This is a genomic window from Breoghania sp. L-A4 (assembly GCF_003432385.1).
GTDB lineage: Bacteria > Pseudomonadota > Alphaproteobacteria > Rhizobiales > Stappiaceae > Breoghania.
In genome coordinates this window covers 2,688,069-2,918,754 of record NZ_CP031841.1, presented here as the reverse complement: position 1 = coordinate 2,918,754, position 230,686 = coordinate 2,688,069, and the positions used below count along the sequence as shown (strand labels likewise).

Here is a 230,686-nt window from a genome sequence, read left to right as displayed (position 1 = left end):
CGCCGCACCGGCCTGCGTGCTTCCGCCGGCGCCCCGGGGACCATCCTGGAGGCCTTCAAGCCCGGCACCTCGCCTCCGGACACCTATTCGGTGATCGGCTTCGAGGACGAGATGGGCATTCCGCGCACCGTGACGCCGGAAGCCGACCGGGCGATCATGTCCGGTACGGGCGGCCTCTACTGACGCGCGGATATCCCAAGTAACCGCCGCGGGCATCATGCGCGCGGCGGTTTACAGCGGTGGCATCGGCGGTTAGGGTCGCGGCCCGTCCATGAAGGAACGCCCGGTTTGACCGGGTTTGCCCTTCGGACCCTCTTTCTCTCTCACCAACGCATGAGGCTTTTGATGCGCGCCGAAACACAGGCGATCGTCGACGAAATCAAGCAGGCGCTCGCCCTGCTGAGGAGGCATCTTTGACTGGGATCGCGCCCTTTCCCGTCTTGATGAACTGAACGCCGCCGCCGAAGACCCCGATCTGTGGAACGATTCGGCGCGCGCGCAGAAGATGATGCGCGAGCGCCAGTACCTTGAGGATGGTATCGGCAATGTGCGGCGGATCGAAACCGAACTCAGCGACAATCTCGAGCTGATTGAACTTGGCGAAATGGAGGGCGATGCGGGCGTCGTTTCCGAAGCCGAGGCCGCGCTCAAGGAACTCGTCGCGGAGGCCGCGCGCCGTCAGGTCGAGACGCTGCTGTCCGGCGAGGCCGACGGCAACGACGCCTATATAGAAATCCACGCCGGCGCCGGCGGCACCGAGAGCCAGGACTGGGCCAACATGCTCATGCGGATGTACATCCGCTGGGCGGAAAAGCAGGGCTACAAGGTCGATATCCTCGAGGTGCACGACGGCGAGGAAGCGGGCATCAAGTCCGCCACGCTGCAGGTCAAGGGGCAGAACGCCTATGGCTGGGCGAAGACGGAATCCGGCGTGCACCGCCTGGTTCGGATCTCGCCTTACGACAGTCAGGCGCGCCGCCACACCAGCTTCGCCAGCGTGTGGATCTATCCCGTCATCGATGACACGATTGACATCGACATCGCCGAAAGCGATTGCCGGATCGACACGTACCGAGCGTCGGGCGCGGGCGGCCAGCACGTCAACACGACGGATTCGGCGGTGCGTATCACGCACATTCCGACAAATATCGTCGTGCAATGCCAGAACGAGCGTTCTCAGCACAAGAACCGTGCGACGGCGTGGTCCATGCTGAAGGCGCGCCTGTACGAGCGTGAATTGCAGATCCGCGAGGACAAGGCCAATGCCGAGGCTGCCTCGAAGACCGACATCGGCTGGGGGCACCAGATCCGCTCCTACGTGCTGCAGCCCTATCAGCTGGTCAAGGATCTGCGCACGGGCGTCGAGAAGACTGCGCCGCAGGATGTGCTGGACGGTGATTTGGAAGACTTCATGGAAGCGGCTCTGGCGCAGCGCGTGCAGGGCGATCCGGACACCGAGGTCGCCGATATCGATTGATCGCGCCTGGTCGCCAGGCGCATACGGCAATGCCCGCACGGTTTCCCGTGCGGGCATTTTGTTTTTGTATTGTGGAGCGCGCCGGCGGGCCGCCGTGCGGGCCGGACTATTGCAACGCGGCGCTCAGGCGGGTGCCGACATCGAGAAACGTTGACGGATTGCGCGGCGCGCCGTGCAGGCGGGTCTCATAGTGCAGATGCGGTCCGGTGCTGCGGCCCGAGGAGCCGACACTGCCGACGATCTTGCCGGCCTGAACGGATGTGCCCTTGGCGACGCGGATGCGGCTGAGATGGGCATAACGCGTCGTCAGACCATTGCCGTGGTCGATCTCCACCATCAATCCATATCCGCCGTTGCGGCCCGCGGAGACCACCGTGCCCGCAGCGGTCGCGCGCACGGCGGAACCATATTCGGCCTTGAAGTCGATGCCCGTGTGCATGGCCGCGCGGCCGAGGAAGGGATCCATCCTCTGACCGTAGCGGCTTGTCGTCGGCGCGCGCGGCACGGGCTGTGTCAGCGGCAGCGTATCGATGGCGCGGCGCAGGGCGCCCAGCCGGTCGATCGCGCGGTCGGCGCGCTCAGCGCGCGCGTCGAAACTGTCCGGGTTGAAGGGAATGAACGGGCCGCCCGAGGCCTGTGCATCGGTGTCGGCCAGATCGATGCCGAGAGGAGCGGTGACGTCCTCGATGCGGCCGATGCGCCGTTCGGCCGAGACGGCGATCGCGTCAAGCACGGCCATCGTCTGACGGTCCATCGTGCCCAGTGTCGAGGAGACCTGGTCCATGACCGCAAGATCGGCGGCGCTGTCTCCCGTTGCCCACGACGGTTGTTCCGGCGCCGGAACGGGAGGCAGGTGGTTTGAGACGCTGCCGCGCAGGCCCAGCGGGCCGGTGCCGCGATCGTGCAGCAGCAATGTTTCGCCTCCGAGACCGTCGAGCCCGGCAACCGGCTGCGCGGGCTGGGGCGAATCAATCAAGATGGCGGTTGCCTTGGGCGTTGCGGTAAGGCTCGGTTTGGCCGACGGGAGCGGCGCTAAGGCGAGCGCCAGGCCGGACTTGGCCGCCTTGTCGATGATCGCGGTCACCCGATCCTGGCGTTCATCGAGATGTTCCTGCCGGGCGAGAAGCAGCCGGATCTTTTCCTGATAGGCCTTCTGGTCGAGGATCTGGCGGCTGGTAATGCGGTCGTTTTGCACACGCAGCTCGGCAATGCGGTCCTCGTAGGCCGTCCGCACGTCGTCGTTGACGCCGGAGGCGGTCTCTATGAGCTGGTCGCGGTAGATCAGATATCCGGTGGCGGCGAGGTAGCCTGCGGCGATCACCGTCACGACGCTCAGCGCAATTCCCATCAGCCATGGCCGGATGGTGAAACAGCGCACCTGCTCACCGCGCGTGATGAAGACGCGATGCGGCTCATTGCGTGTGCCGGACGGGGGTGCGGATGTGTTCTTGTGCATCTTACCGATGGTCAGTCTTTCGAAGGTCACGGACCCTGCGTCAGACGCAGTACCCGATGGATCGAATTAGACCTTGGTAAGGTTAACAATTTCTAAGGTCAGGGCGCGTTTTGGGCGCCGTATGGACATCTACAGGGCCTGGGCCGCCTCGAGCACGGCTTCCGCGTGTCCGGGAACCTTGACCTTGCGCCAGATCCTGGCGATTTTCCCGTCCTTGCCGATCAGGAAGGTCGAGCGGTCGACCCCCATGTACTTGCGGCCATAGAGGGATTTTTCGATCCATACCCCGTAGGCCTCTGCCGCCGCCTTCTCTTCGTCGGCGACGAGCGTCACCGTGAGGTTCTGCTTGGCCTTGAAGTTCTGGTGCTTCTTGACGCTGTCGGGCGAGATCCCGATCACGGTCACGCCGGCCTTGGCGAAGTCCTCCTTCAGGTGGCTGAAGGCAATGGCTTCCTTGGTGCAGCCGGGGGTGTTGTCCTTGGGATAGAAGAAGAGCACGGCGCCGCTGAGCTCGGAAAGGCGCAGGCTTTCACCGCTGTCGGTGGGCAGTGAAAATTCCGGCGCCATCATGCCTTCGACGAGATCCATTGCGCTGCCTTCCTTTGATCCATTTTCCCATCCATCGTACCGGCAGATGAATGTGTCGGCGCGATGGCCGGAACGTGTGTGCCGTTGCCTGTCCGGATGGTGACCCACCGGCGCGCGCGGCGCTCGGTGGTGCGCGAGAATCGCCGCACGCTCGCCAACGGGCAGGTGAGCATGTCACGCCCGGCCGGTCCGGCCAAGACGCGCCCGGAGGCGGGGCGGCCCCCGCGCGACGGGGGCTTTTTCACCAGACCTTGGTGGTCCGGACGTGGATAGCGCGCATCCGTGGCGCAGAGTGTGATTGCGGGTGCATCGCGGACGCGATCATGTCAATAGTGACGAAATGGACGCAGTGCGGTCGCGCGAACGAGTCTCTGCCCGAATGCCGGTGATTTCAATGACGCTGCGGCGCATCTCTCGCGAAGCGTGTTCCGGCGTGACCGCGGGTCGCATGCGCCGCGCATGCATGTCTGCCAGAGCTGCCTTGATACTCTTTGCCAAGGTGTGCTTTGGGCAAGAAGGAGAAGTCCGCCCGTGAAGCGGCCCAGCCTGCCTGTGAAACGGCTCAGAGTACGCCGGGTCCTCCGGTTGCCGATGTTCGGCAGACTCCGGGTTCCGTCCGTGCGGAGCCTGGTGGCGCTTGCCGTCGTTCTCTTGCTGATTCTGCTTGGCGTCCGCCTTGCCGGCGCGCCCTACGACAGTCCCTTGCTCGGCAGGCTGGCGGCGGCACGGGTCGCGGACAGGCTGGGCGGCGAGTGGGCCGTGGCCATCGATGCGGTTCGTCTCGACTTCACCCAGGGCATCATGCCGGAAATTTCGGTGCTCGACCTGCGGCTCGACGAGGCGTCGCAGGGACTGATCATTGATGTCCCTAAGATCACGGCGACGTCGGCGGCCTCGTTTCTGTACACCCTTGATCCGGATCTGGACACGGTTCTGATCGACCGTCCCTATGTTGCCGTCAGCAGCGATGGAGCGCGGCCGCCGCTTCTTTCGGGAGCGGAATTCGCGCAGCGCGCCGATGTGGGCATTTCAGCGATTGTCAAAGGGCTCAAGGAGGTGGGTGTCGAGGAAATCGTCGTGACCGGCGCGACGCTGCTGCTGAACGGCCCGCAGCCCCGGACCTTCGAGACGATTGATCTCACCGCGCTTATCGATCCCGCCACAGACAGGCTTTCGGTCAATGCGTCGGTCGCCGGGCGTGACGGCCGCTGGAGCGTCCGCTTCGCGCATGGCGAGGACGAGCCCGATGGCGGCCACTGGCTGCAGTTGTCGGCGTCGGATGTCACGGTCACTGAGTTCCTGCCCGAAGGCGCGCCGATCAAGACCGGGCGCGGTCTCGGGCTGCCGCTGTACCCACAACTGACCTTGCGGCTTGCACCCGACGGCGCGTTTGCGCGCGGGGATCTTCGCGTCGGCGTCGGCGGAGGGTACCTCAGCTTTGACGACGATGCCTCTGTTCTGCTTGACGAAGTCTTGCTGCACCTGTCCTGGAATGCGGACGCGCAACACGTGGTGCTGGAGCCATCCTATGCCGTGTTCGGCGACAGCCGCATCGCGTTGCGCGGCGAGATCACGCCGCCCCATGAGCCAGGATCGGCCGAATGGGGGTTCGCGGTGGAAGCGCCCAACGCCCGGCTGCGGCCGCGCGATGTGGAGGGCGCGCCGTTGATCCTCGATAGCGTGCTGGCGTTCGGCAGTTTCGATGCGAACAAGGCGCTGCTCAACGTGGATACGTTCAGCGTGCGCGCCGGCACCGCTTCGGTGACCGCGGCCGGCAGCATCGACCTCGCGGCGGGAGGGCCTTTGATGGCGCTCGCGGTGTCGTTTGGCGCGATGCCGGTTGCCACCCTCAAGCGGCTTTGGCCTGGTCTCGTGCTGCCGAAGTCGCGCAGCTGGCTGATCGATCATATCGATGACGGGCGGGTGACCGGCGGACGGCTGATCGTGGCGCTGGACAAGCTCGGCTTTGACGGGGACCCCGCGACGGTTGGATGGACGCCGGACGGCGTGCAGGTCGATTTCGGCTTTGAGAATGTGACCTTGAAGAACATCGGTGCCCTGCCGCCACTCCGGGATCTCGATGGCACCGGCACGGTTCGCGACGGCAAGCTTGTGGTTGAAACCGGCAGCACGCGGGGCACCGTGCCCGGCGGCGGCGTGCTTGAGGTCGGCGACAGCGTCTTCACGATTCCCGACCTGCGGGTCGAGGACAAGACCGGCCAGCTCGAGTTGACGCTGGAGGGGGCCACCAGCGATGTCGTGCGGCTGGCTGGACTGGAGCCGATCAGCATTGGCGACAAGCTGGGCGTTGCGCCCGGTGATCTGTCGGGTGACAGCGCGCTCACCGCGTCGGTCTCCTTTCCTCTGAAGAAGGAATTCGATCGCGATCTGGCGGCCTGGTCGTTCGCGGCCTCGCTGTCGGGGTTCTCCAGCAAGGTGCCGATCTCCGGCCAGATGATCACCAGGGCCAACCTCGAGGTCAACGGCAACAAGTCGATGGCGACCATCCGCGGGCGCGGGAACCTCAACGGTCTGCCGGCCGATATCGATCTCGTGCAGCCGCTTGACGGATCCAGCGTCGGCACCGGCCACGGTGTGGTCCTGGATATCGATACCAGCGAGCTCGCCCGGCGGGGCGTTGATTTCGGCGGGCTTGTGTCGGGCAAGATCCGCATGTCGGTGCGGTCGCGCGGAGATGGCCGGCGCGACATGGACGCGGATCTCAGCCAGGCGGAGCTGACAATCGCGCCGCTTGGCTGGCGCAAGGCGGTGGGTGTTCCCGCCGAGGCGCGCTTTGTTCTCTCCGAGGTCAACGGCGCCCAGAAGATTGAGGATTTCGTGCTGACCTCGGATGGCGTGCGGATCGAAGGTGACGTCCTTATCGACAAGAACGGCGATCTCTTCGAGGCTGATTTCAGCCAGTTCGCTCTGCGCGATCAGGACCAGGCCGCGCTGAACATCAAGCGCACCCGCGGCGGGGGGTACAGCATTGGCATGAACGCGAGCCGGTTCGACGGCAGGGGGCTGCTTGCGGCGCTCAAGCGCGGCGCGGCGGCTGAGGAGGTGCGCAACGACCTGCGCATCGAGGCCAGAATTGGCAGGCTGACCGGGTTCAACGGTGTCGATGTCACGAGCTTTGCGGCGGATTTGACGGCTGTCGGCGGATCGGTGACCAATGCGGTGGTCTCGGGGCTTTCCAACGGCCGGGCAAGCTTGCGCGGCGAGATCAAGCCCGAGGGCAAGAATCGGGCGTTGACCGTGCAGATGGCCGATGCGGGGGAAGTGTTCCGGTTCCTCGACCTCTACAAGCGCATGAAGGGCGGCACGGGAACGCTGGGTGCGACGATTGCCGGCAAGACGACGACGGGCCGTCTCGTTGTCAGCGATCTGTCGATTACCGAGGAATCCGGGCTCAATCAGATCATTGCGGCCAACCCCGGTCTGACCAGGCCGCGACTGGGCCGCAATTCGACCAGCCAGAGGGTCACACGTCCCGGCGGCACGTCGTTCCAGAAACTCAATGTGGAATTCACGAAGACGGGCAACCGGGTGAGGGTGAGGGAGGCGACGCTGAAGGGCGCCGCGCTCGGTGGTACCGTTGAGGGAACGGTCGATCTTCAGCCCGAACGGCTCAATCTGACCGGCACCTTCGTGCCCGCCTATGCGCTCAACAACATGCTCGGGCAGATCCCGCTGCTCGGCCAGCTGGTCGGCGGCCGCAACGGCGGCCTGCTCGGCGTGACATTCCGCGTCTCGGGCACGCTTGAGGATCCCGTGCTGTCGGTAAACCCGATGTCGGCGATCGCGCCGGGTATTTTCCGGAAGATCTTCGAGTTCCGTTGAGCCGGAAACGCTGAAAGCGCGCTACGGGTTGGCGCGCTTTCATCATTTTAAGCGGCAATTGCAGGGCCGGATTTCAAATCCCGGTTGGGAATGTGCCGGACGGTGCGGGCCGTATTTCCCGCACTGCCGGTTCAGCTTGCCCGCAGCAAAACGTGTTTCTTCTTGCCCAGCGACAGCTTGATGACACCGTCGGCGCTGAGATCGGATGCCGTCAGCACCCGCTTGTCGTCGTTCACCGGCACGTCGTTGATGCGCACCGCGCCGCCCTTGATGTTGCGGCGCACGTCGCCATTGGAGCCGCACAGGCCCGCGGTCACATAGGCGGTGAGCACGCCGAGCCCGGCGTCGAGATCCGCGCGCGGCACGTCGACGCTGGGAAGCGTCGCAGCCGTGCCGCCTTCCACAAACGTCTGCCGCGCGGTTTCCGCCGCCTGTCCGGCCGCCTCGCGGCCATGCGCCATGGTTGTGGCCTCGGTCGCCAGCACGGTCTTGGCGTCGTTCAACTCGGCGCCCTCAAGCGCTTCGAGCCGCGCGATCTCGTCGAGTGGCAATGTCGTGAACAGTTTGAGGAACTTGCCCACGTCGGCGTCCTCGGTGTTGCGCCAGTATTGCCAGTAGTCGTAGGGCGACAGTTGCTCCGCGTTGATCCACACCGCGCCGTCGGCCGTCTTGCCCATCTTGGCGCCCGAGGCGGTGGTCAGCAGCGGCGTTGTCAGCGCGTAGAGGGCCGCGTCCTCGATCTTCCGGCCCAGGTCGATGCCGGAGATGATATTGCCCCACTGGTCGGAGCCGCCCATCTGCAGCGCGCAGCCGTAGCGCCGGTTCAGTTCCACGTAATCGTAGGCCTGCAGAACCATGTAGTTGAATTCCAGGAACGAGAGGTGCTGCTCGCGCTGCAGGCGCAGCTTCACCGAATCGCGCTGGATCATCTGGTTGACCGAGATATGCCGGCCGACGTCGCGCAGGAAGTCGACGTAATGCAGGCCCAGCAGCCAATCCGCGTTGTCGGCCATGACCGCCGCATTGTCGCCGCCCTCAAACGACAGGAATTTCGTGAAGATCGTGCGGATGCCGGCCTTGTTGGCCTCGATCTGCTCCGCGCTCAGCAACTGCCGTGCGGCGTCCTTGCCCGAGGGGTCGCCGACCCGCGTGGTGCCGCCGCCCATCAGCACGATGGGGCGATGGCCGCACTGCTGCATCCAGTGCAGCATCATGATCTGCACCAGGGAGCCGACATGCAGGCTTGGCGCCGTGCAGTCGAAGCCGATATAGGCGGACACCGTCTCGGACCGAAACAGTGCGTCGAGCCCCTCGGGGTCCGAACACTGGTGGATGAATCCCCGCTCTGATAAGATTCGCAGGAAGTCCGATTTGAACGCGGTCATACGCCTACATGCCTTCTTTTTTCGCCGGAGAGTGCCGGCATCCGGTCGCGCGCTGGGGTTTTAGCCGAGCTTGAGCCTAATTTCACGGGAAAATGCGAATTCGGGAAAATCAACATGGCGATGCGCGCGCTTGGGCTGATGAGCGGTACTTCGATGGACGGGATCGATCTTGCGATGATCGAAACCGACGGCGAGCGGATCGCCGCTTTTGGCGAGACGTCCTATCGTCCCTACAGCGACGCGGAGCGTCTCGTCCTGCGCCAGGCGTTGAGCGCGGCGCGCGGTGTCACCGACCGCACGGAGCGGCCCGATGCCTTGCGTGCCGCGGAACGGGTTGTCAACGATGCGCATGCGGCCCTTGTCCTGAGCTTTCTGTCCGAGCACGGCATGAGCGCCGGTGATGTCGATGTGATCGGCTTCCACGGCCAGACAGTGTTTCACGCGCCCGAACGCGGGATGACGGTACAACTCGGCGATGGGGACCGTCTTGCCCGTGAAACCGGCATCCGCGTGGTCTATGACCTGCGCGCCAACGATGTCGCCGCCGGCGGCGAGGGGGCGCCGCTCGCGCCGGTGTTTCACAAGGCGCTGGCCGCCGGGCTCCCCGGGCCGCTGGGCATTCTCAACCTCGGCGGGGTTGCCAACATCACCTGGATCGGTGAGGGCGACGAGGATCTCATCGCCTTCGACACAGGACCCGCGAACGCGTTGATCGATGATTTCGTTCACACGCGCACCGGCGCTGCGATGGATGTTGGCGGTGCGTTGGCGCGTAGTGGCGCGGTGAACGACGCCTTGCTCGCACGCTGGCTCCAGCATCCGTATTTCGACAGGCTGGCGCCGAAATCGCTTGATCGCGATGACTTCACCGCCCCGGGGGTCGATGCGCTGTCGACCGAGGAGGGCGCGGCGACGCTGACGGCGTTCACGGCGGCAACGGTGGCGGCGGGTTTCAAGCATCTGCCGCGGCCGCCGGTGCGGCTGATCGCCGTGGGCGGCGGCGCGCACAACCCGGTGTTGCTGGAGATGATCGCCGCGCGCACCGGCGTCAGTGTAACGCCGGCGGCGGACATCGGCTGGTCGGGCGACTTTATCGAGGCGCAGGCCTTTGCCTATATGGCGGTGCGTGCGCTCGATGGGCGCCCGATCACATTTCCCGGCACCACGGGCGCGCCGTGGCCGATGAGCGGCGGGCTGATCGCCCTGCCATAGGGCATGGCCCGGCATCCGTCGTTTCGGCGCGGCCGGCGTGTGCTCCGCGAACACATCCAGCCACAGCCGGTCACACATCCGGCCAAAGACGCAAAAGCCCCGCACCATGGTTCGGTGCGGGGCTTGTTTCTCGGATCCGTGTCGCTTTCGCGGTGTCCGTGGCTTGAGTGTGTGGCCCCGCTATTTCCCCTCGGGGGTTGGTTGCGCGGGCGCCGGGATCAAGGCGCATCGGATCGGGTTTGGGATCCTGTACCGTTGTCGGGTTTCCGGTCGAGGTCGTTCCGGCAGTCGAGCCTAGGTCTGTTCGTTGCGATCTCATCGGTCCAGCGTGCCGCGCCTGGTGAAGATCACCTCGGACGGCGGATCTGAGTGCGGCGTTGTTCGCCGGACTCGCCGCGCAATCGGATCATCTCCGCAGTCGCGGGCTATCGCTGTGATTCGAGCGTAAGTATTCAGGCCTATAATCGAATGCAGTAACGCTTTCGGCCGGTGTTAAGGTTCAAATTTTCGGATATTTGTCGTTTCAGAAATAGAATGTCTATTTCAATCACGACGTACGCTGCTTCGGCGGCTTCATTTTTTTAGACCTCCAGCAGTTGATTGAGCCTGAAGTCTGCGCTTCGACTTGGCGCTTGTCAACATCGTGTGAATTGAGGAGGGTGCGGTTTGTGCGGCGGTGGATAACCAATCGTTGCGGCGCCGCGGACGCCTTCTTTTGCAAGCAAGGGCGCGCGTCAGCGGAGATCCGTGACCACGGGCCGCGCATAGAGCAGCGCCGCGGGGACGGTGGCCGCCGCCGCGCCGATCAGAACGATGGCGCCGGCGGCCACCAACTCCGGGCCCTGAAGCGATGCGTTGAGCGCGATGCCGCTGGCGTCAGTGAAGGCGCGTGACACAAGGTTTGTCAGGCCGATGCCGATCAGCAGGCCCGTCGCGGCTCCACAGGCGACGATCGCGGTCACGTAGCTCCAGATCGTGAGAAACACGAAGCTTCGTGGCGCGCCCAGCGCCCGCAGCACCGCGAACTGGGTCCGGTAGAGGCGCAGCAGCACCATGACGCCCACCAGGATCGCGGCGATCACCAGCGTCTGGGTCGCCAGCGCCATGATGTCCATGACCGCCCGCACGTCGCCCAGAAGCGCGTAGAGCTCCACCAGCACCTCCGCGGGGAAGAACGCCATGCTGGTGTCGGTGCGATAGGCGTTGCGCAGGCCGTAGGCGGCGGCGACCGACTGCGGCTTGATCACCAGCGCGGGCACGCCGGGAAGGGTCGCTGCGTCGAACGGCGGGCCGATGGGCTCCGCGTCATGATCGTCAGTGGCGCCTGCCTCGTCATCATGGTCCTTATCGAGGTGACCAGTGGGCAGGTTGTGCAACTCCCACGTCAGTTCGACGGGCACCACGATGGCGCGGTCCCACGGCGATCCCGTGGCGCTCATCCGGCCGACGACCGTCAGGCGCGCGCCGTGGTGGCGTTCGTCTTCGTGCGCACCGCCGTGAGCCTCGCCGTGTGTGGGCTGGAATGTGTCGCCGATCCGCATGGGGGAGGCGGCGCCGACGACGGCCTCCTCATGAGTCTCGAACACGCGGCCCTCTGAAAGCGTTCCGCCGCTCAGATGCAGCGCGAATGCGCCGGTGCTGCCGACGATCGGATCGCCGTTGTGGCTGTCGCCGAAGGCGATGGGAGCGACGAATTCCGCTTTCGGCTCGGCGTAGGCCCGGGCGACGACATCGGGCGACAGCAGTTCGACGCTGCCGGAATTGAGAAAGATCGTCTTCAGGAGCACGTCGGTCTGGCTGCCGGGCGCGGCAATGATCAGATCGAAGCGGTCGGCCGCGCGCGCGCTTCCCTTGCGCAGCGCGCGTTCCTGCGCGGTGATCGACACGCCCATGCCGACCGCGACCGCGATCAGCGCCATGAAGCTCAGCGTGGTGACGGGATTGCGTCTGAGTGTGGCCCAGACGAGGGCAGGGGATTCATCATTGGGCCGGCTCCGTGGCGGGCATGCCGGCAGCCTCGAGCACGGCGCCCTGTGTCAGCGCGCCGTGCTCGAGGCGATAGACCGTATCGGCGGCGGCAATGAGGATCGGGTCGTGGCTGACGGCGAGGACAAGCCGTCCGTCGCCGCGCGCCATGTCGCGCAGGGTGGTGCAGACGATGTCCGCGGCGGCCGCATCGAGGCTGGCCGTGGGCTCATCCGCCAGCAGGATGGGCGGGTCGAACAGCAGCGCGCGGGCGATCGCCGTGCGCTGGCGCTCGCCGCGCGACAGCAAGGCGCTGCTCGTGCGGTTCAGGGGAACCCCGAGCTGCTCGAGCAGGCCGCGCGCCCGCTTCCTGCCTGCGCGCCGTTCGGCGAGCGACGCGCCAAAGGCCAGTGGCAGCGTCACGTTGGCGAGCGGTGAAAGTTCCTCGATCAGATGGAAATCCTGGAACACGAAACCGATGGCTGCGCGTCGCCAGCGGTCGCGCCGGGCCTCGGCGAGCGCGTAGAGATCGCAGCCGGCGGCCGTTACCGTTCCCGTGGTCGGGGCCTGCAGGCCGCTGAGCGCGTAGAGAAGCGATGATTTTCCCGATCCCGACGGCCCGGTGATCACCACGAGCCGACCGGCCTCCAGCGTCAGGCGCGGAATATCGAGCACGGGGAAGGTCGCGCCGGCGCTGTCGCGGAACGTGAGCGTGAGCCCGGCGACATCGATCATCGTTACAGTTTCTCGAATGTCGCCGACAGCAACCGGACGCGGCTGACGAAACCCAGGTCCCTGTCCGTCCAGGTTCCGAGGTCCAGCGTTCCGGTAACCACAATCGGGATGTTGAAGGGCACGGCGTCGACAGAGTCTGCGCTATAGATCACGAGAATGTCGTCGGGCCATTCCGCCTCGCTTTCGCAGAAGGGCAGGTGGCCATCGGCATCTTGGTGAGGACGAAGAAATTGGTCTCCGCCTTCAGCGGCGGCGCCATGTAGCCTGTCACCGAGACGCGCTTGCGCTCATGGGCGCGGGCGTAGTCGGAGAAACTCAGGTCCTTGTTGTAGAGATCGCGCAGCTTCAGGGTGTCGGCGGCGCGGACCATGGGCGCGGCAAACAGGCTTGCTGAGGCGATCAGAAACAGACGGCGGTCCATGAGGGTTCCGTTGGTTATGGGCGCATCGGGAAGGGCCCGCCGTGGCGGACCCCTCGGATTGCGGGTCTTCCGGCGCCTATTCGGCGTTGATGGCGTGGTTCATCACGTGGAAGATGTAGTTCTGTTCCACGGTGCCATCGAACAGATGCGACCAGGGGCCCTTGGCGTAGACCGCGACGTCTTCGCCCGAATGGGTCTCCGACGACATCGGGATCAGCGCCTGCTGGATGTAGTCCGCGTCGACGGCCTGCTCGTTGGTGACATCGGGACGGGTGCCGGAGAAGCTCTTGTCGTCCTGCTCGGTGAGGACCGAGCCGGTGCCGTTCAGGTAGCCGATGACCGTGTAGGGCTTGCCGTCCTTGGCGAGAAGCGGGGTGTCGAGATGCTTTTCGCCCGCGTCGTCGATGTCGTAGCACAACCCGGTGATCGGCGAGCCGCGGCCGCAATAGCCGTTGAAGGCAATGGCATGCTCGTGGTCGGCGGTGACGATGATCAGCGTGTCCTCGTCGTTGGTCAGTTCGTCGGCCAGCGCGATGGCGTCGGCGAACGCCACGCCGTCGGTCAGCGTGCGGTGCGCGTTGCCGTCGTGGTTGGCGTGGTCGACGCGGCCGGCTTCGATGCTCAGGTAGAAGCCGTTCTCGTTGCCCGACAGACGCTTGATGGCGGCCGCGGTCATTTCCGCCAGCGACGGCTCGCCGGTGCGGTCGTGCTCGTACTTCATGTGCGAGGCTTCAAACAGTCCCAAAACCGGCCCGTCGCCGTCCTTGAGCGCCGCGAACGTCGCGTCGTCCCAGGCGAACTGGCCGCCCATGGCTTTGACTTCTTCCACAAGGTTGCGGCCGTCGGTGCGCTTGCCGGTCTTGCCTTCGCCGTCGGTGATCTCCTTGGGCAGGAAATGACGGCGGCCGCCGCCGAAGGCCACGTCGACCGTTCCGGCCTTCATCGCGTCGATGAGCTGGGCGGCGATGTCCTTCTGCGCGGTGCAGTCTTCCGGCAGTTTGGAATTGTCTTCCCAGTTGCGGTTGACCGTCTTGGCGTAGACGCCGGCCGGGGTCGCGTGGGTCAGCCGGGCCGTGGAGATGACGCCGACCGACTTGCCTTCACCGGAAACGATCTCGGAGAAGGTGGTCAGCTCGTGGCCGGACATGTTGGCGCAGTCATTGACGGCGACCGACGAGTCCACGTTGATCATGGTGTTCTTCGATTTCACGCCGGTGTTCATGGCGGACGCCGTGGGCGCGGAATCGGGTGTCTGGCCGTTGGTGGTGTAGGTCTTCACCAGCGCCAGGTGCGGGAAGGCTTCCTGCGGCTGCACGTATTCGGAGCCGAGCATGCCCTTCTTCTGACCCGAGAACAGGCGAATGGCGTAGTTGGTGCCAACGCCGTTGCCGTCCGCGGTGAACAGGATCACGTTCTTGGCGCGGTGGGTGTTGGGCTGCTTGGCCAGGTTCTCCGCCAGGGTCTGCTGGCCCATCTTGAACCAGTCGCTGCCGGACTGGGCGATGGTGTCCTGGGCGGTGGCGGCGCCGGCGGCGAGGGACGCGCTTGCGAGGAGGGCTGTCGCGAAGAGCTTCATGCTGTTCGTCTCCAACTGGATTGTGAACGGGGCGACGGCAGGGCGCGACGGCGCGTCTGTCCTGTCGGGACCATCGCTAGCGTGCGTCGATGACACGCCGATGACGGTAGTTTCACTTATTCAGCGCGGCGGGAGGGCCGGGGATACGCAGCACGGCGCACAAAAAAACGGGGCGCCGTGAAGCGCCCCGTCCAACGTCGAAGAAACCTTCGAAACGCAGTCGATTAGACCGAGTAGTACATGTCGAACTCGATCGGGTGCGGCGTCATTTCGTAGCGCAGCACGTCTTCCATCTTCAGCTCGAGGTAGGCGTCGATCTGATCGTCGTCCATGACGCCGCCGGTCTTGAGGAACTCGCGATCGGCGTCCAGGCTTTCCAGCGCTTCGCGCAGCGAACCGCAGACGGTCGGGATTTCCTTCAGCTCTTCCGGCGGCAGGTCGTAGAGATCCTTGTCCATGGCGTCGCCCGGATGCATCTTGTTCTTGATGCCGTCGAGGCCGGCCATCACCAGGGCCGAGAAGCACAGGTACGGGTTGGCGGAGGGATCCGGGAACCGGACTTCCACGCGCTTGCCGTTCGGCGACGGGCTGTAGGGGATGCGGCAGGAGGCGGAGCGGTTGCGGGCCGAATAGGCCAACAGCACCGGTGCCTCATAGCCCGGGACTAGACGCTTGTAGGAGTTGGTCGAGGGGTTGGTGAAGGCGTTCAGCGCCTTGGCGTGCTTGAGGATGCCGCCGATGAAGTACAGGCACTCTTCGGAGAGATCCGCGTACTGGTTGCCGGCGAAGACCGGCTTGCCGTCCTTCCAGATCGACAGGTGGCAGTGCATGCCGGTGCCGTTGTCGCCAAAGACCGGCTTGGGCATGAAGGTGGCCGTCTTGCCGTAGGCATGGGCGACCTGATGCACCGCGTACTTGTAGATCTGCATCTTGTCGGCGATGCGGGTCAGGGAGTCGAAGCGAATGCCGAGCTCGTGCTGGGCGGCGCCCACCTCGTGGTGGTGCTTCTCGACGCGCACGCCCATCTCGGTGAGAACGGTGAGCATCTCGGAGCGGTAGTCCTGGCCGGAATCGATCGGCGGGACGGGGAAGTAGCCGCCCTTGGTGCGCGGACGGTGACCCAGGTTGCCGGCTTCATATTCGGTCGGCATGTTGGTCGGCAGTTCCGAGCAATCGAGCTGGAAGCCGGTGTTGTAGGGCTCGGCCGAGAAGCGGACGTCGTCGAAGACGAAGAATTCGGCTTCCGGACCGACGTAGATCGTGTCGCCGATGCCCGAGGCGCGCACGGCAGCCTCGACCTTCTTGGCGGTCATGCGCGGATCGCGGTTGTAGGCCTCGCCGGAGGACGGCTCCAGGATGTCGCAGAAGATCGCCAGCGTCGTCTGGGCGAAGAACGGATCGATGTGCGCCGTCTCGGGATCCAGCATGAGGGTCATGTCGGATTCGTTGATGGCCTTCCAGCCGGCGATCGAGGAGCCGTCGAACATCACGCCGTCGGCGAAAACGTCCTCGTTGATTTCCAGGATGTCCATCGTCACGTGCTGCATCTTGCCGCGCGGATCGGTGAAACGAAGATCAACGAATTTAACGTCCTTTTCGCTAATCAACTTCAAGACGTCATTGGCAGTAGTCATGGGAATCTTCCTGATTTTCTACAGGTGGATCTCTTGGTTCATGCGTCATCGATCTGGGGCGGGCCACAATGGCGCCATCCCGGACGCTGGCGTTTCAGCGCGATGCCACCGCACGGCGGCCGCGCCTCGCTGAAACGGCCGAACGCGGGTTAGATCGCGTCGTTGCCGGTCTCACCGGTGCGGATGCGGATCGCTTCCTCGATGTTCGAGACGAAGATTTTGCCGTCTCCGATGCGGCCAGTCTGGGCGGAGGTGCGGATCGCCTCCAGGGCCTTGTCGACCAATTCGTCGGTCAACACAATCTCGACCTTCACCTTCGGCAGGAAGTCGACAACATATTCCGCGCCGCGGTACAGCTCGGTGTGGCCTTTCTGCCGCCCGAAGCCCTTGGCTTCGGTCACGGTGATGCCCTGCAGGCCAACTTCCTGCAGCGCTTCCTTCACTTCATCTAGCTTGAAGGGCTTGATGATCGCTTCGATCTTCTTCATCGCCTCCCTCTCTCCGGGTTTGTACGCCTTGGTGGTCCGGGCGACCAACGACGTTGATTGATGTGGGCAACAGGCGCGCACGGTGCCTTTGGTGCAACGGACGGGCTACAACAAACGGTATGCAACGGTCGTATCAGCGGGAGCATTCTTCGTGCCAATTCGCCCGGATGGCGAAAACGCCCGAAAATAGGGCAGAACACGGCTGGTCCGCAATGCGTTGTCTGCGTGAAACTCCGAATTTGTGCATAAAGAATAATCAAACTGACTAATTTGTATGCAGCCTGACGTCGGGCGGATGGTTTTGATCCTGTCGTCGGGCCCGGTTCGGGGGCTTGAGGCGTGGTTTTCGGGCAGGTGCGGCCGGTGGGCGTGTGCCGGCGCGCCCGATGCGCGGACGTTTGAAATTTGTGCAAGCCTGCCAGAAGATTGCGGCCGGCGGCCGGAGGTCGATCATGGGGAATCACGAGGAGGCGTGCGACATGCTGGAACTTCTGACGCCTTCGCAGATGGCGGAGGCGGACCGTCTTGCGGTCGCGGCCGGTGTCGGCGGAGAGGCGCTGATGGAGGCCGCGGGCACGGGTGTTGCCCGCGTGCTCGCTGAACGCTGGCCGCCGCCGGCGCGGGTGCTGGTGCTGGCGGGCCCCGGCAACAACGGCGGCGACGGATTTGTCGCCGCGCGAGTCCTGCACGCTCTCGGCTACACGGTGAGCATCGGTCTTCTGGGTGACCGTGCGCGGCTTGCGGGCGACGCGCTCGGCGCCTTTGAGGCGATGGACGCGTCTTTGCGCGAGGCGCTGTGCCCGGCCAACCCGTCCTTGCTTGCCGATTGCGATGTTGTGATCGACGCGCTGTTCGGCGCGGGGCTGGCCCGCGATCTGACCGGCCCGGTGGCAACGCTCGTCGACGCGCTGAACGCCAGCCGGCTGTCGGTCGTCGCGGTCGATCTTCCAAGCGGCGTCGACGGGGAGACCGGCGCTGTGCGCGGTGTCGCCGTTCGCGCCACCGAGACAGTGACCTTCTTTCGCCGCAAGCCGGGGCATCTGCTCTATCCCGGTCGCGGACTGTGCGGTGTCCAGCATGTGATCGACATCGGTACGCCCGCGGGCGTTCTCGAGAGCATTGATCCGCGGACCCATGCGAACGCACCCGCGCTGTGGCGGCATGCCTGGCGCGCGCCCTCGGCGGTTTCCCACAAGTATCAGCGTGGCCATGTGGTCGTCGCCAGCGGCCCGGCCCATGCGACCGGGGCTGCGCGTCTCGCCGCCACGGCCGCGTTGCGCGCCGGCGCGGGTCTGGTGACCATGGCGTCGCCGCCGGGCGCGGTTCTGGTCAACGCGTGCCATCTGACGGCGGTGATGATCCGCTCGGTGAGGGATGCGGAGCGTTTCTCCGCGATGCTGGACGATCCGCGCGTCACCTCGGTCGCGATTGGTCCGGGGTTCGGTGTTGGCGAACGGACGCGGGCGTTCGTGAACGCCGCGCTGGGCGCGCGGTTCGTCGTCCTGGACGCCGATGCGCTGACAAGCTTTTCGGATGATCCGGCCGTCCTGTTCGACGCAATCCGCGCGGCGGGGGCGCTCGAACCCAGGGCAGTGCGTGTCGTGCTGACCCCGCATGACGGTGAGTTCGCGCGGCTGTTTCCGTCGCTCGCGGCGTTGCCTTCACGGCTGGAGCGCGCACGCGCGGCGGCGAGCCACAGCGGCGCGGTGGTGATCTTGAAGGGCGCGGACACGGTGATCGCCGCCCCGGACGGACGCGCCGCCATCAACGAGAACGCGCCGCCGTGGCTTGCCAGCGCCGGCTCGGGCGACGTGCTCTGCGGGCTTGTCGCCGGGCTCGGCGCGCAGGCCATGCCGGCGTTCGAGGCGGCCTGCATGGCCGTGTGGTGCCACGGGGCGGCGGGCGCGCAGTGCGGCCCCGGATTGATCGCGGAGGATCTGCCGCCCGCCATGCCGGCGGTCCTGGCGCCGCTGTGCGCGGATGCCTCCACCAAATCCTGCGCTTGAGGGACGCCGGGGGCGTCGTGCCTTGGAATCGGCCGGTTTGCGGCGGAGGTTCGTCAGCGTGGGGAATATCGGCGGCGGTTCGAGCGGCGTCGGGATTTCGCTTTGATGCCGGTGGGGCCAGTGCTATAGAGGCCGCGCTTTGGCGTACCGTGCGGCTGTGGCGGAACTGGTAGACGCGCTTGGTTTAGGTCCAAGTGTCTTTGACGTGGGGGTTCGAGTCCCTCCAGCCGTACCAACGACATATCCCGGGCGGCTTTCGCGCCGGGTTTGCGCATCACCCGGTTCCTGCGCCGGCGCGCATGGGGTGCCGCGCGAGCCGCGCTGGACGCGTGTGGGACTTCCAAAGCCGGTAAAATTGGTGCTGTGGTCTTGACACATGCGGGTCAGGGAAGACACATGCACGGCAAGACCCATTTCACGTCATGAACGATGCGCCGCCAACGAAGTCATACGGCTTCCATCGAACGGTTGGATGACGTTCCAGATCGAGGACGAAGAACAATATCATGCAGGTGACCGAAACCCTGTCCGAAGGGCTGAAACGCGAGCTGAAGATCGTCATTCCGGCATCCGATATCGCCGGCAAAGTCGACGCTTATCTTGAGGACATGAAGTCCAAGGCTCAGATCAAGGGGTTTCGCCCCGGCAAAGTGCCGATTTCCCATCTGAAGCGGATGTACGGCCGCCAGGCGACGGCGGAGATCCTCGACAACATGCTCAACGAGAGCACCCAGAAGGCCGTCGAGGACCGCTCCGAGCGCCCGGCGCTGCAGCCGGAAATCGACTTGCCGGAAGGCGACGCGAAGAAGGTCATGGAAGAGGGCGCCGATCTGGCCTTCACGATGACCTACGAGGTTCTGCCGGAATTCGAGATCATCGATTTCAGCGACATCGAGATCGAGCGTCCGATCATCGAGATCTCCGAAGAAGGCGTGATGGAGCAGGTCGAGCAGATCGCCGCCCAGAGCCGGCCCTTCGAGGCGAAGGCGAAGACCGCCAAGGCCGAGGATGGCGATCAGGTCACGATGGATTATGTCGGCAGCATCGACGGCGTGCCGTTCGAGGGCGGCGCGGCGGAGGATGCCAAGCTCGTGCTCGGTTCCGGCCAGTTCATTCCGGGCTTCGAGGAGCAGCTCGTTGGCGTGAAGGCCGGCGACAAGACCCAGGTCAAGCTGAGCTTCCCCGAGGATTATCAGGCCGCGCATCTGGCCGGCAAGGAAGCCGTCTTCGAGGTGACCGTCAAGGAAGTGGCCGCGCCCGGCGAGTTGACCATCGACGACGCTTTCGCCGAAGGCCTGGGACTGGAGTCGCTCGACAAGCTGAAGGACGCCGTCCGCCAGCAGATCGAGAGCCAGTTCGGCGCCGCGACGCGTCAGAAGGTCAAGCGCCAGCTGCTCGACAAGCTCGACGACAAATACACCTTCGATCTGCCCGCGAAGCTGGTGGAAAGCGAATTCGAAGGCATCTGGCGCCAGGTCGAGGCCGACATGAAACAGTCGGGCAAGACCTTCGCGGATGAGGACACGGACGAGGAAAAGGCCCGCGCGGACTACCGCAAGATCGCGGAGCGGCGCGTGCGTCTCGGCCTCGTCTTGTCGGAAATCGGCGAAAAGAACAACATCCAGGTCTCGGATGACGAAGTGCAGCGCGCTCTGTACGACCAGATTCGTCAGTATCCCGGCCAGGAAAAGGAAGTCTTCGAGTTCTACCAGAAGAACCAGCAGGCTCTCGCAAGCCTGCGCGCGCCGATCTACGAGGACAAGATCGTCGACTATCTTCTGGAGCTGGCAAAGGTTACCGACAAGGTGGTGACCAAGGAAGAATTGCTCAGCGCCGATGAAGACGAAGGTTCGGACACGGCGGCCTGATCCGTCTGTTAACGATGTGCGCAGTCGGCCTTGCGGTCGGCTGCGCATGCGCGGATCCGCTCTTTAAGGACGCGCCGTTCTCGCCTATGTATTGAGTTCCCTTCGCGACTCGGCACCGTTCTCAGGTCGTCGGGTCGTTCGATATTCAGCGCATAGCGCGCCTTCAAGCCATGGATGACTTATGAAGGATCCCGTCGATTTTTATATGAGCACGCTTGTGCCGATGGTTGTCGAGCAGACCAACCGCGGCGAGCGTTCTTATGACATTTTCTCACGGCTCTTGAAGGAACGGATCATCTTCATCACGGGTCCCATCGAGGACCATGTGGCGACCTTGGTCAGTGCCCAGCTGCTGTTCCTGGAGGCTGAAAATCCCTCCAAGGAAATCGCGATCTACATCAACTCGCCGGGCGGCGTCGTCACGTCGGGTCTCGCGATCTATGATACGATGCAGTTCGTGCGGCCAGAGATCTCCACGCTGTGCATCGGCCAGGCCGCGTCGATGGGCTCGCTGCTGCTGGCCGCCGGCGCCAAGGGCTCGCGCTATGCGCTGCCGAACGCGCGCGTCATGGTGCACCAGCCGTCGGGCGGGTTCCGCGGCCAGGCGTCCGACATCCAGCTGCACGCTCAGGAAATGCTGAAGCTGAAGCGGCGGTTGAATGATATCTATGTCACGCACACCGGCCGCGAGCTGTCGGAGATCGAGGAAGCCCTCGAGCGCGACAACTTCATGACCGCTGAGCAGGCGAAGGATTTCGGAATCGTCGATAAGGTGATTGTCGACCGCTCCTCGCTGATCGGTGACGAAACGGCCTGATGCAGACCCGCCCGGAACGGCGGCCGTCCCAATTTCGACGAATTGCGCGGACTAAGTGAGTGAATCACTCTGTCGTGGCTAATTTTTCGAAGTTTTACGGACTGTCACGGGCAGGTTTAAACGAATATTGATTTTTCAGGTGAAAACATGGTTGCATTCTCGAATGGTGTTGCGGGCGTTGATCGCATCACCGGTCGGGGATGAAATGCGGATACCGGGCGATTCCGGCCGCAGTTCCATGCTTGAAAATCGGAGGAACTGTCCTCCGATCTATGCGGGGTTGATCGAATGAGCAAGACCAGCGGCAGCGACACGAAAAATACCTTGTACTGTTCTTTCTGCGGAAAGAGCCAGCATGAGGTACGCAAGCTGATCGCAGGACCGACGGTCTTTATCTGCGATGAGTGCGTTGAACTGTGCATGGACATCATCCGCGAGGAAAACAAATCCTCGCTGGTCAAGTCGCGCGATGGGATTCCCACGCCGCAGGAGATCCGCCAGGTTCTCGATGACTATGTGATCGGCCAGTTCTCCGCCAAGAAGGTTCTCTCGGTCGCGGTTCACAACCACTACAAACGGTTGAACCACGCCGCGAAGAACAACGACGTCGAGCTCGCGAAATCCAATATCCTTCTCGTCGGCCCCACGGGCTGCGGCAAGACGCTGCTCGCCCAGACGCTGGCGCGCATCCTCGATGTGCCCTTCACGATGGCTGATGCGACGACCCTGACCGAAGCCGGCTATGTCGGCGAGGACGTCGAGAACATCATCCTCAAGCTGCTGCAGTCGGCCGACTACAATGTCGAGCGCGCCCAGCGCGGCATCGTCTATATCGATGAGGTCGACAAGATCTCGCGCAAGTCGGACAATCCCTCGATCACCCGCGATGTGTCGGGGAGGGCGTCCAGCAGGCGCTTCTGAAGATCATGGAAGGCACGGTCGCCAGCGTGCCGCCGCAGGGCGGCCGCAAGCACCCGCAGCAGGAATTCCTGCAGGTGGACACGACCAACATCCTGTTCATCTGCGGCGGCGCGTTTGCGGGCCTCGACAAGATCATCTCCGATCGCGGCACCAAGACATCCATCGGCTTCAAGGCCCAGGTCAAGGCGCCGGGCGAGCAGAAGACCGGTGAGCTGTTCCAGCTGCTCGAGCCCGAGGATTTGCTGAAGTTCGGTCTGATCCCGGAATTCGTCGGCCGTCTGCCGGTGATCGCGACGCTGGAGGACCTCGATGAGGAAGCCCTGGTCGAGATCCTGACGGTGCCGAAGAACGCGCTGGTCAAGCAGTACCAGCGCCTGTTCGAGATGGAAGACGTCGAGCTGACCTTCCACGAGGACGCCATGCGCGCCATCTCCCGCAAGGCGATCGATCGCAAGACCGGCGCGCGCGGCCTGCGCTCGATCCTCGAGGCCATCCTGCTCGACACGATGTTCGAACTGCCGGGCCTGAAGGACGTCAAGGAAGTGGTGATCTCCGCCGAGGTGGTCGACGGGCAGGCCCGTCCGCTCTACATCTATGACGACCGCGCGGAGAACACGGTCTCCAGCGCCTGATCTGCGGGCGCGGGCGGGCAGTGTATCAACAGACTGCTGCCCGCCGCGCCTTGACACCTCCACGGGCGGTAGCCACCTAATACGCGAGCCGGCGACGAATGCGGCTTTGGACGCCGCCACGATGGGGTGTCCGGGGCCGGCTGTTTGCCGTGTGCGTGCCCGCACTTGCCAAAGGCGGGCTGAACGACGTCGCATGGTGTCGCCAGATGGTGTTCCCGGTCGCATTCCTCCCCGCGACGGGATCACTCATAGAGAGGACGTAGAATGAGCGAATTGGTTCCTGGTCAGGCGGATGAACTCGGCATGGCCGTTTATCCCGTACTGCCGCTTCGCGATATCGTCGTTTTTCCGCATATGATCGTGCCGCTTTTCGTCGGGCGAGAGAAGTCTATCCGCGCGCTGGAAGAAGCCATGCGCGCCGACAAGCAGATTCTGCTGGCGACCCAGAAGAACGCCGGCGACGACGATCCCGAGCCCGCGCAGATTTACGACATCGGTACGCTTGCCACCGTCTTGCAGCTTCTGAAGCTTCCCGACGGCACCGTGAAGGTGCTGGTCGAGGGCGGATCGCGCGCCGAGATCATGGCGTATACGGACCGCGCGGAGCTGTTTGAAGCCGAAGCCCGGCCGCTGGCCGAGGATGAGGGCGACAGCATCGAGGTCGAGGCGCTTGCCCGCTCGGTGATCAGCGAGTTTGAGAATTACGTCAAGCTGAACAAGAAGGTCTCCCCGGAGGTCATTGGCGCGGCGACGCAAATCGAGGAGTACGCCAAGCTGGCGGACACCATCGCGTCGCATCTGGCTGTCAAGATCCCCGAGAAGCAGGAAATCCTCGGCATCACCTCGGTGGCGGCGCGGCTCGAGCGCGTGCTCTCGCTGATGGAGAGCGAGATCTCCGTGCTGCAGGTCGAAAAGCGCATCCGCTCGCGCGTCAAGCGCCAGATGGAGAAGACCCAGCGCGAGTACTATCTGAATGAGCAGATGAAGGCCATTCAGAAGGAACTCGGCGACAGCGAGGACGGCCGCGACGAGCTCACCGAGCTCGAGGAAAAGATCGGCAAGACAAAGCTCTCCAAGGAGGCCCGCGAAAAGGCGCAGGCTGAAATGAAGAAGCTGCGCCAGATGAGCCCGATGTCGGCGGAAGCCACCGTCGTGCGCAACTATCTCGACTGGGTGCTGGGCATTCCGTGGGGCAAGAAGTCCCGCGTCAAGAACGACCTGAAGTACGCCGAGGAGCTGCTCAACGCCGAGCACTACGGGCTGGAGAAGGTCAAGGAGCGGATCGTCGAGTATCTGGCCGTGCAGCAGCGCGCCAACAAGCTCAAGGGTCCGATCCTCTGCCTCGTCGGTCCTCCGGGCGTCGGCAAGACCTCGCTTGGCAAGTCGATCGCCAAGGCGACCGGGCGCGAGTTCGCCCGCATGTCGCTGGGCGGCGTGCGCGACGAGGCCGAGATCCGCGGCCACCGGCGCACCTATATCGGCTCGATGCCCGGCAAGGTCATCCAGTCGATGCGCAAGGCCAAGAAGTCCAACCCCCTGTTCCTTCTCGACGAGATCGACAAGATGGGCCAGGACTTCCGCGGCGATCCGTCGTCGGCCCTGCTGGAGGTGCTCGATCCCGAGCAGAACTCCAGCTTCATGGACCACTATCTGGAAGTCGAATACGACCTCTCGGACGTGATGTTCGTGACCACGGCCAACACGCTGAACATCCCGCGCCGCTGATGGACCGGATGGAGATCATCCGCATCGCCGGCTACACCGAGGATGAGAAGGTGGAGATCGCGCGCCGTCATCTGTTGACCAAGGTGGAGAAGGATCACGGTCTGAAGGCCGACGAATTCTCCATCAGCGACGAGGCCCTGCGCACGGTGATCCGGCGCTACACCCGCGAAGCCGGCGTTCGTAATCTCGAACGCGAGATGGCGACGCTTGCGCGCAAGGCGGTCAAGGAGCTGATTCTGTCGGGCAACGCCTCCGTCAAGGTGACGGGCGACAATCTCGAGGATTATCTCGGCGTGCCGCGTTTCCGCTACGGTGAAGTGGAAAGCGAGGATCAGGTCGGTGTGGTCACCGGGCTTGCCTGGACTGAGGTCGGCGGAGAATTGCTGACGATCGAAGGCGTCATGATGCCCGGCAAGGGCAAGATGACGGTGACGGGCAATCTGCGTGACGTGATGAAGGAATCGATTTCCGCCGCGAACTCCTATGTGAAGTCGCGGGCCATCGATTTCGGCATCGAGCCGCCGCTCTTCGACAAGCGCGACATCCACGTGCACGTTCCGGAGGGCGCCACGCCCAAGGACGGACCGTCGGCGGGCATCGGCATGGTGACGGCGGTCGTCTCCACCATGACCGGCATTCCGGTGCGCCGGGACGTGGCGATGACGGGTGAAATCACCCTGCGCGGCCGCATCCTGCCGATCGGCGGTTTGAAGGAAAAACTGCTGGCGGCGCTGCGCGGCGGCATCAAGACCGTGCTCATCCCGGATGAGAACGCCAAGGATCTGGCGGAGATTCCGGACAACGTAAAGAGCGAGATGGAAATCATTCCGGTCTCCACCGTTGGGCAGGTGCTGGAACATGCGCTGGTGCGCATGCCAGAACCCATCGAATGGGACGCGGATGCGGCCGCCAAGGAAACGCCGGTGGTCGCCGCCGAGGATGATCCCTCGGCTCTGACCGCGCATTGATCAAGGCCCGCGGCCGGCGTGTCCGGCCGCGGTGGCTGGCTTGCGCGTTTGGCCGTCCCTGGGGCGCCATGTGACATGAAATCGCCGTGCCGGACATGAAGATGTCTCGCACGGCGTTTTTGTTTGCCGGAATGCGGACTTGTGGCCTTGCGGGCATTGGAATTGTCCGCCCAAGTGCAGCGCGTCCGGGGTGCCGGTGTCGAATTCGTACACACTATCCCCAATTGGCGGTGTGTTTTTCCAAAAAATGGCTGATTTCTGCGAATTTACCTTGCCTTCCGGTGCAAATCGCCGGACTGTCGCTTCGCGGATAGAGATGCGAATCGTTGGTAATCCGCCATTTGGATGAAAGGGACTGTTATGAATAAAAATGATCTCGTCGCCGCCGTCGCTGAAAAGAGCGGCCTCTCGAAGGCCCAGGCTGGTGAAGCCGTGGACGGTGCCTTTGAAGCGATCACCGAGACGCTGAAGGGCGGTGGTGAAGTCCGGATTATCGGCTTTGGCAATTTCACCGTTTCCGCTCGCGCTGCGACCGAGGGCCGTAACCCGCGCACCGGCGAAACGATCCAGATCCCGGCTTCCAAGACGCCGAAGTTCAAGGCCGGCAAGGGCCTGAAGGACGCCGTCAACAGCTAGTTGACGCCGTCGCCCCTGGATCGATGCGAGCCGGGCGGCGCCTCAGGGTGCCAAACATGGTCTTTCATCGGCCACAGGGCACGGGTCCAGGTCTGAGACGGAACCGATCTCGCCAGGGTGGCGCCGCGTCGACGTGAGGCCAATGCGCGGCGAAATTCGTGAGATCGACAGCGAGACTGAAAACCCCCGCGGCCCTTTTCGGGGCGCGGGGGTTTTCATGTGCCGGGTGATGAAACCGCGCACGCGCCGGGCGCGCCGGCCTTCCTCCCGATTTGCCGGGGAAAGCCGCCGCGAGGCTTGCTTTCGGGCTCTGTTACGCCTAAACGAACGGATATCTGGGCCGCAGATGCGCCATACGCGCGCGCCCGGGGCGGTTAGCTCAGTTGGTAGAGCGCCTCGTTTACACCGAGGATGTCGGGAGTTCGAGTCTCTCACCGCCCACCATTCCATCCCCTTGAAATCGTCAGACTTCACGCCGCGCATGTTCTTGCGTGCGCTGGTGTCTGGCGTCAGGGGAGGCGCGCGCCGGTGCTTTCCGCAGCATCCGTTTTGTCGTCGCCCGCCTTGGTGTCGGCAGCCGGTTCCGGGGCGAACGACAGGGCGCCGGACAGCAGGTTGTGTTCACCGCCTGCCGGGCGCTCCTCGTCGGCCACCAGGGCCGCGGTGCGCTCGAGGGCTGCCAGCAGCATCGCCTGCTCCCAGCCCGGAATGGTCGCGAAGGCATCGGTGAACCGCTCGTGCAGCGGGTCGGGCGCCGAATGCAGGGCGGCGGCGCCGTTCTCGGTGAGCGAAACCCAGTACTTGCGGCGGTCCGTCGCGCTGCGCCTGCGCCGCACGTAGCCGAACTGCGCCAGCTTCTCGATCAGCGCGGTGGCGCTCGCCGGCGCCACGCCGGCCCGCGAGGCGATGATCTTCGGCGTGATCTCGCCGGCGTCCTCGATGATGCGCAGGACCAGAAGCTGCGCCGTGGTCAGGCCGGTGGCGCGGGCGAGCGCGCGGTCGTTGCGCTCGGCGGCGCCGAGCACTCGGCGCAAGGCCAGCAGGCAGCTGAGCGCGCGATCTTCCATATCTGTCAGGCCCTTATCCATGCATCGCGGCGTCCTGTTCGTCGATTTTTCTCCATAGGTCAAGCCTGCGCAACAGGTTTTTCGGAGTCCGAACCATCTCATTCTGTGTACTGAGAGGAAACTGTTTTAAATCTAAATTATATTAACGATTGAAATTGCGCGAATTGCTGAATAATCGCAGTTAAATCAGAATGTTAGAGGATGCAGGAGTGTTATTGCGAATTAAATATAGTTTGTTATTGAAAACTATTTTCGAATCCCTATTGTTTGCACAGAAGAAAAATCAGGAGATCCCATGCGCTTGAACATCATTCGAAACGAACCCCGGAAGACCAATGCGCGCGCGCTCACGCTGCGGCCACCCGAGTCGTCCGATGGTGCGGCGGTTTGGCAACTGATCAGCGACTGCGGCCCGCTCGACGACAATTCGATGTACTGCAACCTGCTGCAGTGCGATCATTTCGCGGACACCTGCGTGGTGGCGGAGCTCGACGGCGAGATCGTCGGCTGGGTATCGGCCTATCGCCTGCCGTCCGATCCCGAGGTGCTGTTTGTCTGGCAGGTCGCCGTCTCCGAGGCGGCGCGCGGCCGCGGCGTCGCCAAGAAGATGCTGCTGGAGCTGCTGGCGCGGAAGAGCTGCGACGGCGTGAGGCGGCTGAAGACCACGATCACCCGCGACAATGCCGCAAGCTGGGCGCTGTTCAACCGCATCGCCGATATGATGGACGCGCCGCTTGATTCAGACGCGCATTTCGTCCGCGACGAGCATTTCGAAGGACGCCACGCCACCGAGTACATGGTGACGATCGGCGCGTTCGGCGACCGCAAGGTCGCTGCCGCCTGATCGGCGCCGTCGCGTCCGTTCCCGATACATCAAACCAACGAGGTTTCCATGACCACCGTTTCAACGGCCGATACGGCTGTGTTCGATCGGCGTGAGTCGGAAGCGCGCAGCTATTGCCGCAGCTTCCCCGTCGTCTTCTCCTCCGCCAGCAACGCCACGCTGCGCACCAGCGACGGCCGCGAGTATACCGACTTTCTCGCCGGCTGCTCGACGCTCAACTACGGCCACAACGATCCCGACATGAAGGCCGCGCTGATCGACTACATCAGCGCCGACGGCGTCGCGCACGGGCTCGACATGTTCACCGAGGCCAAGGCCGCCTTCATCGAGACGTTTGAGCGCCTGGTGCTCGAGCCGCGCCGCATGGATCACAAGATCATGTTCACCGGTCCCACCGGCACCAATGCGGTCGAGGCCGCCTTGAAGCTGGCGCGCAAGGTGACCGGCCGCCAGACCATCATCGCCTTTACCAACGGCTTCCACGGCATGACGCTGGGCGCGCTGAGCGCCACCGGCAACGCCGGCAAACGCGAAGGCGCCGGCGCGCCGCTCAGCGGCACCGCGCGCATGCCCTATGAGGGCGCCTTCGGCGCGGATGCGGACACGCTGGCGCAGATCGAGATGCTGCTCGACAATCCCTCCAGCGGCATCGATGCGCCCGCTGCCTTCATCGTCGAGCCGGTTCAGGGCGAGGGCGGCCTGAATGCCGCTTCGAAGACGTGGATGCAGGGCATCGCCCGGATCGCGCGTAAGCATGGCGCGCTGCTGATCGTCGATGACATCCAAGCCGGCATCGGCCGCACGGGCAGCTTCTTCAGCTTCGATGATTTCGGCATCGTTCCCGACATGATCCCGATGGCCAAGTCGCTCTCGGGCATGGGACTGCCCTTCGCGGCGCTGCTGATCCGGCCCGAGCTCGACATCTGGAAGCCGGCCGAGCACAACGGCACCTTCCGCGGCAACAACCACGCCTTCGTCACGGCGCGGGTGGCGCTTGAGAAATTCTGGTCCGACGACAGCTTCGCCAGGACGGTGCGCGAGAAGGGCGCCTTCCTCGAGAAGCGGCTCGACGCGATGCGCGCGCTGCTGCTTCCCGGCGCGACGCTGAAGGGCCGCGGCATGATGCGCGGCATCGATGTCGGCTCGGGAGAGCTGGCCAGCGATATCTGCGCGGAATGTTTCCGCAAGGGCCTGATCATCGAGACGTCGGGCGCCCATGACGAAGTCGTCAAGGTGCTGGCGCCGCTGACCATTCCGATGGACCAGTTCGCCGCTGGCCTCGATATCCTCGAAAATGCAGTCTCGGTCTGCGCCGCGCCCCTGAGCGCCGCGGCCGAGTAAGGAGACACTTCATGATCGTTCGCGATTTTCACGAGCTCAAGAATTCCGACCGCGCCGTCTCCGATGCGCGCTGGACGTCGGTGCGCATGCTGCTGGCCGATGATTCCATGGGCTTCAGCTTCCACATCACCGTCATCGAGCCCGGTTCGGAGCACACGTTCCACTACAAGAACCATTTCGAGAGCGTCTATTGCATCTCGGGCAAGGGATCGATCGAGGATCTGGCCACCGGCGAGACGCACGAGATCCGCCCCGGCGTGATGTATGCGCTCGACCAGCACGACAAGCACACCTTGCGCGTCGAGGAACAACTGGTTCTGGCGTGCTGCTTCAATCCGCCGGTCACCGGCACGGAAGTCCATCAGGCCGACGGATCCTACGCGCCCGCCACGGCAGCGTGATCCGTCCCGTCCGCGGCGCCTGGCCGCGCACACCGCAATCAAGCGCGCGCCCATGGCGCGCGCCGCAAGAAGGCACGTCATGAGTACCCATACAGTCGAAAAGATCGGCGGCACCTCCATGAGCCGCACCGACGAGCTGACGGATACGCTGTTGCTCGGAGGGCGCGAGGGCGCCGATCTGTACAACCGGATATTCGTCGTCTCCGCCTATGGCGGGATCACGGATTTGCTGCTGGAAGCCAAGAAGACCGGCACGCCCGGCGTCTATGGTCTGTTCGCGGCGTCCGACAGCAGCAACGCCTGGAGCGAGGCGCTGGACCGCACCATGCAGGCGATGGTCGAGGTGCACTCGCGGCTGCTCGAGCATCCGGCCGACCGCCGCGCGGCCGACGGTTTCATCCGCGAGCGCATCGAGGGCGCGCGCAGCTGCCTGATCGATCTGCAGCGGCTGTGCTCCTACGGTCATTTCCAGCTCGACGAGCACATGATGACCATCCGCGAGTTGCTCTCCGGGCTGGGCGAAACCCATTCCGCCTACACCACGGCGCTGCTGCTGCAGCGGAAGGGCGTCAACGCGCGCTTCGTCGACCTGACGGGCTGGCGCGACGAGCGTCAGCCGACGCTGGACGAGCGGATTGAGGAAGGGCTGCGCGATGTCGATCTGACGACGGAACTGCCCATCGTCACCGGCTACGCGCAGTGCCGCGAGGGGCTTATCCGCCTCTATGACCGCGGTTACACCGAGGTCACCTTTGCGCGGCTCGCTGCAGCGACGAAGGCGCGCGAGGCGGTGATCCACAAGGAATTCCATCTCTCCAGCGCCGACCCGAAGATCGTCGGCGCGGAGGCCGTGCGCAAGATCGGCCAGACCAATTTCGACGTCGCGGACCACCTGTCCAATCTGGGCATGGAGGCGATCCATCCGCGCGCGGCAAAGATCCTGCGCCAGTCGGACATTCCCCTGCGCGTCGCCAACGCCTTCGAGCCGGCCGATCCGGGCACGCTGATCGACGCCGATCTGGGCGGGGTTGCGCGCGTGGAGATCGTGACCGGGCTGAACGTGCTGGCGCTGGAGGTGTTCGAGCAGGACATGGTCGGGGTCAAGGGCTACGACGCCACCATCCTGAAGGCGCTGACGCGTCATGCGGTGCGCATCGTGTCCAAACACTCCAACGCCAACACCATCACCCACTATCTGGACGCCTCGCTGAAGGCGGTGCGGCGCGTCGAGCATGAAATCGCCGAGGCCTATCCTTCGGCGCGCGTGCATATCCAGAAGGTCGCGCTGGTCGCCGCCGTTGGACGCAATCTCAAGGGCATCTCGGCGGGCTATCAGGGTCTGCGGGCTCTGGACGAGGCGGACATCGTGCCGATCGCCACGCATCAGGGCGGCCGGGCCGTCGATGTGCAGTTCGTCGTCGGCGCCGACCAGATGAACAAGGCGATCCAGGCGCTGCACGCAGCCCTTGTCGAGGCCACCGACGATGCGGCGTGGGACGCCTGCGTCGTCGACGACACGGCGGTGCGCTCCGCCGCATGACGGGACGGCGTCGCACCGGACGCCTTCATACCCGTGTTGAAAGCGCCGCTGCGATGATGTCGCGCCATTGCGCGGCGATCCGGTCCCACGCGAACTCGGGCCGGCGGGCCCATGTCTCGGCCCGCCGCGCCATCTCCGCGAGATAAGCCTGATCCGAATAGCAGCGCTCAAGGGCGGCCGCCAGGTCGCGCGGATCGATGAGCCTGGCCTCCGTCGATGTGCCGGGATCTATGGTGGTCAGCGCCGGCTCCAGCCGGATCGCGGCGTTATCCCACAACTCATTGTAAGCCGTGTGGCCGGGGACGATCTGGGCTGCACCGGTCGCCGCGTGCTCGTGGCTGACCAGTCCCCAGCCTTCCGCCTCTGCCGTGTTCACGCCGACGTCGCAGGCGTTGTAGACGAGGTTGAGATGCGCCTCCGAAACACCGGGCATGTGGGCCTGCGCGGTCGACATCAGCGTGCGGTCCTCGATGCCATAACGGCGCACCAGCTCGGGAATATCCCAGCCCAGATCACGCGCGCCCATGTGCAGGAACAGCTTGACGGTTTCCGGCTTGCCGCGGGCGAACTCCGCGAACCCGAGGATCGTCAGGTCGATGCGCTTGCGCGGCTGATTGCGGTTGGCGTTGAGCACGATGAAGGCATTCTGAAACTCGGAATTGTCCGCAAAGATCCGGGCGCGGGCGGTTGCCCTGGCATCCGTTCCGAGATTGTGGAATGTATCCGCGTCCAGCCCGTGCGGAATGACGCCGACGGGTGGCGCCCGGAACCCGGGCGCTTGCTGCGTGTGCCGCCCGAGAGCATCGCGCAGCAGTCCGGCGGCGGTGTGGGTGTAGGCGATTGCGTGCGCCAGCATGTCGAAGCGGGTGACGAAGCGCGGATCGACCGGGCCTGCGTCGACGGGAAGATAGGCGATGACTGGCGGGCGGTGTTCCGCCGCCGCGAGCGCCTCCAGCCATTGCGACACCACCCAGGAGTCGTTCATCATGAAGATCAGGTCGGGCTTGATCCAGTCGGCGAGCGCGGCGATGCGATGGGCGCCCCACTGGTCGTCGCCGACCACGCCGGCGGGATAGACCGGCCAGGGCAGGGGGTGGGGGTCGCCGGAATGGCCGACGCCGAGATGATGGATGTCGAAGTCTCCGGTCAGCCGGCCGAAGATGCTCTCCAGGACGCGGGCGAAGCCGGTTGGCACTGGGCCGTCGCCGGCGATCAGGATTACCGGCCGCGCGCGCCCCGGGATGGCTGGCTGTGACGGCGCCGGGCCGGGTCTATTGAGCAAGGTCGAGCCCGATCGTGGTGATGGCGCGGTTGGTGTCGAGGCTGAATTGCGACTTGCTTATGCTCTTGATTTTGAGCGCGGCCACTTGCGCCGCCGTCAGCGGGTTTTCCAGCGCTGTCAGTCCCGTCACGTTGCTGGCGGTTCCGCCCACGGTGACGCTGAGCGGCAGCGGCGCGTTGGTCGGCTGATAGAGCCGCAGGATCAGCCCCGGCGCGCCTTGCGCCCAGGACGGTTTGGCCACCGTGAGCAGCGCGGGGGGCGCCTTGCCGCTCACGGGATCGATGGTGGCCAGCGAATAGCTGTCGGGCAGGGTTTCATCGGACAGATTGGAGACGAAGCGCCCGGTGAGCGGCGTGTGGAAGCTCAGCGCCTCCATCAGCGGCGCGCCGGTCTCCGGAGCATCCAGCCCGCTCGGCATCCGGATCGCGTAGGACTGATGATGCAACCCGCGGTCCGCCGCCTGGGCGCCCAGGTTATTCGGGCTTGTGGGGTTGTTGCGCAGCAGGTTACCGATCAGCGCGCCGTTTCCGTCCACGCCCCATGACGGCATGGTGTCCTGATAGACCGCCAGCAGCGCCGCGCCGCTCGTGTCGAGGGGGATGGCGAAATTATGCGTCGCCAGGAACTGCGGCCCGTCCCAGTACTGGACCCAGGGCGTCTGGTCCCAGTGATTGGGGGTGCCATAGGCGAAGTGATCGATGACCACGGGCAGCGGAAACCGCGTCATCACCGAGTAGCCGTGATCGTTGTATGGCGCCGCGGGATCGCTATAGGAGGGGCAGGTACCGGAAAAGCCCATGCGCAGCAGCGCCTCGTCCTCGTGCAGCGTGTATGTCCGCTTGTAGGAATAGCTCCGTCCGCCCACCTTCGCGCTCACGCGCGTGTCCAGGGTCACACGCAAGGGACCGTCCTCGACGACCATCGCGCCCGCCGCGGTGAGGCAGGCGGTCGCGTCGATGGTCATCGTCGTGCCGGCACCGGTGAACTCGTTGCCATAGCGGTAGATGCTGCCGGTGTCGGAATAGAAAATCAGATCGTTGCCCACCTTGCCCGGGTAGAGCAGGTTTTCGCCCGACGTCAGATCGATGAGCTCGGTGATGCCCCAGTTGGCCGACGCCGCGACCGTGGCCTTGACGTATTTGTTCGCCAGCACCCAGGTCTTGCCGCCGTCCTTCGTGGTGATGCTGAGGCTCGATGCCGTCGACGGCCATGTGTAGCCGCCCTCGCCGTTGAGATAGCTGGTGGCGTATCCGAAAGCCGGCGCCTTGGCCCGGAACAGCATGGAACCGTCGTGGGTGGGCTGGATCAGGCCTGTGGCTCCCAGCGCGTTGCGCACCGACAGCGCGCCGTGATCGGCGCCCATCGGCACTTCCACGAGGCCCGCGCGTTCAAAGCCGAGCTGGTTGAACACCGCCACCGGTGTTTCCGAGTTTTGCGCCACGACCTGATTGAAGACGGGCTTGATGGTTTCGCAGATACGCATCATCGCCGCTTCGCGCGCCAGCTCGCCCTTGTTCTCGGCTAGCAGCAGCCGGGTGAGCTGTTCCACGCCGTAGACATCCATGTATCCGGAATAATTCTGCGGGTCGAAGTCGGCGGCGGTGCCCACGACGTAGTCGTGATGGGTGCTGGCGACGTTGAGCCACCAGGCGTTGAACACGTCCGGCTGCCAGTCCGGCGGGGTCTTGTCGAAGAGATCGTTGATGGAGCCGAATATTTCGGCGCCCACCAGCGCGCGGGTGCTCTTGTACTGCCAGCGTTTCAATGCCGGGCGTGAGCCGTAGTTGCCCAACCAGACCGGGATGCCGGCGAAGAGACGTTTCACCAGATTGCTCGCGTGCGCCTGCACCAGCGCCACATAGTGATCGAAGGTGGCGACCGCCGCATAGACGCCGGTTGATCCATAGTTCGGTTTTGTCGTGCCGTTGTTCCAGGCGTTCACGACGCCTTGCAGCCCTTGCGTGGGCGGCGAGAAGTCGGTTCCCACGGGCACGAACACATAGGGTGTCGGAGAGGAGGGTTCGTTGAGGTCGAGATAGCTCTGAATGTCGCTTCCGGACGAAATGTCCGTGCCCTGGCCGTAGCCGCCGATGAGGTAATGGCCGAGGATTTCGGACCCGTCATTGGCCTGCCAGGTGAAATCGATGCCAGCACTTTGCAGTTGGCAGGCGGCGGACGGGTCGCCATTCGTCGGCGCCGAGCCGGTCTGCTGGTAGGGCGAACCGGGAATGCGCTCGAACGCGGCGCCCTTCAACCCCATGGCCTCCAGCGTCGCGGGCAGTTGCGCATCATGGCCGAAATCGTCGGGAATCCAGAAATTCGTCACCGTCGCGCCGGGCAGGTTCTTCTGGAACCACGACTGGGCGACAAGCGAATTGCGGATAAAACATTCGCCGTGAGACAGCAGGCTGTCGGGCGAGGTGATGCCGCCGCCGACCAGGTGAAACAGGCCGGATTTCGCGGCCGCCACCAGGGTGCTCACGTCGCCCGATGGACCCAGATTGAAGAAGCGTTCCAGGAACCCGACCTCGGCCAGCGAATAGTAGTAGGAGGGCGTGGCGCTTCCCGGTGGCGGACTCGGCGCGAGCAATTGCGCGGCCTGGCTCAGGATGTCCTGCGCAGGGGCGTTGCTGCCGTTGAAATAGGGCGCGCTGCTGTCGTCGTAGAGAACCGGAAATGTCTCCAGCCAGTCCCAGTCCATGTGGGAGGATTGGCTGAGAATGACGACGCGCTCCGCGCTCTGCGGAATGCCGAGTTCGGCTCGAATGCTGGATTCGCTTTGGGCCATGGTGACGATTTGGGCGCAGGAGCAACCGCAGAAAATGCCGGCCGCGGTGCGCCGCCTCCCGGAAAATGAAAATTGATAGCTTGAAACTTCCCTTAGGGAACATCACAATCGATCGGATTGTCGCTGTCAATTTTTTTCATTTCGGGATTGGGACTCCGATGAGCATCTTCATCGTCAACGATACGAACGCCGAGGGGGTGGGTTGGCGGCTGGACGGGCTGTCGTCGGCTGGATCCGCGACCGCGCTTGCGTCAGGATCGCTCGGATCGGACGCGCAAACCCGGACCCACGCCTATAATCCGCCGCCGTCGCCGAGCTATCCCAGTTTCCGGGTAAGCTTTTCTCCGCCCGGCGCCAGCGGTCCGACCAGCAAGACGGTGGCGGATCAGTCGACGGTGCGCATGGGCATCGGCACGCGGATCGCGGTGCAGACCCAGAACGCCTGCACCAACCAGCCGCCGGTAACGCCCTCGGGCATCAAGATTGTCAATGATATCAGCTCGATAAGCATGTATTATCGGCTTTACGGGCAAGCTCCCTCGGGCGGCGCGCGCACGCCCATCGGAAGCGGCAGCATTCCGACCAGCGGCTCCCGCAGTTTCACGCCGAGCCAGCTGTCGGGCTACAATTTCTTCGACGTCGTCTTCAGCAATCTCGGCTCCGCGTCCGGGGGCGCCGGGATGCCTCGGTGACGGTGCAGGCGAACGCGCAGATCACGCTGGCGTCCTTCGCCTCCAGCTATGCCCAGACCCCGGCCCCGATGATCGGCTCCGGCAGGGCAACTCCTCCCTGTTCTTGATTTTCGGCGCGGCCGGCGCGCCGGCAGATCGCCTCCGGCCGGTCCCAGGCGCACGGTCTGAACCGCCTTTGTCAACTGGCCGGGGGATAGGCGAGTATGGCGTGTTCGTTGGTTTATCAGTGGATTGCGCGCCTCCGCTGCTGCGTGTTTTCACGCGTCCTTGATCCGTTATTTCGCATCGCGGAATTGGTTTTTATGCGTTGAACCAATGATTTGGATGGATAAGATGCGGCAGTGAGCTGCCCCGCCGGCTCCCGGAAAGGCGGGCGCCGGGGAGAGGCGCGTGAGTGATCCTGTCACCTATGCCGCGCACGGCGACATCGCCGTGATCACCATCGACAACCCGCCCGTGAACGCCTCCAGCCAGGCGGTGCGCCAGGGGCTGGCCGAGGCGATCTCGCGCGCGGGCGAAGACGCCGCGGTCCGCGCCGTGGTCCTGTGCGGCGCGGGCCGCACCTTCATCGCCGGCGCCGACATCAAGGAATTCGGCAAGCCGCCGCTGCAGCCGGTGCTGCGCGACGTGATCGCCCGTATCGAGGCGAGCGACAAGCCCGTCATCTGCGCGATCCACGGCACGGCGCTTGGCGGCGGCTTCGAGGTGGCGCTCGGCTGCCACTACCGCGTGGCGCTCGAGGGTTCGAAAGTCGGCCTGCCGGAGGTCAATCTCGGCATCATTCCGGGCGCCGGAGGCACGCAGCGTCTGCCGCGGCTCATCGGCGCGCGCGCCGCTCTCGACATCATCACCTCCGCGCGGCATGTGCCCGCGGCGGAAGCGCTGGAACTGGGCGCAATCGACGCCATCGGCGAGGGGACCGATCCGCAATCCGCGGGTCTTGCCTACGCCCGTCGGGTCCTTGACGAGGGCGGCCCGTGCGCCGCACCAGTGAGATGACGGAGAAGCTCGCGGCCGATCGCGCCGACACCGCGCTGTTTCATGAGACGCGCAAGGCGGTCGCGGCGAAGGCGCGCGGCCAGACCTCGCCGCTGCGCGCCATCGACGCGGTAGAGCAGGGGCTCGGACTGGCCTTCGACGAGGGCATGAAGCGCGAACGCGAGATCTATCTCGAATGCCAGGCCTCGCCCCAGCGCGAGGGGCTGATCCACGCCTTCTTCGCCGAGCGCGCCGTCGCCAAGGTGCCGGGGCTCGCGGGCGCCGTGCCGCGGCCCATCGCGCGCGCCGGCGTTATCGGCGGCGGCACCATGGGGTCTGGCATCGCCATCGCGCTGATGCAGGCGGGCATCCCCGTGGTGATGGTGGAGCGTGACCGGGAAAGCATCGAGCGCGGCCGCGCCAACGTGGAACACGTGCTCGATGGCAACGTCCGGCGTGGCCGCCTGAGCGCGGAGGCCAGGGCCGCGACGATGGCCGGTCTCTATCGCGGTTCGACGGACTATTCTGACCTCGCCGATGTGGATCTGGTGATCGAGGCGGCGTTTGAGGATATGGACGTCAAGCGCGAGATCTTTCGCACGCTCGACCGCATCTGCAGGCTCGGCGCGGTGCTCGCCACCAACACCTCCTATTTGGACATCGATGCGATCGCCTTGGAAACCGCGCGTCCGTCCGATGTCATCGGGCTGCATTTCTTCTCGCCCGCCCACGTCATGAAGCTTTTGGAAATCGTCGTCGCGGCGAAGACCACGCCGGATGTGACCGCCACGGGTTTCGCGCTCGCCAGGCGGCTGAAAAAGGTCGGCGTGCGCGCCGGCGTCTGCGACGGCTTCATCGGCAACCGCATTCTCGCGAGCTATCGCAAGCAGGCGGACGCCATGATGGGCGACGGCGCATCGCCCTATCAGATCGATGCGGCGCTGCGCGGCTTCGGCTTTCCCATGGGCCCCTATCAGGTGGCGGATCTGGCGGGGCTCGACATCGGCTGGGCGACGCGCAAGCGGCTCGCCCCGCACCGCGACCCGCGCGAGCGCTACGCCGGCATCGCCGACCGGATCTGCGAACGCGGATGGTTCGGCCAGAAGACCGGGCGCGGGTTTTATCTCTATCCCGACGGCGCGCGCGTGGGGCAGCCGGACCCGGATGTGGAGGCGATCATCGACGCGGAGCGTAAGGCTGCCGGCGTCATCCCGCGTTCCTTCACCGATGACGAGATCGTCCGCCGCTATATGGCGGCGATGATCAACGAAGGCGCCAAGGTCGTCGCCGAGGGCATCGCGCTCCGGCCGCTGGATGTCGATATGGTGCTGGTGTTCGGCTACGGATTTCCGCGCTGGCGCGGCGGACCAATGAAATATGCCGACATGGTGGGGCTGGAATCCGTGCTTGCCGACATAAGGGCGTTTGCCGCCGAGGACCCGCTGTTCTGGCGGCCATCGGAACTGCTGGTGCGGCTGGCGGAGACGGGCGGGACCTTCGACAGCCTCAACAACGCGGCATGAAGGCAGTGGTACCCGGCGGGGGGCGTGACAGGATCGTGGTTTGATGTCTGGAGCGTGGAGCCGTCATGAATCCGCAGGTCGCCGAGATTGTCGCGAGAATCCGTAGCCTTGAGGACGAGCTGGAGGCGGAACTGGCGCGTCAGCGCGAGGCGCTGGCCTACCGTGTGGAAAACAAGCGCGTGATCTTCGAGGAAACGATGGCGCGCCATCACCGCGAACTGAAGATTCGCGTTCTGCGCTACCTTGCCCAGGCCCGGCCGCTGTCGGTGATCACGGCGCCGGTGATCTACTCGCTGATCGTCCCCTTCGTCCTGCTGGATCTCTTTGTAACCCTCTATCAGGCCATCTGTTTTCCGGCCTATGGCATCAGGAAGGTGCGCCGCGCGGAGTATTTCGCCTTCGACCGGGCTCACCTCGGCTATCTCAACGCCATCGAGAAGCTGAACTGCGCCTATTGCTCCTACGCCAACGGGCTGCTCGCCTATGTCAGCGAGATCGCCGCGCGCACCGAGCAGTACTGGTGTCCCATCAAGCACTCCCGGCGGGTTCTGGGCGTGCACTCGCGCTATCGCGAGTTCGTCGATTTCGGTGATGCGGATGCGTTCCGCGAAGAATCCGACGCGTTGCGCGTGCAGCTGCGCGCGGAGAACCGAAACGGGCGATGACGCCCGCACAGTGCGATCTTGTGATCGGGCAAGCACGCTCCAGGCGAAGCGATTGGGTTGACCGGAGGAAGCGTTTGCCCGCCATTTGGACGGCGTCGCGCTTCTTGCCGAATAACCCGAAAAAAGTCATATGGATCCGTATCAGACGCCCTTCGTGAAATACATCGAACGCGCAATATCGTGGACCCTGATCGTCAGCGTCCAATTGCTTTCATGGCGCATCGCAATGGCTTGCACCGCCTCATGACCGGTTGAATTGGCTCTGATTTAAACTGATGCGACGCTCTTGAACCGAAGGCGATACTGATTTGGCGCAATGCCGGTCGTTCGTTTGAACAAGCGGCGAAACGAATTGGGCTCGTCATAGCCAACGGCCGAAGCAATATCGTCAATCGCGTCGTCGGTCGTTTCAAGCATCTGCTTTGCCTCCTCGATCCGCAGCGATTGAACGTAATCAAGCGGCGCATAGCCGGTAGCGCCGGCAAACCGGCGTTTGAAGGTTCGCTCGCCAAGTCCGGATTGTTGCGCCATTCGCGCCACCGGGTTTGCGACCGCATAGTGATCGGCGATCCAGACCTGGCATTGGGCAATCACCGCATCATCATGCTGTTTGGGGCGGGCCATGGCGGCGAACGGAAGTTGTCCGTCACTTCGGTCGCCAAACAGGAATACCTTGGAAATTCGCCGCGCCTCCCCATCGCCGCAAAACCGGGCAACAAGATACAGCGCAAGCTCGTTCCAGGATGTTGACCCGCCGCTTGTAATGATGCGGTGCTCCAGTCCCGAGGGAACCAGCACCCGCTCCGGGCGCAGCAGGACCTGCGGATAACATTGCTCGAAAACGCGGCGCGCTCCCCAATGCGTTGTGGCTTCGCGATTGTCCAGCAACCCGGCTTCGGCGAGCATCATCGACCCGGTGCAAACGGAGCAGATGATCGCACCCTGTTCATACTGATCCTTGATCCATTCGACCTCTTCTCGCCATCGGCCGACGGGGCTGCCGCCCGCTTCCAGATTCAAATCACCGACAATCACCACATCCGATCGGTGCTTTTCGTCCATCGTATGATCGGCCACCAGTGTCGCGCCAAACGTCGTGGCCAACGGGGCCGTGGTTCGTCCGACAATTCTGGGTGTCATCAAGCGGGTGCTGGTTTTCTCTCCGGTCAGCGTCTCCCAGACCTTTCCCACGCAGGTGAATACCTCGTGCAGTCCATAGACGATCGCCGCGGATACCTCCGGGACGGCAATGAGACTGATGGAGACATTTCTGGTCTGGCTTGAAAGAGGCATGTGTCAAGTTTGGCATATTTGACCCGTTTTTGTCCATTTCGTGCCTAACGGCCTTGTCCTGGTTGCTGCCATTACTGCCGTCGAGCGAGGCAATGCTCCACCCATACGGGCCTGCAAGACAGGAGATCACGATGTTCAGGACAATGCGGAGCCGCCTGCAAAGCGCGTGGCGGGCCAGGACCTTCAACCGGCGCAACTTTCAAGCGCTCGATGAGCTCGATGACCGCATGCTCTCGGACATCGGTCTGTGCCGCGCCGATTTGCGGGCGTTGCAAACCCGGTTCGAAGCGCTTCCCCAGACCATGGAAACGGCGAGTGACGTCAGCTGACCAAACGCAGCGGCGAGATCCATAAAACGCGGTCAATCGGAGAGAGACATGTTTGAAACATCAAGACGAAAACTGCTGGGAGCATCGATGATCGGCGCCGGAACGGTGTTGAACGGACTGGGTGCGCGCGCCACGGCAACCGAGCTGAACAGCAAAGGAAACATCATGCTCAACAGAATTTCAGATCTGCCTCAGGGGCTCATCAAGGCTGCCGGTTTCCCGCTCGTCGAAGCCATCCACGGGCGTCGGTCACGGCGCTTCGCACGGGGCGCGGAAATTCCGGACGGCCCGCTGGCCTACAAATCCAGGCACCAGCCGGCGCCGTTGTCGGAGCTCGAACAGATGCTGCTGCTCACCACGGTCGCGGGCAATACCGGCTGGTCGAACCTGATACCCTATAACCGCAACTATCTGCCCAACATGCCCAATTATGCGGGCGCGGCCGGCGGCCGGAGTTTTCCGTCGGCAGCGGGATTTCACACCACCGAATTCTTCTTCACGGATGACAACGGGGTGTACTTCCTGCCAACCCGCGACATGGCGGCTTCCCGAGCCAGGGACAGCAGCGGCGAAACGGATCTGAAGGCCTATTTCGACGAGCACAAATCGCGCATTGTCAAACTCGCGGATGGCCGGTTGAAAACTCCGGCTCAGCCGCAGCACATGGAAATGCACAATGAATGGTGCGCCAATGTCGCCGGCAGCACGCTGATCATTCCGGTTGCCGATCTGGCGCAGCATATGGTTCTGGCCTTGTGCTATCTGGTTCAGAACGGCGCCTGCATCTATGACGATGTGAACAATCAGCCGATACCCGGTCTCGACAGGTTCAAGCACCTGGTCGATGTCGAAAACCCCTTTCCTCTGTCTTACGTTGAGCAGCTCGGCTTGACCGAGGTCACGGTCGAGATATCGACCAGCTGCTATGCCGGGATGCTGATGCTCCAGGCCATGGGGCTTGGCGGCTGGATGTATGAGGGGATCAATCCCTTCAGTATTCTGGGCGCCAGCGGCGATCCCGCTGTTCCCGGCCTCGGCTTTCGGTTTGAGATGATTGCTGATCAGCCGTTGCCGCATGTCACCGGCCTGGACGGTGTATTCGAAGGTCATTGCGCGCCGCATTTCGACACCATGCGTGCTGCGGTCGAATCCGTGGTCACACGCAAGTTCGGCTCCGGCGGTCCGTTCAACGCCGGGACGGAAGGGCCCTACAAGGAAAGCGACGCCATCCGCGGCAGTGCTGCGCCGATCGGTGATGAGTTCGTCGATTGCGTCGCGACGATGGCCCAATATATCCAGGACAAATTCGGACGCTTCCCGGCGACCGTGCCGGCGATCTTTACGCTGATGTATCTGCAGGCGCACCAGCTCGATACCGGCTTCTATGACACCCACTTTTCGTCAAATGCTTATTTGAAAACCCATTCCGAGCATGACCGGAATTGGGGTGAGGTTGGGGCAGCGGCTCCGCCAGGGCCGCTGCCCGATGCCGAACCAGGTTGAAAGGACCGGCTTATGATCCGCAATTTCCTCATGCTGGGCTACGCGGCGGGCGCGTATATCCTGTCGCTGGCAAGCCTTGTCTATCTCATTGGATTTTTTGCTGATCTCGGTGTGCCGAAAGGGATCAGCGACGGCGGGCCAACGACGCTGTTGTCCGCCGTTCTGATCGACGTCGGACTTGTCGGCCTGTTCGGGCTTCACCATTCGATCACCGCGCGCACTTCGTTCAAGCGCTGGTGGACAACAGTCATTCCCGCGCCCATCGAACGCGCGTCCTACCTTTACATGACAACAATGATGACGGCGTTGCTGGTAATCCAGTGGCGACCCATCCCGATCACGATCTGGCACGTCCAGCCGGGCTGGGCGATTGGATCGATCCACGCGATTTATCTTGCCGTCTGGACGATGATGCTCGCGGCGACTTTTCATTTCGGGCATTTCGGATTCTTTGGCCTGGCGCAGGCTTGGCAGACCTTCAGAAGGCAAACTCCCAATTCGTCCGGCATGACGGCCCGCCATCTTTACGCCCTGGTCCGTCATCCCATCAGTCTGGGCTGGATGATCACGCCCCTGATTGTGCCCCATCTGACCGTCGGGCATGTGGTGTTTGCCGCGGCAACCTTCGTCTACATCCTGCTGGCGACGCCATTCGAGGAAGCCGATCTCATCGACGCTCTTGGGACTCCGTACCGGCGCTACCGCAAACGGGTGCCCGCGTTCGTGCCGTTTCTGAAACCCGGCCGTTTTCAGTGGTCATGGCCCCGGGTCATTTCTCGCCCGGGGTGCCGTCGAACTTCTTCTCCAGACCCTTCCAGCAATCCACGTAGTCGGACTGCAGCGGCGCCTCGTGGGCGGCGAAATGCGTCAGATGCTGGGGAAAGCGCGTCTCGAACATGAAGGACATCGTGTTGGTGAGCTTCACCGGCTTCATCTCCTCGTTTGACGCCTTCTCGAAAGCCACGTCGTCGGGGCCGTGCGGCAGCATCATGTTGTGCAGGCTCATGCCGCCCGGCACGAAACCTTCTGGCTTTGCGTCATAGACGCCGTACACGTTGCCCATGAACTCCGACATGATGTTCTTGTGGTACCACGGCGGGCGGAACGTGTGCTCGGCCGTCATCCAGCGCTCGGGAAAGATCACGAAGTCGATGTTGGCGGTGCCTTCCACGCCCGAAGGGGCGGTGAGCACGGTGAAGATCGACGGATCGGGATGGTCGAACAGGATCGCGCCGACGGGGCTGAAGGTGCGCAGGTCGTATTTGCACGGTGCGTAGTTGCCGTGCCAGGCGACCACGTCGAGCGGCGAATGGCCGATGTGGGTCTCGTGGAACTGGCCGCACCACTTGACGATCACGCGGCTCGGCGTCTCGCGGTCCTCGTACCAGGCGATCGGCGTCTTGAAGTCGCGCGGATTGGCGAGGCAGTTGGCGCCGATCGGCCCGCGGCCCGGCGTGGTGAATTTGGCGCCATAATTCTCGCAGACGAAGCCGCGCGCCGTGCCGTCGAGCACGCGCACGCGAAACACCATGCCGCGCGGCACGATGGCGATTTCCAGCGGCTCCACCTGCATGCGGCCGAGCTCGGTGTCGATGCCGATGCGCCCCTCCTGCGGCACGATCAGGAGCTCGCTGTCGGCGGAATAGAAATACTCGTCCACCATGTCGGCGGTGGCGAGATAAGCGTGCACGGCCATGCCGACCTGGGTGTTCACGTCGCCGGCGGTCGTCATCGTGCGCATGCCGGTGAGAAACGTCAGCGGCTCATCCGGCACCGGAATCGGGTCCCAACGGTACTGGCCGAGACTCTGGATATGGTCGTCGATGCAGGGCGCGGATTTCCAGTGAGGGAGGTCGAGGCGCTGGAACCGGCCGACGTGTTTGACCGACGGGCGGATGCGATAGCACCAGGAGCGCTCGTTTTCCGCGGTCGGCGCGGTGAAGGGCGTGCCGGAGAGCTGCTCGGCATACAGTCCGTAATTGCACTTCTGCGGGCTGTTCTGGCCGCGCGGCAGGGCGCCGGGCAGGGCTTCCGATTCGAAATCATTGCCGAATCCGGGCATGTAACCCGGCGTCACGCCGATCTGAGCCTGCGCGGCGCCTGCTGTCGGGGTTTCGATGTTCACTGGCGCATTCCTCCATTTCTCGCGCCGCCTGATGCCTCCGGTCCCCCGTTACGTCTCGCGTGTAACGTAGATTACGTAACACGGTCATCGAAGACGGCTTTACAGGATCGGGCGCGGCGCTTATCGTGGCTGCATCATATCATTGAAGATGAAACGATATCAAGCATGACGGCGTTCGATCTGGCACATTTCCTTCCCTATCGCCTGTCGGTTCTGGCCGCCAGGGTCAGCGCCGATTTCGCGGCCGTCTACGCCAGGCGCTTCGATCTCAGCGTGCCGGAATGGCGGGTTCTGGCGCATCTCGCGCAGGGCGGCGATGTCAGCGTGCGCGAAATCCACGCCCGTGTGGACATGGACAAGTCCAAGGTGTCGCGCGCCGCACAGCGGCTGGAACTGCGCGGTCTGGTCTCCAAGGCCGCGCATCCGCGTGACAAGCGGCTGGTCTCCCTGTCCCTGACCGATGCCGGTCAGGCCCTGATGGCGGAGATCGCGCCGCTGGCGCTGGGCTTCGAGGCGGCGTTGCTGGAGAAACTGCCGCCCGCCGAGCGCGCGGCGCTCGTGCACGCCATCGATATCCTCGTCAAGCCGGCCTAGCGCCGGTACCTTGCGCGACCCGGTTTGCTCCGCGATTGCGTGAAAGCGCCGTCACGGCCATCATGGGTATGCTATTGAAAGCAAACGCGGCGAGACCGCGAGATGATTGAGGCTGGCGCAGGGATTGTTCCGCAGGCCATGACGGTGATTGTTTCCGCAAAGAGTGTTGCGCGTTTGCGCCCGGCTCCGGGCCGGCGCGCGGGTCGGCATGCCGCGCGCGGTTGGAGCGTCCGGTGAGGGCGTCCGCGCGCCGCGCCGGCCGCTCCGCGATCGCGGACGCGCTGGCGTCCTGCAGGGCGGCGTTCTGGGGCGTCGGCGCGATCAGTCTGGTGATCAACCTGCTGATGCTCACCGGACCCTTGTTCATGCTGCAGGTCTACGACCGCGTGCTGACCAGCCGCAGCGTGCCGACGCTCGTCGTCCTCGCGGCGCTCACGGGCATGTTGTTTTTGTTTTTCGGTCTTCTGGAGACGGTGCGCGGCCGCAGCCTGACGCGGATCGGCCAGACGCTCGACGTGCGGCTGTCCGGCAACAGCTATGCGGCGGGCTCGTCGCTTGCGCTGGCGCTCGGGCGCAAGGGCGAGCGGCTGGAGCCGGTGCGCGATCTGGAACTGCTGCGGCAGTTCCTCTCCAGCGCGGGCCCGCGGCGATCTTCGACATGCCGTGGATGCCGGTCTATCTGGCGATCATCTTCATCTTTCATCCGCTGCTCGGCTGGCTGGCGGTCGGCGGCAGCCTGATCATCGCGACGCTGGTCCTCCTCAACGAGCTGTCCGTGCGCGCGCCGATGGGAGAGCTGGCGCAACTCTCCGCCCGGCGAACCGACGCCGTCGCCGCCGCCAAGCGCAACGCCGAGGTCGTCTCCGCCATGGGCATGCTCAAGGCGCTCACCGGCCGCTGGGAGGCGGACAATCTTGTCTACCAGAGCGTGCAGCAGCGCGCCGCCGACCGGGCGTCGACATTCGGCACCGCCATCAAGGCGTTTCGCTTCATGCTGCAGTCCGCCGTTCTCGGTCTCGGCGCCTGGCTGGCGATCCGTCAGGAGGTCTCGCCGGGCATCATGATCGCGGCTTCCATCATCACCGCGCGGGCGCTGGCGCCGGTGGAACAGGCCGTTGCGAATTGGCGCGGCTTCGTCGGCGCGCGGCAGGCGCGCGGACGCCTGACGCGGGTTTTCGAGGCCAGTGCGGCGACCGAACCCGAGACCGTTCTGCCGCCGCCATCGCGCACGCTGGTTGTCGAAAGACTGGCGACGGCCGCGCCCGGCGAACACGCGGCGCTGGTGCAGGGCGTCACTTTCCGGCTTCAGGCGGGGGATGGCCTGGGCATCATCGGCCCGTCAGGCTCCGGCAAGACCTGTCTGCTGCGCGCGCTCGTCGGCGTCTGGCCGCCCGTGCGCGGCTCAATCCGCCTCGACGGCGCGGAATACAGCCAGTGGGAGCGCACGGCGATCGGCCGCAGCATCGGTTATCTGCCGCAGGACGTGGAACTGTTTGACGGCAGCATCGCCGACAACATCGCGCGGTTCGATCCTGACCGGTCGTCCGAGAGCGTGCTCGAGGCCGCGCGTCTCGCGGGCGTGCATGATCTTGTCAAGGCGCTGCCCGAGGGCTTCGACACGATGATCGGAGAGGGCGGCGCGCGCCTGTCCGCCGGCCAGCGTCAGCGCGTCGGGCTCGCCCGCGCGCTCTACCGCGCGCCGTTTTTGCTGGCGCTCGATGAGCCGAATTCCAATCTCGATGGCGAGGGGGAGGCGGCGCTTTCAGCCGCGGTCCAGACCATGCGCGCGAAGGGCAGCATTGTCATCGTCGTCGCGCATCGCGCCAGCGCCATCGCCGCGGTGGACAAGCTGCTCTACATCAAGGAGGGACAGCAGGTGGCGTTCGGTCCCAAGGATGCCGTCCTGGCGAAGATCAATCAGCTCGCGGGCCAGGCCGCTCCGTCCGGCCCGGGTCCGACCCGTCCCGGCGGCGGCGGCCCGTTGAAAGTGGTCAAGACCGATGGATAGAGGCCCCAGCGATCGTGTCGCCGCCTCGTTGCGGCGCAATTTGCTCGTCGGCGGCGTCCTTGTGGTGCTGTTGCTGGGCGGCGTCGGCGGCTGGGCCGCAACCGCCCGGATCGGCGGCGCGGTGATCGCCTCGGGCTCCGTGGTCGTGCAATCCAACGCCAAGCGCGTGCAGCATCAGGAAGGCGGCATTGTCGGCGAGATTCTGGTCGAGGCCGGGGATTCGGTGGAAGCGGGCGATCTTCTGGTGCGGCTTGACGATACCGTGGTGGTCGCCAATCTGGCGGTGGTCACCAAGCAGCTCGACGAATTGCGCGCCCAGGAGGCGCGGCTTGTCGCCGAGCGCGACGGGGCCGATGTCATCACCTTCTCCGACGAACTGCTGCGGCGGCGCGACGCGGAACCGCAGGTGGCCTCGGGCCTCTCGGGCCAGCGGGCGTTGTTCGCGGCGCGCCGCGCAAGCCTCGAGGGGCGCAAGTCGCAGCTGCGCGAGCAGATCTCGCAGACCGAGGAGCAGATCACCGGGCTCGAGGTGCAGCGCGACGCCAAGGCGGAAAGCATTGCGCTGATCGAGGATCAACTGGCTGATTACCGGCAGTTGTTCGAAAAGGGCTTGCTGCCGAAATCGCAGATCACGGCGCTGAAGCGCGCCCGCGCCGATCTGTCGGGCGCCCGCGGCGGTTTCATTTCGCAGATCGCCCAGGCGCGGGAGATGATCAGCGAGCGGCGCATTCAGATCATTCAGTTGGACGAGCAGTTTCGCGAGCAGGTGCTGACGGAGTTGCAGACCGTGCGCTCGAAGATCGCGCAACTGCAGGAGCAGCAGATCGCGGCCCGCGACCGGTTGCGCCGCATCGATATCCGCGCGCCGCAATCCGGCATTGTGCATCAGCTTGCCATCCACACCGTCGGCGGCGTGATCGGCGCGGGCGAGACCCTGATGTTCGTGGTGCCGGGATCGGATGTGCTGATCGCCGAAGCGCAGGTGCGGCCCATCGATGTCGATCAGGTGCACGCCGGCCAAAGCGCCATCATCCGGCTGTCGAGCTTCGATCAGCGCACGACGCCCGAGCTCAAGGCCCGCGTGATGACCCTGTCGCCCGATCTCAGCCGGGACGAGGCGACCGGCGTGAGCTATTACACCGCGCGGCTGGTCATCGAGGACGGGGAACTCGAAAAGCTCGAGGGCAAGCGGCTGGTGCCGGGAATGCCCGTGGAGATGTTCATCGAGACCGGAATGCGCTCCGTGCTGTCGTATCTCATCAAGCCCTTGAGCGACCAGATCGCCCATGTTTTCCGGGAGAGCTAGAGAACGTCGCGACGAAGCTTGTCGCAGCCGTTGGCGCCGCAACATGATGCGCCGACGTGCGGAGTCCGTCTCCCCTTGAGGGCATGCAATGGATTTGGGATCGTACCCTTTCCGGCGCGCATCGCCTTTCGGGCGTGGGTGCTCGGGACAAGCCCGAGCATGACGAAGGGTGTTGTCTTTGAATAAGAAAACCGCCTCCGTCGTCATCCTCGGCCTTGTGCCGAGGATCCATTAGGCTTGGGTGGGATGTCCCCGTCATCTGATCCATCCACTGGATATTAGCGCCTGGCGCGGCGCGCTACTCGATCATGCCAACGGTGCTGAAGTCGCAGATCTCGGCCATTTTTCCATAGGCCTCGATGAAGCCGGTGAGCGACGCGGTGTAGATGCTCTCCTGGCCGCGCATGATCTCAACCTGTCCGCCGCCGCGCATCGCCTGCAGCACGCCGAGATTTTCGGACATGGTCGAGAACCCGGCCTGTGCTTCGGCAAAGTCGTCATCGTAGACCCCGGTGACGGCTTTGGCGGTGGCGCTGTGGCCGTCGTCGAACACGAAACGGATTGTCTCGCCGTTCCGCATCCGGGTCGCTTGATGCTGCGGCGGGTACTCCTCAACGGCGACGCCTGGATAGGCTTCCGGAGGCCCTGCGTCGCCTTTCGTCAGGGTTGCGGAGAGGACCGGGTAACCGTTGCCGCCGGTGTACGCGATACACGTGACGCGGATGTCCGCGCCGGTCCCGAGTGTCTGGGCCCGGACCGTCCAGTCGTGATAGTGCCAATATTGCATGTCGGCCGATGCCGGGACGCTCAGGAGCGCCGCCGCGCCGGTCAGGGCGGCGATGATCGCGATCAGCTCAACACGCATCACTGCTCCTCGCCTATGAAAGGGGGCATTCGCAAAACCGGCGCGATGATGGCGTCACCCGCGCCTGTGGGGTGACGCGATACCATGATTGCGGGCGTGAGCGACTATTCGATCACGCCGATGGTGCTGAAGCCGCAGGCTTCGGCCATTTTTCCGTAGGCTGCGGTGAAGCCGTTGAGCGACGCGGTGTAGACGATATCCCGCCCTCGGATGACTTCAATCTGTCCGGCGCGCCTCATTCCTTGCAACATTTGGAGATTGCCGGGCATGTCGTAGAATCCGGCTTCCGCTTCGGCAAAGCCGTCTTCGTCAAATCCGGCGACGGCGCTGGTGGCGGCGCTGTCGCCGTCGTCGAACAGGAAATTGATGGTGTCGCCGTCCTGCATCAGGGTCGTGTGGTGACGTGGAGCATGTTCCTCGATGGCGACGCTCGGATAGGCGTATGGGGGACCGGCGTCGCCGTTCGACAGGGTTACGGAAACGACCGGGTCGCCGTCACCGCCCGTGTGCGCCTTGCAGGTGACGCGGATATCCTCGCCGGTGTCGACCGTCTCGGCCGTGACCGTCCAGTCGCGATAGTCCCAATATTGGGTTTCGGCCATCGCCGGCATGCACAGAAGGGCAATTGTTCCGCTCAGCGCGGCGCTCATTGCGGTTAACTCAAGACGCATTGTCATTCCTCGGATGTTTTGGAATCAGGCAGTCGCGGCCGTGGTAACGGCGCGGGGGACAGCGGGTCGGCCCGCTGGCTTCATCAGGCTCTCCGTCCGCGCGGCGCGGCCCGGGTCGTCGCCGTAGGAGATCAGGGTGGCGAGGGTGCCGCTGGGACTCGCATCGATGTAGCGGGCGTCATGGAAATCCTGGTCGACGGCTTTGAGAACCGCCGGGAAATCGATCGGATCGCGCACCAGTTGCCACAGATGTGTGGGGTCGAAGGGCGCCAGCCGGGAGCCGGTCGCGGCGCTGTAGACGGGGAGGGTCATTGGCCGCGGCGGCGGCAGCTTGCGCAGGCCCTGCGAGAATGGTTGCTGCAGGGGAAATACCGCCTGTGAATGAAACGCCCGTGGCACGGGAAGACGCGCGACCGGCACGCCGCGCTCCGACAGCCGGCCCGCGCAGCGCTCGATGGCGGTGGCGTCGCCCGCGACCGTGAAATGCCGGGCGTAGCCGGTGCCGGCCAGCGTGCAGCCCGTGAAGGCGTCGGGATGGCGAATGAGCACGCCGCGATCGGCCAGCACCGTCAGCAGGCCGCCCTCGGGCATCAGCTCGGTTGCGAGCCGCGCCTGGGTGACGACCAGTGCCAGGAGATCCTTGAAGTCGTAGACGCCGGCGGCGGCGAGCGCCGTGTATTCGCCCAGGCTGACGCCGAGCACCGCGTCCGCCACGCCGCCTTGCGCGGCGAAGCTGCGGTACAGCGCCCATTCGCAGGCGAAGATCGCCGGGTGGCTGACGGTCAGATCCTCGCACCAGGAGGCGTCGGCGCTGAACATCCGCTCAATCGGTGACGGCTCGCCCAGCCCGCGCACGATCCTGTCGGCGGCGAACATGGTTTCGCGATAGGCGGCGTCCGCTGTGAACAGCGTCTCGCCCATGCGCGGAAACTGGCAGCCCTGACCGGCGAACAACAGGACGGTCGCGGTCATCGCGAGGCGCGTCCGTCGTCCTCATAGACGGTGGGCAGGTTCGGATTGCGCGGCGACAGCCCGTAGAGCAGCAGCGCGAGGATCGGCGGGGTGATCAGCACGCCGAGGATCGCCGAGCCCGCATAGCCCAGGCGGCTGTCGCGGCCCATCCGGGCGACGAGGAGCACGAGGATGACGTAGAAGACGAAAAGCAGATAGGCGGCCATGGCATGATTCCTTCGTTTCGATCCTGCCCGAACGGCATGCGGCGGCGCAATGGCGTTTTCACGCATTCCGGCGCAAGGCTGCGTGAGCGCGAAACCGCTACGCGTCGGGTGTCTTCGCGAGCGCCTCGAGCCGGCGCAGATAGTCGTCGATCAGCGCCTCCAGCCGCGCGGCGTCCCAGCGGGCCTGCGCGTAGGACAGCCGCAGGCTCAACCGGTCGTCGCTCACAGCCAGATGCAATTCCAGTTCTGCGCTGCGGATCTGCTCCGGCGGCGCCAGCCGCTGGTTGTGGTGTTCGCGCGCGAAGCGGAAGACGCCGTGCTCATCCGGCGGCAGCACGCCCAGATAGTTGACGCGCAGCGGCGTCAGGCAATCGTCCGGGTAGGCGCTATCGCCCAGGGTTTTGCCGAACCAGTCGTAGCTCGCCCCGGCGTGCGGCACGCTGGCAAGCTGTGCGGCGACAGCACGGCACAGATCGTCGGCATCCAGATGGTCGGTTGCCAGCGGCAACGGGAAGTGCACAGCGAAGTTGCCGACGCTTTCGGTAACGTCGAGCGCTCCTAGGGTGCACCGTCCGGTCATGCGGTGGCTCAGCACCGCCTTGTTGCCGCCCGCCATTTGCGCCAGAGCCTGGTAAAGCGGCCCGCACAGAACCGGATACAGCGCGAGCCCGAGCCTGCGCCGGGTCTCTGTCCGCAGGGCCCTGGTGAGATCCGCCGGCAGGATCCGCTCGATCGTCCTCGTGTCGTCCTCGCGGTTCGCGGCATCCGGATGGTCGGGGGCGAGCGTGAATCCCGTGCTCTCGGCAACCGCCTTGCCCCAGAACGCGCGATCTGTATCCAGTCCGCCATCAGCCTCCAGTTGCGCCAGGGCGGTGGCGAAGGCCGCCGGGCCGGGCGGGGACTGGTGTCCTCGAATGGCACCATATCCGCCTCCAGGGCGTCATAGGCGGACCAGAAGTCGCGGAACAGGATATCGCCGCTGACGAAGTCCCCGCCGATGTGGTGATTGGCGAGGCAGAATTCGAAATGACCGGCTCCGTGCCGCAAGATCACCGCCGCCTCCAGCGGCAGTCTACTGATTTCGAATTTGTCGCAAATTTCTCGCAACTCTGTCGCTAAATTCGAGAAATTAGTGAGTGCTGGTAGCGTGCCCGCATCGCGGACCAAAACTTCGGGCGCACCGGCAGTCTCCAGCACGACCTGCCGGATTTCCCCAGTCTCGTCAGGACGATAGACGGTGCGCAGCGCCTCATGACGGTCGGTGAGCGTCTCGAATGCCCGGATGATCAGCGCCTCGTCGAGCACGCGGTGGACGTGGAACCGGCTGTACCCCACCACCGGTAGGGTGCCGGGAAATGCTGCACCAGCCAGCGTTGCGCGGGGGCCAGCGGGGCGGACGCGAACTCCGCGACGGGTGCGGATTCTGGCTTTTTCATTAAGGCCTTGCGGTCTAGCTTGCCGTTCGGCGTCACGGGCAATTGCGCGTGCACATGGATCTGGTTCGGGACCATGTAGACCGGCAGCTTGCCGCTGCAATGCGCCAATGCCGCCCCGGGATCCGCGCTTTCAGGCGCGATATGCGCGATCAGCAAGCTGTTGATTCCATTGCGTTGTTCCACCACGACCGCCGCCTGGCGGACGCCCGGGGTCTCGCCGAGAACGGCCTCGATTTCCCCCAGTTCGATGCGGTGGCCGCGGATTTTTACCTGGCTGTCCTTGCGGCCGAGATAGTCGAAACGGCCGTCGGCTCCGCGCCGCACCAGATCGCCCGTGCGATAGACCTTGTCGCCGACGAGCGCGGAATCCGTGAATGGAATGAAGGCCTTGTCCGTGAGGTCAGGCTGATTGAAATAGCCGTGCGCGAGCTGCACGCCGCCGATGCACAGCTCGCCAGTCTCGCCGTCGCCCAGCGGTCTGGCGTCGTCGTCGAGCACATAGAGTTGCACTCCGTCGATCGCCGCGCCGATGGATATCCTCGCCTCCGTCTCAGCCGGCATGCTTGAGATCACCGCGCAGGTGACGTCGATCGAGGCTTCGGTCGGGCCATAGAGATTGGCCAATGGCGGCGCATTCTCGCCAAGCAGCGTGAACCAGCGCCGCACCACCGGCATCGGCAGGGCTTCGCCGGAAAGCACCACCCAGCGCAGGTCGGGGAAGGCGATATCCTCGCCCGCGTCATGCTCCACTTCCAGTGCCGCGATGAACTCTTCGAACATCGAGGGCACGAAATGCATGACGGAAATGGGCCGCTCGCGGATGATCTGCGCCTGCGCCCAGGGATCGCGCACGTGGTCTGTGCCGATGGCGGTGAGAATGCCGCCCTGCATCAGCGGCCAGAAAAGCTCCCAAACGGATATGTCGAAGCACACGGAGGTCTTGTGCGCGACGCTTTCGCCTGGCTGCAGCAAAAACTGTTTCTGGTGCCAGGCCAGGCGGTTGGCGTAACCGGCGTGATCCAGCGCCACGCCCTTGGGCCGGCCGGTGGAGCCGGAGGTGTAGAGGATCACCATCAGGTCCTCGGGCGCCGGCGTGTGCGTCACAAAGTCGTCGGGCAAATCGCCCGATAGTGCCGCGTCATCGATCACCACGACGACGGTGTCCGGCGTGTTGCCGGTCAGCCCTCCGGCCCAGCTCGCCAGATCCGGCGAGGTGGCGAGCGCCGCGAGCCGCGCGTGCTCGGCGATATAGGCCATGCGGTCGGGCGGGTAGGCAGGGTCGATGGGCACGTAGGCCGCACCCGCGCGCAAGGCTCCCAGCATGGTGGCGACGAAGCCGCGGCCGCGCTCGAACAAGAGGCCCACCCGGTCGCCGGGCCGCACGCCCTTGTCGCGCAGCAATGCCGCAATCCGCGCGGAGGTCACGTCGAGTTCGCCATAGGTGAAGGTGCCATCGGGACCTGTGACGGCGGCGGCCTCGGGCCGTGTTTTCATCTGCTCGAGGATCGCGTTGATCGGCAGGGGGTGGCCACCCCATGCGTCTTCGATCCCGAGCGCCTCGGCCATGCCGGACAGGGTGGTCGCGCCGATGAGCGCGCGGCGCTTGTCCGCGTCGCGGCGGATTTCCGGCGGCAGATGGGTCAGCATGCGCACCTTGCGCAGGGAATCGATGCCGATTTCCGACAGATCGCGGGTGCCCGCGCCCTCGGGCAGCGGCTCGCCGAGCACGGCTTGCGCCGCCTGAACAAGGATCGGCGGGATGTCCTGTGCCGCCTTGCGCCGTGAGCCCCCTGGCGTTGGTGTGAGACCGGCCGCGGCCGCGCGGGCGGCGGCGAGTTCCTCCTCAAATGCGGTGCGCAGCGCGGCGATGGCGTCGGGCGGGAAACTGTTGGCGTCGAAATTCCAAGAGCCGTGCAGCCGCCCGTCGAAAATCTCGTGCAGCACGTCGATCGTGGCGGCGCCATTGACGGTGCCGGCGCGATAGGCGGCGACCGTGAGATCGCCATAGGAACCCGCGATGCCGGTGTCGCCGATGAAGGGCGCATAGAGGTTGGAGCGCAGTTTCGAGCGGAACATCGGCCGCATGCGCTCGGGCACGCGGGCGTGCTCCACCGGAACGTCGGAGAGGATCGTCGCAGCGAGGCTGGCGGTCACGCGCCAGTCTTCCTCCGCCGCCAGCAGGCCGTTGATCTGATTGGCGAATGAGGGCAGCGCCTGCGCCCAGGGCGCGTCGATGAGCTCGGAGCCCAGATCCACGGGCAGGTTCTGGGCGTAGCAGCCGATGATGCGTCCGGCATCGATGTCTGCCACCGCGCGGCCGCTGGTCGGCATCTGGATGGCGACGGCGCCGGCGGGCTCGGTGCGGGCAGCGGCGCGGCCCAGCGCCAGGATCAGCAGCGCGTTGAGCGTGCCGCCGAGGCTGAATGCCGCGCGTTCCAGCGCGGCGGTGTCGTCGCGGCTGGTTTCATGCACCGAGACCGAGAAATGCGGGCGATGGCTGCGGATTTCCGCGCCCTCGGGCATCCATCCGTAGGGCGCGCCACCGCTTGCCGGTGCGTCTTGTCGTTCTCCGTGCTCCTTGAGCCTCCGCTGGATGTCGCGGAAGGCGTCATCATTCAAAGCATCCGGCATCGCGCCCGCGCCACCGAGCGCCGCGTAGGTCCGCAGCAGCGTGGCGAGGATCAACTGGTTGCCGATGCCGTCTGAAATGAAATGCTCATTGGTGAGGAACAGCGCGTGGCGGTCGTGGCCCAGGTCAAAGAGCGCGATCTGGTGCAGCGGCCATTGGCCGAGGTCCCATTCGCGGTTGAGACCCTCCTCGAAGGCGTCGTGAAGCGCCGCGTCCTGCGCATCGAGCGTGCGGGCCGAGAGATCGGTCACGGGGATCGGCGGAACGCTGACGCCGGTGAGCAGGCGGCTTTGCGTTTCCCCGAGCCTTGCCGCGCCGGGGGGCAGCGTGGCGATGATGCGCAGGCCGGGATTGTCGTTGACCATGCGCTGCCAGGCGCGGGCGAGCCGGTCGCGGTCCAGCGGGCCTTCGAGCCGCAGCCAGCTGCACAACGAGCTTGAATCGATCAGGTGGTGGCCGAGCAGGAACAGCGCCTGGGCATCGGCGAGCGGCATCGGCGTGCCGGTTTCCTGCGGTTCTGTCGATGGGGCGGCGGGATCGTTGGATACGCTTCTTGCTGTTCCAGCAGCGCCGGCGGCCGCAAGCAGGTCGTCCAGCGTGTGCAATTGGCCGAGATCGGTGGAAATGCCGAAGCGGCTCGCCAGCCCCATCAGCTTGATGGAATCAAGCCCGAGATCGACGTCCAGCGCCGCGTCGCCGGCAATGGCCTCGGCCTCAAGGCCGCTGAGTGCGGCCAGTTCCGCGCGGATTTTCTCCGCCGCATCGGGGCCGTCACGCTAACGGTGTCGTCGCTACGGGTGACGATGGCGACCGGGCTTGCCGGTGCTTGGGGTGTCGGATCGACCCAGCAGCGCTGGCCGGTCGCGACGTGATCCTGCTGCGGGCGTGGCGCGCATTCGGGCCAGGCTTCCAGCACCACATGGGCGTTGGTGCCCGAAAAGCCGAAGGACGAGACGCCGGCACGCAGGGGAACGCCCGCGGCGCCTTTCAGGTCTGTCGCCTCCAGGGGCACGCGGAAGGCGGTGCGTTCCAGTTTCAGCAGCGGATTGATGGTCTCCAGCCCTGGCTGCGGCGGCACGAGGCCGTTTTCCAGGCAGAGAATGGCCTTGACGAGCCCCGCGATGCCGGCGGCCTGATAGGCATGGCCGATGTTGGCCTTGATCGAGCCCAGCAGTTTCGGCGTCGTCGTCTCGTCGCCATAGGCGCGGCGCAGCCCGTCGATCTCGATGGGATCGCCCAGCCGCGTGCCGGTGCCATGCGCTTCCACATAGCCGATGGTGTCTGGATCGACGCCCGCGTTCGCCAATGCCTGCGCGATGACCGCGGCCTGCGAAGGTGCGGAGGGCGCGGTGATGCCCGCCGTGCGACCGTCCTGGTTGATCGCGGTGCCCTTGATGACGGCGCGGATCGGATCGCCGTCGGCGATGGCCGTGCCAAGCGGTTTCAGCACCAGCGCCGCCACGGCCTCGCCCAGCACGATGCCGTCGCCGCGCGCGTCGAACGGGCGGCACACCTCCTCGGCGGAGAGCACGTTGGCCCCGGCGGAAAGCACCTGCGCCAGCGATGTGGTCATCAGGTAGACGCCGCCGGCAACTGCCATGGAGGCCTCGCCCTGAATCAGCGCGCGGCAGGCGTCGTGCACGGCCACCAGCGAGGCGGAACAGGCGGTGTCCACCGCCGTGGCCGGACCCTTGAGATCGAGATGATAGGCAAGCCGCGCCGGGATCAGCGAGGGGCTGTTGCCCGCCATGGCGAAGGCGTCCATGCGGCCGGAGGCTTCCAGCAGTCGGTGGTAGTCGCCGAAGGTGGCGCCGGCAAACACGCCGCAGGCACTGCCCGCGAGCACCGCCGGATCCAGGCCCGCGTCGCGCAGGGCGCGCAGGCTTTCAAGGAGAAACAGCCGCTGCTGCGGATCGGTGGATTGTGCCTCCTGCTCCGTCATGGCGAAGGCCGCCGGATCGAAGCCGGCGATGTCGTCGAGCAATGCCGCAACGCGGCTGTAGGTGCGGCCGGGCTGGTTGCGCCGCGCATCAAAGACGCTGTCGACGTCCCAGCGGTCCCGCGACACCGGCTTGAAGGACGTGCGACCCGCCATCAAATTTCGCCACAGGGCGTCCGGGTCCTGCGCGTCGGGGAAGCGGCCCGACAGTCCGATGACGGCGATGTCGGTCTCGCGCGTCTGGGTCTGGTCGCGGATCGCCGGGGCGGCCAGCCTGGGCGTCGTCGCTGGCATCCGCCCGGTCAGCTCATTGGTGAGCCCCTTGATGGTCCCGGCGTTGAAGACGTCGGTCGGCGTTACGTCGAGGCCGAGGGCCTCGCCCAGATCCTCGGCGAGGCGCACCACGCGCAGGCTGTCGAGACCGAAGAGCGTCAGCGGCAGGGTCTCGTCGAGTGTGGCCGCGGTCTGGCCGGTGATCGCGGCGATCGCCAGGCGGATGGTGGCGTCGACGGGGGGCGAGCGGCGGATCGCGTCCGTCTGGCTGATGCTGGCGGGCTGGGCCATCTGCGGTTCAAGCGGCAGGGCTGAGAGGGCCTTGCGGTCGGTCTTGTCGTTCAGGGTGCGCGGCAGGGTCTCCAGATCGACCCAGCGCGTGGGCACCATGTGATCGGGCAGCCAGCCGGCAAGCGCTGTCATGCGCTCGGGGATTGGCGGCATCGGGCTTGCGCCGGCGACACAGAAGGCCACCAGTTCATCGAGGCCGCCGTCTGAGGCGCGCACAAGCACCGCGCAATCGTGGCAGTTGAAGCCGCGCATGATCGTCGCCTCGATCTCGCCGGGTTCGATGCGGAAGCCGCGCAGCTTGGCCTGCGCGTCGATGCGGCCGAGAATCTCCAACGAGCCATCTGCCAGGAGCCGCGCCAGATCGCCCGTGCGATAGACGCGGGTTCGCGCGCCGGTCTCGTCCGCAATGTCGACGAAGCGCTCCGCCGTCAGCTCGGCCAGCCCCTGATAGCCTTCGGCCAGACCGTCGCCGCCGATGGCCAGTTCGCCCGTCGCGCCGATGGCGCGCGAATTTAGCGCCTCGTCCAGCACATGCAGGCTTGTGTTGGCGATCGGCAGGCCTGCGGTGATGCGCCTGCCGGGCTCGACGCGGCCGCAGGCGGACCAGATCGTGGTCTCGGTCGGGCCGTACATGTTCCAGACCTCGGGAACGAGGCCTGCGAGCGTCTCCGCCAGATCGGCCGGCAGCGCCTCGCCGCCTATGAGCAGGCGCTTGAGCGCGCCGCCGCCGGTCCAGCCCGCCGCCAGCACCATGCGCCAGGTGGCCGGTGTCGCCTGGGCGATCGTGATGGCGCCGCTTTCAAGGCACTCGCGCAGGGCGCGGGCGTCGCGCGCCTGGGCGGCGGATACGATCTCCACCGAGGCGCCCACCGTGAGCGGCAGCAGCAGTTCCAGCCCGGAAATGTCAAACGACACCGTGGTCAGCGCCAGCATCCGGTCGTCCGCGTCGAGGCCAGGCCGGATCGCCATGCTTGTGAGAAAATTGTCGAGTGCCGTGCGCGGGATGCGCACGCCCTTGGGCTTGCCGGTGGAGCCTGACGTGTAGAGCACATAGGCGAGCGCGCCGGCTTGTCGTGTGTCCACAGGCATTTCGGGCGAGTCCGCAATGGTCTGGGGCCGGATCACGGTCAGGCCGGGGGCGGAAAGCGGATCGTCCGTCAGATCGATCAGGAAGCGCGCGCCGGAATCCTCCAGCATGTAGGCGACGCGGGCCTGCGGAAAGGCCGGGTCCAGCGGCAGATATGCCGCGCCGGCGCGCAAGATGCCGATGAGCACCGACGGCAAGGCGATGCCGCGGTCCATCCGGATGCCGACGATATCATTGGTGGTGACACCGGCGGCATGCAGCGCATTTGCTACGCGGTCCGCGTGCCGGTCGGCTCGCACATAGTCCCAGGTGTCTGTGCCGCTGATGACCGCCGGGCGATTCGGGGTCGCGGCGGCGTGCTGGCGCAGCCGCTCGGAGACGGACATGTGCCGTATCGTGTCGCGCGTCGCGGCGTTCCAGGCGGCAATCCGTGTCTGGTCCGCGGCCTCGGCGGCATCGAGCGCGGCAAGCTCGGGATCTTCCTTGATGAGCGTTTCAAGGAGTTTCGCCGTTTTCTGCAACAGCCATTCCGCCGTCTCGGCATCGACAAAAGCCTCGTCGTGCTTGAGCAGCAGCCGCAGTCCCTCGGCGGTGTCGATGACCTCCAGCGCCAGGATGAAATCGCCCTCATGGTGCAGCGTGTCGAGCCGCGTTAGCGGGCCTTCGGAGACGCCGTGCCAGTCCTGATAGAGGAACCCCGCGTGCGCGGCCTCATGCAGCGCCGGCGGCTTTCCGTCGCGCGCCAGGAGCGCCATCACATCGGCCAGCGGCGTGCGGGCGTGTTCGATCGCGTCCTGCAGGGAACCGGCGGCATTGGCCAGCAGGTCTGAGAAGCACCCGCTTTCCGGCACGACGACATTCACCAGCACCGGGTTCATGAACAGCCCGACGGTGTCACTGAAGCGACGGTCGGGGCGGTTGGCGACGGGCGTCATCAGCCGCACTGGACCCGTTGGTGCAAAACGGCCGAGCACCGCGGCCCAGGCGGCCAGCGTCACGGCGGCCATGGTCGTGCCGCCCGAAACCCAGCGGGATTTCAAGGCCGTGGCCGTATCGGCAGTGATTGTCGCCGTGCGGTGGCTTCCCTGCGGATTGGCGCGGTCGCGTGGCGGGCGAACAAGGGTGGGCAGGTCGAGCGGCGTCAGCGGATCCTTGAGCGTCTCGCCCCACCACGCCAGCATGTTCTGGCCTTCATCGGAGCCGCGGAAGCCGGCCTGCTCTTCGACGAAGGCCGCGTAGGCGTCATCCAGCGCTGCGAGGCGTTTTCTGGCAATCAGCGCGTCGAGGTCGCGCTGCAGGATGGCGAGCGACAACCCGTCCACGGCGATGTGGTGCAGGGTCAGCAGCAGGGCGCGCGGGGCGTCGTTCAGTCCGGTGATCAGCATGGCGCGCAGGGGCGCGTCGCGGTCGAGGCGGAAGGACCGGCGCGCCAGATCGCGCAGCCAGGCGGTCTGTGCCGCATCGTCGCCGTCTGGCGCTGTGAGCTCTTCAAGGGCAAGCGTTGTATCGTCGCCCGGAACGCGCAGGAGAGTGTCGCCGTCGCGGCGGTAGGTGTCGCGCAGCAGCGGGTGGCGGCGGACGAACTGGTCCAGCGCGTCGCGTAAAGCGCCGGTTTCGAGCGCGGGATCGAGGCGGAACAGCACCGGCAGGTTGTAGGCGTAGCTGCGCGGAGTGACGAGCTGATGCAGCAGCAGGTCGCGCTGGCCGGACGACAGGGCGCACTCGGTGCGCGCGGGCGCAGGGGCGATGTGCAGGATGGGGGCCGGGGGCCGCGCGTCATCGCGCATCGAGGCGCCGTCGCGCACCTCGTCCAGCGCCACATCGAGCGCCCCGGCGAGACCCTCCACGCTGTCGTGCTCGAAGAAGCGCTTCAGCGGCCAGTCGAGGCCGCATCGGGTGCGCAGGTCGGAGGCGAGGCGCACGGCGGTGAGCGAGGTGAAGCCGATCTCGCCCAGCCGTGCATCGCCCGGCGGCGGCGCCTGCAGGCCGAGCGCCTCGGCGATCAGCTCGCGTGCCGATCCGCTGGCGGAGGACACGGGAACGGCGGCCCCGGCCGCGGTCAGAAGGGCCATGACGGGCGCATCGTCTCCCGCCGGAACGACAACGGACACCGGCCCTGTGGTGCTCGCCAGAATGTCCCAGGCCTGGCGGGTTGCGAGCGGTTCAAGACCGAGTTCGCGTTTCATCGCGAGGCGCGCCTGCGGCGTCGCCGCGTCGGCCTCGTCCCACAGCGGCCAGGCCAGGGTGCGCAGCCGCTCAGGCCCCAGCGCCGCCGCGTAGCCGTCGAGATAGCGGTTGGCAGCGGCATAGGCAGCCTGCGAGGGACTGCCCAGCCAGCCGGCGAGCGAGGAGAAGGCCACGACGGGCACGCCTTCCGCGAGCAGGGCGTCGAGGCCGCCGATCTTCGGCGCGAGCACGGCGGGCATTCTCGCCAGCCCGTCGCCCTGCATCAGCCCGTCGGACAAAACACCGGCCGCGTGAATGATCGTATCGATCCGCCCGAAGGCGTCGCGGGCAAGCCGCACTGCCGCGGCCACGTCGTCCGGCCGGGTGCAGTCGCCGGCGAAGGCCATCACGCGCGCGTCGTCGCTGGGGGCGGCTGTGCGGCTCATGGTGATGATGCCCAGTGCGCCCTGATCGAGAAGGTGGGCCACGAGCAACCGGCCGATCTGGCCGTTGCCGCCGGTGATCAGAAACACGCGTCCCTTGATGTCGAGCGCGTTTGCTGGCGGTTGCGTTTCGCGCAGGACCTGGATTTCGGCGTCTCCGCCGCGCAGCCGGATCAGACTGCCGGCGGGCAGCGTCTCAATTGCGGCGGCGAGAGATCCCATACGACCGTCATCGCCAAAGGCGGCGATGGCGCGCAATGACGGTGTTTCCCGCGCCCAGGCCTTGATGAGGCCCGCGATGGCCTCGGCCAGCGCCGCGCGGTCCGGCGCATGACCCGGGATGATGATGGCAAGCCGCAGCGGACCGGATTCAAGCGCTGCGCGCATGTTTGACGCGAGCCGGGCGATGCCGGCTTGCGGATCCGAGGTCTCGTCCAGACGGATCACCAACGGCTGGTCGTTCGGCCAGGGTCCGGTGCTATCCGCGAGTACGAAATCCACGACGCCGGGCAGGCTGGTTTTCTGCCAGCCGGGGCACAGGATCGTGAGTGGCGCGGCGCTCTCCGGCGCCGCCCCCGCGAGCCAGTGGCGCTCGCCGGCGAAGCGGTAGGCGGGAAGGGCGAGGCGTCGAGGTAAGGCGTTCTTGTCCCAAAGCACCGCCCAGGGGATCGTCGCGCCCTCGCACCACAGCGCCGCGAGGTCTTCCAGCGCGCCGTCGGCTGCGGCCTGGGCGATCAGCGCCTGTCCGGCCTCGCGCGCGAAGAGCTTTGCCGCGCCTTGCTTCTGCTTATCTGTAATCCCTTGGCAGATGTCCGAAACGTTGCCGCTGACTGTGAAGGCGTCCAGCGTCGCCCGAACCTCGTCCAGCGAGGTGGCGACGAAGGCCAGGCGATGCGCCATTGCGTCCCGGCCCGCTTGCAGTGTGTAGGCGAGATCCGCGAGCGTGGCGGCCGTGCCTGGCTCGGCCGTCTCCATGCCGGGCGCGAGGCTGCGCGCGATCTGCGCAGGTGTGGTGTCGACCGACAAGGGCGTCCGCGAGGCGGCATGGCCAAACCGATCCGATAGCGCCTGGCCCAGCGTCCGCAGAAGGGGTGCGTCGAAACCGAGTTCGGCCAGGGTTTCGTCCATGGAGACGGCATCCGGCGCAAGACCCAGACGCGCGGCGATCAGCGCGGCGAGCTCGGTACTCGTGTCATCAGTCACTTGAGCCGCCGGCAGGGCCTGTTTCGCGATCCATGCGGCGAGATCGGCCGCGCGGGCCTTGAGATCGGCGTCGGTGCGGGCGGAGAGCACGATGAGCGCCGGACGATCCCCGCCGGAATTGGTCCTCTCGCCATCCTCGTCGGCTGCGGCGATCACGACGTGGGCGTTGGTGCCGCCGAAGCCGAAGGAACTGATGCCTGCGATGCGGCGTTCCCGCTGAGGCCAGGTACTCGCTTCGCGCGGCAGGGCGAGGGCCGTGTCCTTGAGCACGATCAGTGGATTGCGTTCAAGGATCTGCGGATTGCCCGGACGGATGCCGTGCCGGACGGCAAGGAGCGCCGCGATGACGCCGGCGAGCCCGGCGGCAGCTTCCAGATGCCCCAGCCGGCTTTTCACCGTGGAGACGGCAATGGAGCCCGGTTCCGAGGCGCAGTCGGCCAGCGCCGCCGTCAGCCCGCGAATCTCGACCGGATCGCCCAGTGCGGTGCCGGTGCCATGCGCCTCGATGTAGCCGATCTCCGCCGGCGCGATGCCTGCGTCCGCCCAGGCCGCGCGCAGCACGTCCGCCTGGGCTTGCGCGTTCGGGGCCGTCAACGAGGTGCCGTGGCCGCCATGGTTGACGGCGCTGCCGAGCACCAGCCCGAGCACGGGATCGCCGTCGCGGCGGGCCTGCGACAGGGGCTTGAGATAGAGCGCCGCGACACCTTCGCCGCGCGTGTAGCCGTCGGCGGATGCATCGAACGCATGGCAGCGGCCGCTGGGGCTGAGCAACCCCGCGCGCGCGAAGGCCGTGTGCAGGTCGGGTGCCAGCATGGCGCTGGAGGCGCCGACGATGGCCGCCTCGCAGGCGCCTGCGCGCAGGGCCTTCATGGCGCGATCGAGCGCCACCAGCGAGGAGGAACACGCCGTGTCGACGCTTTCGCTGGGGCCGCGCAGATCGAGCGCATAGGACAGGCGGTTGGCCATCAGCGAGGGCGCGACGCCGGTGGCGTTCCAGCCCTGCGGCGCGGCCTGAGAGCGGTTCAGCAGCGTCATGTAGTCGTAGCCGGCGCAGCCGATGAACACGCCGGTCCGCGATCCGGCCAGCGTGCGCGGCCCGTGCCCGGCGGATTCGATCGCCCGCCAGGCGGAGTGCAGCAACAGCCGCTGCTGCGGATCCATGGCGTCGGCCTCCAGCGGCGCGATGCCGAAGAAGCCGGCGTCGAAGCGGTCGATACCCTTGATAAAGCCGCCCCAGCGCAGCGCCTGTTGCGGCCCGTCCGGCTGCGCCCGCCAGTCCCAGCGCTCGCGCGGCACCTCGCCAACCTGGGAGGCCCCATCGAGAAGCACGCGCCACAGGGTGTCCGCGTCGTCGGCGCCGGGGAAGCGCAGGTCGAGCCCGACAATGGCGATCGGGTCCGCAGTGTCGCGCGCGATCTGCGGCCGCGGCGTTTCGGTGATCAATGCGGCGGGCGGCATTTGGAGCGCTTGAGCGGGTTCCGCAGGTTTTGTGAGGGACGGAGCGGCGAGGGTCCAGTCGAGCGCCTTCGCGATCTCGCCCGGCCAGGCGTCGAGCGCATGGGTGACGATGGTGTGCAGCGAGCGGGCCTCGAAGAACAGCGTGGGATTGAGTTTCGCGCCTGTCTGGCGGTTGAGATCGTCCACAAGCGCGGTCACGGCGATGGAATCGAGCCCGTAGTCGGCGAGCGGGGTTTCCAGATCCACCGCAGCCCCATCGACTTTCAGCGATTGTCCGACGATGTCGAGCACCTTGGCCGAGAAGACTTCGCGCAAGCCGGAGAGGTCCGTGTTTCCGGAGCCTGACGAGGCTTTCGCGGCGGGGGCGGGCAGAGCGCGTCGAGCAGACGCGCGCGGTCCCCATGCGCCACGACAAGCGTCGTCTCGCCGCCGCCCAAAGCGCCCGCCAGCGCGTCGATCCCCGCCGCATCCGGCATGGGCATGAGGCCGGTGGCGCGCTCCAGCGCCTCGCGCATGCGGTCCGGGATTGCCATGCCGCCCTCGGCCCAGAGCGGCCAGGCGATCACCCGGGTCTTGCCCTCGCGGTGGTCTGCCCAGCGCTCCAGCAGGGCGTTGGCCGTCGCATAGGCCGCCTGACCGGCGTTTCCGGTGTGCGCCACCAGGCCGCCGAAGGCGACGAAGGCCTTCAGCGGATCGGCGCGCGTCAGCCGGTCGACAAGCGCGCAACCGGCGAGTTTCGGCGCCAGCACCTTGTCGAGTAGCGCCATACCGTCGGGACCGGTCAGATCGGCCAGCGGCGCGTCGCCCGCGATGCCCGCCGTGTGGATCACCAGCCGGATCGGGCCGTTCCCGCGCAGCCGGTCCAGCGCAGACGCCAGGGCCGCCTCGTTGGTGACGTCGGCCGCAAGCCGCAGAACCGTGCCGGAGCCATGCGGCGTGTGTTGCCCGTCGGGCTGCGACCGGCCGATGACGCCGACGGTCATGCCGGTTCGCTCGGCGAGATACCCAGCGAGCATGCCGCCGATCGCGCCGCCGCCGGTGATCGCGATGGCGCCGGGGACGAGTGTCCTGAAATCGAAAGGCGTTGCGGGCGCCTGTTCACGCAGAACGCGGCGGCGAGCGCCCTGCGGCGTGAGCGTTGCGACAGCGACGCCCGCATCGGGCACCAGCGCCTCCGCCTGCGCCATGTCCATCCTGTCCAACGAGACGCAGGCCACGGCCAGCGACGGATATTCCCTGGTGACCGAGCGCCAGAAGGCGGCGATCGGTGCAAGATCGTCGGGCGCGCAATGGCAGATGAGCCGCAGCGGCCTGCCCATTTTCAGCTCAGCGTCGCGGCAAAAGGCGAGCGCCGGCGCGAGCATACCTTTGGCCGCCTGCACGGGATCGCCGCCGGACGCGGGAATGGTGAGGTGCCGCGCGGCGGCGCCGGAGGAGGGCTGCAGTGGCTCCGGATCGATCCAGCGCGGCGTGAGTAGCAGCGTGACGCCCTTTGCTGCGTCCTTTGCCGAGTCCCGGGGCGGACGCAGGGTCAGGCCGCGCAGGAGGGCGGCCGGCGCACCACCTGAATCCAGAAGCGTGATGTCGACGGTCATCGGTCCGCCGTCTGGCGAGCCGCCGGTGTGGGTTAGCCGCACCTCGGCCGCGTTCTTCAGGGGCCGCAGCAGTGCGAAACCGTTCAGGCTCGCGGGCACCATCAGCGGCAGCGGGGCGTCATCGGGCAGCAGGGCTGCGACGCATTGGCAGGCGATGTCAAGCAGCTCGGCGCTGACGCCCGCGACGCCGAAGCGCTCGCGGCCCTCCGCGCATGCGATTTCCGCGCGAACGCGATCGCCCGACGCCATGATCTGCTTGATGCCGCGCAGGCGGGGTCCGTAGTCGAGGCCCGCGGCCTTGAAGCGGCCGGGCAGGGCGTCCGCCCGGTCGGACGCCGCGGCATCGAACGGCGGGAAATCCGGCTCGGGGCGATCCGGTGTGACGGCATCCGCACGGTTCGCGGTCAGCAGCGTCGTGCCGTCATCGCCGGTGAGGGTGACGGCGCCGTCCTTTGTCGTCGCTTTCAGGCGCAAGGGTCCGGGCGCGCCGCGTTCCGCCATGGCGCTGAAGCGGATGTCCGTGAGGGCGGATGCCCCACCCAGGGCGGCAAGCAGCAGCGCCGTGCCGGGCACGACGGCGCGCGGCCCCACCCGGTGCGCCTCGGGAAGCGGATCGTCGGCGGCGATCTCGAGAACGGTGGAAGCGACATTCGCCGAGGGTGTCTCCGGCGCGTCGATCCAGCAGCGCCGCAGCCGGAATTGCGTTCCGGGCAGGGCGACGCGTCGTGCCGGCCGGTCCATCAGCGTTCGCAGCCACTTGGGCGTCACCGGCGCGCCGGCCTCATAGGCCTGCGCCAGCACGTCGAGCGCCTTGCGCGTGCCTTCCCCCGCATCGGCCGCGTGCTCGGGCAACCGGCCGATGAGGGCGGGAACGATGGCGATGAGATCGGCGCGCGCGGCGCGCGGAGCCTGGCCCGCGGCGATGGTCTCGAGCGCCGCGATGAAGCCGGCAAGCGTGTCAGCCACCATGGCCTTTCGGCAGGCGGGATGCGCGCGGCCCGCGATCAGCGTCAGGGCGACGTCGGCGAGATCATGGGTCCCGCCCTTGAGCGCGGTCACAAGGCGCGCGGCATTGTCCTTCAGCTCCACCTCGTCCGCGCCCGAGAGGAGCATCAGCGTTGGGGAGGCCTGCGCGGAACGCGCCGGCGCATCGTGCGAGCGCACCACCATATGCGCGTTGGTGCCCGCGAAGCCGAAGGCGCTGACCGCGCCGCGCCGCACGTCTCCGGTCCAGTCCTCAGCGCTCTTGGGCAGGCGGAAGGGGGAAGCCTCGAGATCGAGATGCGGGTTGACGGTCTCTGTATGCAGCGTCGGCGGGATCGTTGCGCGCTCGACGCTGAGGATCAGTTTCACCAGGCCCGCAATGCCGGCCGCCAATTGGGCGTGGCCGATGTTGCTCTTGATGCTGCCAAGCGCGCAGTGGCCGGCCGGCTGGTTGCCGAAGGCCTCCGTCAGGGCTTGAAACTCGATCGGGTCGCCGAGCTTCGTGCCCGTTCCATGCGCCTCGATCAGCCCGATGGAGCGCGGATCGATGCCGGCGCGGGCATAGATGCGTTTGAGGAGTGCGGCCTGGGAGGGCGCGCTTGGGGCGGTGATGCCGTTGCTGCGGCCGTCCTGATTGAGGCCCGAGGCCTCAATGACCGCGATCACCCGGTCGCCATCGGCCAATGCCGCATCCAGCGGCTTGAGCAGCAGCGCCGCGACGGCTTCCGAGGGCACGAATCCGTCGGCCTGGGCACCGAACGCGTGGCAGCGGCCGGTGGGCGAGAGCATGGCCGCACTCGTGGCGAGCCGGTGCAGGCGCGGGGTCGACATGACATAGACGCCGCCGGCCAGCGCCATGTCGCACTCGCCCGCGCGCAGGGCCTCACACGCCAGATGCACGGAGACCAGCGAGGCGGAGCAGGCGGTGTCCACCGCCAGCGCCGGGCCGTTGAGGTTCAGATGATAGGCAATGCGCGAGGCGAGGATGGCGCAGGCGTTGCCCATGAAGGCGTAAGGGTTGATCAGCGCGCCGCGGTCGTGCAGCAGCGTGCCGTAGTCGCCCTCCGCGCAGCCCACGAAGGTGCCGATGCGCGCGCCGTCGGCGCAGGGCCCGGCGTGGCCCGCGTTCTCCAGCGCCTTCCAGGCCTCCATGAGAAACAGCCGCTGCTGCGGGTCGATGTGGTCCGCCTCGCGCTGCGACAGGCCGAAGAAATGCGGATCGAATCCTTCCGCGTTCTCGAGGAACCCACCCCAGCGGCAGGCGCCGTCCGCCGCCAGCTCCGGCGCGCTCCAGCGGCTTTCCGGGATTTCTGTGACCAGATCCCGGCCGTCGAGCAACGCCTGCCACAGGGTCTCGATGTCGTCGGCGCCGGGAAAGCGGCCGCTCATGCCGATGATGGCGACGGGTTCGGTGGGACCGCTTGCGGCATTGCGGCCGTGGGTGGCGGCGTCCGCGTCACGGAGTGTTGCCGCCGTGCGCGTGGGTTCCGGGGATGATCCGCCGGAAGGGACCTGTTTGCCGGGCTCGTATGAGCGCTCAACCATGCCGGTCCTCGCGGCTGTTCGGCGTACCCGGTTGCGGCGTGCCACCCGGACCGTCCTGGAGTGCCTTGCGGACCGTCTCGGCGTCGGATTTTCCGCTCTCCAGATCGCCGAGAAGATCAAGCAGTAAGGCGTCGTCGTCTGTGCTTGTTGCTTGCGGTTCGGCGGGCTTATCGGCTGCCGCGCCGCGCTGTGCGAGATTGCGGGCCAGCCGGGCAACCGTCGGATGATTGAAGAACTCTGTTGGCTTGATGTCGAGCGCCAGCGCGTCGGAGAGTTTTCGCGCCAGTTCGCCCGCGAGAATGGAATCCAGCCCCAGATCGATGAAGGGCGCGTCGGCGTCGATTGTCCCGGCGTCGAGCCGCAGCACCTCGGCCAGATGGCGGGCGATTTCCGTGGCCAGCGGGCCGGAGGCGGCCGCTGCGGGCTTTGCGGGTTCGCGATCCACGGGCTGGCTGTAGCGGATGTCGACGCTGCCGCTGCGCTTGCGAAGCGTGGCGCAGATCACCGACAGGCCGAAGGCGTCCTGCCAGACCGGATCGACGGCAAAGCCTGCCTCGCCGAGCGCCTTGTGCCATTCGTCGAGCGACAGCAGCGGCGCATGCGGCAGGCGGCGGCCGTCGCTGGCGTTCCACCAGCCTGGCAGCAGGCCGAAGATCACCGTGTTGACGTGTAGCACCTGAGTGAGTTCGCCGAGCAGCAGCCGGCCGCCGGGTTTCAGCAGCATCGCGATGTGTTTCAGCGTCGTGCTGATGTCGGCGGTGGCGTGCAGCACGTTCGACGCCAGCACCACGTCGTAGCCGCCCGCCTCAAACCCTTGCGCCAGCGGATCCGCCTCGATGTCCAGCGGCTCGAAGCGGGCGCGCGGATAGTTGCCGGCGAGCAGCCGCCAGCCGTGCCGGGTGAACACCGGCGAGACGTCCGTGTACCAGTATTCCGCCGGGTGGTCGGTCTGCGCCAGGGCGTTGAGAATGAAGCGGCTCGTGGCGCCCGTGCCTGCGCCGATCTCCAGCACCGCGCCCGCGTCGCCGTCATTGGCGATCCTTGAGATAATCTTGGCCATTTGCGCGTTGGCCGCATCGACCATCGGATTGCCGGTGTAGATCGGCTCCACCAGATCCAGCGTGCCGTCGGGCAGGATCACCGAGGGTCCGTCGATGCGGCCGGCCAGCAGATCAGGCAGGGCGTCGAAGACGCGCCTCAACAGCGTCACATGGGCGCCGACCACCGGATGAGCGCGCTTCAAGGCATCGAGATCGGCGGAATCGGAGGCATCCGCCTGCGTGGCGACCGACAGCAGCGCCTCCAGCAGGCGGCGGTTGGCCGGCGTCACCGAAAGCCGCGCGGCCCAGGCGTCCGTCTGATCGAAAGCGGGCGCATCGGCACCGGCGGCGGTGAGCAGCACGGCGCGGGTTTTCGCGGCCGTCGCCTGCTCCAGCAGCGGCAGGGCGTGCTGCATCGGGTCGGTGGCGGCGATCGCCGGCATGTCGTCGGTGACGACCGAGGTGCCTCCGATTCCGAGTTTGGCGAGCGCCTCCGGCGTACCCTTGGCGAGTGTCAGGGTGCCGTGCTCGCCGGACAGCAGCGCATCCAGCGCCGCCAGACCCTCGTCGAGGCGGATCGAGCCGATGCCCTGGACGGCCATGGCCTTTGCCCACGCTTCGCCCGAAACCGCGCCAATTTCCCCCCAATAGCCCCAGGAGATCAGCTTTGTGGGGATGGGAGATCCTGCGGCCCAGCAATCGAGGAAGCCGCAGCCGGCGGCGTAATTGCCCTGGCCGGGATTGCCGGCGAGGCTCTGCACCGAGGACATGTGGACGACCGTGCAGTTCAGGCCCTGCGCCGTCATTGCCTGCTCCAGCGCGCTGGCGATCTGCGCCTTGGCGTCATACGCCGACCGGAAGGCGGCGTCGCTCATCTCATTGAGCCGATGATTGTCGAGCACCATGGCCGCATTGACGATGGTGTCGATGCCGCCCCAGCGCGCGACCACCTCGGACAGCGCCTGTTCCAGAGCTTCGGCGTCCGTGGCGTCGGCGCGGACGTAGAGCGCCTCGCCGCCGGCGGCGCGGATTTCGCCCAGAAGCGTCTCGGTGTCGTTCTCCGCGGCGCAGCGGCCGATCAGCGCCAGCCGCGCCTTGCCGCGCCGGGCGAGATCCAGCGCCAGGGCGCCACCGATGCCGCCGCGGCCGCCGATGATCACATGGACCGCGCCCTTCGCGTTGAACGGCGAGGCCGCCTCTCCGGCATCAACGGGCGTTAACGAGCGCGCGAAGAAGCTGCCGTGCGCATGCGCCAGCACGTCGCCGCCGGGGGACAGCAGTGCCGGCAGCACCGTTTGCGTCACGGCCCGGACCGGTGTTTTCCGGTCGATGTCGATCGCCGAGACGCTCCAGCGCGGATATTCGTGGGCGATCGTGCGGGTCAGGGCGATCAGCGCCGCAGCCGTGGGGCTGTCCTCGCCGGTCGGTGCGGTGCCGCCGCTCGTCAGCACGCCAAGGTGCAGGCTGTCGGCCCTATGCAGCGCCCGCACGAGGCGTACCAGCGCCAGAGGTCCCTGTTCGCGGGCGGCGACCACGGCATCGGGCGCGCGTGCGGCAAACGACCGGGCGTCCGCGACGAACAGGACGAAGGCCGGCGCCTCGCCGATGAGCGCGCGGTCGGTTGCCGTACCGGTGAGATCCGACGCTGTGATGATGCGCGCGCCAAGCCTGTCGCCAAGCGCCGCCGCGCTGCGTCCGCCCGCGTCAAGGATTAGCGCCGCACCGGTTGCTGGCGCGATCTCCGGGGTCGCCGGGCGCCATGTGGTTTCAAACAGCATGCCGGTGAGATTAGCGGGTTGGCGATCCGAAGGGGTGGCGGCGGCAGGCAACGCCTGCGTCCGTAGTGCATCCGGCAGATGCGCCGCCTCCGCCCAGAAGCGCGTCCTGTTGAAGACGCTCAAGGGCCGGGCGGCGCGGACCGCCGCCTCGCGCTCCGGCGCCTCTTCAATCACCGCATGCACGTTGGCGCCGCCGAAGCCGAAGGACGACAGCCCGGCGAGCCGGCGGCCGCTCTTCGGCGCGGGCCAGTCGATGGTGTCGGTGAGAACCTCGAAGCGGTCGCCGACGCGGATCTGCCTGTTCAGGGTTGTCAGCGTCGGGTGGCCGGGCAGGCGCTTGTGGCGCAGGGCCAGCAGCAGCTTGATCAGCCCGGCGACGCCGGCCGCGGCTTCCAGGTGGCCGATGTTGGACTTCACCGAGCCGAGATAGCAGGGTGTCTCGCGCGCGCCGTCGCCGAAGGCCTGGGTGAGGCCGGCGATCTCGACCGGATCGCCCAGCGGCGTGCCGGTGCCGTGGGTCTCCACATAGGAGAGATCCGAGGCGGTGGCCCCGGCCTTGGCGAGCGTCTCCGAGATCAGAGCGGCCTGGGAATTGGGATCGGGGCGGTGAGCGAGCTGGCGCGGCCGCCGTGGCGCACGCAGACCGCGCGGATGACGCCGTGGACAGGATCGCCGTCGGCCAGCGCCTGATCCAGCCGCTTGAGCAGCACCGCGCCGACGCCTTCGCCGCGCACGTAGCCGTCGGCCCCGTCATCGAAGCTGCGGCAGGCGCCCGACGGGCTGAGCATGCCGGCGCGGCCGAAGGCCTGATACAGCGTCGGCGCCAGCAGCGCGTTGACCCCGCCGGCGATCGCCATCTTGCAGTCGCCGCGGCGGATGGCCTCGACGCCGCGCGCCAGCGCCACCAGCGACGAGGAACACGCCGTGTCGATGGCTTCCGACGGGCCGTGCAGGTCGAGAAGGTACGACACCCGATTGGGCAGCACGCAGTGGGACATGCCGGTTGCGGCATGCGCCTCGATGTCGGTGCCGTTGCGCAGCATCAGATCGAGATAGTCCGCCGTCGACACGCCGGCGAAGAGGCCGGTGTCGGAACCCGCAAGCGCCGCCGGATCCAGCCCGGCGTTCTCGATGGCGTGCCACACGGTTTCCAGAAACAGCCGCTGCTGCGGGTCCATCAGTTCCGCCTCGCGCGGCGAGATGCCGAAGAAGGCCGGGTCGAACTGGTCGATGCCGTCGATGAAGGCGCCCCAGCGCAGCCGGTTGCCGTCGAGCCCCTGTGCCTCGAGCCCGGCCGCCGCCGCGCGCCAGTCCCAGCGCTCGGCGGGGATTTCCGTGACCGCGCTGCGCCGGCCTTCCAGCATTTCCCAGAAGCCGTCGAGATCCGCGCCGCCGGGCAGGGTGCCCGCCATGCCGATGATGGCGATGGGCGCGTCCGGTTGCGTCGGTGCGTCTTGGACTGGCCTGGCTTCGATGGCGGGCGACGTGGGAGCGGCGATGGTCGCATCCGAGATCGCGGCGGCCGGAATCGATTGTCTGGCGGGCGCGGATTTCGCGAAGCGGTCTCGCGCCTCGATGCGCACGAGACGGCTGGCGAGCCGTTCGAGCGTGTCTTCCTCGAACAGCACGGCGGGCGCCAGGTCGATCTCCAGCCGGCGGCTGATGCGGTTGGCGAAGCGGGTCAGGGTGATTGATTCAAGCCCGTATTCGCCGAACCGCCGGTCGCCGCGCACGGTTTCCGGATCGAGCTTCAGCATGGTCACGAGGATCTTGCTCAGCAGCGCCTGCGCCTCGTCCAGGGCTCCGGTGGCGTCGCCTGCAGCATCGGTCTGCGCCGCTGCACGCTCGACGGGCTTGTCGAACCACGCCGTGATCCGCGCCGCATCGCCGCCGGCGACCACAAGCCGGAGCTCGGGCGCGGCCAGCGCATGCTCGAAGGCGGCAAGGCCGTCCTCAAGCATCAAGGGAGCGATGCCGCTTCTGCGGAAGGCCGCCTCGCGCTCCTCCACCGGCAACTGCATGCCGCCGTCCACCCACCACGGCCATGCGACGATCTTCAGGCGCGCGTCGCCGGCCGACAGACCATTGAGCCAGCCGTTGGCGAAGGCATAGTCGGTCTGGCCCGCCTGTCCCTGGACGGCGGCAAGCGACGAGAAACACACGACGCTTTCCAGAGGCTCGTCGCGCAGCGCGTCGAGCAGTGCTTCGAGCCCGCCGATCTTCGGCGCCAGCACGGCGGTCCAGTCCGAGCTTTTCTTGTCCGCCAGCCGCGCGTCGCGCAGCGTGCCGGCCAGATGCACGATGCCATTGATCGGTCCATGCGCACGACGAACGTCGTCGGCGAGCGCCTTGATGGCTTTTGCGTCAGTCACATCGGCGGCGCGGACGCCTTCGGATGGCGTGCGGCCGAAGCGGATCGGCGTTGCGCCGAGTGTTTCCAGACGATCCGCGATCGCCTTGCCGAGCCCGCCGCCACCACCGGAAATCAGCCATGCGCCTGAGAGCTTCGGTGTCGCATCCGCCTCCAGCGCCTCGTGGCGCTCGACGGTGCAGACGCCTGCCGGATCCAGCCGCAGCAGCGGCTCGTCGAGAACAGTGCGTCCCAGATCGAGCAAGGCCTGGGGTGGCGTTGCGTTATCGACCAGCACGGCGCGGAGGCTGATACGGGTTTGCTCCTGTGCGAAGGAGCGCGCGAAACCGGCCATCGCCTGGGCGGCCTCGGGCGCGGTCGTCGCCAGCGTGAGTCTTGCCGGTTTTCCCGTGGCGCTGAGGGCCAGCGCCAGATCGCGCAGGCTGGCGTAGAGCACCGCCGGATCGGTGCAGTCGGGCAGGGCGAGGATCGGGCGGCCTTCGTGCGCATCGACGGCGGACCAGTCGCCCGCCTCGTCCCAGGTCATGCCGCCGTCCTGGCGCAGCACCAGCGGCGCGGGGCCGGCCGGCGCGAGATCGCAGGCCCGCCAGACCGGCCGCAGCAGCAGCGTCTTCGACGTCGCCGCTTTTGCCGTCTCGTCGACCCGCCGAACGGTGAAGCCCTCGGCTTCCGCCACCACGCGGCCATTATCGTCGAGCAGCAGCGCGTCGAAGCGGCGCTCAGCGCCATCGCCGCCCAACTCCGTGAGATGCACGCGCCGGACCGTGTCCAGCGGCGCGTGCGCCGCGAAGCGGGCAAGCCGCACCGGCAGATAGAGCCCGTCGTCGGCGAGTGCGGCCACGCCATGCAGCGCGGCGTCGAGAATGAAGGGGTCCGGCGCGCCGAAGCTCGAGGTGGGGCCGGGAGCGAGTGTCACCAGCGCCTCGCGGGAGCCAAGACGGATCGAACCGATGCGGCGGAATCCGCCCCTGTGCTCGAGACCGTGCTCCGCGAAGGCCTTGTAGAAGGCGTCGACATCGAGGTCAGTCTCGCAACGCGCGGCGATGGCCTCGACATCGGCCGGAACGCGCGCGGGAGTTTTGGGCACCAGCGTGCCGGTGCAATGGGTCTCAGCAGTCTGCGCGCCACCGGAGGACACGGTGAAGGCGCCATCGGCCCCGCACGTTACGCTCAAGGGCGAAGATGTGTCGTCATAGGCGCCGGTCCAGACGACATCTCGGGCTTCGAGGGTATGGTCGCCGGCAGCCTGGAAGGCGAGCGACAGCAGCGCCGTGCCCGGCAGCACCGGCCTGCCGCGCACCAGGTGATCCGCCAGCACGGGCGCGTCCGGATCGAGCGTCACCTCATGCGGCTCCGTCACATGGGACATCGGCGCGGCAGCGGAGCGCGCATCCGGCACCCAGAAGCGGGTCCTGGCGAAGGCGTAGCCGGGCAGCGCGCAGCGGCGGGCGCCGAGGCGGTGTAGGGGCGCCGCGAGATCAAGGCGTTCAGCTTCTTCCGAGGCCCAGGCGCTGCCCCAGGCGCGCCAGGCATCCGGCGTGTCTGTCTCCCCGGCGATCAGCTTTTCGGCCAAAGCGCGGTCAGCGGCATCTGTGGGCTTCGGAGCCTGCGGGTTGCGCAAGCCCTCGATGATCACGTCACGGCTGCCGGTCACGGCCATCCGGCAGTTCATCCGGTCGCGCCCCTCAAGCAGCGTCAGCGCGATGTCGGCGAGCGGCGCGTCGTGGCGCTCCATCCAGTCGGCGAGGCGCGTGGCGTTGCGGGAGAGCGCCTCGGCTGTCTTGGCGGAGACAACCAGCGTCATAACCCCGTCGGGAGCGAAATCGCGCGGCGTCGTTTCCGCCTGCTCGAGGATCGCATGGGCGTTGGTGCCCGAAAAACCGAAGGAGCTTACGGCCGCGCGGCGGATGCCGTCATCGCCCCAGCGCTGCCGCGTGGCCGCGACCTTGAAGGGACTGTTTGCAAGATCGACGCGCGGGTTGGCTTTCTCGAAATGAACCAGCGGCGGGGCGTCGCCGGTCTCCAGCGCGCGGATCGCGGCGATTGTGCCCGCGACGCCGGCCGCCACCGTGGCATGGCCGATGGACGCCTTGGCCGAGCCAAGCAGGCAGGCGCCTTCTTTCACATCATGAAAAACGTCTCGCAAGGCCTTGAATTCAATCGGGTCTCCCAGATCGGTTCCGGTTCCGTGCGTCTCGAGGTAACCGATGGTCTCGGGATCGGTGTGGCTGTCGCGCTGGATCTTGCTGATCAGCGCCGCCTGCGACTTCGCGCTCGGCGCGGTCATGCCGTTGGTGCGCCCGTCCTGGTTGACGCCGGTGCCGCGCAGGATGGCGCGGACGGGATCGCCGTCACGGCGGGCCGTCGACAGCCGCTTGAGCACCAGCATGCCGACGCCTTCCGACAGGGCGATGCCGTCGGCAGCATCCGAGAACGGGCGGCAGCGGCCGGTGGGGCTGAGCATGCCGGCCTGCGAGGAGCGCACCGTGAGGCGCGGGGTGGTCATCAGGTTGACGCCGCCCGCGAGCGCCATGTCGCAATCCCCGTCCAGGATCGCGCGCCGCGCCATGTGCAACGCCACCAGCGAGGAAGAGCAGGCCGTCTCCAGCGCCACCGCGGGGCCCGTAAGATTGAGTAGATAGGCCAGCCGCGCGGTGAGGATCGACGGCGACAGGCCCGTGAAGGCCTCGGCCGAGCGGTCGTGGCCTGCCTGTTCCAGCAGCGCCTCGTAGTCGCCGACCGACGCGCCCATGAAGATGCCGCAGGTCTTGCCCGACATGGCCGACGGTGCGATTGCCGCATCCTCCAGCGCGTGCCAGCCGCATTCCAGCGCCAGCCGCTGCTGCGGGTCGATCTGTTCGGCCTCCATCGGCGAGATGGCGAAGAAGGCGGCGTCGAACGCCGCGACGTCGTCGATGAACCCGCCCCAGCGCGACACCGATGCGCCTTCGGCCTGCGGATCGGGATCATAGGGCACGGCCCAGCGGCCGGCCGGAATCTCGGTGACCGCGTCGACGCCGGCGAGCAGGTTCTGCCAGAAGGTCTCCGCGTCTGCAGCGGCGGGAAAGCGGCCCGCGAGCCCGATGATCGCCACCGGATCCTCAAGCGGCTCCCGTGCGGCGGGCAGGGAGGCGATGACGGGCTCGGGCACGCGCGCCGGCAGGACGGCTACAGGTGCTGAGGAACCGGCGGTCCCGTCGAGATGCCGGGCAAGTTCTGAAACGCTCGGATAATCATAAAGATCAGATGCTTCTATCTGTTTGTTAAACATCTTTGATAGCGCGCGGGCGAGTTCGATCAGACCGATGGAGTCGAGCCCCTGGTCGGCCAGCGAGCGGTGGTGATCGAGTTCTCCGGGCTGCATCTGTAGCGCGTCGGCGGCCAGCTCCGCGATGGCGGAGATCGCACTCTGCGAGACCAAGGCCACCGGTGCCGGATCGGAAGACGTCTGAGCCGCAGCAGGCTGAGGGTTCGCGGTGATGGAACCATTGCCCGCGAAACCCGCGACCAGGCGCAGCACGATCGGGCCGTCAGCGCGTGCGGGTATCCGCAGCTTGGCGACCGGGCCGCCGTTGGTCCCGACGAGCCGCGCCAGCGCCAGCGGCGTCGGATGATCGTAGAGGTCGGTGACCGCGTAGGTGGTGCCGAATTCGGCGTTGATCTGGCGGGTCAGTTCCACCGCGCCGATGGAATCCAGCCCCTGATCGGTGAGCGCCCGGTCGGGGGCCACGTCGGCACTCTCCATCATCAACAGCGTCGCGAGCATCTCACGGATTGTTGCGAGCGCGTCGTCCGTTTCGCCGGGGGCCTCCACCGGACGCAAACGGATCGGGCCGACCGCGGCGGGCGTCACCGGGCGCGTTGGTGCGGGTGGAGGGACGATACTCGGCGCGGGTGCGCCGAAGCGGCGCGCCAGTCCGTTGCGGACTTGCGGCAGCGCGAAGGTGCGCGCGTGCATGGCTTCCTCGCGCGCCACCGCCAAGGGCAGCGCCGCGAGGAGCGGCGCCGCGAAAGTCCGCTTCATCGCCATCAAGGTTTCGCGAGGCTTGGTTGCGAGTGACGCCGCCAGCCGCATCGCCGCGCGCTCGACGTCCGCCTGCGGGTGCACGGCCAGATCGACGCCGCGCGCGGCCAGCGCCGCCCCGGTCATCGGGCTGGCGGAATACATCATTTCGTGGCTCAGTGCCGGACCCAGCCGGTGCGGCAGGATCAGCGTCGCGCCCATGCCGGGCGAAAAGCCGTAGTCGGTGAAGACCGCAGCGTAAGGAGCCTCGCATCCCAGCACCGGCATGTCGGCATAGAGCCCGAGCAGCATGCCGCCGCCATGCGCGCGTCCGGCCATGGCGGAGATCACCGGCAGCGGGCAGTCGAGCAGCCCGCGATAGAACACCGGCGTGTCGGTAAAACTCTTGGTGCCGTCCGCGATGCCGAGAAGCTGCTGCGGCGTGCCGCCCAGGCTGAAGACGGAGGCCGAGGAGCGCAGCACCACGACCCGGGCGGTCTCATCCGCTGCCACCGCATCGAGCGCGCGGGTCAGGCCCAGCGCCAGCTCGTCGTCGAGCATGTTGTGGCTTTCGGGCTGGTTCAGCGTGATCACCGCGATGCCGCTGCTAACGTCAAGAAGCACGGCGTCGCCCGCATAGTCGGCCGCGCGCGACCGCCAGGTCTCGAGCAGCGCCGCCTCCTTGGCGGAGGTGTCCGCGATGGCTGGTGCGGGCTGCGCCGCGATCGCCGGCGCGGGGGTCATGGCGGTGGCGCCTTCGGGGCGCGTGTACCAATAGGCGCGGCGCTGCAGGACCGTTGGCGGCAGGTGCAGGCGCGCTCCGGAACCCAGCAGCGTGGGCCAGTCCACCGTCGCGCCCTGCGCCCAGGCGACGGCCAGAGCAGCGAGATCACGGTTCTTCAGTGCGGCTCCGGCCTCCCGCGTCGCGGCCTCGGCGTCAGTGCCTTCCGACGCGCGGTTCCTGTGTGCGCCATCTGGCAGGGATGTGCCGTCGATCATGGCCCGCAATGCGGCACGCAGCTCGGCATCAGAACGCGCGACGATCGCCAGCCGCTCGGATTGTTCCAGGCGACCCAGCGCCAGCGTGCGCGCAAGCGCCATGAGCGGGACCGCGGCGCCCGTTCCCGCGAGCGCCGCCAGATCGCCGACGGTGCGGGCCGAGGCGAGCGCCGACGGGGTGAGGGTGACGCCGGTCCCACCCGCCACGGCGCTCGCGAAACGGTCGAGCGCATGGGCGTCGACGCCGAGATCCTCCAGCGCGTCGGTCTCGCTCAGATCCCGCGCGTCGACCGCGAGCACCCGCGCCAGCAATGGCAGAATGTTCGGCGAGGCGGTTTCCCTGGCGGCGTCGAGCCAGCGCAGCAGCGCGGCGCATTGATCCTGAAGCGCTTCAGGCGTGCGCGCCGACAGCGGGATCAGGACAGGGCCACTGGCCTGCTTGTCTTGGAAGGCCGGCGCGGGCGCTTCCTCGATCACCAGATGGGCATTGCTGCCGCCCGCGCCGAAGGACGAGAGCACCGCGCGGCGCGGCCGGCCGTCGGGTGCGGCCCATGCGTCCGCCGTCCGCTGCACGGCAAAGGGCACCGACGCCCAGTCCACATTGCCGTTCAGCGTTTCGGCATGCAGCGACGGATAGAGCCTTTGGTGCTCCAGTTGCAGCACCAGCTTGGCCAGCCCGGCCATGCCGGCGGCCGCCTCCAGATGGCCGATCTGCGATTTCACCGAACCGATGGGCCAGCCGCTTTTGGGGGCCTGATCGCTCGTGAACACCCGGGCCAGCGCCGTGATTTCGATGGGATCGCCCAGGCTCGTGCCGGTGCCGTGACCCTCGATCATATCGATGTCGCGCGGGGCGAGGCCGGCGCGCTCCAGCGCCTGGGCGATCACCGCCGCCTGGGCGTCGGGATTGGGGACGGTGAAGCCGCGCGCCCGGCCGCCGTGGTTGATGGCGGTCGCGCGGATTACGGCGCGGATCGGATCGCCATCGGCCAGCGCCGCATCCAGCGGCTTCAGCACGACCACGCCGCAGCCCTCGCCGGGCACATAGCCGTCGCCGCCCTCGCCATAGCTGCGGCAGCGGCCGTCGGATGAGAGAAAGCTGCCTTCGATCAGTTGGCGGTATTTTTCCGGCCGCAGCGACAGGTTGACCCCACCGGCCAGCGCCAGGGTGCAATCGCCGCGTCTGAGCGCGTCGCAGGCCAGATGCAGCGCCGTCAGCGCCGAGGAACACATGGTGTCCACCGCCAGGCTCGGACCGGTCAGCCCGAAGGCGTGCGAGACGCGGTTGGCGATCTCGGCAAAGGACGACGACGGCACTGCGCCCTCGGTGACGCCCGCGGCAAGCATTTCGTACTGGCCCACATGGCGGCGGCGAAGACGCCCGTGGACGAGCCGCGCACCGCGCCCGAATAGCCCGCGTCGTCCAACGCGAATAGGCATTCCTCTAGGAAAATCCGCGCCTGCGGGTCCATCAGTCGCGCGTCCTTGGGCGCGATGCCGAAGATCAGCGGATCGAAGCTTGCGACATCGTCGAGGAACCCGCCAAAGCGGCCCTTGCCATCCGCCGTGCCGGATTGCGCATCCACGTCCCAGCGGCTCTTCGGGATCGGGCCGATGGCGTCATGCCCAGCTTCCAGATTGGCGGCGAAGGTTTCCAGATCGGTGGCGCCGGGAAACCGCCCCGCGAAGCCGATGATGGCGATGGGCGTGTCGCCCAGCAGCGCCTCGGCCGAGACGGAGGGTGATGGCGCACGGGCCGCGACCGCGCGGACGACCGGGGCGGCTGAGGCGGTATCTTCGCGCGCTACGCCGGAGAACAGCGCCGTGACTTCCGCAGGCTTGCTCGCCAGCAGATGATCGCGCAGGGCGTTGAGTGTCGTATGTTCGAACAACAGCACCTTTGGCAGCGGTCCGAAATCGCGTTCCAGCGCCTCCACCAGGGCGATGCCCATCACGGAATCGACTCCATAGGCGTCAAACGCCGCGTCGGCCGAGAGTCGTTCGGGAGCAATCTTGGTCTCGCTGGACAGCACAGAGCGCAGATGCGCCAGCAGGTCTTCAGAGTCGTTACCCGAGGAGGCCGCCGCGCGTGGTGCCGACGCCACGGCGGGGCTGGCTTCGGCAATCGGGATTAGTGGCAGAACCTGCCCGCCGATGCGCAGCGCCGCGTCGAAGGCTCTCAGACCCAGCGCGCGCGGCATGGCTTCTGTGCGCAGGGTCTCGCGCAGCCGCGCGGCGGTGCGCGCGTCCACCTGCATGCCGACGCCATCCCACAGTGGCCAGGCGATGGCGGTGCTGACCCCGGTGCGCTCGCCGCGCGCGCGCAAGGTCTCGCGGTGCTCGGCGAACAGATCCAGCACCCGGTTGGCATAGCCGTAGTCTGTCTGGCCCAGCGTGCCGCGGCTGCCGGTAATGGAGGAAAACAGCACGAAATGCTCAAGCGGATCGGCGGCGGTCGCCGCATCCAGGATCTCGGCGCCAAGAATCTTCGGCCGCAGCACGGCCTCGATGTCGGCGCTGGACTTCCCCGCCATCAGGCCGTCGCGGGTGACGCCCGCCGCATGCACCACGCCGGTGATCGTGCCGAAGGCCTTGCGCGCCGCATCGACGGCGGCGGTCAGACCCGCCTGGTCAGCGCAGTCGGCGGCCAGGCACAGCACGGTCGCGCCACGCTGGCGCAACGCCTCAACGGCGGCCGCTTGCGCATCGGAGGGCGTATCCGCCGTCCGTCCGATGAGCGCGAGGGATGCGACGCCTCGGGACACCAGATGATCGGCCAGCAGCAGGCCGAGTCCGCCGAGCCCGCCGGTGATCACCCAGCCGTCGGAATAGGGGGCCGTCGGCGCGGAAATGGGCGACACCGCGGTTTCCGCGCGCTGGAACCGCGTGCCGTCCCGCCAGCGGATTTCCGGATCAGCCGGTGTTTCGAGCGCGCGTTCCGCCTCCAGCGCCGCCGCGATCTCAGTCGCCTCGCCAATGACTTCGAGGCTACGCACATCGCACGGACCCAGCTCGCGCGCCCACGAGCGCAGCAGGCCCGAGAAGCCACCCGCGCGATAGCGCGCGCCGGGCGCATCTGTCGCGTGCAGGATCCAAATCGCGGGCGGTTCTGAAGCTGTGTCGTCGAGCGCGTCGCGCAGCCGTTCGACGACCGCAAGCGGCAGGGCGTCCGTGTCGGTCTCGGGCAGGACCAGCACCAGGATGCCAGTGTCCGAGAGCGCCGCATCCGGCAAGTGACTTGAGACGGCCTTGGCCAACTCGTCCGCGCCGGGAAGGGGAACGAGGCGCAAGGGCCGGGCGTTGCAGGCGACACCGGCGTTCTCGCGCAAGGCGAGCGTCGAATAGCTGAGCGTCTGCGGACGGCCGACAAGTGCGAAGACGTCCACGGCGGCGAGCCGCACGTCGCGCAGGCTCAGGACGGTCGTGCCGTCCGGCCCTGAGAGATCGATATCGGCGGTGGCGTGCTGCGCGGCTCCGGTGATGCTTGCGCTGACCGTGACCTTGGCGGGGAGAGCGCCGGTCCAGTCGATGCGGCCGATGGACATGGGCACGGCGGAGGCAACCCCGTGGCGCTGCTGCATCCAGCCGAGCGCTGCCTGCAGCGCGCCGTCGACCAGCGCCGGGGTCAGCGTTCCGTCGGTTGGCGCTTCGAGCGTCGCGGTGAAGCCGGAGTCCGTGATAGTCAGGCTGCGCAACACCCGGAAATGCGGGCCGTAGTCCATGCCCGCCGCGCGGAAGTTTTCATAAGCCGCGTCGATGTCGATGTCTGTGCCGCCCTCGACGGGCGCGAGCGCCATCGGCGTTTCGGGGCGCACGACGCGGCCGCGCACGGCGATTCCGGCGGCGTCGGACAAGGTCAGGCCGTCGCCGTCGCGTTTCAGGTGCAGCGTTGCGGGGCCGTGACCGGGCGCAGCCACGTCAGATCCGTGAACGCCTGCGCGCCGGAGAATTCGCGCAGCATCTCCAGCCCGACGGCGGCGGCCAGCAGCGGCGCGCCGCCGATGGTGTGATCGGCAAGCCGGGGCTCATCGGCGGCAATGATGATTTCACGCGAATTGGCAAGAAATTGCGACGTTGTCCGGGTCTCATCCGAGGGGCTGGCGATGGTTGGCAACCACAACGGCTCATCCTCGAACGGCGTGCCGGGCAAATCGCATGGCGGGCAGATTGGCGGCGGCGGGAGGTCTTCTCCAGCAAGCCAGGCTCGGGCGATGGCGCCCGCGTCGCCTGTTTCCTCGGGGGCTTGCAGCGCGCGGTCGGCGCGGAGCGCTTCGGCGGTCTCGCGCAGTATGCGTGCGGCACCCTCCGGCGTGTCCGCCACGATGGCCGCCCGGTCCCCGAACGAGGCCCGGCGGCGCAGGGTCGCCGCGACGTGCTCCAGAGGCCACGCTTGCCGGTCGAGCGCGTCCGCCATGGCGGCGCACAGGGTCGCCAGCGAGACCTTCGAACGGGCGGAAAGGCACAGCGCCTGCGGCGCGTCCGAGGCGGTCGTGGATTCCGGAGTTCCCGCGAATTCCGGACCCGTTATGACCACATGGGCGTTGCTGCCGCCCGCGCCGAAGGAGCTCAGCGCGGCGATGCGTGGGCGGTTTTCCGTGCGTGGCCAGGGCCTCGCGGTCTCGACCAGCTCGAAGGGCGTCTTGTCGAAAGCGATGGCCGGATTGCTCGGTGAGCCATGCAGGCTGGCCGGCAGCGTCTCGTGCCGCAGCGACAGGATCAGTTTCGCCAGCCCCGCCATGCCGGCCGCCGCTTCCAGGTGACCGACGTTGGATTTGACCGAGCCGATGGCCAGCGGCTGGGCGCGCTCGCTCAGCGCCGCGCCCAACGCCTCGATCTCGATCGGATCGCCCAGCGCCGTGCCGGTGCCGTGGCACTCGACATAATCGAGATCGTCGGCGCGAAGACCGGCGCGCGACAGCGCCTCGGTGATCAGCGCCTGCTGCGCGCGCGGGTTCGGCGCGGTGAAACCCGCCGCCGCGCCGCCGTGGTTGATCGCAGTGCCCAGCAGCACTCCATCGATCCGGTCGCCATCGGCAAGCGCGGCTTCCAGCGGCTTCAACAAGACGGCCGCGACGCCTTCGCCGGGCACATAGCCGTCGCCGCCCTCGCCGAAACTGCGGCAGCGGCCGTCCGAGGACAGGAAGCGGCCTTCGCTGAGATAGTCGTATTTCGCGGGATGCAACGACAGGTTCACGCCGCCGACCACCGCCATCTCGCAATCGCCGTCGCGCAGCCCTTGCGCGGCCAGATGCAGCGCGCTCAGCGACGAGGAGCAGGCCGTGTCCACGGCGATGCTCGGGCCGGTGAAGCCCATGGCGTAGGACACCCGGTTGGGGATCGCCCATGCGAGGCTGCCGGGACCGCCCCAGTCGCCGGCCAGATAGCCCTGTTCGGCGGCGTAGAGCGAGTATTCGCCCCACATCGAGCCCAGATAGACGCCGATAGACCTGCCGGCATGCGCTTGCCGCTGGCCGTATCCGGCGTTTTCCAGCGTTGACCAGACCACTTCGAGCGCCAGCCGTTGCTGCGGGTCCATCCGTTCCGCTTCGCGGACAGAGATGTTGAAGAACAGCGGATCGAAGTGATCGACACGGTCCAGCCAGCCGCCCCATCGGGTCTTGGCGCGCGGACCGTCCGGCCCGCGTCCGAGCGCCCGCGCCCAGCGCTCGGGATCCACCGGCGCGATGCAATCGCGGGCATTCGCCAGATTCTCCCAGAAGGCGGCGACATCGGGCGCCTTGGGGAACCGTCCGCTCAACCCGATGATGGCGATGGCGCCGGAGCGTTCGGCGGTGTTGGCAGGCTCCGATACGCGGGGGCGGCCGCGCCGGCCGCGATGGCGGCGCGGGTCTCCGGCACAGCCTCGGCGGCGGCGCGCGGGGTCAGCGTCGCCAGATGGGCGCATAGCGCGTCAACGGAAGTGTATTGAAACAGAACCGTTGGCGAGACGCCTTCAAAACGGCTTTCAAGCTCTCCGGCAAGCTCCTGCAATTGCATGGAACCCAGGCCGAGATCGAAGAAGCTGGCTGTTTCCGAGATCGCATCCGCGTCCTCGCCCAGGAATCCCGCGGCTCGGGCGCGGATCAGCGCGCGGATATCCTCCAGCGGCACGGCGTCTTGACGCTCGATGGCTGCAAGGGTGGTTTCAGTAAGCGTGATTTCTGGTGTTTGCGCCGCCGCGGCCGCCATGGGCGCCCCGAAGACGGCCCATGTGCCGCTCGTTGTCAGACTCACGGCCTGGTCCAGAACGCTGCGCGCCTGGCCGAGCGTGACCGGTGGCCAGCCGGCCTTGCGGAAAGCGCTCGCGGTGCTTGCGTCGCCCATGCCGCCGCCCTCGACGAAGGACCAGCACAGCGTGAGGCTCGCGCCTGGCGCGTTTTCGCGCCCGCGTTCCTCCATCAATGCCTGGGCCGCGGCGTTGGCCGCGGCGTAGGCGGTCTGGCCGGCATTGCCCAACAGCCCGACGATGGAGCCGTGCAGCAGGAACAGCCGCAGCGGATCGTCCCGGGTGAGATTGTCCAGCGCTTTTGTGCCCGCGAGTTTTGGCCTCAGAACGGCTGCGACCGACGCGTCGTCCTGGGTGCCCAGCAGCCGGTCGTCGAGAACGCCGGCGGCCTGGATGACCGCGCCGATGGGGCCGATTTCGGAGCGGATCGTCTCCAGCGCCGTATGCACTTCGGTTTCGGAGCCGACATCGCAGGCGAAGTAGCGGATGATTTCCGCCGACATGGCTTCGTTGGGCGGAAAGTCCGGCGTCTCGCTGCGGCCCAGCAGCGCAAACCGCCGCCATCCTGCGCCGGCCAGGGCGGCGATGCTGGCGCGCCCGAGCGCTCCCATGCCCCCGGCCACGACCGCCACCAGATCGCCGGGCGTGTCGGCGCTTGCGGCGGGCAAGGCGGTAACCGATTGCAATGCCCGCAGCCTCCGCGTGCCATCGGCGACCCGCCAATGGGCAAAGCGGCCATCGGGCGCGCTCCAGTCGCCAACGATGGCCGCCTCTCCCTCGATGACGGCGACGGTGTCCAGCGCCGTTTCCCGGGTCAGGGCGGCGGCCGCGCCGGAGACGAGTCCGGCAAGCTCGGGAGACGCGTCCGCAAGCGGAAGCAGCAGCGTCATGCGCGCGCAATCGGCTCTGCGCGCGAGAACCCGAAGGCTCTCGTGCAGCGCCGGGAAATCGCTCGCGCGCAGCGCCAGCGTCAGCGGGCCGTCGGTTGCGTCGAGCCTATCCGATAGCTTTGGGTCACCCGCTTGCACCATAAGATCGGGCGTGGCGCCGTTTGGGCAGGCGTCCGGCTCGCACCAGACCGGTGCGTAGAGGGCCGGGGGCTCTCGGGTGTATTCCTCGCTGCCGCACCCGCCCTGGGCTCCGGATGGAAATCCGCGTATGTCGCGGCAAACTCCCGGCCCTGGAACGGATAGGCGGGCAGGCCCAGACGGTTGAAGCTGCCCTTGGGATACACTTGGGTCCAGTCGACAGGCACGCCGCGCCGCCACAGATCCACGGCCAGTTCGGCGAGCTGATCCGGCCCGATCCGCGCCATGCGCACGACATCGGCCTTGGGCGTCTCGATCCGGCGCCAGGCGTCGATGCGTTCCTGGGCGATTGTCGTCTCGGGCCAGGTGTCCGCTCCGGCGAGAGTTTCCGTCGGCACGATGATGCGGCTGGCGTCGGCGCGACCCTTGAGCAGCAGGGCGACGGCATCGGCAAAGGGCAGCGCATCGGAGGCGGTCAGCGCGGAGAGAGCGGCGAGCTCCGGCGATTGCTCGACGGGGCTTGCCGGAAGGTCCCATTTCAGCGCGACACGCCGCAGCACGTCGGCGGCAATGAGCGCCGCCAGCGCGCGATAGCCCGGCAGGTCCTGAGGCGCTCCGATAAGCGCCGCGGCGCTCGGACCGTGCGCCTGCAGCGCCGCATCCCAGGACGCCGCAAGACGCTGGACGGTGGGCTGATGCGCCAGAAGATCGGTGACCGTGTCCAGCGCGGCGGATCCCGCATCGGCTGTCTTTTTCAGGGCTTCCGCCTGCGTGGTCAGCCACGGGTTGTCGGGCTTGCGTAGGGGAAACCGTTCGCCGGTTTCTGGATCGATGAGCGGCAGGTCATGCGCGCGCGCCAGCGCCAGGCCGACATCCACCCCGTCGCCCCAGCAGCAGACGGCGCTGGGCGCTGCATTCAGGACGCCAAGCGCTTGCATCAGGGCTTCGGCCGCATCGGGCCTGCGGCGCAACCAGCGGTGCTCTGGGAGCAAATGGGCAAAGCGTCCAGCGGCTTGCGGTTTGGTATCGATCCAGGAGAGCGGCGCGCCGATGCCCAGCGTCCAGCCGGAGGATTGCGCCTCCGACGGCGTATCGTCGGCCTCGAGGAACGCCCGGAGTCCTGCCTCATCGTGGATCAGGGCCGCGCGGCGGACCGCGAGCGGTGTGCGGGCCGTGGCGAGCGTGCCCGCGAGATCGTCCAGCGGATGTCCTGCGGCGCGCAGTCGCGCGGCGACCTCCCGCAGCGCCTCGGGCGAGGCGGCGGAGAGCAGTATGGGTATCGGCGCGTTGGTGGGCGCGGTCTGGCCGCGTTGGCTTGCGGCGGGCGCCTCTTGCAGGATCACATGCGCGTTGGCGCCGCCGAAACCGAAGGCGGAGACGGCAGCGCGGCGCGGATGCGCCTCGGACGACGGCCACTCGGTGGCATCGGTGACCGGGGCGACGTCGCCGCCCTCCATGCCGATCAGCGGATTGAGCGTCTCGGGTCCCGCGCCGGGTAAAAAACGCTTGCGGCTCAGCATCAGCGCGGCCTTGACGACGCCGGCAAGCCCCGCTGCGCCCTCCAGATGGCCGATGTTGGATTTCAGCGCGCCGATGGCGAGCGGCTTCGCGCGGTCCTTCGTGCGGTAGGCCTTGCGAAGCGCCGTGACCTCGATGGGATCGCCCAGCGAGGTGCCGGTGCCATGGGTCTCGATATAGCCGATACTCAGCGGATCGACGCCGGCGTCCGAAAGGGCCTGTTCAATCAGGCTTTGCTGCGCGGCGGCGGAAGGGTGGGTGATCGATGCCGTGCGGCCGCTGTGACTGCTGGCACCGCCGAGGATCAGCGCGTGCACCCGGTCCGCATCGCGCACGGCGTCCGCATTGCGCCTCAGCAGCACGGAGACGACGCCGTCACCGGGCACATAGCCGTCGGCGGCGGCGTCGAAGGTGCGCGAGCGGCCGCGCGGGCTCAGCATGCCGGCCTGAGAGAAGCTGGTCATTTTCCACGGGCTGAGCGTCAGGTTGACGCCGGCCACCAGCGCATAGTCGCAAGCGCCGCCTGTCAGTGCCTGGCGCGCCTGATCCAGCGCCACAAGCGAGGAGGCGCAGGCCGCGTCGATCGACAGGCTCGGACCCGTCAGATCCAGCGCATGCGAGATCCGGTTGGCGAGCAGGGCGGTGTAGCTGCCCAGCGCATCCGTGGCGCCTGTCGGCGCGTTTCCGCCCGCCAGAAGCTGCTGGAAGTCCGTTGTCATGAAGCCGACAAAGACACCGGTGCGGGCCTTGGCCAGGGTTGCGGCCGGAACGCCCGCGTCCTCGAGGCAATGCCAGACTTCCTCCAGCAGCAGCCGCTGCTGCGGGTCCATGCGCGCGGCGTCCTTGGCCGAAATGCCGAAGAACCGATGGTCGAACCGCCGGATCCCGTCGATCTGACCCAGTTCGCCCGCGACGGAGCGCCCGGGCTCGGCCCGATCGGCCGAGAGGTATCCCCCCATCGGCCAGCGGTCGGGCGCGATGGGGGTGATCGTACAGTCTCCGCGCTCGAGCAGGGCGAACAGCGCATCGGTGTCGGCCGCGCCGGGAAACCGCCCGGACATGCCGATGAGCGCGATCGGATCGCGCGAAACCGATGAGGAGGATCGCTCTGTCATGCGTCGATCAGACTTCCCAATGTTCCTGCACCATGCCGTCGGCGACCCTGAAAATATCGACGACCTCGATCGGCGATGTGACGCCCGGCGGCGGGTTGCCCATGAAGACGGTTCCGCGAATGACCACGATGTCGTCGATCTCCTGCACCGCCTTGGGCTCCACGCGCAGGTCGGGCGACATCGCGAGATACATCGCGAAGGTCTTCTTGAAGCCATCGCGTCCGCCGGCCACGCCCTCGGTGTTCTGGCGATAGTCCTCGGCCACCAGTTCGTCGGCGGCCGACAGATCGTGGCCGTTGAAGATCCGGTCCCAGATGGCCAGCACGGTCTCGCTCGGTGTCCTTTGGGAAGAGGATCGCTCAGCGGTCATTCGGGGCCTCCTCCAGGTCTTTCGCAGCGCTCAGGGTTTCTATGCGCGTCCTCACCGCCTCCGAGGCGCCGCGGGCCGCGATCTCCCGCAGGGCGAAGGCGCGATAGGTTTCCGGATCGCGCTCCAGGCGGCCGAACAGCGCCTTGACGGATGAAAGTGCGTCAGCGCCGGTGCGCGCGGCGCGCAAGGCCTGCCGCCGGGCAATGCCCTCCGCCGCCGCCCGGTCGGCGACCACGTGGTCCGCCAGCCCCAGGCGCAGCGCCTCCACCGCATTCACCGGCTCGGTCGTCAGGGCCAGCCGCCGTGTCGCTGCCAATCCCGCGCGGCGGGCCACCACGGGGGCGGCGAGCGCGGGCAGCAGTCCCCACAGGGCTTCAGGAAGCGCGAAGCGCGACGTCTTGGTCGCCACAACCACATCGCAGGCGCAGGCCAGTGCCAGACCACCCCCAAAGGCGTCGCCGTCAACCACGGCAATCGTCAGCGCCGGCGCGGACGCCAGCGTATCGAGTATCCGGGCGAAGCGTTCGTAAGGAGGGGTCTCGGCAGCGTCGTTGCGAAGTTCCGCCAGATCCAGACCCGTGCAGAACGCGCTGCCGGCGCCGTCGAGCACGATCGCCGGAGCGGCGTTGGCCGCCAGCGCGGTGTCAAGCGCCGCGAGCAGACCCTCGTTCAGCGCATTTCCCGCTTCGGGACGGTCAAGCGTCAGGTGAAGCGCGGGTCCGAAGGTGCCTGTGCGCAGCATGCTCAGCTCCACGCGTACTGGCGGTGGTAGGCGTCGATGCCGGTGAGCACCGCCAGGCCGCGGCCTTCGAACTGGCGCTCGTAGGCCTCTTTGAAATCCGCGCGGTCGACGGAGAAATCCTTGGTTCCCATGATCAACTGGTTGTTCTGGTCGGTGAGCCGGTCGTAGGCTGCCACGTCAAGCGCGTCACGCTCGGCGAGCTTTCCGGCGATGCCCATCTGGCCCAGGCGCGCGCGGGCGCCGTTCGGCACGACGCCGGAATAAAACTCCGCGCAGCAGCCGGAGCCATAGGAAAACAACCCGACGCGATAGGCGGCCACGTCCGCTTTCTGTTCGATCAGCCCGGCGAGCGCGATGAACACGGCGGCGGAATAGGCGTTGCCGATCTGCATGCAATAGGTGAGCGAAGGCGCGACGCGGGCGGCGAAATCGGCGTCGATCTCCGGCCCCTTCATCTTCGCGCGGCGACGCATCAGGGTCCGGTGCGCGCCCTTGACCATACCGCCAAAGGGCGTGTGGAAGGCGAGGCCGGAAAAGGTTTCGCGAATGCAGACGCCGTCGACCTTGTCCGCGTAATCGGAAAACGCCGCGTCGAGCGAATCCATGTAGCACATGAGCGAAAGGTCGGGATCGCCGGTCTCGGTGCGGTCGTCCGGGCGGCAGGTGTCCAGCGCCTCCATGGCGTGGATGCCCACAGCGCCCAGATCGATGTCCAGGATCGCCGGCTCGGGACCCACCAGAAGGGCCGCCGCCGCCATGCCCTGCGAGGGTTCGGCGTAGGAGAGCTTGACCGACGGCCAAGCCACATCCGTGGCGATGACCAGCGCCCGGCGTCCGAGGCCCGAGGCGATCTGGCCGACGGCCATCTGCAGCGCCGCGGTGCCGCCGTAGCATGCCTGCTTCAACTCGAAGACGCGGCAATTGGGCTTCAGGCCCAGCAGCTTGTGGACGTAGGTTGCGGCGCTCTTGCCGAAGTCGATGCCGGATTCGGTTGCCACGATCAGAAGATCGATGTCGCCTTTCGTGTCGTCGTCGAGCCCGTCAAGGATGGGTTTGGCCGCATTGACCGCATTGGTGACCGTGTCTTCGTAAGGATAGGCAACCGACTTGCGGTCCATCATCAGATTGTCGAAACGGGAGGCATCCAGACCGCGCGCGGCAAACAGATCGCTCACCGAGACACAGGCGCGGCCGCCGTAGACATTCAGGGCCTCTATCCCGGTCGGCTGTCGATCCATGGCGCAGGAATCCCATCTTTCGCGCACATTTCCATCGCTCGGGCCTGCTCGGGTCTGAGAGATGAGGCTTGGTTCAGTGCAGTGATGCTGAAGCTCGATGTCGCCGTCACCACGGTGAAGCCTTGACGGCAAGTGCTTCGTGAAAACCGAATAATTCGACTCGCTGTTTGACTATGCCGCGAAACACAGACAACTCCTACCCGATCTTCGGTTGGAGTTTAATGAACTTCTTTGATTTGTTGCCGATTTGCCAATGGCATACGGCGCTCGCGAATTGCATAACGATAGTCCCACCGCAGCGCGGCAATGGACAGTACGGAGTAGCGCGGACCCACAGGTTTTGACTGAATTGGCCCGCAAACAGGCGATTCCGCCGTTACCCTCCGGAAAGAACCAGCGCCGCGTTGGTGCCGCCAAAGCCGAAGCCTGTGTTGAGGACATGGCGCAGCGAAACCGGACCGGCATTTTCGTGCGGGATGGCGAGCACCGGAGCACCGAAATCGCGTGGGCGGCAAATCCACGGATTGCCGTGCACGAAGCCCTCGCGCATCTGCAGGCAGCAGGCGACGGTTTCTAAGACGCCCGCGGCAGATAATGCGTGTCCCAATAGGCCCTTGGGAGCGTTGACGCGCACGCCGGCGCCAAACACACTCTGGATCGCTCCGGCCTCGCAGGCGTCTCCGGCGGGCGTGCCGGTCGCGTGGGCACAAACGAGATCGATGTCGCGGGGTGCAAGGCCCGCGTCGGCAAGAGCGCCGCGCATGATGGCTTCTTCCGCCGCCTGGTCGGGATCGGGGCCGAGGGTGCCGTGTAGCCGAAGCCGGGCGGCGGCGAGGCGGGCGATCGCCGGAAATCCGCGCCTTTTGGCCGTATCCGATCGTTCCAGAATAAGTGCCGCCGCCGTTTCTCCCGGCACGAAGCCGTCCGCGCGGGCGTCGAAGGGCCGCGAGGCCGTGCCGAAGGCGCTGAGGCTGCGGCAGCTTTCCACCTCGACGGCGGTCAGGCGCGGCGGCACGCCGAGTACCAGCACCGCATCCGCATCGCCCGCGCGCAGCATGCGCGCCGCCTGGACGATGGCGCCATGGCCGCTGGCCTGGGCGTTGCCGACCGTGACGGCCTCGCCGCGCAGGCCGAACAGTCTGGCCGCCCAGCCGGTCACGAAACTGTCGAGCCCGGCGATCGCCAGCCACGGGTCGACGGGCGCCTCGGGTGCCCGGTCCTGGGAGCGGATGGCCCGGGCCAGCGCGCCGCCGGTGGTGTTCTGAGCGGCGGCCACCACGGCGAAGCGCCCGGCGGGATCGGTCCACGGCAGTCCGGCCTGCTGCCAGGCCTCGACGGCGGCGACCATCGCGGACGCCGCGTTGTTCGGCGCCTTGCGGCCGTCGCGGCGCGCGGACCGCGCCTGATCGATTGAAATTCCGGAAGAAATACGACCGACGAGATCGTCGAGCGCGGAGCCGTCGTAACCGGCGACCGGCCAGCGGATGCGGGTTGTCGGGTCCGTGCGTTCAAGAAACAGATCGGGCGCGGTTTGCAGCGTCTGAAAGAGGGCGTTCGAGTCGAATCCGGCCGCGCCGTGGGCGCCGATGCCGGTGATCGCGAGCGCGTCAGGCGCCATGGCTCGCGATCACCGCGAGGATGCCACCGATGTTCTCCGCTTTCGAGAATGCGGTGAGAGGAATGCGCAGCTCGAGTTCATCGAGCGTCGCCATGATGACCTCGGTGCGTTCGAGCGAATTCAGGCCGAGGTTCAGCAGGCTGTTTTCCGGCGTGATCTCGACCGGCGCTACGTCGGGCAGGATTTCAAGAACGCAAGCGGACAGCACCGGCAGGATCGCGCTCTCGGTCATGGTGGCTGCTGTCGGCATGGTCTTCTCCAGAAAATTCCATTGAGGTCAAAACGTTGAGGCGGGCCGCCAGATAGGCGGCGGCCTCATCCATCAGGGCGACCGCCATATCGGCCGCGGGGCGCTGGCGCCAGGTCTTGAATGGCGTGTCTTCTGCCCAGGCGTTGAAGGAGCCCAGCGCCGGGCCGCTGTGGATCTGATAGTCGAGCTTGCCGTCCGGATCTCCGCTGAGCGCCAACTGGCTGGAATGATGGAAATACCAGCGAAACAGCTGCGCCATGCGGGTTTTCGGGTTGCTCTCGGCTTGTGCCAGCACGTCAGGGCGGTTGGCGGCAAGATATGCGCGCACCTCCTGCCACAGCGCGTCCAGGGTGCGGCCGAAAAAGCGCTCCTCGAGCTGCCGGCGTATGGCGGGCGGGATGTCCTCGATGGCGTCGTGATTGCGATAGATGTCGTAGAGCCGGTTGGCGCGGCCGGGAAAGAACACGCCCTTGCGCACCACTTGGACGCGGGCGCCGAGCTCGAACATGTCGCCGGCCGGCGCATAGGCGAAATCGGCGACGCCGAGGCCCTCGAGAATGTCTTTCACGGCATCGCTGGTAGCGGCTTCCACGGTGCACTGGTTGATCGATCCGGTGACCACATAGTCCGCGCCGAGCAGCAGGGCGGCGGCGATCGCCTGCGGCGTGCCGATCCCGCCGGCCGCTCCCAAGCGTATATGATCAAAGCCTGTTTCGCGACAAATCCGGTCGCGCAGGGCACTCATCGCGGGCAGCAGCGTGAAGCTGGAGCCCTGATCCGTGTGGCCGCCGGAATCTGCTTCCACGGTGATGTCTTCGGCCACCGGCGCATGCGCCGCGCACCAGGCTTCTTCCTCGCTCAGATGACCATCGGCGACCAGCCAATCGATGATGTCGGGTGGCGCCGCGCGCATGAAAGGCTCGGCGACCTCGGGCCGCGACAGTTTGGCGATCACCCGGTTTTTCATCCGGGGATGCCCGTCGGCGCCGCGTCGGGCGCCGGAAAAGCGAAAGCGCACGACCGGGGGCGTGAGCCTGAGGAAGGCGGAAGCCTCTGCCAGCGTTACGTTTTCCCGCAACAGAAGATCCACGACGTCCATCTCTGCGTCCGGGTCGTCGGGGTTGGCGAGAACGTTCACGGCCCAGGGCGCGTCCGATGGCAGGGCGGTGCGGATCGTGGCGATCGCCGCTTGCAGGTCAGGCAAGGGCATGCCGCCCGCACCGAGGCATCCAAGGAAGCCGGCGCGGCCCAGGGCGATGACCAATTCGGGTGAGGCGACGCCGCGATACATGCCGCCGGCCATATAGGCATAGCGGGTGTTGTGCGCGGTGTGGAAGGCCTCCGACCCCAGGCGTTGCGCGGCTTTCGTGCCCGTAGGGACCGATGATGTCACCGGGGCCGGCGTTAGGGGTATTCCGTCGGCCTCAGGCGGTCTGACGGCGGCAATCGGGGCAGGCGGTACAGTATCGTCCCGGGCGCGTCGGGCGACCGCGTCGGGGATGGGTTGCTTGACGATCTGGGTGGTCAGGCGCGTGAGCACCGTGCCGGGGCCGACCTCGATGAGCTCCTCGACGCCGCGCGCGCGCATGTAGTGGATGCTGTCAAGCCATTGAACGGAATGGTCTATCTGGCGGGTCAGAAGATCGCGGATGGCGGAGGGATCAACGCCCGCGGGACTGGCCGTGACATTGGCGATGACCGGGATGTTCGGTGCTTGAAACGGCAAATCCGCGAGGAATCCACCAAATTCGGCGGCCGCGGAGCGCATCAGCCGCGAATGGAAGGCGGCGGAGACATTCAGCGGCACCGCCATGATCTCGCGATCCTGGAAGATGAGCGCGGCCTTGTCGATCTCCGTGCGCGGGCCGGAAAGCACCGTCTGGGCGGGCGCGTTGAGATTGGCGATGTCGATTTCGCCCAGGCCCTCGGCCCTCAGAATCCTCGTTATTTCAGCCATATCGATGCCGACGACGGCGAGCATGCCGCCCTCGCGCGCCTGGCTCATCAGCCGGCCGCGCTCGCGCACGAGACGCAGGCCCGTGGCGAAATCGAAGGCGCCGGCGGCATAAAACGCCACGTATTCCCCAAGACTGTGTCCGGCGACGAAGTCTGGCTCGGTCTCTCCATCGGCGCGGCGCGCCATCACCGACAGGGCTCCCACCGCATAGAGCGCGGGCTGGGTGTAATCGGTGCGCGCGAGCAGGCCGTCCGGGTCGTTCAGGCACAGATTGGTGAGCGAATATCCAAGAATATCATCGGCTTGCGCGATGATCTCGGGGAAACGGGCAAACAGTTTTTCGCCCATGCCGCGCGTCTGCGATCCCTGTCCAGGAAAAATCCATGCCTTCATGCCGCGGCTCCCCGAAGCTCGTCGAGCTGCGCAAGCCACTGGGCGGCTTTTGAGCAGTCGCAGGAGGCCGTGCGCGGGAGCGCCAGGGCGAGGGCGGCGGTATCCGCGACCCGCACTTCCACACGCAAATGCGTCACGAATGGCGCGACCAATTTCACGAGTTTAGAGCCGGATTTGAGAGTTTTTTGACTGTTTTTTGAATCGATTTCGACACCCGGTTCGAGGTCCAGCGCCAGCATCGCCATGTCTATGGAAAGGCCCCCGCCGAGCACCTTCGACAGCGCTTCGCGCGCCGACCAGGCCGCCGTCAGGGCTTGCACCGGAGTGAGACCGAGCGAGGACAGCTCATGCTCTTCGCCGCGCGGGATCTGGGTGCGCAGTACCTTGATGCGGTCGGCATCGATGCGTTCGATATCCACGCCCATGGGACAGCCGTTCGGAAAGGCGACGGCGACGGCGGCGTCGGCGCCGTGGCTGAGCGAGACGCCGAGGTGGCCGAAGGGGCGGCGACCACCGGCTGGCGGAAGACGCCGTTTTCCAGATTGAGCGAGGCCGGAGGCGTCTGGCCGAGATGCGACAGCGCGGTCTTGGCGGCGAGACGGCCGCGCAGGAAATCAGCACGGGCGCTGTCGCGCAGGAAACGCTCCGCGCGGGCCTGCTCGCCTTTCCACAGGAGCGGACATGCGGCCGCATTCAGCGCCGGGCCGGACAGATCGGTGAAGCCGAGGCAGGCTGTGACGGATGGCGCATCGCGCAGGGTCAGGACGAGAGGGACGGTGGCGACAGGAGCGCGGGCAGGCAGGGGGGCTGCTTGCGCGGCAATGGTCATGCCGCGGTTCCGGAGCCGGAGCGGGCCGATGTCTCGCCGGTCTGCACCCGCCACAGCGCCGAATAGAGCCCGTTGTGACGAAGCAGCTCCTCGTGGGTGCCGCTTTCGGCGATCCGGCCGTCATCCATGACGATGATCCGGTCGGCATGACGGATGGTCGACAGCCGGTGGGCGATGAGGATCGAGGTGCGGTCGCGGGCCACCCGGGCGATGGAGCGCTGGATCGCCATTTCGGTCTCGTTGTCGACCGCCGAGGTGGCCTCGTCGAAGATGAAGACGGAGGGGTTCTTGAGAAAGGCGCGGGCGATCGAGATGCGCTGGCGCTGGCCGCCGGAGAGCCTACGGCCGCGTTCGCCGACCTGGGCGCGATAGCCGTCGGTCAGTTCGCGAATGAAGCCGTCGGCTTCAGCCGCCTTCGCCGCCTGGACGACTTCGTCGAAGGAGGCCTCGGGGCGTCCGTAGGCGATGTTGTCGTAGACCGAGCCGTCGAACAGAAACACGTCCTGGCTGACGAAGCCGATGGAGCGGCGCAGGCTGTGCAGGTCAAGATCGCGCACATTGCGTCCGTCCAGGGTGATCCGGCCGCTTGAGGGGTCGTAGAAGCGCATCAGCAGCTTGACCACGGTGCTCTTGCCCGAGCCCGTGGCGCCGACCAGCGCGATGGAGCCGCGCGCCGGAATCTCCAGTGAGAAATCGCGCAGGATCAGGCGGTCCGGCTTGTAGCCGAAGGTGACCCGGTCGAGCAGCAAGGCGCCCTTGACGGTCCCCGGCTCGAGAACCTCCGATCCGGAGACGATGGTGGGCTTCTGGCGCAGGGTCTTGAGGATGCCCTTGGAGGCGTGCGCCGCGGACTGGTACTGGTCGTAGCTCTCGCCCATGCCTTCCATGCGCACCAGCAGTTTCGGCACGAAGAACAGGATCAGGGTGAACATCGCCGGGGTGATCTTCTTGCCGGCGACCATCGAGCCGCCGAGCACCATGGCGACGGCGAAGGCGACGGAGATGAACAGCCGCATCTGGTCGGAATAGCGCGCCGAGCTCTGGATCGCATTGTCCGTGTCGGTGTTCAGCTCGGCGCTCGCCTTTTGCATCCGGGCGGCTTCGCGGTCTTCGGCCGTGAAACTCTTGATGATGCCGAGATCGCCCAGGTTGTTGGTCAGGAAGCGGGCGAACGCGCTCTCGCTCTCCTGCTGCTGGGCGTAGAGCGGGCCGGTCTTGTCCTTCACGAAGCGCGAGCCGACGGCGATGATCGGCAGCGGCGCCAGCGTGGTCAGCGCCAGAAGCGGCGAGACCGCGCCGAGGGTCGCGACGATGATCACGGCTGTGACGGCGCGCTGGAACATGTCGTCGGCGCCGGTTTCCAGGAACTTCCCGACCTTGGAGGAGTTCTCGCCGATCAGATTGTAGAGCTCGCCGGAGTTGCGCTGGTCGATGAACTCCATGTCCAGATCCTGGACGTGGGCGTAGGTCGCGGTGCGGATGTCATGCTGGGACTTCTGCGCCACCTTGCGCCAGGCGCGGCGGCGCTTGCGCTCGGTGGCCAGTTCCGCGGCAAAGGCGGCGCCCGCCGCGACGCCGAGACCGAGCACCTGGGCGCGCGGCGACTTCAGCCCGATGGCCGACAGCGCGTTGAAGGTGGAGCCATTGACCACGTTGACGATGCCCACCAGCGCCAGCTCGGGCAGGAAGTTCATCAGGTTGTTGGCGACCGACCACAATGGCGCGGCCGTGAGGTCGCGCTTGTTGGGCGGAAACATTTTCAGCAGGTCGAGAAGATCGTTGGCGCTGGCGCCCTGCGCGGTCGTTTCGCGCCGGTCGTCGGTGCGCGGGTTGACGGCGCCGCGCACGTCAAACAGCAGGTAGAACAGCGAATAGCGCAGGAAAGGCTCGAGATCGCGGTCCTCGCCCGGCTCGAAGGTGATCTTGATGCGGCCCGTGCGCTCATTGATCTTCACATCGTCGATGCCGTCCTGGCTCTGGATGACCATGGCAAGGCGCTTGGCCAGCACGGTGCGTCCAACGAGGTGCCGGCTTTCCCAGCGCTGGCGGCCCGGCGCCTGGGAGCAAGCGCGCAAATGCAGCCGTTCGACGAGGGCGTTCGCGGCCATGCGCCTATCCCGTGTGGTTTTCCCGGTGATCGCCGGGCTGCTCGGCCTCGTCGTCAGCATCCGCAGACGGCTGCTGCTTGGTCTCTTGCCGCATGGTTTCGCGGATATCGCGTTCGGTTTCCTCGTAGTCCTCGCGCATGTATTCCCAAGCGCCGCGGGCGCGGTCGAAGAACGTCACCACCCGGTCCTCGATGGCCTGCAGGCGATTGGTGGCCGCGAGCAAAGTGATGGCGATCGCAATGAGCAGGAAAAACCAAACCATTCGGTTGCCTTGACGCTTGTGGAACGGGCCGCATCCGGACCCGGACGATTGTGGACTGGAACGTGGAATTTCCGGCGGCGGGCCCCTGTCGGGGAGCGCCGCCGGACATGGCGGATGCAGGCGGGGAGGCGCCTGCGTGTCAGTCCTTGGACGTGGTCTTGGAGGATGCGCGCGTTGTCTTCGCGTCGCTTTCCTCGGCCTCGGCCGAGATTTCCGCACCATCGTGCGGGGCCTTAGCGGCCATTTCCTGGCGCGCGGCGCGGCGGGCGCGATAGCTGCCGCGCAACTCGGTCGCGATGTCGCTCACATGGGTCCACAAATGCTTGTCGGTGACCGACTTGGAATAGCTGTCGGCGGCGACGACGGCGAAGCCGATCGGGCCGGTGGCGGCGCGGGCGCCGAAGCCGAGCGCCGTGTGCACGACACCGTTGACGAACTTGCCGTCCGCCAGAAGGCTTGCGCCCGGCAGAACGGCTTCACCGATGATCTTGGCGCCGTTGGCCAGCATGGTGATGCCGTCGGGGCGCACGTAGCCGTCTTCGGTGGTGTGGATGTCTTCGCCCGTCTCCGCGGCGTGGCTCGGCTGCTGCATGGATCCAAATCCCTTTGTTCCGGAGGTCCTGGGATGTGGATCCCAGTCAGTTCCGTGTTCAGCGATGGATACGGCCGTCTGTTCCGTTGCCATCATTTTCAAGGTTCCGGCGAAACCCGTACAGGCCGGTGCGTGAACATGCCGGTCCACGCGTTTTCGTGGAGGGCGGGTTAGTCTGAAATGCCTTGGCAACGGGCCGAAATCCGGAAAAGAACTCCCGGCGAGACCCGCAGCCTGCAAAGAATCTTCGCGTCGGACGGTAGCACAACCGCGGTGCGGCGTCATTCGTAAGACGTCCTACGTATTGCACTATTTTTGTTCTTTTGGGGCAGTCACTGGCTTTCCCGGCCGGATATTCCCCGGCGCACCCGCCTGCCTGCGCCGGAAACCAAGGCGCGCTCCTGATAAATGACGCAGAAGTCAGTGATCGCACCCCGCACGAGCCGATGGAGCGAGACTCTGGCGTGAAAAACAGCGTCGCGGATTTGGGACAGGGGAATTCCGCATAGCTTTTCTACCATGAATCAGTGCCTATTGGGGGACATTGCTTCGGCTTTTGCGCCGATGTCCGCAGGCGTTCATACGTCCGCGCAACCTCCAGACTGGGAATTGGGCCGCTTCGTGACGTTCATCCGGCTGATTTTCGGACACCGAACGCTGCGCCGCAGCCAGCTTGTCGCGTGGCTTGCCGTCGCCACGCTGTCGACGATGGCGGCCGTGGCGCTGCTCGGCTCGATGGTCGGCACGCAGACGGCGAATGGGCAGCCGCGCACGGTGGATCTCTCCGGACTGGCGTTGTTCATGCTGATCGCCGTGCTGATGGTGCTGAGCCAGTACAAGGCGCTGGACATGACGATGGAGGCGACCGAGGCGGCCGTCGACATGCTGCGCCGCCGTTTCAGTCACGCCATCCGCTTCGCCGACCCGCAGGCTCTGGAACGCATCGGCAGCGCGCGGCTGTTCGCCACCATGACGCGGGTGACCACAGTGGTCGAGGAGGCGGGCTCGCAGGTCATCTACGGGCTGATCACCGGCGCCTTGATGCTGCTGGTGGGCGTCTATGTGCTGTTCGTCTCGCCGCTGGCGTTTGCCGTGCTGGCGTTCTTCGGCGGCGGCACGGTGTTTTTGTATCGCCGCCGCCGTGCGGAAGCCGATCCGGCGCTGGAAGCCGCGCGCGACGCGGAAAAGCGCTATCTGGATCTGTTCGTGCAACTGCTGGACGGCCGCAAGGAAGTGCGCTTCGGCTCGGCGATCGGCGAGGATCTGGTGGACACCTATCTGAGCGCGGCGGAGGCGGAATCGCACGCGCGCAAGAGCTTCGCCGCCCGCCAGGTGCGGATCGCGACGATCCTGGCGTATTCCGGCTTCTATCTGCTGCTGGCGGCGATGGTGTTCGCCCTGCCGCAATATCTCGCCAAGGAGGCGGAGGTCGGCAAGCTGGTGCTCTCGACGCTGTTCCTGTTGCTGAGCGTCAACGTGCTGATGCGGGCGCTGCCGGTGCTCAGCCGCGCCAACGTGGCGCTGGACGATCTCAATACGCTGATGCGGCGGCTCGGTCCGATCGAGCCGGATGCCGACGAACTGGCGGGCGTGGAGGCATTCGAGGAACTGCGGCTCACCGATCTGCAGCCGCGGACGGGCGGGCCGCGGTTTTCCGCCTCGCTCAAGCCGGGCGGCGTCACGGCAATCGTGGGCGGCAACGGCAGCGGCAAGACGCTGCTTCTGAAGGTGCTGTGCGGATTGCACCGGCCGGTGGCAGGCTCGCTGAGCGTCGACGGGACGGCGCTGGAGGACGATCACGATTGGGCGGCGCACCAGAGCCGTTGCGCGGCGGTGTTCCAGGACGGGCATCTGTTCGACCGTTTCTATGGTCTGGACGGTATCGACGACGCGGCGCTGGAGGCGCTGGTCGCGGAGATGGGCATCGGGCCGGATGTGCTGGGCGCGGGCCGCGAGATTCACGGCGAGCGGCTGTCGCCGCTGCTGCGCCGGAGGCTCCTGGTGGCCGGCGCGGTTCTGGCGGACAAGCCGCTGGTTCTGTTCGATGATATTCTCTCGGGCCAGGACCGGGCGTTTTGCACGTGGTTCGCCAAGGCGCTCGTGCCGCGGCTGCGCGCACGAGGCGCGTGCGTGGTGATCACGGCGCCGAGCGCCGACGACATTGGCGATATCGCCGATCAAACGATCCGGACCGACGGGCCCGGGCTGCAAGGAGCCGAGCGATGACAGCGCGCAATTCTTCCGCCACAGGCGAGGGCGACCGGCGCGGCAACGGCGGACAGCGCGGTGCGCCCAAGAGCCCGCCGCCGCCCGGCCGGCGCCGGGGCCGGTTCACCAGCTATCTGGTGGGCACGCTTCTGTTGAGCTGCTTCGTGCTGCTGGTGCTGTGGAATTTCATCTTCGTGACCATCCTGCCCGGTCACGTGGGCGTGCGCTACAGCTGGCTGCTCGGCGGCACCCGCGTGGGCACCTACGTGTCCGAGGGGCTGGCGATGAAGATGCCGTGGGACCGCATCTATATCTACGAGACGCGGGTGCGGCGGCGCGACGAAACCGTGATCGCGCTCAGCGCCGAGGGCATGCAGGTGAAGGTCTATCTGTCGACGCTGTACCGGGTGATGCCGCTGCACGCAGCCGAATTGCTGCAGAAGATCGGCCTGGACTACGAGGAGCGGGTGATCCGGCCGATCGCCGTGGGCGCCGTGCGCGAGGCGGTCGCGCGCTACATGTCCAACGAGCTCTACACCATCGACTACGAGCTGCTGACGAGGGACCTGCGGGACCTGGTCACCCGCACCGAATACGCGGAGCTGATCGAGTTCAACAAGCTGGTGATCCGCGAGATCGTGCTGCCCGACGTGGTGGTCAAGGCAATCGAGGAGAAACTGGCGCAGGAACAGGCCGCCGCCGCCTACACCTTCCGGCTCGAGCGCGAACGCCAAGAAGCCAACCGGCGGCAGATCGAGGCCGTCGGCATCCGCAACTTCTATTCGGTCGTCTCCTCGGCGCTGAACGCCAACCTGCTGACGTGGCGCGGCATCGAGGCGACGGTGGAACTGGCCAAGTCGCCCAATTCCAAGATCGTCATCGTAGGCTCCGGCAAGGATCAGCTTCCGCTCATACTGGGCAGCGACGTGGCCAACGTGCCGTCGCCGCAAGCCATTGCTCCCGTGTCGCCCGGCAGCCTGACATCGGAAAACTGGAGCTCGCTGCCGAACCTGTTCCCGTCGCAGTCGACCACTGGAGGAGTCGGCGCACCGGGCACCGATATCAAGACCGCGCCGGGAAGCACCCGCGCCACGCCGCAGCCCGATGGCCCGCCGCCATCCGCGCAAGGCGCGTCCGGTGAACCCGACCCCGCCGATTCCCAAGCCGACAGACCGAATGTCAGCGGCGACACCGACGATACGCCGGACACGCAGGGCGACGCCTCGTCCCTGAGCCCGGACGCGCCGGAGACAACGAACAGCATTGGCGCGCAACCCCGGAAGGGAGCGGCCAATCCCGATGGCGCGACAAGAGAAGGCCCCGAAGCGGGGCTGAACGCGTCGGTCGGCAATCAGGGCCTGACGCAATCGGTGCCCGGGGAGCCGTGGTCGATCTGGAACCTGCTGCCCGGCGGGGCGCAGCGGTCACCGGCGACCGGCGGCCCGCAGAATGCGCCGCAGGCGGCCACCCGGTAAGCCCGCGGCGCACATCGCTGACTGTCGCCGGTTGCGGGAGGACCCGCGGCCATTGTGGTCTCGTTTTGATGTTTCCGTCCCGTTGATCTAGCATGGACCAGAGGACTTGCCGCCATGTTCGCCTTCATCATCACGGTCTACCTGATCCTGTGCCTGTTCGTCGGCTTGCTGACGCGCGGCACGCGGATGGGCTATTGGGGCGGCGTGGCCTTCTCCGTCGTGATCACCCCCTTCCTGATGTACATCCTCATCGCCCTGATCGCTCCGCGTCAGGTGTCCTGACACCCCGCCTTCGTCTCCGCGCATAGCGCCGCGTTGCCCGCAGAACCGGGCCCTGAACGGCTGACGCGGGGCCACGCCAATCCGATATCCACAAGGAGGGCCGGTTTGACGACCGATCAGACCCCCGACTCATCTCCCGAAGCATCCCCAAACGCATCCGATGACACCGCCGTTCCCGAGGAAGGGCAGCTTGTCGCCGACGCCGGGACCGCGCGCCGGCCGGTGACCCTGAAGCGCAGGCGCATCGACGGCGGTTTCCTGTTTGTCGTCGCGGTCGCGATCGTCGCCAGCGCGGCCGTGTGGTTCACCAAGGGGCCGGAGCGGTTCTTCGCGGTGCTGGGCGAGGACGCCGAGATGCTGCTGGATATCCTGCCGAAAGTGGCGGCGGCGGTGTTGCTGGCGGCCTGGCTGCGGCTTCTGGTGCCGCAGGCGGTGATCGCGCGGCAGTTCGGCGAGAACTCCGGGCTGCGCGGACTGCTGCTGGCGATCGGCGCCGGCGCCATCCTGCCGGGCGGTCCGATGACGGCGTTCCCGCTGGCGGTCAGCTTCGGGCGCGCAGGCGCCGACGCAGGCACGGTGGTCGCCTTTCTGTCGAGCTGGCTTCTGGTAGGATTCAATCGCGCGGTGGTTTGGGAAATGGCCTTCATCGATCATTCGATCGTCGGCTGGCGCATGCTGCTGTGCCTGCCGATGACGCTGCTTCTGGGGCTTGCTGCGCGCAAGCTCGGCTGGCCGTCCGTGCGCACGGCGGAGGACCGATGACCCTTCTGATCTTCACCGGCTTCCTGTGGGGCTCGATGCTCACGCTCGGCGTCATTGCCGCGCGGCGCGGGGATGGCACCTTCGCGCATGGTGTGCGCCTGGCGCTGCGCGAGGCGACGTTCATCGCGCCAAGGCTGTTCGTCGGTATTCTCGGCGCGGGATTCGTGGCCGAACTGTTGCCGGCGGATACCGTTCGCGCGTTTCTCGGTTCCGGCAGCGGCAGTCTCGGGATCCTGATCGCCACGCTTGCCGGCGGCATCGTGCCCGGCGGGCCGGTGGTGGCCTATGCGGTGGGGGGCGCGGCGCTTGAAGCGGGCGCGGGCGTACCGCAGGTGATGGCGTTTGTCACCGCGTGGCTGCTGTTCTCGGTCAACCGTACCTTCGTGTGGGAAGTGTCGGTGATGGGCGGGGCCTACGTCCGCGCCCGCATGATGCTGTCACTGCCGGTGCCGCTGGCGGTCGGGCATCTGGCGCTGCTGCTGCCCTTGTGAGGCGCGCGTGCATGGGGTAACCAAATGGTACATTTTGGTGTATGGGACAGAGGTCTCGCGTGCGATCGCGCGCCGATTTTCCCCGGCGCACGCTGCGGCGCCCGGCCACCGGCCGGGTGAGACACAATCGAGGGCATTGCGGATACCATGAAGACCTCCATTGCGACCGTGTCGATCAGCGGTGATCTGAAAGAGAAACTGGCGGCGATCGCGGCTGCGGGCTTCGACGGCATCGAGATCTTCGAGAATGACTTTCTCGCCTTCGACGGCTCGCCGCGCGAGGTCGGCGCGATGGTGCGCGATCACGGGCTTGAGGTGATGCTGTTCCAGCCGTTCCGCGATTTCGAGGGCATGCCGGAGCCGCAGCGCACGCGCACCTTCGACCGGGCGGAACGCAAGTTCGATCTGATGGGCGAGCTGGGTGCGGACCTGGTGCTCGTGTGCTCCAACGTGTCGCCGCTGTCGCTCGGCGGCATCGACCGGGCGGCGGCCGATTTCCATGAGCTGGGCGAGCGGGCGGCCAAGCGCGGCATCCGAGTCGGCTACGAGGCGCTGGCCTGGGGCAAGCACATCAGCGACCACCGCGACGCCTGGGAGATCGTGCGCCGGGCCGATCACGCTAACGTCGGGCTGATTCTCGATTCCTTCCACACGCTGGCGCGCAGGATCGACGTGGAGTCCATACGCTCGATCCCCGGAGACCGGATCTTCTTCGTGCAGCTCGCCGACGCGCCGCAGATCGACATGGATCTGCTCTACTGGTCACGCCACTACCGCAACATGCCCGGTGAAGGCGATCTCGACGTGCTCGGCTTCATGCGCGCCGTCGCGGCCACCGGCTATACCGACGCGCTGTCGCTGGAGATCTTCAATGACCAGTTCCGTGGCGGCTCGCCCAAATCGATCTCGATCGACGGGCACCGCTCGCTGGTCTATCTGATGGATCAGGTCATGCGCGCCGAGCCGGACATCGCCATTGACGTGCCCGACATGCCGGACCGGATCGCGGTCTCCGGCGTCGAGTTCATCGAATTCGCCGCCGACGAGAGCGAGGCCGCCGAGCTTGCCGCCTTGCTCGGCGCCATGGGCTTTTCGCACCGCGGGCGGCACATCTCCAAGGACGTGGATCTTTGGCGTCAGGGCGGCATCAACATCGTCATCAACACCGAGCGCGAGGGCTTCGCGCATTCGTCCTATCTGGTGCATGGCACGACGGTCTGCGCCATCGGTCTGAAGGTGGATGACGCGGCCGCCACGGTGGAGCGGGCGCGGGCGCTGGGCGCGGAACCCTTCGAGCAGCCGGTGGGACCGGGTGAGCTGAAGATCCCGGCGATCCGCGGCGTCGGCGGCGGCGTGGTGCATTTCCTCGACGGGCGCGGCGATCTGGCCAATGTCTGGCAGATCGAGTTCGACCCGGTCGAAGGCGCGGCAGAGACGCAGGACGCGGGGCTTTTGGGCATCGATCACGTGGCCCAGACGATGAATTACGAGGAGATGCTGACCTGGCTGCTGTTCTACACCTCGCTGTTTTCCACCATCAAGACGCCGATGGTCGACGTGGTGGATCCGGCGGGGCTGGTGCGCAGCCAGGCGATAGAGAATGCCGACGGGTCCCTGCGGATCACGCTGAACGGAGCGGAGAACCGGCGCACGCTGGCGGGCCATTTCATCGCCGAGAGTTTCGGCTCCGCGGTGCAGCACCTGGCCTTTGGCTGCTCCGACATCTTCGCCACCGCCGATGCGCTTGCCGCGCGCGGCTTCCAGCCGCTGGAGATCTCGCTCAACTACTACGACGACCTGGACGCCCGCTTCGGGCTGGAGACCGGCTTTCTGGAGCGCCTGCGCGCGCGCAACATCCTGTATGATCGTGACGGCGAGGGCGAGTATTTCCAGCTCTACAGCGGCAACTACGGCGAGGGCTTCTTCTTCGAGCTCACCGAGCGGCGCGGCGGCTATCGCGGCTACGGCGCGGCCAACGCCCAATCCCGCATCGCCGCGCAGAAACGCCAGATGCGGCCCCAGGGCATGCCGCGCCACTGAGGCGGCGTTCGTGGGGCAGGGATTGGCACGCGCGCGGGCGGTTGCGAGTGGCCGCTGTTTGCGAGAGGGCGCGGCGCACTGGTGCGCGCAAGGCGCCTTCGGCGAGTCCCTCCTGGGTTCCGGATCTCGCGATGCACCTTCGGTGCACGCGGTCCGGAATGACCTTGAGGGTTGAAGCACGCCGGCGGGGAATTGCATTCGCGGCCTGTGGAACCACGCCAGTCGCTGTCGGGCTTCATCTCGCAACGTCATCCCGGACGGTCTGCGGCGAAGCCGCATGGCCGGATCCGGGATCCAGATTTCAGCCGGCGCTTGCGCCGTCAAAAGCTCTTGTGCGTGGAGAGCGTGGAGCGCTAACGCGTGCAATGCGCCTTCGGCGATTCCCTCTTGGGTCCGGGTCTGCGGAGCAGCACTGCGTGCCGCACCGCGCCCGGGATAACAATTTTGGGGGCCGCGAAACCCAAAACAGGTGTGACCTCGGCAGGAGGCGTGCGCTCGGCCCGCCCAACCGCTACTTGATCGGCGGGCGGGGCAGGGTGGCGTCGCCGGGCTCCATGGTAAGCGTGTAGTCGAGCGTGTACCAGGGCGCTCCGGCGTCGGGATCGTTAGGGCGCGCCTCGTCGTGACGCTGGAAATTGCCGATCAGCGCGCTGGTGACGCCGAACTGCACGTCGCTTTCGAGCCTGGGATCGTCGTCGGCATAGATCTGCGATATCAGCGTCTTGAAGCCGTCCTTGAAGGCAAGGGCGTGGATGTGCGCCGGGCGGTAGGGATGACGCTGCTGCGCGTCGAGCAACTGACCCACCACGCCGTTCGTCGGGATCGGGTAGCCCGCCGGTTTGACCGATCGGAACCAGATGCGGCCGTCGGCGCCGGTGGTGAATTTGCCGCGCAGGTTCATCTCGGCCTGCTCGTCGTCCTGGTTCTCGTAAAGCCCCACGGGCGAAGAGTGCCAGATGTCGATGTCGGCGCCTGAGACTGGATCTCCGTTGCGATCGACGACCTTGAAATCCACGAACATCGCGGGGCCGGGGGTTTCGGAGCGCACGATGCTTCCGCCGTTTTCCACGCGGGGCGCATGCATCCGCCAGAAGGGGCCGAGGAGCGACTGCGAAGTCTCCGTGGTGCCGCCATCGCCGTTGTTGAGAAGGCACACCAGCGAGGAGACGCCGAGCGAGCCCGCCATCAGCACCATCTCGTTATGGCTGTCGGTCTTGAGCGCGCCGATGTCGTTGAGAACCTCGGTGGCGGCGCGGAATTCGGCCTCCGTCAGCCGCACGTCGCGGACGAAGGCGTGCAGGTGGGTGACCAGCGACACCATGATCTCGCGCAGGCGCGGATCCGTGGTGCGCTCCATCACCTCCAGCACGGCCATGGTCACGTCTTCCTGACGGTTGATGATCATCGCGACTGTTCTCCGCTACTGGGGCGCGTCGATCAGGGTCGTGAGCCGGCGAAGGGCCATCGTATAGCCTTCGGTGCCAAACCCGGCGATCACCCCGTCGGCGCGGTGCGACACATAGGAATGATGGCGGAAGGCCTCACGTTTGTGCACGTTGGTGATGTGCACCTCGAAGACCGGAAAGTCGCAGGCGTTCAGCGCGTCGAGAATGGCGACGGAGGTATGGGTGAAGGCGCCGGGATTGATCACGATGCCGGAGGCGGCGGTGCGCGCCTCGTGGATCCAGTCGATGATCTCGTGTTCGGCGTTGCTCTGGTGAAAGCGGATGTCGAGTTCGAATTCCGCGCCGAGGCGGCGGCAGGACGCTTCGACGTCGGCCAGTGTCTCGTGGCCGTAGATTTCCGGCTCGCGCTGGCCGAGCAGATTGAGGTTCGGTCCGTTCAGAACATAGATGGTCCGGGTCATCGGCTTCCTTCCCTGTGGAGTTTCTGGCCGTTTCGGCCTTGGCGGGTGACGCCGCGCGGCGGCGTGGGTTGCGTCCGGTGCGGGACGCCGGACGATGAGGGGCTTCGCGATCCGTCCATCATGCGACGGTCCCGCGGGGCAGTGCAAATCGGCAGGGCAGGCGGCCGGTCGCGGGCGCTCGCGATCAGTCGCAGTTGCCCGGGAACATCGACGGCTTGAGCACGAAGCGCAGGACCACATCGACGGCCTGACGCGTCAAGGCGTCGAGCCCCTCGGGTCGGACGCGCTGCCAATCAAAGATCTTCGAGAACGTCGCCCGGTTCGACACGCTGAAGAAGGCGAGGCCGCTGATCAGCCAGTGGATCTCGATCGGCTCGAGGCCGGGGCGGAACACGCCCGCCTCCAGGCCGGAGCGATAGATGCGATCCACATGGCGGATAATGCCGGCGTTGACCTGGGCGATGATATCGGATGCCTGCAGGTGCTCGCCGTTGTGGATGTTCTCGATCATCACGAGACGCACGAATTCCGGTGCGTTGTTGTGGTGGGTGAAGGTGAATTCCGTCAGCGCGCGCATGGCCTCCACCGGCGTGAGGTGATCGAGCCGCAGCGCTTCCTCGCCCGCGCGCACGCGGGCATAGGCGGTTTCAAGAACGACCCGGTACAGGCCTTCCTTGTCACCGAAGTAATAGTAGATCATCCGCTTGGACGTCTTCGTGCGCGCGGCGATCTCGTCGATCCGGGCGCCGGACAGCCCGTGCTGGGAGAAGGCGTCCATCGCCACGGCGATGATGTTGGCGCGGGTCGCCTCGGGATCGTATTTGCGCGGCTTCGGTTCCGCGGCCCTGGATGTCGATTTGGCTTTCGAAACAGCCATCTGCGCTCCTCCTCACATCATCCGGCTTCGTGTCGTAGCACGTAGGTTCACGGCGAAGTATAAAAATTCTTGCATAAACTAACCAGTTCGTACAAAAATAGCACCGGTCGCGATGGCCGGTGGCGCGTGCGGCCCCGGCAGGAACGGGCGGACGCTGGCGGCGACGGGAGCGTTGCCATGAAACGGGAGAACTCTGTGAACGCGATTGCCAAGGGTCTGGAGACGATTGCCGCGGACGCCGAGATTGCCGCTCGCGGCAAGATGGGCGACGCTGTGCTCTTCGGGCTCGTGGGCCGGGGAATCGGGTTGTCGCGCACGCCGTGGATGCACGAGGCGGAAGCGGCGCATTTCGGACTGCGCGGCGTCTACCGGCTGCTGGATACGGACGCTATGGCGCGCGACGCCGACGGCAACCGACCGGGCCTCGCCGAGGTGCTGCGCGCGGCCGAACTTGCGGGCTTTTCCGGCATCAATGTGACCTATCCCTACAAGCGCGAGGCGCTCGATCTGGTCGACAGCCTGTCCGATTCGGCCCGCCGCGTGGGCGCCATCAACACCATCGTCTTCAAGGATGGCAAGCGTTCCGGTCACAACACGGACTGCTGGGGCTTCGCCGAAAGCTTTCGCCGCGGCATGGACGGCGCCCGACGCGACTCCGTGCTTTTGCTGGGCGCGGGCGGCGCGGGCGGCGCGGTCGCCAACGCGCTCATCGATTGCGGCGTCCAGCGCCTGTCGATCTTCGACACCGATGGCGCCAGCGCGGCGCGACTAGCCGCACGCTTGTCGGAGCTGACGTCCAATGCGTCGGGCCCCCGGTCGAGGTGGGGGTCGCCGTCGATCTGGCGCGGGCGGCCGGCGAGGTCGACGGCGTTGTCAATGCGACGCCCGTCGGCATGGCGAAGCTGCCGGGCTCGCCGCTGCCGCTGGATCTGCTGAGCGCGCGGCTGTGGGTGGCGGACATCATCTATTTCCCGATCGAAACGGAACTCCTGCGGGCGGCGGCGGCGGCCGGCTGCCGCACCCTGCCGGGCTCCGGCATGGCGGTGTTCCAGGCGGTGCGGGCGTTTGAACTGTTCACGGGCCTTACGCCCGATGCGGACCGGATGAAGGCGTCGTTCGACGCTTTTGCTCAGTAGCCGTCCGGGACGCGACCGAGATTTGTCCGCAAGCGCTGGGAGGCGCGCGGGCAACACACGGCCTTCCGCCAGCATGGCGGGCGCCGTCAAACCAAGGCGCTGTCGGCGACTGGGCCGGCTGCAATCGACGTACACTCAGGGAGGATATTATGCGCGTATCAATCAGGAATTTGGCCATGATGGGCGGCGCCGCCGCCATGGCGCTCGGGCTTGCCGTCAGCGCGGCGACGGCCCAGACCATCCGCTTCGCCCATGTGGACGGCGCGGAGTGGCAGACCTCGAAGAAGGGCTCGGCCGCCGAGATCTTCAAGAACATCGTTGAGGGCGAATCCGGGCTTAAGGTCGAGCTGTTCCCCGCCGGCGCGCTGGGCAACGAGGGCGAGATCATCCAGCAGGCGCAGGAAGGCATCACCCAGGTGGTGATGGTCTCCGGCGCCATGTCGAAGGTCTGCAAGGCCGCGCAGGTTCTGGACATTCCCTACACCTTCGGCTCGGCCACCATCGCGTGGGACGTGCTCGACGGGGAATTCGGCCAGGAGCTGGCTGCGCATTGCCTTGAGGAAACCGGCCTGCGCACGCTGGGCTACGGCGAGACGGGCTTTCGCAACTTTACCAACTCCAAGCGCGAGATCAGGACGCCGGCCGATATGGCGGGCCTGAAATTCCGCGTGCAGCCGATCCCGCTGTATGTGGAGATGGTCAAGGGTCTTGGCGCCGAGCCCACCCCGATCGCCTGGTCGGAACTGCCCAACGCCCTGTCAACCAATGTGGTGGACGGCCAGGAGAACCCGGTCGGCGTGATCTACAACAACAACCTGCACAAGCTGCAGAAATACATGATCCTTGACGGTCACGTGTACGCGGCTGACTTCCTGCTGATCAACGACGAGTTCTTTCAGTCGCTGAGCCCGGCGGATCAGGCGGTTGTGGCGCGCGCGGGCCGCATCGCCGGCGTCATGGGCCGGTCCATCCAGCAGTTCAACACGGCCGAGGGCGTTTCCAAGGTGAGCGCCGAAGGCATGCAGGTCTATTCGCCGACGGCGGAGGATCTGGCCAAGTTCCGCGAACTGGCGCAGCCGGCGGTCAAGACGTGGCTCGGCGGCGAACTGGGCGACGATTCCGTGTGGATCGAGAAGCTTGAGGCCGCCGTCGCCGCCGCAAGCAACTAGGATCGCTTTTCAGGCGGGGCGGCGTGGTCCGCCCCGCCTTTTTCGTGCAAAATTTCGGTCCAGGGCAGTTCGGCAGTGGGTTGCGGGTTCGGTCGCGCTCCCGATGTCCGTGGTGTGCCCGGCGGGGAGGAATCGATGGTATCTTTGAGAGGTCCGAACGCGGTTCTCAGCCGGATCTGCGCCTTCGGGGCAGGGCTGTCGATGGCCGCCCTGTTCGGGATCATCTTCGTCAATTCCGTGCGCCGCTACACGATCGGGAAATCGTTTGAGTGGGGCGAGGAAATGCCGATCTATCTCGGCATCTACGGCATGATGATGGGCGCGGCCTATGCCTATCTTCAGGACCGGCACATCCGTTTCACGATCCTCGTGGATTTTGTCCCCGCCGCCATCCGGCACCGGATTTTCGCCGTTGTCGATCTGCTGGTCGCGGCCTCCAGTGCGTTGCTGGCCTGGTCGGGATATCTGTTCGTGACGAAACGCGGCGGGCTTGAAGCCCCGGGCCTGATCGGCCGGGTGCGCACGCTGGCGGAGACCACCGGCCAGCCCTGGATCGAGGTTTTTGGCCACATGGCGTTTTGGCAGGCCTCGATGATCGTCGGCGGCGTGCTGCTGATGCTCGCGGCGCTGTCGAAATTCGCCGACCGCGTCAGCGCGCCCCCGACGCGCGCCGCAGGAGACGTCTGATGGCCTTCGCGGTTCTCATCATCGCCCTGCTGATCGGCATGCCGATCGCCTTCGCCATCGTCGCCACGTTGGGCTATTTCATGGCCACGGGCGATTTTCCCTATCATCTGCGCATCGTCGCCACCGAGATGTTCAAGGGAGTCAATTCCTATCCGCTTTTGGCGATTCCGCTGTTCATTCTCGCCGGCGAGCTGATGAACGAAAGCGGGATCACAAGCCGCATCATCGCCTTCGCCAACGTTCTTGTGGGCCGGCTGAAGGGCGGGCTGGCGCTCGTCAACATCTGGGCCTCGGTGATCTTCGCAGGCCTTTCCGGATCCGCCGTCGCCGACACCTCGGCGCTGGGCCGCGTGTTCATTCCGGAGATGGAGAAGCACGGCTATTCGCGCGCCTATGCGGCGGCGCTCACCGCCGCCTCCTCGGTGATCGGGCCGATCATCCCGCCGTCGATCCCGGTGATCATCTACGCGCTGACGGTGACCGGCGTCTCCGTGCCGGCGCTGTTCATGGCCGGCGTGGTGCCGGGCATCCTGCTGGCAATCTTCCTGTCGTTCTACGTGATGGCGACCGTCAAGATCGACCGGGGCACGGAAGCCGAGGTATTGTCGCAGGGCAAGCCGGCGCGCGCGGCGCTGCTGGGCGGCATCATCCCGCTGATGATGCCGATCTTCGTCGTCGGCTCGATCCTGCTGGGCGTGGTCACGCCGACGGAGGCAGCCGCCTTCGCCGTGGCCTTCGCGCTCGTCGTGGGCGTGGTGCTGTACCGGGAGATCAAGCTGTCCGCCTTGCCGCGTGTGTTCGCCAACGCCATGCGCGACAGCTCGGTGATCATGGTGATCATCTCGGCGGTGGCCGCCGCCAACTGGCTCCTGACCTACAACCGGGTGCCCAACGACCTGACGACGTGGGTGCTGAGCAACGTCGACAGTCAGTTCACCTTCCTGATCGCCATCATCCTGCTTTTTCTGTTCGTCGGGCTGTTCCTGGAAGGCATCGCGGCGATGCTGGTGCTGGTGCCGATCCTGCATCCGATCGCCGTCAGTCTGGGCGTCGATCCGACCCACTTCGGCATCGTGGTGATCTTCAACCTGATGATCGGGCTGATCACGCCGCCGCTGGGGCTGTGCCTGTTCGTGGCCGAAGGCATCGCCAACGTGGGCATGGTGAAGCTTACCCGCGCCATCATCCCGTTCTTCTTCGTCGAGGTGCTTGTGCTCTTGATCATCACCTTCGTGCCGGAGACCGTGCTGGCCTTGCCGAGGCTGCTCGGCTACTGACGCACCAGAAAGCCGCCGCCCCACCTTTTCCGTTGGGCAGCGGCGCCTTCGTTTCGTTTCTTCGGAAATGACTTCAGGGGCGGGGCCGCGCCGTTATCCGCTGCTTCGCCATTGCGATTGTCCACAGGGGCGGCGGGGGCTTGCGGCAGCGGCGCGGACCGTTAGGCTGACGCGTCCGCGCACAGCCCTGAGGTCATCCATGCTGAACGAAGAACAACGCAGGCAGGCGATCGCCAGCCTGGAGGAAGCGCATCGCACCAAGGTCCCTTGCGTGCAACTGTCCCAAACCTATCCCGATATCGAGATCGCGGATTCCTATGCCATTTCCTCGGCGCTGGCCGAGGCGCGGGTGGCGCAGGGCGCGACGATCATCGGCCACAAGATCGGCCTGACGTCCAAGGCGATGCAGGCCTCGACCGGGATCGACGAGCCGGACTACGGCTATCTGTTTTCAGACCAGCTTCTGAACGACGGCGCCATCGTCAAGCACGCCGATTTCTGCGTGCCGCGCGTCGAGCCGGAGCTGACCTTCATCCTCAAGGAACCGCTGAAGGGGCCCAACGTCGGGCTCATCGACGTCATGCGGGCGACGGAATACGTGGTGCCGTCCATCGAGATCATCGACGCGCGCGTGCAGAACCCGCGCAAGATCTTCGACACCATCGCCGACAACGGCGCGGGCGCAGGCATCGTGCTGGGGGGACGGCCGGTGCGGCCCGACGACGTGGATCTGCGCTGGGTCGGCGCGGTGCTCTACCGCAACTCGGAAATCGAGGAGACGGGGCTGGCGGCCGGGGTGCTCGGGCATCCGGCGATGGCGATCGCGTGGCTCGCCAACAAGCTCGCGCCCTTCGACATCACGCTGGAACCGGGGCACATGATGCTCTCGGGATCCTTCACCCGGCCCGTCTGGGTCGAGAAGGGCGACACGCTGCATGCCGATTTCGGCCCGCTCGGCAGCGTCGCCGTGCAGTTCGTGTGAGGTGATCATGCTGCCTTTGGAAAATGCCTTCAAGAAACAGCTTCTGGCCGGCGAGACGCTGATCGGGCTGTGGAGCATCCTGTGCAGCCCGATCTCGGCGGAAAGCCTCTCTGACGCCGGCTTCGACTGGATGCTGTTCGACACGGAGCATTCGCCGGTCGATCTGGCGGACGTGTATCCGCTGCTGCAGGCCGCCGCATCGGGGTCGGCCAGCGCGGTCGTGCGTCCCGCGTGGAACGACAAGGTTCTGATCAAGCGCGCGCTCGATATCGGCGCGCAGACGCTCCTGATTCCCTATGTGCAGAGCGTCGACGAGGCGCGGGCGGCCGTGGCCGCGACGCGCTATCCGCCCACCGGCATCCGCGGGGTCGCGGGCAACACCCGCGCCAGCCGCTATGGGCGCGCCAGGGAGTATTTCTCCGTCGCGGACGCGCAAGTCTGCGTGCTGGTGCAGATCGAGACCGGCGAGGCGATGAAGGCGCTGCCGGAGATCGCCGCGGTCGACGGCGTCGACGGGGTGTTCATCGGGCCGGCCGATCTCGCGGCCTCGATGGGACACCTGGGCAATCCGGGGCATGAGGACGTGCAGAGCGCCTTGCGCTATGCGGTGGAGCAGCTGAAGGGCCTGGGAAAACCTGCCGGAATTCTCGCCACCACCGTGCCCGATGCGCAGCGCTACCGCGACTGGGGCTATCAGTTCGTGGCCGCAGGCGTCGACCTGGGCCTGCTCAATGCCGCCGCGGACGGGCTGGCGAAGGCGATGCGGCTGGGCTAGGTGACCGACTCATAAGTTCGCAACCATATGCGGATTGAAGCGAGTTGGACTGACGCGAGAAAATTGTCGTCGCGCTTGTCGTATCGTGTGGCAATGGCCCTGAAGTGTTTGAGTTTGCTAAAGAAACGCTCGACGGCGTTGCGTTGCCGATAAACCCAGGCGCTGAAGGGGAAGCTTTTGACGCGGTTCGGCATGGCGCGGATGTTGGCCCATGCGCCCCGCGCGGCCATTTCGGCGCGCAAGGCATCGCTGTCATAGGCGCGGTCGGCGAGCAGGATGTGACCGGCCTTGAGCGTTTCGAACATGTCGGCGGCCGAGCGTCCGTCGTGGGCCTGGCCTTCGGTCAGCTTGAGGCGGATCGGCCGGCCCTCGGCGTCGACGAGCGCATGGATCTTGGTGGTCAGGCCGCCGCGCGAGCGACCCATGCAACGGGATCGCTCCTCTTTTTTTGGCCGTTGGCGGCATGCTGGTGAACGCGGATCGATGACGAGTCGATCATCTGCACCTCGCCGTCGTAAGCATCTGATACCGCTTCAAGAATGCGTGCCCAATGCCCGGCCTTGCGCCAGCGGTTGAAGCGGTTGACGCAGGTCGTGTACGGGCCATAGCGCGCCGGAATGTCGGCCCAAGGCGCTCCCGTGCGCAGCCGCCAGAAGATGCCATTCAGCACCTTGCGGTCATCGGCGCGCGGGACCCCACGCACCTTTGTCGGCAGAAGCGGCTGTATCACAGACCACTCGAAATCCGTCAGATCGAAGCGAGCCATCCTGACCTCCATTGATCGCGGTCAGTGAATCAGAACCCTCGCGCCAAGGGAATCCCGTTAATGAGTATGTGACCTAGAGCGTTTCCTTGTTAAATGGAACCATTCTGCGGAGATGAATTTTGTCGAGGATCAAGAGGATTGGCGAAGGGCATATCGCAAATATGGCCGAGACGGGCCTCGCCGATAATCGGGAAAATTCATCCCGCCCAAAGGGTTGGTCGAAACCGGCCGTCCGCCGCGTCAACGGCCTCCGCCGTAGCATGGGCTACGCCGTTCGCCCGTTTCCTCGCGGATCGAACCGGTTTGGACCAACAGAATTGATTCCATTTAACAAGGAAACGCTCTAGATGTGGAGCCTCAAGAGGTTGTCCTCGGTTAGATCGAGTCGACTGATCGGTGTTTTGGATTTTAGGCTGCCATGTGGCCGGTGCCAATTGTAGCGGTGTAGCCAGATCGGCAGTTCGGCTGCGCGATGGCGTGACGTTGGGTAGGCGATGGCATAGGCCCATTCCCGCAACGCGGTCTGTATGAAGCGTTCGGCCTTGCCGTTTGTCTTGGGCGTGTAGGGTCGGGTGCGGATGTGCTTGAGGCCGAGATCGCGGCAGGCTTTTGCGAAGGCTTTCGATTTGTAGCAGGCGCCATTGTCGGTCATGACGCGGGTGACGGTGACGCCCAGGCTCTCGTAATAGGCGAGCGCGGCGCGCAGGAAAGCGACCGCACTGTGTTTCTTCTCGTCGGGCAAGATCTGGCTGAAGGCGATGCGCGAGGCATCGTCGATGCAGACATGGACAAACTCCCAGCCGACACCGCGGCTGTTGGACTGGCCGGTGCGATCGCCGGTGATGCGGTGGCCGACGCGGTCGAACCGACCGAGTTTCTTGATGTCGATGTGGATCAACTCGCCCGGATGCTGGCGTTCATAGCGGCGCACCGGTTCGGCCGGATCGAGGTCCTTGAGCCGGGAGAGGCCTGCCCGCCGCAGCGCCCGGCTGACGGTGGCCGGTGACACGCCGACCTCCCGAGCGATGTGCTTACCTGTCCAGCGCTGACGGCGCAGGGCGATGATGCGTTCACAGAGGAGCGGATCGGTTGCGCTGGGCATCCGGCCTGGCCGAGAGGAGCGGTCGACCATGCCGGCCGGGCCTTCCGCCCTGTAGCGTTCGGCCCACCGGGCAACGATCTTGGCCGACACGCCATAGACCCGCGCCGCCTGGGCCCGGGAAAGACGACCTTCAATGACCGCTTGGGCCATCTCCCCTCGACGCAACGGTGTCAGGCGGGCATTCTTGTGGATGTTCATTCGGACCCTCCGATGCGTGCTGAAGCGTGGTAACTCCAGTCTCCTCGGTCAGGTCCGAATGGACAACCTGTTGAAAGCTCACACCTAGAGCCCAATGCGGGGGCGTCATCTCGCCGCGCCCGCAGGGCTGCATAAAAATCGCGCGCGATGGCCGGGATGTTTTCGGTTATCGTCCGCTTCATCCCGCACACGGCGACCGACGCGTCCGATTCCTCCCCTCGGACCGCGTCGCGGTGCAAACGTCCGGCCCAGCCGGGCAGAGACTGTCCAGCAAGACGAGTATTGCGCGATGATCGAGACCCCCTATTTGCTGTTTCTGGGCGATGCGCCGGACCAACTGGCCGCGAAGGTGGCGCAGGGCATCAAGGACTGGCGTCCCGAATATGCGCTTGGGCAGTTCCGCATGGATGGCTGCAAGGCCGACATGAAGCTGCCGGACATGGATCTGGCGCAGGCCTATGAGGCCGGCGCGCGGACGCTGGTGATCGGCGTCGCCAACCGCGGCGGCGTGATCTCCGAGAGCTGGAAGAGCGTGCTGCACGCGGCTCTCGAGCAGGGCTTCGATATTGCCTCGGGCCTGCACAGCCTGCTGGCACACGAAGCGGACCTGGTCGCCAAGGCCAAGGAGCTGGGACGCACGCTGCACGACGTGCGCATCCCGTCGGTCAAATATCCGATCGCCAACGGCGTCAAGCGCAGCGGCAAGCGGTGCCTGGCCATCGGCACGGACTGTTCCGTGGGCAAGATGTACACCGCGCTGGCCATGGACGCGGAGATGCGCGCCCGCGACATGAAGGCGACCTTCCGCGCCACCGGCCAGACCGGTATTCTGATTACCGGCGACGGTGTGCCGCTCGACGCGGTGATTGCCGATTTCATGGCCGGGTCCATCGAGTGGCTGACGCCGGACAACGACGCGGATCACTGGGATCTGATCGAGGGGCAGGGGAGCCTGTTCCACGTCTCCTATTCCGGGGTGACCCTGGCGCTGGTGCACGGCGGACAGCCGGACGCGCTGATCCTGTGCCATGAGCCGACGCGCGCACACATGCGCGGGCTGCCCGACTACCAGTTGCCGAGCCTGGAGCAGGTGCGCGACACAGGCCTGGCGCTGGCCCGTGTCGCCAATCCCGCCTGCCAGGTGGTCGGCGTCTCGGTCAACACGCAGCATCTCGATGACGCGGCGGCGCGTGCCTGTCTCGACGAGATCGAGGCGCGTCTGGGACTGCCGACGGTGGATCCGTTCCGCGAGGGCGCGGCCCGTCTGGTGGACGCGCTGGCCGCGATCTGACACCGTGAGGCACACGTTTGTGCCGCCCCCGCACCGCGCGGGCGGATTGGAGAGTCCATGAAGATCACCGTTTCCCGGGACGTCTTTCGCCTGGCCGAAGTGTTCACGATTTCGCGCGGCTCGCGCACCCAGGCCGAGGTGCTGACGGTGCGTGTCGAGGACGGTGGAGCCTCAGGCTGGGGCGAGTGCGTGCCCTACGCGCGCTACAATGAGACGCTGGACAGCGTCACCGCCGAGATCGAGGGGCTGACGCAGCCGTTCGACCGGCAGGCGCTTCTGGAGATGCTGCCGGCGGGGGCCGCGCGCAACGCGGTGGATTGCGCGCTGTGGGATCTGGAGGCGAAACGTGCCGGCAAGCGCGTCTGGGAGCTGGCGGGGCTCGCAGCGCCACGCCCGGTGATCACCGCCTTCACCCTGTCACTGGACACGCCGGACAACATGCGCGCCGCCGCCCGCAAGCACGCCTTCCGGCCGCTTCTGAAGATCAAGCTCGGCACGCCCGAGGACATGCCCCGGCTGGAGGCCGTGCGCGAGGGCGCGCCGGACTCGCGCATCGTCATCGACGCCAACGAGGGCTGGTCGGCGGAGGTCTATCAGGACCTGGTGCCGCATCTGCAGCGGCTGGGCGTCGATCTGGTGGAGCAGCCGCTGCCGGCAGGCAAGGACGACGCGTTGCGCGAGATCGCCCGGCCGGTGCCGGTCTGCGCCGATGAGTCCTGCCATGATCGCGGCTCGCTGCCCGGTCTCAAGGGCAAATACGACATGGTCAACATCAAGCTCGACAAGACCGGCGGGCTGACCGAAGCGCTGGCCCTGCGCGAACAGGCGCGCGAGGAAGGCTACGGCGTGATGATCGGCTGCATGGTCGGGTCCTCGCTGGCCATGGCACCGGCGGTGCTTCTGGCCCAAGGCGCGGAGGTCGTCGATCTGGACGGGCCGCTGCTTCTGGCCGAGGATCGCGAGATTCCGCTGGCCTATGGCGCCGAGGGCGTGTCGCCGCCGGTTGCCGCCCTGTGGGGTTGAGCGGCGGCCGATACTCCCTTAAACCGCGACGCTTGATCGCGCATCCTTGCTCCAACCCGGAGAACCGCTCCCGATGAGCCGAATTGTTTATGTGAACGGCCAGTATGTGCCCGAGGACCAAGCCATGGTCTCGATCTTCGACCGGGGTTTCCTGATGGCCGACGGGGTCTACGAGGTGACCACGGTGCTCGGCGGCAAGCTGATCGATTTCCATGGTCACGCCGCGCGGCTGACGCGCTCGCTGGGCGAGCTGGAGATGGCGCCGCCGCTCAACGCCGAGAACCTTTTGCAGATCCACCGCGAGCTGGTGAGCCGCAACGGGCTCGATGAGGGGCTGATCTATCTGCAGGTCACCCGCGGCGCGCCGGGCGACCGGGATTTCTCCTTCCCTGATCCGGCCAAGACGCCCTCCAGCCTGGTGATGTTCACCCAGTCGCTGCCCTATCTGATCGACAACCCTGCCGCCAAGCGCGGGCTGAAGGTGATTTCCATCGACGACATCCGCTGGGGCCGGCGCGACATCAAGACGGTGCAGCTGCTCTATCCGTCCATGGGCAAGATGATGGCCAAGAAAGCCGGCTGCGACGACGCCTGGCTGGTCGAGGACGGGCTGGTCACCGAAGGCACCTCGAACAACGCGCATATCGTCAAGGACGGGGTGATCATCACCCGTCATCTGTCGAGCGACATCCTGCACGGCATCACCCGCGCCGCCGTGCTGCGGTTTGCCCGCAGCGCGCAGATGAAGGTCGAGGAACGCGCCTTCACGCTGGAGGAGGCGAAGGCCGCGGACGAGGCCTTTATCACTTCCGCCTCCGCCTTCGTGCTGCCGGTGGTGGAGATCGACGGCGCGCCAGTGGGAACCGGCACGCCCGGTCCGGTGGCGGCGAAACTGCGTGAAATCTACCTCGACGAAAGCCTCAAGACGGCGATCTGATACCGTTCACCCCGCACGGTGCGCTCGCGTTGTAGGGCGGATCATGCCGTCGCGCCTGGGGACCGCGTCTGCCTGTTTGTTGGGCGCCGGATGCACAAGATTAGTTCTTGTGCATCGCGGGGAAAGCCCCAAGACTGAGGCTGCTCGGATCGTTCAGCGTCTCGCAGGCGCGATGCGGACGATGATCCGGTCCACAACGGCGTGGATTTCCATTTTCAAGATTCTGGCAGCAACGGCGCTGTGCATTCCAACCGCTTTGTCTCGACAAGCGGCTGGAACGCTCAGCGCTTTCTTGCGCGCTCACTTGGGCAGGGCGCGTATCCGGTCGCGAGGAAATCCGCTCAAACGGCGGCTCATGTCGACAGGCAGGCCGCGAGGAACACCCAGTAGACGCTTAACTGAAGGAACAGCCGATGGCTTATCTCGCACCATCCGAATTCGTCGCCAAAATGATCGATGCCGGCGAGGCAAAGGTCTTCATGTCGACCCGCGACACCCTGATCCGCGCCTTCATGGCGGGCGCCATCCTGGCGCTGGCGGCCGCCTTCGCCATTACCATCAACGTTCAGACCGGTCAGCCGCTGGCGGGCGCCATCCTGTTTCCCGTCGGCTTCTGTCTTTTGTATCTCCTCGGCTTCGACCTGCTCACCGGTGTCATGACGCTGGTTCCGCTGGCGCTGATCGACAAGCGCCCGGGCGTGACCATGGCCGGGTTGTGGCGCAACTGGAGCCTGGTCTTCGCGGGCAACTTCGGCGGCGCCTTCACCGTGGCCGTGATGATGGCGATCATCTTCACCTTCGGCTTCGACACCGAGCCCAACAAGGTCGGCGTCGCCATCGGGCACATCGGCGAGGGCCGGACGGTGGGCTACGCGGCGCACGGCGCGGCCGGCATGCTGACGCTGTTCATTCGCGGCGTGCTGTGCAACTGGATGGTGTCGACCGGCGTTGTCGCGGCGATGATGTCGACGTCCGTGTCGGGCAAGGTAATCGCCATGTGGATGCCGATCATGCTGTTCTTCTACATGGGCTTCGAGCATTCCATCGTGAACATGTTCCTGTTCCCCTCGGGCCTGCTGCTGGGCGGCAACTTCTCGATCATGGATTATCTTCTGTGGAACGAGATCCCGACCGTGGTGGGCAATCTCGTCGGCGGCATCGCCTTCGTCGGCCTGACGCTCTATTCCACCCACTACAAGACCGCGGCCACGCGTCCGGTCGGCGGCCGGCTGGCGCCGGCGGAATAACGTGACGAGGGGAGCCTCGCCGGGTCGGCGGGGCTCCGGATCAAGGACAGTTCATGCACAGCGGCTTGGCGGTCTCGATCGGGCAATACTCCGACAGGGGCCGCAAGGAGATCAACCAGGACTTTCACGGCGCGCTCATTCCTGAGCCGCCGGCGCTCGGGCTGAAGGGCATCGCGATCACCGTCGCCGACGGCATTTCCAGCAGCGCCGTGAGCGGCATCGCCGCGGAATCCGCCATCAAGAGCTTTCTCACCGACTATTATTGCACCTCCGATTCCTGGACGGTGAGGACCGCGGCGCAGAGCGTCATCGCGGCGACTAATTCCTGGCTGTACGCGCAGACCAGGCACAGCCAGCACGCCTACGACATGGACAAGGGCTATGTCTGCACGTTCAGCGCGATGGTGCTGAAGGTAACGACGGCGCATCTGTTTCATGTGGGCGACAGCCGCATCTACCGGCTGTCCGGCCGCGGCATGGAGCAACTGACCACCGATCACACGGTGGTGCTCTCGTCACAGCAATCCTATCTGGGCCGGGCGCTGGGCAGCGCGCCGGACGTGGAGATCGACTACCGCGCGGTGCCGCTTGGAGTTGGCGACGTGTTCATGCTGGCGACCGACGGGGTTTGCGAGCACGTCGATGCGGCCGTGGTGACGGGCGCCGTCGCCGCGCATGCCGGAGACCTGGATGCCGCGGCAAGGACAATCGCGCAGGCCGCGCTCGATCGTGGCAGCGACGACAATCTGACCGTGCAGATCGTGCGCGTGGATTGTCTGCCGGCGGGCGATGCGGCGGACATCATGGGGCAGGCGGTGTCGCTGCCCGCGCCGCCGCTTCTCGAAGCCCGTCAGGATTTCGACGGCTACCGGATCGTGCGCTCCCTGCACGCCAGCAGCCGCAGTCACATCTATCTGGCGCAGGACAGCGCCGACGGGTCGCACGCCGTCATCAAGATCCCCTCGATCGATCTGCGCGAGGACGCCTCCTATCTCAAGCGGTTCATGCTGGAGGAGTGGATCGGGCGGCGCATCAGCAGCGCGCATGTGCTGAAAAACCATCCGCAGAAGCGGCCGCGCAGCTCATTCTATCTCGTCACCGAATACGTCGACGGCCAGACCCTGGGCCAATGGATGGCCGATCACCCGCGCCCGGATCTTGAGATTGTTCGCGGGATCGTGGAGCAGATCGCCAAGGGCCTGCGGGCCTTCCATCGCATGGAGATGGTGCACCAGGACCTGCGGCCCGAAAACATCATGATCGACCGCGACGGCACGGTGAAGATCATCGATTTCGGCTCCACCAAGGTGGCCGGTGTGGTCGAGGCGGAGCCGCGCGGGGCGCGTGAGGATATTCTCGGCACCGTGCAATACACCGCGCCCGAGTATTTTGTCGGCGAGCCCGGCACGCCGCGCTCCGACATCTTCTCGCTTGGCGTCATCGCCTATCAGATGCTGACCGGAAAACTGCCCTATGGCGCGCAGGTGGCGCGCACGCGCACCCGCGCCCAGCAGCGCAAGCTGCGCTATGCTCCCGCGCTGGAGTCCCGTCCTGATTTGCCGCCGTGGATCGATGGAGCCTTGCGCAAGGCGGTGCACCCCGATCCCTACAAGCGTTACGAGGCGCTGTCGGAATTCGAGTTCGACCTGCGCACGCCCAACCCGGCGTTTGCCGGGAACGCCCGCGTGCCGCTCGCGGAGCGCAATCCGCTGGTCTTCTGGCAGGCGCTGTCGGCCGTGTTGGTCTGCGTGATCGTGTTTCTGCTTGCGCGCGGCGGATCGTGAGCGGCGCGGGCTTGCGGATCGTTTCAATGGAATCGGAAGAGTCGCGCGGCGCTGGTGCGCCCGGTGGCGGGGCGCTCAGGCGCGCCGCTTGGGTAGGACCAGGGACGCGGAGAAGCCCCGGGCGACCTTGTTGAGGATCAGTTTGCCGCCGTGCCGCTCCGCGATCGCCTCGGTGATCGATAGGCCGAGGCCGCTGCCCTGGCCGGGATCGGCCTGACCGAAGCGGGCCAGGATTTTCGGAAAGTCGGCCGGATCGACCCCGTCGCCATCGTCGGAAACGGTGATCCTCGCCTGCCGGGCGGTGCCGGTGAGGTGGATGTCGATCCGCGTCAGCCGTTCGCCGCCATGCACGCAGGCGTTGTCGATCAGGTTCTTCACGGCCTCGCGCAGCATGGTCTCGTCGGCGGCGATCCGCTGCGGGACCTCCGTGCGATGGAAGGTGACCGGGGCCCTGCCGCAGGTCGATCTGGAGACCACCTCCGAAAGCATGTCGTCGAGATTGACCATGTCGACCGGCGCGCTGTGCGAGGCGGCGCGGGCGCGCTCCAGGGTCATCAGGTTTTCGGCCAATTCGCCGGTTCTGGCGGCGGCGACGACGAGATCAGCGGCGCGCTCCTTGGCAGCCTTGAGGGTTTTGGCCGTTAGGATCGACTCCCCAGCGCGCGGACGCCGGCGATCGGGTTGCGCAACTGATGGGAGGCGTCGGAAATGAAGGCGGCCTGCGCCTCCATGGAGTTGGTGACCTGGGCGAACAACCGGTTGAGGCGCTGGACGAGCCCCTGGGTTTCCACCGGTACGGTGCGCTGGATCGGACTGAGATCCTCGGGGTTGCGGCGCGACACTGCTTCTTCCAGATCGAAGAGCGGCTTGAGGCCCAGGTTCACGCCGAACCACACCAGAAAGGCGGCCGTGCCGATCAGCGCCGCGATGCTCGCGAAGGCGCGGATGGCCAGGACGCGGGCAAACTCCCGGCGCACGGCGGCGTCCTGCCAAACGGTGAAGGTGAAGGATCCCGAGAACCCGGCGATCTGCGTCACGTATTTGAGGCGCAGGACGCGCACGTCGCGGCCCTTGTCCACAGCATCGAAATAGGCGAAGGCCTCGTTCTGGTCGGAGACGCTGCTCACGGGGATCGGAGGGGTCGCATAGCCTGTGACGAAGACGCCGTCGGGCGCATAGACATGGTAGCGCACGGGGCCGCCCGCGGTCGCACCCAACAGCTTCTCGGTCTCAGCGGAAATCGCGTCGCCGTCCAGGAGCGCCACGTCGCGCGAGACGGCAAGCGCGGTGAACAGCAGGCTCTTGTCGTAGAGGCCGCGGGCGGTTTCCTTCGCCTCGCTGACGCGCCAGATGCCGATACCGATCGAGATGACGAGCAGCGGCGCGAGGATGATTGCGAACAGCCGCAGCCGCAGGGAGCCGGACATCACGCAGGTTGCGCCTCGGAAAGGCGGTATCCCAGGCCGCGTTGCGCGCGGATATCGATGCCGTAGGGCTTGATGCGCTTGCGCAACCGCGAGATGTGCGCCTCGATCGCGCTGTCCTCGAAGTCCGAGCCTGTGCCGTAAACCTGTTCGTGCAGCCGCGTCTTGGACACCACGCGGTCCTGCGCCGCCATCAGAAGCTCCATCACGGCCAGCTCGCGCCGCGGTATCTCCAGCGCCTCGTCGTTGGCGAAGACCTGCCGGGTCTGGACATCGAACACCAGGGGCCCGGCGCGCAGCACGGTGCGCAGCTGCTGGGTCTGGCGGCGCGACAGGGCGCGGATGCGGGCTTCCAGTTCATCCATGTCGAAGGGTTTGGGAAGATAGTCGTCGGCACCGGCGTCGAGCCCGTCGACCCGCGCGCCGACGTCGGCGTTTGCGGTCAGCAACAGCACAGGCCGCTGGTCGCCTCTGGCGCGCAGATTGCGCAAGATGCTCAAGCCGTCGAGACGCGGCAAGTTGATGTCGAGAATGATGATGTCGTTGCCGTCGCCGCGCAAAAATTCGTCGGCGGCAAGGCCGTCATGTACAATGTCGGTTGCATGACCACGGTCTTCGAGCCGGTAGGCGATGCCTTTGGCGACGCTGTCATTGTCTTCGACGATGAGAATGCGCAAAAGATCACCCGTTGTCAGTTTCACGCAAGCTTCGCAGCTTAGGGTTCATGCATCAAGCGAAGAAAGTTCGCTCGGTTGAGGAGCGGCCAGTCCGGAGAACCGGCCGCACATAGGGAGGAATACCATGACCGTTACACAGGCGGCCCGCAGGGCTGCAATGGGCGCTGCCGTCATCGCGGCGTCACTCACCACCGCATCCGCGACGTATGCCGAGGGCCTCGATCTTTCCGGCAAGACCGTCGAATTCGTGATCCCGTTCTCGGAGTCCGGCGGATCCGCCAAGTGGGCCAACTTCTACGCGCCGCTGCTCAGCGAAGCATTGCCGGGCAACCCGACGGTTGTCGTGAAATACATGCCGGGCGCCGGTTCCACCAAGGGCGCCAACTGGTTCCAGAAGCAGACGTTCGAGGAGACGCAGGGCACGGTGATCTTCGGATCCTCCGGCTCCACGCAGTTCCCGTATCTGCTCGGTGATCCGCGCGTGCGTTATGAGTACGGCGATTGGAACGTCGTGCTGGCCTCGGGCACGGGCGGCGTCGCCTTCCTGCCGCCTGAGATTGCCAAGAAGATGAATGGGCTCGACGCATCGGGTCTGGCCGGCATCAACTTCATCTGGGGCAGCCAGGGCGCCACGCGTCTCGATCTCGTGCCGCTTCTCGCCTGGCAGATGCTCGGCATGTCGGTTGAGCCGATCTTCGGCATCAAGGGCCGCGGCGACGGCCGGCTGATGTTCGAGCGCGGCGAAGCCAACATCGACTACCAGACCTCCGCCGCCTATCTCAAGGGCGTTGTGCCGCTGGTGGAATCCGGTCAGGCCGTGCCGATGATGAGCTGGGGCGCGCTTGACGACGACGGCAACATCGTCCGCGATCCGACCTTCCCCGACATTCCGTCCTTCAAGGAAGTCTGCGAAGCGACGCCCGCGTGCAAGACCGAGGGCGAAGCCTGGGATGCCTGGAAGGCGTTCTTTACCGCCGGCTTCCCGGCGCAGAAGATGGTGTTCCTGCCCAAGGGCGCGACCGAAGAGGCGATGGAAACCTACACGGCCGCGTTTGACGCGATCATCGCCCGTCCGGACTTCCCGAAGATGAGCGAAGCGACCCTGGGTGTGTATCCGCAGGTGACCGGTAAGAAGGCGGACAGGACGCTGAAGCTCGGCACCGTGGTCAACGCCGAAGCCAAGGCCTACGTGGTCAAGTGGCTGGAAGACACTTACGGCGTCACGCTGAAGTAATCCTTTCGTCCCCGCGCGTCATGACGCGCGGGGACTGCTTCCTTCGAAAGCAATAACATGGACATTCTTGCTACAGCGCTGCCTGCGCTTGGCGAAGCGTTTTCGCTCATCCTGCAGCCGCAGCAGATCATGTATCTCGTCCTTGGCGTCGTTCTGGGGCTTTCGGTCGGGGTGTTTCCCGGTTTGGGCGGGATCGCGGGCCTTTCCCTGGTGCTGCCCTTCATGTTCGGCATGGATCCGGTTTCTGGTCTGGCGCTGATGGTGGGATTGATCGCGGTCGTGCCCACGTCCGACACCTTCGCCTCTGTGCTGATGGGCATCCCGGGATCATCCGCCAGCCAGGCGACTGTGCTGGACGGCTTTCCCATGGCGCGGAAGGGCGAGGCGGCCCGGGCCCTGTCCGCTGCTTTCGCGTCGTCGCTGTTCGGCGGCCTGCTTGGCGCCTCGGTGCTGACATTCTTCATTCTGATCGCGCGCCCCCTGGTGCTCGCCTTCGGCACGCCGGAAATGCTGATGGTGACGGTTCTCGGCCTCAGCATGGTCGCCGTCATGGCGGGCCGGTTGCCGCTGAAGGGGCTTGGCGCGGCGTGTCTCGGGCTGCTGGTCGGCTCGATCGGTGAGGCGGGCGCGGGCGGTTCCCTGCGCATGTCGACCTATGACGTTCCCTACCTGATCGACGGTATCAAGCTGGTGGTCGTCGGCCTTGGCATTTTCGCGGTGCCGGAAATCATCGGCCTCTTGCGGCACGATCAATCGATCGCCAGGGACGCGAAGCTGGGCGCCGGCTGGACGCAGGGCGTGCGCGACTGGTGGCAGAACATCTGGCTGTCGATCCGCTGTTCCATCATCGGCGTGATCGTCGGCGTGATCCCGGGTCTCGGTGGTTCTGTCGTCGACTGGATCGCCTATGGCCACACGGTGCAGACCGCCAAGGACAAATCCCGGTTCGGATCCGGCGACGTGCGCGGTGTGATCGGACCGGAAAGCTCCAACAACGCCAAGGAAGGCGGCGGGCTCGTTCCCACACTGATCTTCGGTATTCCCGGATCGGGCTCCATGGCGGTGTTCATCGGCGGCCTGGCGCTGCTCGGCATCGATGCCGGACCGCAACTGATCCAGAACAATCTGGACGTCACCTATACGATCGTCTGGTCGCTCGCTCTGGCCAATGTCGTGGGTGCCGGCCTGTGCATTGCGTTGTCGGGCGGCATCGCCAAGCTGACGACCATCCGGTTCACGCTGCTGGCGCCCTATCTGTTCATGATGATCGCGTTTGCCGCGTTCCAGTCGGGCCAGTCGCTGGGCGATCTGGTGTCGCTGTTCTCGATCGGCGTGCTCGGCATCTTCCTGCGCCGCTTCGACTGGTCGCGTCCCGCCTTCCTGATCGGTTTCGTGCTGTCGGACCAGGTGGAGAACTTCGCCAACAACGCGCATCAGATCGCCAGCTTCAAGTTCCGCCTCGGCATGGCGCAGGGGCTGGAATACGTGGCCTCGCCGATCGTCATCGGCATCGCGCTGGTCACCATCGTCTCGGTGATCATCGGGTTGCGGCAGGCAAAGCAGATCATGTCCGAGGGCGACGTCCATTCAGGGCAGAAGCGCGCGCCGCTGATCTTCCTGCTGGCGATGCTCGCCTACACGTCGGTCGCCTGGATCGACGCGGCGCGGATCAGCCTGGTGTCGGACAAGATCTTCCCGATGACGGTCGCGACGGTCGGGATCATCGCGCTGCTGGCGCTTCTGGTGCGCATGATGCGCGCACCCGAGGACGACCTTGTCTTCGCCGATCGCGAGGCCGCGGGCGAGGATTTTCATGCGCCGCACGGCCTGTGGGTGACCCTGGGCTGGTTCGCCGGCCTGCTTGTGCTGTCCTCGCTGCTGGGGTTCATTCTGGCGCTGGCCATCTTCATGGTTGCCTTCTTCCGTATCCGCGGCGGGTTGGGCTGGGTGAGGACGCTGGTCATGTCGGCGGCGGGCATCGCGGCGATCTGCTTCCTCGCCGACACGCTGCACCGGGACTTTCCGCCGGGCCTGTTGCAGGAGTTCGTCCGGCTGCCGTGGCCGCTGGTCTGATGCGCACGCGGTCCCGCGACAGATGTCGCGGGACCGCCGTCTGCCGGGTCTGACGCGGCGCCGTGGCCATGAGCGATACGATATCAATGCGACCGGAGCGGCGTTCGCGCACGGCCGAGCGGTGGCGCGGCGGATGTCGCCCGGCACGGGAACGGAGCGATATGCACACCTACGACATGATCGCGCGCACCGTCGCGCAGGAAGGCGCCGGCGCCTGCTTCGCCCTCATGGGTGATGCGAACATGAATTTCGCCACACGCCTGGGCGAGGCGGGCTGCCGGATGATCTATGTCCGGCATGAGCACTGCGCGGTGGCCGCCGCCATGGCGTACGCGCGCAAGACCGGCGACATCGGACTTGCGACGGTGACCTGCGGGCCGGGTCTGACGCAGTTGATGACCGCGCTGCCGGCGGCGGTGCGCGCGCATTTGCCTCTGGTGGTGATCGCAGGCGAGGCGCCGCTGAAGACCGGCTGGTACAATCAGGAAATCGACCAGGCGCCGCTGGTGACCGCGACAGGCGCGGCCTATCACAGCCTGCATTGGCCCGCGCGCATGCCCACGGCCATCCGCGACGCTTTCGTGCAGGCGCGGCGCGAGCGGCGTCCCGTCGTCATCGGCGTGCCGTTCGATCTGCAGGACCTTCTATGGGAAGGCAGCACCAAGCTGCCCGCGCCCTCGAAGGACCTGATGCCGGTCGTCTCGCCGATGCCGGCCAACGCGGATGATCTGGCGCGGATCGCCAGGCTTGTCGACGGCGCTGGCAAGATCGTGGTGATGGCCGGCATGGGCGCGGTCGAAGCCGGGGCGGCCCAAGCCTGCAAGGCGCTTGCGGAGAAATGCGACGGGCTGCTGGCCACCTCGCTGCCCGCGCGCGGACTGTTTCACGATGATCCTTACTCCATCGGCATCGCGGGCGGGTTCTCCTCCGACATGGCGCGCCAGTGTCTCGCAGAGGCGGATCTGGTGATCGCGGTCGGATGTTCGGTCGCACGCCACAACGCGGACGCGGGCAAGCTGTGGCCCAAGGCGCGAGTGCTGCAGATCGACGTGGAACCGATCACCCTGAGCCAGGGCCGGGTGGCGATCGACACGCATCTGCGCGCCGACGCCCGGCTGGGAACCGAGGCGCTGTGCGCGGCGATCGCGGCGCGCGCCGCGCGATGGCGGTCTGCAGCGCTGGCGGAGGCCATCGCCACGACGCCGGCCGACGGCATGGATTTTCCGGCGGAAGCGGGCGTGCACGATCCGCGCGACGTGGTCACGGCGCTCGACGCGGCAATCCCGATGGACTGGGAACTGGTCAATTCATCCGGGCATTGCTCGTATTATTTCGCGCAGATGCCGCGCCGGCCGCAGGAGCGTTTCCTGACGATCCGCGAATTCGGCGCTATCGGCAACGGGATTTCCTTCGCCATGGGCGCGGCGGCAGCGTGTCCCGAGCGGCCCATCGTCATGTTCGACGGTGACGGCAGCCTGCTGATGCACGTGCAGGAGCTTGAGACGATCCGCCGGCACGGGCTCAACATTCTTATCATTGTGCTGAACGACGGCGCCTACGGCTCGGAAATTCACAAGCTGCGCGCCGAAGGCCTGTCGGATGCGGGCGCGGTGTTCGGGCGCACGGATCTTGCCGCGATCGCGCGCGGTTTCGGCATCGGCGGCGAGACCGTCACCGACCTCTCCGTGCTGCCGGGGCTCATCGCCGATTTCCAGCGCACCGGCGGGGCCGCGGTCTGGGATGTGCCCGTCAGCGATCAGGTCGTCTCGCCGGTCATCCGCCGCGCGCATCCGGGGCTCGTCAAGCGGTAAGCTGCAACGGGCCCGGCAGGTCCTTTAATGCGCGAGGCGTACCCCGGTCTTGTTCTCGGCAAGGGAACCCCGTGCGCCATGGACGCGTGCAACCGCATTGCTGCCGCTGGCATCATACGACCGGGCGGGCGCCCAGTTCGTCCGGCCCGTCCTCCGACAACAAATCGCCGCCGTCGGCCTGGCTGCGTTCGTCGTCGACCTTGCGCAGCACGGAAGGATCGACGCCGGTGTCGGTGACCTGCCGGCTCGGCGTGGTTTCCGCCGGTTGCTGCGGTGCCGGTTCCGCGGTGCGTCTCGCACCCGGCTTCTCCGGCTCGCCCGGTGCGCTGCCGGGGCGGGCCGCCACTGGCGCGCCCTCATCGAACCGGAGCCGGTAGATCGGTTCGGGCAGGGCGAATCCGGCCGTCTCCAGCGCCGCCTTGACGCTGCGGATGGCCTCCGAGCGGGCCTTGATGAAATCGGTCTCTGTCTGGTTGATCCAGCCGGCAACGCCGATCAGCACGTTGGAATCGCCCACCTTCTCGATCCATGCGGCGGGTTCGGGATCCTTGAGCACAAAGTCCAGGCTGTCGAGCGTATCGTGGCACACATCGAGCGCCTCATGCAGCACGCTGTCGGCGTCGACGCCGAGGTCGAACGAAAACCGGCGCTCCGGATTGCGGGTGTAGTTGACAATGTTTGCCTTGAACACGCTGGCGTTGGGGATGCGGATGTGGTTGCCGTCGACGTCCATTAGGATGGTGGCGCGCGAGGTCAGGCGGATGACAAAACCCTCCACGCCCTCCAGCGCGATGAAATCGCGCGGCTGGAACGGCTGGCGCACCGACAGCAGGATCGAGGCGATGTAGTTTTCCACCGTGTCCTTGACGGCGAAACCGATGGCCAGACCGATGATGCCGACGGCGCCGAGGATCGTGCCGAGCACGGCGGTGGCGCCGAGAATGTCGAGCGCCAAGACGGCGCCGAGCATGAGAAAGGCCAGCCACACGGTCTGGCGCAACAGATCGGCGATGAAGGCATTGGGCGTGAGCCAGCTCCAGGGCTGTTTGCGGGTGGTGGCGAACCAGCCGACGAGTGCGATCAGCAGCCAGACCAGGATTGCGACCAGCACCAGCGGCAAATAGTCGACTATCTGCCGCAGGCGTTTCTCGAAGCGGCCGATAACGGGTTTCAGCCGCTCGCCGACGGCGGTCTGCTCGGTGAGCGTGTTCTCGATCGCCACCACGCCGGCGACGCGGCTGACCAGATCCTCCGCCTTGCGCGCCAGCGGCGCCTCGTCGACCTGACCGCTGAGCGTGACGACGCCGGAACTGACGCTGACCCGGATGCCGCCCAGTCCCTCGATTTCGTCAAAAATCTTCTCGATGCGGCGGCGGATTTCCGTATCGGCCGTGACAGCATCGCCGATCTCGATGGTCGGACCCGCCGGCGCGACAGAATCCTGCGACCACACGGCGCCGGACAGGCAGATCGCGGCCAGAAACGTGAGGGTCAGGATTCGAAGGTGCGGCATGGGGTTGTATCCTGGGGCGGCGGCGGAGTACGGCGGTCCCACTATGCAATCATTCAAAGGCCCCGGCCTGTCAAATTTGAAAGCAACCGCCGCCATCGCATCCGAGAGAGAGGATGGCGGGTTGCTGCCACCACCCTGGCGCGCGTGCGGGGAGGGGCCGCGAAATCCGCGGTCCGCAGGGACAGGCCGCCGGTATCGTCGAAAGACCGGACGTTGTCTATCGCGTCCAATAGGCCGAGAAGTAGCAGCTGGTCCGCGCGACACCCGATTTCCGGAAATGGTCCCTGGCCGCGCGCACGAGGCTCTGTTCGGCGGCGACCCAGACGAAGGTCTCGTCGGCGGGCAGGGTGGTCTCCTTGATGCGTGTCAGCAGGTCCGGTTCCGTGCCGCGCTCAGTCCAGTGGACGTCGATGCTCGCGGGACGGGGCAGGTCGCATCGATCGGCTGGATCGCCGGTTTCGATGAACACGGTTCCCTGCCGCGTATCCGGCGAGGCGGCCAGGATACGCCGGATGGCGGGGATCGCGGTCTCGTCTCCGGCCATGAACAGGCGATCGCCTTGCGGGAAGTCGCCGCCACCCGGCCCGGCGATGCCGACGACGGCGCCCGGTTTCACTGCTCGCGCCCACTGGGTTGTCCGTCCGCCATCGTGCTCGAACAGATCGAAGGTGAAGCGGCCGGCGGCCTCGTCCAGATCGACGAAGGTGTAGGCGGCGCGGTGCAGCGCGTCGTCTCCGTCGGGCCAAGTGGTGCGCCCCATTGCGTTGAGCGCCGGCCAGACGGGGGCATGCCCCTTCGGCGGCAGCAGCAGGGAGAAATGCATGCCGCCGCTCGACAGCGCCGCGATCGCGTCGCAGTCCATCTCGATGCGCATGAAATTCGCAGAGACCCTGCGGACGCCGGAAACGCTCGCGAAATGGAAGTTCGGCGGATGGCGGCGGCCGGTGTCCACGCCGCTCCATGCCATTGAAGCGCTGGCCTGCGGGAAGACGTGATCGAGCAAATAGATGACGCTTTCGCGGGTCTTGTGGAGGGAGATTTCCGTTCCCGCCGTGATGGTCACGTCGAGCGACGCGCGTCCGGCCTGGAGCGCGACTTCGGAGTCGGCGTAGCGGACGGTCAGGCGCGCGCCGGATGCATCCACCGGAAGGCCGAATTCCTCAACGTGTGAGCGGATGTGCTCGATGAGCCCGTCGGGCACGTCGCCTTCGTACCGGCTTGCGGTGGACGGGGTCTGGATGTGGGGCATGGGATCTCCCGCGCGGCTGGTTTGACCGTGGTTCAGGCGTTGAGCTTGTCGATGTCGTAGACGAGCCGGAGCGTTTTCTTGCACCAGTTCAAGAGGATGTCGCGCTCAGGCTGTTCTGTGACGTCGGCGGCGGCCGACAGGCAGGCGACCGCCACGTTGTGCCTCAGCCGGGCCAGCGCTTGGGCCTGCTCCGGGGTGACCGTGCGCGAGAATTTTTCCTGCGACGCGATGATGCGATGGAAGGCCTTGTCATTGTGCTCCGCCTGGAGCTGTTCCAGCTCGGGCGTGCTGGCCATGGCGAAGCGCAGCTGCCAGTGCCCCTTCGAATTGATGCCGTCCTCGGCCGACAGGGCCTCGAAGATGGCGTCCGCGTAGGTGTCGATGTCCTCGCTGCCGTCGAACCGGGCGTCGACGGCATCCAGCTGCTCCAGTGTCTGCTCAAGCCAGCGGCGGTACAGCTCGTAGTAGATCGCCTCCTTCCGGGGAAGAACTGATAGAGCGAACCGATGCTGATACCGGCGTTTCTGGCGATCTCGTTGGTCGTGATCTTGTCGGCGGGGCCGCTGTTGAGCATGGCCAGCGTCGTGTCGAGAATGAGCGCGACCTTGGCTTTCGACCGGCCCTGGCGCGCCGGCTTTCGAGTGGCGGTTTCCTCACCTTCCGGCAATGCATCCTCCCATTCATTTGCGTCCGCTCCGATGCGGACCAAGATCGACATACGTGCGCGAAACGGCAGAGTTCCAAGGCTTTCGGATGCGCACAGGGTGGCCAAGCGTGGCTTTTTCCCCAACAATCAAGACTCGTATTTGAGCTATTGCTCACATTTTTGTTGCGCCGCTGATCATCGGGCCTGTATGGAATTGTTGCAACTAAAATTCAACAATTATCCAAGCCGAAAGCCAGGATTTCAAATGATGGACCAAGGGACCGATGTTGAAATTTTCTGGTTTGATCACCGCGACGCTGCTGATGGCCGTGGAAGGTGCCGCCGTACCACAGGCCGCCGCGCAGAACGCGGTCACGCTTGACACAATCGTCGTCAGCGGCGGCGCTGAATCCGCTGTCGGGCCCGACGAGACGATCGTCGCCGTACGCACCGCATCCGGCAGCAAGACGGACACGCCGATCGTGGATCTGTCGGCTTCCGTCTCCGTGATCACCGAGGAGGATCTGGCGCGGCGCAACGTCAAGACGCTGGATCAGGCGCTGGGCTACACGTCCGGCGTGACGACCGATCTCTACGGCTCGGACGACCGCTACGATTTCTACCAGATCCGGGGCTTCTATCAGAGCGGCAACGGCAGCTATCGGGACGGCCTGCCGATGCGGGTTCAGGGCTATACCGGCGCACGGCTGGAGCCCTACGGCATGCAGCGCATCGAGGTGCTGAAGGGATCGACGTCGACCCTATACGGCTTGAACGCGCCCGGAGGGCTGGTGAATTCGATCACCAAACGTCCGACCGAGGAGAAATTCGGCGAGGTCTATACAACCGCAGGCGACGGACATGTTGAGGCCGGCACGGATTTCGGCGGACCGATCGATGACGCCGGCGTCTGGTCCTACCGGTTCACCGCCAAGGCCCAGGATGGCGACAACGTCGCCGACCATACCCAGGACGATCGGATCTATGTTGCGCCCGCGCTGACCTGGTCGCCGACCGACGCAACATCGCTCACAATCCTGGCCGACTACTACAAGCGCGACGGCAATGCGTCACATGGCATTCCGCTTGGCTCGGGGATTGATCCGAACACGTTCCTCGGCGAGCCCGACTTCGATAAGACCAACACCGTCGAGAAGAACATCGGCTGGCTGTTTTCCCATGATTTCGGAAGCGGATTGCAGTTCCGCCAGACGGCGCGTTACACGGATCTGGAAATGGCGCTTGAATCCGTCTATGGCGCGAACGTCAATCCGGCTGTCGACCGCTCCGCCTATTCCGTCGACGGCGACGCGCAGCGCTTCGGGATCGACAACCAGCTTGAGTTCGACAGGCGCTTCAACCGGTTCCGGAGCCGGACGCTGGTGGGTCTTGACTATACGCATACGGCCACCGATGAAGTGCGCCGCTACGGCACCGCCTCCGGGATTGACGTCTACAATCCCGTCTATTGCGGCACCGGTTGCATCACTCTCGGGGCGCCGTCGGGCTGGTCAGGCGAACAGAACGCCACGGGCGTTTATCTGCAGGAAGAGCTGACGCTGGACGAGCGCTGGATCCTGACGCTGGGCGGCCGCTACGACCACGTCGAGGCGGCGGATTCCACCTACGGCGACAGCCAGGAGAACGCCTTTACCAAGCGCGCCGGGCTGACGTTCAAGGCGACGGACGAGGTTTCGCTCTACGCCAATTATTCGGAGTCGTTCGAGCCGGTCTCAGGCTACACCGCATCCATCTTGTCCAGGGCGCCGGAGCCGCAGACCGGAACGCAGTATGAGGCCGGAATCAAGTACCGGCCCGAGGGCATGAACGCGCTTTTCACGCTCGCGGCTTTCGATCTCACCCAGGATAATGTGAGCTATCTGGTCAGCCCGGGCGTCTATGATCAGCTCGGGCAGGTTCGTGTCCGCGGAATCGAGCTGGAGGCCAAGATGGCGTTGAGCGAGCGGCTCAATCTCAACGCCGCCTATACCTATCTCAATGCCGAGATCGCCAAGGATTCCAGCAATGCTGGCAACCGGCCCTATCTGACGCCGGAGCATTCGGCGTCGCTGTGGATGGACTACACAATTCCGGGACAGGGGACGTTCGGGGATCTGATGTTCGGCGCGGGCGTGCGCTACATCGGCTCGCGCTTCGCGGACAACGGCAATACGTACAAGCTTGACGCGACGACCGTCGTGGACGCCATGGTGAACTACAGGGTCACCGAGGACGTGTCGCTGGCCGTCAATGCCACCAATCTGTTTGACGAGCAGTATGTCAACTATTACAGCAGCTTCGACAACACCGCGTTCTATGGTGATCGCCGCACGGTGATGGCGACCCTGAAATACACCTGGTAGGCAAGAGTGGCCCAAGGCAAGACATGCCGTCCCGCGGGTTTTCCGTGGGACGCGGCATCCCTGCGAACGCCCCGGACGGGCCTCCCAGGAGGAAAAACGTGACGAGCCGCGCATCCGACTTGGCGAACAGCGCCGAAGCGGCCTGGTCGCGGCGCCGTGTTCTGGCGTGTCTTGGCGCGTGGCCTCTCGCGGCCGGGGCGTTTGGCGCGGTGCCGGCCATTGCCGAAACCGGTCCGCTTCGCTTCACGCATACGTTCGGCGAAACAGTGCTTCCAGGACCCGCCAGGCGCGTGGTCTCTCTCGGCTATACCACCCATGACGCGCTGCTGGCGCTCGGCGTGCCGCCCGTCGCGGTGCGCTACTGGTTCGGGGACTTCTCTTATGGAGTGTGGCCGTGGGCGCAGCCCTATCTCGGCGACGCCAGGCCATTCGTCCTGACCGGAGAAGTCGCGATGGAGCGTGTCGCGGCGCTCAAGCCCGATCTCATCGTCGGGATCGGGTCGGGAATTTCCAGGGCCGAATATCAGGTGCTGTCGCATATCGCGCCGGTGCTGATGCATGAGGACGCCGATACCTCCTACGGCATGCCGTGGGACGTGATGACCCGCACTCTGGGCCGCGCGCTGGGCAAGTCCGCCCAAGCCGAGATTTTGGTCTCCGGGGTGCGTGAGAAATTCTCCGCCGCGCGCGCCCGCCATCCGGACTGGGCCGGCAAGACCGCGGTTCCCGCCTATCACTGGGGCGGCGAGACCGGCGCTTTCGTCGGCGCCGATTCCCGCGCCCGCTTTTTTATCGAGCTCGGGTTTCAGCCGACGCCGGCGGTCGCAAATCTGTCCGGCCCCAGTGGCTTCTATGCGCCCCTTTCGCCTGAGGATCTTTCTCCGCTGGATGCGGATATTCTCGTCTGGATCTCGAGCTATGGCGCGGTGCCGGACCTCGTGGCGCTGCCAATGCGGCGCACGCTGCGCGCGCATATTGAGGGCGGGAGATCCTGGCAAGCGCGCTTGTCGCCGGTGCGATGTCGTTCGGCAGCGTGCTGTCGCTTCCCTTCGTTCTCGAAAAGCTGGAAGCCGATTTGACAGCGGCCGCCGATGGCCGCCCCGAGACCGAAGTTTCCTCCGCCGTCGCCGCCGGCCTTGCGCCATGACGCGCTGGGGGCTCCTGATCGGCGTGCTGGCCGCCGTCGTGTTGCTCAGCCTGACCGTCGGGGTCCGGCCCGTTTCCCTGGCCGAGGCATGGCGGGCCCTGACCGCCCCGGACCTCACCAACCCCGATCATATCGTTGTCTTGTCGATCCGCCTGCCGCGGATTGTTGCCGGTCTGATATGCGGCGCGGCGCTTGGGACGGCGGGCATGGCGATGCAGGTGCTGACGCGCAATCCGCTGGCCGATCCCGGCGTCCTTGGCGTCAACGCCGGGGCGGCCTTCGCCGTGACGCTCGGCTCGCTGCTGCTGCAGCGCGCGGACGCAGGGTTTCTCGCCTATCTCGCCTTTCCCGGAGCGGCGGCCGCGACCGTGGCGGTGTTTTCGCTGGGTGGCGGTTTTCGCGGCGACGCGAGCCCCGTGCGGCTGACGCTCGCCGGCGCGGCGCTCAACGCGCTGCTCGTTTCGCTGGTCTCGGCCGTCGTGCTGATGCGCGGCGACACGCTGGAAGTGGTCCGGTTCTGGGTGGTGGGATCGCTGGCGGACGCCGGCGCGCGGCCCATTGCGGCCATGGCGATGGCGGCAGGCGGTGGGCTGGCGCTCCTGTTCGCGCTGGCGCCGCGGATCGAATCGCTCGCCCTCGGCGCCGCCCTGTCACGCGGGCTTGGCACGCATCCGGGCCGGGTGCAGGCCGGCGTGCTGGTTTCCGTGACGCTATTGACAGGCGCGGCGGTGGCGCTGGCCGGTCCGATTGCCTTTCTCGGGCTGATGGCGCCTCCCATCGCGCGCAAGATTGTCGGCGCGGCGCTGCGGCCGGGGCTGGTCGCCTCGGCATTGCTGGGCGCGGTGGTGCTTCTCTTCGCTGATACGCTCGGGCGGCTGGTGTTCGCTCCGGCGGAAATCCGGGCGGGAGTGATGACGGCGCTGGTCGGCGGCCCGGCCTTCGTTCTCATCGCCCGGCGCTTGAGCCCGGGGGGCACATCATGATGCGCGCTCTTGGTCTTGCGGGGCTTCTGTTTGCGGTTGCGGCGCTGGCGCTAACAGCTGGGCAGGTGCATCTGGATGCGGCGGCCCTGTGGCAGGGGATCACCGGCGGTGACGGCCCCGGGGCGCTGACGATCCGCATCCTGCGCGGACCGCGTGTTGCCGTGGGCCTGGGCGCGGGTGCGGCGCTCGGCCTGTCGGGCGCGATCTTCCAGTCCCTGCTGCGCAATCCGCTTGCATCCCCCGACGTGATGGGCTTCACCGCCGGCTCCGGGCTCGCCATTCTCGCGTCGATCACCGCTGGGCTGTCGCTGCCGATGCCGTTGGTGGCGGCTGCGGGCGGACTGGCGACGGCGGTGCTGGTCGCCATCCTGGCGCGGCCTCCCGGCGGCGCGCGCGGCGTGGAGGGCACTCCCGCACTGACGCTGGTGCTCGTGGGCATTGGCGTGGGGTTCACCACCGCCTCGGTCGGCTCCTTCCTGATGACGCGGCTGTCCGGCCCGCAGGCCGCCGAGGCGCATCGCTGGCTGGCGGGATCTCTGTCGGCGCGCGACTGGGGGCACGGGCTTCAGATCGCGCTCATCGGCGGCCTTTTCGCACTCGTCCTCGTGCCGCAGGTGCGCGCGCTCAAGCTACTGGAACTCGGGCCGGAGCTTGCCGCCGGGCTGGGGTTGCGGGTGAGGCGCGCGCGGGTGCTTCTCGCGGCAACCGGAGTGGGACTTGCGGCGGCGGCCGTGGCGGTCGTCGGGCCGGTGGCCTTCGTGGCTCTGATGGCGCCGCCGGTGGGCGCGCGGCTTTCCGGTGCCAGAGGGGCCGGCGGACGGCTTGCGGCGGCGGCCGCCGCCGGTGCGATCATCGTGGTGCTAGCCGATCTTGTGGCGCGCGCCAGTCTGCCGGGGCTGCAACTGCCGATCGGCGTGATGACCGGCATTCTTGGAGCGCCGTATCTGTTGTGGCGTTTGTCGCGGGAAATGGAGAGGGGTGAGTTGTGAGCGAGACGCTGAGGACGGAATCCCTGTCACTGGGGTATCGCGACCGCGCGGTGATCAATGATCTGACCCTGTCGCTGCCTGCCGGCGAAAGCATCGCGATCCTGGGTCCGAACGGTTGCGGCAAGTCGACCTTGCTGCACGCGCTTGCGCGGCTGTTGCGGCCGACGTCCGGCCGGGTTCTGCTGGGCGACGTCGATATCCATACTGCGAACACCCGCGCGCTTGCCCGGCGGCTGGCGATCCTGCCGCAGGCACCGCTTGCGCCCGAAGGCGTGACCGTTGCCGAGCTGGTGCGGCGTGGCCGCAGCCCCTGGCGCGGGCTTCTCGCGCCGTGGAGCCGGGCGGACGCAGACGCCTGTGATGCGGCGCTCGCCGCCGTCTCGATGACTGCGCTGGCCGAACGCCCGCTGTCCGAACTCTCGGGAGGGCAACGCCAGCGCGCCTGGCTGGCCCTGGTGCTCGCCCAGCAGACGCCGCTCCTGTTGCTCGACGAACCCACGACCTTCCTGGATCTGCCGCATCAGATCGAGGTTCTGTCGCTGTTGCGGCGACGCAACCGGGAGGCGGGGACCACGGTGATCAGCGTGCTGCACGATCTGAACCTGGCCGCGCGGTTCTGCGACCACATCGTCCTGTTCGGATCCGAGGGGGTTGTGGCGCAAGGCACGCCGGAATTGGTAATGACCGCCGATCACCTGCAAGTCGCCTTCGGCCTGAAGGCCCTGATCCAGCCGGATCCGGGAACCGGAAAACCGATGGTTATTCCGTGTTAGAGCCCATGCGCGTTGCGTTTCTCGGCGCGGGCGTTTGCCCTTCGTGTTCGCGGGGTGAACACTGCGGGAAATAGCCTTCAGACGAATGAGCGGTAGCCGGTATCAACGGCGTCAGACAGACCGCAGCATTCATCTGAGGGCAATCCCATGCCGACATTCCTGACGTGCGCCGTTCTCGGCAATTTCACGACGCGGGCGCAAAACGAACACCTCCCCATCACGCCCGGGGAAATCGCCCGGGACTGTCTGGCGGCGGCGGAGGCGGGCGCCGCGATTGTCCATATTCATGTGCGCGATCCCGAGACCCAGCTCCCCTCGATGAGGGTGGACCTGTACCGGGAAGTCGTCGACCGCATACGGGGCGTCAACCAGGACGTGGTGATCAACCTGACCACCGGAAATGGCGGCCGTTATCATCCTTCCGACGAGGATCCCGCTGTCGCCGGACCCAAGACGAACCTGCTGCGCGCGGACCTCAGGGTTCAGCACATTCTGGAGATCAAGCCCGACATCGCAACGCTCGATCTGAACACGATGGTGTTCGGCAATGAGGTCGTCATCAACACGCTGCCGTCGATCCGACGGATGGCGGAACTGATCCAGAGCGTCGGCGTGCGGCCCGAGATCGAGCTGTTCGACAGCGGTGATGTCAACATTCTCAATGATTTGTACGCGGAGGGGTGCTTCGCGAAGCCGCCGCTGTGTTCGATCGTCATGGGGATCAAATACGGCTTTCGTCCGTCCCCCGAAACGGTTCTCTACGCTCGCGACATGCTGCCCAAGGATGCAATCTGGTCCGCCTTCGCGACCGGGAAATGGGCGTTTCCCATGGTCGCGCAATCCGCGCTCGCGGGCGGCAACGTCAGGATCGGCCTTGAAGACGGCGTCTGGCTGGCACGCGGGGTGAAGGCGCCGTCCAACGCCGCCATGGTCGAGAAGGCGCGGCGCATTCTCGACGAGCTCGGTGTCGCGCTGCTCACGGCATCGGACGTTCGTTCCATGCTCGACCTGCGGGCGTGAGCGCCAGGGTTACCGCGCACCACGACCGTTGATGGACTGGCGGGCAGGCGTGTTCGCCGGGCGGGTGATCGGACGGGCGCGACGGGCTGTCCGCCAAGCGAACACGTCGGCGCTTGCAATGGACGCGGGCGTCGTCACGGGCTCTATCAGATGCACTATCGAGACGCGGATTGAGGAGGAGAACGAGGCATGACAGCCTACGTGCGAGAGGTTCCGGTTGTGATTGTGGGTGGTGGGCCGACCGGGCTTACCGCGGCCAATTTGCTCGCGGCATACGGGGTGGAGTTCCTCCTGCTTGAGCGCGAAGCCGCGCCGCTCAACCTTCCCCGCGCGATCGTTCTTGACGACGAGGGCGCGCGGACGCTTCAGGTTTTCGGTCTCGACAAGACATATGTGGCGCAGACGCTTGAGGGCGTCGGCTCGCGCTACTACAGCGACGCCGGGGTCTGTTTCGCGGAAACCGGAGCGGGACCGAGGACATACGGATTCTCGAAGCGGCAGTATATCTATCAGCCGGAGATGGAAGCCGCCCTGCGGTCGCGTCTCGAGGAACAGGCGCCGGGCGCCTTGCGGTTTTCCTCTGAGGTGACCGCGATCGCGTGCGCAAACGGCAAGGCACATGTCACCGTGCGCGACGCGCAGGGCGCGGTGCATGAGATCGTGGCCGACTGGGTGCTTGCCTGCGATGGTGGAAAGAGCCCGATACGCGAGCTTCTTGGCATCGAGATGCACGGCAATACCTATGAGCAGGACTGGATCGTGCTCGACACGCTCGACGATCCCGACACGTCCGCCTTCTCCAAGTTTTTTTGCAGCAACGAACGTCCGGCCGTCAGCGTTCCCGCGCCCAACGGCGGGCGCCGCTATGAATTCATGCTGCTTCCCGGCGAGACGCGGGAACAGGTTCTGGATAGCGGCTTTCTCGCAAGACTCCTCCAACCGTTCCGGGTGCATGACGAGAAAAAGATCGTCCGCAAGACGGTATACACATTTCACGCGCGCATTGCCGAACGGTTCCGCGATGACCGGATCGTGCTGTTGGGAGATGCCGCTCATCTCACGCCGCCGTTCGCGGGGCAGGGGATGAACGCCGGCTTGCGCGATGCCCACAACGTGACGTGGAAGATCGCCGCAACACTGAAGGGCGGCGCCGATGCCTCGATCCTCGACAGCTTTGAAACGGAACGCCGGAAGCCCATCTGGGACATGATCCAGCTTGCGGTGACGATGGGCAACGTCGTGATGCCGATGGACGAGGACGCCTTGCGGTTCCGGGACCATTTGCTGCGTGCGCTCGAGCCGTTCCCGGCCGTGAAAGACTATCTTGTTCAGATGCGGTTCAAGCCAAAGCCCAGGCACCCCGGCGGCCTCTATCTGGATCTCGACGCACCAAAGTTCGAAGCCTCGCTCGTGGGCGAGATGATTCCGCAGCCGGACATTCGTACAAACGGGGCCCCGGGCCCGCTCGACAGCGCTCTGGGAACCGGTTTCGCGCTGATTGCCCAGGACGAGACGGGGGCTGAAGCGCTTGCCGCGCTTGAGGACACGGATTTGCTTGGCCTGCCGCTCGAAAAGCTTTGTCTTGGCGCGGGAGAGGGCAGGGGGATCCGATCCGGGCGTCGCTCAATGACCGCGTTTCAGGCCGCCCCTTGTTGACGCATCGCGATCAGGTCATGCTGGTTCGTCCCGACCGCTATTGCGCCGCCGCCTGCGATCCGCACGACGTGCGGCGTATGCTGGATCGCTACAAATCGGTGTTTTGCGCCAATTGCCGCGAAAGCGGTTCCGAAATCGCCTTCGCCGTATCGAGCAGCGGTTCGCGATAGAGCTCGATCGCCTTGTCGAATTTCAAGGCGGAGGAGATCCAGATCATGGTCAGGAAGGCGACCGGCTGGCCATGACACGAGATGGCGGCGGAAATGCTCATTGTCTTGGCGTTGACGCCCGTCATGCGGTAACCGACGCCGAGTTCGTGGATCCTGTCCAGAATCTGATCAAGCGGGCCGTCCTCGAGGTAAAAGGGTTGGGGTACGCCCAGTTCAGCCTCCAGTCCCGCAAGGATCTGTTCGCGTTCGTTGTCCCCGCAAAGCGCCAGGTAGACGCGACCGCTCGCGGTATCGAGCACCGGAAGCCCACGCCCGACCATGCCGTGATCGACCGAAAACGGGCTGATGTTGTGGGTCGATTCGCGAACCTCCATCCGGTAGTTGCGAAACACCACCAGATCGAGAGGCCAGAGAACCTGCCTCCCGAGCTTGACCATTTCGGGCACGGCGATCTGCGCCACCCAGTCCTCGTCGCGAAAACCGGAACTCAGCGACTTCGTGTGAAGCGTCGGCCGCCACGTGTCCTCGGACGGGCCGCGAACGACCAGTTCCATGCTTTCGAGCGTCTCCAGCAGCCGGTAGGCCGTCGGACGCGGGATACCGACGACCTTGGCGACATCGGCCGCTTTCAAGCCATTGTGCCGGTTGATGGCCTGAAGAACCTCGAGCCCCCGTTGCAGGGATCTGACTGCGCCGAACGTTGAAATCTGAGTGCCTCCCACTGCTGTCCGCACCGTGGACATCCGAGGGCGGACATTTGCACGCACGCCATGCCCTGTAAAGACTGCGCGCAAGGTTGCATCACGACGACAGCCTGGGGAGGGAACCATGACATCGTTGGACATGCACTCGAAGGCCTTCGCACGAATGCTGGCGCTGATCGGCTTTTTCGGCCTGTTCGCGCTGGCGATGATGACGACGCTGGATATCCTTCTGCGCTGGCTTTTCCAATGGCCGATTCAGGGGGTCAACGACGTCAGCGCGGTGGTCATGGCGATCGTGATTTCTTCCTGCATCCCGGCCAATCTCGCGATGAAACAGAACATCCGGGTTGAAGTCTTCGGAGCCATCGGGGGCGCGCGCCTTCAGCGCGCGCTCGAAGCGTTTTCCAGTCTTTTGACCCTCGTCTTTATCGGCTTGATCGCCTGGCAGTTCGTGCCCTACGCGGCGGGTTTGCGGGAAACCGGGGACCGGACCTGGGTTCTTGCATGGCCCGTCTGGCCCTGGTGGAGCGTCGCGGCCGTGATGATGTGGCTCGCGGTCGTCGTTCAGTCCGTGGTTTTCGTCACGGATCTCATGGCCGTCTTCGCGCGCCGCGCGCAGCAAGGCTAGACGCGCCGGCCCGTCGTCCGCATTGGCCTGTGCTCGCAAGGCCGGATTTCCCAAGCCTCCAAAGAAGGTTAGTCACTTGGATCCTCTTCTCATCGCGTTGATCGGCTTTGTCCTGATGCTCGCACTGATCGCGCTTCATGTGCCGATCGGGATCTCGATGGCGCTGTGCGGCGTCGTCGGTTTCGCGCAGATCGTGGGGTGGGGTCCGGCCTTTTCCCTGATGGCGAGCGAGCCGGCCTCGGCCATGGCCAATCTGGATCTCGCGGTGATTCCGCTGTTCATGCTCATGGGGAGCCTGGCGGCCGCCGGCGGGCTGGCGACGGACATCTACGACATGGCCTATGCGCTGATCGGCCACAAGCGCGGCGGGCTGGCGACGACAACGGTGCTCGCCAGCGCGGGCTTTGGCGCCGTCTGCGGGTCCGGGGTCGCGACGACGGCAACCTTCGGGCGTGTGGCCATGCCTGAAATGCTGTCACGCGGATACAAGCCGGGGCTGGCGGCGGGATCGATCGCGGCCGGCGGCACTCTTGGCATCATCGTGCCGCCGTCAAGCATGATGATCCTTTATTCGGTCCTCACCGAGCAGTCGGTGCTGGAATTGTTCACCGCGGCTCTCGTTCCCGCGGCAATCGCCGTGCTGCTGTATGTCATCGCCGTACAGATCGCCGTGCTGCTTGACCCGGACTCCGCGCCGAGCGGCGAGAGACTCTCGTTCCAGGAGCGGATGGCGGCCATCGGGCGTGGTTGGGGCGTCATCGTCCTGGTCGTGATCGTCATGGGCGGGATCTATTCCGGTGTCTTCACCGTCAACGAAGCGGCGGCAGTTGGCGTTGTCGTCGCGTTCGTCTTCGCGCTCGGCCGCCGCCGCCTCAATCGAGCCGCGATTCTGCGTGTGCTTTCAGAGGCCAGCTCCGCCACGGCGATGATCTACGTGATGGTGTTCGGCGCGACGATTTTCTCCTATTTCGTCGCCGTGACCGGCGGCGCCGCGTTTGTTGTCGATGGAATCGCGTCGCTGACGGTCCCCCGTTGGCGGTGATCTGCGGCTTGCTTCTGCTCTACATTTTTCTCGGCGCCTTCTTCGATGAAGTCGCGGCCATGGTCATCACTCTGCCCTTCGTGATCCCGGTGATTCAGAACCTCGGATACGACCTGCTTTGGTGGGGAGTGATCAACATCATGGTGATCGGCATGGGAATGCTCACGCCACCGATCGGCATCAATGTGATGCTGCTCAAATCGATGTACCGGGAGCTTTCCCTGAGAACGATCTATCGCGGGGTCGTGCCTTTCATGTGCGCCGATATCGTCCGCCTTGCGATCCTGACCGTGTTCCCGCAACTCACGTTGTGGCTGCCGGGCGTGCTGCGCTGAAGGACTGTCCGCAGATTGGACAAATCAGAGCTTGGCAGCGCCAGTCACAGTCGCTTGCACTACCGTTTGCGCATCACAACAAAGCATCCTTGGGAGGAAACCATGACGCTTCGCGCCACCGCTATGGCCGCCACATTCGCCGCCGCACTCGCCGCCACATATGCGCCCTCCGGGGCTCGTGCCGAGACCCTGCGCCTGTCAAGTTTCGAGCCGCCGGTCGCGCATGTGACGGCGCAAATCATCACGCCCTGGGCAAAGGACGTGAGCGACGCGTCAAACGGGGAGCTGGACATCAAGATTTTCGCCGGCGGCACGCTGGGCCGCAACCCGGCACAGCAACTGAAGCTTGTCGAGGACGGTGTGGCGGACATTGCCTGGGTCATTCCCGGCTACTCGCCGGGCCGCTTTCAGGAAGGGACGGTCGGAGAACTTCCGTTCCTGATCACGGATTCCGCCTCCGGGTCGGCGGCCATGTGGCAGCTCTATGAGCAAGGGCTGCTCAAGGGTGACTACGAGAAGTTCAAGATGCTGTGCATTTGCGTCTCCTCGGTGAACTTTGTCGCCGCGACAAAGCCGGTGAAGGTCCCTCAGGACATGTCGGGAATGAACGTTCGCGCGCCGGGACCCACCATGTTGTCCGCGATCGATGCGCTGGGCGCCGTACCGGTTGGCGGCATTACCGGTCCGACGGTCGCCGAAGCCATCAGCCGCGGTCTGATCGATGCGACCTTTGCCCAATGGGGGCGGTGGAGACATTCCGCATGGGCGAAGTGATCACGCACTACAACGAGGTGCCGCTTGGCGCCACGCCGATGCTGATCGTGATGAACAAGGCGAAATACGAGAGCCTTTCGGATCAGGCGAAGGCCGCGATCGACAGGTTCTCCGGCGCCGCGTTTTCCAAGCGCTTCGGCCGGTCTTTCGACCAGAACGTCGCGGAAGCGAAGGAGCGGGTGATGGCAACCCACAAGCCGCAGCTCGTTGTGCCGGAAGGCGATCTTGCGATGGCGTGGCACGATGCCGTTTCCGTCGCGGCGACCAACTGGATCGCGCAAAACGACAATGGACAGGCCATTTACGACGCCCTTGTCCAGGCGCTGGACACGCATCGGGCTGCAAACGGCAACTGACCTTTTCATGACCGTGCCGTCCGGGAACGGGCGGCACGACAGGAGAGAGAATCGGAATGACACTCTCGGCACTCGGCTACATCGGCGTCCGATCGACGAAGACCTCCGACTGGACACATTTCGCGACCGACCTTCTGGGCATGCAGCAGGTCGATGCCGGCGGCCCGGTTCGCGCGTTCCGGATGGACGACCGCAAGCAGCGCCTGATCGTGACCGGGGAGGGGTCCGAGGGGCTGGACTTCATGGGCTGGGAGGTGGCAAGCGCCGGCGAACTCGACCGATTGGCGGGCCGGCTTGAAAACGCCGGTGTGCGGGTCAAATCGGAGGCGACGGCGCTCGCCGATGAACGCCATGTGGCCCGGCTGATCTCGTTTCCCGATCCGGAAGGCAACCGGATCGAGGTGTTCTGCGGTCCGGACATCGCGGCCGATCCGTTCAGGCCGGGCAGACAGATCTCCGGCTTCAAGACGGGCGCGCTGGGAATGGGACATGCCGTGCTGCACGCGCGCAATGTCGACGTGCTGCTGCCGTTCTACCGCGATCTTCTCGGATTTCATGTCACCGACTATGGCCTGAAACCCTACAAGCTCTATTTCTTCCATCTCAACGGGCGCCATCACAGCTTTGCCATGGTCGGCTCGGGCCGCCAGGGATTGCACCATTTCATGGTCGAACTCCTGTCGCTGGACGACGTCGGCCAGGGCTACGACCTTGCCCAGGAAGAAGACGGGCGCGTGGCCTACACGCTCGGTCGGCACTCCAACGATCACATGATGAGCTACTACATGAACTCGCCATCGGGATTTTTCGTTGAATACGGCTGGGGTGCGCGCGTGATCAATCCCGCGACCTGGCAGCCCCACGAGACGTTCGACGGTCCGAGCTACTGGGGGCACGAGCGGCTTTATATGCCCGAAGATTCCCCCGATCGGGAACGCCTGAAGGCAATGCGCCTTGACGCGGCCCGCCGCGGCCTGCGCGCGAACGACCCCGCCAGCAATTGCGCCTGGCTGGAGAGCGTCATCGGGCGGGAATAGCCGCCCCGATCCTTCCCTCAAGACAACACCATACGCAAGCACAGCGGAGACAACGTATGCGCATCTCTTCCTACACCATGCCCGACGGAACGGCGTCCTACGGGATCGTCGACAAGGACACAATCCGCGATGCCGGCGCGGCGTTTCGCGCGAAATACGCCGATCTGCGCGCCGTGCTGGCGGGCGACGGGCTTGCGGAACTGGAGCCGGCCACACGCGAGGGCACGGAACTCGCATTGTCCGATGTCGTTTTGCTGTCTCCGGTCCCCAACCCGGACAAGATCCTGTGCATCGGGCTCAACTACATGACCCATATCCGCGAGACGGGCCGCGACGCACCGCAAAAGCCCTCGATCTTCACGCGCTATCCGTCCTCGGTCGTCGGTCACGATGTACCGCTGGTCCGCCCAAAGGTCTCGGACTGGTTCGATTTTGAGGGTGAACTGGCGGTGGTGATCGGCAAGCCCGGACGGGCCATCCCCGCCGCCAGGGCGATGGAGCATGTCGCGGGCTACAGCTGCTTCAACGACGGCTCCATTCGCGACTTCCAGCGGCACACGAGCCAGTTCTGGGCGGGCAAGAATTTCGACCGCAGCGGTTCGATGGGGCCGTGGCTCGTGACCGCCGACGAACTGACGGATCCCGCCGCTCAGTTCATGACCACGCGCTTGAACGGCGATGTGGTGCAGTCGGCGCCGATTTCGGATCTTGCCTTCGATATCCCGGCGCTGATCGAATATCTCTCAACCGTCACGGAACTGCTTCCCGGAGACATTATCGCAACCGGAACACCGAGCGGCGTGGGGCTGTTCCGCGAGCCGAAGCTGTTCATGAAGGCCGGTGACCGGATCGAGGTCGAGATCACCGGCATCGGCACCCTGTCAAACGACATTGTGGACGAAGTGTGAGGCGGGCGATGAAGGCGATCCAGATCCGGGAGCCGGGAGGCCCCGAGGTGCTTGTTCTCGGCGACGTGCCGGTTCCGGAAATCGGTCCGGGCGAGTTGCTGATCGAGGTCAAGGCCGCCGGCGTCAACCGGCCGGATCTGGCGCAGCGCGCTGGACGCTATCCGGTCCCCGCCGACGCCAGTCCGATCCCCGGCTTGGAGGTCGCCGGAATCGTCGAGGCCATGGGATCCGGTGTAGCCGGATTTGCGCCGGGCGACAGGGTCATGGCGCTTGTTCACGGCGGCGGCTATGCCGAGTTCTGCAAGGTCGACCATCGGCACGCGATACCTGTTCCGCAAGGTCTCAGCGATATCGAGGCGGCGGGGCTGCCGGAAGTGGCGCTGACCGTGGAGTTCAACATGGTCACGCGCGGCGGGCTCAAATCCGGCGAAACCTTGCTTGTCCACGGCGGATCGTCGGGGATCGGGTCTCACGCCATCGCCCGGGCGCGTTCGCTTGGCGCGATTGCGATGACGACGTCACGCGGAGCGGAAAAGGCCGCCTACTGCCTGACGATGGGCGCGGAGCACGCCATCGACAGTTCCGCGGGAGACTGGGCGGACGCGGTCATGCGGGCGACGGGTGGCCGGGGTGTGGACGTCATTCTCGATATGGTCGGAGGCGATTTCACTGCGGCGAACATCGGTTGCCTGGCGGCCGATGGACGCTATGCGCTGATTTCACTGCAGGGCGGGCGGGAGGTCACGATCAGTCTGGAGGCCATCCTGCGGCGGCGGCTGACGATAACCGGTTCGACATTACGGCCCTGTCGCCCGAGATGAAGGGCGAGATCGTCAAGACGGTGCGACGCGATATGATGCCGCTGGTGGAGAAGGGCGCGATGCGGCCGCATGTGCACGCGACGTTCGCCTTGTCAGAGGCGGCCGAAGCCCATCGCCTCGTGGAAAAAGGCGCGCACTTCGGCAAGGTCGTTCTTACGCTCTAGCTGTGGAGCCTCAAGAGGTTGTCCTCGGTTAGATCGAGTCGACTGATCGGTGTTTTGGATTTTAGGCTGCCATGTGGCCGGTGCCAATTGTAGCGGTGTAGCCAGATCGGCAGTTCGGCTGCGCGATGGCGTGACGTTGGGTAGGCGATGGCATAGGCCCATTCCCGCAACGCGGTCTGTATGAAGCGTTCGGCCTTGCCGTTTGTCTTGGGCGTGTAGGGTCGGGTGCGGATGTGCTTGAGGCCGAGATCGCGGCAGGCTTTTGCGAAGGCTTTCGATTTGTAGCAGGCGCCATTGTCGGTCATGACGCGGGTGACGGTGACGCCCAGGCTCTCGTAATAGGCGAGCGCGGCGCGCAGGAAAGCGACCGCACTGTGTTTCTTCTCGTCGGGCAAGATCTGGCTGAAGGCGATGCGCGAGGCATCGTCGATGCAGACATGGACAAACTCCCAGCCGACACCGCGGCTGTTGGACTGGCCGGTGCGATCGCCGGTGATGCGGTGGCCGACGCGGTCGAACCGACCGAGTTTCTTGATGTCGATGTGGATCAACTCGCCCGGATGCTGGCGTTCATAGCGGCGCACCGGTTCGGCCGGATCGAGGTCCTTGAGCCGGGAGAGGCCTGCCCGCCGCAGCGCCCGGCTGACGGTGGCCGGTGACACGCCGACCTCCCGAGCGATGTGCTTACCTGTCCAGCGCTGACGGCGCAGGGCGATGATGCGTTCACAGAGGAGCGGATCGGTTGCGCTGGGCATCCGGCCTGGCCGAGAGGAGCGGTCGACCATGCCGGCCGGGCCTTCCGCCCTGTAGCGTTCGGCCCACCGGGCAACGATCTTGGCCGACACGCCATAGACCCGCGCCGCCTGGGCCCGGGAAAGACGACCTTCAATGACCGCTTGGGCCATCTCCCCTCGACGCAACGGTGTCAGGCGGGCATTCTTGTGGATGTTCATTCGGACCCTCCGATGCGTGCTGAAGCGTGGTAACTCCAGTCTCCTCGGTCAGGTCCGAATGGACAACCTGTTGAAAGCTCACATCTAGCCGCGAGCGAACGCCGGGATCTGGAACCGTCGCCGATAGGCGCCCGGCGTCATTCCGGTGGTGCGCTTGAACAGCCGGCGGAAGAATGCGGCGTCCTCATAGCCAACGCGCCAGCTGATCTCGTCCACGGGAGAAGTGGTGCGCTCGAGCCGTCGCTTGGCGTCCTCGATCCTGAGGCGTTGCACATAGGCGAGCGGCGCGAGACCGGTCACATCCGCGAATCGCCGCTTAAACGTGCGTTCGGCGAGGCTGGACCGCTTGATCATTTCATCGACAGGATTGGCGACCGAGAAGTGGTTCACGAGCCACTCCTGCGCGTGCTGGATTTCGGCATCGCCGTGGTCCTTTCTGCCTTCGAAGATCATGTAGGGCGCGAGCCCGTCCTGGTGCCATTGCAGCGCGAACATGCGCGCGACCTCCTGCGCAACCGTGGCGCCGACGTGATGGGCGATCAGGTAGAGCACCATGTCGTGCCATGTGTTCGACGCGCCCGAACTGACAAGATCCTCTCGCGTGCCCGAGATCACCAGCACGCGCTCAGGGTGAATTGGCACGGCGGGATAGCAGGCGGCAAACTGGCTTGCATAGCCGAAATGGACGGTCGCGTCCTTTCCGTCGAACAACCCGGTCTCCGCGAGCAGAAAGACGCCTGAACAGGCCGAGCACAGCCGCGCGCCGCCATCATGCATCCGCTTGATCCACTCGATGAGAGCCGGGTAGCGGCCGGTCTCCCATCCGCCGGGTCTCAACAGCACCGACGGGACGATGAGGATGTCGCAGGCGGCGATGTCCTCGATCGAATGCTGCACGTCGATGGGCACGCCGCTAGCAAGCCGCAACGGCCCCACCTGCTCACCGACGATTTCGACCGTGAATGGATGCTCCGCGCCGGGGCTGGCGATCCCCATCGTCGAAACGCCGTTCATGACGTCGAAGATCCCGGCCAGCGTCGAAATGACCGCATCAGGCAAAGCGACGATGCAGACCCGAAGCGGTGACGATCCGTTGTGGTTTGACTGTTGGGTCATCGCTGCCTCTCGCGCCGCGCCGCAAGAACAGGCCTCAATTGGCACGAACGGACCTATTGCGGGCGAATGCGGCTCTGTCGCGCAGCCTGCCCGAAGGCCAACATCACGGCAACTTCTGAATGCAACTCAAACAAATGAAGGAGCACTTCCATGCTGGATACACCGAAGATCGACCAGGCAAGACTCGAGGCCTTTGCAACACGCGCCATCAGCGACGTGACGGCCGGCTACACCGGCGTCATGATCAGCCTGGGAAGCAAGCTTGGCCTCTACAAGGCCATGGCCGGCGCCGGTCCGCTGAGCGCCACGGAAATTGCCAAGCGCGCCAATTGCGCCGAACGTTACGTCGCCGAATGGCTGAACGCCCAGGCGGCCGGTGGCTACATTGCCTATCACGGGCTCAGCAACACCTACGAACTGCTTCCCGAGCAGGCGATGGTGCTGGCCGACGAGGACAGCCCCGTGTTCATCCCGCATGCCTGGAACGTGCCGGCGTCGATGTGGTTCGATGAGCCGAAGTCGCTTGAGGCCTTCCGGACCGGCAAGGGCGTCGCCTGGGGCGAGCATGACACGCGGCTCTCCTGCGGCTCGGCTGCGTTTTTCCGCAACGGCTACCGTGCCAATCTGGTGCAGCAATGGCTGCCGGCGCTGGACGGAGTTGTCGACCAGCTTGCGGCCGGCATTTCGGTCGCCGACGTCGGTTGCGGCTACGGCCACTCGACGCTGCTGATGGCGCAGGCGTTTCCGAATTCGCGCTTTCACGGCTTCGACACGCATCCTGGCTCGCTCGATGAGGCGAGGCGCAATGCGGCGGCAGCGGGTGTTTCCGACCGCGTCGAGTTCTCGCTCACACGCGCCGACGATTATCCGGATGGGCAATTCGGCCTGATCTGCTTCTTCGACATCCTTCATGATCTCGGAGACCCGGTCGCGGCTGCGCGCCATGCGGCGAAGACGCTTGCGCCCGGCGGCACGGTGCTGCTGGTCGAACCGTTCGCGCATGACCACGTCAAGGACAACCTCTCGCCGGTGGCGCAACTTTACTACTCGGCATCGACCACGATCTGTTGCGCGCACGCGGTTTCCGAGGGCGGCGCCATGGTGCTGGGCGCGCAGGCGGGCCAGGCGCGCCTGGCAGAAGTGTTCCGCAAGGCCGGCTTCACGCATTTCCGGCGCGCAGCGGAAACCGCGTTCAACTTCATCTTCGAGGTGCGGCGCTGACGCGCCGCACCGCGTCGACCCAGATGGCAACCCAGATGGCAAAGACACGTCCGATGGCACCAACCGCCGTCTCGGCGCGCGCGAGCATTCGCCATGCACGACCCGCCGACGTCCCGGCTATTCGTGCCATGCAGCAAAAATCGATGTGGGTCTTGGGAGGGGCTTTCTATTCGGACGACGAGATTGCCGGATTCCTCACCCAATACAGGACGATGGACGACGCGATTGTCGCTGAGGGCCACTTCTTCGTTACCGAGAACCAGGCCGGAAGGATTCTCGGCAGCGGAGGCTGGACGCGCCGGCGACCCGGCTACACGAGAGGGCTCGGCGGCAGCACTGCAACGGCGGCCTTGCCAACCGTGCGCAGTGTGTTCGTGGACCCTGCCGCTGCAAGACGCGGCATCGCGACGTCAATCATGGCGCGCACCGAACGGGATGCAGTCGAGCATGGAATACCTGAGTTCACGTTGACTGCGACGCTGTCCGGCGCGGCACTTTATGAGCGGCTCGGTTATCTGGGGCAGGGAAGCGAACGGCTGGCGCTGAACCGTGGCGGCGGCTTCGCCTGCATCAGGATGACGAAGCGGATCGATGGCGGCTGCGTGCCGGCCGTCCGAATGGCGGTTTGAACCGCGCCCGAAAGCCGCGCCGCTGAGCCGGCGGCTGCATATTGCAACAACGATCGTCGAGCCGGGCTCGGCCCGAATGGTTCCAGCTTCGCAGCCTGAAAGGCGCGCGGAGACGGCCGAACCTATCCTTCGACTGGTGCGTAAAAGACAAGGAATTGAACAATGATAAAGACCATTGCACGCGCGGCGCTCGCCACTGCGACGACCATGCTCGCCGCGCGTCGTATGCGCCGCAAGCCGCAGACGGTGCACGGACTTTCCGATGCCGAGCTTACCGATATCGGCCTGACGCGATACGACATCGGGCGCGGCGCGCGCCGCAAAGCGTCATGGCCGGCTCGCTGAACGGCCAGCCGGCCCGCCACTTCCTTCAAAAGCTCCCTTCAAATGCTCCGTCCGGACCGGACGCGGTCGATTCCCCACTTCGTAGCGTGAAGGGCGCGCGAGGACGGGCAACCCTTCCCTTCGATCAAGACAGAAAGACGAGGAAAACGACAATGAGAAAGACCATTGCAATTGCGGCGCTTGCCGTCGCGCTCGGGCTTGGCGCCGCATCCGCGCGGGCGGAGCAGACGGCGCTGGTTCTCTATGAAACCAAGGGCCAGCAGACCGTTCGCCAGGAGGGCATCGCCTTTATCGAACTCGACCCGCAGGCGCCGGACTATGGCAAGATCCTTGCCCAGATTCCGCTGCCGCCGGACCTGATGTCGCACCACATCTTCTACAATCCGACGCGTGAGCGGGCCTACGTCACCTCGCTCGGCCGTTCCGAACTGTGGGTGCTCGACGTGACGAGCTTCCCGTACCGGACCAGGGTCGTTGCCGTTCCCGGCTGCGTCGTCGGCGAGGATCTCGCCTTCTCCGAGGCGCAGAACCGCTGGTATCTCACCTGCATGGGAAGCTCGGTGGTCATCGTCGGCGACGCGGAAACGGACGAGGTGCTTGAAACGTTGCCGATGCCAGCGCCCTATCCGCACGGCATCACCGTGCACGACGGCATCGACCGTATGCTGGTGACGAGCACGATCAACCCGAAGGATCCGACGGATGCCGGCGAGTCGATCGTGGTCGTCCAGCCGAGCACCGGCAAGATCCTGTCGACGCACAAGGTCGCCGACAAGCCGTCGCCCTCGGGCACGGCGCCCGTCGAGGCGTTCTTCGTCCCGGGCGCCAATCCGCCGGTCGCCTACATCACCAACATGATCGAGGGCCGCATCTGGATCGCCGAATGGCAGCCGGAGTCTGAGACGTTCAGCTTCCGCGGCGATTTCGATTTCGCCGCGATCGGGCAGGGGATGGCGCTGGAGGTCTATTTCAACGCCGCCGGCGACCGGGCCTACGTCACCACGGCGCTGCCGGGGCATCTCAACGCCTTCGACATCTCCGATCCGCGCGCGCCCAGGCACCTCTACGCGGCCGAGGCGGCGGGCGGCGCCCACCACATGGTGTTTTCGCCGGACGGTACGCGCGCCTATGTGCAGAACAGCCTGATCAACATCCCCGGCATGAACGACGGCTCGATCTCCGTGATTGACCTGGTGGCGGGCAAGACGCTCGCCAGCATTGACACGTTCAAGGACGCGGGCCTGACGGTCAACACGATCATGCTGACCCCGAGGCGGAAGACTTTCACGCCCACTGACGCCATGGAGGCCACAGATGCTGGCGGGACCATCGGTTCCGCCGGCATCACAGGGACGCAAGCCGTCCTCATGCTGGAAATCGGAAAACGTCGACAAGGCACTGCCGCATCGAGACGCGTCATGCGCGCGGGCCGAACCGCGAAGACGGCGGCGGCCTGGCGCGTCAGTCTGGCTCCGGATCCGCGTCGGCGATCTTGTCGAGCACATCGGCTGCCGAGACGGCGATTCCGGCGAGAAAGCGCAGTGTTTCCGCGTGATCGCGGCAGGTGTCCTGATCGAATTGGCTGACCGGCGTTCTGGCAATGTCGTTCAGAAACTCGAAGCCGGCGACCAATTGCACGATCGATCGCCGGGCCTCGCGCATAAGCTTTCGCTTGAACCGCAAGCCTTCCCAATGGTCCAATTCGGCCATCACGGTGTCGACTTCATCCTGGCAATGGCAGGGCAGGTGCAGATCGGCGAGCAAACGGCGGATGCGGCCGATGGCGGCCCGTTCGGCCGCCAGCAGGTTGCATTGCTGGCCGTCGCGCGTGGGCGCGCCCGAAATCAGACCGAGAGTCTTTTCCATCCCGGTTCTCCTGTGAGGTAGGCGTTGCATGGTGCGCCAGGCAACGCCATTTGGAGGAGTCGCGTTTCGGCTTCCCCGGGCGCGATGACGCCGTCGAGCAGTGTCCGGTAAAGCCCGGCCACCGCCACCATGTCGAGCATATGCGGCGACAGGCGCAACCGGCCGATGCCGTGCGCCGCCAGCCGGCCCGGATCCAAAAGGACGGTCTGGCAGGCATGTGACAGGGTCTGGATGCCGTTGACCGCGAGGAATTCCTGGTCCGCGAGCGTCTTCACCGCCAGGCCGTCGGCATCCTTTTCGCAGACGAACTGGCAGGAATCCTTGCTCAATCCATGCACCCTGGCGTGGTAGCAGCGGCTCGAGAGTGCGAGCGGCAACCGGCCGAAGGCGAACATCTCCACCGTCACCTCGGGACAGGCGGCGGCCGCCGCCGCGACGGTCGTCAGCGGCGCCTCGACGGGTGGACACCAGTCGGTGGCGCCGCGCGCGGCGAGAAAGTTCAGCGTTGCCTCATTGTAGACGTTGAGGAAGGGGCCCGCGACGAACGGGCGGCTGGCGCGCGCTTCCAGCGCGGACATGTCGTTGATTTCGATGGGCATGTCGAGACCGGCCCATTCGGCGATCGTCTTGCGCTCGCGCACCGTCGCCGGCATCGCCAGCGTCGACAGCACGACCGTCTTGCCGCCGCGCTGCAGCCGCTCGATCAGCTTCGGCCAGATCCTGTCTGTGAACGGCATGCGCTTGCCGCAAATCACCTCGCCGAGATAGACGCGCTCGACCGGCGCCTCGTCGGCGATGCGGGCGTAGAAGTCGGCGAAATGGTCCGCCGACCAGTTGAAGAAGCAGGGCCCGAGGGCGAGTTCGATCGATGCCACGGCTGTCTCCTTCAGCGCCAGGTCTTGCGGTAGGCGCCGGTCGTCTGCTGGCCGCCCTCGCTCAGGGCCGCGAGACGGCCGGCAAGCCCCGTGTCCTCCTCGCCGCGCTCAAGCGCATCGACGGCGCTTCGAAACGCGCGCACGACCTGGGCGACATAGGCTTTGCCGCGCTGCCGGCCCTCGATCTTCAGCGCCGTTACCCCGGCCTTTCGGAGGGCGGGAAACAGCGCCACGGCGTTGAGGCTGACCGGATCCTCGAACAGGTAGCCGGTTTTGCCGCCGGCCGCGAACTGCCCCTTGCACAGGGTTGGGTAACCGGTGGGTTCGCCGGTCTTGAACCGATCGATGGTGAAGCCGCCAAGCCGCGCGACAAGCGTGCCGCCGGTGTCCTCCTCGTAGGCGACATGGCTGGGCGGCGAACAGACGCCCGACAGGTTTGGAGATTCTCCGGTGGCGTAGGAGGACACGGCGCAGCGCCCCTCGGTCATCACGCAGAGCCCGCCAAACACGAAGACCTCCGTTTCCACGTCGATCTCGCGGTTGAGCTTCGCGATTTCCTCCACCGACAGCACGCGTGGCAGCACGACCCGCTTGACGCCGAAATTGCGCACATAGAAGCGGATCGCCTCGGGCGTGTTGGCGGCCGCCTGGACCGACAGATGTAGCCGCGTCGCGCGCTGTGCGGCGTGGTCGAGGACGGCGATATCGGCGGCGATGATGGCGTCGGCTCCGGCGTCGGCGGCGGAGTCAACGGCGCGCCGCCAGGTCTCTATCTGGCCGGCGCGGGCGAAGGTGTTGATGGCGACGAGAACCTTGGCGCCGGCGTCATGGGCGTAGCCGACCGCCTTCGCCATGTCGGCCTCGGAGAAATTCAGACCCGGGAAATTACGCGCGTTGGTCTCGTTGTTGTAGCCGCAGTAGACGGCGTGCGCGCCGGCATCGACCGCGGCACGCAGGGCGGAGGGCGTGCCGGCGGGGCAGACCAGTTCGAGCGGCGGACCGGCGTTGCCGGGATGTGGAGTCATGGGCGGGCTTTCGTCAGGCGGGTCAGGCTGAGGGCAGGGGTGCGCGCAGGACGCGGCGCGCGGCGGCGAAAGCGTGGACCGCGCCACGATTGACGAGGCCGGCGGTTTGTCCGGTGAGGCCGGCGAAATCCGCCGGTGTCAGGGCGGCCTCTTCCAGCGTGTTGCGCAGCGCCAGCACGTGCTCGGTGGCGCCTTCGATCACCAGATCGCGCGAAAAGAACAGGGCGTCGCCGTCATAGGTGCCGTCGAGCAATCCGAGCAGCAGCAGCAGCGGCCCGCTGATGCGTGCGGCCGCCTCATCGAGTCCGTGACGATCGACGACATCGACCCGGGCGCGATCACCGTCGAGGAGCACGGCGAAGGCGAACGGCAGGTCGGTTGGGATGATGCCGATCGTCACCCGGGCGGTCGCGCCGAGCCGCCCGGTCAGATCCGGGCGTTGATGCAGAAGCCGGCGCGTGGCCCGGGTCAGCAGCAGCGCCAGCGGAGCGCGCGGCAGCGGCCGCGCCAGAAGCGACACCAGTCGTGGAAGTTCGCCGCGTTCGCTCATCATGGCCTCGCGATTTCGATGCCGCCACCCTAGGCGCGGGGCCGGTTCTCCAGCCTTGATCAACGTCAAGGCCGGGCGGCTGATTAAGGTCCAAGCCTTCACCGCCGGCGCGACCGGGCCGGACCCGCGAGGCGAGAGAGGTTTGAGACCCAGGATGCATTTGCGGACCTTGCCGGATTTCCCCGACCTGCCGGCGTTTCTCGCCTTCCTCGAGGCGCGCCAGGATGTGTGCCCGATTGCGTCGGCGGTCTCCGTCCGGCTCGAGGCGACCGAGATCCACCGCCGTGTGATCGCCGACGGTGGTCCGGTGCTGCGCTTCGACCAGCCGGTCGGGGACGGTGGCGCGACGTTCACGCGGCCTCTGTTCACCAACCTGTTCGGCACGCGCGAAAGAGTGGCGGCTGGGCTGGGGCTGGCCGCCTGCGATCTGGGCCGCTTTGGCGAGTTTCTCGCCGCCCTGCGGGCGCCGACGCCGCCGGAGGGCCTCGGCGGGTTGCGCGCCATGCTGCCGGTCGCCCGCGCGGGACTGGCGACGCGGCCCAAACGCGTCGCCGCGCCCGCGGCGTTGCGCGCGGTGGCCAATGATCTCACCGCGCTGCCCGTACAGACCTGCTGGCCGGGTGACGCCGGGCCGCTGATCACATGGGGCATCGTGATAACGCGGCCGCCCGGCGCGGACGATCCGCGCGGCTACAATCTCGGCGTCTACCGGATGCAGGTGCTGGCGGCGAACCGGGCGATCGTGCGCTGGCTGCCGATGCGCGGCGGCGCGCGGCATCACCGGCTCTGGGCGGCGCGCGGCGAGTCCATGCCTGTCGCGGTCGTCATCGGTTGCGATCCTGCGACATTGCTGGCCGCGGTGATGCCGGCGCCCGAGGGCGTCAGCGAGTTGGCCCTGTCCGGCATCATCAACGGCCGCCGCCCGCGCCTGGCGCCGTGCGAGACCGTCGCCCTGCATGTGCCGGAAAGCGCCGGCATTGTCGCCGAAGGTCTGGTGGCCTGCGACGAGCAGGCGCTGGAGGGACCGTTCGGTGACCACACCGGCTACTACAACGACGCCGCGTCCTATCCGGTGTTCCGCCTGTCGCGGCTGCGCATGCGCCCCGACGCGCCCTATCTGTCCACCTTCACCGGCCGCGCGCCGGACGAGCCGTCGGTGATCGGCGCGGCGCTCACCGATGTCTTCGCGCCGCTGCTGCGGCAGTCGATACCGGAAATCCTGGACGTGTATCTGCCGCCGGAGGCCTGCTCCTACCGCATCGCGGTGCTGTCGATCGACAAGCGCTACGCCGGCCAGGCGCGGCGGGTGATGATGGGCTTCTGGTCACTGCTGCCGCAGTTCTCGATGACCAAATATGTCATCGTCGTCGACGGTGACATCGACATCCGCTCCTGGTCCGACGTCATGTGGGCGGTGGCGACGCGCGCCGATCCTTCGCGCGACATGATGGTGCTGGAGCGCACGCCGGTGGACCAGCTCGATTTCGCCAGCCCGCTGGAGGGTCTGGGCGGCAAGCTCGGCATCGACGCGACGGTCAAGATCGGCGCGGAGACCGCGCGGCCGTTCGCGGCGCGGCTCCTGATGCCGAAAGAGCTGACAGCGCGGGTCGACGAGCGCTGGGAGGCGCTGTTCGCCGCCGCGCCGCAATCCGCAACGGAGGACATGGTGTCATGAGCGCGCGCGTGATCGTCGGCATCTCGGGCGCCTCGGGCGCCTGTCTCGGACGCGCCGTGCTGGAGGCGCTCGGCCGAATCGGCGCCGAGACCCATCTCGTCGTCAGCGCGGGCGCGGAGCGGACCATCGCGCATGAATTGGGCGCCTGCGCGCGCGCGGAAATCGGCCGCGCCGCCAGCTTCGTGCACGACATTGATGATCTCGCCGCGCCGATCGCCAGCGGGTCGTTTCCCATGGACGCGATGATCGTTGCACCCTGTTCCATGCGCAGTTTGGCGTCGATCGCCCATGGCGTCGGAGAAGGTCTGCTGGCGCGCGCCGCCGACGTGACGCTGAAGGAGCGCCGGCGGCTGGTGCTGCTGGCGCGCGAGGCGCCGCTGCATGAGGGTCATCTCGAGGCCATGCTGAAGGTCACCCGCATGGGCGCCATCGTGTCGCCGCCCGTGCCGCCGTTTTACGCGCCGATCGAAAGCCTCGAGGACATGGTCCGTCAGATCGCCGCGCGCGCGGTCGCCACCGCCGGGCTCGACCCGGGGGAGAGCCTGCGCCGCTGGCGCGTCTGAATCGCATGCGCCGCGCCGTCTGGGCCGCATTCGCACCGGTTGCGGGCCCGAGTCCTGGACCCGACAGGCGTCTATTGCCGCGCGAACGCGGAGTCGCAGCGGGCGTGATCTCGCATGTCTTCGATTGTTTGTAAGGAAGATTGGCTGGGGAACCTGGATTCGAACCAGGACTAGCGGAGTCAGAGTCCGCGGGTCTACCGTTAACCTATTCCCCAACTGAACCGCGTGTCCGGCGAAACAGCACGTCATCGTGTGGATGCGTGCGAGGCGCGGAACGGACCGGATATGGAATCCGGCGAGCGCCAGATGCCGGCACCGCAGTCGTTGGGTGGGCTTATATCGCGCGATCGGAAGCGATGCAACTGTCTGGCGCGGGTTTTTCAACAAGCGCGCTTCGCGGGCGCGCCGCGGCACGGACGGCGGTCCACCGGGGTGAGAAAGGGCCGCGGGTCTCAGCGAGGGGCGCGGGCGCTTCGACCGACGGCAAGGGGTAACGCTTGCGGGGGGCGGGGAGGTGGTACACTCGGGTCAACGTAGATATCGAGACCGCCGCTTCCTTGGCGATACCGGCGGTTCGGAAGGTTCAGACCTTATGGATTCGGGTGAAGACGGGCCGGAACGGCCGTCGCCCGGAGATGCGAATGGGAATGCCGCCGCGCCGCGCAAGAAGAGGTCACGCAGACCGAAGCGCAGGCGTGACGGTGTAATCGGACAGTCGGGAGATGGCGGCGCGCCGACGACGGAGCGCGGCGCCCCGCGGACCCCGCCCCCAACCTGCCGCAGGCGATTCAGCCGCGGCCGGTTCGCGTCCCGTGCGCGACGACAGCGGCAGCCGCCAAAAGCGCGGCAGGCGGCGCAGACGACGAAAACCGGCGATGCCCGGGCAGACCGGCGTGGCGCGGCACGCGGCCGTTCCTGACGGCGGCGGGGAGACTCCGGAACGCGACGATTCGGCGGGTCCAGCCGCACAGGTATCGCTGCGCACGTCCGGCGTTGCGCTGGTCGGACCGCGCGTAGCGGTCATTGGTCAGGCGGTTTCGGGACAGGTGCCGGCCGGCGCCTATTCCGATTCCTCGCGCAACGGACAGATCCACACCGGGACAAGCGGAGCGGAAGGGGCAACACCCGAGGTTGGGCAACCGCAACGGGCTCCCGAGTTCGTGCGTTCGCGCTCTCCCCGGCGCGGCGGCTACACCGGTCCGCTGTATGCGGCGCTGGATCTGGGCACCAACAACTGCCGGCTTCTGGTTGCGCGGCCCGACGGGCGCGGCTTTCGCGTGGTCGACGCGTATTCGCGCATCGTGCGGCTGGGCGAGGGCGTGGGCGCCACGAACCGGTTGAGCGAAGCGGCGATGACGCGGGCCATTGAGGCCCTGTCGATCTGCCGCGACAAGCTCGTGGAATGCGGCGAGGTGCAAACCCGGTTGATAGCCACGGAAGCCTGCCGATCGGCGCAGAATGGACCCGAGTTCATCGAGCGCGTGCGTGTGGAGACCGGGCTGGCGCTGGAAATCGTCAATCGCAAGACCGAGGCGCGGCTGGCGGTGGCCGGCTGCACGTCGCTGGTCGATCTCGACGCCGACGGGGTGCTGCTGTTCGATATCGGCGGCGGCTCCTCTGAACTCGTATGGCTTGATCTGCGCAACCGTTGCGGCGCGCGCGGCTATGCGCTGACGCGCTTCATGCGGGCCTGGACGTCGCTGCCGCTCGGCGTCGTGACGCTGGCAGAACGTCATGGCGGCACCCATGTAGGGCCGGAGGATTTTGAAGCCATGGTGGACGATGTCACCGGGCATCTGGGCTCCTTCGGCACCGGACCGCGCCTTGCCGAAGCCGTCTCGACCGGAAAAATGCATATGCTGGGAACCTCGGGCACGGTGACGACGCTGGCAGGCGTGCACCTGGAGCTTGAGCGCTACGACCGCCGCCGGGTCGATGGGACCTGGATGCAGTCGGAACAGGTCGGCGCGATGATCGATCAGGTGCGCGAGATGAGCTATGAGCAGCGGGTCAGCAACCCGTGCATTGGCGCGGACCGCGCCGATCTGGTGCTTGCGGGCTGCGCGATTCTGGAGGCCATCCGCCGGCGTTGGCCGTGCCCGCGCCTGCGGGTCGCCGACCGGGTCTTCGCGAGGGCATTCTGACGGAGCTCATGGCGGCGGACAGGAACCGCCGGCGGCCGCCCCGGCGGCGGTATTCGGGGTCCTGAGGTCCGCCGAGGCCACCGCGGGATTCACTTTGGTCCGCAAAAATGTGGCGGCGGGCGGCCGCGCCGCGTATGAGGGCGCCTGATATCGATTGACGGTCCGCCGCGGCGGAAGCAGGAAGGATCTGGGAATGGCTGAGGGAAGCGGGCGCGGAACGGGCGACCGGGGCATGCATGTGCGGGTGAAGACCGCGCGTGGCCGCCGCAACTCGTCCACGCTGTGGCTGCAGCGTCAGCTCAACGACCCTTACGTGCGCCGCGCGAAGGCCGAGGGCTATCGCTCGCGCGCGGCTTACAAGCTCCTTGAAATCAACGAGAAGCACAAGTTTCTGAAACCCGGCATGCGCGTTGTCGACCTCGGTGCCGCGCCTGGTGGCTGGTGCCAGATCTGCTCCAGGGTCGTGGGGTCGACGGATGAGAAGCCGCTTGTCGTGGGCATCGATTTTCTGGAAATGGAAGGCATGCCCGGAGTGATTTTCCTGCAAAAGGATTTTCTCGACGACGATGCGCCGGACGCGCTGCGCGAGGCCCTGGGCGGGGAACCCATCGATCTGGTGCTTTCCGATATGGCGGCGCCGACCACCGGGCACCGCAAGACCGATCACCTGCGTACCAGCCACTTGTTCGAGGTGGCGACGGAATTCGCCTGCCAGACGTTGCGCCCTGGCGGTATTTTTCTCTCAAAAGTGTTTCGCGGCGGGGCGGAGAACGTGGTTCTCACCGACCTGAAGAAGAATTTCGAATCCGTGCAGCACGTCAAGCCGCCGGCAAGCCGCAAGGAAAGCCCCGAGCTCTTCGTGATCGCCAAGGGCTTTCGCGGTCAGCACGAGAATTGATGGATCAGGCCCCCGGACTGGACGCCGGGGGATCAATGTCCAGCGTGGATTTCAGCCGCGCCCACAACGCCGCTTCAAGGCGGTCCGGCCAGCGGATGCCGGCGCGCCGGGTCAGTGCGCGGGCCCGAGGCAGATAGGCGGCCGCGTATGCGAGGTGTGCGCCGATCAGGGCACGGCGCTCCGGCACCAAGGGGGCAGGGCGGTCAGGATGGCTTTGTGCTCGGCAGTGATCAGGCGATTGAGGTGAAGCGCACCGCCCCTGTGCGGTGCGCCCGTCTCCGCGATCAGCAGGTCGATCAGCAGGCCGCGCAGGAAACCCAGACCTGTCACGCCATTAATGTATTCCCCGCGTCCCATCGCGACCGGCAGCAGGCCGAGAATGCGGATGAATTCCTCGACCTGCCAGCTCATCTTTTCCTTGTCCAGCGCCGGTGGCGGCGCGACGGCCGGCAGCGTCCCGTAAATCTCGTCGTGATCAAAGAGCGGCTTCAGGCGGTCGCGCGACAGGCCCGCGAGTTGCGCGGGCGCGATGAACCGCACATCGATCCGCACCCAGTCTCCGACAATCGCATTGATCACCTGGCCGGGGCGTTCCCGCCACAGGAGGATGTTACCGCCGAGCGTCTCGCGCCAGAGGTCCGAAAACCCGGCGGCCGCGGGTTCGGTGACGACCGCGAGGAAATCGATATCGCTGCATTTGTCCTGGAGCCCGGCGCCATGGCTCCCGGCGAGAAACAGCGCATGGACACCAGGAACGTTGCGAAGCGCATCGACGGCCGCGTTGATCACATCCAGTTGGGGCTTCGGTTCCACTATTCTATGCCTCTCGAAAAGTCCGCCGGAGCGCCCGGTAGACGGGCTGCGGAATCCCTCTCGGCGGGGTGGGCGTTAGCGTGGAACATCAGCCGCGCATCATGGCTTTGCAAGCCGTCATAAGCGTGTTAATGACCCTCGCCAACTTCTCCGGCACCGCCGAGACGCTTTTTCTCTCGCACCCAGACACGGTGCAAGGGAGGCTCCGGGAATCCTCACAGGGAGATTGGCATGCCCACTTTTTTCGAACCGACCCATGGCCGTGAAGCGCTGACTTTCGATGATGTGCTTCTGTTGCCGGGCCACTCCGAGGTAATGCCCGGGGAAACGGACCTGCGCTCCCGCGTCACCAAATCGCTGCTTCTGAACCTGCCGATCATCTCGGCCGCCATGGATACGGTCACCGAATCGCGCCTGGCGATCGCCATGGCTCAGGCCGGCGGCATCGGCGTTGTCCACCGCAACCTCAGTCACGACGAGCAGGCCGAGGAAGTCCGGCAGGTGAAGAAGTTCGAGTCCGGAATGGTGGTCAACCCGGTGGTGATCGGCCCGGAATCGACGCTGCGCGATGCATTGGAATTGATGAAGCTCCATCACATCTCCGGTATACCGGTCGTGGAGAACGGCAGTGGCGATACGCGCGCAGCCGGCCGTCTCGTCGGCATCCTGACCAACCGCGATGTGCGCTTCGCCTCCGATCCCGAACAGCGCGTCTATGAGCTGATGACTCGGGAGGGGCTGGTGACCGTGCGCGATACGGTGACGCAGGAAGAGGCCAAGCGGCTTTTGCACCACCACCGCATCGAGAAGCTTCTGGTGGTCGATGACGATTACAAATGCGTCGGCCTGATCACCGTCAAGGACATGGAAAAGGCGCAGCTCAACCCGCATGCCTCCAAGGACGAACACGGCCGGTTGCGCGTCGCGGCGGCCACCAGCGTCGGCGAGGATGGTTTTGCCCGCGCGCAACGGCTGATCGACGCGGAAGTGGATCTGCTGGTGGTGGATACGGCGCACGGGCATTCCGAGCGGGTTCTGGAAATGGTTCGCCGGATCAAGGCGCAATCCAATGCCGTTCAGATCCTGGCCGGCAACGTGGCCACCGCGGACGGGACCAAGGCGCTGATCGACGCGGGCGCGGACGCGGTCAAGGTGGGCATCGGGCCCGGCTCCATCTGCACCACGCGGATTGTCGCCGGCGTCGGCATGCCGCAGTTGACCGCAATCCTGGAAGCCGTCGAGGCGGCGAGCAAACAGGGTATCCCGGTGATCGCCGATGGCGGCATCAAGTACTCCGGCGATCTGGCCAAGGCGATCGCCGCCGGCGCATCCTGCGCCATGATCGGCTCGCTGCTGGCGGGCACCGAGGAAAGTCCCGGCGAGGTCTATCTGCACCAGGGCCGCTCGTACAAGTCCTACCGGGGCATGGGCTCGGTCGGCGCCATGGCGCGCGGCTCCGCCGACCGCTATTTCCAGGCGGAGGTGCGCGACACGTTGAAGCTTGTGCCGGAGGGCATCGAGGGGCAGGTGCCATACAAGGGGCTGGTGTCCAGCGTGCTGCACCAGCTTGCGGGCGGCCTGCGCGCCGCCATGGGCTACTCGGGCGCCAGATCGGTCGAGGATTTCCAGGAAAAGGCACGCTTTGTGAGGATCTCGTCGGCCAGCTTACGCGAAAGCCATGCCCATGACGTGACGATCACCCGCGAGAGCCCGAACTATCCAACCAATATCTGATGCGGACCGGTCGCTGACCGGACCTGCAATCGACACAAGGCCGCCGCCGAGCGCGGCAGCCGAAAGGACGTTTTGATATGAAGGACGGGGGCCGCATTGCGGCAGCGATCGAAGTGCTCGAGGAAATCGAGACGCGTCATCGCCCGGCACAGGAAGCGCTGAAGGACTGGGGCATCAAGCACCGGTTCGCTGGCTCGGGTGACCGCACGGTCATCGGCAACCTGGTCTTCGACGTGCTGCGCAGACGCGCCTCTCTGGCGTTCCGCATGGGCGCCGAGACGCCGCGCGCACTGGTGCTGGGCGTTTATGCGCTGGAATGGGAGAAGGGCGTCGAGGGCCTGGAAGCGGCGATTGCCGCGGATGAGCGCCACGCGCCGGAGCCGCTCAGCGACGCGGAGAAGGCGGCGATCGCGGCGAATTCGCTTGATGACGCCCCGATTGGGTCAAGGCGGACGTGCCGGAATGGCTGTGGCCGGCGTTTGTCGCCAATTTCGATGATGAGGCGGTGGCCGAAGGTCAGGCGCTTGCCACGCGCGCGCCGGTCGATCTGCGTGTGAATACGCTGAAGGCGAGCCGCGAGAAGGTGGCCGCGCGGCTCGAATCTCTGGGCGTCGAGGCGACGCAGATCTCGCCGGTCGGGCTGCGGCTGAAGGCCAAGCCGGGTGCCGCCCGCATGCCCCATGTACAGGCCGAGGAAGGCTATCGCAAGGGCTGGTTCGAGCTCCAGGACGAGGCCAGCCAGATCGCATCGCTGCTGGTCTTCGCGGGACCGGGCGAACAGGTGCTGGATTTCTGCGCGGGCGGCGGCGGCAAGACGCTGGCGCTGGCGGCCAGCATGGACAACAAGGGCCAGATCTACGCCTACGACAGCGACAAGCACCGGCTCGCGCCGATCCACGAGCGTCTCGCCCGCGCCGGCGCGCGCAACATCCAGGTGCGCAGTCCCAAGGAAGGCGCGCTGGACGACCTGGTCGGCAAGATGGACCGGGTTCTGGTGGACGCGCCGTGCACGGGCACGGGCGTGTGGCGGCGCAGGCCGGACGCCAAGTGGCGGCTGAGCGAGGCGGCGCTCGAGGATCGTATCGCGGAGCAGGAGCTTGCGATCGCCACGGCCGCGGCCTTTGTGAAGCCCGGCGGCTGCCTGGTCTACGCGACGTGTTCGGTACTGGCCGAAGAAAACGAGGAGCAGGTCTACCGTTTCCTCGACAACAATCCGAATTTCCAGATCGTCTCGCTGGGCGAAGTCTGGCAGGACACGTTTGGGTTCGACAAGGCGCAGCCGTGGTCGGCGGACATGAACTCCATCACCATGACGCCCGCGTCCACCGACACCGACGGGTTTTTCGTCGCGGTGATGGTCCGCGAGGAATAGGGCGCGTTCGCGCACTGCCAGCACGTTTCATTTCATGTGGAATGAATCATTGCCCGATGGCGGCACGCGGGTTCCTCGGCTAGAAGGCGGCATGTCTTCAAAACCCGATCTATTCGCGCTCCAGGGATCCTTGCTGGAAGCGGCGGCCGAGCCGTTCGCGCTCGATAATTTCCTGCCCTGGCGGCTGATGGCGGCGGCGCGGGCGATCGAGCGCCGGCTCGCCGGGGTTGTGTCCGAGGAGTTCGGCTTCTCGCTCGCCGAGTGGCAGGTGCTGGCCTGCCTGATGCGCACCGACAGCGTGTCGGTGCGCGAGATAGGGCCGCGCGTGGGGCTGGATTCGGTTGCCGTCAGCCGGGCGGCCACGCGGCTTGCGGACCGCAAGTATCTCAGGAAGCGCGAAAACGCCGCCGACCGGCGCCTGATCATCCTGACGCCGACGAAAAAGGGGCGCGACGCCGCCGAGGCCATCGGCGAACGGTTGACCGCCCTGGAGAAGGACATCCTCACGGGCATGCATCTTCAGGATCGCATCCGCCTCAGTCAGCTGCTGAAGCCGCTGTCCAGGCGTGACTAGACGCACCGCGTTTGGGCGGGCCGCGGGGCAACGTGCCCACCGGCTGTGCAGCGACGCAAAAAGCGCCGAAGCGGCGCGAAAACAGTTCAAATGTCGATACCAACCGGGTAAACCCGCTTCATGACCGACACCATCCTCATCATCGATTTCGGCTCCCAGGTGACCCAGTTGATCGCGCGTCGTTTGCGCGAGTCGAACGTCTACTGCGAGATCCATCCCTTCCAGAAAGTGACGGACGCGTTCCTGGGCGACTTCAAGCCCAAGGCGGTGATCCTGTCCGGCGGGCCCGCATCGGTCTTCGACGAAGGCGCGCCCCTGCCGCCGAAATCGGTGTTCGAGCTGGGCGTGCCGGTGCTCGGCATCTGCTACGGCCAGCAGGCGATGATGCATCTGCTGGGCGGCAAGGTGGAACGCGGCCACATGACGGCCGAGTTCGGCCGCGCCTATGTGACGCCGAAGAACGGAACGCTCGATCTGCTCGAGGGCTGGTTCGAGACCGACCGCGAGCAGGTGTGGATGAGCCACGGCGACCATGTCAGCGAGATCGCGCCGGGCTTTGAGGTCTACGGCACATCGCCGAACGCGCCCTTCGCGATCACCGCGGACGTGTCGCGGCACTTCTACGCGGTGCAGTTCCACCCCGAGGTGCATCACACGCCGCACGGCTCCAAGCTGTATGAGAACTTCGTCACCATCGCCGGCTGCACGCGCGACTGGACCATGGGCCACTACCGCGAGGAAGCGATCGCCAAGATCCGCGCGCAGGTTGGCGACAAGAAGGTCATTTGCGGCCTGTCGGGCGGCGTCGACAGCTCGGTCGCGGCCGTACTGATCCACGAGGCGATCGGCGACCAGCTCACCTGCGTGTTCGTCGACCACGGATTGTTGCGCCTGCATGAGGCGGAAGAGGTCGTGACCATGTTCCGCGACCACTACAACATGCAGCTCATCCACGCCGACGAGCAGGAGCTGTTCCTGGGCGAGCTGGAAGGCGTCTCGGATCCGGAGACCAAGCGCAAGATCATCGGCAAGCTGTTCATCGACGTGTTCCAGAAGCACGCCCACGACATCGAGGGCGCGGAATTCCTGGCCCAGGGGACGCTGTATCCGGATGTGATCGAGAGCGTTTCGTTTTCCGGCGGTCCGTCCGTGACCATCAAGTCGCACCACAACGTGGGCGGCCTGCCTGAGAAGATGGGCCTGAAGCTGGTCGAACCGCTGCGCGAGCTGTTCAAGGACGAGGTGAGGGCGCTTGGTCGCGAGTTGGGGCTGCCGGATCATTTCATCGGCCGGCATCCGTTCCCCGGCCCCGGTCTGGCGATCCGCTGTCCGGGTGAGATCACCCGCGAGAAGCTGGACATCCTGCGCAAGGCGGACGCGGTGTTCATCGACCAGATCCGCAAGCACGGATTATACGACGCGATCTGGCAGGCGTTCGTCGCGATCCTGCCGGTGCGCACCGTTGGCGTGATGGGCGACTACCGCACCTACGACTACGCCTGCGCCCTGCGCGCGGTTACCTCGGTCGACGGCATGACGGCGGATTTCTATCCCTTCAGCCACGAATTCCTCGGCGAGACCGCGACGCGGATCATCAACGAGGTCAAGGGCATCAACCGCTGCACCTACGACATCACCTCAAAGCCCCGGGCACGATCGAGTGGGAATAACTCAAGCGCATCCGAACGCCGCCGAATTTACGCTGCCTTACGAACTAAGGCACTGAAAATAAAAATAAATAACCCTTATGCCTATCGACATCTATCGGTGGGCATAGATCACGTCCGGCGGCCTTGCTGACGAGCCTGGCCCGCCGCACCCATCCGAAGCTGAAAATCGAATTCCGCGCCACCGACGATCTGGTCGATCTTGCCGAGGCCGGACTTGATCTGGCGATCCAGGCAAGCACGGATGGCGCCGGCAACGGCACGGTGCGCAAACTGGCCGAGATCGAGCTCTGCCTGGTCGCCTCGCGCGGCTATCTCGACCGGGTGGGCAGGCCGAAAGCACCGGCGGATTTGCTTCCCCTCGACTACATCCAGTATCGGGACGACCCTGATGAAAATACCATTGTCTTTGCCGATGGCGGAGTGCTCCCGTCACCCTTTCCTTTGCCGCCCAGATGCCCAAGCTGATTTTGCAGGCCGTGCAGAACCATCTGGGTTTTGCCAAGGCGCCGCGCTATCTCGTGGCCGACCTTCTGGCTCGCGGCGATGCTGAAATCATCCTGCCCGAACGTCCGCTGGTCCCCAAGCTGCTCTACCTGATCCGCGCGCCCGGCCTCGCCGCCAGTCGCCGTGTCAGCCTGTTCATGGATCGCTTCATCGAAGAGCTGGCACGCACACCGGACATAAAGCTGGCGCGCGACCTGAGGTCGGTCGCGGCGCCCGAGGGTTCATAAGACGATGCGCGGGCCTTGCCGGAGCCGGCGGTTCAACTGGATCTGGGCATGTCCTCCATCACCTCGTAGGTTTGAAGGTCGCCTTTCATCCGGCCGCCCCAGTCTTTCAGGAACGCCAATGTCTCCGCCCTTGCAAGATGGGCTGTCAGCGCTTTCTGGTCCCGCCAGCGCTCGGCAACGAGGAAGCGTCCCGTTGGCCTGTCATCCAGGGTGATGCCGTAGAACAGGCACCCATCCTCGGCTTTCGTGCTGAGACCGATCGCCTGAACGTCGCGGACGAATGCGTCAACGTCCTGAGGGTCGATGTGGATGTAACCCATGAGGATGAGCATGGCGTTTCCTCCCGTTCACATGCCAACGGTCAGCACGATCTTGCCCTGGATATGACCCCTGGCTGCCCGTTAATGCGCCTGACGCACCTCGGCAAGCGGAAAGGTGCCGTCGATCACTGCGCGGATCGTCCCGTCGTTCAGATAGCGGGCAAGCTCCGTCAGTTGCGCTCCGCTGGAACGGACCTGGGTCGTGGAGACCATGATGCCCCGCTTTCCGGCCTCCTCGGCGTCCGAAAAGCCCAGCGGGTAGACCGGGAACAAGGCTCCTCCGCGCTTCAGGGTCTGGAGAAAACGACCCGTTGTCGGACCACCCAGCGCATCGACGACAAGATCGAGGTCGTGGGACCAGGCCGGCGAGGCGCTGTTGAGCTGGCTGCGCGAGGCGATCGCGGTGACCCACAGCTACAAGGGTGTGATCGCGCCGATGGTGGCCGCGATCGCCGACGAAAACTCCGCTCTGCATTCCTCATGCGTCGATCTGCGGCAGGCGGGGCGGAGCTTCTGAAGCGGGCGCAAGCCAGGGGGTTGGCGCGGGATGACATGGATGGCAACGATCTCTTCGCACTGATCAGCGCTCTGGCTTGGCTTGCCGACCAGCCTCCGCTCGTCCCGCGCGCGGATCACCTCTTCGATATCATATCGGACGCCATTCTTCGGAGGCGAACCGACGGGGTTCCGGAAAACTAGCGCGTATAAGCTGTCTGAGACGATTTGCTCGGCGTCTACTCAGGCTTATGTGCAGGATTGGCAGCGCCCTGCGGACAGCCCGCGCGATAGCGCAGTCCGTCAACCAGTAGTGCGACCAGCCGGCGAGCGGCTGAGGGATTTCCGTCGCTTGACGGCATGCACAGGCTCGCGACCGCTCGCAAGAGATCATACGGATTTGCGTCGGGGCGTATTTCTCCGGCGGTGACCGCGGCATCGAGCAAGCTTTGCAGTGCAGGCTCGAACCGGCTGTCGAAATAGGCCGGCAAGGCCTCGAACGCCGGGTCGCCCGAATGCAGGGCGGCCGCCAGTCCGCGTTTGGCAACGATGAAATTGACATACCGTTGCATCCAGCGGTCGAGCGCTTCCCCGGGAGGAAAGGCCTCGGCAAGACTGGCCGCGGCGTCCGCGCAGGCGTCGACCTCGCTGCGAAATACCGCTGCAATCAGATCGGAGCGCTGCGGAAAGTTGCGATAGATGGTGCCGACGCCGACGCCTGCTTTTTCCGCGATCTCGCGCATCGGAGCCTCAACCCCTGACGTGGCGAACACGTCCCGTGCCGTGCGTACCAGCGTCTCGATGTTGCGCTGCGCATCTGCGCGCACATTCCGTTCCGACGATCTGCCAGGCATGGATTCCAAAAATTCCCGATACGCGCTTGTTAAACGGAACATCGTTCCGTATATAGACGGAAGACCGTTCCGTTTAATACGCCGTCGGGCTTCAAAAAGCCAGCAGAGAAACTAGGGACTTCATCATGTCGGACGAACGCATTGCTCTCGTCACGGGAGCCACTCAAGGCATCGGTCTCCAGATCGCCAAGGATCTGGTTGCAAAAGGTCTGACGGTGATTGTCGGCGCGCGCGATCTCGAAAAGGGCGAGAAGGCGGCGCAGGAAATCGGAGCGGGAGCCCACGCTATCCAGCTCGATGTCACGGGTGAAGCATCGGTCGCTCGAGCGGCCGCTCTCATTCGCACCCGGTTCGGCCGCCTGGATATCCTGATGAACAATGCCGGGATCTCACGGGCGAAGCCGAACCTGGACTTCGCAGAAGCCGTCAGGACAAACCTGCTCACGGACGCGCCTCTTGCCGATATCCGAACGGTGTTTGAGACCAATGTGTTCGGCGTCATTGCCGTGACACAGGCAATGCTTCCGCTTCTGCGTGAGTCGCCTGCGGGCCGCATCGTCATTACCGGGAGTTCGGGCGCATCGCTGACGCTCAACTCCGATCCCGCCAATCCGCACCGGCGGATGTTCGGCAATTACTCCGTGTCAAAGACAGCGGCGCACGCCGTGATGCTGGCGTTTGCGCTTGCCCTCGAAGGCACCAACATCAAGGTCAACGCCGCTTGTCCTGGCTTCACCTCGACCGCGCTCAACAACTTCAACGGCACGCGCAGCGTGGAAGAGGGCGCGCGGGAACCGGTGCGGCTTGCCCTGATTGGCGATGATGGACCGACCGGGACCTTCTCCGACGAAAATGGAACCGTTCCTTGGTGAAGACGCGCAGAATTGCGGGTTGCTTTGAGCAATGCAGCCCGCTCCGACAGGAATATCCGGAGGTATTGGAATGCGAATTTTTCTGACCGGCGCGACCGGGTTCATTGGCTCGGCGATCGTGCCCAACCTGCTCAACGACAGACACGAAGTCCTGGGACTTGCGCGGTCGGGTACATCTGCCGATGCCTTGCGGCAAGCCGGCTGCGACGTCCTGCAGGGCGATCTGCGGGATCTGGACAGCTTGCGCCGTGGCGCGGCGCAGGCCGACGCCGTCATTCACACGGCCTTCGATCATGATTTCTCTCGCATGGCGGAGAACTGCGAGATGGACCGCATCGCGATCGAAGCGATGGGCAGCGCTCTTGCGGGATCGGGTAAAAGGTTCATCGTCACGTCGGGCCTGCCGCCGTTGATGGGGCGGGTTTCGACCGAGACCGATATTCTGCCGGCGGGCGCCCATGGCATGCCACGGGTATCGGAGCAGGTGGCCATGGCGCTGACCGACAGCTGCGTGCGCGTGTCGGTGATCAGGATGCCGCAGGTCCACGATCAGAACCGGCAGGGATTTGCATCCTACCTGATGGATCATGCGCGCAAACAGGGTTTCTCGGCCTATGTGGGCGAGGGACAAAACCGCTGGCCGGCGGTTCACCGGCTCGACGCCGCCCGGCTTTACAGCCTTGTCCTCGACAAGGGGCGAGTGGCGAGCGTTACCATGCGGTGGGCGAGGAAGGCGTTGCGGTCCGCGACGTCGCGGAAGCGATCGGCAGACGGCTGATGGAGCAGATCGACCCCGATTGCGCCTATGCGTATGCCTACGTCTATGTCCTCGAGTAGTCGGAAAAATGAACACCATCAGCCGACGCCGATCCCTACCGTGTGCGGAATGAGGCAAGACATCCAATCGAATGCAAGTCCTCCTCTCGCGGGCGAGTTCCTGCGTCTTCCTGACCAGCATTTCGACGCGGCGAACGCAGCCGGCATTCGAGCGCATCGACTTACCAAGCGATACGGCAACAAGCTGGTGGTGAAGGATCGAACCCCTTCGCGAACTCAGCTTGCGACGGCATTGGGCCGCGCGGGCATTGCTTGCGAGGACGTTTCGACATCAAGCCTTCTCATCACTGGCGTCGACACGACGACCGTCGGCAGGATTGCTGCACGGGAAGCGATTGTCCTTGAAGAGCTGACCCAGGTCCGAGATTCGCTGGAAGACGTCTTCCTTCGCCTCACTCGTGACGCGCGCGACGATGAGGGCCACATCGCATGAGCATCTTGTGTTCCGAATGGACAAAACTTTCCAGCGTAAGAACCACGTGGTTGCTGGTGGTGAGCGCAATGCTGGCCAGCGTATTGCTGGGGCTTCTCGGCGTGTCCGACCTGATCGGCGCACAGCCGTCAGACTTGCCCGATGACTGGGATCCGACGGCGACGAGCCTGAAGGGGCTTTTGTTCGCTCAGCTCCTGGTCGGAATGCTGGGAGCGCTCAGCATCACATCCGAATATGAGACCGGGATGATCGCGACCAGTCTCTCCGTCGTCCCCTCGAGACCCCGCCTTCTCATAGCGAAGGCGGCAGTGGTGTCTGCGATCGGGCTTGGTACCGGCGTTGCCACGGCACTGATCAGTTTCACGGCGGTGCAATTGGTGCTCGGCGATGCCGATATTCCGATCGCGAGCATAGGTGGTCCGGGTGTTGCTTGGGCGCTCGTCGGAGCCGCGATTTACCTCACGCTCGTCTCCCTCATCGGACTTTCAGTTGGCGTTCTTGCGCGGTCGACCGCGGGCAGCTTGGCGACACTTGTCGGCATCACTCTGCTCATGCCAGCTATCGCACCGTCCATACCTGGTCCGATCGGCGATTGGTTTGGGAGGTACTGGCCGATCACTGCCGGCCAGAAGGCCTATATGGTCATGCAGCTAGCCAATGAAGTTACACCATGGCTTGGGCTGGGAATCCTTGCGGCGGCAACATTCGCGCTTGGGATTGCCAGCATCGCGGCATTCGTCTCGCGAGATGCCTGACGGGCCGTGGCGCGCGCCTTTCGGTGGAGACGGCATCCTGAAGGAGAGGGTGCTTTGAGCCTCCGTACAACCATGCCAACGGCAGAATCATCCTCCCTTAGACCAGTCTGTAATGTTGCGGCAATCCCAAGCTCGCACCGTCCCTCCAACATCGGTGACGGAGGCTATAAAGCGTGAGTAACAATCCATCAATTTTCTCGTTCCGGGGATTTGGGGCTTCTCCGCGACGATTCCCATTGAGAGATCTCAGTCTGGCCTTGCCGGTGATTGTTGCGATATCCGGATGTGCCTCGGTGCCTCTGAAGGACGTCGGAACACTGACCTCCTACAGCAATCTCGGTGCTCCCAAGGGAACGCTGTCAAAGAAGCGAATTTACGTGGACGGCCAAGGTCTGGCTGCGGTGAAGACGGCCAGCATCGTGCCGACCACCTACGGCTTTGGCGCCGCATCCCGGGTCAAGTCGCAAGCCGACCGTTCAATGGTGTCCAATGCACTGGATCGGGCACTCTGCGTCGCGCTGAGCGATAAATATCAGATGGTTCCAGCCGGCCAGCCGGCGGATATCACGATCCGGTCCGTCATTACCAACGTTGTTCCGACGAACAAGATGGCGGCGGGAATTGCAACCATTGTGACCGTGGGAGGCGGATTTGCCATTCCCAGCGATGTTCCCTTTGTCAGCGTGCCACGCCTGCCCATCGGCCTGGGTGGGCTGGCGGTTGAAGCGGAGGCCGTTGATAGCGAGGGCGTCCAGCGCGCGGCGATCGTCTGGGCTCGCGGGGCAAACGCGATCCAGGACAACCCTCGCGTTTCGCAGGTGGGCGACGCGTATGGCCTCGCATCGAAGTTCGCGAGTGCCTTTTCCAGAATACTTGTCACTGGCAAGGAGCCAAAGATGTTGGACATCTCCCTTCCAACACGGCACGGCGTGCAATCCTGGCTCGGCGGAAAACCCAAATACCCCGCGTGTGAAGCCTTTGGCCGGGCGCCTGGGGTGCTGGGCGCCATCGCTGCCAATTACGGGCTGCCACCGGAATGGACCGAAAAGAAGCCCAAACCGCTCGTGACGCACTGACGCCTTCCCGTCGCCGCGCGAACAGAGTGTTTCGGAAACGCGCGTCCTCAAGCACTTCCGCGTTCGAGCCGGTTGCCCCAAGCCGAACCGACTCTTCAGCTTCGACCACTTTCAATACGACGGCAATCCATCCGCCCCTCGGGCTGTTTGGATACCCGACCGACGCACTCAGGATAAGAAGGAGATTGCCCCCATGAGCCAACCTGAAGGGCGGTTCCAACGAAACCTCAGCTTCACCCAGAATGACAGAGCGGCCCCACATGCAGGTCGTCGCTTTATCTGGAGCCGTGAAACCTTTGACGTTGTCAGAAAGCGATTGCGCCCGGCGTCCATTTCCGCGTTGAGCCTGTTCATCTCACTGCAGGCCGCCATCGCAGCTGCGCCCTCGGCCGCGGTCAAAGAAGCGTGCGGAGCGGAAATCCGGTCGGTCTGCCTGCGGCCCTGGCGACTTACGCCGGATGCCATATCGGCGTGCGTCGAGGAGAACGCCTCGAAGCTGTCGCCCGTTTGTCAGGCTTTCTGGGTCACCGCCAGGATGTGTCAATCAGAAATGAGGGAAGTCTGCGGTGGTCTAAACCCATTCACAATCAAGAGCTGCCTGAAAAACAAGAAGCACGAGTTTTCGCAAGTATGCCAGGATACTTTAAACAAAGAATAGAGGTCTCTCTTTCACTTTGTGGGCGAGAAAGCGGAGTTTGTCCTGTTCCAGATCTTGCGTTTGATCTTCGCTATCTCCGGTGCGCGATGCCGGTCGCCGAGCATGGGAGCTTCCGCTGAGCCGCTGATGTTCTGGACCTGCATCCATCAACGATCAGCAGGCGGGTCCAATCACTTGAGCAATGACTTGGCATTTCACTTTTTGAACGAAGCAAAACCGGTGCTCGTCTGACACATTCGGGGCGGAATTCATCCGCCGGGCAACGTTTGGGGCGGAACACCTTCGTCACGCAGTGAACGATTTACGTTCGGTACAGCGCGGATATATCGGCGAACTCCGTCTGGGCATTGTGGGATCTCTTGCGGCCGGGTTTCTTTCCACCTTATTTTGCAATTACCGAAGCCGGTTTCCGAGTGTCTAGGTGAAGGTGGAGGAGACTTGCTCTCGAACGAATGCTGCTGCGATCCTCAACAGTCGTCTGGATGCCGCCTTTATCGTTGGTGTCTCGGAACTGCCAGGGTGCCGCTCGCTCGGGCTTTGGCTTGCTTGCCTCGGGGAATATCCACGCCATCCGGACCCTGTCTGGCCACTTCGAGAACGTCGTTCGATATCTCGGAGTCGAAAACGCTTTGTTCTTGGCGGAGCGCAAGGAGATTTGACGTTGACAAGTCATCCGACACTGCGCGGATCGCCATTTATTTACTTGCTATCCACTGCCTGCTATGTACGTCTTGGAAGAGGCAGCGTGTCTGTCAGCACTCAAGTCTTCTACAAATAAAGATGCCGTAGTCTCAGGACTAAGAACGGGTGCGTGGGTCGTCGACACTGCTCGGAGCCCGCGTGCTCCCCGTCTCAAAGGCAGAGCGCTTATCCTTTGATGCTGCAAAATCCATCTCGAACAAAGCTCCGCTGCCGCCTGGCGCTGTCCTGTACCGAAGACTTCCCCCATGTGCCTCCATGACCGCGCACATGACCGAGAGACCGATCCCATTGCCGCCCGTTTCCCTTGCGCGCTCGGGATTGCCGCGCACGAACGGGTCGAACACCCGGCCAACTAGGTCGGAGTCGATGCCGGGTCCTTGGTCCGAGATGCTGAGCACCGCTGTTCCATTAACCACCTTCAGGCTGATGGTGATCGTCCCCTGGATGCCGTGGCGCCGCGCGTTTGAGATCAAGGCGAGGACCGCCTGGCGGACCCGCGTCGCGTCGACCTCAATGACGAAGTCGTCGAGGTCGAGCGCCAGATCGAAACCGCTGGAAGCCAGATCGGGTGCCATGAGCTCTGCGATTTCCTCGATTTCCTGGGCTAGGCGGGTAGGCACGATGCGGAGGTCGAGATGGCCGCTGTCGGCAAGCGTTACAGTACGAAGGTCCTCGACCAGCCGACTGAGGCCATCGACTTGATGGACGAGCCGCCGAAGCGTGAGTTCGTCTGGCTCGAAAACACCGTCTATGATCCCTGGAGGCGACCCTTGAGGATGGTCAGTGGTGTGCGCAGTTCGTGTGCGATCGTTGCGTTCCACAGCGCCATGTCGGCCGCCATGTTCTGCAGCCGTTGCGCCATCGTGTTGAAGTCGCCGACTAGGGAAGCGGTTTCGCCAGCGCCTTTTCGCTTGCCGCAGCCCGAGCGGACAAGTCGCCGGCGGAGATCTGGCGAGCGCTCCGGGCCAGCGACTCCAACGGATCGAGGATGCGGCGCGCGAGCCGCAGCGCCACGAAGGCGGCAATCGGAAGGGTTACGAAGACCAACGCGGCGAAGATCGCGAGGTCAAGTGATGTCAGCCAGCCATCCGCTTCCGGCAATGGATAGACGGCGACTATAACCGAGTAGATGAGATAGGTGCCGAAGAACACGAGGATGCCTGCCAGGACGGTGATCGCTGACATGGCGATAAGGATCTGACGGCTCAATCCAGTGCGCGCGTCCATCGTCACTCCAACAATCTGTAGCCGATGCCGCGAACGCCGGGCAGGAGCCCGTGCGCTCCGGCCTGTTCGAGCTTCTTCCGCAGCTTGCTGAGATGGCTATCTACGGTCCGGTCCAGGGCGTCAGATCCTGGCAGGCAGGCGTCGACCAGTTCGCTGCGGGTAAACACCTTGCCGGGGTTTCGCGCCATATGGGCGAGGATGCGGAACTCGGTGAGGGTCAGGGCAAGCGGCTTCGCGTCGCTGCCGATTCCGAAGCTCGCCTGATAGCCGTCGAGATCGATGGAGAGATCGCTTGCACGCAGAACGCCGCCTACCGTCGCCAGCCCCGAGCGCCGGAGTACAGCCTTGGCCCGCGCCACTACCTCGATCGGATTGAACGGCTTGACGACGTAATCGTCTGCGCCGATCCGCAGGCCCTGAAGACGGTCCATGTCCTTATCGAGCGCGGTGATCATGATGGCGGGCGTGCTGCCGCGTCGTCGCAGCTCCGCCAAGACCTCCCAACCATCGAGACGTGGCATTGTCACGTCCAGCAGGACGAGGTCCGGTTTTAGCGCGAGGTGCAGGTCGAGCGCGGTGCGGCCGTCACGCGCCATGACCGTCCTGAACCCTTTCCGCTGGAGGTAGGCATCTAGGATGGAGGCGATCTCTTCGTCGTCTTCGGCAATGAGGACAAGTGCGGCCATGGCGTTCTCCTGCCCAAGGGATGCCATCCGCAGTGCCTGCCGTCGAGAGCTTCGGCCGCTCATCCACCAAGTCTCCACAAGACCTCCACGCTGCGCCAACGGTCGAGAGCGATATGGGCGTCGTCGCTTCGAGTGATCGATTGTCTTCAACGATGTCTCGATAATGCGTGTCCAAAGTCAATTTACCCGCGCACTTCTCGGCACTGCCTTGCTGGCTCTTGTCGCCTGTTCCGACAACGCGCAGGAGGCAATGCCCCAGGCAGCAGGCGCGCAGGAACAGGTTGAAGCGATCGCTGCGCGCGTCGCGACCCTGACGGTGCAGCCGCGCCGCGTCGTCGTCTATGACGAACTGCCCGGACGCGTCTCTGCGCTGCGCACCGCCGAAATACGCCCGCAGGTCAGCGGGATCGTCCGCAAAGTGCTCTTCAAGGAGGGCTTCGAAGTCGCTGCGGACCAACCCCTGTTCGAGATCGACCCAGCGCCGTTCGCCGCCGATGTCGAGGCGGCGTCGGCGGTGCTGGCGCGCGCCGAGGCAGACGAGCTCAATGCCTCCCTCAAGCATGATCGTATCAAGGCCCTGGCCGAAAGCCGGACCGCAACCGCCGCCACCCTGGGAGACGCAAAGGCAGCGCTGGCGCAGGCACACGCGAGCGTGGCAGAGGCGCGGGCAAACCTGACGCGGCGCAAATTGGAGCTGGCCTATGCGACCGTCACCAGCTCGATCGCCGGGCGGGTAGGGCAAGCGCTCATCACCGAAGGCGGCCTCGCCACGGCGGGGGCTACCAGCCCCATGGCCGTCGTCCAGCAACTGGACCGCCTCTTTCTGGACGTTCGCCAGCCGTCGATGCGCCGCGAGGTGTTGGAAGAGGCGCTGGCGAACGGTCAAGGAGACGAGGCGGGCGGGCTGCCTGTCGACATCCTGACCATCATAGGGAAGCCCTACGAGTTCCAGGGCACGATCCGTTTCTCCGACAGCGCGGTCGATCCGGGAACGGGCAGCATCATGATCCGCGTCGAGGTGCCCAATCCTTATGATCAGCTGTTGCCCGGCATGTACCTTCGCGCAAGGATCCCTAGCTCAGTCTATCCCAACGCTCTGACGGTGCCGCAGGAAGCCATAGTGCGCGACAGCTCCGGCCGGACGGAGCTGTCGGTTGTCGAGGCTGACAAGACGGCATCGCGCCGCAATGTCGAACTGGGTCCGCTTGTCGACCGGCAGTACGTGATCCTGTCGGGCATCAGCGCCGGCGACGAGGTGGTGGTCCAAGGTCAGGATCGCGCGACCGACGGAACGAAGCTCCAGACGGTGGCGTACCAGCCTGCCGTCCTGACGGACGCACAGTAGAGACGCCGCCATGCCCCAATTCTTTATCGACCGCCCCGTCTTCGTCTGGGTTATCGCCATCTTCATCACGATCGCCGGCATCGTCGCGATCCCGCAGCTGCCTCTTTCGCGCTTCCCCGTGATTGCGCCGCCCAGCGTCAGCATTTATGCGAGCTATGTCGGCGCGAGCGCGCAGACCGTCACCGACAGCGTGATCGCCCCGATCGAGCGCGAGCTGTCGGCGGTCAAGAACGTCCTCTACTTCGAATCCTTGGCAGACGCCTCAGGAAACGCCAACATCACGGTCACCTTCAAGCCCGGCACCGATCCCGAGCTCGCCCAGGTCGATGTGCAGAACCGTTTGAAGTCGGTTGAGTCACGCCTGCCTGAGCAGGTCCGCCGCGGCGGACTGTCCGTGGAAGCCGCATCTTCGGGCTTCCTGATGATCGTCTCGCTGCGGTCGGCCGACGGTGCGGTCCGATCCTCTGGCTCTTGACGACTATCTTGCCCGCAGCCTCGCGCCGGAGCTGAAGCGAGTGCCAGGCGTCGGCCGCGTTCAGTCGTTCGGCTCGGAGGCCGCGATGCGTGTGTGGGTGGATCCCGCCCTGCTCACATCCTACTCGCTGTTGATGGCCGAGATTATCCAGGCCATCCAGACGCAGAACATCCAGGTGGCTCCGGGCAGGCTCGGTGAGGAGCCGACTGTTCCCGGCCAGACGATCAGCGTACCGCTCAGCGTTGGTGGCCAGCTCGAGACGCCTGAGCAGTTCGCTCCGGTGGTGCTGCGCTCCAATCCGAACGGATCGAAGCTGACGCTGGGCGATGTCGCCAGGATCGAGATCGGAGCCCAGTCTTCCGGTTTCTCGATCTTCGACGGCAGCAAGCAGGCGACCGCGGCGGCGATCCAGCTCACGCCCGGCGCCAATGCGGTCAGCACGTCCGAGGGTGTACGAACACGGCTGGCCGAGTTGGCACCCTCAATGCCGTTCGGCGCCACTCACGCCGTCTCCTACGACACCGCGTCCTTCGTGAAGGTCTCAATCACCAAGGTCGTCCAGACCTTGGTCGAAGCAATGGTGCTGGTGTTCCTCATCATGCTGCTCTTTCTCCAGAACATCCGCTACACGCTGATCCCGGCGATCGTCGTCCCTATCGCCCTTCTCGGTACCTTTGCCGTTATGTGGGGAATCGGCTATTCGATCAACGCGCTGACGATGTTCGGCATGGTGCTGGCCATCGGCATCATCGTCGACGATGCGATCGTCGTCGTGGAAAATGTCGAGCGGCTGATGGCCACCGAGGGACTTTCACCGCGGGAAGCCACGCGCCGCGCCATGCGCGAGATCACGGGCGCCGTCATCGGCATCACGCTGGTTCTGACCGCGGTGTTCCTGCCCATGGGCCTTGCCACAGGTTCGGTCGGCACGATCTACCGGCAGTTCACGGTCTCGCTGGCGGTCTCGATCCTATTCTCCGCCTTCTTCGCGCTTAGCCTGACACCGGCACTGTGCGCCACGATCCTCCGGCCGATCGCGCCTCACCACGAGCGCAAGGGCTTTTTCGCGTGGTTCAACCGCGGCTTCGACCGGCTGACAGGCCGCTACACGGCCTGGGTCGGAGCACTGGTGAAACGTGGTGCTCGGGTGATGCTGGTCTACGCCGCGATCGTCGGCGCGCTGGCCTTCGGCTACTCATCGCTGCCCTCCGCCTTCGTGCCTGACGAAGACCAGGGAACGTTCATGACCTCGTTCACGCTTCCGGCCGACGCGACAGCCGAGCGCACCTGCGCGATCCTGGAACGCTTCGACCACCATGTCGCGACGCGTCCCGACATCGAGAACAACCTGTCCGTCATGGGCTTCGGCTTCTCCGGATCGAGTGCGAACACCGCCATGGCGTTCACGACGTTGCGCGACTGGAGCGAACGTACGGGCAGCACCGGCGCAGAAGTGGAGGCTGCGACCGTGGCGATGCAGGACGCGACGGAGGGCGAAATCCTCGTCATGAAGCCGCCGGCCATCGAGGAACTCGGCACCACATCCGGCTTTGCGATGCGCCTCGTCGACCGTGGTGGGACCGGGGCAGGGGCTCTGCGGAAAGCCGCCGACGAGCTCGTCAAGCTGGCGGCAGACAGCAAGCTGTTGCAGAGCGTCCGGGTTGACGGGCTTCCGAGCGGGCCGAGCGTTCGCCTTCATATCGATCGTGCCAAGGCCGGGGCGCTGGGCGTCAGCTTCTCGACGATCAGCGATACGCTCGCTGCGGCGATGGGCTCGACCTACATCAACGACTTTCCGCGCGCCGGCAGGCTTCAACAGGTCATCATACAGGCCGAAGCCAAGGACCGCATGCAGGTTGATGAGGTGCTCAAGCTTCACGTGCGCAACGACAAGGGCGGCATGGTTCCGCTGGCTGAGGTTGTCACGCCGGAATGGTCAGTCAGCCCTCTCCAGCTCAACCGCTACAACGGTTATCCCGCGCTGAGTATTTCCGGCGATGCGGCCTCCGGCGTATCGAGCGGCGCCGCGATGACCGAGATCAAGCGCCTGGCCTCGAAACTGCAGGGTGGTTATGGCGTGGAATGGACGGGGCAGTCATTCCAGGAGCGCCAGACCGGCACGCAGGTACCAATCCTCATCGCCTTTTCCTTCCTCGTTGTGTTCCTGGTTCTGGCGGCGCTCTACGAGAGCTGGGCCATCCCGCTGTCCATCATGCTGGTCGTTCCGCTGGGCATCCTCGGTGCGGTCATCGCGGCGCACCTGCGCGGCTTGGAAAACGACGTGTTTTTCAAGGTCGGCCTCATCACGCTGATTGGCCTGTCGGCCAAGAATGCGGTGCTGATCGTGGAGTTCGCGCGACAGCTGCACGCGGAGGGCCGGAGCCTCGAGGAGGCGGCCATAGAGGCATCGCGTCTCCGCCTGCGGCCGATCGTGATGACCTCGTTTGCCTTCACGCTTGGCATCGTGCCCCTGGTCATCGCCACGGGTCCGAGTTCGGAGACGCAGAACGCGCTGGGTACAGGCCTCTTCGGCGGCATGATCTTGGCCACGGTCCTCGCCGTGCTCTTCGTGCCGGTCTTCTTCACGCTCGTCATGCGATTAGCGGAATGGAAGACAAAGCGAAGGGCCGAGACGGTTCCAACTTGAACGATGCGCTCGAGCGCCCACCCATGACGGAGATATCTTTCCCTGCCGTTTCTCGACATCTGTTCTGGAGAATACTGATGAAATCCGCACCAACACCGGGCCACGTGACGCTGGACATTGCGAGCGAGGACGACCTGCCGCGCTTCCGCAAAGATCTTCAGGATGCCTTCGCGATCGTCGTCGTGGAAACATTCGGATCGGTCGACGACGGCCCGATTCCATCCGATGATGACGTGACCGCCTCCTTCACGGCTCCGAACGCCGTCGTTCACCGGATTTTCGAGGACGGCCGATCGGTAGGCGGGGCCGTGGTTTCGATTGACGTTGCCCCCATCTTTTATCCAATGTGATGTAGACTCCGGGGGTTGTTTTGGCCGTGCTGAGCCGGGTGGAAGACGGGGGCTGGCGCGGAGTTGGCCATTGAGCGCAGCGGCAGGTCCCGTCGTTGGGTGAAGGTGGTGGCGTATTCGGTTGGGGTGAGCCAGCCCAGCCGCGAGTGTGGGCGGTTGGCGTTGTAATCAGCCCGCCATTCTCTCAGGGCGATACGGGCATAGGATCGGCTCGGGAACAGGGTCTCGTTGAGCATCTCGTCCCTGAGCCTGCCATTGAACGATTCAATGAACGCGTTCTGCATCAGCTTTCCCGGTGCGATGTAATGCCAGTCAATCTTGTGCTGATCGGCAAAGCTGAGAATGACATTGGAGGTGAACTCGGTGCCGTTGTCGCTGACCACCATCTTTGGCTTGCCCCGTGTCGCCATGAGCGTCTCTAGCTCTCGAGCAACCCGTAGACCCGAGAGGGATGTGTCGGCGACGAGTGCCAAGCACTCCCGGGTGCAATCGTCCACGACCGTCAGAACCCTGAACCGGCGACCATAGGTGAGCTGATCGGAGACAAAGTCCAGCGACCAGCGGTCGTTGGGTGCTATGGGGATGACCATCGGCGCCCGAGTTCCCAAGGCACGTTTCCGGCACCCCCTGCGCCGCACCGAGAGATTCTCCTCCCGATACATCCGGAACAGGCGCTTGTGGTTGACCACATAGCCTTCCCGGCGCAGCAATACATGCAGGCGCCGATATCCAAAGCGCCGACGTTCATGGGCAATCGCCTTCATCCGATCCCGCAGATCGACATCATCCACGCGGCTGCCCTGATACCGCATGGTCATGCGACAACAGCCTAGCACTGTGCACGCCCTCCGCTCGCTCATCTCAAAGGTCTTCCTGAGATAAGCGACAGCCTTTCGCCTAGTGGCGGGCGCTACCATTTTTTTCGAGAAGATCCTTGAGTGCGGAGTTGTCGAGCATGGTATCGGCCAAGAGCTTTTTGAGCTTGGCGTTCTCGTCCTCGAGCGATTTAAGCAGCTTGGCCTCGCTCACATCCATGCCGCCATACTTGGCTTTTCATTTGTAGATGCTGGCGTTGCTCACGCCGTGCTTGCGGCACAAATCGGCGATCGGAACGCCCGCCTCATGCTCTTTGAGAATGCCGATAATCTGTTCTTCGCTAAACTTGGTGCGCTTCATCTCTGGTCCTTTTCGATGGGCCAGAGTCTATTTCAAACTGGATTAGGTCCGTGGGGCAACGTCACGATCAATACCGAAACGCAGCACAACTCACTCGACTTTTTCTACGTGCGCTCTGATCAACTGGGCCGCGGCATTGGCCGCAACGCCTGGCGTGCCATTGAGGCTACGTATCCGGACACGCAGGTCTGGACAACGCACACGCCGTATTTCGAGAAGCGAAACATTCATTTTTACGTCAACGTCTGCGGCTTCCACATCGTCGAGTACCACCATGCCGGCCACCCGGATCCGCGCCGTCTGAATGAGCCAGATCTGCCCGGCGACGATGGCATGTTCCGGTTCGGGAAGCGCATGTGGGGCGCGGCCTTTCTCGCCTATATGGAGCAGGTTCTCGTTCCGATGCATAAAGCCGGTGACATCGTAGTGATGGACAATCTGCCGGCGCACAAGCCGATTGAAGTGCGCCATGCCATCGAGACCGCCGGCGCGACCCTGCGCTTCCTGCCGCCTTACAGCCCGATTTCAATCCCATCGAGATGGCCTATTCCAAACTCAAGGCCTTCCTCAAGAAAACCGCCGCGCGCACAAAAGACGATCTCTGGGACGCGATCTCCCAGGGTATCGACACCTTCACACCGACCGAATGCCAGAACTATTTCGCGGCAGCCGGATATGATCGCGATTGATCGGTAAATGCTCTAGGTGACCGACTCATAAGTTCGCAGCCATATGCGGATTGAAGCGAGTTGGACTGAGGCGAGAAAATTGGCGTCGCGCTTGTCGTATCGTGTGGCAATGGCCCTGAAGTGTTTGAGTTTGCTAAAGAAACGCTCGACGGCGTTGCGTTGTCGATAAACCCAGGCGCTGAAGGGGGAAGGTTTTGACGCGGTTCGGCATGGCGCGGATGTTGGCCCATGCGCCCCGCGCGGCCATTTCGGCGCGCAAGGCATCGCTGTCATAGGCGCGGTCGGCGAGCAGGATGTGACCGGCCTTGAGCGTTTCGAACATGTCGGCGGCCGAGCGTCCGTCGTGGGCCTGGCCCTCGGTCAGCTTGAGGCGGATCGGCCGGCCCTCGGCGTCGACGAGCGCATGGATCTTGGTGGTCAGGCCGCCGCGCGAGCGACCCATGCAACGGGATCGCTGGTCTTTTTTTGGCCGTTGGCGGCATGCTGGTGAACGCGGATCGATGACGAGTCGATCATCTGCACGTCACCGTCGTAAGCATCTGATACCGCTTCAAGAATACGGGCCCAATGCCCGGCCTTGCGCCAGCGGTTGAAGCGGTTGACGCAGGTCGTGTACGGGCCATAGCGCGCCGGAATGTCGGCCCAAGGCGCTCCCGTGCGCAGCCGCCAGAAGATGCCGTTCAGCACCTTGCGGTCATCGGCGCGCGGGACCCCACGCACCTTTGTCGGCAGAAGCGGCTGTATCACAGACCACTCGAAATCCGTCAGATCGAAGCGAGCCATCCTGACCTCCATTGATGGTGGTCAGTGAATCAGAACCCTCGCGCAAAGGGAATCCCGTTTTATGAGTATGTGACCTAATTCAATCCCAACTTCTTCTGGAAGTTTAGAGGGGTTTATGCATCCTCAAAATCGGCTCGATTTGGTTTGAGCAAATCACTCGGAAAGGAAAACGTGGTATTCGTCATAGCTGCGCATCTCCCGGAATATTCGAAGGTTCGCAAATGATGCAGATGTTATCCTTTGGAAAAAATTTAGAATCATCTAGGTGAAACTCCTGTAGAGGAACTAGTCTTAAGAAAGATCTAGCTGAATTTTGTTTTGAGGTTGACCATCCGAGTTCGAGATCATTAGGTGGAAAGTTCATCGATGTCAAAGGCGAGTGAAGTGTCCAAAGTTGACGCGGTAGTAATAGGAGGAGGTATATTTGGCTGCTTGTCGGCAATTGAGCTGTCAAAATTAGGGTTAAGCGTGAAGTTACTGGAGCGAGAATCGTCGTTGATGCAGGGTGCCACCCTAAATAACCAAAACAGACTTCACCTTGGTTATCATTACCCCGAGATATAGAAACGGCAGTGCACTGTCAGAGAGGCTTTCATGCATTCCAAAAGAGGTTCAATGAAAGCATCTTGCGCGGATTTCCAAACGCGTATTTTGTTAGCAGTGAAGGCAGCAATGTTAACTTCGCCGAGTATCTGGATTTCTGTCGTAAGGCGAATTTGAAAACAGATGAAATCGATCTTGATGATTTCAAACCTTCATTAAGAAATGTCTCTGGTGGGATATATACCGATGAGGTTGTTTACGATTCGCGCATTCTTAAATATTTAGTAAGCTCAGATCTTGATAGGAATAATGTAGCCGTCCTCTTTGACAGCAACGTGAGTTCTGTCGAAGAGTCTATAGATGGCTTTGTTTTAAAGGCCGATAATGTTACCATAAATGCGAGGTCAATTGTAAATTGTACATATTCAAGTTTCAACTCATTCAATGAATCTTTAGGTGTTTCTTTAACAGACCTGCAATACGAGCTTACAGTTGTTCCCATTGTTAAGTGGAGAAGTGAGAAGCCGCCAGTCGGCATCACCGTTATGGATGGACGGTTTTTTACAATTCTCCCGTTTGGTAAATCAGGACAATATCTTCTTTATCATGTTGATCACACGGTACGAGACACATTTATTGGTAGGAATTATCCAAAGAAATGGAAGTCCCCAAGAGAGGCCATAGGGGATGACGCTGCCAGGGATGCATATGAGCAAATGGTTCGTTCGTCATCGCATTGGCTTCCAGATATTTCCAGCGCAGAGTACATAGACTTTTTGGCAACAGTTCGTGTGGTTCTTGCGGGCGTTGATAGTACTGATAGGCGACCGTCGCTCATCGAGAAATTGGAGACAAAACATCCCTTTTATACTGTGTTTTCAGGGAAAATTGATCATTCGATTTGGGTAGCCAGTGATTTGGCAGGTAGGTTAATGCAGGAGTTGAACGAATAGCTGGTAAAAATTAGTTTTCGTCGCAGTTCAGGACTCTGAATAGCCCCAAGCTTCGTAGACGCCTTCTTCCCTAATTTTGAGGCAAGGAGGCCATGATGGTCAAAGGCAATTTCAGCGACGATTTCAAACGGGACGCGGTGGCGCAGATCACCGAGCGGGGCTATCCGGTCGCGGAGGTTTCGAAGCGGCTGGGCGTCAGTCCGCACTCGCTCTACGCCTGGAAGAGGAAGTTCTCGCTGCCGCCCGGCGGCGATGACAGGGACGCCGAGATCAGGCGCCTGAAGGGCGAGCTGGCGAGGGTCACCGAGGAGCGCGACATCCTAAAAATAGGTGAGACGCAGTCGAACGCGTATTTCGCCAGGGATGCAAAGTGAGATACGCGTTCGTCGCCGAGCATCGCCCGCTGTTCTCGGTGCGGGCGATGTGCCGGTGCCTGCGCACCCCATCCGAGCGGCTTCTACGCCTGGCTGAAGAACCCGCTGAGCAAGCGGGCGAAGGAAGACGCTCGCCAGACCGAACTCATCAGCAAGGTTTGGAAGGAAAGCGGCAAGGTGTATGGCTATCGCAAGCTGCACGACGATCTGCTGGATCAGGGCGAGACGTGCTGTCCGAACCGCGTTGCTCGACTGGCCAAGCTGGCGGGCATCAAGGCACAGATCGGCTACAAGCGCCGACCGAGCAGCCATGGCGGCAAGCCGTCATTGGTCGTCGACAACGCATGGACCGGCAGTTCGATGTGGGCGCGCCAGACCGGATCTGGGTCACCGACATTACCTATATCAGGACGCTGGAGGGCTTCGCCTATCTGGCCGTCGTGATCGATCTCTACTCCCGCCGCGTCGTCGGCTGGTTGATGTAGAGCCGTCAGACGATGACGTGGTCCTGCAGGCATTGCTGATGGCGGTGTGGAGACGGAAGCCAAAGCACAAGGTGCTGATCCACTCAGACCAAGGCACCCAATTCACCAGCATGGACTGGGCATCATTCCTCAGGGCTCATAACCTGGAACACTCCATGAGCCGTCGCGGGAACGGCCACGACAACGCTGTTGCGGAGAGCTTCTTCAATCTGCTCAAGCGGGAACGGACACGGCGCCGGACCTACAAGACCCGCGTTGAAGCCCGGCAGGATGTGTTCGACTACATCGAGATGTTCTACAACCCGAAGCGCAAGCATGTGAGGAACGGGATACTGTCACCCGTCGATTTCGAACGGCAGCGGAAAATGAGAGCCGAGGGCGTCTAGAAAACTCGGGGCTATTCATTTCGATGGGCCGAGTCTATTTCAAATAGGATTAGGTCCGTGGGGCAACGTCAAGCTCTATCTCGAGCTCAACGGCATCGAGCATCGCCGAACCAAAGTCAGGACGCCAAAGACGAACGGTTTCGTCGAGCGGTTCAACGGCGCCGTCCTCGACGCGTTCTTCCGCGTGAAGATGCGCGAGACATTCTGTCCGAGCGTCGAAGCCCTGCAGACCGATCTCGACGCCTGGCTCATCCATTACAACACCGAATGCCCACATCTAGGTTACCGCAACATGGGCCGCGGACCCATCGAAGCCGTCATGTCATTCGTAAGCCAAGAAGGTTACGTGGATACGTTAGTAATGAGCGGGAGTAGCACAACCGTGTGGGGCCGGTCCATGGACCGGCCTTTTCATTTCCGGCGGCGGGTGCGTCTGTCCCGCGCTTCAAATTTCCGTGGCGGCATTGCGCTCCCGTGGGCGCAAGATGTACGATCAAGTATATTGAGCCCGGAGGGGTTCAAGGTTTTGTGTCTGAATAATTGATTTTGTTCGAGAAATGCATTTCGTGATTTGAACGCGTGGGCCGGCGGTGATGGAACGTGCGCGGAAGCCTCGCAAGTCTGTTGCCATTTCCCAAGGCGTTGCGGTCCAGGCCCGCGATGTGAATGTTGCGATTGACGGGCTGGACAGCGCGGCCATCGGCGGATCGTTCTCGGTCCATCTTCTGATGAACGGCCAGCGGATTGCATCGCGTTTTTTCTTCCAGCCCTCCGACGGGGCGGATGCCGGCGGGCTCGGCGGACCAAGTCAGGCCGCTCATTTCGATTTTATCTTGCCCATCGACGTCGTGTCTGGCGGCACACTCAGCGTCGACATTGAAGCGCTCGACGCGGACGGGTCTCGCAAGGCCGTCGATCCCGATCGGATGGGAAATCCAACGCTGAGTGTCTGCCTCATGCTGCACCCGGTGTAATTTTTTGACAGGAGATTTTAGTGCCCCAATCGCCAAATTATCCCGTTGCACACCCGACCTGGTACGACACCATCCGGCTGATGTTCACCGATACGGACATCGCCCACATGCAGACGCAGGGGCTCGACCTGACAAGCTACGAGCAGGTGCGGGCGTCCGCAGGCACCATCTACGGCCAGGTGGCCGCCAAGACCATGCCGCCGGGGGACCCCTGGACGGCGGACATGGTCCAGACGTTTCTCAACTGGATGACCGACGGTTATCCGAAGGGGAAAGCCGCACCGGACGGGGAAACAGCCACACTGGCGGCCCCGGCCGGGACGAGCGGCGCAGGGCGCGTCAGGAAGGATCTCAATTCACTGAGCGACGCGGAGCTGAAACTGGTCAAGACGGCGTTCGAGGGAATTCTCGCGAAGGACAAGGATCTCACGGATCCCAACTGCTATTTCATGCAGGCCGGCTACCACTGGCTTCCCGCGCCGCTTTACTGCCAGCATCATGTGCCCGGCTACAATCCCTGGCACCGGGCCTACATGTTCAATTTCGAGAACGCGCTGCGCTCGGTCCCCGGATGCGAGGATGTGACGCTTCCATACTGGGACATCACGACGCCGTTTCCGGACTTTCTCAAGAAGGCGCCCTTCGACAGCTACACGCTGCCCGCCGACATCGGTGGCGGCTTCAGCAAGGGTTACAAGACAACCAGGTTCAGCTATCCCGACATCAAGAGCAACCTGTTGACGTACAACGTGACCGCCGATCTGGAGCGGGCGCTGACAAAGACCGACTGGGAAGACTTCCACGGCTACTGGTCCGGAGCGCCCTACAACACGATCATCGCGGCGCACGACGGCGGACATGGTGCTATCGGGCCGACGATGGCCAACCAGTCGGTCGCAGCCTTCGATCCCGTTTTCTGGTTCTTTCATTCGAACTGGGACCGGCTGTGGTGGGAATGGCAGAAGAAGGTTGGCGCCACCGAGCTGAACGGGTTGCTCTCGACCATCGACAAGCAGACGGACCTGGCGAGCTATCAGATCTTCACCGTCCCGCCGCTGCAGGCGCTGGAACCGTTCACAAGCCTGCCCGTCGCGCTCAGTTCCATCAAAGTCATCGACTCGGTGAAGTCGCTGGACGTCGATTATGCCCCGCCGGCCACCAAACAGCCTCTTATCGCCCTGGCCGCGAAGACGGCGCAATCGGTGCCGCTGGAGCGCAGCGTGTCGATTAATCCGCAACGCGCCATGGTGACGGCCAGCGGCATCAACCGGTTGAAGATCCCGGGCAGCTTCAAGGTTCATCTGTTGAAGGACGGCAAGCCGATCGCCACGCGCTTCATGTTCCAGCCGGATGAGCCGGAAAAGTGCGAAAATTGCGTCAAGAATGCGATGGCGCACTTCGACTTCGACCTGCCGTTGAGCGAAATCGCCGGCGGAAAACTGCAGGTGGAGGTTGAACCGGTCGACACATCGTTTGTCGGGTCGCGCTTTCCGGTCAAGATGATGGGCAAGCCGACGATTTCGGTCAGCATTCCGGTGCAAACCGAATAGCGCAAACAGGACTGTCGTGGCGGAGCAGGGCGGATGCGATCCGCCCTGCGGCACGCGCAGAATCCCTCGCCGGCGTCAGGCGAAGCCTTCCAGCACGACCTTGCCCCGGGCACGGCCGCTTTCGATAAACTCATGAGCGCGTTTGAGGTTTTCGGCGCAAATCGTGCCGAACACCTCGCCCAGCGTGGTGCGCAGCGTGCCTTCATCGACAAGCCGCGACACTTCGTTGAGCAGCTCGCCCTGGGCCGCCATATCGGCGGTTGAGAACATCGAGCGGGTGAACATGAACTCCCAGTGCGTGGAGACGCTTTTGCGCTTGAAAGGCATCACGTCGAGCGCGGCCGGGTCGTCGATCAGCGCGAAGCGGCCTTGCGGGGCGATCAGCTCGACGATCTGCGCGAGATGGTCCTCCGTATTGGTCGTGGAGAAGACGAAGGCCGGAGCGCCGATTCCGAGCGCGGCGACTTCAGCGGCCAGGGGTCTGGAATGATCCACCACATGATGCGCGCCAAGATCCTCGACCCAGGATCGCGTTTCCGCACGTGATGCGGTCGCGATGATGGTGATGTCGGTGAGCCGGCGGATGAGCTGGATGGCGATGGACCCGACTCCGCCGGCGCCGCCGATGATCAGGATCGCATTGCGACCACCCGGCACGGCCCTGTTGACGGTCAGCCGGTCGAACAGCGCCTCCCAGGCCGTGATTGCGGTCAGCGGAAGTGCAGCGGCTCCTGCCCATGACAAGGAAGCGGGCTTGCGGCCGACGATGCGCTCATCGACCAGATGAAACTCCGCGTTGGTGCCGGGGCGCTCGAGTGCGCCGGCGTAATAGACCGCGTCCCCGGGCTTGAACAGCGTCGCATCCGGGCCGACGGCCTCGACGGTGCCCGCGGCGTCCCATCCCAGAATCTTCCAGCCGCCGGCCTCGGGCTCCGCGCGCCGGCGAACCTTGGTGTCGACTGGATTGACGGAGATCGCGTGAATCTTCACCAGAAGGTCGCGCCCGGAGGGTTCGGGTTTCGGCTGCTCGATATCGACAAGCGAGGCGGGATCCTCGATGGGAAGGGATTTCTGGTAGCCGACGGCGCGCATGGTGGCTCCTGCGTCATGGGGTGTGAATTGCCTGCCCGAGACATGCCCCTTACATATGAGAGGTGCAAGTACGCACATAAAATGCGCCCAATGTCAGAAAGGATACCACCATACCGCGCAGCCGCCACAAGCGTCTTGATTGCAGTCCCGGCTGCGCCGTGGAAGGCACGCCCGAACTCATCTCCGGAAAGTGGAAGGGCGTCGTGCTCTATCATTTGTTCGAGGGCGCGCAGCGCACGTTGACCATTCAGTTGCGCGCGCCGGAAGCCGATGGGCTGATCAGCCGCAGGGTCTATCCAGTGGTGCCGCCGAAGGTGGAGTACAGCCTGACCCCGCGCGGCCGCAGCCTTGAACCCGTGATCCGCGCGCTGAGGGCCTGGGGTGATGAGCATGTGGACCTGGCGCCGAAGACCGCTAAGGCCGATGCTGTTGCCGCCGTACGCCACTCTGCTTGAGACGCGATGCCGGAACCTTTTCCTCGCCACGACGTTGCGCAGATGGCGGGGTCCTTGCGCGAAGATCTTCTCTGCGCGACGGGCCTGCCGGCGCGAACCTGCAGGAGGTGATCATGCCAGCGAAATCCAAGGCGCAGCAGAAGGCTGCGGGCGCGGCCCTTTCGGCGAAACGCGGCGAGACGAACAAGTCGGACCTGAAAGGGGCCGCCAGGTCGATGTACGAGAGCATGAGCGAGGAGGAGCTTGAAGAGTTCGCCTCCGGAAGCCGCAAGGGAAAGCCCGAGCATGTGCCCGATTCCTGAACGGGCGAATTGGCTTCAGACCGGGACGGGCCGCAGCGCAAGCACCTGATTGAGATCCCCGCGCAGACGGTCCGCATCCTGCAAAGCGGCGTCGATTTCGGCGTGATGCTGTTTCCAGACGGGGAAGGCGCGCGCCAGAAGGGCGCGTCCGTCATTGGTCAGGTGGAGAAGCCGGGACCGCTTGTCAGCCGGGTTGCATTCGATTGTGACGAGACCGCGCCGCTCAAGGCTCTTGAGCGCGGCGGTGAGCGTGGTCCTGTCCATCGCCAGCACCTCCGCCACCTGGCCGATGGCGGGAGGATGCGGGCGGTTGAGCGACATCAGCAACGAGAATTGCCCGTTGGTCAGCCCCAGTGGCCTGAGCGCGTCATCAAAGCGGCGCGCCAGCGCACGCGCCGCGCGCTGAACATGCAGGCACAGACAGCTGTCGCGGACAAGAATGGTCGTTTCGTACGGAAGCATACCGGGTTTTGACATGGGTCATTTATGTTGATATCAACGTAGATAGTCAACCGGCGCGTTGTGGTTCGCGCCGGGACGCATGCGCTTTTTCCGGCTGGCGAAGCCGGCGGACGGGGGAGGAGACCTGGATGAGCAAGTCGCGTTTTGAATTCGTCTGGTACGAGCTGGCGGTCGGCGACATGGCCGCGGCGGAAGCGTTCTATACGGCGGTCGTTGGCTGGGATGCGGCGGACCCCGGGCACGTAGCTCATCCCTACACGATCTTTTCTTACGGAGACGCGCCGGTTGCGGGGCTGATGACCGCGCCCGAAGGCGTGCCTCCGGGCTGGACCGGCTATATTGGGGTCGCTGACATTGACGATTTCGCTGAGCGGGTTCGCGCGAGCGGCGGCAGCATTTGCAGGCCGCCATTTGACGTTCCGAATGTGGGCCGAATCGCCATTGCGGCCGATCCGCATGGCGCGGTTTTCGGACTGTTCAGCCCAACGGCTATGCCGGAACAAGGCGACGCGGACGCTTGCGCGCCCGAAGACGGGGCCGTGGGACATGTGGGGTGGCGGGAGCTGCATGCCGGTAATGGCGAGGAGGCTTTCGCGTTCTATTCGAGCCTGTTTGGCTGGAAGAAGCGCGACGCCATGGATATGGGCGCGGATGGCGTCTACCAGTTGTTCGGCAATGACGACGGCAGCATTGGCATGGGGCCATGATGACCCGCCAGGACTCCATGCCGGGTCCGTTGTGGAACTTCTATTTCGGTGTCGATAACATCACATCGGCAATCGAGCGCGTTGCCAAGGCGGGCGGCACGATCACCAATGGACCGATGGAAGTGCCCGGCGGCATGTGGATTGCCAATGCGATCGACCCGCAGGGCGTCACATATTCCCTGATGTCCGCAAACAAGAGCGCGTGAACCGGGATACTCGACGGCATACGGCCGCTGGCGGGGTTTGTCACCAGCGGCCGATTGGGTCAGGAGCGCGCGTGGCGCCTACTTCTGCACCACGATGGAAGCGTTTTGCATTCCGGCTTCGCGCACGAGCGAATAAAGAACTTTTGCATTCTTGGGATGCAGGCGCACGCAGCCGTGCGACGCGGGGCGCCCCAAACGCTTGATCGCGTCGGTGCCGTGCACCGCCCAGCCCTTGTGGAAGAACACCGAGTACGGCATGGGCGCGTTCTGATATTTGCGCGACCGCCACATCTTGTGAATGCGATAGGGCGTATATCGCCCAACCGGCGTCCGATAGCCGCGCGCGGCCGTGGAGACCTTCCAGGTGTGCAGCAGCTTGCCGGAGCGAAAGACCCGAAGCCGCTGATCGGAAATATCCACCACGGCGATGATGTCTGGTCCGCCGGAGCGAAAGCCCGGACGAACCGTCGCGTTTGCCTGGGTTGTCAGTGCCGGCACCGACAGTCCCAAAAACGCGCAAAACGATACGATAGCCAAGACAATACGCATACTCACCCCCCATTTCGACGACGGAGCGACGGCTGGCAGACAGAAAGGGCCGACGAGCAGGACGCTCCACAATTCATTTCACGAGCAAATTCGGTTCTCAGAAAAGTTGCGCGGCCGGAATGCCACGCCGAAGCCGGGCTATGTCCGGCCACAGCGAATCTTAGCGCGGCATTCTCTGCGGCAAAAGTGCATTACATCACAATTATCGCGATATTCTTCGGCCGGCGATGAAATTTTCAACCTCCGCGTCGACACTTTCCCGTGCAAGCAGGACCTGCTGAGGAAACCGGGGGCTGGAGAGGCGCTTTCCGTCGATCAGGCGTGGACGCGGAGGGCGCGAAGCTGAAGGTCGGCCGCGTCGTGAATCGGCTCGGCCGGTCCTGTGAACTCGATGCCGATCTCGCGTTCCGAGCGCCAGATGATCCGTGCGGGTGTCAGGGCGTTGTCCCCGGTGACGAACAGGCGGATCTGGTTCGGGACATCGGCGGAAATGGCGACCTTCAGTCGGGCGCCCATGTCCGTGCGGTCCCGGATCATGCAGTCGATCAGCAGGTTGTTCATGCCATAGACGATCTTGCCGCCCTGAAGCATCCGGGGCCGGTGGAGTTTTCTTTTTTCGACGGTGTCCATCTGACGTGCCTGACGATGAGAGTTCTGTTCGCGACACTCTAGCCATGGCCTTCTGACCACACTGTATTGCAATTGCTGAAAATTTTAATGATCGCGCGATTTCGGAATACGCAAGAACACGGATTGAGAAACGGATCACAGCACGGCGCCGCCGCCTCGCGCTCCTGCGCGCGCCGGTGCAGGCGGGCTACATCGCAACCGTGCGGTTGCGGTCAAGTGGATGGATGCCTGCTTGCAGGACCGGGCGGTCCTGCTGCGCATTGGCGGCCTTGCGCCGGCGCACACGGCCGAAGGTTTCATCCAGAACGATGGGCCGGAAGGCGTTCAGAAGACGGCTATCGAGCTTGCCGACCATTTCCGTCATGATGTGAAACGCCTCGCGGTTGCTGTAGGCGCGCTTGTAGGACCGCACCTCGGTCAGCGCCGCGTAGATGTCGGCGATCGTCAGCATGCGCACGAGGGGCGCGATCTGGTCGCCCTTCAAGCCTTCCGGATAGCCCGAGCCGTCGATGAATTCATGATGCTGATAGGCCGCGTTGATCACGGCGGGGGCGAATTGTCCGTCGTCAACCAATATGTCGCGGCTGTAGATGGGGTGATTCTTGATGAGATCGAATTCCTCAGACGTCAGCTTGCCGGGCTTGTCGAGCACGCTGAGCGGGATCCGTACCTTGCCGACGTCATGCAACAATGCGGCAATCGCCAGCAGATCGATGTCAGCGGCGTCCAGCGCCATCTGCTGCCCAAAGACCACCGCATAGCCGGTCACCAGCATCGAATGGCGATAGGTATGGCTGTGGTGCAGGCGCACGGCGTCGATCCACGAACCGATGCCGTGGAAGGCCAGGACGTCGACCAGTTTGCGCAAAACCGTCTCAATGGCCTTTTTCGGCAGGGCCTTGTTGTCGTGCACCGCCAGCGCGATGTCCTGATGCAGCCGCCGGGCCTGGTCGAGAACCCGGCGCACTTCCGGGGACGTGCCGTTTTGCGGCAGCGGACGGATGTCGTGCAGCATCGTGTCCAGCGCATAGCTCAGGGTCGCGATCTTGATCCCGCGGCTGAAAATCTGACCGCCGCCTAGCGCGTTGCCGCGCGCCTGGCCAATGAACCCGCTGCCGTCGACCAAAACGATGCTTTTGTCTGGCGAGGGGACACGCTCCATGAGAGCCTTCAAAGGCTCCGCACTCGCCTTCTCGCCCAGGTCGCAGTCAATAAGCAAAATGCAATCGCCTTCGTTCACGCCATCGGGCAGCGTGTCGATCGGCGCGATCTCAATCCAGAAATTGAATGCCAGTTTGGCGCGCAGTTTCTCGGCGCGGGTCAGATCATCACTGATCAGATAAACATCGGCCATTCTGGCACCATTGAATTTCGGCTGCGGGGGATCTCGGGTACTGGCTGGGTTTCTTGTTGCAATGTTCTTGAGTATCGCAGGACGTAACAAAAAGAGCGGAAGACATTATCTGCCAATAAACTTTTAATAGAGCGTTTCACGGGTCAAGCGATTTTTAAATGTTTGATTTTGCGCGACTATAGTCGATTGTTACAAGGATATATAACGTATGTATTTTGCGCTCGGACGAGGTGGCAGCCTTGCTCGTCCGTGCCCGAAAGCCCTGATTCCCGAGAATGACGGCGGGCTGTTTCCACCACGCCACATTGGAAGCCGGGGTCGTCCTGTTCGCCGTTACTGTTTACATGAATGCCGGCAGCCGAACGTGGTATCGGTCCTGCGGCTTTCGCCGCGCCGCTCGCAGGGCGGGGCGAAGTGGCGAGTGTTCGGGATAACAGAGGAACCGCCGGAGCATTGTCCCGCGCGGCCGGATCACCGAGCGGTTCCGAAACCAGGCAATACGGGCCGGCGACGCCAGGCTATTCTGGCGGGCACGACTCAGTGGCGATGATGTTGCTTTGCAGCAATTCGCCATTTTGCTATACAAGCGCCAGACAGGCGTCGGAAACGCGGAAAAGCAATCCGCACGGGAGATTACCATGTGGCTGCTGATACTCGGACTGGTCTTGTTTCTCGTGACGCATCATATTCCTACGCGCCCGGGATTGCGTGCGGGGCTGACGGACCGACTTGGCGCCAATGGTTATCGGATTGTCTTTTCCATCGCATCGCTGTTGAGCCTGGTGATGATCGTCTACGGATTCGCCATGGCGCGGGCTGCCGGTTCTCCGGTGATCTACGAGCCGCCAACGGGACTGCGGCACCTGACGCTGCTGCTGGTGGCGATCGCTTTCGTGCTTCTCGCGGCGTCGATCTTCAAGGGCCGGATCGCGGCGGCCGTGAAGCATCCGATGGTGACGGCCATCAAGGTCTGGGCCCTGGCGCACCTGCTCGCCAATGGCGACCTCGCGTCGCTGGTGCTGTTCACAACGCTTCTCGCCTGGGCGGTCTACGACCGGATTTCGCTGAAGCGCCGCGGCGCGGCTCCCGCACCGGCCGGGCCCTGGATCAATGATGTTCTGGCGGTCATGGTTGGCCTGGGCGTGTATGCGCTGTTCGCCTTGAAACTGCATGAAATGCTGATCGGCGTTCCGGTTCTTCCCTGATCCGCCGCCCGTATGCGGGTTTGGCCAACGCCCTCATGACAACGGCGCACTTTGTGAATCCCGCGTCGCGATACCATATGACGCGATGGCGATAGTGAAATACGGAGAGGCGCGCGGTCGCGCGAAGCCGTTTCTCCGCACTTTATGCGCGACGGGCCATCAACTGCCGCCCGTACGTCTCGGACACGCTGTCCGGGCAAACAGAGAGTGGGAGAATCGATCATGTCGGTCCACGCAGCCAAGCGCCGTTTGACGGCCGTCGACATCAAGAGCCGCAAGGGCGGGATGCCGATCGTGTCCCTGACCGCCTATCACGCGCATACGGCGCGGCTTGTCGACAAACACGCCGATTTCATGCTCGTCGGCGATTCGCTGGGCATGGTCATGCACGGCATGGAGACGACCGTGCCGGTCACGGTCGACATGATGATCATGCACGGGCGCGCGGTGGTGCGCGGATCCGAACGGGCTCTGGTCGTCGTCGACCTGCCGTTCGGCAGCTACGAGGCCGATCCCAAGGAGGCGTTTTCAACTGCCTCGCGCGTGATGAAGGAAACCGGCTGCGGCGCGATCAAGCTCGAAGGCGGCAAGCACATTGCACCGACCGTGCGCTATCTCGTGGATCGCGGCATTCCGGTGCTGGCGCATATCGGGCTGACGCCGCAATCGGTCAACACGATGGGCGGCTTCCGCGTGCAGGGCAAGGACGAGAACCAATGGGCTGCGCTTGAGGAAGACGCGCAGGCGATCTCGGATGCGGGCGCCTTCGCCGTGGTGCTCGAGGGCATCGTTGAGCCGCTTGCCGCGCGCATTTCCGCCGCGATTGCCATCCCGACGATCGGCATTGGCGCGTCGAATGCCTGCGACGGCCAGATTCTGGTGCTGGAGGACATGCTCGGCCTTTCGCCGAAGGTGCCGAAATTCGTGAAAACATACGCCAATCTCGGCGACATGATCGACAGTGCGGTGGCCGAATACGCAACGGAGGTCCGCACGCGGGCGTTCCCGGCTGAAGATCATGTCTATGCGGCCAACAAGAAGGCCGCCTCGGGCGGCTAGCCGAACGGACCGCGACGCGACGAACAAGGATCCGTCGGTGATTTCATATCGCTGGCGGATTTCTTGTGTCTGATTGCCGTCCGGCCTCGATTGCGTCCAAATCGGTGAGCATGTATGGTCCGCGAACCTTTTTTCCGGGGCGATGTTCCGGTTTCTGGACGATTCCCGCAACGATCCTTGCCGATCGCCGTTTGATCCGGAGCATGTCCGGGCGTGGTGCGGCGGAATGAGAAGTTTAAGCGAGTAACAATGGCCGATATTTTTCGCGAGGTTGATGAGGATCTCAGGCGGGACCGCCTGGGCAGGCTCTGGTCGCGATTTGCACCCTACATCATCGGCGTTGCCGTGTTGATCGTTGCTGGCACCGCGGGCTTCCGCGGATGGGAAGCCTGGCAGGCGCAGCGCGCGGAGACGGCGGGGGACGCGTTCCTCGCCGCGCTTGAGGAAGCCGATGCCGGCAACCACGCCAAGGCGCGTGAGATGCTGACGGACATGAACGATGCCACGGGCGGTTATCCGCTTCTGGCGCGCATGCGCGCGGCGGCTGAACTGGCGGCCGAGGGCGACGCCGCGGCGGCCGTGAGCGAATTCGACGCCATTGCAAACGACCGTTCCGCCAGTTCGGTCAATCGGGATCTCGCGCGGGTACGCGCAGGCTATCTGGCGCTTGATCTCGAAGACCGGAGCTCGGTCGAAGCGCGAGTTTCGATTGTCACCGACGGGAACCACGCGCTGCGTCATTCGGCGCGCGAAATCATGGCTCTGGCGGCCTGGAAAGCCGGCGACGCCAAGACGGCAAGCACATGGGTGTCCGAGATTCAAGCCGATACAGAAACCCCTGCGGACGTCGTGAACCGCGCCCGCGTTCTGGAATCGCTGCTGGCCGCGGCCGGCGCCGATGGCGTTGCCAACTGATGGTGTTGCGTATGACCAGGCCCTTTTCCGCCGCATCCGTGGTAATCGCTTGCGCCGTGCTCGCCGGCTGCAGTTCGGTGTCCGATGTCGCATCGTCCCTGAATCCCTTCTCCGAGAGGGAGGACATCCTGCAGGGTGAGCGCCAGGAGCTGTTCGAAGGCGCCGGTTCGCTCACCGGCGAGACCGGTGGCACGGCATCGGTACCCGGACCCTCCGGTGCAGCCGACTGGAGCCAGGGTGGCGGCAACGCGGCCAACAACCCCGCGCATGCCTCCTATTCGGGCGCCGGCGGCAAGGCGTGGCGCGTCTCTGTCGGGACAAGCTCCGGGGGCATCACCTCATTCGGCAGTTCGGGACCGCGGATCGCGGCGTCGCCGATTTCCTACCAGGGCCGTGTCTTCGTCTATGACCCTGCCGGAAAGGTCACGGCGCTTTCGCAGAGCAATGGTGGCCGCCAGTGGGTGGCGCAGTTGCGTCCCGAGGGTGAAAAGGGTGTTGCGAGCGGCGGCGGCGTTGCCGCTGACAGCGGACGGATTTTCGCCGCGACCGGTTACGGATCCGTCGTCGCGCTCGATGCCGCCAGCGGACGTCAGCTTTGGGCCAAGCAGCTCGAGGCGCCTGCGCGCAGTGCGCCCACGGCGGTGGGCGGCAAGGTCTTCGTGGTGACGCAGACCAATGAGGTCTATGCGCTCAACCAGGAAGACGGCGGCGATCTGTGGACCTACTCCGGCATTCCCGAGACGGCCGGACTTCTGTCGGCTGCCAATCCGGCGGTGTCCGGTGACACGGTCGTGGTGCCGTTCTCGTCCGGTGAAGTGATGGCGATTGACGCCAAGAGCGGTTCGCCGCGCTGGATCGATGCGGTCAACAGCTCCTATCGCACCCAGGCCCTGTCGGGTCTGGCGGACGTCAGCGCCAGCCCGGTGATCTCCGACGGCGTCGTTTTCGCCACCAGCGTGGTGGGTCGCACCATCGCCGTGAACCTGAAGAACGGCGATCGGCTCTGGGAACAGGATGCGGGAAGCGTGCACACGCCCGTGGTCGCCGGCAACGCGGTTTTCCTGATTGATCTGCGCGATCGTCTGATTGCGCTTGACCGCAAGAGCGGTTCGCCGATATGGAGCACGCAACTGCCGATCATCCACACCAAGAAGAAGCGCTCGAACTGGGCGGGACCGGTGTTGGCGGGCGGCGCATTGTGGATGCTGTCCAGCGACGGCAAGATGAGCCGTGTCGATCCGGCGACCGGGACGATCACCTGGACCCGCGATGTGTCGGAGAAGGTCTATATTTCTCCGATCGCGGCCGGCGGCAAGCTGATCGCAATCAGCGGCGGCGGCAACGTGGTCGCCTTCAACTGACCGATCGACATTCGTTTTGGCGGCCATGCATGCCTGCCGAAACATGATCGATCCAAGAGTGTAGAACATCGTGCCTGCGTCCCAACGGGCGCAGGCTGTTCTATTGTCACAACAGTCTTTCAAGGAGCACGGGCGTGAACGCGACCGTAGCCATTGTCGGCCGGCCGAACGTCGGCAAGTCGACGCTGTTCAATCGGCTGGTCGGAAAGCGCCTCGCGCTCGTCGACGACACCCCCGGCGTGACCCGCGACCGGCGCGAGGGTGCGGCGACGCTCGGCGATCTGAAATTCACCGCGGTGGATACCGCCGGTCTCGAAGAGGCGGATGCCGAGAGCCTCGAGGGCCGCATGCGCGCCCAGACCGAAGAAGCGATCGCCGCCGCGGACGTGGCGTTGTTCGTGGTCGACGCGCGCGCCGGCATTACCCCGCTGGACAAGTATTTCGCCGACATCTTGCGCAAGGTGGACACGCCGGTGATCCTTCTCGCCAACAAGGCGGAAGGCAAGGCGGGCGAGGGCGGCGTCTACGAGTCCTTCTCCCTCGGATTCGATGCGCCGGTGCCGATTTCAGCCGAACACGGTGAGGGCCTCGCGGATCTCTACGAGGCCTTGCGCAGCACGCTGGAAACCCTGGGCCTGGACAATCCGTTCGACCCGGATGCGCCGGACGCCGACAGCGACAGCGACGAGGAAGCCGACAAGGCCGGCACAGCCGAGCGGCCGATGCGGATCGCCATCGTCGGGCGTCCGAACGCCGGCAAGTCGACCCTGATCAACAATTTCCTCGGTGAGGAACGCCTGCTGGTGGGCCCGGAAGCGGGGATCACCCGCGATTCCATCTCCGTTGACTGGAAGTGGCGCAAGCATTTCATCCGCATGTTCGATACCGCCGGCATGCGGCGCAAGGCGCGGGTGCAGGAAAAGCTCGAAAAGCTCTCCGTCGCCGACGGCCTGCGGGCGATCAAGTTCGCCGAGGTAGTCGTCGTCACGCTGGACGCGACGATTCCCTTCGAGAAGCAGGACTTGCAGATCATCGATCTGGTCCAACGCGAGGGCCGCGCGCTGGTGATCGCCATCAACAAGTGGGATCTCATCGAGGACCGCACCGAGGCGTGGCGCGACATGCGCGAACAGGCGGACCGGTTGCTGCACATGGTGCGGGGCGTGACCCTGGTGCCGATCTCCGGCCGCACGGGCCAGGGCCTCGACAAGCTGATGGAAGAGATCGTCGCCGCGCACCGGATCTGGAACACGCGCATCTCCACCGCGCGGCTCAACCGCTGGCTGGAAGGGGTTCTCGCGCGGCATCCGCCTCCGGCCGTCGGCGGGCGCCGTGTGAAACTGCGCTACCTTACCCAGGCCAAGGCGCGGCCGCCGCATTTCATCGCATTCTGCTCGCGCCCCGAAGCGTTGCCGGAAGCCTATCTGCGCTACCTGATCAACGGCATCCGCGAGACCTTCAAGCTGCCGGGCACGCCGATCCGGCTGAGCATGCGCAAGGGCGAGAACCCTTACGCCAGCAAGGTGAAAAAGCGCAACATCAAGTGATTTGAAATGACAACGCCATGCCGGTCCCCCGGCATGGCGTTTTTCGTTTCAGCGCCGCGTCGTGGCGGTCACACCATCGACGTGTACTCGATCAGCGTTCTTGTCGGAAAATCATAGAGTTTGCCGGTTTCATTGAAGTCCGGAGCGACGAGGTCGAGCAGGGGACCGACGAGCTCGGCGGGTTCCGGCAAGCTCTGCGGATCTTCTCCGGGCATCGCCTTGGCGCGCATGGCGGTGCGCATCGGCCCCGGATTGACAAGATTGGCGCGCACGGTGCCGGAAGCGGTCTCCGCCGCATAGGTGCGCACCAGCGCTTCCAGCGCGGCCTTGGTGACCGAATACCCACCCCAGAACGGCCGGCACTTGTGCGCGGCGCCCGATGACAGGAAGGCGGCGCGTCCGGCGTCGGAGGTGCGCAGCAACGGGTCGAGCGAGCGGATCAGCCGCCAGTTGGCGGTCACGTTGACCGCCATCAGCTTGTCCCAATCCTTGATCGAGATGTGGCCGAGCGGTGACAGCACACCCAGAATGCCGGCGTTGCCGATCAGCACGTCAAGCTTGCCCCAGCGTTCGTGTATGGCGGCGCCCAGACGGTCGATCGCGTCCATGTCGGTCAGATCGAGCGGGACGAGGGTGGTCGAACCGCCGGCCGCCTGGATCTCGTCATCAAGATCCTCCAGCCCGCCGACCGTGCGCGCAATCGCCACGACATGCGCACCTTCGGCCGCCAGCCCCTTGGCGACCTGATAGCCGATACCACGCGATGCGCCGGTGACGACCGCAACGCGTCCTTCAAACCGGTTCGCCATCAGCGCACCTCGACCAGGCGCGGCTGGCTGCGCACCTCGTCCTCGCCCTCAAGATCGGTCAGCGGCGTGGGATAATCGCCGGTGAAGCAGTGATCCGTATACTGGGGCTGCGCGTCGTTGCGGCCGTCGTGACCCATGGCGCGGTACACGCCATCAACAGTCAGGAACGCCAGCGTGTCGGCGCCGATATAAGAGCGCATTTCCTCGAGATTGTATTTCGCGGCCAGCAGCTTCTCGCGCACCGGCGTGTCGATGCCGTAGTAGTCGGAGAAGCGGATCGGCGGGCTCGAGAGACGGAAGTGGACCTCCGCGGCGCCGGCGTCGCGGATCATCTGCACGATCTTCACCGAGGTGGTGCCGCGCACCAGGCTGTCGTCGATCAGCACCACGCGCTTGCCTTCGATCTGGCTGCGATTGGCCGAATGCTTCAGCTTGACGCCGAGCGTGCGGATTGCCTGGGTCGGCTGGATGAACGTGCGTCCGACATAGTGATTGCGGATAATGCCAAGCTCGAACGGAATACCCGATTCCTGGGAGTAACCGAGCGCCGCGGGCACACCGGAATCGGGAACCGGCACGATCACGTCGGCTTCGACGGGGGCTTCCAGCGCTAATTGGCGGCCAAACCGCTTGCGCACGTCGTAGACGCTGTGCCCGCCAAGCACGGAATCGGGCCTGGAGAAGTAGATGTACTCGAAGATGTCCGGGCGCGCCGGGCGCTTGCCGAACGGGAAATAGGACTCGATGCCGCCCGGGGTGCAGACGATCACCTCGCCGTTCTCCACTTCGCGGATGAACTTGGCACCGATGATGTCGAGCGCGCAGGTCTCTGACGCCAGAATGGGCGCGCCGTTGAAGTCGCCCAGCACCAGCGGCCGGATGCCGAAGGGATCGCGTGCGCCGATCAGCTTCTTGCGGGTCAGCGCCACCAGCGAATAGGCGCCTTCCATCTGGCTGATCGCCTCGATGAAACGGTCGACGATCTTGGGCTGACGGCTGCGGGCGAGAAGCTGCAGCACGACCTCGCTGTCGGATGTCGACTGGCAGATCGCGCCGTCCTTGATGAGCTGGCGACGCAGCGTCATCGCGTTGGTGAAGTGGCCGTTGTGGCAGATGGCGATGCCGCCGCCTTCCAGCTCGGCGAACAGCGGCTGCACATTGCGCAGAATGGTTTCGCCCGACGTTGAATAGCGCACGTGGCCGACGGCGTTGGGACCGCTGAGCTGGGCGATGGTGTCGGCGGAGGAGAAGTGGTCGCCGACCAAACCCAGGTGGCGCTCGGCGCGGAACTGTTCGTCGTCATGCGTGACGATGCCGGCCGCTTCCTGTCCGCGATGCTGAAGCGCATGCAGCCCAAGCGCCGTCAGGGCCGCCGCATCGTCGTGGCCGAGAATGCCGAAGACGCCGCATTCTTCATGCAGGCGGTCATCTTCGAGATTGAAAAACGTGCCGTCGTTCGCACCGGCATGACTGGCGGGCGAAGCGGAAAGGGGAGGCTGGCCGCTCATGATGGCTTCCTGGGGTTTCGCCGCCCGGGTGAAACCCGCGCCGGCGGATCCGTATCTAGTTGGCGCTTTGCGAGGCTTCAATCTGCTGATTCAGACCGTTGATCTCGCGATTGGAGTAGCTGGCGTCTTCGTCGCTGGTGACCGGCGGCGTGTTGTCGACCGCGTCATCCTCCTTGGGGGCTCCGCGGTTGCGCAGCTTGAAGAGTTCCGATTCCGGGTCCTCGGGCAGCGCGGCGATGAGCTGTTCCCCGATGGAGTTCAGCATGGGCTTGGACTTGGCCGTGATGATCCACTGCGGCTGTTTGGTTTCGGGCACGAACCAGTTGAAGAACAGCATGGCGACAACAACCAGCAGCAGTCCGCGTACCGCGCCGAACACGAAGCCGAGGGACCGGTCGAGCGCGCCGATGCGGCTGTCGAGAACGAAATCCGAGATCCGCATCGTGATATAGCTGACGATGATCAGCGTCAGCAGGAATACCGAGCCGACCGAGACGCCGAGCGCAATGTGCTCGTTGGAGATGTACTGCTTGGCGAACGGCAGGACCTGGCCATAGAACAGATAGGCGGCGACGGCGGCGGCCACCCAGGAGGCGATCGACAGGACTTCACGCACAAAACCGCGGATCATGGCGAGTACAGCCGAGATCAGCATGATCGCGATCAGGATTCCATCAAGGATAGTAATCGGCATTGCGTGCCATGCTCCGGCGCTAAAGCCTGTTCCGTTGGCGACCCGAGGATACGGGAGGGCGGCGAAAACAGGCTCAAAGTATCGATCCTGAAACTGTTTCATCGATCAGGCGATGCCGGCCCGATCGGTCGAGTGCGTCAGGTCGGCGGACGATTCAGGTCTCGATACCACGTTATTGGAACGATATCATCCGTTCGATTTCGGTTATCCGCTTGCGATCTGCCGGTCGGCGACCTCGCCGCCCGATGGCGCCGCCGGATTGCCGGCTGCGATTTCGGCAACCATCTCGCCAAGTTCCGCAAGTCCGCGGATCGTCAGATCGCTCGTCGCGCGATCCGTGGTCTTGATATTGGCTTGCGGCACAAAGGCCTGGGTGAAGCCGAGCTTCTGCGCCTCCTTGAGCCTGACCGGCGCCTGGGCCACCGGCCGTAGTGCTCCCGACAGACTGATCTCGCCGAAATAGACGCTATCGAGCGGCAGGGCAACCCCGCTCAACGACGAGACCAGGGCTGCAGCGACGGCCATGTCCGCGCCGGGCTCGTTGACGCGCAAGCCCCCGGCGACATTGAGATACACATCATGCTGGGCAAAACGAACGCCGCAGCGCGATTCCAGCACCGCCAGGATCATCGACAGGCGGCTCGAATCCCAGCCGACGACCGCGCGCCGCGGCGTGCCCAGCGGCGAGGGGCGACAAGCGCCTGGATCTCGATCAGCAGCGGCCTTGTGCCCTCAAGCCCGGCGAAGACGGCGGCGCCGGGGCTGGTGCCGCTGCGTTCCCCCAGAAACATCGCCGAGGGGTTGGCGACTTCGCCCAGGCCGGCGCCGGTCATCTCGAAAACGCCGATCTCGTCGGTCGGGCCGAAGCGGTTCTTCACCGAGCGCAGGATGCGGTACTGGTGCATGCCGTCGCCCTCGAAATAGAGAACGGCGTCAACCATGTGCTCGACCACCCGGGGTCCGGCGATCTGCCCGTCCTTGGTGACGTGGCCGACGATGATCACACAGGCGCCGGAGTTCTTGGCGTAGCGGACCATGGCTTGGGCGGATGCGCGCACCTGGGTGACGGTGCCGGGCGCGGATTCCGCCTGATCGGTCCACAAGGTCTGCACGGAGTCCACAATCAGCAGGGCGGGCGCGGGGCCTGCCTCCATCGTCGCCAAAATATCCTCGACGCTGGTTTCCGCCGCCAGTGCGACCGGAGCATCGGAAAGGCCGAGGCGCTCGGCGCGCAAGCGCACCTGGTCGATGGCTTCCTCGCCCGAGACATAGACGGCGCGGTGACCGGCGCGGGCCAGCGCGGCGGCGGCCTGGATCAGGATCGTCGACTTGCCGATGCCCGGATCGCCTCCCACGAGCAGGGCCGAACCACGCACCAGCCCACCGCCGGTCACCCGGTCGAATTCTGCTATGCCGGTCATGATGCGCGGCGGCGTCTTGTTTTCACCCACAAGGCCCACGAGCGGCACGACGCGGCCCGAGGCGCGGCGCGACTTGGCGGGACCCGCGCCGATGCCGGACTGATCCTGCTCTTCCTGGATCGAGTTCCATTCGCCGCAGTCGTCGCAGCGTCCGGCCCATTTGCCGGTCACGGACCCGCAACTCTGGCAGACGAAGCGGCTGGTGCGTTTGGCCATCAGGGGTGTCCGGATGTTGGAGCGGAAATATAGCTGCGGGTATAGCGCCGCCCGAGCGAGGTCAGCAATTCGTATCCGATGGTTTGCGCGCAAGCCGCGACGCTATCAACCGAAACATGGGGCCGAAGAGTTCCACCCAGGCTCCACGTTCACACAGATGGGCCGGCACGTCGGTGACGTCAATGGCGATCAGGTCCATCGAGACGCGGCCGACGAGCGGCGCGAAATGGCCGCCGATCCAGGCCTGCGCCGCGGGGGTGCCGCCGCCATTGCCCGCCAGGCGGTTGTAGCCGTCCGCGTAGCCCGTACCGAGAATCGCCAGCCGCGCCGGCCGTGCCAACACCTCGGCGGCACCATAGCCGACGCTTTCTCCGGCAAGGGCGTCGCGCAGCATGAGGACGCGCGCCTCGAGCGTTGCCACCGGCCGCATGGGATTGGGCGTGTCGTCGACCGCTTCACCGCCGTAAAGCGCGATTCCCGGGCGGGCGATGTCGAAATGATACTCCGGACCGAGAAAGATCCCCGCGGAATTGGCCAGCGACCGCGGAATGCCGGGAAACAGGCCGGTGATCTCGCGGAACCGCGCCAGTTGCATCGCATTGAGCGGATGCGCGGCGTCGCCCGCGCAGGTGAGATGGCTCATGAGCAGCACGGTGTGGAATGTGGACAGGGTGGCCGCGTCCTCAGCGAGCGCGCGCGCCTCGTCCAGCCGAAGGCCGAGGCGGTTCATGCCGGTATCGATGTGGATCGTCGCGGAAAGCCGCTGGTCTTGGGCGGCGCAGAAGGCGGCCCATTCCGTTATTTCCGGCATGGAGCCGAGAACCGGAATCAGATTGGCGGCGGCATAATCACCCGCGGCGCCCGGAAACAGCCCATCGAGCACGTGAATTGCCGCATCGGGCAGGATCGCGCGCACTTGCAGGGCTTCGTCGGGAAGAGCCACGAAAAACGTTTCGCACCCGGCCTCGCTCAGGGTGACGGCCGCGGCCTCAAGACCGATGCCGTACGCATCGCCCTTCACAGCCGCGCCGCATGACGCACCGTGCAGCCGGTCGCGCAGGGTGCGCCAGTTGTCCGCAAGGGCACCCAGATCGACGGTCAGGCGCCCTCCGGCCAATGCGTCCCGCGGACCGGACGTCGGCGGCGTTCCAGCCAGATGGCGCGACTCGGGGCGGGTCATCGCTATTCCATGCGCTCGGGCAAATGGTCGTCCTCTGCGAGGTCGGAGAAGCGCGTGAACTCGCCCTGGAACAGCAGGTCAATGGTGCCGGTCGGGCCGTGCCGTTGCTTGGCGACGATCAGCTCGGCGCGGCCGCGCAGCCGCTCCATGTCCGCCTGCCAGGCGAAATACTCGTCGGTGCCTTCGCGCGGCTCGGTCTTGGACAGATAGTATTCCTCCCGGAACACGAACATCACCACGTCGGCGTCCTGCTCGATGGAGCCCGATTCACGCAAGTCGGAGAGCTGCGGGCGCTTGTCGTCGCGGCTCTCGACCTGACGGGAGAGCTGGGAGAGGGCGATGATCGGGACATTAAGCTCCTTGGCCAGCGCCTTGAGCCCGGTGGTGATTTCCGTGATCTCCTGCACACGGTTGGAGTTGCTGTTGCCGGACCCTGACAGGAGCTGGATATAGTCGACGATCAGCAGGTCGAGGCCGCGTTGGCGCTTGAGCCGCCGGGCGCGCGAAACCAGGTTGGCGATCGAGATGCCGCCGGTCTGATCGACGTAGAGCGGCACGGTCTGCATGTGCTGGGAGGCGGCGACGAGTTTCTCGAAATCCGCGTCGGAGATGTCGCCGCGACGGATCTTGCTCGACGAGATTTCGGTCTGCTCGGAAATGATACGGGTGGCGAGCTGTTCGGCCGACATTTCGAGCGAGAAGAACCCGACGATGCCTCCATCGACCGTTTTCATCGAGCCGTCCGGCTGTTCCTCGGCGCGGTAGGCGGACGCCACATTGTAGGCGATGTTGGTGGCCAGCGATGTCTTGCCCATGGCGGGGCGCCCGGCGAGCACGATCAGATCGGAATGCTGCAAGCCGCCCATCTGCGTGTCGACGCCACGCAGGCCGCTCGACAGACCCGACAGATGGCCCTCGCGCTGGTAGGCGGCGGCAGCCATGTCGATGGTCGCAGCGAGCGCATCACCGAACGTCGTGAAGCCGGCGCTGGCACTGCCGGTTTCCGCCAGCGCGAACAGGCGGCGTTCCGCGTCATCGATCTGGGCGCTCGGCGGCATGTCGATCGGCGCGTCGAACGCGATGTTGACCATGTCCTCACCGATGCGGATCAGGTTCCGGCGGACGGCCAGATCATAGATCGTACGGCCGTAGTCCTCGACGTTGATCACGGCGGTGGCGTCGGCGGCGAGCCGCAGCAGGTATTGGGTGGCGGAGAGGTCCGCGATCTTCGCGTCCGAGCCGAAAAACGTCTTCAAGGTGATCGGGGAGGCGATCTTGCCGGCGCGCACCAGCTTGCCGACCATCTCATAGATTTCCTGGTGCGGCGGCAGCAGGAAGTGCTCGGGGTCGAGGAAGTCCGAAACCCGGTAATAGGTCTCGTTGTTGACGAGAATCGCGCCCAGCAGCTGTCGTTCGGCTTCCGCGTTGTGCGGCGCCATGCGGGTTGCCGGTGTCGCCGGCACGATTTTCGGTGCGCTCGTGTTCATCGTCGTTCCCCAAGAGACGTTACCACCGGTTAACGTCGGAGACAGCCTCCCGGAAGCCTCGATCGGCAACAAAGTCGATGGGGACGATATTCATTTCCGAATCATGAGAGTCACGGGGAAAAACTGTCCCTCGACCTTGACTCTCGGGGTCGGCTAAAATGTGGCGATGGCGCCGGTTTGTTCCCAAAACAGGATCCTCTCGGAGCCGAATTCAGCGCTTTGCCGGCTGAGGTTATTCGCCCGCCAGGCGCAGCCTGTGGATGCCGTTCTCGCGCCGGCGCAGTTCCTCCTCGGCCTCCGCTATATAGGCGCGGGTCAGCGGCAGCGCCTCCTGATCCCGCACCAGCTGGATCTGGAAGACCATCATGTTCTGAAAGCGAAAGGCGGTCTCGGACGCCGCGAGATAAAATTCCCACATCCGGCAGAACTGTTCGTCATAAAGCGCCTCGGCTTCGTCGCGCCGCGCCATGAAGCGTTCCCGCCATGCCCTCAGCGTCTCGGCGTAGTGCAGACGGAGGATCTCGATGTCGGTGACCTTTAGACCCGCGCGCTCGATCGCCAGCAGGACCTCGGACAGGGCCGGGATGTAGCCGCCGGGGAAGATATAGCGATCAATCCACGGGTTGGTCGCTCCGGGTCCGTCCATGCGGCCGATGGAATGCAGGATCATCACGCCATCGGGCTCAAGCAGGTCGCGGCAGGTGTTGAAATACGCGTCGAAGTTGCCGATGCCGACGTGTTCGAACATGCCGACGGAGACGATCCTGTCAAAAGGTCCCTTTGTTGCGCGGTAGTCCTGCAGCTTGAAGCGGGCCTGACCGTCCAGTCCCAGTTCATGCGCCCGGGCGTTCGACACCTGGTGCTGCTCGGTCGACAGCGTCAGGCCGGTGACGTCAACACCGCCAATCTCGGCGAGGTAGAGGCCAAGGCCACCCCAGCCGGAGCCGATGTCGAGCACCTTCTGGCCGGATTTCAGGGCAAGTTTCGCAGCCAGGTGGCGCTTCTTTGCCAGTTGCGCGGTTTCCAGGTTGTCGCCGGGCCGCTCGAAATAGGCGCAGGAATACTGGCAGTCGGAATCGAGGAACAGGCGATACAGGCTTCCGTCGAGATCATAGTGATGCGCGACGTTCTTGCGGGACCGGACAAGCGTGTTGCGCTGACGCAGCCGCCGGGTAGCGATGCGGATGGCGTTCAGCAGACGCATCCACCAATAAACGGGCAGGCCCTTGGTGTTCTGCAGCACGACGGCGAGGAAATCGTAGATGCTGCCCTGGAGAACGTCGATGCGGCCGTGCATGAAGAGATCGCCGGCCTGGTATTCGGGATTGAGCAACAGCTTCCATTGCGCCGCCTGATCATTGAAGCGGATGGCGACCGGCTTTCCGGTTCCATCGCCGAAGGTCTGGATGACGGGCTGCTCTCCACCACCGGCCGACGCGAATTGAACGCGGAGCTGACCGCGGCGGATCACGCGCTCGAAGTTGTCAGCCACAAATTTCGCCATCGCTCATCTCCTGATCAGCGCCGCGCGCCGGGAGGAGGCGGGGCGGTAGAAAAAAAGACGTTGTCATCATTACCAAGAAATGGTGGCGCGAAAGCAGGCTCCGGTCAAGCATGCCGCTCCGCGAGCACAAGTGCGGCGGTGCGCGGGGGCACAAAAAAAGACGGCACCCAGTTGGGCGCCGTCTTCAATTTCACAAAGCGAGTTGAGTAAAATCAGCTCTCTTCAGCTTCTTCTTCAACCGATGCTTCAATTTCAAGATCGACTTCGCCGTCCGCGCCGTCTTCATCTTCGTCTTCGGGCTCGAATTCGAATGTGTCGTGATCGCGCTGCGTCAGGTCTTCGCCGCGCGCCTGGCGCTCGGCTTCGTCCGCGGAACGCGCCACGTTGACGTTGACGGTGACTTCGACTTCCGGATGCAGGCGTACGATAACGCCCGTCACGCCGATGGTCTTGATCGGGGTCGACAGATCGACCTGGCTGCGGGTCACGGAGAATCCGGCCGCATCCAGGTTTTCCGAGATGTCGCGGGTGGACACCGAGCCGTACAGCTGACCGGTTTCGCCGGCCGAGCGGATGATGGTGATGCCCAGGCCGTCGAGCTTGGTGGCAACGCCTTCGGCTTCCTGGCGACGTTCGAGATTGCGCGCCTCAAGCTGCACACGCTGGCTTTCAAAGCGCTCGTTGTTCGCCTTGGTGGCGCGCAGAGCCTTGCCCTGCGGCAACAGGAAGTTGCGTGCATAGCCATCGCGCACGCGGACGGTTTCGCCCATCTGGCCGAGTTTGGCGACGCGCTCGAGAAGAATAACTTGCATTGGTCTGGTCCTTGTACCGTCTGTCCCGCCGGGCGGCTGCCCGTGGCGGTTAGAGGCAGGTCACGGACGAATCCGGCTCTGTCTCAATCGGGGCCGGCGCCTGTGTGCCGCCGGCCTGAGTGCGTCCCGCCGATCCGGGAGGATCGGGACGGGAATGCAAACAGCGGGGCAGAGCCCCGCCGGATGCTTACTTGATGATGAACGGCAGCAGGCCGAGGAAGCGGGCGCGCTTGATGGCGCGAGCCAGTTCACGCTGCTTCTTCGCGGAAACCGCCGTGATGCGGCTCGGCACGATCTTGCCGCGCTCGGACACGTAGCGCTGCAGCAGCTTGATGTCCTTGTAATCGATCGCCGGCGAGTTCGCGCCAGAGAACGGGCAGGTCTTCCGGCGACGGAAGAACGGGCGGCGAGTCGGCAGTTGTGCGATATCGACCATTAGTTCGTCTCCCCGCTGGGTGCGTCGTTGTCGTGGCGGCGCGGGCCGCGGTCACCGCGGTCCGGACGATCACCGCGATCGGGACGGTCGCCACCAGGACGATCGCCGCGTTCGCGACGGCGACGGTCATCGCGATCGCGCTTCTGCATCATCGCGGACTGCTCTTCCTCGTGTGCTTCGACACGAAGCGTCAGAAAGCGCAGGATGTCTTCGTTGAGGCGCATCTGACGTTCCATCTCCGCGACCGCGGCGTGCGGGGCGTCGATGTTCATCAGCGTGTAATGCGCCTTGCGGTTCTTCTTGATCCGGTAGGTCAGCGTGCGCAGACCCCAGGTCTCGACCTTGCCGACGGATCCGCCGTTTTCGCTGAGAAGCGTCTTGTACTGCTCGACCAGTTGCTCGACCTGCTGCGGCGAGACGTCCTGGCGTGCCATGAACACGTGTTCGTAGAGGGCCATGTTTGCCTTTCCATATGACGTCGCCCCGGCGCGAAGCCTCTTCAAAGCCATGAGAAAGGCCCTGGAGATTGTCTTTGAGAGCGGAGACACAAGAAGTCGGATCCTTGTGGATCCTGCCCATGCAAACGCTCGCGCGTCGGCAAAAGCCTTCCGTTCAGCCACCGGCCGGGTATCGACAGAAGGCGCTTCTATACGGCATTGGCGCGCAAGTTCAACCGCAAAATGGCGATTTCCTATTGATAGTCGCGATGATATTCGCGCTGAGGTCTTGACAGCGGCGCACGTGGACGGCTCATAACGCGCGATGCCGCCAAGAGCCATCTTGGAGCCATGACACGCATCCCCGGCGCAAGACCGGGATCCGGAAACGCCAAAACGGGCCAGACAAGCGCATGACCATCGCATTCACATTTCCCGGCCAGGGCAGCCAGGCCGTCGGCATGGGCAAGGCGCTCGCCGACGCGTTCCCCGAGGCGCGCGCCGTGTTTCAGGAAGTCGATGACGCTCTGGGCAATCGCTGAGCGGCATCATGTGGGATGGTCCGGAGGATGCGCTGACGCTGACGGCGAACGCGCAGCCGGCGCTGATGGCGGTGAGCCTGGCGGCCATGCGGGTGCTGGAAGCCCGCGGGCTGGATCTCAAGGCCTCTGTTTCTTTCGTCGCCGGGCATTCGCTGGGTGAATATTCCGCGCTCGCCGCAGCCGGCAGCTTCAGCGTTTCCGACGCCGCGCGGCTGCTGCGCATTCGCGGACAGGCGATGCAGGAGGCCGTGCCGGTGGGGCAGGGCGCCATGGCGGCGCTTCTGGGGCTCGACATGGAGGCCGCGGCCGAGGTTGCGGCTGAAGCCGCGCAGGGCGACGTGTGCGAGGCGGCCAATGACAATGCTCCCGGCCAGGTGGTGATTTCGGGCCACAGGGCGGCGGTCGAGCGCGCGTTGGAGATCGCCAAGACGAAGGGCGCGCGCCGCGCGATTCTGCTTCCCGTGTCCGCACCGTTCCATTGCTCGCTGATGGCCCCGGCCGCCGACGCCATGGCCGAGGCGCTGGCGGGTATCGACCTGACGGCGCCGATGGTGCCGCTGGTGTGTAATGTGCTGGCCCGGCCGATCGAGGATCCGGCCGAGATCCGCAAGCGGCTAGTGGAGCAGGTCACCGGCACGGTGCGTTGGCGCGAGAGCGTCACGTGGCTTGCGGAAAACGGGGTCGGCACGGTGGTCGAGCTGGGCGCCGGCAAGGTTCTGTCCGGCATGGTCCGCCGCATCGCAAAGGATCTTGATTCGGCGGCTGTGAACGGCCCGGATGATATTGACGCGCTGATGCAGCGAATTGGCGGCTGACGCGGGCTCCCGTGCGCGGCGCGTCTTGCGCGGGGGCGCCACAGCGGACCGCCCGATAGTGCAATCGGGCTCCGATACCTACTCAAGAGGAAAGTCCATGTTTGATTTGACGGGAAAGACAGCGCTGGTAACCGGCGCGACCGGCGGCATCGGCGAGGCCATCGCGCGGGCGCTGCACGGGCGCGGCGCCACGGTGACCCTGTCGGGCACCCGTGTGGAGAAGCTGGAAGCGCTGGCCGCGGATCTCGGTGACCGCGTGCATGTGGTATCCGCGAATCTCGCCGACCGCGCCGATGTGGACGGCCTCGTGCCAGCGGCCGAGACGGCCATGGGCGGGCTGGATATTCTGGTCAACAATGCCGGCATCACCCGCGACAACCTGTTCATGCGGATGAAGGACGAGGATTGGGACCAGGTGCTCGAAGTCGACCTGACGTCGGTGTTCCGTCTGTCGCGCTCGGCGATCAAGGGCATGATGAAGCGCCGCCACGGCCGCATCATCAACATCACCTCGGTGGTTGGCGTTACCGGCAATCCCGGTCAGGTCAATTATTCCGCGGCCAAGGCGGGCCTGATCGGCATGACCAAATCGATCGCCCGCGAGGTCTCCTCGCGCAACATCACCGCGAACGCGGTCGCGCCCGGCTTCATCGAAACCGCGATGACCGATGTGCTGAACGAGAAGCAGCGTGAAACGATTCTGAAGAGCGTGCCTGCCGGGCGTCTCGGATCGAGCGACGAAATCGCTGCCGCCGTCGTCTATCTCGCCAGCAACGAGGCCGCGTATGTGACCGGCCAGACGTTGCATGTGAATGGGGGCATGGCAATGATATGATTGGAGAAATCCTCCAATCTCAAGGGGCCGCCGGACACCGTGTCAGGCCGGCCTTGCGCGACTGGTCAAGGTTGGGAAAGTATGGTACCAACCCGCCGGCCAATCAACGGGACCAATGTTGGACTGCGCCAGAGGCAAGTCGGTCCGGTGAATGAGCGCAATGGATGCACCGTCATCGGGTCTCACACACACGGGTCTGGAACGTACACTTCTGATTTCCTAAGTCGGGGATCATCCGCTAAACATGTATCTTGAAGACCACCAAGGAATTCCAAAATGAGCGATATCGCGGAACGGGTTAAGAAGATCGTCATCGAGCATCTCGGCGTTGAAGCCGAGAAAGTGACCGACAACGCCAGCTTCATCGACGATCTTGGCGCCGACAGCCTCGACAACGTTGAGCTGGTCATGGCTTTTGAAGAAGAGTTCGGCGTCGAAATCCCCGACGATGCCGCCGAGACGATCCAGACGGTTGGCGACGCCGTCAGCTTTCTCGAAAAGAACTCTGCATAACAATAATACAAGGTCGGGCGCACGGATTGTGTCCGGGCGCACCGGGAATGGTTGTCATGAGGCGTGTCGTCGTCACTGGTTTGGGTATGGTCTCGCCGCTTGCAAACGGCGTGGAGGCCACCTGGTCACGAATCCTGGAAGGGCGGAGCGGAGCCGCAAAAGTCGAATCATGCGAGGTTTCGGATCTCGCGTGTCAGATTGCGTGCGAAGTTCCTCGTGGCGACGGCACCGACGGGACGTTCAATCCCGACGCCATCATGCCGGTCAAGGAACAGCGCAAGGTCGATGATTTCATCATCTACGCTGTTGCCGCGGCCGACGAGGCTCTGGCCGATGCGAACTGGAAGCCGGAGGAATACGAAGATCAAATTCGTACCGGCGTCCTCATCGGGTCCGGAATCGGTGGTCTCCTGGGCATCGAGGAAGCGGCGCATACCCTCAAGGAAAAGGGGCCGCGCCGCATCAGCCCATTTTTCATTCCGGGCCGTCTGATCAATCTGGCGTCGGGTCATGTGTCCATCCGGCACGGACTCAAGGGCCCGAACCACGCCGTGGTAACGGCATGCTCCACCGGCGCCCACGCCGTGGGCGACGCCGCGCGGCTGATCGGCTACGGCGACGCTGACGTGATGGTCGCAGGCGGTGCGGAATCCCCGATTGGACGATTGGCGCTTGCGGGCTTCGCCGCCTGCCGCGCGCTGTCGACCGGTTTCAACGACGATCCAGCCCGCGGTTCGCGCCCCTATGACAAGGACCGCGACGGTTTCGTCATGGGCGAGGGCGCCGGCGTTGTCGTTCTTGAAGAATACGAACACGCCAAGGCGCGCGGCGCGAAGATCTATGCCGAGGTCATCGGCTACGGTCTCTCGGGCGATGCCTATCATATCACCGCACCCGCCGAAGACGGCGACGGCGCGTTCCGCTGCATGTCCGCGGCACTGAATCGCGCCGGCATCGAGCCGTCCCAGATCGACTATGTCAACGCGCACGGCACATCCACACCTTTGGGTGACGAGATCGAATTGCGCGCCGTGACCCGCCTGATGGGCGATGCGGTCTCCAAGCTGACAATGTCCTCGACCAAATCGTCGATCGGCCATCTGCTGGGTGCCGCCGGCGCGGTCGAAACGATTTTCTCGGTTCTCGCCATTCGCGACAATGTCGCGCCGCCGACGATCAATCTCGACAATCCGTCGGTCGAAACCGAGATTGATCTGGTGCCACACACAGCGAAGCCGAAGCAGATCGACATCGCCTTGTCGAACTCCTTCGGTTTCGGCGGCACGAACGCTTCGCTGGTGTTCCGCCGCGTGACCGACTAGCAGTCCACACCCCGGTTTGCGTTCCGGCGGGTTCGCCTGAACGCGGATGCGATGGCTCCAAGCCTCGGCCGCTGCCGAAACTTCTTTCGGCGACCGGCGGAGGCTGGTACCGTGGCTTGCGTTTTGACGCCGACTCTCGCGGTTTCGCCATATTCATCAGGCACATCGGCGGGCGGCACAGGAACCGCTCATCGACTTCAAGACGGAACGACTGCGAGCACCATGCAGGACACGGATCAAGCCGCCAAAGCGAGCAACGACGACGAAGCCGCCGCACCGCCGCGGGTGGCTCCCAAGAGCCCGCGCGAGGCCATTCAGCCAGACAATGTTCCCGGTCCGCCGGCGCGCTCGCGTCACGTGCGCAATCCTGTCGTGGTGTTCATCAACTTCCTGTTAACGCTCACCATTCTGACGATGGTCGTGCTCGGCGGCCTGATCTACTGGGGCAAAATCGAGTTCGACCGCGAAGGTCCGCTCGCCCAGGACCGCACCATCATCATTCCCTCCGGAGCCAGCCTGAGCGCCATAGCGCGTGTGCTCGAGCGCCAGGGCGTCATCGAGCGGCCATGGATTTTTGAGGGCGCCGTGCGCGCCTACAAGATGGCGCCGCGCCTGCAGGCGGGCGAATATCTGTTCCCGGCGCATATCTCCATGCGCGAGGCGATGCAGATGATGGTGCAGGGCAAGGCGGTGTTTCATTCCGTGACGATTCCCGAAGGCTGGACCAGCGCCCAGATCGTCGAGCGGCTCAACGAGGATCCGATCCTGATCGGCGAACTGCGCGAGGTCCCGCCGGAAGGCGCGCTGCTGCCGGAGACCTACAATTTCACCCGCGGCATGACCCGGGCCGAAATGATCGAGAAAATGCGCAGGGCCCAGGATGCCGCACTCAAGGAGATTTGGGAACGACGCGACGACAATCTGCCGGTGAAGACGCCGGAGGAACTGGTGATCCTGGCGTCCATCGTCGAGAAGGAAACCGGCAAGGCCGACGAGCGCCCGCGTGTCGCCGGAGTGTTCGTCAACCGGCTGCAGAGCGGCTGGAAGCTGGAGTCCGATCCGACGATCATCTATGGGCTTTATGGCGGCAAGGCGTGGCAGCGATCGCGCAGCATCCTGCGTAGCGAGAAGAACGCGCCCAACCGCTACAACACCTACCAGATCCAGGGCCTGCCGCCCGGGCCGATCGCCAACCCGGGGCGCAAGGCCATGGAAGCGGTCGCCAATCCCTCGCGCACCAAGGATTTCTTCTTCGTCGCGGACGGCACCGGCGGGCATGTCTTCGCCGAGACGCTGGACCAGCACAATCGCAACGTGAAGCGCTGGCGTGAGGTGGAACGCGCCAATCATGAGGCCCAGAAGAAGGCCGACGAAGAGGCAGCCAGCGGCAACGCGTCGCCCGGCGAGTGACGCCGAAGCCGAGGCGGCGAAACGCGCAAGCGTCCCCAAGTGTTTCGCCAGTGCTGCTTGAGCCTGCCCGGGCGCGACGATAAGCTCGCCGCCAATTCTTGCATCCGATCCGGCGCCGGGGCAGGGCCGCCAGACATATGGGAAACTCCGCGCATGACCCGACCGCTCGCCAGCATGACGGGATTCGCCCGCACCGATGGCGCCCATGGCGCGGTCCGCTGGACATGGGAACTGCGCTCGGTGAACGGCAAGGGACTGGATATCCGCCTGCGCTTGCCGAACGGCTTCGACTCGCTTGAGGTTCCCCTTCGCAAGCGCTTTGGCGAGAAGCTGGTGCGCGGCAACATTTCGGTGACATTGACGGTGCAGCGTGAGGCGGGCCAGAGCGCGCTGGTGGTCAACGAGCAGGTTCTGGAAAGCGTCATTGCGGCGATGCGCGCGGTTGGCGAGCGCATCCAGGCGTCGCCCCCGACGCTCGACGGGATCCTCGCCTTTCGCGGCGTTCTGGACGTTCAGGAGATCAGCGACACCGAAGAGGAACGGGACGCCCAGAGGCAGGCGGCGCTCGCGAGCTTTGACGAGGCGCTGGACGGACTGGTGGCGATGCGGGCGCGCGAGGGCGCGGCGATTGCCGAGGTTCTGCGCGGCCACGTCGACCGGATCGCCGCGCTGACCGAAGAAGCCGAGCGCTGTCCGGCGCATCAGCCCCAGGCGATCCTGGCGCGGCTCGAGGCGCAGGTGCGCGGCCTGACCGATCATTTCTCCGACTTTGACCCGCAGCGGTTGCACCAGGAAGCGGTGTTGCTGGCGACCAAGGCGGACATCCGCGAGGAACTGGACCGGCTGGCGGCGCATGTGGAGGCGGCCCGTGCGTTGCTCGACGGCGGCGGCGCTGTGGGCCGCAAGCTCGACTTCCTCGCGCAGGAATTCAACCGCGAAACCAACACTTTGTGCTCCAAGTCCAACGACAAGGATCTGACCGCGATCGGCCTCGAGCTTAAAGCCGTGGTCGACCGGTTGCGCGAGCAGATACAGAATTTGGAGTAGGCGTCTCATGACCAGCGATACCAAGGCGGGAACCGCGCGGCGCGGCCTGATGTTCGTGCTTTCCTCGCCATCGGGCGCTGGCAAGTCGACCATTTCACGGGCGCTGCTGAAGGATCCTGAGATTGTTCTGTCGGTCTCGGTCACGACGCGCGAGCGGCGGCCCAGCGAGATCGACGGCGTGCACTACAAGTTCATTTCGGTTCGGCAGTTCCAGGCACTTCGGGACCAGAACGAACTGCTTGAATGGGCGGTTGTGCACGGCAATTTCTACGGCACGCCCTGTGGCCCGGTCGAGGACGCGCTGGCCGACGGTCGCGACGTGCTCTTCGACATCGACTACCAGGGAACCCAGCAGCTCAGCGAGGCGGCGCGGGTCGACGTGGTCTCTGTCTTCATCCTGCCGCCGTCGATGGCGGAGTTGCGCGCGCGCCTCGAACGCCGCGCCGAGGACAGCGACGCGGTGATCGCCGAGCGGCTTGAGAACGCCCATGAGGAAATCGATCACTGGGACGAGTACGATTACGTGCTGATCAATGACAACCTCGACGAAACATTCCACAAGGTTGAAAGCATCCTTGCGGCCGAACGCCTGCGCCGCGAGCGGTCCGTCGGCCTGGGCCAGTTCATCGAGCGGCTGAAGGCGGAACGGTAGACGCACAATTTGCGGCCCTGACAGCGATGACGTGTCGCCGGCTCCGTCGGGGTACCTTCAGCCGGCCTCGGTCATCTGCCTGAGCTTTTCAACCGTGTTCCAGTTGCGCACGGTGATCTCGGTGCCAAGCGCCGTTTCAATCCGCCGGGTGGTCAGCTTCGATCGGCCCATGCCGTCGGGATAGACCATGAACAGTGCGCGGTCGCCGAGTTCCAGTCTTTCGGGGCCGGCATAGCCTTCGCGAAGCGTCTCGAAAGCCTCCCGCGAGACCGCTGATTTCAGGACACCGAGCTGCATCTTCGCGGGATCGGCCGCCGCTTCCCGCCTGAATGGGTTGGCGCCGATGAGGCCGCGCCATTCGGCGGCCGTGCGCAGCATCACCGCGACGTCGAGGCCGAAGCCGTCGCGGATCAGCCGTTCGATTTCCGCCTCATGCGCCGAGGCGCCACCGTCAGCGGATACCGTCAGATTGCCGCTGCGCAGGTGGCTCGTCACGGGCCCAAAGCCGTGCTCTGCAAGCCGGGCGCACAGCGGCTTCATGGCGATCTGGTTGGCACTGCCGACGTTGACGGCCCGCAATAACGCGACGCAGCGCATCACAACGATGCCGCCTTCTTGGCGCGTTCGAGCGCGCGGGCGCGGGCCTTGACGAAGTCGACGAAGACCCGCAGCTTCGGAGCGATCGTCGCGCGGTTGGGGAAATACATGTAGAGCCCTGGCTCTTCCTCGCAGAATTCGTCGAGGACCGAGATGAGCCGGCCGTCGGCAAGCGCCTCGCTGACCAGCGAGCGATAGAGATAGGCAAGGCCAATGCCGTCGAGCGCGCCGCGCAGGATCAGGCTGACGTCATTGACGATGAGTGGGCCGTTGACGGCGATCTCGACGGCCTTCCCATCGCGCATGAACTCCCAGCGATAGAGGCCGCCGCTGCTCATCAGGCGGATACCCAGGCACTTGTGCCGGGCCAGATCCTCGATCCGCTCTGGCCTGCCGTATCGCTGGAAGTAGCCCGGTGTACCGACGATCACCGGTGTCTTGGTGCCGGTCAGCCGGACCGCGACCATATCCGCGTCGATCATCGAGCCGAGGCGGATGCCCGCGTCAAAACCGGTCTCGACGATGTCCACCAGCTTGTCGTCGAGGGAGATCTCCAGCTCGATGTCTGGGTAGGCGGCGTGGAAGTCCGCCATGATCGGCTCGATCAGGTAGCTGCCGGCAATCCGCGGCATGGTCACCCGCAGGCGGCCGGCTGGGCGGTCCGCCTGATCCTGCACGAGATCCAGCGCCTCGACGATCTCGGCCGCCGCAGGGGCCGCGCGCTCCACAAGCCGCTGCCCGGCCTCGGTCAGCTTGACGCTGCGCGTGGTGCGGTGGAACAGCGGCGTCCCAAGCCGTTCCTCCAGTTGCCGGATGCTCTGGCTGACGGCGGGCGCAGACACGCCGAGCCGCGCGGCGGCGATGGAAAAGCTGCGGTGCTGCGCCACCACGAGGAACATGGTCAGGCCGTCAAAGGCGTTCCGCTGCATTCATAAGCTCCGCTTAATGGTGCATTACAATTATCGGATATTCACTAATCCCGCCAGCGTCCCATTTCTCTATTCGGGAGAAGGACCGGACGGACGGCCCTCCCTGCGCATTTTTGCAAATCACGCGCTGGTGTCCTTGGCGGCGCCGGCGCAGACGCGCGAGGGAACGATTATGTTTACTGTCAAAATCAATGGAACCGAGCATCAGGTGGATGCCGACGGCGATACGCCCATGTTGTGGGTTCTGCGTGACGAGCTTGGGCTCACGGGGACCAAATTCGGCTGCGGGATCGCTTCCTGTGGCGCCTGCACGGTGCATGTCGACGGAACGCCGACGCGGTCATGCCAGTTCGCGCTGGAAGATGCCGCAGGCGTCGAGATCACCACCATCGAGCATCTGACAGCGCCGGACTCTACGGAACGGGTCGCCACAGCGGTGCGTGACGCCTGGCGCGAACTGGACGTGGTGCAATGCGGCTACTGCCAGTCGGGCCAGATTATGCAGGCCATCGGCCTGCTGAGCGAGAACGCCAAGCCGAGCGACGAGGATATCACCGACTATATGGACGGCAACGTCTGCCGCTGCGGCACCTATGGGCGCATCCGCGCCGCTATTCTCAAAGCGTCCGCGACGCTGGAGGGCTAAGCCATGACACTTCACATCAATCCGTCCCGCCGCCAGTTCCTGGGCGGCAGCGCCGCGCTCGGGCTGGCGCTCGTCGTCGGTATTCGTGCCGATGGTTCGGCCATCGCCGCGACCGACGCGGACCTCGTGCCCAATCCGTTCGTGAAGATTGCGGCCGACAACACGGTCACCGTCATTGCCCGGAATTTCGAGATGGGGCAGGGCACCACCACCGGATTTGCGACGCTGGTCGCCGAGGAGCTTGACGCCGACTGGGATCAGGTGGTGACCGAACAGGCGCCGGCCGATGTCACCAAATACAAAAACCCCGCCTTCGGGATGCAGGGCACGGGCGGCTCCACCGCCATGGCCTCGTCCTATCTCGACTATCGCAAGGCGGGAGCCGCGGCCCGCGACCTATTGGTGCGCGCGGCCGCATCCGACTGGGGCGTTCCGGCGTCGGAAATCACGGTCGCAAAAGGCGTTGTGGCGCATTCTTCATCCGGCAAATCCGCGCCCTTCGGCGCGCTCGTTGCCCGTGCCGCGAGCCTTGATGCGGCGGAGGACCTGCCGCTGAAGCAGCCCGAAGCCTTCACGCTGATCGGCCAGACGATTCCGCGCAAGGATTCCGCCGCCAAGACCGACGGCACCGCCACCTTTGCTCTCGACGTGAAGATCGACGGCATGGTCTACGCGGTCATCGCGCGGCCGCAACGCTTCGGCGCGACCGTGGCATCCGTCGACGACAGCGCCGCGCGGGCGGTCAACGGCGTGATCGACGTGAAGACGGCGGCTTCGGGCGTCGTGGTCTACGCCAAGTCGACCTGGGCGGCGATCAAGGGCCGCAATGCGCTGAGCATCGAATGGGATGACAGCAAGGCGGAAACCCGCGGCACCGACGAGATGTACGCCGAGTACGAAGCGATGCTCGATGAGCAGGGGCTGACCGCGCGCACCGAAGGCGATGCGGCGGACGCGTTCGCGAAGTCGGCAAAGACCGTGTCGGCCGATTTCCGCTTTCCCTATCTGGCGCACGCGCCGATGGAGCCCCTCAACTGCGTTCTCAAATATGATGAGAATGGCGCGGAAATCTGGGCCGGAGCGCAGTTCCAGACCGTGGAGCAGAATGTCGTCGCCCATGTTCTGGGGCTGAAGCCGGAACAGGTTCAGATCCACACCCAGTATGCCGGCGGCAGCTTTGGGCGCCGCGCCACGCCCACCGCGGACTACATGGCGGAAGCCGCCATGGCGGCCAAGGCGATCGGGACGGCGACGCCGGTCAAGCTCGTCTGGACCCGCGAGGACGACATCAAGGGCGGATACTACCGGCCGCTCTATGTCCATCGCATCGAGGCGGGCCTGGATGAGGAAGGCAAGCCGGTCGCCTGGCGGCACCGAATCGTCGGCCAGTCGATCATGTCGGGCACGATCATGGAGAAATTCATGGTCAAGGACGGGATCGACGGCACGTCGGTGGAGGGCGCATCCAACCTGCCCTATGCGATCCCCAATCTTGCGGTGGAACTGAAGACCGCGGCCTCGCCGGTGCCGGTGCTTTGGTGGCGCTCGGTCGGCAGCACGCATACCGCGTTCTCCACCGAGATCATGATCGACAGGTTGGCGCGCGAAGCGGGCCGTGACCCGGTCGACTTCCGGCTGGAGCTGCTGGCGCATCATCCGCGCCACGCCAATGTGCTCAAGCTGGCGGCGGAGAAGGCGGACTGGTCCAAGCCGCTGCCGGAAGGCTGGGGCAGGGCATCGCTGTGCACGAGAGCTTCAACAGCTATGTGGCCGAGGTTGTCGAGGTGTCCAGCGACGCCGACGGCGCGATCAGGATCGAACGCGTGGTCGCCGCGGTGGATTGCGGCATCGCCATCAATCCGGACGTTATCCGCGCCCAGGTGGAAGGCGGCGTGACGTTTGCGCTCGGTGCGGTCATGCGCGATGCCATCACCCTGGATGGCGGCGTGGTCAATCAGTCGAACTTCCCCGATTACGAGCCGATCCGCATGTCCGATACGCCGCCGGTTGAGGTGCATATCGTGGCAAGCGCGGAAGCGCCTACGGGCATCGGCGAACCCGGTGTGCCGCCCGCGGGACCGGCCCTGGCGCTGGCGATCGAGAACGCCACGGGCACGCTCGTGACCAGGCTGCCGCTCTCGGAAAACGGCGTCAGCTTCGCCTGATCCGGGTCTCCCGACCGCAAGGGCCCGTCGCGCGCAAGCGCGGCGGGCTTTTTCATGTGTCCGCGCGAACAGAACCATGATCGGTCCATTGTGAAACCGGCTGGAATTGTCGTCGCGCTCTGCTTGCCGCCGCCGCGCCAGATGCTACGGTCAGGGAAACGCGGCGCAACAGCCGTAACAAGGCGCGAACGGCAATCCCTCGCGCCCATGTGACCAGGGACGAACCATGACCAATCCGCTGATCGATTGCGGCAAGCCGCTGTTCTTCAAGGCCAACAACCCTTCCGCTGTGGGACTTGACGCGCCGGACGTGCGCAAGGGCATGGCTGTGCGGCTCGCCGTGCGCTCGCTCTCGGTCATGCAGAAGGAAGCGCTGGTGCTCAACAGCCGCACGGGAACGGTGTGGCGTCTGGCGAGCGACGAGGGCGCCTATCTGGCCGGTCTCGACGAGGCGCCGTGCCCGCTGTCGTTCCTGACCACGGGCATGGTGTCGTCCTACATGAACGAGATCCTGGCGCTGGCCGAGATCCGCGGCATCGCCATCCGCTCGATCAAGCTGATCCAGGACAATTATTACACGATGACCGGCTCGGCCCTGCGCGGCACGATGATCGGCGGCGCCAAGGACATCGAGCTGGAGGCCGTCATCGACGCGGATGCCGATGCGGACACGCTGCACGCGCTGGTGCTCGACGCGGTGGCGGCCTCGCCGCTGAACGGACTGATGCGCAAGTCCGTCGAGAGCCTGTTCGCGCTGACGCACAACGGGACGGAGATTCCACTCGGCGACGCCATGCCGGTCGATGGCGAAACGCTGGCCGATCCGGGCGATCGTTTCGATGCCGCGGTTCCGGCGGATGGGGACTGGTCGACGCTGATCGTCAAGGGCGCGATGACGCCCATGACCGAGGAGACCGAGGGCTTTGCCGAGTCCAGCCTCCAGGACGAGCAGAACCGCCTGCTGCATGTGCGCGGCATCTGCACCCTGCGGCCCGACGGCATCAAGCAGATCGAGCAGCACCTGTACAATCCGCACGGCTCGATCTTCACCTATCTGTGCGAGGAGGACGAGGCAGACGGCGGCAAGGGCCGCGCGCCGGATGCGGCGAGCTACATCGCCGCCGGAATCGGCTTCTGCTTCATGACGCAGTTCGGGCGTTTCGCGAAGATCGCCAAAAAGGATCTGCGCGACTACCGCATCGTGCAGGACGCGCATTTCTCACTCGGCGGCGCCACGGCGAAGACCGGCAAGGCCGGCGAGGCAGATCCGCTGGAAACCCACGTCTATCTGCACACCGGCGAGGACGACGACTTCGCGCGGCACATTCTCGACATGTCGGAGAAGACCTGCTTCCTGCACGCCTTCTGCAAGGCGGAGCTGAAAGCCAAGGTAAAGATCACCCAGCCCGCACGCGCCGGATAGCGCGCGCTCCGGGAAGAGGGATGCGCATCACCGGCCGCATCGGGCTTGTAAATGCTGCGGGACGACAGGAACCCTGGAGCGCCTGCAGGGCTGGCATGGAGCGGGATCACTGGCAGGTGAAAGGGGGATGCGCCCGCAGCGCCGCGCCCGCATGGTCGGTCACACGCGTTCGGCAATGGCGATGGCAACCGGCGGACCCAAAGGCCTACCGGCACCGTTTGCTCTAGAAGCGGACCTGCTGGTCGAGCGGATTGGCCGCGCCGCTTTCCTGCTGCATGGCTTCCGTGATCGGCGCGCCTTCGAACAGCGCGATGTTGACGGTGTCCACGTCGGCGGAATCGGCCACATCGAAGGAATAGAAGTAGCCGCAGGAACTGGCGAGCGAGCCGATGCTCGGCGTCACCGGCGTGTTCTGCTTGCTCCAGCTCATGATCCCCTCGATCACCACGCCGCCCGAAGGTCCGGCGAGGCTGGCGCAATCGCGCGACGCGAAGCGCCGGTGGCCCGGAGCGTCGATGAGATCGGGGTAGCTCTGCGCCAGCTTGTCGATCACATGTTCGCGCGCAACCGGCTGGTTGAACTTGATCGTGCGAGTGATCGTGTGGATCTTCGTCTCCGCCTCATTGCGCGTATACGCGAGGGTCACGGTGTCCTTCAGGACGGCGTTCGACGTCTGGCAGGTAAGCTGCCGTCCCGTTTCCGTGCAGGCGCTGAACCCGGCCGCTTCCATCTTGGCGCGCGCGCCCGGCGCGTCGCCGCCCAGACGGATCCCGAGCACCTCCGGCGGCGTGCCCTCGAACGTGGCACCGCCAATGGCGCCGCCGTCGATTGTCGCGGAGGAAAACTGGTCCGTCAACGTTCCCGCATCGGCGGTCCGGCCCGATGTAGGATCCTGCATCGGCAGGTTGTAGGTGTCGCGCGGGGCGTTTTCCGGAAGTTCAACCCGCTGCGGCGCCGGCTGATAGGGCGGCGGGGAGGGGGGCATCTGGTAGTTGGCCTCGGTCGGGCTGACCGGCTCGTTCGTCCGCGAATACAGGATCGCGAGCTGCTCTTCAGACAGCCGTCCGGTCACGCGATGGCCGATCGAGGCCTGGAACTCGCGGATGGCGGTGCGGGTCTGGCGACCCATCGCGCCATCGACCGGACCCGGATCGAAACCGAGCATGCCGAGGCGCGTCTGGACCTCGACGGTCTCCTGGCGCACCCGCGCGCGCTCGGCGCGCGATGCCGCGGACTCCTGGGGCGTCGTGCGCCGCACGTTCTGCCGCCGTCCGCCATTGTTGTTGTTGCGGGTTGCGTGATCGATGATGGTCTTGCCGATCGCGCCCACCGCGACACCGGCGATGAACTCGCCAGCGCCCGCATGGGCCGATCCCGTGGTCAGGGCCAGAATGGCCGCAGCAATAGTGGCCTTTTTTGAAATCAGCATGACGCTCTTGCTCCGCGCACCCAATGTATAAAATTCGCCCTATAGTATCGGTCCCGTACGATAGAGGCAAGCAAAGCTCGTGCGTTTCGGGACATATAGTGAGTTGCTCCAGTGTCGGGGATTCGGTCCAACTTGCCGCAACAGCGGAGTATCGACGGGATGCGCCACCGGTCCCGCCCGCCCGGATGCGCAAGACGCGCGCTTGGGGCACGTCAGCCGGGGCGGCTGCGATTTTTTCCCTTGTCTGTTATATGGTGTACGCTTTCGACAGTGATTGTCGCCGTGACACGGCGCGGATTCGATTGCCCGGGGATCCGGACCCTTCAAGGCGCGCGCGGCGCAAGGATCAGGTAACAGAATGCGGTTTGGCTTTGTTTGTTTCTGTACGGCAATGGTTTGGCTGACGGGCATGGCATCGGCGCAGACACGCTGCCCCACCGACGAAACGGCGCTGCTCGAGGAGGCGGGCACGTCCGACAGTCTCGAGACGGTCGAGCACTATCTCAAATGCTTCCCCACCTCCGACAACGCCCCCGGGTGCGGACGCGGCAGAAGAAGTTGCGCGACGACGCGATGTGGAGCGAGGTGGATACGCTGAACACCGTCGCGGGCTATCGCGACTATCTGGTGCGCTATCCGAGCGGCCGCCACACCGACGAGGCCCGCGAGGCGATTGCCGCCCTCGGCCGGCTCTACCGCTATGACAACTGGGAACTTCTCGGCAGCGGCGTCGCGGTCTGGAACGACATCGACGTGAAGGGTTGCTACCAGAAGTGCAAGGACAATGACGCCTGCGCCGGGTTCAGCTATCTGGTCGCGCGCAACGAATGCCGCCACTTCGAGGAGGTCACGGGGCGCAGGTCAAACGACCGCGCCCTGTCGGGCACCCGCTCCAAACGCATTCCGGTGGCGCCCCCAGCGGAGGTCGCGGCTCCCGCCCGCCCGCGGTGCGCTTTCGGGTGGAGGCCAACAAGGACTACGACAACAGCGCCGCGCCTCACGCGGACATCGCCCGGATCGAAAACACCAGCCAGCTCGAATGCGAACGGGCGTGCGCCCGGCGCAACGACTGCAAAGCCTATACCCACAACACGAGAGCGCGGGTGTGTTTCTTGAAAAGTGGTGTCAGCCGCGTCAGGTGGTTCAACGGATCCATATCCGGCTTCAAGCTGGACCAGGGCTCCGGCCAGACGTCGGTTCCGGACACGTCCAGCATCCGCGCTGCGCCGCAGCCGGCTGGGATGCGGACGTTCCGGAACGTGGATCTGTCGAACGCCTCCAACCCGAATGCGGACTACCGGCGGTATCGTGGTGTCTCGCTGGAGCAGTGTTCGGAGATTTGCGGCCGCGACCGGCAGTGCAATGCATTTACCTACAACCAGATCTACGGGCCGACCTGTATCCTGAAAGCATCCTTCGAGAGACAAAAGCGCTATATTGGAGCCATCAGCGGCGTGAAGATGCCGTGAAGGCAGACGGGAGGTTGCTGGAGGACGTCCGCAGAACTTCATAAAGGTTACTGAATATTAACCAAAATGCCCTCGAATGGTATCGTTCTTGCGGATCGGGTTGACGATGGGCGTTTGAGACGGTCCTTGCTCCACGGGCCGGAACACTGCGCCTTTTGCGGAGTGTCGCAGCCGCTGGTACCAGAGCACCCGCCGGGGTCGGCAGGCGCAGTTATCGGGCGTTTTCGAACGCGCCCGGGATCGGGATGGCACAGTGACGCATTTCCGCATTGCCAGGGACGCACGACGCATTGGCCGCATTCTCTGCGCAACGCTGCTGTGTGCGCTGCCGGCGCTTGTGCCGGCCCAGACGTCAGCACTGGCGGACGGCACACAGGCGGGCCGGGCGCGATCCTCTATACCGGAAGCGTCAAGGCTGCCACGCCGACCGGGATACCGCA

At 65.2% G+C, this 230,686-nt stretch carries 179 protein-coding genes, 3 tRNA genes and 21 pseudogenes (1 of these 203 running past the window's edge); 117 read left to right on the top strand and 86 right to left on the bottom strand.

The window, feature by feature from the left end:
* Together D1F64_RS13240 and prfB are read left to right on the top strand one after the other, a co-directional pair.
* Positions 1-183 (top strand): annotated as a pseudogene (locus D1F64_RS13240) (penicillin-binding protein 1A); it begins 2,300 nt to the left of the window's first position.
* Positions 184-345: 162 nt separating this feature from the next.
* Positions 346-1,477 (top strand): peptide chain release factor 2 gene (gene prfB, locus D1F64_RS13235; RefSeq protein WP_117414590.1). Its coding sequence is split into 2 segments (ribosomal slippage): positions 346-414 and positions 416-1,477, totalling 1,131 coding nucleotides; the frame shifts between segments, so codons are not numbered across the junction.
* Positions 1,478-1,583: 106 nt separating this feature from the next.
* Here prfB and D1F64_RS13230 read toward each other — a convergent pair.
* Both D1F64_RS13230 and D1F64_RS13225 read right to left on the bottom strand, forming a co-directional pair.
* On the bottom strand, positions 1,584-2,963 hold the full coding sequence (locus D1F64_RS13230) for a M23 family metallopeptidase (protein ID WP_117412825.1): 1,380 nt from the start codon (positions 2,961-2,963) through the stop codon (positions 1,584-1,586).
* Between the two features lie 99 nt (positions 2,964-3,062).
* The gene (locus D1F64_RS13225; protein WP_117412824.1) at positions 3,063-3,521 is read right to left on the bottom strand and encodes a peroxiredoxin; all 459 of its coding nucleotides are present in this window, start codon (positions 3,519-3,521) and stop codon (positions 3,063-3,065) included.
* Positions 3,522-4,139: 618 nt separating this feature from the next.
* On the opposite strand from D1F64_RS13225, the gene D1F64_RS13220 reads away from it, so the two are divergent.
* Positions 4,140-7,364, top strand: coding sequence for an AsmA-like C-terminal domain-containing protein (locus D1F64_RS13220; protein WP_162901538.1), 3,225 nt, complete (start codon positions 4,140-4,142; stop codon positions 7,362-7,364).
* 131 nt (positions 7,365-7,495) lie between these two features.
* Here the strand turns inward: D1F64_RS13220 and tyrS are convergent, their stop codons facing one another.
* A complete protein-coding gene (gene tyrS, locus D1F64_RS13215; protein ID WP_117412822.1) occupies positions 7,496-8,749 on the bottom strand; it encodes a tyrosine--tRNA ligase in 1,254 nt (417 codons plus the stop codon).
* A 114-nt stretch (positions 8,750-8,863) separates the two neighbouring features.
* Here tyrS and D1F64_RS13210 point away from each other — a divergent pair, with 114 nt between their 5' ends.
* Positions 8,864-9,961 carry an anhydro-N-acetylmuramic acid kinase gene (locus tag D1F64_RS13210; RefSeq protein WP_346432236.1) on the top strand — a complete coding sequence of 366 codons (1,098 nt, stop codon included), beginning with the start codon at positions 8,864-8,866 and terminating at the stop codon, positions 9,959-9,961.
* A 734-nt stretch (positions 9,962-10,695) separates the two neighbouring features.
* On the opposite strand, the gene D1F64_RS13205 is transcribed toward D1F64_RS13210, so the two are convergent.
* The 6 genes from D1F64_RS13205 to glnA all read right to left on the bottom strand — a co-directional run bounded on the left by D1F64_RS13205 (position 10,696) and on the right by glnA (position 16,292).
* Positions 10,696-11,880 carry an ABC transporter permease gene (locus D1F64_RS13205; protein ID WP_117412821.1) on the bottom strand — a complete coding sequence of 395 codons (1,185 nt, stop codon included), beginning with the start codon at positions 11,878-11,880 and terminating at the stop codon, positions 10,696-10,698.
* A gap of 61 nt (positions 11,881-11,941) precedes the next feature.
* Positions 11,942-12,661, bottom strand: coding sequence for an ABC transporter ATP-binding protein (locus tag D1F64_RS13200; RefSeq protein ID WP_117412820.1), 720 nt, complete (start codon positions 12,659-12,661; stop codon positions 11,942-11,944).
* A 2-nt stretch (positions 12,662-12,663) separates the two neighbouring features.
* Entirely contained in the window at positions 12,664-12,813 is a 150-nt protein-coding gene (locus D1F64_RS24650) for a hypothetical protein (protein WP_205470470.1), read from the bottom strand.
* Entirely contained in the window at positions 12,810-13,082 is a 273-nt protein-coding gene (locus D1F64_RS13195; protein ID WP_205470469.1) for a hypothetical protein, read from the bottom strand. The genes D1F64_RS24650 and D1F64_RS13195 overlap by 4 nt, the downstream gene beginning before the upstream one ends.
* Before the next feature lie 76 nt (positions 13,083-13,158).
* The gene (locus D1F64_RS13190; protein WP_117414588.1) at positions 13,159-14,658 is read right to left on the bottom strand and encodes an alkaline phosphatase; all 1,500 of its coding nucleotides are present in this window, start codon (positions 14,656-14,658) and stop codon (positions 13,159-13,161) included.
* A gap of 224 nt (positions 14,659-14,882) precedes the next feature.
* Positions 14,883-16,292: a type I glutamate--ammonia ligase gene (gene glnA / locus D1F64_RS13185; RefSeq protein WP_117412819.1), complete on the bottom strand. Its 1,410-nt coding sequence runs from the start codon at positions 16,290-16,292 to the stop codon at positions 14,883-14,885.
* Between glnA and D1F64_RS23410 the strand changes: the two genes are divergently transcribed.
* Positions 16,197-16,445, top strand: a complete 249-nt coding sequence (locus D1F64_RS23410; RefSeq protein WP_162901198.1) for a hypothetical protein — start codon at positions 16,197-16,199, stop codon at positions 16,443-16,445. The two genes, glnA and D1F64_RS23410, sit on opposite strands and share 96 nt — an antisense overlap.
* Here D1F64_RS23410 and D1F64_RS13180 read toward each other — a convergent pair.
* Complete coding sequence (locus D1F64_RS13180; RefSeq protein ID WP_117412818.1) at positions 16,442-16,780, bottom strand: P-II family nitrogen regulator; 339 nt, start codon at positions 16,778-16,780, stop codon at positions 16,442-16,444. The genes D1F64_RS23410 and D1F64_RS13180 overlap by 4 nt on opposite strands.
* A gap of 452 nt (positions 16,781-17,232) precedes the next feature.
* Here D1F64_RS13180 and D1F64_RS13175 point away from each other — a divergent pair, with 452 nt between their 5' ends.
* From D1F64_RS13175 to D1F64_RS13140, 8 genes and pseudogenes are all read left to right on the top strand, one after another.
* The gene (locus tag D1F64_RS13175) at positions 17,233-18,786 is read left to right on the top strand and encodes an NAD(P)H-hydrate dehydratase (protein ID WP_248304454.1); all 1,554 of its coding nucleotides are present in this window, start codon (positions 17,233-17,235) and stop codon (positions 18,784-18,786) included.
* Positions 18,787-18,937: 151 nt separating this feature from the next.
* Positions 18,938-19,021 (top strand) — tRNA-Leu (locus D1F64_RS13170).
* A 271-nt stretch (positions 19,022-19,292) separates the two neighbouring features.
* A complete protein-coding gene (tig, locus tag D1F64_RS13165; protein ID WP_117412817.1) occupies positions 19,293-20,654 on the top strand; it encodes a trigger factor in 1,362 nt (453 codons plus the stop codon).
* Between the two features lie 181 nt (positions 20,655-20,835).
* Positions 20,836-21,471 carry an ATP-dependent Clp endopeptidase proteolytic subunit ClpP gene (gene clpP, locus D1F64_RS13160; protein ID WP_117412816.1) on the top strand — a complete coding sequence of 212 codons (636 nt, stop codon included), beginning with the start codon at positions 20,836-20,838 and terminating at the stop codon, positions 21,469-21,471.
* A gap of 288 nt (positions 21,472-21,759) precedes the next feature.
* Positions 21,760-23,024, top strand: a pseudogene (gene clpX, locus D1F64_RS13155) (ATP-dependent Clp protease ATP-binding subunit ClpX).
* Positions 23,025-23,288: 264 nt separating this feature from the next.
* Positions 23,289-25,717 (top strand): annotated as a pseudogene (gene lon / locus D1F64_RS13150) (endopeptidase La).
* Positions 25,718-26,077: 360 nt separating this feature from the next.
* Entirely contained in the window at positions 26,078-26,353 is a 276-nt protein-coding gene (locus tag D1F64_RS13145; RefSeq protein ID WP_117412815.1) for an HU family DNA-binding protein, read from the top strand.
* 368 nt (positions 26,354-26,721) lie between these two features.
* Positions 26,722-26,797, top strand: a tRNA-Val gene (locus D1F64_RS13140).
* A 65-nt stretch (positions 26,798-26,862) separates the two neighbouring features.
* Here the strand turns inward: D1F64_RS13140 and D1F64_RS13135 are convergent.
* Positions 26,863-27,441 carry a MarR family transcriptional regulator gene (locus tag D1F64_RS13135; RefSeq protein ID WP_162901537.1) on the bottom strand — a complete coding sequence of 193 codons (579 nt, stop codon included), beginning with the start codon at positions 27,439-27,441 and terminating at the stop codon, positions 26,863-26,865.
* A 280-nt stretch (positions 27,442-27,721) separates the two neighbouring features.
* On the opposite strand from D1F64_RS13135, the gene ectA reads away from it, so the two are divergent.
* The 4 genes from ectA (at position 27,722) to D1F64_RS13115 (ending at position 31,546) form a co-directional block, all read left to right on the top strand.
* Positions 27,722-28,264 carry a diaminobutyrate acetyltransferase gene (ectA, locus tag D1F64_RS13130; protein ID WP_248304453.1) on the top strand — a complete coding sequence of 181 codons (543 nt, stop codon included), beginning with the start codon at positions 27,722-27,724 and terminating at the stop codon, positions 28,262-28,264.
* A gap of 48 nt (positions 28,265-28,312) precedes the next feature.
* Positions 28,313-29,605, top strand: coding sequence for a diaminobutyrate--2-oxoglutarate transaminase (gene ectB / locus D1F64_RS13125; RefSeq protein WP_117412812.1), 1,293 nt, complete (start codon positions 28,313-28,315; stop codon positions 29,603-29,605).
* A gap of 11 nt (positions 29,606-29,616) precedes the next feature.
* Entirely contained in the window at positions 29,617-30,006 is a 390-nt protein-coding gene (locus tag D1F64_RS13120) for an ectoine synthase (RefSeq protein ID WP_117412811.1), read from the top strand.
* Positions 30,007-30,085: 79 nt separating this feature from the next.
* Entirely contained in the window at positions 30,086-31,546 is a 1,461-nt protein-coding gene (locus D1F64_RS13115; RefSeq protein ID WP_117414586.1) for an aspartate kinase, read from the top strand.
* A gap of 25 nt (positions 31,547-31,571) precedes the next feature.
* On the opposite strand, the gene D1F64_RS13110 is transcribed toward D1F64_RS13115, so the two are convergent.
* Both D1F64_RS13110 and D1F64_RS13105 read right to left on the bottom strand, forming a co-directional pair.
* Positions 31,572-32,741: a glycosyltransferase gene (locus D1F64_RS13110; protein WP_117412810.1), complete on the bottom strand. Its 1,170-nt coding sequence runs from the start codon at positions 32,739-32,741 to the stop codon at positions 31,572-31,574.
* A gap of 76 nt (positions 32,742-32,817) precedes the next feature.
* A complete protein-coding gene (locus D1F64_RS13105) occupies positions 32,818-35,616 on the bottom strand; it encodes a hypothetical protein (protein WP_117412809.1) in 2,799 nt (932 codons plus the stop codon).
* Positions 35,617-35,774: 158 nt separating this feature from the next.
* On the opposite strand from D1F64_RS13105, the gene D1F64_RS13100 reads away from it, so the two are divergent.
* The 3 genes and pseudogenes from D1F64_RS13100 (at position 35,775) to D1F64_RS13090 (ending at position 39,474) form a co-directional block, all read left to right on the top strand.
* Positions 35,775-36,308: a hypothetical protein gene (locus D1F64_RS13100; RefSeq protein WP_117412808.1), complete on the top strand. Its 534-nt coding sequence runs from the start codon at positions 35,775-35,777 to the stop codon at positions 36,306-36,308.
* A 390-nt stretch (positions 36,309-36,698) separates the two neighbouring features.
* A pseudogene (locus D1F64_RS13095) lies at positions 36,699-38,809 on the top strand (3-hydroxyacyl-CoA dehydrogenase NAD-binding domain-containing protein).
* Positions 38,810-38,874: 65 nt separating this feature from the next.
* Positions 38,875-39,474 (top strand): hypothetical protein, encoded by a 600-nt coding sequence (locus D1F64_RS13090; protein ID WP_117412807.1) that lies wholly within the window; start codon positions 38,875-38,877, stop codon positions 39,472-39,474.
* Positions 39,475-39,741: 267 nt separating this feature from the next.
* Here D1F64_RS13090 and D1F64_RS13085 read toward each other — a convergent pair whose 3' ends face one another.
* Entirely contained in the window at positions 39,742-40,767 is a 1,026-nt protein-coding gene (locus D1F64_RS13085) for a helix-turn-helix domain-containing protein (protein WP_117412806.1), read from the bottom strand.
* 131 nt (positions 40,768-40,898) lie between these two features.
* Here D1F64_RS13085 and D1F64_RS13080 point away from each other — a divergent pair, with 131 nt between their 5' ends.
* Both D1F64_RS13080 and D1F64_RS13075 read left to right on the top strand, forming a co-directional pair.
* Positions 40,899-41,096 (top strand): DUF1127 domain-containing protein, encoded by a 198-nt coding sequence (locus tag D1F64_RS13080; protein ID WP_162901536.1) that lies wholly within the window; start codon positions 40,899-40,901, stop codon positions 41,094-41,096.
* A gap of 48 nt (positions 41,097-41,144) precedes the next feature.
* Positions 41,145-42,599, top strand: coding sequence for a hypothetical protein (locus tag D1F64_RS13075; RefSeq protein ID WP_205470467.1), 1,455 nt, complete (start codon positions 41,145-41,147; stop codon positions 42,597-42,599).
* A gap of 769 nt (positions 42,600-43,368) precedes the next feature.
* Here D1F64_RS13075 and hmgA read toward each other — a convergent pair.
* A complete protein-coding gene (gene hmgA, locus D1F64_RS13070; RefSeq protein WP_117414584.1) occupies positions 43,369-44,661 on the bottom strand; it encodes a homogentisate 1,2-dioxygenase in 1,293 nt (430 codons plus the stop codon).
* A 228-nt stretch (positions 44,662-44,889) separates the two neighbouring features.
* On the opposite strand from hmgA, the gene D1F64_RS13065 reads away from it, so the two are divergent.
* From D1F64_RS13065 to D1F64_RS13055, 4 genes are all read left to right on the top strand, one after another.
* Entirely contained in the window at positions 44,890-45,318 is a 429-nt protein-coding gene (locus D1F64_RS13065; protein ID WP_117412804.1) for a MarR family winged helix-turn-helix transcriptional regulator, read from the top strand.
* A 233-nt stretch (positions 45,319-45,551) separates the two neighbouring features.
* Positions 45,552-46,058: a hypothetical protein gene (locus D1F64_RS25435; protein ID WP_346432235.1), complete on the top strand. Its 507-nt coding sequence runs from the start codon at positions 45,552-45,554 to the stop codon at positions 46,056-46,058.
* Positions 45,977-47,326: a type I secretion system permease/ATPase gene (locus D1F64_RS13060; protein WP_346432234.1), complete on the top strand. Its 1,350-nt coding sequence runs from the start codon at positions 45,977-45,979 to the stop codon at positions 47,324-47,326. The genes D1F64_RS25435 and D1F64_RS13060 overlap by 82 nt, the downstream gene beginning before the upstream one ends.
* Entirely contained in the window at positions 47,319-48,632 is a 1,314-nt protein-coding gene (locus D1F64_RS13055) for an HlyD family type I secretion periplasmic adaptor subunit (protein ID WP_117412803.1), read from the top strand. Before D1F64_RS13060 ends, D1F64_RS13055 begins: the two co-directional genes overlap by 8 nt.
* Before the next feature lie 298 nt (positions 48,633-48,930).
* Here D1F64_RS13055 and D1F64_RS13050 read toward each other — a convergent pair whose 3' ends face one another.
* From D1F64_RS13050 to D1F64_RS12930, 25 genes and pseudogenes are all read right to left on the bottom strand, one after another.
* Positions 48,931-49,497, bottom strand: a complete 567-nt coding sequence (locus D1F64_RS13050; RefSeq protein WP_117412802.1) for a hypothetical protein — start codon at positions 49,495-49,497, stop codon at positions 48,931-48,933.
* 104 nt (positions 49,498-49,601) lie between these two features.
* Positions 49,602-50,147: a hypothetical protein gene (locus D1F64_RS13045; protein WP_117412801.1), complete on the bottom strand. Its 546-nt coding sequence runs from the start codon at positions 50,145-50,147 to the stop codon at positions 49,602-49,604.
* A gap of 45 nt (positions 50,148-50,192) precedes the next feature.
* A complete protein-coding gene (locus tag D1F64_RS13040; RefSeq protein WP_117412800.1) occupies positions 50,193-51,140 on the bottom strand; it encodes an acyltransferase domain-containing protein in 948 nt (315 codons plus the stop codon).
* A complete protein-coding gene (locus D1F64_RS13035; protein ID WP_117412799.1) occupies positions 51,137-51,346 on the bottom strand; it encodes a hypothetical protein in 210 nt (69 codons plus the stop codon). The genes D1F64_RS13040 and D1F64_RS13035 overlap by 4 nt, the downstream gene beginning before the upstream one ends.
* Before the next feature lie 97 nt (positions 51,347-51,443).
* Positions 51,444-52,187 (bottom strand): condensation domain-containing protein, encoded by a 744-nt coding sequence (locus D1F64_RS25130; RefSeq protein WP_256372900.1) that lies wholly within the window; start codon positions 52,185-52,187, stop codon positions 51,444-51,446.
* 146 nt (positions 52,188-52,333) lie between these two features.
* A pseudogene (locus tag D1F64_RS25125) lies at positions 52,334-52,651 on the bottom strand (condensation domain-containing protein); the annotation flags it as partial.
* Positions 52,633-56,061: a non-ribosomal peptide synthetase gene (locus D1F64_RS13020; RefSeq protein WP_117412796.1), complete on the bottom strand. Its 3,429-nt coding sequence runs from the start codon at positions 56,059-56,061 to the stop codon at positions 52,633-52,635. The pseudogene D1F64_RS25125 and the gene D1F64_RS13020, both read right to left, overlap by 19 nt.
* A complete protein-coding gene (locus tag D1F64_RS13015; protein WP_162901534.1) occupies positions 56,061-64,586 on the bottom strand; it encodes a non-ribosomal peptide synthetase in 8,526 nt (2,841 codons plus the stop codon). Before D1F64_RS13015 ends, D1F64_RS13020 begins: the two co-directional genes overlap by 1 nt.
* Entirely contained in the window at positions 64,535-68,395 is a 3,861-nt protein-coding gene (locus D1F64_RS13010) for a beta-ketoacyl synthase N-terminal-like domain-containing protein (protein WP_117412794.1), read from the bottom strand. Before D1F64_RS13010 ends, D1F64_RS13015 begins: the two co-directional genes overlap by 52 nt.
* Positions 68,388-71,789 carry an SDR family NAD(P)-dependent oxidoreductase gene (locus D1F64_RS13005; protein WP_248304776.1) on the bottom strand — a complete coding sequence of 1,134 codons (3,402 nt, stop codon included), beginning with the start codon at positions 71,787-71,789 and terminating at the stop codon, positions 68,388-68,390. Before D1F64_RS13005 ends, D1F64_RS13010 begins: the two co-directional genes overlap by 8 nt.
* Entirely contained in the window at positions 71,789-79,933 is an 8,145-nt protein-coding gene (locus tag D1F64_RS13000; protein ID WP_162901533.1) for an SDR family NAD(P)-dependent oxidoreductase, read from the bottom strand. Before D1F64_RS13000 ends, D1F64_RS13005 begins: the two co-directional genes overlap by 1 nt.
* Positions 79,846-82,503 (bottom strand): SDR family NAD(P)-dependent oxidoreductase, encoded by a 2,658-nt coding sequence (locus D1F64_RS12995; protein WP_117412791.1) that lies wholly within the window; start codon positions 82,501-82,503, stop codon positions 79,846-79,848. Before D1F64_RS12995 ends, D1F64_RS13000 begins: the two co-directional genes overlap by 88 nt.
* Entirely contained in the window at positions 82,464-84,344 is a 1,881-nt protein-coding gene (locus tag D1F64_RS12990; protein WP_162901532.1) for a polyketide synthase, read from the bottom strand. The genes D1F64_RS12995 and D1F64_RS12990 overlap by 40 nt, the downstream gene beginning before the upstream one ends.
* Positions 84,341-85,843, bottom strand: a complete 1,503-nt coding sequence (locus D1F64_RS23405) for a beta-ketoacyl reductase (RefSeq protein ID WP_162901531.1) — start codon at positions 85,841-85,843, stop codon at positions 84,341-84,343. The genes D1F64_RS12990 and D1F64_RS23405 overlap by 4 nt, the downstream gene beginning before the upstream one ends.
* Positions 85,783-88,473 (bottom strand): beta-ketoacyl synthase N-terminal-like domain-containing protein, encoded by a 2,691-nt coding sequence (locus tag D1F64_RS12975; protein WP_117412788.1) that lies wholly within the window; start codon positions 88,471-88,473, stop codon positions 85,783-85,785. The genes D1F64_RS23405 and D1F64_RS12975 overlap by 61 nt, the downstream gene beginning before the upstream one ends.
* A gap of 7 nt (positions 88,474-88,480) precedes the next feature.
* Complete coding sequence (locus D1F64_RS12970) at positions 88,481-88,843, bottom strand: ester cyclase (RefSeq protein WP_117412787.1); 363 nt, start codon at positions 88,841-88,843, stop codon at positions 88,481-88,483.
* Positions 88,833-89,585: an enoyl-CoA hydratase/isomerase family protein gene (locus D1F64_RS12965; RefSeq protein WP_162901530.1), complete on the bottom strand. Its 753-nt coding sequence runs from the start codon at positions 89,583-89,585 to the stop codon at positions 88,833-88,835. The genes D1F64_RS12970 and D1F64_RS12965 overlap by 11 nt, the downstream gene beginning before the upstream one ends.
* Before the next feature lie 2 nt (positions 89,586-89,587).
* On the bottom strand, positions 89,588-90,823 hold the full coding sequence (locus tag D1F64_RS12960) for a hydroxymethylglutaryl-CoA synthase (protein WP_117412785.1): 1,236 nt from the start codon (positions 90,821-90,823) through the stop codon (positions 89,588-89,590).
* A gap of 376 nt (positions 90,824-91,199) precedes the next feature.
* Positions 91,200-92,441 (bottom strand): beta-ketoacyl synthase N-terminal-like domain-containing protein, encoded by a 1,242-nt coding sequence (locus D1F64_RS12955; protein WP_117412784.1) that lies wholly within the window; start codon positions 92,439-92,441, stop codon positions 91,200-91,202.
* On the bottom strand, positions 92,431-92,691 hold the full coding sequence (locus D1F64_RS12950; RefSeq protein ID WP_117412783.1) for a phosphopantetheine-binding protein: 261 nt from the start codon (positions 92,689-92,691) through the stop codon (positions 92,431-92,433). The genes D1F64_RS12955 and D1F64_RS12950 overlap by 11 nt, the downstream gene beginning before the upstream one ends.
* Positions 92,627-95,041, bottom strand: a complete 2,415-nt coding sequence (fabD, locus tag D1F64_RS12945) for an ACP S-malonyltransferase (protein ID WP_117412782.1) — start codon at positions 95,039-95,041, stop codon at positions 92,627-92,629. Before fabD (D1F64_RS12945) ends, D1F64_RS12950 begins: the two co-directional genes overlap by 65 nt.
* On the bottom strand, positions 95,038-95,466 hold the full coding sequence (locus D1F64_RS12940; RefSeq protein ID WP_117412781.1) for a 4'-phosphopantetheinyl transferase superfamily protein: 429 nt from the start codon (positions 95,464-95,466) through the stop codon (positions 95,038-95,040). The genes fabD (D1F64_RS12945) and D1F64_RS12940 overlap by 4 nt, the downstream gene beginning before the upstream one ends.
* 400 nt (positions 95,467-95,866) lie before the next feature.
* Entirely contained in the window at positions 95,867-97,978 is a 2,112-nt protein-coding gene (locus D1F64_RS12935) for an ABC transporter ATP-binding protein (RefSeq protein ID WP_162901529.1), read from the bottom strand.
* A 4-nt stretch (positions 97,979-97,982) separates the two neighbouring features.
* Positions 97,983-98,240, bottom strand: coding sequence for a hypothetical protein (locus tag D1F64_RS23400; protein WP_162901528.1), 258 nt, complete (start codon positions 98,238-98,240; stop codon positions 97,983-97,985).
* Between the two features lie 139 nt (positions 98,241-98,379).
* A complete protein-coding gene (locus tag D1F64_RS12930; RefSeq protein ID WP_117412779.1) occupies positions 98,380-98,832 on the bottom strand; it encodes a DUF6072 family protein in 453 nt (150 codons plus the stop codon).
* A 621-nt stretch (positions 98,833-99,453) separates the two neighbouring features.
* On the opposite strand from D1F64_RS12930, the gene D1F64_RS12925 reads away from it, so the two are divergent.
* The 6 genes from D1F64_RS12925 (at position 99,454) to D1F64_RS12905 (ending at position 106,090) form a co-directional block, all read left to right on the top strand.
* A complete protein-coding gene (locus tag D1F64_RS12925) occupies positions 99,454-101,058 on the top strand; it encodes an ATP-binding cassette domain-containing protein (RefSeq protein ID WP_162901527.1) in 1,605 nt (534 codons plus the stop codon).
* Positions 101,055-102,515: a prohibitin family protein gene (locus tag D1F64_RS12920; protein WP_117412777.1), complete on the top strand. Its 1,461-nt coding sequence runs from the start codon at positions 101,055-101,057 to the stop codon at positions 102,513-102,515. Before D1F64_RS12925 ends, D1F64_RS12920 begins: the two co-directional genes overlap by 4 nt.
* A 114-nt stretch (positions 102,516-102,629) precedes the next feature.
* A complete protein-coding gene (locus D1F64_RS23395; RefSeq protein WP_162901526.1) occupies positions 102,630-102,797 on the top strand; it encodes a hypothetical protein in 168 nt (55 codons plus the stop codon).
* Between the two features lie 105 nt (positions 102,798-102,902).
* A complete protein-coding gene (locus tag D1F64_RS12915) occupies positions 102,903-103,559 on the top strand; it encodes a hypothetical protein (RefSeq protein ID WP_117412776.1) in 657 nt (218 codons plus the stop codon).
* The gene (locus tag D1F64_RS12910) at positions 103,556-104,050 is read left to right on the top strand and encodes a hypothetical protein (protein ID WP_117412775.1); all 495 of its coding nucleotides are present in this window, start codon (positions 103,556-103,558) and stop codon (positions 104,048-104,050) included. The genes D1F64_RS12915 and D1F64_RS12910 overlap by 4 nt, the downstream gene beginning before the upstream one ends.
* Positions 104,051-104,197: 147 nt before the next feature.
* Entirely contained in the window at positions 104,198-106,090 is a 1,893-nt protein-coding gene (locus D1F64_RS12905; RefSeq protein WP_117412774.1) for a sugar phosphate isomerase/epimerase and 4-hydroxyphenylpyruvate domain-containing protein, read from the top strand.
* A gap of 511 nt (positions 106,091-106,601) precedes the next feature.
* Here the strand turns inward: D1F64_RS12905 and D1F64_RS12900 are convergent.
* From D1F64_RS12900 to D1F64_RS12890, 3 genes are all read right to left on the bottom strand, one after another.
* Positions 106,602-107,495: a dioxygenase gene (locus D1F64_RS12900; protein ID WP_117412773.1), complete on the bottom strand. Its 894-nt coding sequence runs from the start codon at positions 107,493-107,495 to the stop codon at positions 106,602-106,604.
* Positions 107,496-107,510: 15 nt separating this feature from the next.
* On the bottom strand, positions 107,511-107,957 hold the full coding sequence (aroQ, locus tag D1F64_RS12895) for a type II 3-dehydroquinate dehydratase (RefSeq protein ID WP_117412772.1): 447 nt from the start codon (positions 107,955-107,957) through the stop codon (positions 107,511-107,513).
* 184 nt (positions 107,958-108,141) lie between these two features.
* Complete coding sequence (locus D1F64_RS12890) at positions 108,142-108,834, bottom strand: TetR family transcriptional regulator (protein WP_117412771.1); 693 nt, start codon at positions 108,832-108,834, stop codon at positions 108,142-108,144.
* Positions 108,835-109,011: 177 nt separating this feature from the next.
* Between D1F64_RS12890 and D1F64_RS12885 the strand changes: the two genes are divergently transcribed.
* The 7 genes from D1F64_RS12885 (at position 109,012) to D1F64_RS12860 (ending at position 114,860) form a co-directional block, all read left to right on the top strand.
* Positions 109,012-109,770 carry a ThiF family adenylyltransferase gene (locus tag D1F64_RS12885; RefSeq protein ID WP_346432233.1) on the top strand — a complete coding sequence of 253 codons (759 nt, stop codon included), beginning with the start codon at positions 109,012-109,014 and terminating at the stop codon, positions 109,768-109,770.
* On the top strand, positions 109,728-109,970 hold the full coding sequence (locus tag D1F64_RS25430; RefSeq protein WP_346432232.1) for a hypothetical protein: 243 nt from the start codon (positions 109,728-109,730) through the stop codon (positions 109,968-109,970). The genes D1F64_RS12885 and D1F64_RS25430 overlap by 43 nt, the downstream gene beginning before the upstream one ends.
* 176 nt (positions 109,971-110,146) lie before the next feature.
* Entirely contained in the window at positions 110,147-111,139 is a 993-nt protein-coding gene (locus D1F64_RS12880) for a DctP family TRAP transporter solute-binding subunit (protein WP_205470465.1), read from the top strand.
* 135 nt (positions 111,140-111,274) lie between these two features.
* The gene (locus tag D1F64_RS12875) at positions 111,275-111,826 is read left to right on the top strand and encodes a TRAP transporter small permease subunit (protein ID WP_117412769.1); all 552 of its coding nucleotides are present in this window, start codon (positions 111,275-111,277) and stop codon (positions 111,824-111,826) included.
* Positions 111,826-113,103 carry a TRAP transporter large permease gene (locus tag D1F64_RS12870; protein ID WP_117412768.1) on the top strand — a complete coding sequence of 426 codons (1,278 nt, stop codon included), beginning with the start codon at positions 111,826-111,828 and terminating at the stop codon, positions 113,101-113,103. The genes D1F64_RS12875 and D1F64_RS12870 overlap by 1 nt, the downstream gene beginning before the upstream one ends.
* A 199-nt stretch (positions 113,104-113,302) precedes the next feature.
* Positions 113,303-114,085, top strand: coding sequence for a 2-oxo-hept-4-ene-1,7-dioate hydratase (gene hpaH / locus D1F64_RS12865; protein ID WP_117412767.1), 783 nt, complete (start codon positions 113,303-113,305; stop codon positions 114,083-114,085).
* Between the two features lie 7 nt (positions 114,086-114,092).
* Positions 114,093-114,860 (top strand): HpcH/HpaI aldolase/citrate lyase family protein, encoded by a 768-nt coding sequence (locus D1F64_RS12860; RefSeq protein WP_117414583.1) that lies wholly within the window; start codon positions 114,093-114,095, stop codon positions 114,858-114,860.
* Here D1F64_RS12860 and D1F64_RS12855 read toward each other — a convergent pair.
* A pseudogene (locus D1F64_RS12855) lies at positions 114,857-115,626 on the bottom strand (IS5 family transposase). The gene D1F64_RS12860 and the pseudogene D1F64_RS12855 overlap by 4 nt on opposite strands.
* Before the next feature lie 343 nt (positions 115,627-115,969).
* A complete protein-coding gene (locus tag D1F64_RS12850) occupies positions 115,970-116,926 on the bottom strand; it encodes an IS481 family transposase (RefSeq protein WP_117411175.1) in 957 nt (318 codons plus the stop codon).
* Positions 116,927-117,215: 289 nt separating this feature from the next.
* Between D1F64_RS12850 and dgcN the strand changes: the two genes are divergently transcribed.
* The 5 genes from dgcN (at position 117,216) to D1F64_RS12825 (ending at position 123,208) form a co-directional block, all read left to right on the top strand.
* On the top strand, positions 117,216-118,217 hold the full coding sequence (dgcN, locus tag D1F64_RS12845) for an N-acetyltransferase DgcN (RefSeq protein WP_117412765.1): 1,002 nt from the start codon (positions 117,216-117,218) through the stop codon (positions 118,215-118,217).
* A gap of 57 nt (positions 118,218-118,274) precedes the next feature.
* A complete protein-coding gene (gene dgcA, locus D1F64_RS12840) occupies positions 118,275-119,240 on the top strand; it encodes an N-acetyl-D-Glu racemase DgcA (RefSeq protein ID WP_117412764.1) in 966 nt (321 codons plus the stop codon).
* A 73-nt stretch (positions 119,241-119,313) separates the two neighbouring features.
* Positions 119,314-120,177, top strand: a complete 864-nt coding sequence (locus D1F64_RS12835) for a D-amino-acid transaminase (protein WP_117412763.1) — start codon at positions 119,314-119,316, stop codon at positions 120,175-120,177.
* Between the two features lie 413 nt (positions 120,178-120,590).
* Positions 120,591-121,424 (top strand): formate/nitrite transporter family protein, encoded by an 834-nt coding sequence (locus D1F64_RS12830; protein WP_117412762.1) that lies wholly within the window; start codon positions 120,591-120,593, stop codon positions 121,422-121,424.
* A gap of 53 nt (positions 121,425-121,477) precedes the next feature.
* Entirely contained in the window at positions 121,478-123,208 is a 1,731-nt protein-coding gene (locus tag D1F64_RS12825) for a bifunctional protein-serine/threonine kinase/phosphatase (protein WP_117412761.1), read from the top strand.
* Between the two features lie 75 nt (positions 123,209-123,283).
* On the opposite strand, the gene D1F64_RS12820 is transcribed toward D1F64_RS12825, so the two are convergent.
* From D1F64_RS12820 to D1F64_RS12810, 3 genes are all read right to left on the bottom strand, one after another.
* A complete protein-coding gene (locus D1F64_RS12820; protein ID WP_117412760.1) occupies positions 123,284-123,763 on the bottom strand; it encodes an ATP-binding protein in 480 nt (159 codons plus the stop codon).
* Positions 123,764-123,849: 86 nt separating this feature from the next.
* The gene (locus D1F64_RS12815; RefSeq protein ID WP_117412759.1) at positions 123,850-124,635 is read right to left on the bottom strand and encodes a sensor histidine kinase N-terminal domain-containing protein; all 786 of its coding nucleotides are present in this window, start codon (positions 124,633-124,635) and stop codon (positions 123,850-123,852) included.
* Positions 124,635-125,333 carry a response regulator transcription factor gene (locus tag D1F64_RS12810; RefSeq protein ID WP_205470464.1) on the bottom strand — a complete coding sequence of 233 codons (699 nt, stop codon included), beginning with the start codon at positions 125,331-125,333 and terminating at the stop codon, positions 124,635-124,637. The genes D1F64_RS12815 and D1F64_RS12810 overlap by 1 nt, the downstream gene beginning before the upstream one ends.
* Positions 125,334-125,433: 100 nt before the next feature.
* On the opposite strand from D1F64_RS12810, the gene D1F64_RS12805 reads away from it, so the two are divergent.
* From D1F64_RS12805 to D1F64_RS12795, 3 genes are all read left to right on the top strand, one after another.
* The gene (locus tag D1F64_RS12805; RefSeq protein ID WP_117412757.1) at positions 125,434-126,543 is read left to right on the top strand and encodes a tricarboxylate transporter; all 1,110 of its coding nucleotides are present in this window, start codon (positions 125,434-125,436) and stop codon (positions 126,541-126,543) included.
* Positions 126,544-126,600: 57 nt separating this feature from the next.
* A complete protein-coding gene (locus D1F64_RS12800) occupies positions 126,601-128,616 on the top strand; it encodes a tripartite tricarboxylate transporter permease (RefSeq protein WP_117412756.1) in 2,016 nt (671 codons plus the stop codon).
* A 161-nt stretch (positions 128,617-128,777) separates the two neighbouring features.
* Positions 128,778-130,427, top strand: coding sequence for a thiamine pyrophosphate-binding protein (locus D1F64_RS12795; RefSeq protein ID WP_117412755.1), 1,650 nt, complete (start codon positions 128,778-128,780; stop codon positions 130,425-130,427).
* A gap of 112 nt (positions 130,428-130,539) precedes the next feature.
* Here the strand turns inward: D1F64_RS12795 and D1F64_RS12790 are convergent, their stop codons facing one another.
* From D1F64_RS12790 to D1F64_RS24640, 4 genes are all read right to left on the bottom strand, one after another.
* A complete protein-coding gene (locus D1F64_RS12790) occupies positions 130,540-131,940 on the bottom strand; it encodes a mechanosensitive ion channel family protein (protein ID WP_117412754.1) in 1,401 nt (466 codons plus the stop codon).
* A 217-nt stretch (positions 131,941-132,157) separates the two neighbouring features.
* Positions 132,158-133,189, bottom strand: coding sequence for a siderophore-interacting protein (locus D1F64_RS12785; protein ID WP_117412753.1), 1,032 nt, complete (start codon positions 133,187-133,189; stop codon positions 132,158-132,160).
* 32 nt (positions 133,190-133,221) lie between these two features.
* Positions 133,222-133,344, bottom strand: a complete 123-nt coding sequence (locus tag D1F64_RS25120; RefSeq protein WP_256372872.1) for a hypothetical protein — start codon at positions 133,342-133,344, stop codon at positions 133,222-133,224.
* A gap of 8 nt (positions 133,345-133,352) precedes the next feature.
* Positions 133,353-133,763 (bottom strand): TetR/AcrR family transcriptional regulator, encoded by a 411-nt coding sequence (locus D1F64_RS24640; RefSeq protein WP_248304774.1) that lies wholly within the window; start codon positions 133,761-133,763, stop codon positions 133,353-133,355.
* On the opposite strand from D1F64_RS24640, the gene D1F64_RS24635 reads away from it, so the two are divergent.
* The 8 genes from D1F64_RS24635 (at position 133,696) to D1F64_RS12745 (ending at position 142,766) form a co-directional block, all read left to right on the top strand.
* The gene (locus D1F64_RS24635) at positions 133,696-134,217 is read left to right on the top strand and encodes a hypothetical protein (RefSeq protein ID WP_248304835.1); all 522 of its coding nucleotides are present in this window, start codon (positions 133,696-133,698) and stop codon (positions 134,215-134,217) included. The genes D1F64_RS24640 and D1F64_RS24635 overlap by 68 nt on opposite strands.
* A complete protein-coding gene (locus tag D1F64_RS12775) occupies positions 134,138-136,198 on the top strand; it encodes a TonB-dependent siderophore receptor (RefSeq protein WP_248304773.1) in 2,061 nt (686 codons plus the stop codon). Before D1F64_RS24635 ends, D1F64_RS12775 begins: the two co-directional genes overlap by 80 nt.
* A gap of 98 nt (positions 136,199-136,296) precedes the next feature.
* Complete coding sequence (locus D1F64_RS12770; protein WP_162901524.1) at positions 136,297-137,277, top strand: ABC transporter substrate-binding protein; 981 nt, start codon at positions 136,297-136,299, stop codon at positions 137,275-137,277.
* Positions 137,278-137,341: 64 nt separating this feature from the next.
* Positions 137,342-138,328 (top strand): iron ABC transporter permease, encoded by a 987-nt coding sequence (locus tag D1F64_RS12765; RefSeq protein ID WP_117412751.1) that lies wholly within the window; start codon positions 137,342-137,344, stop codon positions 138,326-138,328.
* Positions 138,325-139,317 carry an iron chelate uptake ABC transporter family permease subunit gene (locus D1F64_RS12760; protein ID WP_117412750.1) on the top strand — a complete coding sequence of 331 codons (993 nt, stop codon included), beginning with the start codon at positions 138,325-138,327 and terminating at the stop codon, positions 139,315-139,317. Before D1F64_RS12765 ends, D1F64_RS12760 begins: the two co-directional genes overlap by 4 nt.
* Complete coding sequence (locus tag D1F64_RS12755) at positions 139,314-140,090, top strand: ABC transporter ATP-binding protein (protein WP_117412749.1); 777 nt, start codon at positions 139,314-139,316, stop codon at positions 140,088-140,090. Before D1F64_RS12760 ends, D1F64_RS12755 begins: the two co-directional genes overlap by 4 nt.
* 147 nt (positions 140,091-140,237) lie before the next feature.
* Positions 140,238-141,110: a 3-keto-5-aminohexanoate cleavage protein gene (locus D1F64_RS12750; protein ID WP_117412748.1), complete on the top strand. Its 873-nt coding sequence runs from the start codon at positions 140,238-140,240 to the stop codon at positions 141,108-141,110.
* Between the two features lie 189 nt (positions 141,111-141,299).
* On the top strand, positions 141,300-142,766 hold the full coding sequence (locus D1F64_RS12745; protein WP_205470462.1) for a bifunctional 3-(3-hydroxy-phenyl)propionate/3-hydroxycinnamic acid hydroxylase: 1,467 nt from the start codon (positions 141,300-141,302) through the stop codon (positions 142,764-142,766).
* Between the two features lie 88 nt (positions 142,767-142,854).
* On the opposite strand, the gene D1F64_RS12740 is transcribed toward D1F64_RS12745, so the two are convergent.
* Positions 142,855-143,658 (bottom strand): helix-turn-helix domain-containing protein, encoded by an 804-nt coding sequence (locus D1F64_RS12740; protein ID WP_256372899.1) that lies wholly within the window; start codon positions 143,656-143,658, stop codon positions 142,855-142,857.
* Positions 143,659-143,803: 145 nt separating this feature from the next.
* On the opposite strand from D1F64_RS12740, the gene D1F64_RS12735 reads away from it, so the two are divergent.
* The 9 genes from D1F64_RS12735 to D1F64_RS25425 all read left to right on the top strand — a co-directional run bounded on the left by D1F64_RS12735 (position 143,804) and on the right by D1F64_RS25425 (position 149,705).
* Entirely contained in the window at positions 143,804-144,268 is a 465-nt protein-coding gene (locus D1F64_RS12735) for a TRAP transporter small permease subunit (protein ID WP_205470461.1), read from the top strand.
* 76 nt (positions 144,269-144,344) lie between these two features.
* Positions 144,345-145,310 carry a TRAP transporter large permease subunit gene (locus D1F64_RS12730; protein WP_205470460.1) on the top strand — a complete coding sequence of 322 codons (966 nt, stop codon included), beginning with the start codon at positions 144,345-144,347 and terminating at the stop codon, positions 145,308-145,310.
* Positions 145,307-145,645, top strand: a complete 339-nt coding sequence (locus D1F64_RS25115) for a TRAP transporter large permease subunit (RefSeq protein ID WP_256372898.1) — start codon at positions 145,307-145,309, stop codon at positions 145,643-145,645. The genes D1F64_RS12730 and D1F64_RS25115 overlap by 4 nt, the downstream gene beginning before the upstream one ends.
* A gap of 102 nt (positions 145,646-145,747) precedes the next feature.
* Positions 145,748-146,419, top strand: coding sequence for a hypothetical protein (locus tag D1F64_RS12725; protein WP_205470458.1), 672 nt, complete (start codon positions 145,748-145,750; stop codon positions 146,417-146,419).
* Positions 146,407-146,775, top strand: coding sequence for a hypothetical protein (locus D1F64_RS23835; protein WP_205470457.1), 369 nt, complete (start codon positions 146,407-146,409; stop codon positions 146,773-146,775). Before D1F64_RS12725 ends, D1F64_RS23835 begins: the two co-directional genes overlap by 13 nt.
* Before the next feature lie 56 nt (positions 146,776-146,831).
* Entirely contained in the window at positions 146,832-147,812 is a 981-nt protein-coding gene (locus D1F64_RS12720) for a VOC family protein (RefSeq protein WP_117412745.1), read from the top strand.
* Positions 147,813-147,868: 56 nt separating this feature from the next.
* Entirely contained in the window at positions 147,869-148,720 is an 852-nt protein-coding gene (locus D1F64_RS12715; protein ID WP_117412744.1) for a fumarylacetoacetate hydrolase family protein, read from the top strand.
* 8 nt (positions 148,721-148,728) lie between these two features.
* On the top strand, positions 148,729-149,541 hold the full coding sequence (locus D1F64_RS12710; protein WP_346432231.1) for an NAD(P)H-quinone oxidoreductase: 813 nt from the start codon (positions 148,729-148,731) through the stop codon (positions 149,539-149,541).
* Positions 149,538-149,705 (top strand): zinc-binding dehydrogenase, encoded by a 168-nt coding sequence (locus D1F64_RS25425; RefSeq protein ID WP_346432230.1) that lies wholly within the window; start codon positions 149,538-149,540, stop codon positions 149,703-149,705. Before D1F64_RS12710 ends, D1F64_RS25425 begins: the two co-directional genes overlap by 4 nt.
* Here D1F64_RS25425 and D1F64_RS12705 read toward each other — a convergent pair.
* Together D1F64_RS12705 and D1F64_RS12700 are read right to left on the bottom strand one after the other, a co-directional pair.
* Entirely contained in the window at positions 149,702-150,658 is a 957-nt protein-coding gene (locus D1F64_RS12705) for an IS481 family transposase (RefSeq protein WP_117412743.1), read from the bottom strand. The two genes, D1F64_RS25425 and D1F64_RS12705, sit on opposite strands and share 4 nt — an antisense overlap.
* Before the next feature lie 84 nt (positions 150,659-150,742).
* Positions 150,743-151,774, bottom strand: coding sequence for a helix-turn-helix domain-containing protein (locus D1F64_RS12700; RefSeq protein ID WP_117412742.1), 1,032 nt, complete (start codon positions 151,772-151,774; stop codon positions 150,743-150,745).
* A gap of 150 nt (positions 151,775-151,924) precedes the next feature.
* Here D1F64_RS12700 and D1F64_RS12695 point away from each other — a divergent pair, with 150 nt between their 5' ends.
* From D1F64_RS12695 to D1F64_RS12680, 4 genes are all read left to right on the top strand, one after another.
* On the top strand, positions 151,925-152,995 hold the full coding sequence (locus D1F64_RS12695; RefSeq protein WP_117412741.1) for a class I SAM-dependent methyltransferase: 1,071 nt from the start codon (positions 151,925-151,927) through the stop codon (positions 152,993-152,995).
* Positions 152,996-153,030: 35 nt separating this feature from the next.
* Positions 153,031-153,624, top strand: coding sequence for a GNAT family N-acetyltransferase (locus D1F64_RS12690; RefSeq protein WP_162901523.1), 594 nt, complete (start codon positions 153,031-153,033; stop codon positions 153,622-153,624).
* A 162-nt stretch (positions 153,625-153,786) separates the two neighbouring features.
* Positions 153,787-153,969, top strand: coding sequence for a DUF1127 domain-containing protein (locus tag D1F64_RS12685; RefSeq protein ID WP_117412739.1), 183 nt, complete (start codon positions 153,787-153,789; stop codon positions 153,967-153,969).
* Between the two features lie 152 nt (positions 153,970-154,121).
* Positions 154,122-155,555 carry a hypothetical protein gene (locus tag D1F64_RS12680; RefSeq protein ID WP_205470456.1) on the top strand — a complete coding sequence of 478 codons (1,434 nt, stop codon included), beginning with the start codon at positions 154,122-154,124 and terminating at the stop codon, positions 155,553-155,555.
* A 258-nt stretch (positions 155,556-155,813) separates the two neighbouring features.
* Here the strand turns inward: D1F64_RS12680 and D1F64_RS12670 are convergent, their stop codons facing one another.
* Genes D1F64_RS12670 through D1F64_RS12660 form a run of 3 tightly spaced genes read right to left on the bottom strand, consistent with a single transcriptional unit; the run spans position 155,814 to position 158,285 of the window.
* Positions 155,814-156,710 carry a U32 family peptidase gene (locus tag D1F64_RS12670; RefSeq protein ID WP_117412737.1) on the bottom strand — a complete coding sequence of 299 codons (897 nt, stop codon included), beginning with the start codon at positions 156,708-156,710 and terminating at the stop codon, positions 155,814-155,816.
* Positions 156,711-156,721: 11 nt separating this feature from the next.
* Positions 156,722-157,735 (bottom strand): peptidase U32 family protein, encoded by a 1,014-nt coding sequence (locus D1F64_RS12665; protein ID WP_117412736.1) that lies wholly within the window; start codon positions 157,733-157,735, stop codon positions 156,722-156,724.
* 22 nt (positions 157,736-157,757) lie between these two features.
* Positions 157,758-158,285, bottom strand: a complete 528-nt coding sequence (locus tag D1F64_RS12660; protein ID WP_162901522.1) for an SCP2 sterol-binding domain-containing protein — start codon at positions 158,283-158,285, stop codon at positions 157,758-157,760.
* A 154-nt stretch (positions 158,286-158,439) separates the two neighbouring features.
* On the opposite strand from D1F64_RS12660, the gene D1F64_RS12655 reads away from it, so the two are divergent.
* Both D1F64_RS12655 and D1F64_RS12650 read left to right on the top strand, forming a co-directional pair.
* Positions 158,440-159,960, top strand: a complete 1,521-nt coding sequence (locus tag D1F64_RS12655) for a UbiD family decarboxylase (RefSeq protein ID WP_117412734.1) — start codon at positions 158,440-158,442, stop codon at positions 159,958-159,960.
* Complete coding sequence (locus D1F64_RS12650) at positions 159,957-160,523, top strand: UbiX family flavin prenyltransferase (RefSeq protein ID WP_117412733.1); 567 nt, start codon at positions 159,957-159,959, stop codon at positions 160,521-160,523. The genes D1F64_RS12655 and D1F64_RS12650 overlap by 4 nt, the downstream gene beginning before the upstream one ends.
* Before the next feature lie 141 nt (positions 160,524-160,664).
* Here the strand turns inward: D1F64_RS12650 and D1F64_RS12645 are convergent.
* Positions 160,665-160,738 (bottom strand) — tRNA-Gln (locus D1F64_RS12645).
* Positions 160,739-161,335: 597 nt separating this feature from the next.
* Here D1F64_RS12645 and D1F64_RS12640 point away from each other — a divergent pair.
* A pseudogene (locus D1F64_RS12640) lies at positions 161,336-162,732 on the top strand (Ppx/GppA phosphatase family protein).
* Between the two features lie 128 nt (positions 162,733-162,860).
* Complete coding sequence (locus tag D1F64_RS12635) at positions 162,861-163,565, top strand: RlmE family RNA methyltransferase (RefSeq protein ID WP_117412732.1); 705 nt, start codon at positions 162,861-162,863, stop codon at positions 163,563-163,565.
* 165 nt (positions 163,566-163,730) lie between these two features.
* Here D1F64_RS12635 and D1F64_RS12630 read toward each other — a convergent pair whose 3' ends face one another.
* Positions 163,731-164,354: a hypothetical protein gene (locus D1F64_RS12630; RefSeq protein ID WP_205470455.1), complete on the bottom strand. Its 624-nt coding sequence runs from the start codon at positions 164,352-164,354 to the stop codon at positions 163,731-163,733.
* A 255-nt stretch (positions 164,355-164,609) separates the two neighbouring features.
* Between D1F64_RS12630 and guaB the strand changes: the two genes are divergently transcribed.
* The 6 genes and pseudogenes from guaB (at position 164,610) to D1F64_RS25105 (ending at position 170,459) form a co-directional block, all read left to right on the top strand.
* On the top strand, positions 164,610-166,112 hold the full coding sequence (gene guaB / locus D1F64_RS12625) for an IMP dehydrogenase (protein ID WP_117412731.1): 1,503 nt from the start codon (positions 164,610-164,612) through the stop codon (positions 166,110-166,112).
* 77 nt (positions 166,113-166,189) lie between these two features.
* Positions 166,190-167,484 (top strand): annotated as a pseudogene (locus D1F64_RS12620) (RsmB/NOP family class I SAM-dependent RNA methyltransferase).
* A 91-nt stretch (positions 167,485-167,575) separates the two neighbouring features.
* Positions 167,576-168,058, top strand: coding sequence for a MarR family transcriptional regulator (locus tag D1F64_RS12615; RefSeq protein WP_162901521.1), 483 nt, complete (start codon positions 167,576-167,578; stop codon positions 168,056-168,058).
* Between the two features lie 120 nt (positions 168,059-168,178).
* Positions 168,179-169,728: pseudogene (gene guaA, locus D1F64_RS12610) on the top strand (glutamine-hydrolyzing GMP synthase).
* A gap of 123 nt (positions 169,729-169,851) precedes the next feature.
* Positions 169,852-170,193 (top strand): LysR substrate-binding domain-containing protein, encoded by a 342-nt coding sequence (locus D1F64_RS25110; RefSeq protein WP_162901520.1) that lies wholly within the window; start codon positions 169,852-169,854, stop codon positions 170,191-170,193.
* Positions 170,181-170,459, top strand: a complete 279-nt coding sequence (locus D1F64_RS25105; protein ID WP_117412728.1) for a LysR substrate-binding domain-containing protein — start codon at positions 170,181-170,183, stop codon at positions 170,457-170,459. Before D1F64_RS25110 ends, D1F64_RS25105 begins: the two co-directional genes overlap by 13 nt.
* Positions 170,460-170,491: 32 nt before the next feature.
* On the opposite strand, the gene D1F64_RS12595 is transcribed toward D1F64_RS25105, so the two are convergent.
* Both D1F64_RS12595 and D1F64_RS12590 read right to left on the bottom strand, forming a co-directional pair.
* Positions 170,492-170,791, bottom strand: a complete 300-nt coding sequence (locus D1F64_RS12595) for an antibiotic biosynthesis monooxygenase (RefSeq protein WP_117412727.1) — start codon at positions 170,789-170,791, stop codon at positions 170,492-170,494.
* 69 nt (positions 170,792-170,860) lie between these two features.
* Positions 170,861-171,136: pseudogene (locus D1F64_RS12590) on the bottom strand (zinc-binding dehydrogenase); the annotation flags it as partial.
* 19 nt (positions 171,137-171,155) lie between these two features.
* On the opposite strand from D1F64_RS12590, the gene D1F64_RS24625 reads away from it, so the two are divergent.
* Both D1F64_RS24625 and D1F64_RS25420 read left to right on the top strand, forming a co-directional pair.
* A complete protein-coding gene (locus D1F64_RS24625; protein ID WP_248304451.1) occupies positions 171,156-171,296 on the top strand; it encodes a hypothetical protein in 141 nt (46 codons plus the stop codon).
* Positions 171,260-171,478, top strand: coding sequence for a hypothetical protein (locus D1F64_RS25420; protein ID WP_346432229.1), 219 nt, complete (start codon positions 171,260-171,262; stop codon positions 171,476-171,478). The genes D1F64_RS24625 and D1F64_RS25420 overlap by 37 nt, the downstream gene beginning before the upstream one ends.
* Before the next feature lie 35 nt (positions 171,479-171,513).
* Here the strand turns inward: D1F64_RS25420 and D1F64_RS12580 are convergent, their stop codons facing one another.
* Positions 171,514-172,128, bottom strand: coding sequence for a TetR/AcrR family transcriptional regulator (locus D1F64_RS12580; RefSeq protein WP_117414581.1), 615 nt, complete (start codon positions 172,126-172,128; stop codon positions 171,514-171,516).
* A 125-nt stretch (positions 172,129-172,253) separates the two neighbouring features.
* On the opposite strand from D1F64_RS12580, the gene D1F64_RS12575 reads away from it, so the two are divergent.
* The 6 genes from D1F64_RS12575 (at position 172,254) to D1F64_RS23390 (ending at position 176,759) form a co-directional block, all read left to right on the top strand.
* The gene (locus D1F64_RS12575; protein WP_117412726.1) at positions 172,254-173,000 is read left to right on the top strand and encodes an SDR family NAD(P)-dependent oxidoreductase; all 747 of its coding nucleotides are present in this window, start codon (positions 172,254-172,256) and stop codon (positions 172,998-173,000) included.
* Positions 173,001-173,070: 70 nt separating this feature from the next.
* Positions 173,071-173,778 carry an NAD-dependent epimerase/dehydratase family protein gene (locus D1F64_RS12570; protein ID WP_162901519.1) on the top strand — a complete coding sequence of 236 codons (708 nt, stop codon included), beginning with the start codon at positions 173,071-173,073 and terminating at the stop codon, positions 173,776-173,778.
* A gap of 108 nt (positions 173,779-173,886) precedes the next feature.
* The gene (locus tag D1F64_RS12565) at positions 173,887-174,270 is read left to right on the top strand and encodes a hypothetical protein (protein WP_117412724.1); all 384 of its coding nucleotides are present in this window, start codon (positions 173,887-173,889) and stop codon (positions 174,268-174,270) included.
* On the top strand, positions 174,267-175,025 hold the full coding sequence (locus tag D1F64_RS12560; protein WP_117412723.1) for an ABC transporter permease: 759 nt from the start codon (positions 174,267-174,269) through the stop codon (positions 175,023-175,025). The genes D1F64_RS12565 and D1F64_RS12560 overlap by 4 nt, the downstream gene beginning before the upstream one ends.
* Positions 175,026-175,216: 191 nt before the next feature.
* A complete protein-coding gene (locus D1F64_RS12555; RefSeq protein ID WP_117414580.1) occupies positions 175,217-176,101 on the top strand; it encodes a DUF3313 domain-containing protein in 885 nt (294 codons plus the stop codon).
* A gap of 193 nt (positions 176,102-176,294) precedes the next feature.
* A complete protein-coding gene (locus D1F64_RS23390) occupies positions 176,295-176,759 on the top strand; it encodes a hypothetical protein (RefSeq protein ID WP_162901518.1) in 465 nt (154 codons plus the stop codon).
* Between the two features lie 797 nt (positions 176,760-177,556).
* On the opposite strand, the gene D1F64_RS24620 is transcribed toward D1F64_RS23390, so the two are convergent.
* From D1F64_RS24620 to D1F64_RS12545, 3 genes are read right to left on the bottom strand one after another with little or no spacing between them, the layout of a single operon-like run.
* Positions 177,557-178,282: a HAMP domain-containing sensor histidine kinase gene (locus D1F64_RS24620; protein ID WP_248304450.1), complete on the bottom strand. Its 726-nt coding sequence runs from the start codon at positions 178,280-178,282 to the stop codon at positions 177,557-177,559.
* Positions 178,283-178,340: 58 nt separating this feature from the next.
* Positions 178,341-178,688 (bottom strand): HAMP domain-containing protein, encoded by a 348-nt coding sequence (locus D1F64_RS24615; RefSeq protein WP_248304449.1) that lies wholly within the window; start codon positions 178,686-178,688, stop codon positions 178,341-178,343.
* Positions 178,689-178,690: 2 nt separating this feature from the next.
* Entirely contained in the window at positions 178,691-179,374 is a 684-nt protein-coding gene (locus tag D1F64_RS12545) for a response regulator (protein ID WP_117414579.1), read from the bottom strand.
* Positions 179,375-179,582: 208 nt separating this feature from the next.
* Between D1F64_RS12545 and D1F64_RS12540 the strand changes: the two genes are divergently transcribed.
* The 3 genes and pseudogenes from D1F64_RS12540 (at position 179,583) to D1F64_RS12530 (ending at position 184,191) form a co-directional block, all read left to right on the top strand.
* Entirely contained in the window at positions 179,583-180,719 is a 1,137-nt protein-coding gene (locus D1F64_RS12540) for an efflux RND transporter periplasmic adaptor subunit (RefSeq protein ID WP_248304448.1), read from the top strand.
* 10 nt (positions 180,720-180,729) lie between these two features.
* Positions 180,730-183,841, top strand: a pseudogene (locus D1F64_RS12535) (multidrug efflux RND transporter permease subunit).
* A 77-nt stretch (positions 183,842-183,918) separates the two neighbouring features.
* Positions 183,919-184,191 (top strand): hypothetical protein, encoded by a 273-nt coding sequence (locus D1F64_RS12530; RefSeq protein ID WP_205470454.1) that lies wholly within the window; start codon positions 183,919-183,921, stop codon positions 184,189-184,191.
* Here D1F64_RS12530 and D1F64_RS12525 read toward each other — a convergent pair.
* Positions 184,179-185,367: pseudogene (locus D1F64_RS12525) on the bottom strand (IS3 family transposase). The gene D1F64_RS12530 and the pseudogene D1F64_RS12525 overlap by 13 nt on opposite strands.
* On the opposite strand from D1F64_RS12525, the pseudogene D1F64_RS25415 reads away from it, so the two are divergent.
* Both D1F64_RS25415 and D1F64_RS24605 read left to right on the top strand, forming a co-directional pair.
* A pseudogene (locus tag D1F64_RS25415) lies at positions 185,314-185,562 on the top strand (hypothetical protein); the annotation flags it as partial. The pseudogenes D1F64_RS12525 and D1F64_RS25415 sit on opposite strands and share 54 nt — an antisense overlap.
* 174 nt (positions 185,563-185,736) lie before the next feature.
* A pseudogene (locus D1F64_RS24605) lies at positions 185,737-186,056 on the top strand (transposase); the annotation flags it as partial.
* A gap of 12 nt (positions 186,057-186,068) precedes the next feature.
* Here D1F64_RS24605 and D1F64_RS12515 read toward each other — a convergent pair.
* A pseudogene (locus tag D1F64_RS12515) lies at positions 186,069-186,839 on the bottom strand (IS5 family transposase).
* Positions 186,840-187,465: 626 nt separating this feature from the next.
* Here D1F64_RS12515 and D1F64_RS23385 point away from each other — a divergent pair.
* The 5 genes and pseudogenes from D1F64_RS23385 to D1F64_RS12490 all read left to right on the top strand — a co-directional run bounded on the left by D1F64_RS23385 (position 187,466) and on the right by D1F64_RS12490 (position 192,104).
* Positions 187,466-188,335, top strand: coding sequence for a hypothetical protein (locus D1F64_RS23385; protein WP_162901516.1), 870 nt, complete (start codon positions 187,466-187,468; stop codon positions 188,333-188,335).
* A 95-nt stretch (positions 188,336-188,430) separates the two neighbouring features.
* A pseudogene (locus D1F64_RS12505) lies at positions 188,431-189,580 on the top strand (IS3 family transposase).
* A gap of 70 nt (positions 189,581-189,650) precedes the next feature.
* A pseudogene (locus tag D1F64_RS12500) lies at positions 189,651-189,923 on the top strand (integrase core domain-containing protein); the annotation flags it as partial.
* A gap of 250 nt (positions 189,924-190,173) precedes the next feature.
* Complete coding sequence (locus D1F64_RS12495) at positions 190,174-190,554, top strand: hypothetical protein (RefSeq protein ID WP_117412719.1); 381 nt, start codon at positions 190,174-190,176, stop codon at positions 190,552-190,554.
* Positions 190,555-190,574: 20 nt separating this feature from the next.
* Positions 190,575-192,104, top strand: a complete 1,530-nt coding sequence (locus tag D1F64_RS12490) for a tyrosinase family protein (RefSeq protein ID WP_205470453.1) — start codon at positions 190,575-190,577, stop codon at positions 192,102-192,104.
* 75 nt (positions 192,105-192,179) lie between these two features.
* Here the strand turns inward: D1F64_RS12490 and D1F64_RS12485 are convergent, their stop codons facing one another.
* Positions 192,180-193,196 (bottom strand): zinc-binding alcohol dehydrogenase family protein, encoded by a 1,017-nt coding sequence (locus tag D1F64_RS12485; protein ID WP_117412717.1) that lies wholly within the window; start codon positions 193,194-193,196, stop codon positions 192,180-192,182.
* A gap of 110 nt (positions 193,197-193,306) precedes the next feature.
* On the opposite strand from D1F64_RS12485, the gene D1F64_RS12480 reads away from it, so the two are divergent.
* Positions 193,307-193,651: a helix-turn-helix domain-containing protein gene (locus tag D1F64_RS12480; protein ID WP_117412716.1), complete on the top strand. Its 345-nt coding sequence runs from the start codon at positions 193,307-193,309 to the stop codon at positions 193,649-193,651.
* A 113-nt stretch (positions 193,652-193,764) separates the two neighbouring features.
* On the top strand, positions 193,765-193,953 hold the full coding sequence (locus D1F64_RS12475; protein WP_117414578.1) for a DUF3008 family protein: 189 nt from the start codon (positions 193,765-193,767) through the stop codon (positions 193,951-193,953).
* Positions 193,954-193,968: 15 nt separating this feature from the next.
* On the opposite strand, the gene D1F64_RS12470 is transcribed toward D1F64_RS12475, so the two are convergent.
* Positions 193,969-194,430, bottom strand: a complete 462-nt coding sequence (locus tag D1F64_RS12470; RefSeq protein ID WP_117412715.1) for a MarR family transcriptional regulator — start codon at positions 194,428-194,430, stop codon at positions 193,969-193,971.
* A gap of 113 nt (positions 194,431-194,543) precedes the next feature.
* Between D1F64_RS12470 and D1F64_RS12465 the strand changes: the two are divergent.
* A pseudogene (locus D1F64_RS12465) lies at positions 194,544-195,328 on the top strand (VOC family protein).
* 78 nt (positions 195,329-195,406) lie between these two features.
* Here D1F64_RS12465 and D1F64_RS12460 read toward each other — a convergent pair.
* The 3 genes from D1F64_RS12460 to D1F64_RS12450 form a co-directional block, all read right to left on the bottom strand.
* Entirely contained in the window at positions 195,407-195,949 is a 543-nt protein-coding gene (locus tag D1F64_RS12460) for a L,D-transpeptidase (RefSeq protein WP_248304446.1), read from the bottom strand.
* A gap of 243 nt (positions 195,950-196,192) precedes the next feature.
* Positions 196,193-196,507 carry a PilZ domain-containing protein gene (locus D1F64_RS12455; RefSeq protein ID WP_117412713.1) on the bottom strand — a complete coding sequence of 105 codons (315 nt, stop codon included), beginning with the start codon at positions 196,505-196,507 and terminating at the stop codon, positions 196,193-196,195.
* Between the two features lie 187 nt (positions 196,508-196,694).
* Positions 196,695-197,951 carry an HD-GYP domain-containing protein gene (locus tag D1F64_RS12450; protein WP_162901515.1) on the bottom strand — a complete coding sequence of 419 codons (1,257 nt, stop codon included), beginning with the start codon at positions 197,949-197,951 and terminating at the stop codon, positions 196,695-196,697.
* 548 nt (positions 197,952-198,499) lie between these two features.
* On the opposite strand from D1F64_RS12450, the gene D1F64_RS12445 reads away from it, so the two are divergent.
* The 5 genes from D1F64_RS12445 (at position 198,500) to der (ending at position 203,948) form a co-directional block, all read left to right on the top strand.
* Positions 198,500-199,066, top strand: coding sequence for an NnrU family protein (locus D1F64_RS12445; protein WP_117412711.1), 567 nt, complete (start codon positions 198,500-198,502; stop codon positions 199,064-199,066).
* Positions 199,067-199,288: 222 nt separating this feature from the next.
* The gene (panB, locus tag D1F64_RS12440; protein ID WP_117412710.1) at positions 199,289-200,125 is read left to right on the top strand and encodes a 3-methyl-2-oxobutanoate hydroxymethyltransferase; all 837 of its coding nucleotides are present in this window, start codon (positions 199,289-199,291) and stop codon (positions 200,123-200,125) included.
* 249 nt (positions 200,126-200,374) lie between these two features.
* Complete coding sequence (locus D1F64_RS12435; protein ID WP_117412709.1) at positions 200,375-201,040, top strand: tetratricopeptide repeat protein; 666 nt, start codon at positions 200,375-200,377, stop codon at positions 201,038-201,040.
* Positions 201,041-201,051: 11 nt separating this feature from the next.
* Positions 201,052-202,401 carry a PQQ-like beta-propeller repeat protein gene (locus D1F64_RS12430; protein ID WP_117414577.1) on the top strand — a complete coding sequence of 450 codons (1,350 nt, stop codon included), beginning with the start codon at positions 201,052-201,054 and terminating at the stop codon, positions 202,399-202,401.
* Between the two features lie 134 nt (positions 202,402-202,535).
* On the top strand, positions 202,536-203,948 hold the full coding sequence (der, locus tag D1F64_RS12425; RefSeq protein ID WP_117412708.1) for a ribosome biogenesis GTPase Der: 1,413 nt from the start codon (positions 202,536-202,538) through the stop codon (positions 203,946-203,948).
* A 68-nt stretch (positions 203,949-204,016) separates the two neighbouring features.
* Here der and D1F64_RS12420 read toward each other — a convergent pair whose 3' ends face one another.
* From D1F64_RS12420 to rpsF, 10 genes and pseudogenes are all read right to left on the bottom strand, one after another.
* Entirely contained in the window at positions 204,017-204,757 is a 741-nt protein-coding gene (locus D1F64_RS12420; protein ID WP_205470452.1) for an SDR family NAD(P)-dependent oxidoreductase, read from the bottom strand.
* A complete protein-coding gene (purF, locus tag D1F64_RS12415) occupies positions 204,757-206,265 on the bottom strand; it encodes an amidophosphoribosyltransferase (RefSeq protein ID WP_117412706.1) in 1,509 nt (502 codons plus the stop codon). Before purF ends, D1F64_RS12420 begins: the two co-directional genes overlap by 1 nt.
* A gap of 55 nt (positions 206,266-206,320) precedes the next feature.
* On the bottom strand, positions 206,321-206,959 hold the full coding sequence (locus D1F64_RS12410) for a CvpA family protein (protein WP_117412705.1): 639 nt from the start codon (positions 206,957-206,959) through the stop codon (positions 206,321-206,323).
* 204 nt (positions 206,960-207,163) lie between these two features.
* Positions 207,164-208,596, bottom strand: a pseudogene (gene radA / locus D1F64_RS12405) (DNA repair protein RadA).
* Positions 208,596-209,776, bottom strand: a pseudogene (alr, locus tag D1F64_RS12400) (alanine racemase). Before alr ends, radA begins: the two co-directional pseudogenes overlap by 1 nt.
* Before the next feature lie 2 nt (positions 209,777-209,778).
* Positions 209,779-211,263: a replicative DNA helicase gene (locus D1F64_RS12395; RefSeq protein ID WP_117412704.1), complete on the bottom strand. Its 1,485-nt coding sequence runs from the start codon at positions 211,261-211,263 to the stop codon at positions 209,779-209,781.
* A gap of 232 nt (positions 211,264-211,495) precedes the next feature.
* Positions 211,496-212,767, bottom strand: coding sequence for a cyclopropane-fatty-acyl-phospholipid synthase family protein (locus tag D1F64_RS12390; RefSeq protein ID WP_117412703.1), 1,272 nt, complete (start codon positions 212,765-212,767; stop codon positions 211,496-211,498).
* Positions 212,768-212,979: 212 nt separating this feature from the next.
* The gene (gene rplI / locus D1F64_RS12385; RefSeq protein WP_117412702.1) at positions 212,980-213,579 is read right to left on the bottom strand and encodes a 50S ribosomal protein L9; all 600 of its coding nucleotides are present in this window, start codon (positions 213,577-213,579) and stop codon (positions 212,980-212,982) included.
* A gap of 187 nt (positions 213,580-213,766) precedes the next feature.
* Positions 213,767-214,015: a 30S ribosomal protein S18 gene (gene rpsR, locus D1F64_RS12380; RefSeq protein WP_117412701.1), complete on the bottom strand. Its 249-nt coding sequence runs from the start codon at positions 214,013-214,015 to the stop codon at positions 213,767-213,769.
* Positions 214,015-214,473: a 30S ribosomal protein S6 gene (gene rpsF, locus D1F64_RS12375; protein ID WP_117412700.1), complete on the bottom strand. Its 459-nt coding sequence runs from the start codon at positions 214,471-214,473 to the stop codon at positions 214,015-214,017. The genes rpsR and rpsF overlap by 1 nt, the downstream gene beginning before the upstream one ends.
* A gap of 392 nt (positions 214,474-214,865) precedes the next feature.
* On the opposite strand from rpsF, the pseudogene fabD (D1F64_RS12370) reads away from it, so the two are divergent.
* From fabD (D1F64_RS12370) to gmk, 7 genes and pseudogenes are all read left to right on the top strand, one after another.
* A pseudogene (gene fabD, locus D1F64_RS12370) lies at positions 214,866-215,809 on the top strand (ACP S-malonyltransferase).
* A gap of 97 nt (positions 215,810-215,906) precedes the next feature.
* Positions 215,907-216,644, top strand: coding sequence for a 3-oxoacyl-[acyl-carrier-protein] reductase (gene fabG / locus D1F64_RS12365; protein WP_117412699.1), 738 nt, complete (start codon positions 215,907-215,909; stop codon positions 216,642-216,644).
* A gap of 276 nt (positions 216,645-216,920) precedes the next feature.
* Positions 216,921-217,157, top strand: coding sequence for an acyl carrier protein (locus D1F64_RS12360; protein ID WP_117412698.1), 237 nt, complete (start codon positions 216,921-216,923; stop codon positions 217,155-217,157).
* 56 nt (positions 217,158-217,213) lie between these two features.
* Positions 217,214-218,479 (top strand): beta-ketoacyl-ACP synthase II, encoded by a 1,266-nt coding sequence (fabF, locus tag D1F64_RS12355; RefSeq protein WP_117414576.1) that lies wholly within the window; start codon positions 217,214-217,216, stop codon positions 218,477-218,479.
* Positions 218,480-218,701: 222 nt separating this feature from the next.
* The gene (gene mltG / locus D1F64_RS12350; RefSeq protein ID WP_117412697.1) at positions 218,702-219,889 is read left to right on the top strand and encodes an endolytic transglycosylase MltG; all 1,188 of its coding nucleotides are present in this window, start codon (positions 218,702-218,704) and stop codon (positions 219,887-219,889) included.
* 153 nt (positions 219,890-220,042) lie between these two features.
* A complete protein-coding gene (locus tag D1F64_RS12345) occupies positions 220,043-220,936 on the top strand; it encodes a YicC/YloC family endoribonuclease (protein WP_248304445.1) in 894 nt (297 codons plus the stop codon).
* Between the two features lie 7 nt (positions 220,937-220,943).
* A complete protein-coding gene (gene gmk / locus D1F64_RS12340; protein ID WP_117412696.1) occupies positions 220,944-221,588 on the top strand; it encodes a guanylate kinase in 645 nt (214 codons plus the stop codon).
* A 57-nt stretch (positions 221,589-221,645) separates the two neighbouring features.
* Here the strand turns inward: gmk and D1F64_RS12335 are convergent, their stop codons facing one another.
* Together D1F64_RS12335 and D1F64_RS12330 are read right to left on the bottom strand one after the other, a co-directional pair.
* The gene (locus D1F64_RS12335) at positions 221,646-222,185 is read right to left on the bottom strand and encodes a DUF1697 domain-containing protein (RefSeq protein ID WP_117412695.1); all 540 of its coding nucleotides are present in this window, start codon (positions 222,183-222,185) and stop codon (positions 221,646-221,648) included.
* On the bottom strand, positions 222,185-223,114 hold the full coding sequence (locus D1F64_RS12330) for a LysR family transcriptional regulator (RefSeq protein ID WP_117412694.1): 930 nt from the start codon (positions 223,112-223,114) through the stop codon (positions 222,185-222,187). Before D1F64_RS12330 ends, D1F64_RS12335 begins: the two co-directional genes overlap by 1 nt.
* 172 nt (positions 223,115-223,286) lie before the next feature.
* On the opposite strand from D1F64_RS12330, the gene D1F64_RS12325 reads away from it, so the two are divergent.
* From D1F64_RS12325 to D1F64_RS12315, 4 genes are all read left to right on the top strand, one after another.
* Positions 223,287-223,760, top strand: coding sequence for a (2Fe-2S)-binding protein (locus D1F64_RS12325; protein WP_162901513.1), 474 nt, complete (start codon positions 223,287-223,289; stop codon positions 223,758-223,760).
* A gap of 3 nt (positions 223,761-223,763) precedes the next feature.
* Complete coding sequence (locus D1F64_RS12320) at positions 223,764-225,656, top strand: molybdopterin cofactor-binding domain-containing protein (RefSeq protein ID WP_248304444.1); 1,893 nt, start codon at positions 223,764-223,766, stop codon at positions 225,654-225,656.
* A complete protein-coding gene (locus D1F64_RS24600) occupies positions 225,545-225,925 on the top strand; it encodes a molybdopterin cofactor-binding domain-containing protein (RefSeq protein ID WP_248304443.1) in 381 nt (126 codons plus the stop codon). The genes D1F64_RS12320 and D1F64_RS24600 overlap by 112 nt, the downstream gene beginning before the upstream one ends.
* Positions 225,926-226,151: 226 nt before the next feature.
* Positions 226,152-227,348: an OsmC family protein gene (locus D1F64_RS12315; protein WP_117412693.1), complete on the top strand. Its 1,197-nt coding sequence runs from the start codon at positions 226,152-226,154 to the stop codon at positions 227,346-227,348.
* A 223-nt stretch (positions 227,349-227,571) separates the two neighbouring features.
* Here the strand turns inward: D1F64_RS12315 and D1F64_RS12310 are convergent, their stop codons facing one another.
* Complete coding sequence (locus D1F64_RS12310) at positions 227,572-228,777, bottom strand: peptidoglycan-binding domain-containing protein (RefSeq protein WP_117412692.1); 1,206 nt, start codon at positions 228,775-228,777, stop codon at positions 227,572-227,574.
* A gap of 558 nt (positions 228,778-229,335) precedes the next feature.
* Here D1F64_RS12310 and D1F64_RS24595 point away from each other — a divergent pair.
* On the top strand, positions 229,336-229,893 hold the full coding sequence (locus D1F64_RS24595) for a PAN domain-containing protein (RefSeq protein WP_248304442.1): 558 nt from the start codon (positions 229,336-229,338) through the stop codon (positions 229,891-229,893).
* A gap of 143 nt (positions 229,894-230,036) precedes the next feature.
* On the top strand, positions 230,037-230,246 hold the full coding sequence (locus tag D1F64_RS24590) for a PAN domain-containing protein (protein ID WP_248304441.1): 210 nt from the start codon (positions 230,037-230,039) through the stop codon (positions 230,244-230,246).
* Positions 230,247-230,686 lie beyond the last annotated feature (440 nt).

What these genes read in the sequence shown, in the direction of transcription:
- D1F64_RS13225 (WP_117412824.1), bottom strand. Translation starts at nt 3,521, where the DNA reads ATGGATCTCGTCGAAGGCATGATGGCGCCGGAATTTTCACTGCCCACC.
- tyrS (WP_117412822.1), bottom strand. Translation starts at nt 8,749, where the DNA reads ATGACCGCGTTCAAATCGGACTTCCTGCGAATCTTATCAGAGCGGGGA.
- D1F64_RS13210 (WP_346432236.1), top strand. Translation starts at nt 8,864, where the DNA reads ATGGCGATGCGCGCGCTTGGGCTGATGAGCGGTACTTCGATGGACGGG.
- D1F64_RS13205 (WP_117412821.1), bottom strand. Translation starts at nt 11,880, where the DNA reads ATGGCGCTGATCGCGGTCGCGGTCGGCATGGGCGTGTCGATCACCGCG.
- D1F64_RS13200 (WP_117412820.1), bottom strand. Translation starts at nt 12,661, where the DNA reads ATGATCGATGTCGCCGGGCTCACGCTCACGTTCCGCGACAGCGCCGGC.
- D1F64_RS13195 (WP_205470469.1), bottom strand. Translation starts at nt 13,082, where the DNA reads ATGGACCGCCGTCTGTTTCTGATCGCCTCAGCAAGCCTGTTTGCCGCG.
- D1F64_RS13190 (WP_117414588.1), bottom strand. Translation starts at nt 14,658, where the DNA reads ATGAAGCTCTTCGCGACAGCCCTCCTCGCAAGCGCGTCCCTCGCCGCC.
- glnA (WP_117412819.1), bottom strand. Translation starts at nt 16,292, where the DNA reads ATGACTACTGCCAATGACGTCTTGAAGTTGATTAGCGAAAAGGACGTT.
- D1F64_RS13180 (WP_117412818.1), bottom strand. Translation starts at nt 16,780, where the DNA reads ATGAAGAAGATCGAAGCGATCATCAAGCCCTTCAAGCTAGATGAAGTG.
- D1F64_RS13175 (WP_248304454.1), top strand. Translation starts at nt 17,233, where the DNA reads ATGGGGAATCACGAGGAGGCGTGCGACATGCTGGAACTTCTGACGCCT.
- tig (WP_117412817.1), top strand. Translation starts at nt 19,293, where the DNA reads ATGCAGGTGACCGAAACCCTGTCCGAAGGGCTGAAACGCGAGCTGAAG.
- clpP (WP_117412816.1), top strand. Translation starts at nt 20,836, where the DNA reads ATGAAGGATCCCGTCGATTTTTATATGAGCACGCTTGTGCCGATGGTT.
- D1F64_RS13145 (WP_117412815.1), top strand. Translation starts at nt 26,078, where the DNA reads ATGAATAAAAATGATCTCGTCGCCGCCGTCGCTGAAAAGAGCGGCCTC.
- D1F64_RS13135 (WP_162901537.1), bottom strand. Translation starts at nt 27,441, where the DNA reads ATGGATAAGGGCCTGACAGATATGGAAGATCGCGCGCTCAGCTGCCTG.
- ectB (WP_117412812.1), top strand. Translation starts at nt 28,313, where the DNA reads ATGACCACCGTTTCAACGGCCGATACGGCTGTGTTCGATCGGCGTGAG.
- D1F64_RS13120 (WP_117412811.1), top strand. Translation starts at nt 29,617, where the DNA reads ATGATCGTTCGCGATTTTCACGAGCTCAAGAATTCCGACCGCGCCGTC.
- D1F64_RS13115 (WP_117414586.1), top strand. Translation starts at nt 30,086, where the DNA reads ATGAGTACCCATACAGTCGAAAAGATCGGCGGCACCTCCATGAGCCGC.
- D1F64_RS13105 (WP_117412809.1), bottom strand. Translation starts at nt 35,616, where the DNA reads ATGGCCCAAAGCGAATCCAGCATTCGAGCCGAACTCGGCATTCCGCAG.
- D1F64_RS13100 (WP_117412808.1), top strand. Translation starts at nt 35,775, where the DNA reads ATGAGCATCTTCATCGTCAACGATACGAACGCCGAGGGGGTGGGTTGG.
- D1F64_RS13090 (WP_117412807.1), top strand. Translation starts at nt 38,875, where the DNA reads ATGAATCCGCAGGTCGCCGAGATTGTCGCGAGAATCCGTAGCCTTGAG.
- D1F64_RS13085 (WP_117412806.1), bottom strand. Translation starts at nt 40,767, where the DNA reads ATGCCTCTTTCAAGCCAGACCAGAAATGTCTCCATCAGTCTCATTGCC.
- D1F64_RS13080 (WP_162901536.1), top strand. Translation starts at nt 40,899, where the DNA reads ATGTTCAGGACAATGCGGAGCCGCCTGCAAAGCGCGTGGCGGGCCAGG.
- D1F64_RS13075 (WP_205470467.1), top strand. Translation starts at nt 41,145, where the DNA reads ATGTTTGAAACATCAAGACGAAAACTGCTGGGAGCATCGATGATCGGC.
- hmgA (WP_117414584.1), bottom strand. Translation starts at nt 44,661, where the DNA reads ATGCCCGGATTCGGCAATGATTTCGAATCGGAAGCCCTGCCCGGCGCC.
- D1F64_RS13065 (WP_117412804.1), top strand. Translation starts at nt 44,890, where the DNA reads ATGACGGCGTTCGATCTGGCACATTTCCTTCCCTATCGCCTGTCGGTT.
- D1F64_RS13060 (WP_346432234.1), top strand. Translation starts at nt 45,977, where the DNA reads ATGCCGTGGATGCCGGTCTATCTGGCGATCATCTTCATCTTTCATCCG.
- D1F64_RS13055 (WP_117412803.1), top strand. Translation starts at nt 47,319, where the DNA reads ATGGATAGAGGCCCCAGCGATCGTGTCGCCGCCTCGTTGCGGCGCAAT.
- D1F64_RS13050 (WP_117412802.1), bottom strand. Translation starts at nt 49,497, where the DNA reads ATGCGTGTTGAGCTGATCGCGATCATCGCCGCCCTGACCGGCGCGGCG.
- D1F64_RS13045 (WP_117412801.1), bottom strand. Translation starts at nt 50,147, where the DNA reads ATGAGCGCCGCGCTGAGCGGAACAATTGCCCTTCTGTGCATGCCGGCG.
- D1F64_RS13040 (WP_117412800.1), bottom strand. Translation starts at nt 51,140, where the DNA reads ATGACCGCGACCGTCCTGTTGTTCGCCGGTCAGGGCTGCCAGTTTCCG.
- D1F64_RS13035 (WP_117412799.1), bottom strand. Translation starts at nt 51,346, where the DNA reads ATGGCCGCCTATCTGCTTTTCGTCTTCTACGTCATCCTCGTGCTCCTC.
- D1F64_RS13020 (WP_117412796.1), bottom strand. Translation starts at nt 56,061, where the DNA reads ATGGGGCTGGCGAGCCGCTTCGGCATTTCCACCGATCTCGGCCAATTG.
- D1F64_RS13010 (WP_117412794.1), bottom strand. Translation starts at nt 68,395, where the DNA reads ATGGTTGAGCGCTCATACGAGCCCGGCAAACAGGTCCCTTCCGGCGGA.
- D1F64_RS13000 (WP_162901533.1), bottom strand. Translation starts at nt 79,933, where the DNA reads ATGCTTGCCGCGGGCGTCACCGAGGGCGCAGTGCCGTCGTCGTCCTTT.
- D1F64_RS23405 (WP_162901531.1), bottom strand. Translation starts at nt 85,843, where the DNA reads ATGGTGCAAGCGGGTGACCCAAAGCTATCGGATAGGCTCGACGCAACC.
- D1F64_RS12975 (WP_117412788.1), bottom strand. Translation starts at nt 88,473, where the DNA reads ATGACAGAGCGATCCTCCTCATCGGTTTCGCGCGATCCGATCGCGCTC.
- D1F64_RS12970 (WP_117412787.1), bottom strand. Translation starts at nt 88,843, where the DNA reads ATGACCGCTGAGCGATCCTCTTCCCAAAGGACACCGAGCGAGACCGTG.
- D1F64_RS12965 (WP_162901530.1), bottom strand. Translation starts at nt 89,585, where the DNA reads ATGCTGCGCACAGGCACCTTCGGACCCGCGCTTCACCTGACGCTTGAC.
- D1F64_RS12960 (WP_117412785.1), bottom strand. Translation starts at nt 90,823, where the DNA reads ATGGATCGACAGCCGACCGGGATAGAGGCCCTGAATGTCTACGGCGGC.
- D1F64_RS12955 (WP_117412784.1), bottom strand. Translation starts at nt 92,441, where the DNA reads ATGGCGCCTGACGCGCTCGCGATCACCGGCATCGGCGCCCACGGCGCG.
- D1F64_RS12950 (WP_117412783.1), bottom strand. Translation starts at nt 92,691, where the DNA reads ATGCCGACAGCAGCCACCATGACCGAGAGCGCGATCCTGCCGGTGCTG.
- fabD (WP_117412782.1), bottom strand. Translation starts at nt 95,041, where the DNA reads ATGAAGGCATGGATTTTTCCTGGACAGGGATCGCAGACGCGCGGCATG.
- D1F64_RS12940 (WP_117412781.1), bottom strand. Translation starts at nt 95,466, where the DNA reads ATGGGCGTGGATATCGAACGCATCGATGCCGACCGCATCAAGGTACTG.
- D1F64_RS12935 (WP_162901529.1), bottom strand. Translation starts at nt 97,978, where the DNA reads ATGGCCGCGAACGCCCTCGTCGAACGGCTGCATTTGCGCGCTTGCTCC.
- D1F64_RS23400 (WP_162901528.1), bottom strand. Translation starts at nt 98,240, where the DNA reads ATGGTTTGGTTTTTCCTGCTCATTGCGATCGCCATCACTTTGCTCGCG.
- D1F64_RS12930 (WP_117412779.1), bottom strand. Translation starts at nt 98,832, where the DNA reads ATGCAGCAGCCGAGCCACGCCGCGGAGACGGGCGAAGACATCCACACC.
- D1F64_RS12920 (WP_117412777.1), top strand. Translation starts at nt 101,055, where the DNA reads ATGACAGCGCGCAATTCTTCCGCCACAGGCGAGGGCGACCGGCGCGGC.
- D1F64_RS23395 (WP_162901526.1), top strand. Translation starts at nt 102,630, where the DNA reads ATGTTCGCCTTCATCATCACGGTCTACCTGATCCTGTGCCTGTTCGTC.
- D1F64_RS12910 (WP_117412775.1), top strand. Translation starts at nt 103,556, where the DNA reads ATGACCCTTCTGATCTTCACCGGCTTCCTGTGGGGCTCGATGCTCACG.
- D1F64_RS12905 (WP_117412774.1), top strand. Translation starts at nt 104,198, where the DNA reads ATGAAGACCTCCATTGCGACCGTGTCGATCAGCGGTGATCTGAAAGAG.
- D1F64_RS12900 (WP_117412773.1), bottom strand. Translation starts at nt 107,495, where the DNA reads ATGATCATCAACCGTCAGGAAGACGTGACCATGGCCGTGCTGGAGGTG.
- aroQ (WP_117412772.1), bottom strand. Translation starts at nt 107,957, where the DNA reads ATGACCCGGACCATCTATGTTCTGAACGGACCGAACCTCAATCTGCTC.
- D1F64_RS12890 (WP_117412771.1), bottom strand. Translation starts at nt 108,834, where the DNA reads ATGGCTGTTTCGAAAGCCAAATCGACATCCAGGGCCGCGGAACCGAAG.
- D1F64_RS12885 (WP_346432233.1), top strand. Translation starts at nt 109,012, where the DNA reads ATGAAACGGGAGAACTCTGTGAACGCGATTGCCAAGGGTCTGGAGACG.
- D1F64_RS25430 (WP_346432232.1), top strand. Translation starts at nt 109,728, where the DNA reads ATGGCGAAGCTGCCGGGCTCGCCGCTGCCGCTGGATCTGCTGAGCGCG.
- D1F64_RS12880 (WP_205470465.1), top strand. Translation starts at nt 110,147, where the DNA reads ATGATGGGCGGCGCCGCCGCCATGGCGCTCGGGCTTGCCGTCAGCGCG.
- D1F64_RS12875 (WP_117412769.1), top strand. Translation starts at nt 111,275, where the DNA reads ATGGTATCTTTGAGAGGTCCGAACGCGGTTCTCAGCCGGATCTGCGCC.
- D1F64_RS12870 (WP_117412768.1), top strand. Translation starts at nt 111,826, where the DNA reads ATGGCCTTCGCGGTTCTCATCATCGCCCTGCTGATCGGCATGCCGATC.
- hpaH (WP_117412767.1), top strand. Translation starts at nt 113,303, where the DNA reads ATGCTGAACGAAGAACAACGCAGGCAGGCGATCGCCAGCCTGGAGGAA.
- D1F64_RS12860 (WP_117414583.1), top strand. Translation starts at nt 114,093, where the DNA reads ATGCTGCCTTTGGAAAATGCCTTCAAGAAACAGCTTCTGGCCGGCGAG.
- D1F64_RS12850 (WP_117411175.1), bottom strand. Translation starts at nt 116,926, where the DNA reads ATGAACATCCACAAGAATGCCCGCCTGACACCGTTGCGTCGAGGGGAG.
- dgcN (WP_117412765.1), top strand. Translation starts at nt 117,216, where the DNA reads ATGATCGAGACCCCCTATTTGCTGTTTCTGGGCGATGCGCCGGACCAA.
- dgcA (WP_117412764.1), top strand. Translation starts at nt 118,275, where the DNA reads ATGAAGATCACCGTTTCCCGGGACGTCTTTCGCCTGGCCGAAGTGTTC.
- D1F64_RS12835 (WP_117412763.1), top strand. Translation starts at nt 119,314, where the DNA reads ATGAGCCGAATTGTTTATGTGAACGGCCAGTATGTGCCCGAGGACCAA.
- D1F64_RS12830 (WP_117412762.1), top strand. Translation starts at nt 120,591, where the DNA reads ATGGCTTATCTCGCACCATCCGAATTCGTCGCCAAAATGATCGATGCC.
- D1F64_RS12825 (WP_117412761.1), top strand. Translation starts at nt 121,478, where the DNA reads ATGCACAGCGGCTTGGCGGTCTCGATCGGGCAATACTCCGACAGGGGC.
- D1F64_RS12820 (WP_117412760.1), bottom strand. Translation starts at nt 123,763, where the DNA reads ATGACCCTGGAGCGCGCCCGCGCCGCCTCGCACAGCGCGCCGGTCGAC.
- D1F64_RS12815 (WP_117412759.1), bottom strand. Translation starts at nt 124,635, where the DNA reads ATGTCCGGCTCCCTGCGGCTGCGGCTGTTCGCAATCATCCTCGCGCCG.
- D1F64_RS12805 (WP_117412757.1), top strand. Translation starts at nt 125,434, where the DNA reads ATGACCGTTACACAGGCGGCCCGCAGGGCTGCAATGGGCGCTGCCGTC.
- D1F64_RS12800 (WP_117412756.1), top strand. Translation starts at nt 126,601, where the DNA reads ATGGACATTCTTGCTACAGCGCTGCCTGCGCTTGGCGAAGCGTTTTCG.
- D1F64_RS12795 (WP_117412755.1), top strand. Translation starts at nt 128,778, where the DNA reads ATGCACACCTACGACATGATCGCGCGCACCGTCGCGCAGGAAGGCGCC.
- D1F64_RS12790 (WP_117412754.1), bottom strand. Translation starts at nt 131,940, where the DNA reads ATGCCGCACCTTCGAATCCTGACCCTCACGTTTCTGGCCGCGATCTGC.
- D1F64_RS12785 (WP_117412753.1), bottom strand. Translation starts at nt 133,189, where the DNA reads ATGCCCCACATCCAGACCCCGTCCACCGCAAGCCGGTACGAAGGCGAC.
- D1F64_RS24635 (WP_248304835.1), top strand. Translation starts at nt 133,696, where the DNA reads ATGCTGATACCGGCGTTTCTGGCGATCTCGTTGGTCGTGATCTTGTCG.
- D1F64_RS24640 (WP_248304774.1), bottom strand. Translation starts at nt 133,763, where the DNA reads ATGCTCAACAGCGGCCCCGCCGACAAGATCACGACCAACGAGATCGCC.
- D1F64_RS12765 (WP_117412751.1), top strand. Translation starts at nt 137,342, where the DNA reads ATGACGCGCTGGGGGCTCCTGATCGGCGTGCTGGCCGCCGTCGTGTTG.
- D1F64_RS12760 (WP_117412750.1), top strand. Translation starts at nt 138,325, where the DNA reads ATGATGCGCGCTCTTGGTCTTGCGGGGCTTCTGTTTGCGGTTGCGGCG.
- D1F64_RS12750 (WP_117412748.1), top strand. Translation starts at nt 140,238, where the DNA reads ATGCCGACATTCCTGACGTGCGCCGTTCTCGGCAATTTCACGACGCGG.
- D1F64_RS12745 (WP_205470462.1), top strand. Translation starts at nt 141,300, where the DNA reads ATGACAGCCTACGTGCGAGAGGTTCCGGTTGTGATTGTGGGTGGTGGG.
- D1F64_RS12735 (WP_205470461.1), top strand. Translation starts at nt 143,804, where the DNA reads ATGCTGGCGCTGATCGGCTTTTTCGGCCTGTTCGCGCTGGCGATGATG.
- D1F64_RS12725 (WP_205470458.1), top strand. Translation starts at nt 145,748, where the DNA reads ATGACGCTTCGCGCCACCGCTATGGCCGCCACATTCGCCGCCGCACTC.
- D1F64_RS23835 (WP_205470457.1), top strand. Translation starts at nt 146,407, where the DNA reads ATGGGCGAAGTGATCACGCACTACAACGAGGTGCCGCTTGGCGCCACG.
- D1F64_RS12720 (WP_117412745.1), top strand. Translation starts at nt 146,832, where the DNA reads ATGACACTCTCGGCACTCGGCTACATCGGCGTCCGATCGACGAAGACC.
- D1F64_RS12715 (WP_117412744.1), top strand. Translation starts at nt 147,869, where the DNA reads ATGCGCATCTCTTCCTACACCATGCCCGACGGAACGGCGTCCTACGGG.
- D1F64_RS12710 (WP_346432231.1), top strand. Translation starts at nt 148,729, where the DNA reads ATGAAGGCGATCCAGATCCGGGAGCCGGGAGGCCCCGAGGTGCTTGTT.
- D1F64_RS25425 (WP_346432230.1), top strand. Translation starts at nt 149,538, where the DNA reads ATGAAGGGCGAGATCGTCAAGACGGTGCGACGCGATATGATGCCGCTG.
- D1F64_RS12705 (WP_117412743.1), bottom strand. Translation starts at nt 150,658, where the DNA reads ATGAACATCCACAAGAATGCCCGCCTGACACCGTTGCGTCGAGGGGAG.
- D1F64_RS12700 (WP_117412742.1), bottom strand. Translation starts at nt 151,774, where the DNA reads ATGACCCAACAGTCAAACCACAACGGATCGTCACCGCTTCGGGTCTGC.
- D1F64_RS12695 (WP_117412741.1), top strand. Translation starts at nt 151,925, where the DNA reads ATGCTGGATACACCGAAGATCGACCAGGCAAGACTCGAGGCCTTTGCA.
- D1F64_RS12690 (WP_162901523.1), top strand. Translation starts at nt 153,031, where the DNA reads ATGGCAAAGACACGTCCGATGGCACCAACCGCCGTCTCGGCGCGCGCG.
- D1F64_RS12685 (WP_117412739.1), top strand. Translation starts at nt 153,787, where the DNA reads ATGATAAAGACCATTGCACGCGCGGCGCTCGCCACTGCGACGACCATG.
- D1F64_RS12680 (WP_205470456.1), top strand. Translation starts at nt 154,122, where the DNA reads ATGAGAAAGACCATTGCAATTGCGGCGCTTGCCGTCGCGCTCGGGCTT.
- D1F64_RS12665 (WP_117412736.1), bottom strand. Translation starts at nt 157,735, where the DNA reads ATGACTCCACATCCCGGCAACGCCGGTCCGCCGCTCGAACTGGTCTGC.
- D1F64_RS12660 (WP_162901522.1), bottom strand. Translation starts at nt 158,285, where the DNA reads ATGAGCGAACGCGGCGAACTTCCACGACTGGTGTCGCTTCTGGCGCGG.
- D1F64_RS12655 (WP_117412734.1), top strand. Translation starts at nt 158,440, where the DNA reads ATGCATTTGCGGACCTTGCCGGATTTCCCCGACCTGCCGGCGTTTCTC.
- D1F64_RS12650 (WP_117412733.1), top strand. Translation starts at nt 159,957, where the DNA reads ATGAGCGCGCGCGTGATCGTCGGCATCTCGGGCGCCTCGGGCGCCTGT.
- D1F64_RS12635 (WP_117412732.1), top strand. Translation starts at nt 162,861, where the DNA reads ATGGCTGAGGGAAGCGGGCGCGGAACGGGCGACCGGGGCATGCATGTG.
- guaB (WP_117412731.1), top strand. Translation starts at nt 164,610, where the DNA reads ATGCCCACTTTTTTCGAACCGACCCATGGCCGTGAAGCGCTGACTTTC.
- D1F64_RS12615 (WP_162901521.1), top strand. Translation starts at nt 167,576, where the DNA reads ATGTCTTCAAAACCCGATCTATTCGCGCTCCAGGGATCCTTGCTGGAA.
- D1F64_RS25105 (WP_117412728.1), top strand. Translation starts at nt 170,181, where the DNA reads ATGCCCAAGCTGATTTTGCAGGCCGTGCAGAACCATCTGGGTTTTGCC.
- D1F64_RS12595 (WP_117412727.1), bottom strand. Translation starts at nt 170,791, where the DNA reads ATGCTCATCCTCATGGGTTACATCCACATCGACCCTCAGGACGTTGAC.
- D1F64_RS25420 (WP_346432229.1), top strand. Translation starts at nt 171,260, where the DNA reads ATGCGTCGATCTGCGGCAGGCGGGGCGGAGCTTCTGAAGCGGGCGCAA.
- D1F64_RS12580 (WP_117414581.1), bottom strand. Translation starts at nt 172,128, where the DNA reads ATGCCTGGCAGATCGTCGGAACGGAATGTGCGCGCAGATGCGCAGCGC.
- D1F64_RS12575 (WP_117412726.1), top strand. Translation starts at nt 172,254, where the DNA reads ATGTCGGACGAACGCATTGCTCTCGTCACGGGAGCCACTCAAGGCATC.
- D1F64_RS12570 (WP_162901519.1), top strand. Translation starts at nt 173,071, where the DNA reads ATGCGAATTTTTCTGACCGGCGCGACCGGGTTCATTGGCTCGGCGATC.
- D1F64_RS12565 (WP_117412724.1), top strand. Translation starts at nt 173,887, where the DNA reads ATGAGGCAAGACATCCAATCGAATGCAAGTCCTCCTCTCGCGGGCGAG.
- D1F64_RS12560 (WP_117412723.1), top strand. Translation starts at nt 174,267, where the DNA reads ATGAGCATCTTGTGTTCCGAATGGACAAAACTTTCCAGCGTAAGAACC.
- D1F64_RS23390 (WP_162901518.1), top strand. Translation starts at nt 176,295, where the DNA reads ATGAGCCAACCTGAAGGGCGGTTCCAACGAAACCTCAGCTTCACCCAG.
- D1F64_RS24615 (WP_248304449.1), bottom strand. Translation starts at nt 178,688, where the DNA reads ATGGACGCGCGCACTGGATTGAGCCGTCAGATCCTTATCGCCATGTCA.
- D1F64_RS12545 (WP_117414579.1), bottom strand. Translation starts at nt 179,374, where the DNA reads ATGGCCGCACTTGTCCTCATTGCCGAAGACGACGAAGAGATCGCCTCC.
- D1F64_RS12530 (WP_205470454.1), top strand. Translation starts at nt 183,919, where the DNA reads ATGAAATCCGCACCAACACCGGGCCACGTGACGCTGGACATTGCGAGC.
- D1F64_RS12495 (WP_117412719.1), top strand. Translation starts at nt 190,174, where the DNA reads ATGGAACGTGCGCGGAAGCCTCGCAAGTCTGTTGCCATTTCCCAAGGC.
- D1F64_RS12485 (WP_117412717.1), bottom strand. Translation starts at nt 193,196, where the DNA reads ATGCGCGCCGTCGGCTACCAGAAATCCCTTCCCATCGAGGATCCCGCC.
- D1F64_RS12475 (WP_117414578.1), top strand. Translation starts at nt 193,765, where the DNA reads ATGCCAGCGAAATCCAAGGCGCAGCAGAAGGCTGCGGGCGCGGCCCTT.
- D1F64_RS12470 (WP_117412715.1), bottom strand. Translation starts at nt 194,430, where the DNA reads ATGTCAAAACCCGGTATGCTTCCGTACGAAACGACCATTCTTGTCCGC.
- D1F64_RS12455 (WP_117412713.1), bottom strand. Translation starts at nt 196,507, where the DNA reads ATGGACACCGTCGAAAAAAGAAAACTCCACCGGCCCCGGATGCTTCAG.
- D1F64_RS12445 (WP_117412711.1), top strand. Translation starts at nt 198,500, where the DNA reads ATGTGGCTGCTGATACTCGGACTGGTCTTGTTTCTCGTGACGCATCAT.
- panB (WP_117412710.1), top strand. Translation starts at nt 199,289, where the DNA reads ATGTCGGTCCACGCAGCCAAGCGCCGTTTGACGGCCGTCGACATCAAG.
- D1F64_RS12435 (WP_117412709.1), top strand. Translation starts at nt 200,375, where the DNA reads ATGGCCGATATTTTTCGCGAGGTTGATGAGGATCTCAGGCGGGACCGC.
- D1F64_RS12430 (WP_117414577.1), top strand. Translation starts at nt 201,052, where the DNA reads ATGACCAGGCCCTTTTCCGCCGCATCCGTGGTAATCGCTTGCGCCGTG.
- D1F64_RS12420 (WP_205470452.1), bottom strand. Translation starts at nt 204,757, where the DNA reads ATGGCGAACCGGTTTGAAGGACGCGTTGCGGTCGTCACCGGCGCATCG.
- purF (WP_117412706.1), bottom strand. Translation starts at nt 206,265, where the DNA reads ATGAGCGGCCAGCCTCCCCTTTCCGCTTCGCCCGCCAGTCATGCCGGT.
- D1F64_RS12410 (WP_117412705.1), bottom strand. Translation starts at nt 206,959, where the DNA reads ATGCCGATTACTATCCTTGATGGAATCCTGATCGCGATCATGCTGATC.
- D1F64_RS12395 (WP_117412704.1), bottom strand. Translation starts at nt 211,263, where the DNA reads ATGAACACGAGCGCACCGAAAATCGTGCCGGCGACACCGGCAACCCGC.
- D1F64_RS12390 (WP_117412703.1), bottom strand. Translation starts at nt 212,767, where the DNA reads ATGGCGAAATTTGTGGCTGACAACTTCGAGCGCGTGATCCGCCGCGGT.
- rplI (WP_117412702.1), bottom strand. Translation starts at nt 213,579, where the DNA reads ATGCAAGTTATTCTTCTCGAGCGCGTCGCCAAACTCGGCCAGATGGGC.
- rpsR (WP_117412701.1), bottom strand. Translation starts at nt 214,015, where the DNA reads ATGGTCGATATCGCACAACTGCCGACTCGCCGCCCGTTCTTCCGTCGC.
- rpsF (WP_117412700.1), bottom strand. Translation starts at nt 214,473, where the DNA reads ATGGCCCTCTACGAACACGTGTTCATGGCACGCCAGGACGTCTCGCCG.
- fabG (WP_117412699.1), top strand. Translation starts at nt 215,907, where the DNA reads ATGTTTGATTTGACGGGAAAGACAGCGCTGGTAACCGGCGCGACCGGC.
- D1F64_RS12360 (WP_117412698.1), top strand. Translation starts at nt 216,921, where the DNA reads ATGAGCGATATCGCGGAACGGGTTAAGAAGATCGTCATCGAGCATCTC.
- fabF (WP_117414576.1), top strand. Translation starts at nt 217,214, where the DNA reads ATGAGGCGTGTCGTCGTCACTGGTTTGGGTATGGTCTCGCCGCTTGCA.
- mltG (WP_117412697.1), top strand. Translation starts at nt 218,702, where the DNA reads ATGCAGGACACGGATCAAGCCGCCAAAGCGAGCAACGACGACGAAGCC.
- D1F64_RS12345 (WP_248304445.1), top strand. Translation starts at nt 220,043, where the DNA reads ATGACCCGACCGCTCGCCAGCATGACGGGATTCGCCCGCACCGATGGC.
- gmk (WP_117412696.1), top strand. Translation starts at nt 220,944, where the DNA reads ATGACCAGCGATACCAAGGCGGGAACCGCGCGGCGCGGCCTGATGTTC.
- D1F64_RS12335 (WP_117412695.1), bottom strand. Translation starts at nt 222,185, where the DNA reads ATGCGCTGCGTCGCGTTATTGCGGGCCGTCAACGTCGGCAGTGCCAAC.
- D1F64_RS12330 (WP_117412694.1), bottom strand. Translation starts at nt 223,114, where the DNA reads ATGCAGCGGAACGCCTTTGACGGCCTGACCATGTTCCTCGTGGTGGCG.
- D1F64_RS12325 (WP_162901513.1), top strand. Translation starts at nt 223,287, where the DNA reads ATGTTTACTGTCAAAATCAATGGAACCGAGCATCAGGTGGATGCCGAC.
- D1F64_RS12320 (WP_248304444.1), top strand. Translation starts at nt 223,764, where the DNA reads ATGACACTTCACATCAATCCGTCCCGCCGCCAGTTCCTGGGCGGCAGC.
- D1F64_RS12315 (WP_117412693.1), top strand. Translation starts at nt 226,152, where the DNA reads ATGACCAATCCGCTGATCGATTGCGGCAAGCCGCTGTTCTTCAAGGCC.
- D1F64_RS12310 (WP_117412692.1), bottom strand. Translation starts at nt 228,777, where the DNA reads ATGCTGATTTCAAAAAAGGCCACTATTGCTGCGGCCATTCTGGCCCTG.